Raw genomic sequence first — 180,410 nt, 5'->3', positions numbered from 1 at the left:
TGTCACGAATCCTGGCTTATTGTGACAACGAACCCAGATTTAGGCCCAAGGTTGTCACGAATCGATGCTTATCGTGACAACGAACCCGGAATGTAGCCCTAGGTTGTCACGAATCCTGGCTTATCGTGACAACGAACCCTGATTTAGGCCTGCGGTTGTCACGAATCGATGCTTATTGTGACAACGAACCCGGAATGTAGCCCTAGGTTGTCACGAATCCTGGCTTTTCGTGACAACGAACCCGGATATAGGCCTGCGGTTGTCACGAATCCTGGCTTATCGTGACAACAAACCCTGAATTTATCCCTAGGTTGTCACGAAGCATAGCTTTGCAGGTTTTCCATCGTTGGCTGGCAACAAGTCCTAGGATTTTCTCGGTCCGTCATAACTTTCTTAAAACATCTAGTGCCTGTTTCTTCCATGAAGCAGGCGCTTTTTGAATTGTTGGCCGCTGAAAGCTATAATAAAGTGATACTGCTTCAAGCAGGTAGAGCTGTGTAAACTTTCATGATATAATTTTTTATTTATAAGGGATGAAAAAGGAGTGGAGCCGGATGGACCCGATTCCTGTTACAGTGAACGTCAGCACCTCGATTGTCCAATCCGGTGTGAAGGATGAATACACAACTGGCGCAACCGGTTTTTTTTACAAAAAGGGAAGCGGCGTCTATCTTCAATATGAGGAAATATTGGAAGAGGGCAGCATCCGTACCATTATAAAAATGGACAGCGGGGAAGCATTGCTCCTGAGAAGTGGGGCTGTGAAAATGAGGTTGCCATTCAGGCTCGGCGAGGAAACGAGGGGCAGCTACAATACCCAATATGGTACGCTTCCCGTTACAGCCGTAACGGCCAGGCTTGCCCAGGCGATCAGGGAAAACGGCCGCGGCGGCATGTTCATGCTGAAATACGACTTGCAGATTGCGGGCTCACCCGCGGGTACATATAGCTTGGCGATAACGTTTGAGGAGGAAATGGAATGAATTTAGTTGAACAGGTCCAGCACAACCTGAAACAGGAAATCAAAGCAGCCGTCCTGAAAGCCGGCCTTGCTTCTGAAGAACAGCTTCCTGAAGTGATTCTGGAAGTCCCAAAAGAAAAAGCGCATGGTGACTATTCGACCAACATGGCGATGCAGCTGGCGCGCGTGGCGAAAAAAGCGCCCCGTGTCATTGCCGAAGCCATTGTCGAACAGTTTGACCGCTCAAAAGCTTCAATCGAAAAAATCGAACTCGCAGGGCCGGGGTTCATTAATTTTTACATGGATAATAGCTACCTGACAGGGCTGATTCCAACTATTTTGGACGCTGGCGACAAGTACGGAGATACGAATGTCGGAAAAGGACAAAAAATCCAGGTTGAATTCGTTTCCGCCAACCCGACGGGAGACCTCCACCTTGGCCATGCCAGGGGCGCGGCTGTCGGGGACTCGCTTTCCAACATCCTTGCCAAAGCGGGCTACGATGTTTCGCGCGAATACTATATCAATGATGCCGGCAACCAGATTAACAATCTGGCTTTATCCGTGGAAGCGCGGTATTTCCAAGCGCTCGGGCTTGACAAGGAAATGCCGGAGGATGGCTACCACGGCGAGGACATCAAGGAAATCGGAAAAAGGCTTGCGGGAGAGTTCGGTGAGAGGTTTGTCCATGAGCCGGAAGAGGAGCGCTTCAACTTTTTCCGCGAATATGGACTCAAGTATGAAATGGCTAAACTCAAGAAGGACCTGCAGGATTTCCGCGTGGAATTCGACGTTTGGTATTCCGAGACTTCTTTGTACCATAATGGGAAAATCGACACCGCTTTAAAAACGCTCCGTGACAATGGCCATATTTATGAGGAAGAAGGAGCTACCTGGCTGCGCTCAACCCCATTCGGCGATGATAAGGACCGCGTATTGATCAAGCAGGACGGGTCGTACACATACCTTACCCCTGATCTTGCCTATCATAAGGACAAGCTCGACCGCGGCTTTGAAAAACTCATCAACGTGTGGGGCGCCGACCACCACGGCTATATCCCGCGGATGAAGGCGGCCATCCAGGCGCTTGGCTATGACAAAGATGTTCTTGAAGTGGAGATTATCCAGCTTGTCCATTTGTATAAAAATGGCGAGAAAATGAAGATGAGCAAGCGGACAGGCAAAGCGGTCACCATGCGCGACCTCGTCGAGGAAGTCGGCCTTGATGCAACCCGCTACTTCTTCGCGATGCGCAGCGCCGATACACATATGGACTTCGACCTTGACTTGGCCGTTTCCCAGTCGAACGACAACCCGGTTTATTATGCCCAGTACGCGCATGCCCGGATTTCGAGCATCCTGCGCCAGGCATCGGAACAGGGATTTGAAGTCAGCAAGGAAGTGGATTTAAGCCTCATCAGCTCTGAAAAGGAAATTGATCTGCTGAAAAAGCTTGGCGAATTCCCGCAGGCGGTCGGTGAAGCGGCACTGAAGCGGACACCGCACCGGATCGCGAATTATGTCTTTGATTTGGCGTCTACTTTCCATAGCTTCTACAATGCCGAGAAGGTCGTCGACAAGGAGCAGGAGGAACGCACAAAAGCGCGCCTTGCACTCGTAAAGGCTGTTCAGATTGCTATGAGAAATGCATTGTCCCTAATTGGCGTTTCCGCTCCGGAAAAAATGTAATGCTATCGTAATTGGCCCTCCGGCTTTTTCGGGGGGCTTTTTTGCATTTCTTTTTGTGTAAAAAACCACACTTTCTTAATCGGCTATAACTTGCTCCAACGGGATAGAAAAAGCCCGTGCTGCAAATAGTAAATAAGAGAATTTGTGTGAGGAGTGGGTAGCATGAATGTAGGCCGCGCAAAGGAAATCATGGAATCGGCGGATAATATAACGGTGACGTACGAAGGAAGCCGGGTCATTATCCAGAACGTAGACGAAAAACAGAAGAAGGCCCGGATTTACTGGCGGGACAGCCCGGAACAGGAACGCACGGTCCCTGTTCTGAATTTAATTGAAGAAGTGGAATAGGCCCGCTGTGGAAACACGGTAACCATTAAAAAAGAAGCTTATCCGGATGGAGGCTTCTTTTTTAGGGCTTAGATTTTAAATAAATATACTTAGTTCCACTCAATCGCGGCACCGCCAATCCGTTTCACCCCGCGGATGGCGGCAACCTCGGGCACTAGCTTCAGCAAAGCCTGGTCTTTTGTTTTAGCCTCAATCATAAAATCGACATCATGGCCAATTTCCCTCAGCAGCTTCAAGAATGGCAGGATGAATTCCAAATCGACATGATCCGCATGCGAACGGAAAGCGTTCTCCGACTTTGGCGAAGAAACATGGATTTTTGGGACATGCCCCATATGTGACCATGTCGAAAAAACCTCCGGCAATAGCTCCTCTAGGGGCCGGCCGCACGGATTCGCCATGTGATGATGATAATCAAAGGCGAGCGGTATCCGTTCCTTCAAGCAAACGGCCAATGTTTCTTCAGTTGTATAGGTCTTGTCATCATTTTCAAGCGTCATGGCCGCCTTGATAGGAGACGGTAGCATGCGCAAATTTTCATGGAAGCGGCTGATAGCGGAAATTTTATCTCCGTAGGCCCCTCCAATATGAATGTTGAGCGTTCCCCATTCCTGAAGCCCCATGCATTCAAGCATACCGTAATGGTACTCCATATCCCGGACAGCATTCGCCGTTACCTCAGTGCGCGGCGATGTAAACAGGGTGTACTGGTTCGGGTGAAAGCTGACCCGGAGCTGGTGTTTTTTTACAAGCTCTCCGATATCAAGCCATTCATCCCGAAAAGGGGAGGCATAGTCCCAATGAGCCTCAGGATGTGTTGCAAGCGGTACAATCGAGCTTGAGAAGCGGTACACATCTATGCCATGGGCGATATTGTAATAAAGAATCCGTTTTGTATTCCACAAGTTTTCCGCGGTAATGGCAAGGAGTTTTTCCCGCCGCTCCTCTTTCCCAAGAACCTTGTAACGGGCAAAAGTCATCGTCCGGGACGGGGAGGCTTCCCAAAGGGAAAGAGCAGTTGATACATAGCCAAATCTTATTTTCAAAAAATCATCCCCTTGCCAATAAGTGTACCCAACCTTATCCGGACGTCCACCACCGTCTTCTTATAAAAACAACGAAAGCGCCCTGGCAATAAGCTCCTTAACCGTGCGCCCAAAATCGGGCTTTTCTAGAACGGACAGTTCCAGCTCCCTCGATGCCTTGATATCATTCTCCAAGATAGCCTCGGCTTCGTTTATTTGCGCGGGCCCGAACATATAGCAATTGATTTCGCTATTTAGAAACAGGCTTCTTTTATCAAAATTCGCCGACCCAATATCACAGACGGTATCATCGATCAGCAGCGTTTTTGCGTGGTAAAAGCCGTTAAAGTACTGGTATACCCTCGCGCCATTTTTAATAAGCCTGCGAAGGTATCTGTAGGAGCCTTCCTGCACAAAAGGATGGTCGGCGATACCAGGGACGATGATGGCAAGTGAAACCCCCCGTTCGAGGCAGGCAAGGAGCTCGGCGAACAGCTTTTTGCTTGGAATGAAATAAGGGCTGCCAATGATGATTCTATCTTTTGCCGATTTTAAAAGTTCCAGGCATGTCTCCTCGAGCAGGTAACCAGAGGTTGGAACAAGCTGATGCTCGGCTGGTCCCGTAGCTTCTTCGCAAACATAAATAGGGTGGTTCCGCAAATCTTCTCCGGCTGCCTCTTTCCAATCCTTTAGGAAAACATCCTGCAGATCCTGGACAGAACCGCCGGAAAGCTTCAGGTGGTAATCCCGCCATGGAGAGAGCTTCGGATGGCCGCCAATGTACTCATTCCCCACGTTATACCCCCCAAGATAGCCGATTTTCCCATCAATAATCGTTATTTTTCGATGGTTCCTTGCCTGGAGGGTGTAGAAAAAATGGGGGAACATTGGTTTGTGTGAAAATGCGAAATGGATTCCTTCCTCCTTGAGGGAGGCAATTGTTTCTTTTTTTATGGCCATGCTGCCAATCCAGTCAACGAGCAGCCGGACTTCAACGCCTAATCGGGCCTTCTCACGGAGGAGGTTGAAAAATTCCTGGCTCAGGGCATCTTCTTTGACGATGTAGAATAAAACATGAATATAGCGGTCAGCATGCCTCAACTCCGTAAAATAATCCTTGAACAATTCGCTGCCCCTAGTAAAGAACCGGATTGTCCCCTTGCGCCTCGGCAGGGGAGAATATCCGGTTTCCCTCAACCGCTTCGCCCTTCCGAAATGAAGGTCAACGGGAAGCCAGGCCAGGAGCAGGGCCAAACCAGCAATAACCAGGATGAAAAACATACTGCCTGCCTCCGTTCCTGTTTTCAAATGGGTAAACGGAAAATAGCCATGATTGCCATGGCGCTTCTTTTAAAAGCGGGCCTTTCCACTTTCCTTATTCAAATAGCTTTTACCGGAAACAGGCGTTGTATGAATAGAGGCGGATGATAAAATTGTTGACTGAATGCTCATTCATCTTATAATGAAAGTATACATAGTTCTGAAAATTAAATAGGTTTGAAATTTTCTTCTAATGGGCTAAAGGGTATAAACATATGAAAAGAAAGGGGAGTTTTGAGTGAATGAGCTGTTATGGGTCAATTTAATTGCGTTCCTAATTGTAACCGCTTACGCAGTGAGTTTATTTACCTACCTGGTCAAAACGAGGATTGCCTATATCAGGCTTGGCAAGAAGGCTGAATTCGACGCCGCCGCCAAGGAACGCTGGCAAAATATCTGGTCCAATGTATTTGGGCAGAAAAAACTGTTAAAGGATAAAAAAAGCGGAATCATCCATGTCATGTTTTTCTATGGTTTTATTCTTGTCCAATTTGGGGCGATCGATTTCATTTGGAAGGGAATCAAGCCAGGTTCGCAGCTCCCGCTTGGCCCGCTGTACAGGGGGTTTACCTTCTTCCAGGAACTTGTGACACTAATCATTCTTGTCGCGGTCGTATGGGCGTTTTACCGCCGCTATGTTGAAAAACTTGTCCGCCTGAAACGGAATTTCAAAGCGGGCCTTGTCCTTATTTTCATCGGCGGTTTGATGCTTTCTGTCCTGTTCGGAAATGCGATGGGCATCATTTGGCATGGTGCGGAGGGGAGCTGGTCCGAGCCGGTTGCCTCGCTGATTGCCGCAGGCTTTGGCTGGATGGGTAAAACCGCCGCCATTTCGGCTTTTTACATTTCATGGTGGATCCATTTACTCCTATTGCTCGCCTTCCTTGTGTATGTACCTCAGTCAAAGCACGCCCATCTGATCGCCGGCCCTGTTAATACGTATTTCAGCCGAACCGGCCCTGTCGGGAAGCTGAAGAAAATTGATTTTGAAGATGAGACACAGGAAAGCTTCGGGGTTGGGAAAATCGAGGATTTCAACCAGCTGCAAATGATTGATTTTTACGCTTGTGTCGAATGCGGCCGCTGTACGAATATGTGCCCGGCGACAGGCACCGGAAAAATGCTTTCGCCGATGGATATCATCCTGAAGCTCCGCGACCACCTTACCAACTACGGAGCGGCGGTTACGCAAAAGCAGCCATGGGTTCCGGCGATCGCGTTCGCCAATACGAAAGGGAACCAACTTGCGCTTGCCGCAAAGGGAGCTGCCATGGATGAAGCTGCAGCGGCTTCCGCCTATAATCCAAGCCTAATTGGCGATGTCATTACGGAGGAAGAGCTTTGGGCGTGTACGACATGCCGGAACTGTGAGGACCAGTGCCCCGTTATGAACGAGCATGTTGATAAAATTATCGACCTGCGCCGCTACCTCGTGTTGACGGAAGGAAAAATGAATCCTGATGCTCAGCGTGCAATGACCAATATCGAGCGCCAGGGCAACCCATGGGGATTGAACCGAAAAGAGCGCGAAGATTGGCGTGAAGCCCGTGAGGATGTCCATGTACCAACGGTTAAAGAGGTTAAGAAGGCTGGCGAGGAGTTCGAGTATCTGTTCTGGGTCGGGGCGATGGGCTCGTATGACAACCGGAGCCAGAAAATCGCCCTTTCCTTTGCAAAGCTCCTAAATGAGGCGGGGGTCAAATTCGCCATCCTTGGGAATAAGGAGAAAAACTCCGGTGATACACCGCGCCGCCTCGGGAACGAATTTCTGTTCCAAGAGCTTGCGGTGAAAAATATCGAGGAGTTTGAGAAGAACGAAGTCAAGAAGATCGTTACGATTGATCCGCACGCCTACAATATTTTCAAAAACGAGTATCCGGATTTCGGGCTCGAGGCTGAAGTTTTCCACCATACAGAGCTATTATTCGACCTCATCCGGGAAGGAAGGCTCGTGCCTAGGCATGAAGTACGCGAAACAATCACATTCCACGACTCATGCTACCTTGGCCGCTATAACGAAGTATACGATGCACCCCGGGAGATCCTGAAGGCAATCCCCGGCGTCAAGCTAGTAGAGATGGACCGCAACCGTGAGAACGGGATGTGCTGCGGAGCGGGAGGGGGCTTGATGTGGATGGAAGAAGAAACCGGACACAGGATCAATGTCGCCCGTACAGAGCAGGCGCTGGCCGTCAATCCATCAGTCATCTCCTCGGGCTGCCCATACTGCCTGACTATGCTATCCGACGGGACGAAGGCGAAGGAAGTGGAAGAAAGCGTCGGAACATACGATGTAGCCGAGTTGTTAGAGCGCTCCGTCGTCGGCGAACCATCCTCGCTCGTATCATAGAATTGCACCGGGATTTTTTAAAAGAAAGCAGGACTGATTGGCGCAAATTCCTTAAAAATTATGAATCTTGTGTCTGAAATTTCAGTTCCTGCTTTTTTTGCTGTAAAATTATTCTTAATAGGTTAAGCGCTTTCATTATTGCCCGTTGGTTGAGCGAGCGTTCAGTCGCCGCCTCCACGAGTAAGAAAAGGAAACAGGGTTTTGGATACAGCATTAAGGACTTAGGAGATTATTTGCAAAAAAACTGCAAAGGGGTAGATGGAATGGCCAGGACAGTTATTTTAAGCGGAGTAAGGACACCTTTTGGAAAATTTGGAGGTGCGCTCAGCAGCCTAACCGCATCGGAACTTGGGGGGATTGCTGTAAAGGAGGCCCTTACGCGTGCGGGGGTCAATCCAGAAGATGTAGGCGAAGTCATCCTCGGATCGGTCCTTCAGGGCGGACAGGGCCAGCTTCCTTCAAGGCAGGCTGCCCGCCATGCCGGGATTCCGTGGGAAGTCCGGACGGAAACAATCAACAAGGTATGCGCTTCCGGGATGAGGAGCGTCACCATCGCCGACCAAATCATTCGGGCAGGCGATGAAGAAGTTATTGTGGCGGGCGGGATGGAGTCAATGAGCAACGCCCCGTATATCTTGCCGAAAGCGCGATGGGGTTTTCGGATGGGGGATGCCCCGATGCAGGATCTTTTGCTTGTGGACGGCCTTAGCTGCAGCTTTACTGGCGTCCATATGGGAACGTACGGAAATTCCACAGCTTCTGAAATGGGCATTACCCGGGATGAGCAGGACCTTTGGGCAATGAGGAGCCATCATCTTGCCAATGAGGCTATTGAAAAAGGAATCCTGGCGGAAGAGATTGTCCCTGTATCCGTTCCGCAGCGAAAGGGCGAGCCTATAGTTGTTGAGTACGATGAATCGCCAAGGAAGGACACGACAATCGAAAAGCTTGGGTCGCTGAAACCAGCTTTTGATAAGGATGGAACAATCACGGCCGGAAACGCGCCTGGCATTAACGATGGCGCGGCTGCGCTCGTCCTGATGAGCGAAGAACGGGCTAACCGCGAGGGCCGGACCATTGGCGCCGCCATTCTTGGCCATACGTCAATCGCCGTCGAAGCGAAGGACTTCCCGCAAACGCCGGGCCTTGTTATTAATGCCCTTTTGGAAAAAACAAGGCGATCACTTCAGGAAATCGACTTGTTTGAGATTAACGAAGCTTTCTCGGCTGTTGCGCTCGCAAGCAATAAAATCGCAGGGCTTGATCCTGAAAAAGTCAATGTCAATGGCGGAGCCGTCGCTCTTGGGCATCCAATTGGCGCGAGCGGTGCCAGGATAATCGTGACGTTGATGCACGAACTGAAAAGGCGGGGCGGAGGGATCGGAATCGCCGCAATCTGCAGCGGAGGCGGACAGGGCGATGCCATCATGATTGAAGTGCCGAAACAATAGAATACAAGATTCAGAGGCGGGCGGACTGCTCCGCCGCCTTATTTGGAGGGGAAAACACATGGCGATTATAAACGTAATGGTAATTGGAGCCGGGCAGATGGGCTCCGGTATTGCCCAAGTATGCGCCCAGTTCGGATATACTGTTATCCTGAATGATTTAAACAATGAGCAAGTCGAAAAAGGCTTGAACGGCATCAAAAAGAATCTTGACCGCGCCGTGGAGAAGGGGAAACTCGAGGCGACTGTGAGGGAAGAAACCCTATCCCGCATTTCTGCATCGACTTCGCTGGAAGATGCCGCCGGGGTAGACCTGGTCATTGAGGCTGCTGTGGAAAACATGGGTGTGAAGGCCGATATTTTCAGAAAGCTTGACAAAATCGCACCCGGGCATGCGATTCTCGCGACCAACACTTCCTCACTGCCGATTACAGAAATCGCAGCGGAGACAGACAGACCGGAAAAAGTCATCGGTATGCATTTCATGAATCCCGTACCGGTTATGAAACTGGTTGAAATCATCCGCGGGCTTGCAACGGCGGACGAGGTCTACCAGGAAATCGAGGAAATGACAAGGGTACTCAATAAAGTGCCGGTCGAAGTAAACGACTTCCCGGGCTTTGTCTCAAACCGTATTCTCATGCCGATGATCAATGAGGCCATCTATACACTGTATGAAGGCGTGGCAACAAAGGAAGCAATCGACGATGTCATGAAGCTTGGCATGAACCACCCGATGGGGCCATTGACGCTCGCTGATTTTATTGGGCTTGATACATGCCTCTATATTATGGAAACGCTTTATGAGGGTTTTGGCGACAGCAAATACCGTCCGTGCCCACTTTTGAGGAAATATGTGAAAGCTGGCTGGCTTGGCAAAAAGACAGGCCGCGGCTTTTATGATTACCAGCAGAAATAGGTGGCCTAGATTCGTCCTGGAGAAAGCATTTTTGCCAGGCCAGGAAATGATGGGTACATGGCTTCCCGGATTTGGCCGTTGTGATGCCTTAAAGCGGGAGCCTCTAAAGGAAGACCAGCTCAGGAGGGGGATGGCGGATGGATATCCGGTTTACAGATGAGCAGGAAATGATGAGGAAAATGGTCCGCGATTTTGCGGAAAAAGAAATTGCTCCTTTTGTCGAAAAAATGGAACAGGGGGAGTTTCCTAGGGGAGTCCTGGAAAAAATGGGCGAGCTTGGCCTGATGGGCATTCCTGTTCCTGAAGAATATGGCGGTGCGGGGATGGATTTTATGTCCTACATAATTGCCATAAACGAAATTTCGAGGGTTAGCGCGGCAGTCGGCGTCATTTTGTCCGTCCATACTTCCGTCGGGACCAACCCGATCCTTTATTTTGGCACGGAGGAACAGAAGCGGAAATATGTTCCGAAAATGGCCGCAGGCGAATGGCTCGGCGCTTTTTGCCTGACAGAGCCGGGCGCAGGATCGGATGCGGGGAACCTGAAGTCAAAGGCGGTCCTTGAAGGTGATTCCTACGTCCTGAATGGGGCGAAAGTATTTATTACAAACGGCGGCGAGGCCGATATTTATATTGTTTTTGCACGGACCGGCGAGGAGACGATCTCCGCGTTTATTGTAGACAAGGACACAAATGGCCTGATTATCGGCAAGGACGAAAAAAAGATGGGGCTCCATGGCTCCCGCACCGTCCAGCTGACATTTGAGGACATGAAGGTTCCGCGCGAAAACCTACTTGGTGCTGAAGGAGAGGGTTTCAAGATTGCCATGTCCAACCTAGACGCAGGCAGGATTGGCATCGGGGCTCAGGCGCTTGGTATAGCCGAAGCGGCTTTGAACGCGGCAACCGAATATGCGAAGGAACGACATCAGTTCGGCAAACCAATCGCCGCGCAACAGGGGATTGGCTTTAAGCTTGCGGATATGGCTACGGCTGTCGAAGCGGCGAGGCTCCTTGTTTACAGGGCGGCATCCCTCCGTTCAGAAGGTCTCAAATGTGGCCGGGAAGCGTCAATGGCAAAGCTTTTCGCCTCAAAAACGGCTGTCGAAACAGCCACGGAGGCCATTCAAGTATTCGGCGGCTATGGCTATACCGAGGACTACCCGGTGGAACGGTACTTCCGTGATGCCAAAGTCACTGAAATCTATGAAGGCACAAGTGAAATCCAGCGGCATGTCATCGCCAGGCAGCTCTAATTTTTTTCTGAGATAAAGCCTAAATAATAGTCCGTTAAAGGCTTGAGGGCCATTCCGACAACTTTATAGTCCCGAAAGCAAACGATGCGAGGATGAACATAAATTCTAAATTTCAAATCTACCAGGGGGAAGCGACAATGAATTTTAAACTCACTGAAGAACATGAAATGATTCGAAAAATGGTCCGGGACTTTGCCCGTAACGAAGTCGCACCGACCGCCGCGGAGCGCGATGAAGAGGAGCGCTTTGATCGGGAGATTTTTGACAAAATGGCCGAGCTTGGCCTGACTGGGATTCCATGGCCAGAAGAGTATGGCGGTATCGGAAGCGATTACCTTGCGTATTGCATCGCAGTTGAAGAGCTTTCCCGCGTCTGCGCGTCGACGGGTGTTACGTTGTCTGCCCACACATCACTGGCTGGCTGGCCAATCTACAAATTCGGCTCCGAGGAACAAAAGCAAAAATACCTCCGGCCGATGGCGGAAGGGTCAAAAATCGGTGCATATGGCCTGACTGAGCCGGGAAGCGGTTCGGATGCGGGCGCCATGAAAACGACCGCCCGCCTCGATGGAGATCATTATGTGCTGAACGGCTCGAAAATTTTTATCACAAACGGCGGCATTGCGGATATTTACATTGTGTTTGCCCTGACTGACCCTTCAAGCAAGCAAAAAGGGACAACCGCGTTTATCGTTGAAAAGGACTTTCCGGGCTTCTCTGTTGGGAAGAAAGAGAAGAAATTAGGGATCCGCTCATCGCCGACGACGGAAATCATTTTTGAAGATTGCCGCGTACCGGTTGAAAACAGGCTTGGTGACGAGGGAGAAGGCTTTAAGGTCGCGATGATGACATTGGATGGAGGACGGAACGGCATCGCCGCCCAGGCAGTCGGAATTGCCCAGGGCGCGCTTGACGCCGCAGTCGAATACGCAAAAGAACGCCACCAGTTCGGCAAGCCAATCGCCGCAAACCAAGGAATTTCCTTCAAGCTGGCCGATATGGCTACGGCTGTGGAAGCCTCAAGGCTATTAACCTACCAGGCTGCCTGGCTGGAATCGGAAGGCCTTCCATACAGCAAAGCATCCGCAATGGCGAAGCTTTTTGCCGGGGATACCGCCATGAAGGCCACGACGGAAGCGGTACAGGTATTTGGGGGCTATGGATACACGAAGGATTATCCGGTCGAACGGTTTATGCGCGATGCGAAAATCACGCAAATCTATGAGGGCACACAGGAAATCCAACGCCTCGTGATTTCAAGGATGCTGACGAAGTAATTGGACTTTAAGGTTAAAAATTTTTTCCTTGCCCTTTGGCTTGGAGAGAGCCAGTTTATACTCTCTCTATCAAAAAAAAATAATCGGCATTCAAAAAAGGCGGTGGTTTTGTGAAAAAGCGGGAAGTCCATGCATCCGTAAAGGATGAACTTCTTGTCAAAAGAAGGCGCAGCCAGATGGTAAGGGGAGCTGTCGCTCTTTTTAAACAAAAGGGTTTCCACCGCACCACCACGAGGGAGATCGCGAAGGCATCCGGCTTCAGCATTGGCACACTCTATGAATATATCCGGACCAAGGAAGATGTCCTTTATCTTGTGTGCGACAGCATTTATGACCAGGTTTCAAGCAAACTCATAAAGGAACTGAATGGAAGAGGCGGGACACTCGAAAGCCTGAAGCAGGGCATCGCGGACTATTTCAGGATCATGGACGAGATGCAGGATGAGGTCCTCGTTATGTACCAGGAGGCGAAATCGCTGTCAAAAGACGCGCTTCCTTACGTGTTTCGGAAGGAAAATGAGATGGCGGCGATGTTTGGCAAGCTTCTCTCCCGCTGTGCGGAAAATGGTGAACTCGTATTAACGGAAAAAGAAATAGAGCTGATTGCCCATGACATAATTGTCCTTGGCCAGATGTGGGGATTCCGCCGCTGGGCGCTTAAGAAACGGTTCACGCTAGAGGAATACATCCATCACCAGACAGAACTTCTATTATCGGGAATTTCAAAAGGGAAACCAAGCGGGCAATTGAGCGGACACGCTACATTGAGAGGAGGAGAACGATGAGCACGCAGGAAATTTATAAGCCGGTCCACCATGTCCGGTTCGTTACTGCTTCAAGCCTGTTCGACGGGCATGATGCCTCGATCAATATTATGAGAAGAATCCTCCAATCGACAGGAGTTGAGGTTATCCATCTTGGCCACAACCGCTCCGTGGAGGAAGTAGTGAACGCGGCGATCCAAGAAGATGTTCAAGGAATTGCAATCTCTTCCTACCAGGGAGGACATGTCGAATATTTTAAATACATGTACGACTTACTGAATGAAAAGGGCGCGGGCCATATCCGCATCTATGGAGGCGGGGGCGGAGTCATTATACCCCGTGAAATAAAAGAACTGCATGATTACGGCATTGCCCGTATCTTTTCCCCGGAAGACGGCCGAAAGCATGGCCTTCAGGGCATGATTAATAATATGGTAGAGGAATGCGATTTTCCGACCTTGCCAAAGGAACCGGCCGCTGAAATCGAAGCGCTTCAAAAGGGTGATACGAAAGCGATTGCTAAAATGATCACGCTTGCTGAATACCAGGTTGGTGCCGGAAAAGAAACGGCCGCCTCCTCGGAAATTATCGAAAAAGTTAAAGCGGTAGCCGCGCCAGTCCCGGTTGTCGGTATCACCGGCACAGGAGGGGCGGGGAAAAGCTCGCTAACCGACGAGCTGATCCGCCGGTTCATCAATGAAATTCCTGAAAAGAAAGTCGCCATCCTTTCGGTTGATCCGACAAAGCAAAAGACAGGCGGAGCGCTGCTGGGAGACCGCATCCGCATGAACTCCATCTTCAATGCCCGCGTTTATATGCGGAGCCTTGCGACAAGGGCGTCCAGAAGTGAACTTTCCCTGGCGATCAAGGATGCGGTAGCGGTTGTAAAGGCTGCCGGCTTTGACCTCGTTGTTGTCGAAACAAGCGGAATTGGCCAGGGTGATGCCGCCATTACCGAAATTTGCGATGTATCGATGTATGTCATGACGAGTGAGTTCGGCGCGCCAACTCAGCTTGAAAAAATCGATATGATTGATTTTGCAGACCTTATCGTTATTAACAAATTTGAGCGAAAGGGCTCGGAGGACGCGAAGCGCCAGGTTCAAAAGCAATATCAGCGAAGCCATATGCTGTTTGAAAAAGATCCGGAAGACCTGCCGGTTTATGGTACAATCGCGAGCCAGTTCAATGACCCCGGTACGAATGCGGTATTTGCTGCGCTGATTGAAAAAATCAATGAAAAATCGGGTACGGATTGGAAGACCACTTTTACAAAAAATGCGAAGGTGGAAAAGCAGAATGTTATCATTCCAACCGACCGCCGGTATTATTTAAGGGAAATTTCCGAAACGGTAAGAAACTATCATAAAAAAGCGGAAGAACAGGCAAATCTTGCTCGAAAGCTGTTCCAAATTGAAGGTGTCCTTGAAGCGCTCCGTGAAGGCGGAAGTGAAGAGACGATTGCAGAATTAAACCGCATCAAGGAAAATACGAAAGCGGCGCTGTCACCTGAATCGAGAAAAATACTCGATGGCTGGGAAAAGCTGAAGGCCGATTACCAGGCGGACGAATATGTGGTCAGAATCCGCGACAAAGAAATCAGGACCGCGCTGAAATCAAAGAGCCTGTCGGGGCTTGATATCCCGAAGGTTGCCTTGCCGAAATACAAGGATTACGGCGAAATCCTGCGCTGGGTTTACCGGGAAAATGTGCCTGGCGCCTTCCCTTACACAGCGGGGGTTTTCCCGTTCAAGCGCGAAGGGGAGGACCCGAAGCGCCAGTTCGCGGGGGAAGGTACGCCTGAGCGGACAAATCGACGTTTCCACTATTTGTCGAAGGATGATACGGCAAAGCGGTTGAGCACTGCGTTCGACTCTGTTACCCTGTATGGGGAAGACCCGGATTACCGCCCGGATATTTATGGTAAGGTCGGAGAGAGCGGCGTCAGCATTTGCACGCTCGAAGACATGATGAAGCTGTATGCCGGATTTGACTTGTGCCACCCGTCAACGTCGGTTTCGATGACGATCAACGGACCGGCACCAATCATTCTCGCGATGTTCATGAACACGGCGATTCACCAGCAAGTCGAGAAAAAAGAGGCTGAATTAGGCAGGATGCTCACAACTGAAGAATTTGCCGAGGTCCGGACCTATACGCTTAAAAATGTCCGCGGGACCGTGCAGGCGGATATCCTGAAGGAAGACCAGGGACAAAATACATGTATTTTCTCGACTGAATTCGCGCTAAGGATGATGGGGGATATCCAGCAGTATTTTATCGACAATCAGGTACGCAACTATTATTCGGTATCGATCTCGGGCTACCATATTGCCGAAGCCGGAGCAAACCCGATTTCACAGCTGGCCTTCACACTCGCCAACGGCTTTACGTATGTCGAATACTATTTGAGCCGCGGAATGGATATCAATGATTTCGCACCGAATTTGAGCTTTTTCTTCTCGAACGGCCTTGATCCCGAATATACAGTCATCGGCCGGGTAGCCCGCCGGATTTGGGCGACGGTTATGCGTAATAAATATGGAGCCAACGAACGGAGCCAAAAGCTGAAGTACCATATCCAGACATCGGGGCGTTCCCTACATGCCCAGGAAATCGACTTCAATGATATCCGGACTACCTTACAGGCATTGATGGCGCTCCAGGATAATTGCAACTCGCTTCATACAAATGCGTATGACGAAGCAATTACGACACCTACCGAAGAGTCGGTTCGGAGGGCAATGGCGATCCAGATGATAATTACGAAGGAGCACGGCCTGTCGAAAAATGAAAACCCGCTTCAGGGAGCTTTCATTATCGATGAATTGACAGACCTTGTCGAAGAAGCGGTCCTCCAGGAGTTTGAGCGGATCAATGACCGCGGCGGCGTTTTGGGTGCCATGGAAACACAGTACCAGCGCGGCAAAATCCAGGATGAATCAATGTACTATGAAATGAAGAAGCATTCCGGAGAGCTGCCGATTATCGGGGTCAATACGTATTTGAATCCAAATCCTCCTTCAGAGGATGATTTGAACAATATGGAGCTTGCAAGGGCATCGAAGGAAGAAAAGGAACTTCAGATTGCGAATTTAAGGAAGTTCCAGGAACAGCACGCGGATAAAACGGCCGAAGCCCTTCAAAGGTTAAAGGCAACGGCTGTTTCCGGAGGGAATATTTTTGCCGAGCTGATGGAAACCGTAAAAGTTGCCAGCCTCGGCCAAATCACAAACGCCCTTTATCAGGTCGGTGGCCAGTACAGGCGCAATATGTAGATAAGAAAAGCGGAAGCGTCCGTTTAGCGCCGTATGGACTGGAGGGCCCCGATGTTGACTTATCGTAGCGAGGGGACCGAAGTACACTAGGCGCTGGGCGCTCCTCGGAAAAGAAGGACACTTTTCCTTCGTGCGATGCTAAGCTGCCGAAGCGTTCCTTGTGGTGCTGGACAAAGAAAAGCGGAAGCGTCAGTTTAGCGTTGGGCGCTAGAACTAAACAAACTTTAGACATTCATTTTTAGAAAAATTCGGGGATGGCCTCACCAGCCATCCCTGGCTGATTTTAAAAAAAGCGGCTCTTGTCGGCCCGGAATATTTTTTCCTGAAAAAAGTACCGGAACGATTAAATTTCCCTGACTTTCATATATAATATTGGCATATACCCGGAGAATGGCTGGTGAAAATAGTGAAATTGAAATATGTAGTCTTGCTTCTTGTCCTCTTGGCCTGGCCACTCAATTATCTGTATCAGCGCCAGTTAGGGGCTATTTCTTTTTTGTTGCTGGCCATTCTTTTCCTTTTCCTTACCATAAAGGAAATATTGAAGGATAAGGAACGAAAATCCGGGAGAAAAGGGAGAGGAAATGGGACCGGTCCAGCAAATTAAACTCTGGCTAAATTAGAACTGGCTAAAACCGGAATAATTTGTTTATAATGAAGAATATGCAATTTGGAAGAATCTCTTCCTGGACCTGGTGGTTCAAATGAGAAAGGAAGTGCCAATGTTGGGTTTAGAACAATACTCAAAAGAGCAGTTAAAGGAAATGTCTTTGATTGAGATGGCCTATGAGTTGCTGAAAAGTAAAAAACAGCAAGTATTCTTTAATGAGCTGCTTGATGAAATTGCGGCCGCTGGGGATATTTCAGCAAATGAAATCAAGGCGAGGATGGCGCAATTTTACACCGATTTGAACATAGATGGGCGTTTTATCAGCCTTGGCGAAAACAAATGGGGCCTTCGTGTATGGTATCCGGTTGATACGGTTGAAGAAGAGCAGGTTGCCGCTGTTAAGCCGAAGAAGAAAAAGGCGAAGAAAGTCATTGATGAACTCGAGGATTACGAAGAGCTTGACGATGATCTCGATTACGATGATCTTGAAGAATTCGAGGAAGAGGATGTCCTTGATGACGAAGAAGATGCCTTCGACGATCTTGAAGAAGCCGAGGACTTCGAGGAAGATGATGAAGATTTTGACATTGCGGAAGATGAAGCCCTTGACGAGGACCTCGAAGATGACTTGGATGAGGATCTAGACGAGGACCTTGATGAGGACTTGGATGAGGACCTGGAGGAAAGCCTTGAGGCATTAGAGGAAGATGAGCTGAGCGATGATGAGGATGAAGAAGACCTGTAGAGGCTTGACAATCCGTGTCGCTGCCTGTAGAATCATTTTTGGGCTCCTTAAATAAGGACGGACACAATATACTATCAAGCGCTCCCTTGCCAATATGGCAGGTTGGGCGCTTTTTTATTTGCATTTCGGCTTTGGGTTTGATTGCAGTGCTCTGTTAGAATTCCCCTTAGTATGAATTAGCCGCTTGCCGCCGTACTATTTTTTTTGCGAAAAAGCAGTAAACAATCCAAGTTTGCACAAACTGTATTAGAGGGGGACTTTATTATGACAAAGTATGTTTTCGTAACGGGTGGGGTAGTATCCTCACTTGGCAAAGGGATTGTTGCAGCCTCCCTTGGCCGCCTATTGAAAAACAGGGGCTTGGAAGTGTTCATCCAAAAATTTGACCCTTACATCAACGTTGACCCGGGTACCATGAGCCCGTACCAGCACGGGGAAGTGTATGTGACCGGGGATGGAGCAGAAACTGACCTAGACCTAGGGCATTACGAGCGATTCATCGACATAAATTTGACGAAGAATAGCAACGTGACGACAGGGAAAATTTATTCAACTGTACTTAAAAAGGAACGGCGCGGAGATTATCTTGGAGGGACAGTACAGGTAATTCCACATATTACCAACGAAATCAAGGAACGCGTTTTCCGAGCTGGCCATGAATCGAATGCGGATGTGGTCATTACTGAAATCGGCGGTACGGTCGGCGATATAGAATCCCTTCCGTTCCTCGAAGCCATCCGCCAAATCAAGAGCGACATTGGCCACGAGAATGTGATGTACATCCATTGTACCCTGATTCCGTATATCAAGGCGGCTGGCGAGATGAAAACAAAGCCAACCCAGCACAGTGTAAAGGAATTGCGCAGCCTAGGTATCCAGCCGAATGTAATTGTCGTCCGTACAGAAATGCCTGTTTCACAGGATATGAAGGACAAAATCGCTCTTTTCTGCGACATTAACAAAGAAGCCGTCATTGAGTGCCGTGACGCGGAAACGCTCTATTCCGTACCACTTGCACTACAGGATCAGCATTTGGATCAAATTGTTTGTGACCATTTAAAGCTTCAATGCACTGAAGCAGATATGACAGAATGGAAAGCCCTTGTCGAAAAGGTGACTCATCTGTCAGCGAAAACTAGGATTGCGCTTGTCGGGAAATATGTTGAGCTGCAGGATGCTTATATTTCCGTTGTCGAAGCGCTCAAGCACGCGGGGTACGCATATGATGCGGACATTGATATCAAGTGGGTCAATGCTGAAGATGTGACGGAAGAGAATGTCAACGAACTACTCGGGGATGTAAACGGCATACTTGTTCCCGGTGGATTTGGGGACAGGGGTGTCGAAGGGAAAATTTCGGCCATTAAATTCGCGCGTGAAAACAAGGTGCCATTCCTCGGAATCTGCCTTGGCATGCAGCTAGCAACTATCGAATACGCCCGGAATGTCCTTGGCTTGAAGGATGCTCATTCCGCTGAAATCGATCCAGGCACAACCCATCCAATCATTGATCTTTTGCCGGAGCAGAAGGATGTTGAAGATCTTGGTGGAACACTTCGCCTTGGCCTTTATCCATGCAAACTGGTTGAGGGGACAAAAGTGTTTGATGCTTATGGCGAAAAGATTGTTTACGAACGCCACCGCCATCGGTATGAATTCAATAATCAATACCGCCAAGATATGGAAAAATCCGGATTTGTGTTTTCAGGAACTAGCCCGGACGGCCGTTTGATTGAAACAATCGAGGTGAAGGACCATCCTTGGTTCGTGGCATCCCAGTTCCATCCGGAATTCCTTTCTAGGCCGACCCGCCCACAGCCGCTTTTCCGGGAGTTCATCCATGCAACTTTAAATCAATAACCACCATGAAAAAGAGCCGTCCCTTTCATAAAGGGAGTCGGCTCTTTTTGCTTCTATTCTTCATATTCGGCTAGAATCTCATCAATTATGAACTTGATTCCATAATAGGCAAATAAACCGGCGATAGGAGCCGGAAATCCAAAGCGGCCGCCGAACTCATCCGGCAGAAGGGCTTTTTTTAGCAAAAGCCCGACATGGACATCGGCAATATTTTCAAGAGTATCGCCGTCAGATTCCTCCCGGGCGGAAGAGATGCCTGCAAATGAAATCCCTTTTTTTTGTAAAAGCTTTGCGGCCTTAAGGGCGTCAGAATCCCCTGAAAAACGTGTAACAATCAAAGCCCTGTCCGCGGCTGTGAACTCTGCTGTTTCCTCCCCGTCCCAGTTTACGGCGGAAGGAAGGGGTTCTTCGCCAAGTGTTGCCTCAAGCGCGACGGCTTCCATTTCCCTAGTCCCGTAAATAAAAATACGCCCTTCACCTGCTACGGCCTGTGCCAAAAGCCGGGCGGCATCCTCTAGATTTTCTTCCTGTTTATCGTGAATCCTGCCAAGCAGCCCTGCGAGCTGCGTGGAAAACATTTTTAACATGGCGGCCTCCACTCATCGATTTTTCTTTCATTATAGACAAATTCCGCCGTCTTGCAAAAAATGTCGTAAATTCACCGCAGAATTTTTGCAGGATATTGCGAAGAAAAGGAGAAATAGTCAAAAGGAATAACCGGGGCGGATCATGCCTGAGAAAGAAAATTAGGAGAATCGGGGCGATTGTTGAATGAGAGGGAAAATACTGATAGTTGATGACCAATTTGGTATCCGAATTCTGCTGAATGAGGTTTTTCAAAAGGAAGGATATACGACATTCCAGGCTGCAAATGGCATCCAGGCACTTGATATTGTAAAGAAGCATTCACCTGACTTGGTTTTGCTTGATATGAAAATCCCCGGGATGGACGGTATTGAAATACTAAAAAGAATGAAAATCATTGATCCAGAGATTCGGGTTATCATTATGACTGCATATGGTGAACTGGATATGATTCAGGAGGCAAAAGATCTTGGAGCAATAACCCATTTCGCAAAGCCGTTCGATATTGATGATATCCGGAATGCTGTAAAAATTTACGCGGACAGGAACCAGGGGGTTTAAAAATCAAGCTATAAAAAGTTTCAGTTTCCAGCCATGTGGTATAAAAGGAAAATGGCGGCGCTTCCATATTGGAAAATTGCTATAATCAAAGTGATTAATGGAATTTTCAGAGCCGGTCTGATATGATAACTAATGGAATTGGCTGGCGAAAGAATCTTTCAGCCAGCCAAAAATCGTTACATAATCGGCCAGCGCGAGGGGGACGTTATTATGGGAACCCTGGCTGATTTACGGCCAACATTAAGGAGGAAATACAATGCCCTTAGTTTCCATGACTGATATGCTGAACAAGGCGAAATCAGAAGGCTATGCTGTCGGCCAGTTCAATCTGAACAATCTCGAATTCACCCAAGCAATCCTTTTGGCTGCCGAAGAGGAGAAGTCTCCTGTCATCCTTGGGGTATCCGAAGGTGCCGCTCGCTATATGGGCGGGTTTAAAACTGTTGTAAAAATGGTTGAGGGCCTTATGGAGGATTATGGAATTACAGTGCCTGTCGCAATCCATCTTGACCACGGTTCAAGCTTTGACAAGTGTAAGGCAGCCATTGATGCTGGCTTTACTTCCGTCATGATCGACGCCTCACATCATCCATTTGAAGAAAACATTGAAATCACAACGAAAGTGGTTGAATATGCGCATTCAAAAGGTGTTTCGGTAGAAGCTGAGCTTGGAACAGTTGGCGGACAGGAAGATGATGTTATCGCGGATGGCGTAATTTATGCCGACCCGAAGGAATGTGAAGAACTTGCAAAACGCACAGGAATTGACTGCCTGGCTCCTGCGCTCGGTTCCGTTCACGGACCTTATAAAGGTGAACCCAATCTTGGTTTCAAGGAAATGGAGGAAATCGGCAACATTACTGGCTTGCCGCTCGTCCTGCATGGAGGAACTGGAATCCCGACGAAAGATATCCAAAAATCCATTTCGCTCGGAACTGCAAAAATAAATGTAAATACCGAAAATCAAATGGCGTCCGCCAAGGTTGTGCGTGAAGTTCTGGCTGCCAAGCCGAATGAGTACGACCCTCGCAAATATTTGGGTCCTGCCCGTGATGCGATTAAAGAGACTGTTATTGGGAAAATGCGTGAATTCGGTTCATCAGGAAAAGCTTAATGCCCCATGGCGGAATCCGCCGATTTATACGGCTGAGGCCATATAAAGATTGAGGAACCGCCCCTGGATCAGAGGGCGGTTTCAGTTCATTTGTTTCCGGTTCGGATAAAATAAACCCAATTAAACACCAGGAGGTTGACTATGAAGTTTTTTATCGATACAGCCAATATGGAAGAAATCAGAGAAGCGTACGCCCTTGGCGTATTAGCAGGAGTTACAACAAACCCTACCCTTGTCGCCAAGGAAAAGGGAGTATCCTTTGAAGATCGCTTGAAGGAAATAACGAATCTTGTATCCGGCTCTGTTAGCGCCGAGGTCATTGCACTTGATGCGGAAGGCATGATTAAAGAGGGCAAGGAGCTGGCGAAAATCGCTCCAAATATCACAATTAAGGTGCCAATGACCCCTGAGGGACTGAAGGCTGTCCATGCTTTTTCCAAGGAAGGCATTAAAACGAATGTGACACTCATTTTTAATGCGAATCAGGCGTTGCTTGCTGCCCGCGCAGGTGCTAGCTATGTATCGCCATTCCTCGGAAGGCTAGATGATATAGGCCAAAACGGGTTGGATCTTATTTCGACGATTGCTGACATTTTCGCTGTCCATGGCATTGAAACGGAAATTATCGCTGCATCCATCAGGCATCCAATGCATGTGACCGAAGCAGCATTACGTGGGGCGGATATCGCTACAATCCCGTATAAAGTCCTTATGCAGCTTTTCAACCACCCGTTGACAGATAAAGGAATCGAGGCATTCCTAAAAGACTGGAATTCCCGCTAAGCGGCGAATTCTGATTACCTAAATGGAAAACGCTTACTATTTTTGAACTTTTTTAGTTATCGATACATGAAAAGGGAATTTTCGTGTAAACTAGAAGGTAAGACAAACTGCCGGATTATGCCTAATGATAGTGGAAAATAATACCTTAAGCCTCGGCCGGCAGCAAAGCTATCGGCCGAACAGCTGTGATCGATGGCTGGAAAGGGAGTCGGAAATGGAAAAGCTTAAAATTGCCGGTGGCTACCCCCTTAAAGGGACTGTCCGGGTAAGTGGGGCCAAAAACAGCGCGGTCGCATTAATCCCAGCCACAATACTTGCGGATTCTCCTGTTACTATCGAGGGGCTGCCCGATATATCGGATGTTGAAATCCTCAAAGGGCTTCTGGAAGAAATCGGTGGGCAGGTAAAGCTGTCTGACAATGAAATGACGGTTAATCCTTCCGGCATGATTTCCATGCCGCTGCCAAATGGGAAAGTGAAAAAGCTGCGGGCGTCTTATTACCTGATGGGAGCCATGCTTGGCCGGTTCAAGAAAGCAGTAATCGGGCTTCCGGGTGGATGCCATCTTGGACCAAGGCCAATCGACCAACACATTAAAGGTTTTGAGGCGCTCGGGGCAAGTGTTACGAACGAACAGGGAGCCATTTACCTGAGGGCGGAAGAATTAAGAGGCGCGCGGATTTACCTCGATGTTGTCAGTGTCGGAGCGACCATCAATATTATGCTCGCTGCTGTCCGCGCAAAAGGCCGGACCGTAATCGAAAATGCGGCCAAGGAACCTGAAATCATCGATGTGGCGACGCTGCTGACCAACATGGGTGCCCGTATAAAGGGTGCTGGAACTGACGTCATCCGTATTGACGGCGTGGACAGCCTTCATGGTTGCCGGCACACCATCATCCCGGACCGGATTGAAGCAGGGACATATATCATTCTTGGTGCCGCAATGGGGGATGGGGTCCTTGTCGATAATGTTATTCCCCAGCACCTTGAGTCCCTGATTGCGAAGCTGAGTGAAATGGGAGTGTACGTCGAAGCCGGCGATGACCAGATATTTGTGCGGAGTGCATCCAGGCTGAAGGCGGTTGATATTAAGACGCTAGTGTACCCAGGGTTTCCAACAGACCTTCAACAGCCGTTTACGTCCCTTTTGACAAGGGCAGAAGGTTCAAGCATGGTAACGGATACGATTTACGGTGCCCGTTTCAAGCATATCGACGAACTAAGGCGAATGAATGCGAACATCAAGGTTGAAGGGCGGTCTGCCATCGTTTCCGGTCCTATCCAGCTTCAAGGGGCAAAGGTCAAGGCAAGCGACCTCCGCGCGGGCGCGGCGCTCGTCATTGCCGGGTTGATGGCTGAAGGAATTACCGAAGTAACTGGCCTTGAGCATATTGACAGGGGGTACAGCAACCTTGTTGAAAAGCTGAACGGACTTGGAGCAACGGTCTGGCGGGAAGCGATGACCGAAGAGGAAGTCGAGCAGCTTAAAAATACGTAACATCGCCATGAAGGCGCCAGCCATACACCAGGCAGCGCCTTTTAAAGCTGCTTTCTGCTATACTTGGGATTAACAAGCTTTAATAGAACTGACGAACGATGGGGGAAAAACCGATGGAAAGAAGCTTAACGATGGAACTGGTCCGCGTAACAGAGGGGGCTGCCCTTGCTTCCGCACGGTGGATGGGCCGCGGGAAAAAGGATGAAGCGGATGATGCTGCCACTTCGGCCATGAGGGATGTATTTGATACAGTACCGATGAAGGGCACGGTTGTTATTGGAGAAGGGGAAATGGACGAAGCGCCCATGCTCTATATCGGTGAAAAGCTTGGCACTGGCTATGGGCCCAGGGTTGACGTCGCGGTTGACCCCCTTGAAGGTACGAACATTGTTGCTTCCGGGGGCTGGAACGCGCTGGCCGTATTGGCGGTTGCCGACCATGGGAACCTTCTCCATGCCCCGGATATGTATATGGATAAAATCGCGGTTGGTCCTGAGGCCGTCGGGCAAATTGATCTAAATGCCTCTGTCCTTGATAATCTCAAGGCTGTTGCCAGGGCAAAAAACAAGGATATAGAGGATGTCGTCGCCACTGTCCTGAACCGGGAGCGCCACGCGGGCATCATCGCCCAGCTTCGTGAAGCAGGCGCAAGGATCAAGCTTATCAATGATGGTGATGTGGCAGGCGCAATCAACACCGCGTTTGATTTTACCGGCGTCGATATTTTGTTCGGATCGGGAGGAGCCCCAGAAGGTGTCCTGGCTGCCGTAGCTTTGAAATGCCTCGGGGGGGAACTAATCGGGAAACTTGATCCCCAAAATGATGCAGAAATTGAACGATGCAGGAAAATGGGCCTTGATGTCAATAAAGTGCTCCGGATGGAAGACCTCGTCAAGGGAGATGACGCCATTTTTGCCGCAACAGGGGTAACAGATGGCGAACTTTTGAAGGGAGTCCAATTTAAGGGCACCTATGGATCTACCCACTCGGTCGTCATGCGGGCAAAATCAGGAACTGTCCGGTTTATTGAAGGGCGGCACAGCCTTCATAAAAAACCAAACCTAGTAATACGTTAACCTTTAACTGTTTTAGAGGTAATGAACTCCTCACATATCTTGGCCGGCCTCTGAATTTTAAGGAGGGGCCATTAAACCAGTTAAGAATGGGGCCATTGGATCCAGGCCCCGGCTTGGCTTGGGCGCGTTCTCGGCCGAAGAAACCCAATTTGCAAAAACTATGGTTATTTTTTGGAATAACGGGTAAAATAGAAATTGTTTTGTAAGCATCTGCTAATCTTCCAATTAAACTTCCAGAACCCTTCAAGAGCAATCAATTCCTCTCTGCATGAAACGTGGCATTTCAACCTTATTCGATTGAACGTTATGCCTGTTTTTCAACCGTTTTCATTTAAAAAAACGAGAGCATCCCCATGGATGCAGCAAAGAGAAGAACCAAATAAGTAAAGCGTGGTGTCCAAATGGAATTAACAATCACAAGCCTCGAAAATATGAAGCTTAAGGAATTGTATGAGCTAGCCAGGGAATATAAAGTTTCCTACTACAGTAAATTGACAAAGAAAGAACTCATTTTCTCCATCCTAAAAGCGCGTGCTGAACAGCAGGGCTATTTCTTCATGGAAGGTGTTCTGGAAATCATCCAGTCGGAGGGCTTTGGATTCCTCCGCCCAATCAATTATTCTCCGAGCTCCGAGGATATTTATATTTCGGCATCGCAAATCCGCCGATTTGATCTTAGGAATGGCGATAAAGTTTCAGGCAAGGTAAGGCCTCCAAAGGAGAGTGAGCGCTACTACGGCCTCCTTCATGTTGAGGCTGTCAATGGCGAAAACCCAGAGTCGGCAAAGGAACGTGTCCACTTCCCGGCGCTTACCGCCTTATACCCTGACAGGCAAATTAAGCTCGAGACGACTCCGAAACATCTTTCTACACGAATTATGGATTTAATTGCCCCGGTTGGCTTCGGGCAGCGCGGACTGATCGTCGCCCCGCCAAAAGCCGGTAAAACTATGCTGTTAAAAGAAATTGCCAACAGTATTACGACCAATCACCCGGAAGCAGAACTGATTGTCCTTTTGATCGACGAGCGGCCGGAAGAAGTGACCGACATTGAACGTTCTGTTGTGGGGGATGTTGTCAGCTCGACTTTCGATGAAGTGCCGGAAAACCATATTAAGGTTGCGGAGCTTGTCCTCGAACGCGCTATGCGCCTTGTCGAACATAAGAAGGATGTCATTATCCTGATGGATAGTATTACAAGGCTTGCGAGAGCGTACAACCTGGTGATTCCGCCAAGCGGACGAACCCTGTCCGGGGGGATTGACCCGGCAGCTTTCCACCGTCCGAAACGATTCTTTGGGGCGGCGCGGAATATCGAAGAAGGCGGGAGCCTGACCATCCTTGCGACTGCCTTGGTTGACACAGGCTCGCGGATGGACGATGTCATTTACGAGGAATTTAAAGGGACAGGAAACATGGAACTTCATCTCGACCGTTCCCTTGCCGAAAGAAGGATTTTCCCTGCTCTCGATATCCGGCGGTCAGGAACAAGGAAGGAAGAACTGCTGCTTCCAAAAGACCAGCTTGACAAGCTGTGGGCAATCAGGAAATCAATGTCTGACAGCCCCGACTTTGCCGAACGCTTCCTGAAAAAATTGAGGCAGACAAAGTCGAATGAAGAATTCTTCGCTCAGGTAGGAGAAGAAATGAAAGCAAGCACAGCAAGAAAACAACAGTAAATTTGGCGGTGCAATTCCACTATAAATTCCTATCGTTTTCTTGAAAATCCCATCTTGCAAAAGCTGAACAGGCTTGCTATAATGATAACAGTGTTTTTTTACCACTACGGGGCTAATATGCACCCGGGTCTATAACTCTGTTTCGGAATGATTCAGGGCGGAAGGAGATGAAAAGAATGAAGGCAGGAATTCATCCAAATTATAAAACAGTAATGGTGACTTGCGCTTGCGGCAACCAGTTTGAAACCGGATCAGTGAAAAACGAAATTCGCGTTGAAACTTGCTCCGAGTGCCATCCATTCTATACAGGACGTCAAAAATTTGCTGAAGCTGGCGGTCGTGTTGACCGTTTCAACAAGAAATACGGCATCAAGCAACAGCAATAATCGAAAAACTGTTCAAAAAACAGGCAAGAATCAACATCGCTTGCCTGTTTTTTTTACTTTTTCTAACGGGAAATTCATCGAACTTTGGCGGAATGACGGTTTCAGGCCGTCAGTTTGGGTAAAAGCAACAGTAGTTAGGGCGCTTATGCCGGTGACGCGTGAAAATGAAGAACGAAATACATAATAACTTTAACAGGGTATGCACGGAAGGAGAGGCAGCAGTATGTACGTTATGAAACAAAGCGGCTGGATCGAGGTTATTTGTGGCAGCATGTTTTCAGGGAAATCGGAGGAATTGATCCGGAGAGTCCGCCGGGCGCAATTCGCCAAGCAAAAAATTGCTGTTTTCAAGCCAAAAATAGATAACCGCTACAGTGATGAATCCGTTGTTTCGCATAATGGAACATCCTTTTTTGCCATGCCAATCTCACATTCCACTGAAATTTTTGACCATATTGACGTTGAAGTCGATGTCATTGCAATCGATGAAGTCCAATTTTTTGACAATGATGTTGTCAATGTCGTCCAGCATCTTGCCAACAGTGGTTTCAGGGTCATTGCCGCTGGTCTTGACCAGGATTTTCGCGGCGAGCCTTTTGGTAAAATGCCCGACCTAATGGCAGTTGCCGAACTTGTTACTAAACTGCAGGCCGTATGCGCCGTTTGCGGTTCCCCCGCGAGCAGAACGCAGCGCCTTATTGACGGCCGCCCGGCATCCTATGATGATCCAATTATTCTTGTCGGCGCATCCGAAGCATATGAGCCTCGCTGCAGGCACCACCATGAAGTTCCAAACTCCGTGGCCGATGTTGAAATGGCCATCCATAAAACAAAAGCTTTATAATAAAAAGAGGCTGTCCATTGCTGGACGAGCCTCTTTTTTAACAGGAAATGTAGCGCTATCCATGTTATAAAAAATCAGGACTTTTATTCTTCCGGTGATGGTTTCCAATCGGTAATTCCATCTGTTTCCAATATTCCAATTGTTACATCGCTAATATCCGGGTCGGCTAGCAGCCTGTCCCTTATCCTGAATTTAATGTCATCCGCCACTGCGAGGCTTAACCCTCTTCGCAGCTCAATATAGCCTTCTACATGGTATTGCCGGCCTTCCTGGATAATCCGTAATTTATTAATGTCGTCCACGTCGGGATCCGAGAAAATAGTTTTGGCGATCCTATCCTCGATAACCCTTGGCGCCGCAACGCCAATTAGTCCCACTGTATTTTCATAGCCAATTTTTATGGCTATGCCAAATAGCATAAATCCGATCAAAAGCGTTCCCACTCCGTCGAGGAAATAGAGTCCTGTCGTATTTGCCAGGACAATGGCGAGCAGGGCAAGAGCCGCTCCAAAGGTCGCGATGATATCTTCATAAAAAACGAGCCTTGTCGGGGGAGAGGCAAGCTTTACATTTTTGAAAGCGGCTGGAATAATCGCCAACCCTTTTGCATTGCTTCGTGTTTCATGGACAATTTCCCTCATTGCCTTAACCAGCACAGCTCCGTCTAGCCCGACTGCTGCGAGTAAAATTAGTACATTCAGCAAAATTTTATCCGGTTTTTTCGGGTTTTGTATTAGTTCCAAGCCTTTATGCACCGTTTCGTAGGACATAATCGAGATGACCACGACCGCAATTAGCACGAACAGATTAACGACTCGCCCAAATCCTGTCGGGAACCTTCTTGTCGGTGCTTTCTCTGCCAGGGCGCTCCCGATGAATACAAAGGCCTGGTTTGTTGAATCGGCCACAGAGTGCAGGGTCGTTGCAAACATAGTTCCGCTCCCGCTTAAAAAGGCGGCAATTCCTTTTATTACAGCAAGTATCGCATTTGCAAGCGCGGCGATTCCGGAGGATTTGTTCCCTTTTTTCAACAGTGCTACAAACGTCACGAGACTCATCCTTTCCAGTTTCTTTGTAAAAAAATACCCTTCTCACCAGGATTTAACCCTGAATAAACTAAAAAGAAAATAAAATGCCGCATGCATGAATGGTTTGGAAAACGGAGGATAGTGTTGCATTGATAGCGGCTTTGACGGAGATTTCCGGCTGTATTATAATAAAGTGATGATGGAAGGGATGCTATACTTCCATGTAAAAGGATTTTCATCATTCAGGGTGAAAAACTGCCCATCATGGTTGGTTGTCCGTGTGGAATGAAGATTAAAAGATTTGGACTAATAACTGAGGTGAATAGTGTGTTTGATCGTCTTCAGGCTGTTGAGGACCGTTATGAAAAGCTGAATGAGCTTTTAAGCGATCCAGCCATAATAAATGATTCAAAAAAGCTCCGCGAGTACTCTAAGGAGCAATCAGATATACAGGAAACTGTCATGGTTTACCGTGAGTATAAGGAAACGAAAGAGCAGTTAGAAGATGCCAAGGCTATGCTTGATGAAAAGCTTGATGCGGATATGCGCGATATGGTGAAGGAGGAAGTGAATGAGCTTTCCTCCCAAATCGAGGAGCTTGAAGAAAAGCTGAAGATCCTGCTTATTCCGAAAGACCCGAACGATGACAAGAACGTAATTTTTGAAATCCGCGGGGCAGCCGGAGGGGATGAAGCAGCTCTCTTTGCCGGGGATCTTTACCGAATGTACAGCCGCTATGCAGAAGCCCAGGGCTGGAAGACTGAAGTCATGGATGCGAGCCCGACCGGACTTGGCGGTTTCAAGGAAATTATTTTTATGATAAACGGTACCGGCGCGTATTCAAGACTGAAATTCGAAAATGGAGCGCACCGTGTCCAGCGCGTACCAGAGACTGAATCAGGCGGTAGGATCCATACCTCGACCGCGACTGTCGCATGCCTTCCGGAAGCAGAGGAAGTCGAGGTTGAAATCCACGACAAAGATATCAGGTTCGACACCTTCGCTTCAAGCGGCGCCGGCGGACAATCCGTTAACACGACTATGTCAGCCGTCCGTCTTACCCATATTCCTACTGGAATAACTGTTTCAATGCAGGATGAAAAATCCCAGCATAAAAACAGGGATAAGGCGATGAAAATTCTCCGTGCACGCGTGTACGACAAGTTCCAGCAGGAGGCGCAGGCTGAGTACGATCAAGTGCGCAAATCCGCGGTTGGGACCGGCGACCGTTCCGAGCGGATCCGTACCTACAATTTCCCGCAAAACCGGGTTACCGATCACCGAATCGGCCTCACCATCCAGAAGCTTGACCAGATTCTTGAAGGCAAGCTTGGTGAAATCATTGATGCATTGATTATGGAAGACCAGTCCGCAAAGCTGGAACGTGCCTCTGATGAGTAAGAAGGTATATGAAGCCCTGAACTGGGCTTCTTCTTTTTTAAAAGAAGCAGGTCGGGAGGAATTTGCCGGGGAGGTATTGTTGAGGTACGTTCTTGGAATCGACCGGACGAGGCTGTTTACGGTTATAAGGGATGAAATTTCTTCAGGCCATCTTAAACAGTTCGAGGAAGCCGTCCGGAAGCATGCTACCGGAAAGCCAGTTCAGTATATTATTGGCCAGGAAGAATTTTATGGCAGGCCATTTTTGGTGAATGAAGAAGTGCTGATACCGCGGCCCGAGACCGAAGAACTTGTCGAAGGCGCGCTTAAAAGAATTAAGGCAATGTTCGGCGACGCGGGTGATTTGGAGCTCGCCGATATAGGGACAGGCAGCGGGGCTATTGCGATTACAATGAAACTTGAAGAGCCGGGGCTTTCTGTGACAGCGACGGATATCGCTGCGGGCTCCCTTCTTGTAGCTGAGGAAAACGCCCACCGCCTTGGAGCGGATGTGGGATTTGTCCGGGGCGACCTTTTGAAGCCGTTTATTCAAGCGGGGGCCCGTTTCGATATTGTTTTGTCAAATCCTCCTTATATTCCAGATGGTGACGAGGCGTGGATGTCGGATGTCGTAACAGGGCATGAGCCGCATAGGGCCTTGTTCGCGGGCAGTGACGGCCTTGATTTTTATAGGAGATTCATGGAGGAGTTGCCAGCTGTCCTGAATAGCCGGGCGCTTGTCGGATTTGAAATAGGTGCTGGCCAGGGGGCTGCGGTTGCTTCTTTATGTAAAAAAACCTTCCCAACCGCAAATGTGGAAGTCATCAATGATATAAACGGAAAAGACCGCATCGTATTCATCGAGCGGACTTGAAGTGAATCTTCCATCACTTCCCGTTTAAGGACGGGAAAAGGGGGGAAATCGAATGAAAATCCGGAGAGCGGCGGTTGGTGATGGTGCCCCACTGGCGGCACTGATCAAACATGTCGAAGCGACATCGGAATTCATGATGTATGGGGCAGGGGAAAGGAATTTAACAGCGGATCAGCAGGAAGCCATGATTCGAAAAATGGCAGGTGACTCCAATTCCGCGATGTTTGTTGCGGAAAAGGACGGGGAATTAATCGGATACCTATTTGCTATTGGTGGAGGAGCTCCGCGTAAGAGGCATTGCGCCTATCTAGTAGTGGGCATTGCGGAAGGGCAACGGGGCAGCGGAGCCGGAACCGGCCTGTTTAAGGAACTTTTGAAGTGGACTTCCCAAGCTGGTATCCACCGGCTTGAGCTGACGGTGATGGTCCACAACGAAGCCGCTATTGGCCTCTACAGGAAAATGGGTTTTGAAATTGAGGGAACGAAGAACCACTCCCTATTCATCAATGGCTCTTATATTGACGAGTATCATATGTATAAACTGTTATAGGTAATGTTCCATCAGCGGGGTATTCCGATGGTGGTTAGCCCTTTTACGGACAGTTGCCCATTAGGGCTTACTGTCCCTTAAGAGTGGGATAAAGTGAATCTTCCATCAGTGGTGGTTTTCCACTGATGGTTTAGATGAACCAATCGGACCTTTAGGGACAGTTGCCCATTAGGGCTTACTGTCCCTTAAGAGTGGGACAAAACATTTTGGTAATGTGTTTAACTGTCTCGGAAAGAGGGTAAATAGAGCAGTCGGCATTTTTACTCGCGGGGGGAGACATAATGGAAAATGCCATTGTCGGCATCTTTGATAGTATCCAAGAGCTTAAGTCGGCCGTAGAAGAACTTAGAAACAGAGGCTGCAGTTCGGAGGATATGACGCTCGTTGTAAAAGAGGAAACGAGTATTGAGGGAGAGGTAGATATTCCGGTTATCCAGGTAACGGATGGCGAATTGCTCTGGGACATCATACAGGAGTATGTCCTTAACGATGAGGCAGATCCTGTCATGCTAGCACAGATGAAATCAACTGTCCTTACTGAAGGAAAGTATGTCCTTTTAATGGAAAAGTGCCGCAGCCATGCGATGTTGCCGGTATAATCATAGTGATAATTGTTTAACCCGGCAGAGGCCGGGTTTTTTATATTTCGCGAATCTTTTTCGACAATAACCTTAAATAATGAAACCGGAAGAGCAGAAGTGTTTTAAATAAAAGTTTCTCCTAGTTTATGATTCTTCCATTTTGGCCAGACTGTTGATAGTGAAGGACGGTGGGGGAAATGAATCATAAATTAATCGTTTGGCTGTACTTGGCGGTCTTATCAATTGGAACAATCGTAAATCTATATGCACCGCAAATTCAAGCAGCCAGCAAAGAGGAAATAATTATTCCGGGTGAAGCCATCCGGCTAAGAATCCTGGCGAATAGCGACACAGAAGCGGACCAGGAATTAAAGCGCAAAGTACGCGATGAGGTCAACGAGAAAATAACGGAGTGGGTTGGCGAATTGACGAGCTTGGATGAGGCAAGGGATGTCATCAAGGGGCATCTTCCGGAAATTGAAGCGATTGCCAGGGAAGTAATTGATGAAAATGGGTTTACCCAAAGTGCCAAAGCTGAGTTCGGTATCGTAAACTTTCCGACAAAGCTTTACGGACAGTTCCTTTATCCAGCTGGTAAGTACGAGGCAATCCTGATTACACTTGGTGAAGGAAAGGGTGCCAATTGGTGGTGTGTATTGTATCCCCCTCTCTGCTTTCTTGATTTCTCAAGCGGGACAGCTGTGAGGTCACCTGGGTTTGAGGATACGCAGAAGGATGCAAGTGACCTAGAAAAAAGGGAAAATAAAGAGTTGAAAAGCGCAGAAACCGTTATTGAGGCAGGGCAAAAAGAAGCTGAAAAACCTGTAAAAAATAATGATAAATATTCGACTGGAAAAGTTTCAACAGAAGAGAATAAGGACAAAACTAACGGCAGTCAAAAGGAGCAGTTAGCCGAAAAGAACGAGCTTCTGGGGACTAATTTCACAAGTGAAGAAAACTCCGAAAATAATTATACTAAAAAAGTTTTTGTTTCAGAAGACGAACAACCGGTAAAGGTAAAGTTTTTTGTTGTGGAATTATGGGAGAAACTCATGAATTAAAGCCTGCTATGCGGGCTTTTTTACTATAAAAAAATTTGTAACTTCCTAAGTCAAACTTAAAAAGGCTGAAATTAAATTCCCACTTCAGTATTTTTCTTCCTGCATTATCTCTTTTCATTTACAAGTAAATAACAATCGCTTATATAGTGTTTTTAAAATGGAGAAGCGGTTAAAGAAGGAGTGTGCAACACAAAATCTTCGAAGGAGTGATCTTAACGATGGCTAGAAATAACAACGGAAAGATGTCTCGAGAAGAAGCAGGACGTATGGGTGGAGAAGCAACAAGCAGAAAACACGATAAAGATTTTTACCAGGAAATCGGCCGTAAAGGCGGGGAAGCAACAGCTGGATCACACGACAAGGATTTCTACCAGGAAATTGGGCGCAAAGGCGGGGAAGCAACAGCTGAGTCCCATAATAAAGAATTCTACCAGGAAATCGGCCGCAAAGGCGGAGAAACGACTGCTGAGTCCCACGGAAAAGATTTCTATCAGGAAATTGGCCGTAAAGGCGGGGAAGCTACCAGCAATAACCATGACCGCAATTTCTATGAAGAAATCGGCGAAAAAGGTGGGAAAGCCCGTTGGGACAATAACAACAAATAAAAGTTCTGTATTAAAAGGTGCCCAAGCGGTTGGTTGGGCGCCTTTTTCAACGTTCAACAGAAACTTATAAATTTCTCGATCTTGATGAATGACAAAATTTCGCGAAATCAAAAAAAGATGGTCACTCAAATCCTGTTGAGTGACATAGTAGGGGCAAAATTTGAAAAGGAAGTCACTCAAATTCGGATGAGTGGCATTGATTGGGCAAAATTTGAAAAGGAAGTCACTCAAATCCTGTTGAGTGACATTGATTGGTCAAAATCAGAAAAGGAAGTCACTCAAATCCTGTTGAGTGACATTGATTGGGGAAAATCCGACAAGGAAGTCACTCAAATCCTGTTGAGTGACATTGATTGGGGAAAATCCGACAAGGAAGTCACTCAAATCCTGTTGAGTGACATTGATTGGTAAAAATAAGAAAAGGAAGTCACTAAAATCCTGTTGAGTGACATTTATTGGTCATAATCAGAAAAGGAAGTCACTCAAATCCTGTTGAGTGACATTGATTGGGGAAAATCCGAAAAGGAAGTCACTCAAATCCTGTTGAGTGACATTGAATGGGCAAAATAAGAAAAGGAAGTCACTCAAATCCAGATGAGTGACATTATCCGGTCAAAATCATAAAAGGGTTGCCACTCAAATCGGTTTGAATGATAGAGTTCTTCTTCAGCCCAAGAGGATGCTTTACAAAAAACTTTTTTAGGTAGCCGGATTGTTTTTAATAGTTAGAAAACGAGTCCGAAGTGGCCCCGCGTTTGGAAACAGAACTAAATCAACGCGAGAATTCCCATCACAAAATACACATTTCTTTTTTCATACTTATCCAGGCTTCGGCGCTTTTCATTTGTTCGTGATAGTTCTATTCTTTTTCCCTCCTACATAGTCATAGAGTAGATTACTAGAACAGGAGTGGGAGAGATGGAATTGTCATTGAAAAGCGGCACACGGGAGGATCTTGCAAGGATCATTGGTTTTTTGGAAAAGGCGGGCTTGGGGACGGCCGGTATTGACGAGGAAACAGCAGAGCAATTCCTTATCGCTGAAAATGATGGTGAAATAAAGGCAAGCCTTGGCATTCTGCTATTTGGTGATTTCGGGCTTCTTCGGTCGCTTGCACTTTCGGAAGGGCTTGGGGGACAGAAATTGTTCATGCTTTTTGAGCAAATGCTTCTTTTGGCAAAACAGAAAGGATTAAAAGCAGTTTATCTCGCGACAAATAAGAGGGCAGCAATTCCTTTCTTTGAAATGGCTGGCTTCAGCATGATTGTAAAAAGCGAACTTCCAGAGGCATTTTTCCGCTCTGCCCATGTTATGGAGATACTAAATGTGGAAAACTCGGTTTTTATGGAATTCCGATTCTAAAATGTGGATATATCCACAAAGTTATCCACCATTTCAATAGGATTATCCACAAATTGTGGATAATGCCTTGTGTTTACCTATCTCTTCTTTTATACTTTCAAGGAAAAAGAAACCGAAAAGTGCCTTTTTACCTTGTGTTTTGAGATAAATGGCTTAAATGAATAAAGGTGAAGAAAAGATGGAAACAAAACGTTGGACAGTGGATAACGCTGTGGAAAAGTTAATAAATAATCCACAAATTAAACAGGCCGCCCAGCTTCTGGCGGAAAATGAAGTGGTCGCATTTCCGACGGAAACCGTATATGGGCTTGGCGGGAATGCCGAGAATGATGGGGCAGTTGCAAAAATATTTCTGGCCAAAGGAAGGCCGTCCGATAATCCACTCATTATTCATATTGCTGAAAGAGAAAAGATGGCAAGTTTTGTAGAGGAAATTCCTCGCGTAGCAGACAGGCTGATGGATGCGTTTTGGCCTGGCCCGTTAACGCTTATTTTAAAAAAGAAAAAAAGGGCCTTGTCAGAAAAAGCCACTGCGGGGCTTGAGACTGTAGGGGTCAGGATGCCTGACCATCCTGTCGCACTTGCAATTCTTAAGGAATGCGGGCTTCCGATAGCTGCGCCTAGTGCTAACAGTTCCGGAAAACCGAGCCCGACAACAGCCGCCCATGTAGCCGCTGACTTGAGCGGGAAAATTGCCGGAATTGTCGATGGGGGGCCAACGGGGGTTGGCGTGGAGTCGACCGTCCTTGACTGTACTAGCGAGGTTCCGACGATCCTGCGCCCGGGGGGAATTACAAGGGAGCAGCTTGAAGCGGTAATCGGCAACGTCGAGGTGGATCCCGCTCTTTCGGGGGAGGATGCAAAACCGAAGGCGCCAGGCATGAAATACAGGCATTATGCCCCCGAAGCTCCACTTTATTTGGTTGCAGGTAGCCGTGAATACTTGCAACAGCTTGCAACACAGCAAATGGAAGAGGGTAAACGGGTAGGCATCTTGGCGACTGAGGAAAGTGCACGCTTCTACAAGGCGGATGTTGTCATTGCCTGCGGGAAGCGGAATAGCCTCGACACGGTCGCTGCAACGCTTTATGATACACTTCGCCTGTTCAATGAGTCCCCAGCCGATATGATTTTTAGCGAAATGTTCCCTGAAGTAGGTGTTGGCCATGCGATTATGAACCGGTTGATGAAAGCTGCCGGGAACAAGGTCATTTTCGAACACGATAAACGATAAGGGCCTTCCGCCTGATTCAAATGAAAAGTGCCGAATTTAAATAAAGTACGCACTTGGAGGAACGCACCAGGAAAGAGCCATAGCGCCTCGGCCGGGCTGTCCACAATCCGTTGTTCACCCCTTCTAAACATACCTGGACGTGCATATGATGAACTAGCATGTCCGGGGAGCTGGTCACAATGTCGATGATGGTTGGAGAGTTGGCAACACTGTTGCTGATGGCGTTTGCACTTGGAATGGATGCATTTTCCGTGGGCCTGGGAATGGGAATGTACAGGCTCCGGCTACGGCAGATTTTTAAAATCGGCATTACCATTGGCATTTTTCACGTTTGGATGCCGTTGGTCGGGATGATTGCCGGCAGATTCCTGTCCGAGCAGTTTGGGGCATTCGCATCCCTGATTGGCGGCTTGCTGCTTGTCCTGCTTGGAATCCAGATGATTTGGGCGGGGCTCAAAAAGGATCAGGAAAGCGTAATTACACCGCTTGGTTTTGGGCTTTTATTTTTTGCGCTAAGTGTCAGCCTTGATAGCTTTTCAGTTGGTTTGACACTGGGGATTTACGGAGCGAGGACCATGGCGGCCATTCTTTGTTTCGGACTGGCGGCAACCATATTAACCTGGGCTGGACTACTGGCGGGAAGAAAGGTCCAAGGGTGGCTTGGATCATACAGCGAATTCCTTGGCGGTGTGATTTTGCTGGCATTCGGCCTGAAACTGCTGCTGCCAATATGAAGAAGCATGGAACGGCTCTCCAGAAGGGGGCCGTTTTTAATTTTGACATAAAGCTTATGAAGAATCGGGCGCCCCGAATTGGCAGATTGGAAAATAGCGCAAACGGGCTATATAATGAAGGGAAAGGAGGCCCGAACATGCATCGAGTTTTGTTTGTTTGTACTGGGAATACATGCAGGAGCCCAATGGCCGAAGCAATTTTAAAAAGCAAACAGCTTCCCGGGGTTGAGGTGAGGTCTGCCGGGGTTTTCGCTGTCAACGGGGCGGCCGCATCACCGAATTCCATCCTCGTAATGGATGAGAACCGGATTAGCCATTCGCATCAATCAAGGAGTCTTGAAAAGGAAGACATAGAGTGGGCAACTGTCATCCTTGCCATGACTATTACCCATAAACAAGCGATTATCGGCAGGTTTCCAGAGGCTTTTGGTAAAACCTATACGCTAAAGGAGTTTGCGGAAGTGGAAGGCTATCCAGATGTCGGCGACCCTTTTGGAGGCGATGCTGATGTTTACCGGGACACCTTCTCGGAGCTTGGCAGGCTCATAGAAAAAGCAGCCAAAAAGCTCAAGGAACCTGAAAAAAGGGAATAATTGATCTATAGTCTTTTTTACTTTAGGAGGAAACAATCATGAAAGTAGCACTCGCATCAGATCACGGGGGAATCAACATCCGCAAGGAAATAGCAACTCTCCTTGATGAAATGAACATTGAATATGAGGATTTCGGCTGTGAATGCAGCACGTCCGTCGATTATCCCGATTATGCTTTGCCGGTGGCTGAAAAAGTAGCGTCCGGGGAGTTCGACAGGGGCATCCTTATATGCGGAACCGGAATTGGTATGAGCATCGCCGCAAATAAAGTAAAGGGAATCCGATGCGCTCTCGTCCATGATACCTTCAGTGCCAGAGCGACTCGTGAACATAACGACTCAAACATGCTTGCCATGGGCGAACGCGTCATCGGACCTGGCCTCGCGCGGGATATTGCGGAAATCTGGCTTTCGACTGAGTTTACTGGGGGACGCCATGCAGGCCGTGTTGGCAAAATAAAAGAATATGAGGAAAAACACCTGTAAACCATCGAGTAGTTCCGAAGGGTTTATTTGCGGGTTGACGGAGATAGTGCCCCGCGGCCGTTTTGAGGACGGCGCGGGGCTTCATTGTTCCATCGCAGATTTACGAGGAGGGATGATTATGGAAAAGGAAATTGGAACGTGGGAGAAGGAATTCAGCGAAATCCTCGACGGATTCCTGGAAAAGGTGGAGTTGAAACCGGGAAGCCTGTTTATCGTAGGCTGCAGTACAAGCGAGGTGGCCGGGAAGCATATTGGTACCGCGGGAACAGTGGAAGTCGCTGAAATGCTTTATCGGCAGTTGGACAAGTTCCGTGAGCGGACAGGTGCCGAACTTGCCTTCCAATGCTGCGAACATTTGAATAGGGCTTTGGTTATTAGCAGAAATGCCGCGGAGCAAAGGAGGCTTGAGGAAGTTTCCGTTATTCCTGTCCGGACGGCCGGCGGGGCGATGGCCACGTACGCTTTTGAAAAAATTGACGATGCCGTAGTGGTGGAATCGGTCAAAGCGGATGCGGGAATCGATATTGGCGATACGCTGATTGGCATGCACCTGAAAGCGGTTGCTGTCCCGGTCAGGGTTGGCCGGCGGGCGGTCGGGCATGCGAATGTCGTGCTTGCAAAAACGAGACCGAAACTGATTGGCGGACCGCGGGCCATTTACGAACGGACTTCAGGAAATCTTTCCTGTACGTGAGTATCTTTTTCGCCAATAAACTGCTAAAATAGTATCGAATTTTCAAAATAAATAGAAACGCGACTTCTAAGGGGGATTAATTAATGGAGCACTTGGCAAAGCGGGACCAACAGGTATTTGAATCGATTCAGCAGGAATTGCAAAGGCAGCGTACAAAAATTGAGTTGATCGCTTCAGAGAATTTTGTCAGTGAGGCTGTAATGGAAGCGCAGGGGTCAGTTCTGACCAATAAATATGCGGAGGGATACCCGCATAGGCGCTATTACGGCGGCTGTGAATACGTCGATGTTGTCGAGGACCTTGCCCGGGACCGCGCCAAAGAAATATTTGGCGCCGAGCATGCGAATGTCCAACCCCATTCAGGAGCGCAGGCGAATATGGCCGTTTATTTTACCGTGCTTGAGCAAGGTGATACCGTCCTAGGAATGAACCTATCTCACGGTGGCCATTTGACACATGGCAGCCCGGTCAATTTTAGCGGCGTCCAATATAATTTTGTTGAGTACGGCGTTGATGAAGAATCCCATCGAATCAATTATGAAGATGTCCGAACAAAAGCGCTTGAACACAAGCCGAAACTGATTGTTGCCGGCGCGAGCGCATACCCCCGGGAAATAGATTTTAAGAAATTTCGTGAAATAGCAGATGAGGTTGGAGCTTACCTGATGGTGGATATGGCCCATATTGCCGGCCTTGTTGCGGCTGGGCTGCATATGAATCCAGTGCCTTACGCTGATTTTGTCACATCCACAACGCATAAAACACTCCGCGGCCCGCGTGGCGGATTAATTCTCTGCCGTGAGGAGTTTGCGAAGAAAATCGATAAATCCGTATTCCCTGGCATTCAGGGCGGCCCGCTCATGCATGTAATCGCGGCCAAGGCGGTTGCATTCGGTGAAATTCTTAACAATGGGTTCAAGGAGTATGCAGGAAGTGTGATTTCCAATGCCAAGGCGCTTGCCAAAGCACTTCAGGAAGAAGGGATCACACTAGTATCCGGCGGAACGGACAACCATTTGATTTTGGTCGATTTGCGCAACCTTGGCCTGACAGGCAAGGTTGGGGAAAAAGTGCTTGATGAAATCGGCATCACTGTCAATAAAAACACGATTCCATTTGATCCTGAAAGCCCGTTTGTAACAAGCGGTATCCGAATTGGTACGGCTGCTGTCACCACCCGTGGCTTTGGGGAAGAAGAGATGAAGGAAATCGCCTCAATCATGGCTTTCACCTTGAAGAACCATGAGGATGAAGCCAAGCTTGCTGATGCGAAGGCGCGCGTTGACGCCCTCACTTCCAAGTTCACCCTATACCCTGAATATTAATAGGTAGGAACCAATGAGACTAGAGAACCTGCCATATCTTCACCGGCCCGCTAATGAACGGGCCGGTTTTTTTATGGACAGTTAGGGGAATAATTGCCTTGAAGTACCAGTTAACGAAAATGGCTAGAATACGCATTCCTTGTTGCCGAGCAAAAGTTTTTTCTGTAAAATTAGACGAAGTGTGCAAACCTATTTAAGAGGATACTACTAGTAGAGGGGCGATTATTTTGGCAAAAGTATACGTATTTGACCACCCGTTAATCCAGCATAAACTTACCTACATACGTGACAAAAACACCGGAACGAAGGAGTTCCGCGAGCTTGTCGATGAGGTCGCTACGCTAATGGCGTTTGAAATCACCAGGGAAATGCCGCTTGAGGACATTGAAATTGAAACTCCTGTCAGTGTCGCGAAATCAAAGGTCCTTTCTGGTAAAAAGATAGGGATTATCCCAATCCTCCGTGCCGGAATTGGTATGGTCGATGGAATTCTTAAGCTAATCCCAGCCGCAAAGGTTGGCCATATCGGACTCTACCGTGACCCTGCCACTTTGATGCCGGTTGAATACTACGTGAAGCTGCCAAGCGATGTTGAGGAGCGTGAATTTATTGTCGTCGACCCAATGCTTGCAACAGGCGGATCGGCCATCGAAGCAATCAATTCCCTGAAAAAGCGCGGAGCCAAACATGTGAAATTCATGTGTCTGATTGCGGCCCCTGAAGGCGTGGAGGCTTTCAAAAACGCTCATCCTGACGTTGACATTTTTATCGCTGCCCTTGACGAGAAACTCAACGACCATGGGTATATCATCCCTGGCCTGGGCGATGCCGGCGACAGGCTTTTTGGAACAAAATAATTTTCGTGAAAAAACCGAACGGTTACCAAATCCGTTCGGTTTTTGCATTTAGCGAGAAAAATATCCCCTGGCGAAATGATAAGCCGGAGATGCGGCAGCCACTTATAGATGCCGCAAAAATCGCTGCGGATCCGAGAGGAAATCCATTGTCAGCCGGACATGCTCTACATCCCGGTAGTCTGTCTTCTCAAACTCACCATGATCCAGCGTGTATATATCGGCTCCCGGTATGGCCATCAGCATGGGGGAATGGGTAGCAATGATGAATTGCCCATTTTCTTTTACCATTTCCAGAATCAGCGATATGAGAGAAAGTTGTTTGATGGGGGAGAGCGGCGCTTCCGGTTCGTCGAGGATATACAGTCCATCGGGGCGGAACCGTGCCTGGAATAAATCCAGGAAACTTTCACCATGCGAGCGAACCTCAAGCCCCTCTCCATATAATTGTTGAAGTTCATAAAGTGTTCGTGCGTAGGGCAATACTTCAAGGCTGTAGGGATCCCGCTCCTTGATTTCTAGATAGGCCTGCCTCGACTCGGCTTTAATTTCAGCCAGCTTTCTGGAATAGGTTATAAAGTCATTGGCCCTGAAGAAAAAGCCGTTCTTTGTCCGGACACTCCATGCGAGTTTTAGCTTCTGCCCAAGCTCCCGGGCCGGCGCGAGGGCCGGGTCGGTATCAATCGGTTCGCCTCCAATCAGGATGCTGCCGCAATTTGCTGCAATTGCTTCAAGAAAAGTCGATTTTCCTGTCCCATTCTCTCCAACCAAAATCGTAACCGGGTTTTCGAATGCCAATTCCCTGAAATTTTTAATAAGCGGCAGGTTAAATGGATAATGATTTTCCTCTATTTTTTCCATTAAGGCCACTTTCCGTAAAAGAACCATGCGTTTCTATCCTCCAAGCATTGTTGCTTTTTACAATATCAAAAAGCACCCAGGATGGCGAGGGGCAATCTGTCCTGAATGAACCGGCTGGGGTATCGAATAGAACGACAAGTTTATTCAAACCCTATCAGAAAAAAGGATCGGGTATATGAAAAAACTAATAAGCACATTTTGTATTGTATTTCTCCTCCAATCTGGTACCGGAGAGGCTGTGGCATTTAAAATACCGCCCTTGCCGGAAATGAAACCCCAAGAAGTAAAAAGAGGTATTTTGATTTTGAAGGAGCCTACTTCACAGGAAGCGGCAAATCAGGTTTTGCGGAAATTTCCATCAATTAAGGTACGGCACATCTATTCAGAGGCGTTGAACGGCTATTCAATTGAGGGAACGCTGGAAGAAATCCTCATGCTTGAAAAAGATTCGAATGTGGAGTCGTTCTCAGAATTGCAAACCTATCGTATTGAAGAAGAAATGTCGGGTCACGTGATCAGCCATAAAGGCATCCGGCCGATTCCATCCAACAAAATAAACGTCAATCTAAAACAATTACAGGGAGGCTTGGATACAGAAGAGATTCAAGCCAATGGAGCCGCAATGATTGGGGCGAATAAGCTCCGTGGTTTTTTTGACAGGAATGGCAAAAGGCTGACTGGAGAAGGAGTGATAGTGGGCGTAATTGATACCGGAGTAGATTATACACATCCGGACTTAAGAAGAAATTATGGCGGCGGCAAGGATTTGGTCGATAAGGATGCGGATCCGATGGAGACAAAGGAACCGGGGGAGGCAGCGACAATCCATGGTACCCATGTCGCGGGCATTATCGCAGGTAACGGGAAAATCCAGGGAGTGGCGCCCCGTGCAACCATCAAAGCATACAGGGCGTTGGGGCCAGGCGGAAAAGGGACGACTGAACTTGTACTCGCTGCCATTGAAGAAGCGATCAAAGATCGGGTGGATGTTCTGAATTTATCTCTTGGAAACGCCGTCAACGGGCCTGACCTTCCCGTCTCAACCGCGTTAAACCGAGCCGCGGAAAAAGGGATTGTCCCTGTTGTTTCATCGGGGAATTCAGGCCCAGGCCAATGGACGGTGGGGGCACCGGGAACAGCGTCCAAAGCCATTTCCGTCGGTGCGTCGACGCCATTCATGAAGGCTCCCACTATTATTATAGAAGAAACAGGAAAAAGACTCCGGATTGAAAAGATGGCAGGCTCGGGAAAGTGGATGCCGGGGCCATCGGCTGAAATTGTGGACGGCAAGTTTGGCAGGCCGGAAGAATTAAATGGAGTAAGAAATAAAATTGCCGTCATCAAGCGTGGAAAAATTACCTTCACGGAAAAAGTGAAACATGCCCTTGCGGCGGGAGCAAGAGCAGTCATTATTTATAAAAACACAAAGGGTATTTTTTACGGCAATTTGGAGGAATCCGTTCCTATACCAGTGGGGACGGTGTCAGCGGCGGCTGGCAAGCAGCTGTTAAGAAGCGGGAGACCCGTTAGAATCGAGCTAATTGATGATAGTGACAGGCTTGCGGCTTTCAGTTCGCGGGGACCTGTCACCGGAACGTGGGAAATCAAGCCTGATGTGGTAGCCCCGGGGGTGGCGATTACAAGCGCGGTTCCCGGCGGTTACCTTGCTCTCAACGGGACGAGCATGGCAGCTCCACATGTCGCGGGAGTGTGCGCTCTCCTTAAACAGGCGCATCCCGAATGGGGGCCGGCGGAAATAAAGGCCGCGTTAATGAATACAGCTATTGTATTAAAAAGTAGCCAAGCCAAGCCGTACAGGACATTTGAACAGGGGGCTGGAAGAATCCAGGCCGACAAAGCAGCCGCTCCGGAGACACTTGTGCTTCCCGGCTCGCTCACTTTCGGAAAAATTGCCAAACCAATTTGGAAGGCATCCCAAAACAGTATACTGATTGTTAAAAATGTGAGTGGCAAGACAATACGCTATTCGTTTTCGATTCCCCCTAAGGATGATGGGCTGGCCTGGAAACTGCCTCTCCCCTTTACCTTGGGAACCGGAGAAGAGAAGAGGGTGCATTTGACAGTGACTGCAGACCCGTCCGTTTATAAAGGGAGGATTGTCGATGGGGCATTGTTGCTACAAGCTGATGGTAAGCCTATTCGAATTCCTTTTATCCTCGCGCTTACCGAACCGGACTATCCAAGGGTGATGGGATTCGCCATGGGGGAGGGAGACAGGCCGGGAGTTTTCCGCTATGAAGTTTACCTGCCTGGCGGTGCGGATGAATTCGGCATCGCACTTTTCCGCCAAAACGATTTCCGATTTGTGGGCTTCCTTGACTATGGGAGGAAAATCGGAAAGGGGATGCTGAAACGGGAAATCAATCCAGCAGCACTTCCGGAACCGGGAATTTATATTGTGAAAGTATTTGCGAGAAAAGCGGGAAAAGAGGATTTTTTTGAAACGACCGCCCAATTTAATTGAAAGAAAACGGCTCCTAGAAAAGGGAGCTTTTTTGTTTTGAAAAAACGAACAAAAAAAGAAGGAATTAAGCGCTGAAAACAGATGAAAAAAAAGGCTTTTTGTTATGGAACACAAGATTCACTTCACACATAGTGGAAACGCTTCCAATTTAAAAACCTTCCCCTATATGCGGTTTCTGGCGAAAAAAGTCGTTTCCCCCCTATGTTTGTGAATAGATTAACCGCATTTGGATTGACAATAACAGGGTGCTATTGTATGCTTACAAAGGGCATAAAATGATAGGGTTTACATAGCATTCCTGGGGAAATGTTGCACATTGAAACAGGATTTTTTCATACATATTTTTTACGATGTTTTGCCCGATTTCCATTCTCGATGCAGGGGATGTAACCGTATGCGAAGGAACGACCGAACCCAATTCCAGGCAATGGCACTTATGTCGGGAATCCTTGCCCAGTTGGCCGGATCCGTGCTCATCGGCATTTTTGCGGGCAGGTGGCTCGACGGCAAAGCTGGGACGGAACCGCTTTTCCTGGTCGTTGGGCTTTTCCTCGGATTGGCGGCCGGAATTTACGCCATGCTCCGCCTCGTTAAGCAATATTATTCAGGAGACTAACATGATATGTCCGATTTAAGGGCCATTTATTTCCGCGTCAGAAGATACCTCTATTTTTTACTTTCATTATATGTACTTGGCTGGGGATTTACCGCGCACAAATCTATTTTTGCCGGACTCGTTTTGGGGACAGCCTGCAGCCTGTTCAATTTGTGGCTCATGGTAAGGAAAACAGACAAGTTCGGCGATGCTGTGATGAAGGGCAAAAAGGTTCGGTCACTCGGTTCTTTCAATAGGATGGCCACCGCGGCCCTTGCGGCAATTATCGCATTGAAGTACCCCGACCAATTTCATTTAATCAGCGTTGTGGTGGGATTAATGACATCCTATATTGTCATTATGATAGATTTTTTTAAGCAAGCCTTTTTACGCAAATAGCAAGAGAAGCGAGGTGAATACTATTGCATCATGAAAATCCTATAGTGGGTCCGTTTTTTGGTCTGTATTTCAACTTGGCGAACATTCTGATGATCACGGTCGCGTCGTTGATTGTGTTCCTCATTGCTGTTGTGTCAACACGCAGACTGGCCATGAAGCCTACCGGAATGCAAAACTTCATGGAATGGGTCATGGACTTTGTCAAAGGCATTATCAATAGTACGATGGACTGGAAAACCGGTGGAAGATTCCACATCCTGGGTATCACTCTGATTATGTATGTGGCGATTTCAAACTTTCTAGGCCTGCCGTTCTCGGTCGTCTACAAAAATGAACTGTGGTGGAAATCCCCTACTGCAGATCCGGTCATCACACTGACATTGGCGACAATGGTTGTCGGACTTTCACATTACTACGGCATTAAAATGAAAGGGGCCGGAGCTTACGGCAAAGAATTCTTCAAGCCGTTCTGGTTCATGTTCCCAATTAAAATCATTGAGGAATTTGCGAATACCCTCACGCTTGGCCTGCGTCTCTATGGTAACATCTATGCCGGGGAAATTCTCCTCGCGCTCATTGCCGGAAGCATGGCAACCGGATTTTGGGGGAGTTTGGCTGCAGTTATCCCAATGCTTGCCTGGCAGGGATTCTCTGTCTTTATCGGCGCCATCCAGGCGTTTATCTTCACAATGTTAACGATGGTTTATCTGGCCCATAAGGTCAGCAGCGACCATTAATATATACCTGTTCATTATATGGACAAAAAATAAACTTATTCACCATACATTAAGGAGGAGCTTTTAAATGGGTTCTATAGCAGCAGCAATTGCAATTGGGTTGGCAGCACTCGGTGCAGGTATCGGTAACGGTCTTATTGTTTCTAAAACAGTTGAGGGCATCGCGCGCCAGCCAGAAGCTCGCGGTATGCTTCAGACAACTATGTTCATCGGGGTTGCGTTGGTTGAGGCGATTCCTATCATCGCGGTTGTTATCGCGTTCATGGTTCAATAATAGCTGGGCATTGTTCAATAATGGCGAAGATCATTCCATAATGAACCTTCGCCATTGCTTTATGCCCTGTTTTTATGTTGGATAAACCATAGGAAACATCCATCAATGAAGTAATTGACTTGTAAACAATTTTTCACATATACGTATCCGGGGCTATCTCCGGAATGACTCTTGAAGGGAGTGACTCGAGGGTGTTGACAAGCAGTTTTGTATTGGGTGCGGCAGAGCCCCTTTTTAACGGCGGCGATATTCTTTTCCAGCTCGTCATGTTCATTGTGCTGATGGCACTGCTCAAAAAGTTTGCATGGGGTCCATTAATGGGCATCATGCAAGAGCGTGAAACACATATTTCCAATGAGATCAGCCAGGCTGAAAAAGCGAACCAGGATGCCAAAAAACATCTTGAGGAGCAGCGTGAACTCTTAAAAGAAGCACGCCTTGAAGCACAAGGCCTTATTGAAAATGCCCGCAAGCAGGGCGATGTCCAGCGCGAGGAAATCATTTCGATCGCCCGCGCCGAGGCAGACAGGATTAAGGAATCCGCAAAGCTTGAAATCGAACAGCAAAAGGAACAGGCTGTCGCGGCTATCCGCGAGCAGGTTGCTTCCCTATCCGTCATGATTGCCTCGAAAGTTATTGAGAGGGAATTGGGCGAACAGGATCAGCAAAAGCTGATTGACGAATTCATTCAAGAGGCAGGAAGAGGCCGATGAGCACATCGATAATCTCCAAGAGGTACGCGCTGGCATTGTTCCGTATTGCGAAGGAACACGGCCTTCTCGACGCCATTGAAGAAGAAATTCGCGTTGTGAAAGATGTTTTTACGAACAACAAGGAATTGAATGCGGTTCTGAACTCCCCAAGGCTTTCTTTGGACCAAAAGAAAGCAATTGTTAAGGGTGCTTTTACGAACCTTAACCCATATGTCCAAAATACCCTTATGATCCTCATTGACCGCCATCGTGAAAATGAAATTCCCGAAGTGGCGGATGGATTTATCGAGCTTGCCAATGATGCGAGGGGCATAGCCGAAGCAAAAATTTACAGCGTCCGTCCATTGTCGGACGAAGAGAGCATCGCGCTTTCAGCTTCTTTTGCGGCAAGGGTTGGGAAAAAGGCTCTCCGGATTGAGAATATTGTCGATACCGACCTGCTCGGCGGCATCAAAGTCCGGATCGGAAACCGAATTTTCGATGGCAGCCTGCGAGGCAAGCTGGACCGTCTTGAACGTAAACTATTGACCTAAGATTTGTAGATAGGGGTGAAACTCATGAGCATCAAAGCTGAAGAAATCAGTGCGCTGTTGAAACAGCAAATCGAAAACTATCAGTCGGAAATTCAAGTGAGTGATGTTGGTACAGTCATCCAGATTGGTGACGGTATTGCCCGTGCTCATGGCCTCGACAATGTCATGGCTGGGGAACTTGTTGAGTTTTCGAACGGCGTTATGGGGATGGCACAAAACCTTGAAGAAAATAACGTCGGTATTATCATACTTGGCCCATATACGGAAATTCGCGAAGGCGATGAAGTCCGCCGGACAGGGCGCATCATGGAGGTTCCGGTAGGCGAAGCGCTAATCGGCCGCGTCGTTAACCCGCTAGGCCAGCCAATCGATGGCATGGGCCCAATCCATACTACTAAAACACGTCCAATTGAAGCGGTCGCCCCAGGGGTTATGGACCGTAAATCCGTTCATGAGCCGCTGCAAACCGGGATTAAGGCGATTGACGCCCTTGTTCCTATTGGCCGCGGACAGCGTGAATTGATTATCGGTGACCGCCAGACTGGTAAAACAGCTGTCGCTATCGATACGATCCTGAATCAAAAAGGCCAGAACATGATTTGTATCTATGTTGCAATTGGACAGAAAGAATCAACAGTCCGTAACGCCGTTGAAACTCTCCGTAAGTACGGCGCGCTTGATTACACAATCGTTGTAACTGCATCGGCATCCCAGCCGGCACCGCTTTTGTTCCTAGCTCCATACGCGGGAGTATCAATGGCTGAAGAGTTCATGTACGAAGGCAAGCACGTCCTTGTCGTCTACGATGACCTTACAAAACAGGCTGCCGCTTACCGTGAACTTTCCCTGCTTCTTCGCCGCCCTCCAGGCCGTGAAGCATATCCAGGGGATGTATTCTACTTGCACAGCCGCCTTCTTGAGCGCGCAGCGAAATTGAGCGATGCGAAAGGCGCGGGTTCAATCACTGCCCTTCCGTTCATTGAAACGCAGGCGGGGGATGTTTCCGCTTATATTCCAACAAACGTAATTTCCATTACTGACGGCCAGATTTTCCTTCAATCCGACCTGTTCTTCTCCGGCGTTCGCCCGGCAATCAACGCTGGTCTTTCAGTATCCCGTGTAGGTGGTTCAGCACAAATCAAAGCGATGAAAAAGGTATCAGGTACCTTGCGCCTTGACCTTGCCTCTTACCGTGAATTGGAAGCTTTTGCCCAGTTCGGTTCCGACCTGGACAAAGCAACCCAGGCGAAGCTTGCCCGTGGTGCACGCACAGTAGAAGTGCTCAAGCAGGACTTGCACAAACCGATTGCGGTTGAAAAGCAGGTTATGATCCTTTATGCACTGACACGCGGATTCATTGATGATATCCCTGTCGGCGATATCCGCCGTTTTGAAAATGAATTTTACACATGGCTCGACCACAACCGCAAAGATGTGTTGGACCATATCCGTACGACGAAGGAACTTGCTTCCGATGACGATATGGCTGCTGCAATCAACGGATTCAAAAAGACGTTTGCAGTTTCGGAATAATGGCAATGGCGCTGAGCCCTTCCGGTTTCCAGGCTTTCCTCGTTAAAGGGAGCCTGCATCGTGAAGGGCGCCAGGGCCGGAATATTCTCCAACAATAACAGGCAGGGGCCCACGCGGCTTTCGGCCTTAACTTTGATAAGGGTGGTGAGAACCAGTGGCATCATTACGCGACATTAAATCCAGGATTGTTTCCACAAAGAAAACGAGCCAGATTACAAAAGCGATGGAAATGGTATCGGCGGCAAAATGGAACCGTGGAGTCATGAATGCCAAGTCCTTTGTCCCTTATATGGAAAAGATTCAGGAAGTGACGGCTTCGATCGCGGTTGGCAGCAAGGATGCAAACCATCCAATGCTCCAGTCAAGGCCGGTAAAAAAGACTGGTTACCTTGTCATCACCTCTGACAGGGGGCTTGCTGGCGCTTATAACAGCAATATTTTGCGCCAGGTGTACCAGACAATTAAGGATCGCCATAAATCGAATGACGAATTTGGCATTATTGCAATCGGACGGGTTGGACGGGACTTTTTCATCAAGAGGGGAATGAATGTTGTACTTGACATAGTCGGCATTTCCGACCAGCCATCGTTTGACGATATAAAGGCAATTGCAAGCAGCACGGTGGGCATGTTTTCCGACGGTACATTTGACGAACTGTATATGTATTACAGCCACTACATCAGTGCGATTTCACAGGAAGTAACCCAAAAGAAGCTGCTTCCGTTAACGGATATTTCTGCTTCCACAAAGCTTACATCCTATGAATTCGAGCCAAATGCCGAGGAAATTCTCGAAGTTCTCCTCCCGCAATATGCGGAGAGCCTTATTTATGGAGCTCTCCTCGACGGCAAGGCTAGCGAACACGCTGCCAGGATGACGGCAATGAGGAATGCAACCGACAATGCAAAAGAGCTTATTAATGCATACAGCTTGAAATATAACCGTGCCCGCCAGGCGGCAATCACTCAGGAAATCACCGAGATTGTCGGCGGAGCATCTGCTTTGGAGTAAACGTGCGACACGAATGAGTGGCCAAGGCCTTCCGCTATATTGCCTTCAAAAGGCAAGGGCACGGCCATGGTCCCCGGATTTTTCAGATTGGAGGGAAAACGATGAACACAGGACATGTCCTGCAAGTTATGGGACCGGTTGTTGACGTTAAGTTTGACAGCGGCAACCTTCCGGAAATCTATAACGCAATAAAAATCAGTTCCAAAGCGCGCAATGAATCAGAAGTCGATATCGACCTGACCCTTGAGGTAGCCCTTCACCTTGGTGACGATACTGTCCGTACCATTGCAATGGCTTCCACAGACGGGCTGACACGCGGACTTGAAGTAGTGGACACAGGTGCCCCTATTTCTGTTCCGGTTGGCGATGTAACCCTTGGGCGCGTTTTTAACGTACTGGGTGACTCAATTGACCTGGATGCACCAGTTCCGGCTAGCGCCCGCAGGGATTCCATTCACCGCGAGGCTCCTTCTTTCGAACAGCTTTCGACAGAAGTCGAAATTCTTGAAACAGGAATTAAGGTAGTTGACCTGCTTGCACCATACATCAAGGGTGGTAAAATCGGCCTTTTCGGTGGCGCGGGTGTAGGTAAAACCGTCCTTATCCAGGAATTGATCAATAACATTGCCCAAGAGCATGGTGGTATATCCGTTTTCGCCGGTGTTGGTGAACGTACCCGTGAAGGAAACGACCTTTACCATGAAATGACCGACTCGGGCGTTATTAAAAAGACAGCGATGGTATTCGGCCAGATGAACGAACCGCCTGGAGCTCGTATGCGTGTAGCCCTTACCGGTTTGACAATGGCTGAGTATTTCCGTGATGAACAGGGACAGGACGTTCTTTTCTTCATGGATAACATTTTCCGTTTCACGCAGGCAGGATCGGAGGTATCCGCCCTTCTCGGACGCATGCCATCAGCGGTTGGTTACCAGCCGACACTTGCTACCGAAATGGGTAAGCTGCAGGAACGTATTACATCAACCAATAAAGGTTCCGTTACTTCCATCCAGGCAATCTATGTACCAGCGGATGACTACACAGATCCGGCTCCGGCTACAACATTTGCCCACTTGGATGCAACGACAAACCTTGAACGTAAGCTTTCTGAAATGGGTATTTATCCTGCGGTAGACCCACTTGCTTCGACTTCACGTGCCCTTTCTCCTGAAATCGTTGGAGAAGAGCATTACAATGTTGCGCGCCAAGTGCAGCAGACGCTTCAGCGTTATCGTGAACTTCAGGATATCATCGCGATCCTTGGTATGGACGAACTTGGTGATGACGATAAGCTAGTCGTTCACCGTGCCCGTCGGATTCAATTCTTCCTATCGCAAAACTTCCACGTTGCGGAGCAGTTTACTGGCCAGCCAGGTTCATACGTGCCGGTCAAGGAAACTGTTAAAGGCTTCCGTGAAATCCTTGAAGGAAAATACGATCATCTTCCGGAAGATGCATTCCGCCTAGTAGGCCGCATCGAAGACGTTGTCGAAGCTGCAAAAGGCATGGGCGTAGAGGTCTAAACAAGCCAGGAGGGTGAAAAATGAGGACTATCAAAGTCAGTGTTGTTACTCCCGATGGCCCGGTTTATGACGCCGATGTCGAAATGGTAAGCACGAAAGCACAAAGCGGTGAACTGGGAATTCTTCCAGGACACATTCCGATGGTCGCGCCACTGCAAATTGCCGCCGTTCGGATGAAAAAGGAAGGAAAAACTGAATTGGTTGCGGTAAGCGGCGGATTTCTTGAAGTCCGTCCCGAGAAGGTAACCATTTTGGCCCAGTCCGCGGAACAATCGGATGAGATTGATGTTGAGCGGGCGCTGCGTGCGAAGGAGAGGGCCGAACAGCGACTCCGAGAGCGCCAGCAGGAGCATATCGATTTCAAACGTGCGGAACTTGCGCTTCAGCGTGCCATTAACCGTCTGGCCGTAGCAGAGAGAAGACTGTAAAAACGATATATTAACTAGGACATCCGTCCCCAATATGGAGTGAAAGCTCCGTTTTGGGGGCTTTTTCTTTTCAGAAAAGAACTAGTTGGGTTTTCCAACCATATGAAGTCGTGTATCCATGGCGGGGCTACTCACTGTTGTTCGGGCAATAAATCTCAACCATTTTAGTGGTGAAGAACGAAACAAATATTTTTCTGCATAAAATCAGGTAAATTATGTAACGTTTTCCATTACTCCTCCGACTATTCAATTGCATGACAAAATGAGTGGGAGGAATAAACATGAGAAACAAAAACATATTGATTGCAGGCATTACATTGGCTTTACTTGGGGCGCCTCTTCTGCAAACTACCGATGCGGCGTTTGCTGCTGGAACAAATAAAAATACCACAGCACAAAAAGCAATAGCATCAACCGAGTTATCCGCCAAGCAAGCCGTAAAAATGGCAGCGGATTTGGCGAAAGCATCAGCCTATGTCCAAATGGGGGGGTCCTATAAGGAAGGAGAGTATAAAACGTTTGCCTACAAGGGAACAACGTACCGCTACCTTTCTAGCTCCATCGACACAAAAAAGGAACTGTTGGCTTACTTAAAGAAAACCTTAACACATCATGCGGCCGAAAAGTTCATCAAAGACCGCGGCATAATTGTATATAAAGGGAAGCTTGCCCAGCCTGAGGCAGATGGTGGTTCACTCCTGCAATGGGATAAAGCCGAAGCCCAATTTGTGAGGAATGACAAGAACGTGAAGGTTTTCCGCCTCGTAGTTCCTGTGGGCGATTCAGCTGAAAAAGAAGCCTATATTGTCAGATACAACTACTATCCGTCAATTGGCTACAGAGTAAGCAGCGAGCCGGCACTTGACCTGGATATCCCTTTTAATATTAATCCGGCTTTTGCATTCTTTAAATATCTTCTAGTGGATTCAAATGTATCCAAGCAACAATTCCTGAATCCTTCAACTACCGCCTGGGTCGATGAATTTAAGAAGGGAATTAAAAAGGTTGAGGTCAGAGAAATGAAAGAAGTTGGCAGGTCGAAGGTTCATGTTGAATACAAGGCTAAATTCTTCGTAGAACTTGATGCAGGATATAAAGGATCATTAAAGCCTGGAGAGAATGAAATGTACTTCCTCATTCAGCAAACAGGAGATATGGAATTCAAGATTGCCAGCTATGGCACCGTCCGTCACTTAAAATAATTTAAAAAGGAACCTGTCCGGTTTGGGCAGGTTTCTCCCTTTTGGCTCCCGCTTTCCCCCTTCCTAAAACTATATTGCTATTGCCTCTTAATACCCGCAAAATCCCGTGTAATTGAATAATCCATCGAAAACCGTTTCTATTAAAAATTCCATACGAGGAAATATAATAATTGTTCTTTAAAGCCCATTCGTTCTTTATATGAAAGTATTAGTGGGAGTTTAGGTCAACTTTCTTTTTCCAGCCTTGAATCCAAGCCATAGAAAGGATCCGGGATATTTCATGAAGGCTAATAGAAAAGGTGGTAGGAATTAAACGTTCTTTATTTTGAACAATATTCTTTATATAAATTCTTTATTAAGGTATAATTGGTAAAAAGGTCCACCTTTTATTCGATAAATCACATAAAAAGTCCGAAATAATAGGTATTTATTACCTTTGTAGCAAGTTAATTCATAAATTGGTTTATCTAGTATTTAACCGGGTATTCAATAAACTGAAATGAGGCTATAAACTCAACTAAAAGAGTGTTCGCAATTACATACATGATGATAAAGGCAAACCATCCGAAAGGGTGGGACGCAAAGCCTCGGAGCCTGCTTCCGGATCACTTCCGGAATGGCCGTCCAGCTGCCAGAAACCTTTTTCTGGCAGCTTTTTGGTGTTTTAAACTATTTTTTAATAATAATGGGGTCAAATTTTACTTCCATTATTAAATACAAGGGCCCAACGAGGAGGTGTTACGTAAAGAGTTGGTGAATATTCGGTTATTTTTGATCAATAACATAAATTAAAGGGCAGGAGGGTTATTATTTGAAAAAGATTGTAGTAAGAAACGCTGCAATATTTCTATCAGTACTTCTAATGATTTTTAACATTCTTCCTATGGGAGCCGCGTTCGCAAAACAAGGGGGAGGAGAAGACAATAAAGGAGAAACTAAAACTTTCGTCCTCAACGTATCAAACCTTGTGGCGGGAAAATATAAAGATCTTGATGGTCCACTGGAAATTACCGTGGAAACTGCGGGGAGTGCAGGAGATTGGAGATGGACCTCCAACCTTGACATACAGAGCATTCTAATTGGACAAACACCATTAAACGGTTTTAGTGGTGGGAAATCAGGTATCCTGCCTGAACTTGTTGGGAACGAAATTACCAGCATTACGTTTTCTTATGTTGTAAAAGAAAAAAATAACGGTGGCGGCCAGGGAGATAACCAGAATCCTGGTAATGGAAACAACAATGGCCAGGACGGTAATGGGAAGAACAAATATAAGGTCAATTTGATAAAAGGCTGCAACCCATTAGCTGAAGGTACTTTCTTTATTCTGAATGACGACAAAAATACTAGAATCAATCTTACCAAGGGAATGAATGAACTCGATATTGAGCTTGCCGATATCGCTAAGGTAGGAGTTGTCCTAAAAGGCGGCAAAGAATTGACTTTCAATAAAGATGAAGTTCTTGTGGATTCGCCAAAAAATGAAAATGGCACGATTGTTTTTAAAATTGAATGTAAAGATAACGCCGGAGCGGCAGTTAAACTTGTTGTTAAAAATTGCGTTGGAGCTTTTGACCAAGCGTGGTTGCTTCTAAATGGTAAAAATCCAATTGAGTTTACGTCCTTAAGCAATCTGATGCTTGTCCTGGATGAAAATCCCGATGACATCGTGGGCATCAGGTTAAAAGTAGGCGACAACACAACAGACTACTTGCTGGCTGATGCAAAAGTAACAAAAGAAACCGTTAACGGCGTAATCGTAATTAAAATCCATTGCAATGAAAAGCCTCCAGTTGAAAAACCTGAATTGACAAAAGTCAAGGTTGCCCTTAAAGGCTGCATTGGATTGGTGGATAGCGCATGGCTGATTCTTGCAAATGGTGAAGAACTTAAGTTCACCTCACTTGGAAAGCTACTTCTTGAACTTGAAGGGAATGTGGCTCTCGAAGGGATTACTGGAGTAAAGCTGAAGGTTGGAGATAAAGAGACAACTTATTTATTAACGGATGCCAAGGTAACGAAAGAAAAGGTTGACGGAAAAATTGTCATAACGATTAATTGCGGAGAAAAGCCTCCAGTGGAAAACCCTGAATTGACAAAAGTAAAGCTTGTTGTTAAAGGCTGTATTGGACCTTTCGATAAAGCGTGGCTTCTTCTTACCAACGGAAAAGAGGTACAATTTACTTCGCTTCTAAGCCTCCTACTGACCCTGGAAGAAGGAGTTAAGCTTGAAAATATCGCCGGCGTGAAGCTGCAAAACGGGGATACAACCAAAACGTACTTGTTGTCTCACGCAAATGTTACGGAAGAATCAATAAACGGCACAATCACAATAAAAATCAATTGCGGACAGGACCAGCCTCCAGTTGTGCCTGCCATTACCAAAATCAAGGTAGTGATTGAAGGCTGTATCGGACCGGTCGAGAAGGCTGTTCTTGTATTGAAGAATGGAACAGAAGTAGATTTCAATTCGGATACCCTCGATCTTTTGCTGAATCTGGGCATCAATGACATTGAAGGCTTCAAGCTGACAGTGTACGGCGAGGTAAAAATGATCAAACTGGCCGATTTGGCAGCTAACCTGGTCACATTAAAAGATGGGCTTTTAACCGTCAAGCTTGACTGCGACCTTGCGGAAGGCGGCAATGCTTTTACGAAAATTAAGCTTGATCTTTCAAACTGTATCGGAACTATCACAAAGACGGTTGTAGTTTTGAAAAATGGTACAAAAATTGAGGTACAGAACAATTCAATCGATCTCAAAGCTGCTCTGGCGATTGACTTAATCGATAAGATTGAACTGACAGTAAATGGAGAAGTAAAAACGTTCAAGTTATCAGATTTACCTGATGCATCCAAAATAGTTGCGGAAGGATTACTAACAATAAAGCTCGATTGCCCTGCGGCTCCGCCAGCGGACAACGGTGGTGGTGGAACAACCCCTCCTGGAGACAATAGCGGCGGTGGCGGCGGTACGACTCCACCAGCTCCACCAGTAATTGTTATCCCGGAAAACCCAACACCGGGCGGTCCAATCGTTGAGGCAAAAGAACTTGCATGGATTAAACTTTTGGCCAGTGGATGTGTAAACATCGGCGCCAACGGAAAAATCCTTTTGAATAATGGCCAAGCCATTAACTTCACATTCGGGGAAAATGGCGCCATTGTGGACGTAAACCTGGATATGAGTGAGATCAATGGTATTGAAGTCCTGTTGAACGGAACACCGACAATTTTCACAATGGACAAGCTCCAGTCAACTAAACAGGACCAAATTTTGAATGTAGTTATCCAATGTGAATCTTTAACCCCACCTCCACTACCTGCTGACCCAGGCACTGGCGGCGGAACTGACCCTGGCACCGGCGGCGGAACCGACCCTGGAACAGTGGTCGATCCTGAAGACCCTGCAACAGGCGGGGAAAGCGATGAAAATCCTCCTGTAAATATTGGCGACAATGAAACACCAGGAGGAAATGTAGGCGGATTTGACGGTTCGCTTCCGCAAACTGGTGAGTCCAGTCCGATGCCATACTACTTCATTGGCATGCTGCTTGCGATTGCTGGATTTGGGATACTGCGCGCAGGCAAAGTGCGAAGCTAAATAACATGGGAGGGAGGAGGATAAACTCCTCCCTCTATTTTTAAAGATATGAATGATTAAAATATGTCTAGCTCCAGCGTCCAGCGCCTAGTGTACTTCGGTCCCCTCGCTACGATAAGTCAACATCGATTCACTTACGTTCATCGTGTTTCCTTTATCTCCATCGGGGCCCTCCAGTCCATACGGCGCTAAACGGACGCTTACGCTTTTCTATAAGGAGTTGCAAATGAAAAAGACGGCTGCAATTTTACTGATTTTAATAGGGTGCGGATTTCTCTTGTTTCCGGTGTCCAGCAGAATGTACAGTGAATATATGCAGGAAAAACTTCTTAAGGAATGGGAGCCTTCAGGCCAAGCTTCGGCAGCTGCTGGGAGTTCCGCTGCTGAACATTATCGTGGCCTTGATGAAGTTTTTTCAGCGGGACAAGATTTTGGCGTAGTTTCTTCAGCAGGCTCGGATGATGAATCAGAAGAACAAGAAACCGGGAAAAAGAGTGAGCCGCAACAGGAAGGCCAAAATGGAACCACGGTTCAATCCTTAAATAAAACATTGCCAACCCAAAATACTTCCTCCGGGAAAAAGAAACAGCAAGCATCTTCTCAGGTTATGGCTGTTTTGCAAATCAAAAAAATCGGTTTAAAAATACCAGTCCTTGAGGGAGCTACCATGAAGAACATGAAAAAAGGGGCAGGCCTCATAACAGGGACAGCACTGCCAGGCCAACCGGGAAATAGCGCGATTGCGGCACACCGAAGCCGCGGGTACGGGCATATGTTCAACAGGCTGAATGAAATGGTGAAAGGCGATACGATTGTCATTAAAGACAAAAACAAGACGTATACCTACAAGGTATATAAAATAAAGGTTGTTAAGCCGACAGATACTTCGGTTCTAAATGCAATCCCGCAAAAGCGGATTCTTACCCTCGTTACTTGCACCCCCATTAAAACAGCTACCCACAGGCTGATCGTCCAGGCGGAATTAATAGAAAGCAAGTAATGCCACCCTTTTTCAACAAGGTGGCATTTTTCTGTTTTTCACCTACTTTTCGGTTGTTGGGTTACAATTCCTGACAAATTCTTGAACTTTTTAAAAAACATGTAGAAAATTTTGTAAGTTTGAACTATACTACTACTATATTAATAGTAAAAACTTTTCAACGACAACGGCAAACCTATTGAAAAATAGGGACGCAAAGCCATAGGGCCTCAGTCTTTTCCATGAAAAGAGTGGCAGCCTGGCTACCGAAAGGAGAGTTATTTTTTTGCGTAAAATTTTTGTGTGCCTTTGTTTTATAGTACTTTTAATCCCCGCATATTCAATTTCCGCTCCGTCTGAAAAGGCTACAGCCAATGCGGTGGCACAGCCGGTTGATACAAGCTTGATTGCAAGTGGGGTAATCGGAGTCAAGTATAGCAGCCAGGTAGGGAAAAGGGTAAAGGTTGCGATTGAGAAATCCGGGAACGTCTATTATTATGACCTTCCAAACGATGGTACTATCAATTATCTTCCCCTTCAAATGAAAAATGGCAGCTACAATGTCAGTGTCTACGAGCAGATTAAAGGAACCAGCTACCTTCCTGTCCATCAAACTGCCGTACAGCTGTCGCTCGAGGATCTCAACCAGGTTTACCTGCAATCCGTCCAAAACGTTCACTGGAATAAATCAATGAAGCCGATTAAAAAGGCAGCTGAGTTGACTTCGAAACTTAAGAGAAACGAAGATAAGGTAAAAGCCATTCATAGCTATATTGTAAAAAATGTAAAATATGATTCTCAAAAACTTAAAACGGTCCAGCCCGGATACATTCCAAGTATCGAAGCTACATTCGAGGAGAATAAAGGAATCTGCTATGATTATTCCTCCTTATTTGCCGCCATGCTTAGAAGCCAAGGCATTCCCGCAAAAGTTGCAATGGGATATACGCCTGGGGTCAAGGGATACCATGCCTGGAATGAAGTCTATATAAAGGAATTGAATAAATGGGTGGTTATCGATACAACGGTCGATGCCAGCTCAAAAAAAGCGTCGCCCATTTATAAAAAGAATTCCCTGTATAGTAAGGAAAAAGAATATTGAGCAAAATTGCCCGCCTAAATGTGCGATGAAAAGCAGTTCAGGCGGGCTTTTGTGTCCATAATTTGTCAATCAACCCCTAATTCCTTTTGAATAAAGGGTTGGAAGGAATGAATCAATTTATATAGAATAAAATGGAATGTATATTGGAGGAAGGTGGATAGGGGCAAGCGCACTTTTCGACATTTTTTTGAAAAAAGCTAAAGTATGGGAAAAAATGTTGCGTACGTTGACAAACCTCACTGACAGCCGAATTTGCGACATGTAAAGTGTAGGGGCGGACACATTCGTATTTGTTGCCGGGATGCGAAAAAAAGCATCCATTATAGCATGTTTGCCTTGTATCCAAGCGATATTTTCCCAAGTATTCTTTCAAAATAGGAGGGAATGGATTGAATTTTTTAGGGAAGGAAGGGGGAGCCTCTTTTTGCCAATGGGCTTGTCGACACAGAAATCTAACAATGCTATAATGAATTCGGTTACAAATTTCATTAGTTTGAAAATTTTACAACATTGGAGGGATGGGCATGGAATACTTGAATTTATATCAGAATAACTATCTGATAGTTTTTGTGTTTCTATGTCTGGGGGTTTTACTGCCGGTAGTGGCATTGTTTCTGGGTAAGCTTCTGCGTCCGTATAAGCCAAGCGATGCGAAGTATACAACATATGAAAGCGGTATTGAACCGTTTCACGATTCCCGTGTACAATTCAATGTCCGCTATTATATTTTTGCCCTGATGTTTGTTATTTTCGATGTCGAAACGGTGTTTTTATACCCGTGGGCTGTAGCTTATCAAAAGCTCGGGATATTTGCATTGATCGAAATGCTTATTTTCGTATTGATGCTTGTGCTCGGGCTTGTTTATGCATGGAAAAAGAAGGTGTTAAAATGGATTTAAAATTGGATGGTATCTCACCTCAGGAAATGGAAGAAATGAGAAGGAATGTGTTTTTGACAACGCTTGAGCAGGTTAAGGCATGGGCGAGGAGCAACTCCCTTTATCCGATGACTTTCGGGCTTGCCTGCTGCGCGATTGAAATGATGGGCAGCGGTTCCTCACATTACGACCTGGACAGGTTTGGATCGTTTTTCCGTACCTCGCCAAGGCAATCCGACTGCATGATTGTTTCGGGAACGGTTACAAAGAAAATGGCGCCAATTGTCCGCCGGCTCTACGACCAGATGCCAGAGCCTAAATGGGTGATTGCTATGGGTTCATGTGCTACTGCGGGAGGGCCGTATATAAAATCCTATTCGGTTGTAAAAGGCGTAGACCAAATTGTCCCGGTTGATGTCTATATCCCGGGCTGCCCGCCGAATCCAGCAGCGTTGATCTATGGAATCAACAAACTTCGAGAAAAGATTCGCTACGAGGCGAAGACGGGGAAGAAGGTGATCTAACCGATGAGCGGGGAGAAAGATCTGGAGCAATTAAAGAAAGAAGCGGTTGAAAAAGCAAAGGCAGCCGCGGCAGCAAAAAGGGCAGCAAGGGCAGCTCAAGCCGAGGGAAAATCCGCGCAAACCGATAAACCGGCTGATGCAGGCTCCGAGTCTGGCGTCACTCAAAATTCCATAAAAGAAAATGCGGTTGGGGAAGCTACTGAAAAGGGAAATCCCGAATCAACACCCCAACAATCAGCGGAAGATAGCACTGATATGAAAGCGGTTGCGAATCCGGCTGAATCCACCTCTTCGGATGAAAAAGCGAAAGCTGCGGCTGCCGCGAAGGCAAAGGCCGCAGCAGCAGCGAAAGCAAAAGCAGCCGCACTCGCGAAGAAATCAGGAGAGGGCGCACCTGAAGCAGGCGGGGACGATGAAAAAGCGAAAGCAGCAGCCGCCGCGAAGGCAAAGGCAGCGGCAGCAGCAAAAGCGAAGGCAGCTGCGCTAGCGAAGAAATCAGGAGAAGGCGCACCTGAAGCAGGCGGGGACGATGAGAAAGCGAAAGCAATCGCCGCCGCACAGGCAAAGGCAGCCGCAGCCGCGAAAGCGACGGCAGCCGCGCTTGAAAAGCAATCGGGAGAAGGCGCACCTGAAGCAGGCGGGGACGATGAAAAAGCGAAAGCAGCAGCCGCCGCGAAGGCAAAGGCAGCGGCAGCAGCAAAAGCGAAGGCAGCTGCGCTAGCGAAGAAAGCAGGAGACGGCGCACCTGAAGCAGGCGGGGACGATGAGAAAGCGAAAGCAATCGCCGCCGCAAAGGCAAAGGCAGCCGCAGCCGCGAAAGCGAAGGCAGCCGCGCTTGAAAAGCAATCGGGAGAAGGCGCACCTGAAGCAGGCGGGGACGATGAGAAAGCGAAAGCAATCGCCGCCGCAAAGGCAAAGGCAGCCGCAGCCGCGAAAGCTAAGGCAGCCGCGCTTGCTAAGCAATCGGGAGAAGGCGCAGCTGAAGCAGGCGGGGACGATGAAAAAGCGAAAGCAGCAGCCGCCGCGAAGGCAAAGGCAGCGGCAGCAGCAAAAGCGAAGGCAGCGGCGCTAGCGAAGCAATCCGGAGAAGGCGCACCTGAAGCAGGCGGGGACGATGAGAAAGCGAAAGCCATCGCAGCCGCCAAAGCAAAAGCAGCCGCAGCAGCCAAAGCAAGAGCCGCCGCTTCAGCCAAGGACGGTGGGGAAGCAGAAACGGAAGCACCGGCAGCTCCATCACCGAATCAGCCTTATCTTAATAAATATGTAAAAGTCATTGAGGAGCATCTTGGGAAAGACGTCCTTGAAGATTACTATATTAATAAACTTTCAAAAGATGTACCGACGCTGGTCGCCAAACCTGAAACCTACTATAAAGTGGCCCAGTTCCTCAAATTTAATGAACAACTTGGGTTTGATTATTTATCCGAGCTGCATGCAAGCGATTTTGAAACCCATTTGGAACTATATGTGCATTTATTCTCATATAAAAACAGGCAATCTGTAGCCCTGAAAGTAAAGATTGACCGTAACGCGCCAACAATTGAATCCCTGCAGCCGCTTTGGGCTGGAGCAGATTGGCCTGAATGCGAGGCTTATGATTTACTTGGCATTACATTCACAGGGCATCCGCATTTACATCGAATCCTGCTGGGAGAGGATTGGGTTGGCCATCCACTTAGAAAAGACTACGAGCAATACGACGTGGAGGTATAACCAATGATACGTACAGAAGAAATGCTGCTAAACGTAGGACCGCAGCACCCGAGTACCCATGGGGTGTTCCGCCTTGTCGTCAAGATTGATGGGGAGACCATTACGCACGCCCAGCCGGTAATTGGCTATCTGCACCGAGGTACCGAAAAAATCGCTGAAAATCTTCAATACACACAAATCATCCCTTATACGGACCGGATGGATTATATCTCATCGATGACGAACAATTATGTCATCTGCCATGCCGTCGAAACGATGATGGGCATCCAGGTTCCGGAACGCGCCGAATACCTGCGGGTTATCGCGATGGAATTGAACCGGGTCGCAAGCCACCTTGTCTGGTGGGGAACTTATTTATTGGATATGGGGGCAGTCAGCCCGTTCCTTTATGCCTTCCGGGAAAGGGAAATGATTATCAACATGCTGAATGAGCTGTCAGGTGCGAGGCTGACCTTCAACTACATGCGCGTTGGCGGGGTAAAATGGGACGCGCCGGAGGGCTGGATCGAAAAGGTCCAGGATTTTATCCCTTATATGAGGGAGCAGCTTAAAGGCTATCACCAGCTTGTCACCGGGAATGAAATCTTCATGAACCGGGTTAAAGGAGTTGGCCGCTATACAAAGGAAGAGGCTATCCAGTATTCGCTGACAGGGCCAAACCTTAGGTGTACCGGCGTTAAATTCGACCTGAGAAAAGACGAGCCATACTCCATCTATGACAGGTTCAAATTTGACGTAATCACAGAGGAAGGCGGGGATTGCTGGTCCCGTTACCATGTAAGGATTCGTGAAATCGAGGAATCACTTAAAATTTTGGAGCAGGCATGCGAACAATTTCCTGAAGGCGGGGAAATCCTTGCCAAAGTCCCGAAAATCATCAAGGCGCCAAAAGGAGAAGCGTATGTGCGGATCGAATCGCCGCGCGGTGAAATTGGCTGCTACATTGCAAGTGATGGGAAAAAAGAGCCTTACCGCTTGAAATTCAGGAGGCCGTCATTCTATAATCTTCAGATTCTCTCGAAGCTGCTTGTTGGGGAGAACCTGGCGAACATGATTGCCATTCTGGGAGCAATTGATATTGTCCTAGGGGAGGTGGACGGTTAATGGTAGAGGAACTACTTACTTCATCCCCCGGGCTTGTTAACTTTGGGATATTCTTCCTGCTTGCAACCGTTTTGCTATTGGTAGTGCTTGCATTCGTAACATATGGCATTCTAGCCGAGCGCAAGGTAATGGGCTACATGCAGCTGCGCCACGGGCCGAACCATGTTGGAGGCCGCTGGGGTCTCCTTCAGACTGTAGCCGATGTATTGAAGCTGCTTCTTAAAGAGGATGTTATACCTAAAATGGCGGATAGGCCGCTCTTCATCCTGGCGCCTGTTATTGCGTTTGCACCGTCTTTCATGGTATTGGCCGTCCTTCCGTTCACGGACAAATTCCAGTTTGCGGATATTGGCGTCGGCCTTCTATATTATATAGCCATCTCTGGCATAACAACGGTTGGAATTGTGACCGGCGGCTGGGCCTCCAACAACAAATACGCGCTTTTGGGCGGTATGAGGGCGGCTGCCCAGATGATTTCCTATGAGATTCCGCTTGTCATGTCTGTCCTAGGCATCATTCTTTTGACAGGAAGCCTGAACTTGAACGATATCGTTGATGCGCAGCGGAATGGCTGGTATATCCTTCTTCAACCAATTGGTTTCATTGTATTTTTAATCGCATCCGTAGCGGAATTGAACAGGACGCCATTTGACCTTCCTGAAGGCGAATCCGAGATTGTCGCGGGTTACCATATCGAATATTCCGGCTTCCGTTGGGCGTTCTTCATGCTAGCGGAATACGTTTATCTTTTCGCTATGGGCGCTTTGACAACAGTGCTTTTCCTTGGGGGCTGGCTTCCGCCGCTGTCAATCCTGGACTTCATCCCAGGAGCTGTTTGGTTCTCGCTGAAATTCAGCGTAGTCATCTTTATCCTGATCTGGTTCCGCGTAACATACCCTCGTTTCCGGGCGGATAAACTGATGGAATTCGGATGGAAGGTATTGCTGCCGGTAGCACTGGCAAACGTCTTCCTCACAGCATTGATCAAAGAACTATTTGAACTGTTTTAAAAATAGACGGGGATTGGAACGACTAGCATTCCCGGCAGGAAAAACAGATTTCTTTTATCACGCACCAAAGGGGTGAAAAACATGCTTGGATTGGCAAAAGGCTTAAAGTATACCCTTAAAAACCTGACCAAGGAAAAAATCACATACGAATATCCAAAGAAACCGCTTCCTCTTCCGGACCGGTTTCGGGGAATCCAGAAGTTCTATCCTGAAAAGTGCATTGTCTGCAACCAGTGCGCCAACATATGTCCGACAGAGTGCATTCAGTTGACAGGCAAAAAACATCCGGACCCAACAAAGAAGGGGAAAGTTATTGATACGTATGACATCAACTTTGAAATTTGCATCCTTTGCGATTTATGTACCGAGGTTTGTCCGACAGAAGCAATCGTCATGACGAATAATTTCGAGCTTGCCGAGTATAGCCGGGACTACCTCTTTAAAAACCTTGAGTGGCTGGATGAAAATGACGAGAATGTTCGGAAGGTGAATAAGGCATGATTTCAGGTGAATTTTTGGCTTTTATGTCACTTGCGCTAGTGGCAGTCATCGGGGGCGTGCTCTTATTGAACCTGACAAAGGTCATCCACATTATTGTCGCTCTCGTATTTACTTTTATCAGTATCGCGGGGATATTTGTCCTGCTGTCCGCGGAATTTTTGGCGGCGGCCCAGATTCTCATTTACTCCGGGGCAATTACAATTATTATGCTTTTTGGAATCATGCTTACAAAGCACGATGATGAAAGTGAGTCTAGCACGGGGAAATGGAGAAAGTTCCTCCTGCTGCTTGGCGTCGCCGGATTTGCAGCGGCGTTTTATCTGGGAATATACAATCTCGACCTTGGCCCTGGCTCAACTGAGCTCCATGTGAACAATACTGAGCAGATTGGGATCGCGCTTTACTCCAGGTTCATTATCCCGTTTGAATTAGTTTCGGTTGTTCTGCTTGTTGCGCTTGTAGGCGCAATCATTCTTGCGAAAAAAGACGATAAGGAGGCGGAATAATATGAACTCGGGAGTTCCTGCTTCTGCCTTCCTCGCGCTTGCCCTGATTTTGTTCTGTATCGGCCTTTACGGAGCCCTGACAAAGCGGAACACAGTAATCGTTCTAATATCCATCGAACTGATGCTGAATGCGGTTAACATCAACCTCGTTACATTCAGCAAGTATGGAATCACCCCTTCCATTGACGGGCAGATTTTCACACTGTTCGTGATGGCAGTGGCAGCCGCCGAGGTCTCGGTAGGCCTGGCAATCCTGATTTCCCTCTACAGGAACAGGAAGACAGTAAACATAGATGAAATGGATATTATGAAAAACTAACTGTGATTCATTCCGGATTAGTGGGCTGCCGGCACCATGAGCAGGCTGCCCGGAATTCTTCCACCGCGGGACCTGCACCTGCGGAAACCCTGTGCAGCAGGGTGAAATCAGGCGCGCAGCCAGAAATACTTCTGCATCAGAACGCGCGTTCATAAAGGGGATAGTGTATTGATGGAAAATGCATGGATCATACCGCTTTTCCCGCTTTTATCGTTTTTGATTCTTCTTCTATTTGGTAAACGGCTCAAAGAGGCAAGCGCCTTTGTCGGAATCGCGCTGACACTCGCTTCGCTGGCAATGTCAGTGGCGGTGCTTATAGACCGGTTCTCGGCGCCAACATACAAGTCCGAGGCCGTGTGGCTTACAATAGGAGATTTTCAATTAACAGCGGGCTTTGAAGTGAACCAACTTAATGCATTAATGCTGTTTATCGTGTCGCTTGTTAGCTGTCTCGTACATATCTATTCCAAGGGATACATGCACGGTGACGAGCGCATTCCGGTTTTTTACGCGTATCTTGGGTTATTTACATTTGCGATGCTAGGCCTTGTCGTATCGCCAAATCTCCTGCAAACCTATATTTTCTGGGAACTCGTCGGAGTTGGTTCCTTCCTATTGATTGGGTTTTATTTTTACAAGGAAGAAGCGAAGGCGGCGGCCAAAAAAGCTTTTATCATGACCAGGATTGGGGATGTCGGGCTGTTGATCGGCATGATTCTATTATTCTGGCAAACGAAAAGCTTTGAATATGATGAAATTTTTGCCGCGGTTGATGCAGGAGCCATCACCGCTGGAATGCTTACCCTGATTGCCATCCTGATTTTCATTGGCGCCATGGGCAAATCAGGCCAGTTCCCGCTCCACACATGGCTTCCGGATGCGATGGAAGGCCCGACTCCAGTTTCGGCGTTGATTCACGCCGCCACGATGGTAGCGGCCGGTGTCTACCTGGTGGCAGCCTTGTTCCCGCTTTTTGCCGCCAGTAAAACGGCGTTGCTGACGGTGGCGATTATCGGAGCCTTTACCGCGATATTTGCTGCGAGCATCGGCCTAGTTCAGAAAGACATCAAACGCGTCCTGGCTTATTCAACGGTCAGCCAGCTCGGCTACATGATGCTTGCGCTTGGTTCTGCTGGCTATGTTGCCGGTGTGTTTCATCTGATGACACACGCATTCTTCAAGGCACTTTTGTTCCTAGCGGCTGGAAGTGTCATTCATGCGGTCCATACACAAAATATTGAGGAAATGGGCGGTTTGTGGAAAAAGTTGAAACTGACTGGCCCGCTATTCCTGATTGGGACACTCGCCATCAGCGGTGTGCCATTGTTCTCAGGATTTTTCAGTAAAGATGAAATTTTGATTGCCGCTTGGGAAAACGGCCATCCCGTATTATTCCTGCTCGCGCTGGTTGCGGCATTCTTTACCGCGTTTTACATGTTCCGGCTTTTCTTTATGGTCTTCTGGGGTGAATCCCGTTCGAACGTTAAGAATGTCCATGAATCACCAGCCAGTATGACAATGCCGATGATGGTGCTTGGTGTGCTTGCAGTCGTGGCCGGCTATGTCAACACGCCATGGTTCGGATCCTTCCTTGGTGACTGGCTCGTTGATGGGAATCCGGCTTTGGGCCACGGCCATATTGAAGGCCCTGCCTGGATCATGATTGCGGCAACAGTTGTTTCATTGGCTGGAATTTACCTTGCCTGGCTGATGTACGGGAAGCGTTCGCTGTCCCGCGACTGGCTCAGCTCGTCGGCGCCTGGGGCTTACAACGTCCTTTACAACAAATATTTCATTGATGAGTTTTATGGTCTCACCATTATCAATCCGACAAAAGTGATTAGCCATTTCTTCCGCTATATCGATGTATTCCTCGTTGAAGGAATTGCTTCTGCTGTTGCCGGCACAATTCGTGCATTTGCCAAAACGGGTTCTAAGCTTCAATCCGGGCAAATCCAAACATATGCGGCGGTCGCCTTTATCGGACTAGCCGTATTGACAGTCATCTTTGCGCTGACAGGGGGGTATTTGTAGTGAACCTTTCTTCTATACTGACTATTTTGGTCTTCTCCCCGCTGCTCGGCATTATCGTCCTGGCATTTTTGCCAAAAACAAATGAAAAAGCGATAAAACTAGTTGGATTCCTTGCAACTCTGCCGGCACTGCTCCTATCGCTGGCGGCCTATGCGCATTATCTTGCCGGTAAGGATTTGGCCGATTTTTCAACAAGGGTCGATTGGATTCAGTTCGGCGGTTTCAAGCAAATGGGAGAGAAGTACTTTTCCATTTATTACGAATTAGGGATTAATGGGTTCTCCCTCCTGATGATTGTCCTGACGGCTGTTGTCGCTTCATTGGCTGCAATCGCATCAGGCATGATCAAAAAGGAGTGGAAAGGGTATTTTATGCTCTTCCTTCTTCTTGAAGTAGGGATGCTTGGCGTTTTTACCGCGCAAAACCTTGTCCTGTTCTTCCTATTCTTCGAATTAACGCTCATTCCGATGTTTTTCCTGATTGGAAAATGGGGTTATTTTGAAAAAGAAAAAGCGGCTTACAGCTTTTTGATTTACAACGGGCTTGGCTCGGCTGTCCTGTTAATTGTCATCATGGTCCTGTTCACGAGGACAGGGACATCAAATATCGAACTGCTTGAGCAGCTTATGGCAAATCCGGATGCGCAATTGATGGCTCCGATTTCCGATGGGGCGAAAATGGGGCTTTTAATTGCCTTATTGGTGGCATTTGGAATAAAGCTTCCAATATTCCCTTTGCACAGCTGGATGCTCCGTGTCCACGTCCAGGCGCCTCCCGCGATTGTCATGATTCACTCGGGGATTCTTTTGAAAATTGGCGCATTCGGTTTAATCCGTTTCGGGATGGGCATTTTTCCGGAGCAGTTCAAACAGCTTGCCGTCCTGCTGGCTATCCTTGGCGTAGTGAATCTCTTGTATGGGGCATTCCTTGCTTTTATCCAGACGGATTTTAAAATGGTTTTGGCGTATTCGTCGATTTCTCACATGGGGATTGTCCTGATAGGCCTTGCAGCGTTGAACGAAGCCGGGATTCAGGGGGCAATCTTCCAGGTAATCTCGCACGGCCTCATTTCCGCATTGCTGTTCTTCCTTGTCGGTGTGTTTTATGAGCGTATGGATACGTCGCTCATCGCCAATTTGGGAGGACTGGCAAAAGGCATGCCGGTTGCTTCCGGTATCCTGCTCGCTGGTGGGATGGCATCACTTGGCCTTCCGGGCATGTCCGGATTTGTCAGCGAATTCATGGCATTCCTTGGCTTATTCAAGGAAATGCCAGTCCTTGCAGCCATTGGATGTATAGGAATCATCATGACAGCCGCCTATCTCCTCAGGGCAATCCTCGGGATCACGTATGGAATGCCGCAGCGTGAATTTACGGGAGTCCTGGATTTAAAAGGGGTTGAATATGTGCCGGCATTGACATTGCTGTTCCTGATTGTCCTGATTGGCGTATACCCAAGTGTGCTCAGCTCACCGCTGGAATCTGCACTTAAAACTATCATGCTTGGGCTGGGGGGTTGATGAACTATGGAACTCAAAGAATTGCTATCATACAACTGGGGCATAATGGCGCCTGAGTTCATCATACTCGGTACAGCCGCGCTTATAACCATTCTCGATCTGTTTTTGCCAAAAAGCAGCGACAGGAAAATGTTCGGCTGGGTGTCACTTGCTGCCATTGTTGCGGCCGGGATTTCCCTGGTCGGCATGCTTGATGCGCCAGTTACGTCCATTCTCGAAGATACGTACCGGCTTGATGGCTTCGGGAAGGTATTTAAACTGATCCTTCTTGGAGGATCCGCTCTTGTCATGCTGTTGGCAATCCATTATGAGCCAAAGGATGGATTTGCTGAATACAAAGGCGAATTTTTCTATCTGTTTTTGACAGCCCTTCTCGGCGGGATGATCATGTCGTCAAGCGGCGATTTGATCACGCTGTTTGTCGGACTGGAGTTGCTGTCCATTTCTTCCTATGTTCTAGCGGGTATACGAAGGAATCAGCTGAATTCGAATGAATCCGCTATGAAGTACGTCATTAATGGCAGTATTTCCACTGCAATCACTTTGTTTGGGATGAGCTATGTGTACGGAATCGGTGGCTCGACGAACCTTAAGGAAATTGCGAACACGCTTGCAAACATCACGTCCAGCCAGCAGGTCTATCTTCTGGGTATCGCATTTTTCATGATTCTTGTCGGACTTTCCTTTAAGATTGCGGCGGCTCCGTTCCATATGTGGGCTCCGGATGTGTACCAGGGAGCACCGACTCCGGTAACGGCTTTCCTGAGCGTCGTTTCCAAAGCAGCTGGATTCATCGTTGTAATCAGAATCATGCTTACGGTTTTTGGCATGACGATAACAGAGGGTCCAGGATCAATGCCGTTATTGCTGAAACTGCAGGATTATATCGCATTCCTTGCTGCAGCAACGATGATTATCGGAAACGTCGTTGCACTCAGGCAGAGGAACATCAAGCGTCTGTTTGCTTATTCAAGCATCGCGCATGCGGGATATATCCTTGTCGCGTTTACATCGCTTAGCTACTTTATGTTTGATGCCGTGTGGTTCTACCTTATGGCGTACACGTTCATGAATATCGGGGCGTTTGCCATCATCCAGCTGATGAGTGAAAAGGCAGGGTCGGAGGATATCAAGGATTTCGCTGGCCTATACAAGAAAGCGCCATTGCTTTCAGCTGCTTTTGGGATCTTGATCCTATCATTGGCAGGTTTTCCGGGTACCGCAGGATTTATTGGCAAAATGAACATTTTCCTAAGTGCGTTCATTGATGAGAATAACCCGCATTATGTTCTTGCATCAATTATGATTGCCACCACGGTCATATCGTATGTTTACTACTTCGGTATTTTGACACAAATCTTCTTCCGTCCAGCGGCGGATGATACTAAATTCAAGATTCCTGCGGGCATCCTAGCGGCTCTCGCCATTACAGTGGCAGCCAGCGTCCTGTTTGGAATTATGCCGAATCTTGCTTTGGACTTCCTGCATAACAACTTTGGCGGTTTCGGGGAATTTTTGAAGTAGGGATTTTGTGGGCTATTGGTACCTTTCTGAAGGCTTTTAGGCTTATCAGAAGGCTGAGGCGTGGCTTCCTTTGGGGGAAGGAGTTCGCCGGAATTGAAAGCCATGCGGCTTCCTTTGAGGGGAGGAAGCTGCCTGGAAAAAGGGATATGCGGGAACCTTTGGGGGAAGGAAGCCGCATAATGAGCAAAGGGGACACATATAAGGGAAAAAAGCTAAGGGCTGCTCCTTCGAAAGGGGGGCCCTTTGTTTCGTTTTAAATCTCGCCTTCACAGAACAAAATCTTTTTTTATACGCAAAAAAAGCCGCACCCATGAATTTGGTTGCGGCTAGTTATCGTTACTTGCTCAGTCCACAAAACATTTATGAATGCGGCTGATCATTATTTCTCATTCAGTTCAATCTGTTTTTTCATAAAAGCAAGCAGATCCTCTTTGAGTTCAGGCATTTGCAGCGCAAATTCAAGTGTCGTTTCAATGAAGCCCAGTTTTTCCCCGACATCAAAACGTTTACCTTCAAATTCGTAGGCAAAGACCCTCTGTATTTCATTCAGGCTTTGGATGGCATCGGTTAGCTGGATTTCTCCACCTGCGCCAATTTCATGTTTATCCAGGAACATGAATATTTCCGGGGTCAGGATATAGCGTCCAATGATTGCTAGATTCGATGGAGCTGTCCCTGGCTTTGGTTTTTCTACGAACTGACGTACCTGGTATCGGCGGTTGTACTCTTCTAAAGGATCGATTACCCCATACCGATGGGTTTCCGTTTCAGGAACCCGTTGGACCCCGATTACGGAAGATAGGGTTTCATTGTATTGGTTAATCAGCTGCTTAAGGCAGGGCACCTCCGCCTGGACGATATCATCGCCAAGCAGGACTGCAAATGGCTCATTGCCAATGAAGTTGCGCGCGCACCATACCGCATGGCCAAGCCCTCGAGGCTCTTTTTGGCGTATGTAATGGATATCCACCATATTTGATGAGGCCTGGACTTTTTCAAGCAACTCGAATTTTTCCTTTTCAAGCAGGTTTTGCTCAAGTTCGAATGCATGGTCAAAATGGTCTTCAATGGACCTTTTGCCTTTGCCGGTAACGATAATGATATCCTCTATGCCGGATTCGATTGCTTCCTCAACGATATACTGGATTGTTGGTTTGTCGACAATCGGAAGCATTTCCTTTGGCATTGCTTTTGTCGCAGGCAAAAAGCGGGTTCCAAGCCCAGCGGCCGGGATAATCGCTTTTCTTACCTTCTTCATAAAAATCACCTTCATACCAAATTATTTTTTTGCATTTTCCCCTCTTTCAGGGAGGCGGGTGAAAAGATTGCTTTTCCCTCCGGCTATCCATACAATAGTATGGGAGAGGCTATAGATAGAAGCTTTTCTACTATCATATCATGAATGATTATTTCACACTAAATAATAACAGACAAGGGGAATCACCTAAATTTTTCCTTTTGTTTTGCAAGGATTTCTCTAAGTGCCTCATGCTCATCCAGCATGGCACATAAAGCATGCGAAGGGGGCGTTTTATTGATTTCTGATCTCGGAACGGGCGCATTGGTTGGGATTCTGGTACATCTTTTGTGCATCACATTGGCATGGTGGGCAATCCAGGCATTGAATTTTGAAAAACTATTAAGGGCAAACCGTGTACTGCAGGCCAGGGTTTTATACATATTGCTGGCAATTGCCATTGGTACCACTGTGAGCAATTTCTTCCTCGATTACCTTCTACTTTCCCGCCAGCTGCCGGCTATATTTGATTAACGGCCAGGCCGCTTCTACAGTTCTTTTTTTCTAAAATTTAAAAAACGGGCCGGAAAAGTGACTTTTCGTGGCCTTTTTGTATAAAGTGGACTTTTCATTGTGAAAGGGTTTTATAAAATTTGCTTTTTAGCCTGGTATATAGGACTTAATACATGTGTTCAAGCCGGCTAATTTTGAGTACAATCATTATTGTGCATTATTTTACAAATTTCGCGGTTTGTCTGCACATTGTCTAAAAGTGACGGGAATTCCCATGTATGCCCCACAACCCCTTGGTAAAAATGTTAATGAGGGGAAGGGGATCGGCACATGAAATCAAAGCTAGCTTTATCAATTTTTGCCATTATTGGTTTTGTACTGTTTGAACATGGGAATAGAACGATTGTAGCTGACAGTGCACCGGAACTAATTAAGCTTGCGGCTGTATTGGAAGCCGAAGATAGTTTGCTTAAGGAGTGGACGGTTTATTCACGGGAAATAATTGAGGACTCCGATTCACCCGGGAAATTGGAGGAGTATGCTGAGCGGCTTCAGGACAAGTTCCCAGGCTGGGAATGGTCTTTTTCGGCAACCGGCGGGAAATGGGAAGCGGCGGCTGAATCCCCTGCATCCGGTTACGGCAGGGAATATCTTCAAATTAGTTCGACCCGCACACCCCATAAGGCAAATGCGTATATAATATATAGAGTCGCGGGCGGAGAATGGAATGGAGAAAGTGCGGCCTTTTTTGCGAATGGTGTATTCAAGGATCGCATGGATGACATATTTCGAGGCGAACCGCCAATTTTCTCTTGTATCAGTGGCATTTTCGATGATAGAATGGAAAAGGCTTTATCCCTAAAAACAAATCGCATAATGAAACGATTAAATGCCGTTGAAACCGAGGCAATCAGGGAAAAAGATTTCATCTCAATTTCGGCGTTTTCGCCATTGTTTACCGACACTTTTGAAAATGGAATGAATGTACAAATTGCTGTTCGCTCGACAGGGGGAAAGTATGCGGCTGTAACAGTCGGAACCCCCATCATTACGATTGAATATTAATATAGTGAACTTGGACGCGGAGGGGAATACACTTGGAAAAAATCATCGTCCGCGGCGGAAATAGGCTGAATGGAACTGTCAGGGTTGAGGGTGCCAAAAATTCTGTACTGCCTGTACTCGCTGCAACATTGTTGGCCAGTGATGGAAAAAGCATTATACGTGATGTCCCGGCTCTCTCCGATGTATATACGATCAACGAAGTATTACGCCATTTAAACGCAGAAGTCGTGTTTGAAAATAATCAAGTTGTAGTAGATGCATCCAGAGAGTTGAAAGAGGAGGCACCATTCGAATATGTTCGGAAAATGCGTGCTTCAGTATTGGTAATGGGTTCGTTGTTGGCCCGCAATGGCAGGGCCCGCGTTGCATTGCCGGGCGGCTGCGCGATTGGTTCGCGCCCGATTGACCAGCACCTGAAAGGCTTTGAAGCGATGGGTGCGAAGGTAAAAGTCGGAAACGGATTTATTGAAGCGGAAGTTGATGGCCGCTTGAAAGGCGCGAGAGTCTACCTCGATTTCCCGAGTGTAGGAGCTACCGAAAATATCATGATGGCTGCAACGCTTGCTGAAGGCACCACGATCCTTGAAAACGTGGCGAAGGAACCAGAGATTGTCGACCTGGCCAATCTTTTGAATAAGATGGGCGCAAAAGTGGTCGGCGCAGGAACAGGCACGATCAGAATCGAAGGTGTGGATGTATTGTTCGGCGCGGATCATGCGATTATTCCGGACCGAATCGAGGCTGGGACATTCATGGTAGCCGCTGCAATCACTGGCGGAAATGTCCTTGTTCAGGGGGCTGTTCCTGAACATTTATCATCATTGATTGCGAAAATGGAGGAAATGGGGATTACCATTGTCGAGGAAGAGGACGGTGTCAGGGTAATTGGTACCGATCAGCTCAAGGCGGTCGACATTAAAACCATGCCGCATCCAGGCTTCCCGACCGACATGCAATCACAAATGATGGCGCTGCTTCTCCGTGCGGAGGGCACCTCAATGATCACCGAAACCGTTTTTGAAAACAGGTTTATGCATGTTGAAGAATTCCGTCGTATGAACGCTGATATAAAAATCGAAGGGCGATCCGTTATTATTCCGGGTAAATCGAACCTTCAAGGAGCGGAAGTCGCGGCAACAGACCTTCGCGCGGCAGCTGCTCTCATCCTTACTGGACTGGTAGCTGAAGGTGTTACCAGGGTAACGGAATTGAAGCACCTCGACCGCGGCTACGTAAATTTCCATCAAAAGCTTGCGGCGCTTGGAGCCGATGTAGAGCGCGTATCTGATCCAGTAGAAGTTTTCACGGAAGAGGAAACGCTTGTTACTGATTTGAATGCATAATTTGTTTTTTATTAATCGCCATTATATAGAGCCGATTACGAGGAAGCCGAAGGAAGGGCTGTCAGATGTCTGACAGATGCCTTGCTTCGGCTTTTCTTTTAACGTGGCGAAAAACCAAGACTCGGCTTGTATTAAAAGGTAAACAAACTCATGGCGTTGCACGGATACATAAGCCAATTTCCAGTCATAACTGCCTGTCCATTGCCATATGTTTTATTGAAGCGGAGCCGGCTATGCCGGCCGTTTACTTTTCAAATGGAGGCTCGTTCATGAAAAATATGAAATCGATCATCGCACTAGCATCTTTCCTGTTTGCGGTAACGCTTGTAATCCCGGCATTGCTTGTTCTTCCCTACAAGGACAAGGGGGTGGATGGGAGCATAGGTGAAAACCTGCAAAAAGCCCCAGTTGAGGAAAACGGACAAGAAGCCGATGCGGCAGCGGAAATCACAGTATACAGGACTGGGTTAAAAAAGGTAGAGAAGCTGCCTCTGAACAAGTACCTGGAAGGAGTCGTAGCCGCTGAAATGCCTGCTGAATTTGAAGAGGAAGCATTGAAGGCACAGGCGCTTGCGGCGCGGACGTACATTGTCAAACAACTGATGGCAGAGGAAAAAACCGGCCTTCCGGAAGGGGCGCAGGTAAGCGATACCGAAATCCATCAAGTTTATAAAAGCGATGCCGAGTTGAAAAGGATATGGGGCAGGGATTACAGCTGGAAAAAGAAGAAAATAGCTGAAGCGGTCCGTTCAACAGACGGACAAATCCTCACATATAATGGAAAGGCAATTACGGCAACATTTTTTTCAACCAGCAATGGCTTCACTGAGAACTCAGAAGAATACTGGGAAAATGCTTTTCCTTACTTGCGGAGCGTGGAAAGCCCTTGGGATCGGAAATCACCAAAGTTTAAAGACAGGGTAAGCATTCCCGTTCCCGAATTTGAAAGAAGGCTTGGCGTAAAGCTGGGCAATTCTAAAACAATCGGTAAAATAACAGGCCGTACAGCTGGCAACCGAATCAGCAAGGTGGATTTCAATGGCAAAGTGCTAAGCGGGAGGAAAATACGCGAGGAGCTCGAGCTTAGGTCTTCCGATTTTTCGTGGCAGCGGCGTGGAAATGAAATCATCATCACGACCCGCGGTTTTGGCCACGGGGTTGGAATGAGCCAATATGGAGCCAACGGCATGGCGGCCGAGGGAAAATCCTATCAGCAAATCGTCAAATACTACTATAAAGGAATTGAAATCAGCCCCGCCGATAGCCTGCTTGCTACTATTACGGCATCTGCGAGGAAATAATACAACGTTGTTAGGAAGCCGGCCTGTTTCTTGGGCCGGCTTTTCTGTTTTGTTGCTGGTTGTTCACCTTTTATCACCCTGAAATAATGCCGAATACCCGGATAATATTGCCGAACACCCGGATAATAATGCTGAATACCCGGATAATAATGCCGAATACCAGGATAATATTGCCGAACACCCGGGTAATAATGCCGAATACCTGGATAATAATGCCGAATACCCGGGTAATAATGCCGAACACCCGGATAAAGTTCTCCTAAGGAAACTCCATGCGTACTATAGTGCGCATGGAACTTAACATAAACAGCAATTTTCAATTGAACCTCGATGGAAGATATGCGGGGTAAATATAGATACAAGCAAAGTGCATTAAATTGCAAATTAAAAAGGATAGATGGTGAGATGGAATAACTCCGACCCTTGCCTCTATCCCGTGCTTCCTATTCAGCTATTGTTTTCTATGTTTAGTAATAACCGCCTCAGCGTTGCATGGACTCCTTCCATTTCAAAAGCAATCTCCCCAGTCTCTTAAACTTCCCTCTGAACAAAGCGCCATCCACAAAGTAGTAGACTACAGCAACCCCCAGGACGTCTTTAAAGAGGTCAAATAGCGATGCGGAGCGGTAGGGGTAGAACGACTGGTGGATTTCATCCGTGAGCCCGTAAAGGGCCGCAGCGGCCGCGAGGAGCATATTCACACTTCTCTTGAACTTTATTTTCCCAGAAAGTACGGCAAGGACGTACAATATGTAAAGAATCGCGAATTCAATCAGGTGGAGCGATTCCTTGATTGACCGGTCTAGGGACGAGTCGGGGAGCTCGACGAAGTGGTTGCTTGGCAGGCTGGACATGACCCAAATCATGGCCATATAGATGAAAGGGAGCAGCCTGGCCACCCATTTAAGAACAAATTTCATAAAAATCCTCCTTCATGATGCATAAAAGTTCGCCTAATGACAAAAAATATTCCAAAAATTTGTGTGGCAATGTATATAATTCTACCATTGTGTTCAGAATGATTGCTGAGGTGATGATAATGAGAGAGGAAGAAAAAAAGCAATCTTCTCGAGGTTTTAAACGTTTTCTTAAAAAGAGCTGGGTAGTACCGGCAGTCTACATTGCAAGTGCGGCAATCATTCTGACAGGTGTCCTTTGGTATCAAATGAGCGGCGATTCAGCGGAAAAGTACAATTACAAAACTACTGAAAACGCCAAGAAGAAGTTTAACGAGCCCGCCCTTGAGGTGAACAAATCGCTTGAGAACTTCGCGATGCCGGTCGCAAACAAGGAGAACGCGGTCATCCAGAAAAAATTCTATGATAACTCCGCCGATCCGAAAGAGCAGCAGGAAGCATTGGTCGTCCACAACAACATCTATGTTCCAAACACCGGCCTTAACCTTGCGATGAAGGATGGTTCCGGATTTGATGTCACAGCATCACTAAGCGGTACGGTTACAAGGGTCGAGGAAGATTCGCTGCTCGGCAATGTAATCGAAATCCAGCATGACAAAGGTATTGTAACACAGTATCAGTCCGTGAAAGACATCAAGGTCAAGGTTGGCGAACAGGTTGATAAAGGGCAGGTACTTGCCGCAGCTGGCCAAAGCCAGGTAAACCAAAAAGGCGGTACGCACGTCCATTTTGAAATCCGCAAAGACGGCGTAGCGGTCAATCCGGCTGACTATTTCGACAAGCCGCTTAGCTCGCTCCAAAATAGCGAGACCGCTGACCCCTCCAAAAAGAAAGAAGCAGCCGAGGGTGAAGGGGAAAGCAACGCCCCTGTTGATGAAGAAGATGCCGAATCCGCTGAAGACGAACTCAATGAGCCGTCCGGCGACTCTTCTGACAAATCCGGAGATAAAAAAAGTTCATAATCATACGTTGAAATAGGGAGGGATAAACCCTCTCTTTTTTTTGTGAAAAATTGGCCCACGCCCTAAAACCCGTTCATTGTAACAATCTGCACGCAAAGTGTCCTCCTTCAGAAATTTCCCTAACCTATGGTAAAATGAGACAAAATGAAAAGGGGGATGGGTGATGAAAAAGCTGTTCATGATTGTTTCTGCTCTGATTCTGGCAGCCGTCCTGGCAGGCTGTACGGAGAAAAAACCCGACCCGGCGGACCGATTTTCCGACTACGTGAAGCTGTGGAATAATCAGGATTTTGGCGGAATGTACTCGTATCTGTCCACGGAAGCAAAAGCATCCATCAGTAAACAGGATTTTACGGAACGATATAAAAAGATTTATGGCGACCTACAGATCAGCAATTTGAAGGTGAGTTTTACGAAGCCGAAAGAGGATAAGCAGAAGGAAGGCGAAGAAGCTACATACGGCTTTACGGCAAGTATGGACAGCATCGCCGGACCGATTGAGTTCGGCCATGATGCCTTTCTCGTGAAGGAGGAGCGGGACAAAAAAGAAGATTGGTATGTTGATTGGAATACAACTTATATTTTCCCTCAGCTTAGGAAGGGGGATAAAATCTCCCTGTCGACGCAAGCCCCTGAACGCGGCGAGATTTTTGACAGGACGGGGAATCCGCTGGCGACGACCGGGCTTGTGTATGAGGTGGGTGTCGTTCCAAAGGATATGGAAGGGCAGGAAGCGGAAACATTGGCCCAGCTCGGGAAATTGCTCAATATGGCGCCGGAGAGCATTGAAAAGCAGGTAAAGGCCAGCTGGGTAAAGCCGGACTACTTCGTGCCGCTTAAAAAGGTTTCAATGAACGATGAGGCGTTAATCGCGGAATTGATCAAGCTTAAGCCTGTCCAGACGAAGAAGGTTGAGTCGAGGATTTATCCGTATGGGGCAGCGGCAGCCCATCTTGTCGGCTATGTCGGCAAAGTGACAGCCGAGGAGCTTGAGAAGCTGGAGGGCAAGGGCTATTCCAGCGGGGACATCATTGGCAAGCGCGGCATTGAGCAGGTGTATGAGGAACAGCTTCGTGGCGAGCCTGGAGTCCAAATTGTGATTAACAAGGAAGACGGTGGGCAGGAGGTTCTTGCAGAAAAGCCGGTGGTGGACGGGCAGCCAGTCAAGCTTACGGTCGATGCGGAGCTGCAGATGAAGATTACCGATCAGATGAAGGGTGAAGCTGGGGCCGTGGCCGCCATCAACCCAAAAACAGGGGAGACGCTCGCGCTTGTCAGCTCCCCGTCCTTTGACCCGAACCAGGTGGTATTCGGGATGTCGGCTGCTGAATGGAAAGCGCTCGATGATAATCCGAATAAGCCGCTTAATACGCGGTTCAATAAGAAGTTCGCGCCGGGATCGGTCATCAAGCCGATTGTCGCAGGGGCGGCACTGACGGCGAATGCCACTAATCCGGCGGATGTCATGAACGTAAAAGGCCTGAAATGGCAGAAGGACGCCTCGTGGGGAGGGTATTTTGTCACACGGGTGCATGAGGCCGCTAATGTAAATCTTGAGCGCGCGCTTGTGTTCTCTGACAATATTTATTTTGCGCAGACAGCGCTGAAGCTTGGCAAAGAGGGCTTTAGCGAAGGAATGAAGAAGTTTGCGTTCGAGGAAGATTTCGGCTATCCGTTCCCCCTTCAGGCTTCGCAGCTAGGTTCGCTTGATAAGGATATCCTGCTTGCTGACGCCGGCTATGGACAAGCGCAGCTGGAGATGAATATCGTCCATTTGGCGGCAACATACACGCCATTCCTGAACGGCGGGAATATGATTAAACCTATCCTTCTTCTAGATGACCAGCATGGGCAAGTGCTGAAGGAACAGGCAATCACTACGGAAGCTGCTGCAACGGTGGGTACGGCTCTCCGGAAGGTTGTATCCGATCCGGGCGGGACAGCTCGCGCGGCGGAAATAAAAGGCTATCCTTTGTCAGGGAAAACGGGCACAGCCGAGATCAAGGCCACCCAAGGCGAAACTGGCAAAGAGAACGGCTGGTTTGTCGCCTATAATGCCGATGCCGGGGATATGCTCGTCGCCATGCTCGTTGAAAATGTCCAAAAGCGCGGCGGCTCGCAAATCCCTGTCAAGCTCGTCAAAAACATCTTTATTGAAGCGCAGAAAGAGTAAGGAGCTAATGAAAGTCCAGAAAAGGTAGGGACAGTACATTCATTAAGCGCAGAAAAGTTAGCGGGCGGTTCACAAGGGAAAATCAAAAAGTAGCCTAGTGCACCGAAGGGAACGCACGTAAGGAACAAACAGCAAATTGACTTAAAGAGGGGATTCACAGTTGGAGCAAAGGACAGCAGCTGAAGCGGTGGCACTGGAATTTTATAACGATCGGCATCGCGCTTATTTTGAAAGGTATTTATTGCCTGAGGAGCAGCAGAAGTTCACGGCGATGCCTTTGGAGGCGTTAAAAGCATGCGAGGAGGAGAGCGGCAGGCATCCTGTCGTGATTATGTACAACGGTGAGCCTGCCGGGTTTTTCGTCCTGCATGAAGGAGAAGGGATTGCCAAGTTTACGGAGAATAAGGAAGACATCCTGCTGAGGGCCTATTCGATTAACAGCAGCTATCAGGGCCTCGGGATCGCTACACTGTCTCTTCGGCAGCTTGGCGGATTTGTTAAACAGAATTTTCCTGATAAAACGGAAATAATCCTTGCGGTGAACCACGCCAACGTCGCCGCGCAACACGTTTATCGGAAGTCCGGTTTCGTCGACCGGGGCAGAAGGATTATGGGCAGGATTGGGGAACAGTATGCTTTCCATCTTGAGCTTGATTAATAGAGCATTATTTTGAAAAGATAGAATACTACAGTACGTTAAATCGTTAATAACAGTAGTCCTTTTATGCTCGGGTTTTTGAAAACATTAAAAAAGCACCACCCTTTTGGATGGTGCCTCTGAGGCGGCGGGTTATTTCCCGCCTTTTTGTTTTGCATTTTCTTTTTCGGATTTCTCTTCTTTCGCTTCTTTTTCAGGCTTTTGCTGTTGGCCTTTATCAGAGCCGCCGGGTGCTTCGTCTTTTGTTTTTTCCTCTTTAGCTTGTTCAGAGGTTTCTTTCCCTTTTTGGCCTGAATCAGCTGGCTTTTTTGATTCCTCAGCCGCTTTTTCTTTTTGTGCAGGTTCGTTTGCCTTTTTATTCAGCGCATCTGTTTCTGTGGCGGTTTGCGAAGGGGGCTGCGCCTTTACGTTTTCTTTTTCATTTTTGGCAGACGCGCTTTCCTTCTTCACTGTTCCGGATGCCTTGCCAGTCCCGCTGTCCTTTTTAACAGTATCAGGAGTCTGTTTTGCCGGCTTTTCTTTTTTCGCGACTGAAGAAGTGACTACAGCTATTTCTTTTTTGGACAAAGCAGAAGCTGCTGTCAGCGTCTCAGTGGTTTCGTTATCGGCCGTTTCGGCTACTTTATCAGAAGCTGCATCGTTGGATGTTTCTTCACCGGAGGTACCCTGGCCGCTTCCAGTTTGTTCTTCATTTGCAGGAGCCGGAGTACCGCCGTTATCCTCAGCTTGTTCCCCATCCGTGGTTTCTCCGGATTCTGCAGGTGTTTCACTTTCCTGCCCGTCATCCTCTTTCTCTTCGTCCCTCGCGGCAAATCGTTCTTTTTTGGCAGTCAAGACTGAGAGTTTCTTTTCAAGCTTTTTTACCTGTTTGGAATTTTCATTTTCTCCTGCTTCCGCAAGTGAATTTTCCAGGTATGCAATTTTTTTATCAAGGACGATAGATTTGATTTGGTTCATCGTAACACCAAGGTCGGCCATGACTTCATCGATGTCCTGTTCTGCCAGCAAAGCTGTTAACTCTTCAATCGTTTTGCCGCTTAGTTCTGAAAGAGAGATTATTTTTGTGATTTCCCCATAGCCGAATTCCTTTGTGCGGAGCTCCTTGACTGTTTCCGTATCGAAGCCTTTGACAACGTTCGCGACCAAATAAGCATCGTCAATAACCTTTGCTGCCTCTTCCAGCTCTTCTTCTTCAAGCTGGCCTTCAACTACCTCGTCAAGTTCAGCCGTTTCTTCGAGTTTGTTTGTTAATTCCTCTTTCAATTCATCCGAAGCATCTTCATCGGCGATAACCTCAGAAACTGTTTCTTTGGCCGATTCCAAGAGTTTGACATAATCCGCGACCGCGCCACTTACAAATTCCGTCTTTTCGCTAGTAGTCATCAAAGCTGCTTCCGCCAGGCGTTCCTTTGCAAATTCCATCAACAGGCTAGCTTCCTTTTCCGAATCAAACGTAAAAAATAGCCTCAGGTCCTCAAAAAGCTGGTCGAAGCTATAAAGGAACTGGTCAGGGGTCGTTCCCGCCGTGCCTTCAAGCTCTGCGCTTGCACTGGCGGTTGTCCCAAACGCAAGGGTTGCCGCCAATGCGGCGGTAAATACAAATTTCTTCATCTCTTTCTCTCCCATGATTTTATTACAATTAAAACCGAAGGGAGATTAAGAAGTTTATCCGAACCTTCTTAGCTCTTCGGCAGCTGGCTGGCATGACCGTTGTTAGTCGAAGCCCCTATAGCTTTGCGGCGCCGGGTTTCCCCAGGTGTGCCCTTTCGGAGTTTAATTGCAATTTTAGTATAAAATAATTTTCCAATTATAAAAATAGCAAAATTTTTGTTTTCTATTTTTCAGAACCTTTAGACAGCTGAAAGGGTCTTTTGGTATACTTTTCGTGTAACGAAGTAATTCCATTTTTACCGAAATAAACCATGGCTCCGAGTGTAAACAGAAGGCAATGTTTCTAAAAAACTATGTTCTATTGCCGGGGGGAAAAGGGTTTGTCACTATTAAATTATCCATTTGCATCACGCCGGATGGCGGCGATTGCGAGAAACGGAATGGTTGCCACATCGCAGCCGCTTGCGGCCCAGGCCGGGCTGCGCATTCTTCAGCAGGGAGGGAATGCGATTGATGCGGCGATTGCTACAGCTGCCTGCCTGACTGTCGTTGAGCCGACGTCAAACGGGATTGGCGGGGATGCGTTCGCGCTCGTCTGGACACAGAACAAGCTATTCGGCTTGAATGGGAGCGGGCCGTCGCCTGCAAGCATTTCAATCGACAAAGTCAAACAGCTTGGGCATGAAAAAATGCCTTTGGCCGGATGGGTTCCTGTTACCGTTCCAGGGGTACCGTCTTCGTGGGCGATGCTGTCCGAACGATTTGGGAGGCTGCCTCTAACAGAGGTTCTCCGTCCCGCCATCGAGTATGCCGAAAATGGTTTCCCATTGTCGCCAATCACCGCGAAGTACTGGGCGAGGGCACACAAAATTTTTCAAACTAGGCTGAATGGGCCGGAATTTGATGAGTGGTTCAAGTTGTTTACGCCAGACGGCAGGGCGCCGGAGCCAGGGGAGATGTGGAAGTCGCCCGACCATGCCAGCACACTGCGGGAGATTGCGGAGACAAAGGCGGAAAGCTTCTACCGCGGCGGTCTCGCTGAGAAGATTGCTGCTGCTTCAAAAGCAGCCGGTGGTTTCCTTGACGAATCGGATCTAGCGGCCTACCAGGCGGAATGGGTCGAACCAATTTCCGTCAATTACAAGGGGTATGACGTTTGGGAAATCCCCCCGAATGGGCAGGGTCTGATTGCCCTGATGGCGTTGAATATTTTAAAAGAATACAATTTTACGCACCGGGAAAGCCCGGATGCCATCCATATCCAGCTTGAAGCGATGAAGCAGGCGTTCGCGGATGGAAAAGCCTATATTTCCGACCCACGCACGATGAGGGCGAAAGTGGATGACTTTTTATCGGAAGAATACGCGAAAAATGCCCGTGCGAATATTCAGGGAACAGCACAGGTGCCTGAGCCAGGCAGCCTTCCAAAAGGAGGCACTGTCTATCTCGCAACAGCCGATGGGGAAGGGAACATGGTTTCTTTTATCCAGAGCAATTATATGGGCTTTGGCTCGGGGATTGTGGTGCCTGGAACCGGGATTGCCATGCAGAACCGCGGCGTCGATTTTTCGCTTGATCCAAATCATGAGAACTGCCTGCAGCCGGGCAAGAAGAGTTACAATACGATTATTCCGGGCTTTCTGACGAAGGACGGGGAAGCGATTGGCCCGTTTGGCGTGATGGGGGGCTTCATGCAGCCGCAAGGGCATGTACAGGTCGTTATGAATATGGTCGATTTCGGCCTGAACCCGCAGGCTGCCCTGGATGCACCGCGTTGGCAATGGATCGAGGGGCTTCGGGTCGATGTAGAGCATGAGTTTCCGAATTATGTTATCCAACAGCTTGCCGCCAAAGGGCATGCAGTTTCGGTGGCCTATGATTCAGGAGGCTTCGGGCGCGGGCAAATTATCGTCCGGGACCCGCAGACAGGCGTGCTGACGGGCGGTACCGAGCATCGGACCGATGGCAGCATTGCCAGCTGGTAGAGGAGGGTTTATAAGTGAAGAAATTGCTTTTGACTGGCTTTGAGCCGTTTTTGTCCTTTCCGATCAATCCGACGGAAAAGATTGTAACCGCTTTGGACGGGCAGGAAATTAGCGGTTACCAAATTACAGGCTTGCTTTTGCCTGTGGACTATAACTCATCTGCCGGGCGGCTTTTGGAAAAAATGCGCGCGGAGGAGCCGGACGCAGTCATCTCGCTTGGGCTCGCTGCCGGGCGTTCATCAATCACGCCGGAACGGCTTGCGATTAACTGCCGTGACGGAGCCGCAGACAACAATGGTGTCGTGCTTGAGGACGCTCCGATTATCGAGGGCGGGCCGGACGGCTACTTTTCAACCCTTCCAATCAGGCGAATGGTAAATACGTTGAAGGAAAGCGGCTTTCCCGCCGAGATTTCCAATACCGCTGGAACGTACCTATGCAACAATGTCATGTATGCCGTGCTTCACGAACTAGCCGAAGCAGGCAAGAAGGTACCGGCTGGTTTCGTCCATATTCCCGCTTCCCATGAGCTTGCCGTCGCTGGGAAAAAAACGATGCCATCCTGGAGCGACAGGGACTTGCTTGAAGCAGTGAAGGTTTTGATCGGGGCGCTTGGGTAAAAGCGAGAATTAATATCTTGGCAATTTGAATCTAGAACCGTTTTGATAGAGTTTGCGTCGTGAAACGGTCTTGACGGAGTTTCTAAAGACCGTTTTAAGAGTGTTTAAAAGGTAAAACGGTCTTGACAGGGCTTCTAAAGACCGTTTTGAAAGTGTTTGCGTCGTGAAATGGTCTTGACGGCGTTTCTCAGGACTGTTTTAAGTGAGTTTGCAAGCCGAAACGGTCTTGACAGTCTATAAGGCAATCAAAATATTTATACTAGTGAACCAGGGGACTGAATCCCCTGGTTTTGTTATACTAGTAAAAATTCCAGCCTGGAAGGGGAAATCCCCTAATGCTGATAAACCGCTGTGATTCGCTGATAAATGGCTTGCATTTGCTGATAAACCCCGTCCAATTACTGATAAAACATGCGCATTTAATGATAAAATCTATCCAAATGCTGATAGAGCGCCAAATTATGGATTGCCCAAGCGCGTTCGGTGATCAAAGCGCTCAATACTCAAAGCCCATGTACTTTTGCAGATAAACCCGGCCAATGCCAATCCAAACGTATTTGCTAATAAACCCCGTCCAATTGCTGATATCAGAGTCGCGTTTACGATAAACACTGCTCAAATTCTAATACTCCATCCGCATTTGCTGATAAATCGCACCCAACTGCTGATAACCCAAGCATGTTTACTGATAAACCGCGCTCAAATGCTGAAAAAATCGTCCACGTCCGCTGATACAGACAAAAACGCTATTTTTTTGAAACTAGGAGGGAGCCATTTTGAGAGACCATATCCTTAACGTTCTTGAAACCATTGAAAAAGACTACAATATCAAAATTTTGTTTGCCTGTGAGTCCGGGAGCCGGGCGTGGGGGATTCCGTCCCAGGACAGCGACTACGATGTCCGGTTTATCTATATTCACCAGAAGGACTGGTATTTATCGATTGACCCTGGGAGGGACGTGATTGAAATTCCGAAGCATGATCCCATTTCCATTCCGATTGATGAGTTGCTCGATGTGAGCGGCTGGGAGCTGGCGAAGGCGTTGAGGCTGTTCCGTAAGTCCAACCCTCCATTGCTCGAATGGCTCCGTTCCGGCATTGTCTATTACCAAGCAGGTACAGCAATCGATAAATTAAGGGATCTGAGCGGAAGCATTTACTCGGCAGCTTCCGGAATCCACCATTATCTCAATATGGCGAAGGGAAATTATCGGGATTATCTGCAGGGTGCTTCCGTTAAAATCAAAAAGTATTTTTATGTGCTTCGTCCGATCTTGGCGGCAAACTGGATTGAAAAATACAATACAATCCCGCCGATGGAGTTTAAGGAGCTCGTCGAAGATATTCTTCCAAATGGCGTCCTAAAGGAAGAAGTGATGATTTTGCTGAAGCGGAAAATCGCCGGGGATGAACTTGACCTGGAGCCGAGGATTGAGGCGATCAATCACTTCATTGAGGAGGAAATTAGCCGCCTAGAAGCATATGCCAAAACACTCAATGTCAAAATTGAGGACCCGACTGAACAGCTGAACCAACTTTTCCGCGAAACACTGGAGGAAGCATGGAGATAGAAGATACGCTAGCCTTCCTAATAGTGACATAGGGATATCCTAATCTTCCGTTAAACAAAAAACACAGCCGCGCCGGCTGTGTTTTTGTCTTCCTTATTTCGGTGAAACTTCATACGCGCGCAGGATGATTTCCATCGCTTTTTTGCCTTCTTCCCCGTTAACAAGGGGTTCCCTGTTCTCATTAATGGAATCGATGAAGTCTTTGTAGAGCGGCGTGTGGCCTTCTCCGTAGACGCTGTCGATATCAGTGCTTGTATCTTCCTTGTCGTAATCACGTTCATCGGCAAATTGCCATGTTTTGATTTCATTGACTGCAAGGCCGCCAATGACAACCGTTCCTTTTTCGCCAAAAATGCTCAGCGTTTCTTCGAGGTTTTTCGGATAGACGACGGCGCTGCCTTCGACAATTCCAATTGAACCGTTCTTGAATCTGATCAGGATAGCGCCGAAGTCCTCCATTTCGATATCGCGAAGGAATGTTTCCCGCTCGGCGTGGATCCGCTCAATTTCATCGCCGCCAAGCATCCACTGCAACAAATCGATGTTGTGGATACACTGGTTCATCAAAGTCCCGCCATCCAGTGCGGCAGTTCCCCTCCATGGGGCCTGCTTATAGTAATTCATGTCGCGTGTCCAGAGGATCCGTGCTGTTCCGCTCATAATACGGCCGAAGCGCCCTTCCTCGATCGCCCTTCTAAGCTTCTGGATTGGAGGGTTGAATCTGTTCTGGTGGGACACACAAATTTTCTTGCCTTTTTCTTTTGCGACCGCAATCATATTGTCCGCGTCTTCTACGGAAAGCGCCATTGGTTTTTCAACAAGCACATGGGCGCCGCTGTTCATGCAGTCGATGGCATGCTTGGCATGGTAGCCGCTCTCTGTCGCGATTGTGACGACGTCAAGCTGCTCTTTTTCAAGCATTTCTATGTAGTCCGTATAAACCTTCACGTTAGAGCCCTGGATTCCAGCTTCGTACTGTTCCTTCCGCCCCACAGCCTGTTTCTCATCAATATCGCACACTGCGACCAATTCGGCATACTCGCTGTTTTTAATCAATGCTTCGACATGTTTGTATGAAATTCTTCCGCATCCAAGTATTGCAAATTTTAGTTTAGTCATCGTATCCTCCTGTGTTTGGCAAGTAGAATTTTCTGCCCTGTTAAGCTGGGCACTTAAAGACCTACGGTTATTGTATCAAATTGAGTTCTAAAAAGGAAAATATCCTACCTATCCGATGGGCTTGCCCTTTTTGTGGAAATTTCCTTGTTTTTGGCTGCTTTTTCCTTGGAATCGCTCGTGTTCGGGGAACAAAAGCGTGATGGTGAACGGTGTGCATTGTCCCCTTTTTACAAAAACTTCCCGGTACTCCTTGTCCGGTGTGCATATTCGCCTATCCAAGCTAATAAACTGTTATCAAACCTGTACAAGAGAGTGTTTGAGGTGAAGAGTCGTTTTGAGGAGAATGTGTATTTAGCCAGGGATTTGTTTAGACCTCACAGGGCCAGAGGGCAGGGCTTTTTTTGTGAAAAAGGCCGCCATCTGCCGCGCCGGTTCATAGGTGCGGAAGGCAGAATTCGTCGAAGTGATAACGGGTCTCATTTCACACTTCTCACATCCAACCTAAGGGAGGGCGAGTGGTGTGCACGATTACATCAAAGAGAGAACAATCAAGATTGGAAAGTATATCGTGGAGACGAGGAAGACGGTTCGCGTGATTGCGAAGGAGTTCGGCGTATCCAAAAGTACGGTCCATAAAGATTTAACAGAAAGATTGCCGGAAATAAGCCCGGAGCTTGCAAATGAAGTGAAGGAGATCCTTGATTACCATAAATCAATCCGCCATTTGCGGGGCGGGGAAGCAACGAAAATGAAATACCAGAAGGAAGATGCGGAAAGTGAGCCCGTTAAATAGCCATCTTTCATAAAAATGCAACAAATTTCGCCAAAATTCTGCAGAACCTCCCGGAAAAGGTATGGAAAACGGAACCGTTATGATACAATACAAAATTAGGACAGTATGTGGAATCCGTTTTCGAGGAGGAAGAAAAAAGCAATGTTTGCAAGGGATATAGGGATAGATCTTGGAACGGCCAACGTGCTTATTCACGTAAAGGGCCGGGGAATCGTACTGAATGAACCATCCGTCGTTGCCATTGATAAAAATACAAACCGTGTTCTTGCCGTAGGGGAAGAGGCTCGCCGCATGGTTGGGCGTACACCTGGCAATATTGTTGCAATCCGACCGTTGAAGGACGGGGTAATCGCCGACTTCGATGTGACGGAGGCGATGCTGAAGTACTTTATTAACAAGCTTGACGTGAAAGGCTTTTTATCGAAGCCGCGCATCCTGATTTGCTGCCCGACGAACATTACGAGCGTTGAGCAAAAGGCAATCAAGGAAGCTGCGGAAAAAAGCGGCGGCAAGAAAATTTATCTGGAAGAAGAGCCGAAAGTGGCTGCTATCGGGGCGGGAATGGATATCTTCCAGCCAAGCGGAAACATGGTAGTCGACATTGGTGGAGGAACTACCGATATTGCCGTCCTTTCGATGGGTGACATTGTTACTTCCTCCTCAATTAAGATGGCCGGCGATAAATTCGATACGGAAATTCTCAATTATATCAAACGCGAGTACAAGCTGTTGATTGGTGAGCGGACGTCCGAGGATATCAAGATAAAGATTGCGACCGTTTTTCCTGGATTACGCAAGGAATCGTTGGAAATCCGCGGCCGCGATATGGTCAGCGGCCTTCCGCGCACGATTACTGTCCATTCCGAGGAAATCGAAATGGCCCTTCGTGAATCGGTTGCGGTAATCGTCCAGGCGGCCAAGAGTGTCCTCGAACGCACTCCGCCTGAGCTATCGGCCGATATCATTGACCGCGGCGTAATTCTGACCGGAGGCGGCGCCCTTTTGCATGGGATTGATCAGCTCCTTGCCGAGGAACTGAAGGTGCCTGTACTGGTTGCCGAAAATCCAATGGATTGCGTAGCTGTCGGGACCGGCGTTATGCTCGACAACATCGACCGGATTGCCAGAAGGAAATTAGGCTAAAAGTGAATGAATAACGAAAGCCTGGCAGGAGAGTTTGCCGGGCTTTTATTTATTTTTGGGGTGAGCCAGCTGCGTTTTGGCGAGCGACATGGATGGGAAAAACGAAGAAGGCTGTCACTGAAGCTTTGGTGAGAGGAATAATTACCGCAACCCGGATCAGTTGCCTCCGAATGCCATGTTGAGTGAATCCGAAGAAATATCTTTTGATGATGCCGTACAAAGTGTTCCTAAATTTGGGGATTCGTGAAAAAGGATGTTTAATTTGCTGTTTTTCCTTATAATATGGATATAGGATGCAATTTTCGATCCATTTTTCAAAAAGGAACCGGGTTTGCCATGGTTCCCGTTTAAAAGGAGTTCATTATGTCTTCTATCTCATATAAGCAGCAAGAGCCGAAAACACGCGAACAATATAAAAAATCGAAGAAGGAAAGAATCGGTAAGGCCACCGGGAACCGGAAATACGTCCGGATCAGGCTAATTCCAATCTGGCTCAGGATTATCCTGTTCATCCTTCTGATTGTCGTCTGCGCTATAGGCGGGGCGATGTTCGGGTATGGAGTGCTCGGGGATGGAAATGCCGGGGATGTTTTTAATAAGTCTACATGGACACATATTCTTGACCTTATCAAGAAGTGAATAGGGGGGAGGGAGAAATCCCTTCCTTTTTTTATTCGGAAACAGTAAAATGATTTTATTAGTTCATATTATGAGGAGGTACTAAAATGCTTGATATCAAACAAATCAAAGAAATCATTCCTCACCGTTATCCATTTCTGCTTGTAGATAAAATTGTTGAAGTTGAAGAAGGGAAACGAGCGGTTGGTATAAAAAATGTAAGCGCCAATGAGGAATTCTTCAACGGCCATTTTCCGGACTTCCCGGTCATGCCTGGAGTCTTGATTGTCGAAGCGCTTGCCCAGGTTGGTGCTGTTGCTATGCTGAAGCGTGAGGAAAACCGTGGGAAGCTGGCTTTTTTCACCGGCATCGACAACTGCCGTTTCAAGAAGCAAGTCTATCCCGGAGATCAGCTTCGCCTTGAAGTAGAAATGGTCCGATTCCGCGGCCCAATGGGAAAAGGCAAGGGAATCGCCACAGTTGACGGCGAACTCGCCTGCGAGGTTGAAATTATGTTTGCCCTCATCGACCAAAACAAATGATTGTTTAGCTAAAATAGACGCCAAAAGGTGCCAGGCCCGGTGGTCTCCTACACAGGCGGGTGTTAGGAGCCTGCTGTGGGGCATTTTCCGTCCAGTTGGGTAACAGGCGCAATAAATGATAGGCCTTTTGGATTATTTTTGTTGGAAAAGGTTTACCATTTTTGAAATAGGTTTATTAAGTAAAAACATTAAAGCATACAGTGCCGCATACTTTCATCCTAGACTGTAACTGGCACTGTATGTTTTTTGGTGTCCTATCCATTCCAGGATGCAAGTTCCTTTCGTTTTGGGGCATTTTAAGAAAAGCCGATGCCCGGCCTAAAAACAAAACGAAAGGGGCTTTTTTGATGAAAAAGAAGCTGTCCATGCTCCTCGCAGGGATGATATGCGGTGCAATGCTAACCCTCGCAGGCTGTGGAACAAATGATGATGAGCAAAATCCTCCCCCACAGGATCGGAACCAGGATTATAAAGGGAACGACGTAAACCCAAATAACGATGGCAGGGTCGACGAGGATGGCCTTCCGAGCGATACTAATGACGACACAAACAACGGAAAAAAACGCCGTTAAGCAAAAAGGTAAAGTAAGGACGGATGAGAAATCTTCCGGCCTTTTTATATTCTTTTGGAATTTATAAAAATTGAACATTGTTGATTCGAAAAAAATCTGGACATAAACATGGCTGGCATTCCTCCTCCAAAAACCGCCCCAAAAATTTCGCCAATTTCCGTAGGAGGTTTATGGGCCTAGCCCTTGTGCCAGGCGCAATCCGGGAAATTCAATCAAACGTTTGATTGAATTCCGATTGTCGAAAGAATTTTTTGTAATGCACAGATATCATGAGGTGATGCATTTCATTATGGTTGGCTGCCCCTGGAAACCAACCAATTCCCCCAACATTAAAAAAACAGCCCAAATGATTGAGCTGTCTTTCGTTATTCATCAAACCTCGGATTTCGGGGTCTTGAGCTTCGGTTTGCGCTGTATTTTATCCTTGAATTCATCAAGCAGCATGTTTCCCTTATAGCCTTGATCAAGCAATTTGCCCAAAAGGATTTCGGCATAGTTGTTTTTCGTTTTTCTTAGTTGGCCTTCCAGGAGGACGCTGATATGCTGTTCAAACTTTTTCAGGGAACAAACCCTGGTCTGTAAATATGCCGGATCATTGTCCTTGTACGTAATAACTGCTTCCACGATAAACTCGTTTCCCGTGTCAAACAAATTTTTGAAAAAATCATAATGCTCGAGCCCGGTATAGGCTTCGAGAAGCCAGTTGGAATGCTTGTCTTCCTTGTTAATGATTAGGCCGCTTTCCAGGGGAATTTCCGTTGACTCCTCACCATCGAGGATTTCAAGTGACACCAGTTTAAATGTTTTCACTTCAGCAACCCTCCCTACAATAATTTTGCCTGTATTATATCATAATCGATGATTCATGCATCGGAAGGGGATTTGTCGAAAAATAACTAGGGAAATGCTGAATATCGCAATAATTGAAGGAAAACCGCAGCAAAAGTATCTTTTTGTAGGCTGGAAACTGATTTTTGGGGCAAAAAAGACGGTTAAAATCGATTTTTAGCGATTTTACATTTTTCCTTCATAGGCGTTAAGATGGACGCATCGACGAAAGGAGTTGGATGTATGATAAACCAAGTAACGCTGGTAGGGCGGCTGACCAAAAATCCCGAATTAAAGGTAACGACGGAAGGGACGCCGGTTTCAAATGTCATTCTGGCGGTGAACAGGCAATATAAAAATAGCCATGGTGATTACGATACCGATTTTGTTCAGTGCACCCTTTGGAAAAAAGCCGCGGAAAACACCGTTCAGTATTGCCGAAAAGGTTCGGTTGTCGGCATCACCGGCAGGATCCAGACACGGCATTATGACAACCAGGACGGAAAACGGGTCTATGTGACCGAGGTTGTGGCCGAATCCATCCGTTTCCTTAGCGGCAAACCTTCCGAATCGGCTTCGCATGAAATGGAAAGTTCCCGGTCGGTTCCAATCCCTGGTATGGACGCCCAGCAAACCGCGGAACCTGAACCGATTCCATTCCGCCAGCAACAGCCGCTGCATCAGGAACAGACTCGAAGCGGCCATGTTGGATCCGTAGCGGGGCATAGCCAAATCCACCAACCCCCACATGCCACGGCGGCAAGCCATGATTCCTACCCTCACTCCCAGCCGGTTCCACCACCTTTTACTTTTGAAAAGGAGCCATCCGCCCCTTCCAAGGAGGAATTCCCATTTGGATAGGAACAAGAGCAATGTAGCGGAAAGCCTTGAATTGCTGCTCGAAAGCCTGATTAGAATGACAGGAAAAACAAATGAGCATGTCAGCAGCCTCCACAGCAGGATTCTCATTTTGGAGAACCGGCTCGCTGAATATGAGAATGAATGGAAACAAACGTGCGACGGCTGTCCCGCAAGAATGCCGCAGTTGCCTTTAAAGGAACAAGGATTCCTCTTTCGCCTCTAGTCCCTCGCATCCGGCCTTGCTTCTATACGGTGTATGCCCTTGCAGAGGAGTCCCTCCCTTTTTAAAACCTTCACCAAGACCCCCCACAGAAATAAAATCAATTGGCTCCCCGAAACCTACCCCAACTCTACCGGCGGATTCATCCGCTGGCTTTTTTTTCGAACAAATCTGTCCTATCCCTGCAATTGGCATCCTCCCTCATATCCAGAAATAAATTGACTGCCAACCACTTCTGTAACTATACTAAGCTAATGAAGGAAGTTATTGGAAAATTAACACGTTCCTTTATTAGCTCATTCAACAAGAGATAGCCAAAAAGAGACGTAGGGGGATGGAAGATGAATAAACGGCAGGCTTATATTATTTTAGGAGTTGTTGTTTTTATCATTGTGCTTGTGGTTTCCTTACCGAAGCTTTTGACCAAGACGGTGAGCCCGAATTACATCGCGATTATGGAGATGGATGTTAGGAAGGAAGCGATTATAGTAAAAGGGAATTTTGCAGAAAGTGCGACTGACTATAAAGGCTTTAAAGCGGAAAAGGAAGGCAATAACCTTTTTATAGAGCTGAAGGGAAGTGTACTCCCAATAGGCAAACCGGATGGTTCCTTTTCCATAAAAATTTTTAAAAAGGATTTTGGGGACATCAATGGTGTATATTTGAGGGGCGGCTCTGAAAAAAAGTTAATTTGGGAGGAATCCTAAAAGGCAACCCTGCCCGAATAAAAAGTTTCACCCTGATGTATAATCATAATTTCCATGGAGATACTGGATAAAAACCCCCTGTTATATAGAAAAAGGCTGCTGAACTGCCATTCAGCGGCCTTTTTCGTTGTTTCAGGAAATGTCATTTCAAAAAGACGAGGTCTCGCAACTCCTCTGTTGACAGCTCGGTAATCCAGTTTTCACTCTGGATGATTTGGTCATTGAGGTGCTGTTTTTTCTCAAGCATTGCATCAATTTTTTCTTCCAGCGTACCTGTGCAAATGAGCTTGTGGACGTGGACAAACCGCTGCTGTCCAATCCTGTAGGCGCGGTCAGTCGCCTGGTTTTCGACGGCCGGATTCCACCAGCGGTCATAATGGATGACATGGTTCGCGGCGGTCAAGTTCAGACCGGTGCCGCCGGCCTTTAGGCTCAACAGGAACACCGGGAATGCATGTTCCTGGAACTGGGCGATCATCTCATCGCGTTTCGCTTTCGGTACGCTGCCGTTCAAGAACGGCACATTGATTCCAAACTTCCTCTTTAACGCGGCTTTAATCATTTCCCCCATCTCAATGTACTGGGTGAAAATCAGGCAGCTTTCGCTCTGATCCAGCACCGCGTCTATAAGGTCAACGAGTTTTTCCATCTTGGCCGATCTGGCAATGAGATCCCTTCGTGAGGCGCCTGCGCGGGCGGTTAGCGCACCAACTCGGTCAGCTCCTCCAATGGATTCTACAGCGGCAATTTCATTGGCATCCGAAATGGCGCCTTCTTTTTCTGCCGTGTCCTCCAAGAAATCGTCCTCTGAAATGCCGCCCTCCATAAAGCCGCCGTCCATTTCCTCAACGACGTCCATTTCCCCGCTGGCATCAGAAGTGCCGCGATTTTTACCCACGCTGTCAACGAAACCGGCAGCTTCTCCTGCAGTCCAAGATTCCTTCAGATAGAGGGCAGGATGATTGCAGAGCTGCTTCAGCTTGCTTAAAAGCTGAAGGATCATTCCTTTCCGTTCGAAACCGGTCAGCTTCTCAAGCTGTGTGAATGTATCCTGGACAAGCTGCTCATACAGCGATGCCTGCTCGGCTGTCAGCGGGCAATACTCCTTTTGCTCTTGTTTATCTGGCAGGTTGAGCGCGACATCCTCATCTTTTTTCGTCCTCCTGAGAAGGAAAGGGCGGATGAGCGCCTGAAGTTCGCGCACCTTTTCAGCCTTTTCCTCCTTCTCAATCGGAATGACAAACCGTTTCTGGAACTGCCCGAGGCTCCCGAGATACCCATGGTTCGTAAAATCGAAAATCGACCATAGCTCGGATAGGCGGTTTTCCATCGGCGTCCCGGTCAGGGCGATATGATGGAGGCCGCGAAGCTTCCGGACAGCCCGGGACTGTTTTGTGTTCGCGTTTTTAATGTTTTGCGCCTCGTCAATCGCAATCGTGCTCCACTCCATGCGGCTGAACTCTTCTTCGTCAAGGTGGCTCAGCCCATACGATGTCAGGACGACATCGCTTTCGGCAGCCGTTTCCGCAAAGCCATCACCTTTTTGCCTGTTGGGGCCATAATGAAGATGGACGCGCAAGCTTGGGGCAAAGCGCTCGAGCTCCTTTTGCCAGTTTCCAAGTACCGAAGTCGGGCAAATGATCAGAGCGGGAGACGTCATGCCTTCATCCAAACCTCCTGCTTCGGCGGCTTTTTCTTTTACCGAAAGAAGGTAGGAAATGAGCTGGATCGTTTTCCCGAGGCCCATGTCGTCGGCTAGGACCGCCCCAAATCCAAATTGGCGCAGGAACAGGAGCCAGCTCATGCCATGCTGCTGGTAGGGGCGGAGCGTCCCGTTCAGCCCGTCCGGCACGTCGACAATTGGGATTTCCTTTAGTTCGCCAAGCTGCTTGATCATTTGTTTCCATTGCCTGTTCAGTTCTATCTGGATTTTCGCAAAAGCACGCGGGTTCTCAAGCTCGTCGCCTTCGGGTTCATCGACAAGCTCCTGCTCAAGCAGGTCGCGGACATGGAGGCCTTCCTTTTCGGCTTTTTTCATCATTTCCTGGATTTGACGGATGAAATTCGGATCGAGCTTGACCCAGCGGCCGCGCACATAAACGAGCCTGCGTTTTTCTTCCACTAGCGAACGGAATTCGTCCTCACTCAAATCAACCCCGTTCATCGAGAAGCGCCAGTTGAAATCAAGCATTGCATTGAGGCCGACGAATGAAGGCCTGTGGCTCGCCGTTCCCTTGAGCGAAGCTTTGACCCGAAGGTTGGCGTTTTTCATCGCCTGCCACCAGCCGGGCAACAGGATTTCAACCCCGAGCGCCAGCAGCATTTCACTTGATTCAGTTAAAAAGACCCACGCCTCCTCCTCGGAAAGGGAGGTCTTTAGCCGTCCGTATACCCCTAGAGACGGAATCAGCCCCACCCAGCGTTCTTCTTCATGTGCAGCCTTTTCCACATACGGGCGCCAGGAAGGAGGGACGGCTGGATCATCGGAACGATACAATTCATCCGGGTTCTTTTTCCCGCGTAAAAACGTCTCGAGGAGCCAAAATCCTTCTCCATCCTCTGGCTCATCTAGGCGGAGCCCGACTGTGAACGGCGTGTCGTTTTCCTTAATCCCGACCCATTCAAGCCAAATTTCTTCGTCAAAATAACGCGCCAAGGCAGCCGCAGGAATGTTGCTGCTTTCAAGCAGGCCAAGCTTCGGGCCGAACAGTTCGCGCATTTCGGCATTCCGGGTCAAATAGGAATCGAGGGCTAAATTATACAGCTCTTCGACAAAATCGTAGGCAGTCATCCGGATGCCGCCTGCTTCAAGCTCTTGTTCCCAGAACGAGCTGTCGAATTCATCGCTCACCCTGGCAGGGAGGCGCCAACGGAATGTTCCCGTTTCCCAGGCAGCGAAATCTGGCAGCCATTCTTTTACAAGAATGCTTTCATAAAGGACGTGGGAGGAGGCAAGGCAAATTTCAGCCACTTCGTCCCAGTCCCATTCAAAAAAGCGATTGAACGATTCACGTGCGAAGAGCGTCACAAGCTGCCAGGCGCTCAGCTCAATCATCACCGCCCCGTTTTCCTTCGCTGGCTCGAGAAACGCACCATAATAGCTTTCAGGATGGCGGCTGAACAACGGATATTTCCATGCATCAGGGAGGAGCCATCCGCCGTTCTTCCCCTGCGCGCCAATCAGGCAATGCTTTTCCTTTACTGTGACAACCAATTTAATAAACGGTTCTTTATACATCGATTAGCTTGCTCCTTTGGCATTCTTCGTGGAAAGCACGAAGCCGTTTCGTCCGTTCCAGAAGCTCTTCAAAAAACGCATTCCACTCAGCCTGCCGCTTTTGCTTCTTATACATTGTCCGCAATTTCTTTAGCATCCGCACTGCGCTCTTGTAGCCAGAACGGTTCTTGGCGGCAATTTGTTTCGCCGCCGCCTGGTGCAGCATCGAAATGACCGCTTCGGGCTGCTCTTTTTCCAGTACCTTCAGCCTGGCTGTCGGCAGGTCTGCGTACTGGTAGCCCATGAACGCCTGCAGGTCCGCCCATTTCGCATAATCCCCTCGTTCGAATAAAAGGCTTCCGTACTCATAATAACTATAAGGGAGCGATTGCTGGAGAAGCCGTTCGAGCACATCTCCGCGCCCGGTCCCTTCCACATAAGGGATGGCTGAGTCAAGAACAGACCTTGCAAACTGGGTACGTCCCTGATAGCCGCCGATCAGCGCCAATGTCTCCCGCAAATTTTGGGTAAGAGCATCGACATAATGACCCGAGCGGCCCCACTCTTTTTGCGCGGCCAGCTCATCCGTCCAGTGTAGGAGGAATGGGGCTGTTTCCTGCCCGTTAAGCCCAGCCAAGGATTCGAGCGCCAGGCTGTCTTCCTTCTGTAGAAAGTGGATATGAGCCTTGGCAACCTGAAGCGGATGGCTGTTTTCTCCTTCGTCCAGGCGGTCAACTGCTTCCTCAAGCTTCCGGACCTCGTCTTCAAGGCTTCCTCTCTTTTTAAACAGAGCGGACCAAACACCGATATAAAGGAACGCTCGCTCAAATGGGACGAGCCGGAGCCCGGACAAGAGCGCTCGGACATCCTCCTTCAGGCTCTCGATAAATGGATCAAACGAAATTGGCAACGGCATGCCCGCCAGCTTTTTCGCAATCCGTTCAGATGCCCTTTGCAATTCATCAAACACATGCCCATAATACCGCTCCGCAGTTTCGGCCTGATGGCGAAGTTCCGTTGAAAGCTGGTCAAGCTCGCCGAAGGAATGCACAATCCCAGCAAGCTCATAAAGAAGAGCCCACTCCTCCCCGCGCGGAGAGCCAGCCCTCACCCGGCGCCAATGAATCCCGAACAGCTCACCGACCACATACGGATTCAAATGCTTCTTCGAGCGCATAATCGAGTCAAAGCCTTCGGAAAACGACTGAAGCCAGCTTTTGTAATCCGGGTCCGCCACTCCCGAAGCCTTAATCATTTCACGTGCGCGCTGCATCCCCCAGCTCGCAGTTTCCTTCTTTTCCTTAACTGGATAACGCCAGTCCTCAATCCACTCGGCCACACTGCCTTCCCGTCCGTAAGCAGCGAAAAACACCGCAACCTGGTGCCGGCAAACCCCGCGCCCTGGACACGAACACTCACTCATATCGAAAAACAAAAGCTCAAGGCGGACCCTCACCGGCATCACATCCTGAACCACCGCCGTAACCGTTTCCTCATCCATCCGCAGCTGAGAAACAAGCCCCTGCCTGTACAGGAGCATCCCCTTCTGAATAAGCCGCGCATCCTCCTCCGAATGCGGCGACAGCATATCCCGAAGCCGTTCCGACACAACCGCCAAATTTTCATTCCGCATCCGAATACCCCCATTTTTTTAAAAATGAACCCTTGTTTCAGCCCGCAGCCTGTAAACTGCTACGGACAAGGAATTAAAATCCGATACATGTTTCCGTTACGCCCGTTATTGCGTGCACGTCATTTCAACGCACCTCGATTCCGATACGTTGCCATGAACCTCGTGCAATTCCACCTAAAACGTGGACTGCTTTGCAGCGAAGTTACCAACTTTCCGTATCTTCGGACATTCCCACCCAAACCGTGGACTGATATGCAGCGAAGCTATCAACTGTCCGAATCTCGGTGTACTTCCACTTAGATGGAATACCGATGTAGATTGGTATGCTCAGGGTTTCCTATCAAATCCGAACCCTGAGAATTTCCAACGAAAATGGAACCTTTACTTAGCAAAAACCATATTCTTTTATTATACCCAAAACTGGCTTCCCGCAGAAACCCCTGCGAACGATTTCAGGGAATATGAATCTCTCCCCAAATAAATCGTGTCGCTTTCGAAGTTTATTATGAGTAACAGATTGCATACAAAGGGATTCAATACTTTCGTAAACGTTTTACCAGTTTTAAAAAGAGGACAAGCGGGAAAAGAAGCTTCACAAAAGCGAAACCCTAGTCGTGGTCAAATTTTGTCACAAAATAGCCATGTAGGCAGTTACTGGAATTCATTTACAATCGACAAAAATTTTAATAGAATAGTAAAATAGAGCAAAAAAGGAGGAGAAAAGGCGAGTGAAGGAGAACAGCAAAACAGACGGCCAAAGCATGTTTAAAGAAATCCTTAAGAAGGCCTACGTTCGAGGATGTACCGAAAATGAAATGACATCTAAAAAAATGATTGAAGATTTAAAAGTAGACTTAAAGAATATGCCGATTGCCCAATCGGATACTATATAAGAGGAAAAGGAGGGATGCCTGAAGACGGCACCCCTCCTTTTGATTTATTATCGGTATTCCACAGGCGGATTTTTCGCTTTATCAGTTTTTAAGGAATAGTAAAAGCATCCCCTAGGGGAGATCTATCTATTATTTCATATGGATTAGTTCGGCTTTCAGCTTTTCCTTCGCCCCCTTACGCCAGCTTTTTACAGCGGATACACTGACATTCTCTTTTTCGGAAATTTCTTTTATGGACAGGGAATCCAGGCAAGTGTAAAGGACCCATTTTTTCTGATTTTGGGTCAGGCCCTTGCAGTAGGATAGAAGAAGCAGCTCGGGCAAGGTTTCGTCCTCGGCGGCTTCACCGGTTAACTCCCAAAATTCCTCACTTGGATAAACGGTCCTATCCGCAAAGGCGGCCGATTTGGTGAGTTCCGTCAAAATCCGCCCTCTAATATAACTGTACGCGTAACCCTCAAAATTCCCTTTTTCCGGATTGAACCCCCTGGTCGCCTCCCATAGGGCAATCAAGCCTATTTGATAAAATTCGTCTTTGTTTTTATAAATTTGGAGTGTGCGGATGATACTGTTAATCATTGGCGCAAACTGATGTGCGGTGTAGTCGAAGCTTTCCACTTTCGATCCCTTTCAGGAAAGCGCGCTTGCCATTGTATTCCCGGGTATCTTCAACATACAGCCAGCCAAATTGTTTGGCGAATAGCGAAAATTTAATTTTCGGACGGTAAAATACTCAAAAATGGGGTTTTTACCAGGGGATAACAGGTTTTTCAAGCCAAATAGCGATTGAAAATCAAATTTTAACACTTTTTAAAAATTTTCCGAATATTTTCAGCAAAGCTACCGTCTAGCCTTTCAAAAAGGCGGCTACGACTTAAGACTTAGTTGCTTTTACATTCACAGGCTGTGGAAACACACGGATTTTTCGTGTATTGTTAAGGCAGGAAGCAAAAACTTCCATAAACTTTTTACATCTTGTTGAAACAATTCCAATGTTTTGTACGTACTAAAGAGTACATGATCAATAGAGTCAGGAGTCGATATTGATATGAATCCATTTTTATCGTTTTTACTACGGACTTCCATTGCCATCCCCACCGCCTTTACGGCAGGCCTGGTAAGCGTATTCGGACTTAATGTTGGCTGGGGGCTTTCAGCGGGAATATCGATCGCGGGGGGCATTGCCGCGTACAAAACTGTCGGGATGTATACCAATTCGCAGTTTTTGAAGCAGCACCGGCTGAGCCGGAAGGAATATCGTTATATAAAGCAGAATTTAGAAGAGGGGAAGCGGAAAATCAGCCGCCTCCACAAAGCCCTATTTTCAATAAAAAATCTTCCGTCCTTGAAGCAGCGGATTGACCTGTTAAGGGTCACGAAGAAGATATACAAGCTGACGAAGGATGAGCCGAGGCGTTTTTACAAGGCCGAGCGCTTTTATTTTTCCCACCTTGATTCGCTTATCGAGCTTGCGGAAAAATATGCATTCCTCTCCTCGCAGCCAAAGCGGAACACGGAGCTGGAACTTATGCTGCACGAGACGCAGCGTACATTGGACAGCCTCGCGGATGCGGTTGAACAGGATTTGTACCACATTATCAAGGACGACATCGACACACTCGATTTTGAGATCGATGTTGCAAAACAGGCGCTTGAGAATCAGAAAAGCACCAAATTCATTGAAGAAAACAGGAGGACCAAATGAGCGAAAACAATTCAGCTGCCATGAATACGAATAATTTATTGGATGATATTTTATCGGATCCATTCGGTGCCAAGGAGAATGAAGCGATCGCACCCGCTTCCGCGGATGGGGGAGGGAAGCAGGTCCGGCTGATTGATGTGCTGCCTGAAGAAAACAAAGCGAGGGCATTGCAGCTCGCAAGCCAGATCGATCCGAAAAACCACCAGGCGATGATTTCCTACGGAACACAGGCTCAGGCAAAGCTCCTGACCTTCTCCAACACGATGCTTGAGCATGTCCAGAAAAAGGATGTCGGCGAGATTGGCGAAATCATCAATGAGCTCATGAAGCGTTTGTCCGATGTGAATCCTGATGAATTGAATGACGGGAAGAAATCCTTGATTTCCAGGATGTTTGGAAAAATGTCCAACTCGATTCAGGAGGTACTGTCGAAATACCAGAAAACAGGCGCGCAGATTGACCGGATTTCTGTTAAGCTAGATCGGAGCAAAAACACCCTTCTTGCGGACATCGCAATGCTTGAAAAGCTGTATGAGTACAATAAGGAATATTTTAATGCGCTGAACGTTTACATTGCTGCGGGTGAATTGAAGTATGATGAGCTTCAGAGAGAGGTCATTCCCGCTATGAGAAAGGAAGCAGAGGCGTCCGGGGACCAAATGAAGTTCCAGGAAGTAAGCGACATGCTGCAATTTGCCGACCGGCTTGACAAGAGGATACACGATTTGAAGCTGAGCCGCGAAATGACGATTCAGAGCGCGCCGCAAATCCGCCTGATCCAAAACACAAACCAGGCACTCGCTGAAAAAATCCAGTCGTCAATCATGACGGCTATTCCGCTTTGGAAAAACCAGGTCGCCATCGCCCTGACCCTCATCAGGCAGCGCCACGCGGTTGAAGCCCAGAAGCAGGTCGCGAAAACAACGAATGAGCTTCTGTTGAAAAACGCGGAAATGCTGAAAACGAACACAATCGAAACCGCCCGTGAAAACGAGCGCGGCATCGTCGAAATTGAAACATTGAAGCGGACGCAGGAAAGCCTTGTTTCCACACTTGAAGAAACCCTTCGCATCCAGGAAGAAGGCCGTAACAAGCGCCGCCAGGCCGAGCACGACCTCGCACTCATGGAAAGCGGGCTGAGGCAGAAACTGTTGGAAATCAAAGGAGATACGAAATAGTAAATAAACTGCCGGCTGAGGGCCGGCAGTTTTATTTTAGTTTTTTTTTGGAAGGCCCAGAGTTGGAAGTTAAAAAGGATGGCAACTTAACCGGTTAGGATAGCTCTTTACCATGTTAAGTGAATAACCAGGCTAGGCAACTCCAAATGAGCTTGGGTGACTAGTGAAAAATAACTATCATTTGGTTACACTTCTAGTAGGTGTCAGACGCTTACTATATTTACCCTCAAAACTAGCTATATTTAACTAGTTAATTGAATACCTGCGCATAAAAAAAAAGCCCCGAATCACCAGGAGCGGTCCAAACTATGAAACAAATAGTACAAAACCTAGTTTTTGCTGTATTTAATCCTGGACTTGCTAAATAAGATATAGTACCCGCCCCCAAGATTAAGTTTGTCGCCCTCGACGGAGTATACATTGTAGTGTGAACCTTTTTTAAGAGTCGAATGGACTCGGCCGTCTGGCTTATACATCGTGGTATTCGCGAGAACCGTAGCATAGCCGGTAAAGTACTTTACACCAGGATGCATATGGACATAATAACGGCTTCCGACATCAAACCGGTTATTGTACATACCGTAAACCCGAACCGATTCGCCTTTTTTCAAAATCCTGTGGAGCTTATTGTTCGGTGTGAACATGGGGGTATCTTTTTGGACCATAATCAACCCTATATAGACCGTCATCTTCTCGGGTTCCTGCATAATATAGTACCCATCCGCATGTGAGCCGCCCGCATTGTAATAATGATCAAGTGTCCCATAAATGTTAATGGATTCACCCGGCTTTAGCATCCGGTAATATGAGTAAGTATCGGTCAAGTTGTTTCTCTTCAGGAGTGGGATTGCTTTTTTTACCTGAAGGCGAGCAATTGGGAGGGCAGACCAGAAGTTTTCCGCATAGCCCGGTACATATGCTGGTAATGGGTCTAGATATCGTTCAATCGTTAAGTTATAGACGACCTTGTTTCCTGCGATATCAGTTAGGGCCGCGTCAAAAAAGTTTCCGCCAATCTGGAGTTGTACACTTGTGTTTGCCTCGGTTTTAAAGTCTTGAAGGTCATAGGGATTCCCTGACAGGCGCGTAAATTCTTCCATATCGTTAATCGTAAGCTTCAGCATACCAAAGTTGTCTGAAGCTGATATCTGCAATTTTGCCAAATCGTCATCCTTGCTTCCTTTTACAAGGGAAGGGTATTTAATCGAAAGGGCTGGGGGAGTTGTATCGATTAGCACTTGTTTTAAGAAAGAAACTTCGGTTCCGTCAGCCATGAAAATCCGGAATGAAAGGCTATAGACTCCATCCTCGCTGTAGCTAGCCCTCGCTATAAATTCGCGCCGGCCATTGGCTTCGTTTAAAATGATTTCTGTTTTTACTCCGTTAACGTAAAGCGCGCTTACTTCAAAAGGGTCTTTGATGAATCCAGTAAAGGAAGCATCCTTTTTATTTGAAATTAAGATATCGTGTTTCGATTCAAATCCTATATAATCAACAGGGTCGCCCGCGGATGACTGGACTGGGAATAGGGAAACGGTAAGCGCAAGCACAATTGAGGCAATAGTAGCCTTTATTCGTGTTTTTTTCATCGTAAGCCTCCTCTTTTTTTAAAAACTTTTCGTTATCGCCTCAATTATGGCATACTCGCTGAATCCTTAAATCGGTCAATTTCCCTGTTTTTAACATTTTGAATTTCGACTTTATTTTCAATTGACATCAGGCGTAAACCCAAGGGAGACATATAAAAATTGAAAATCAATCAAACGTTTGATTGATTTTCCGCATGCCGAAAAATGTCGTTTGAAAGGACACAAAATTTCTTAATGCCTGAATGGCAATCTTATGGTAAAGTAGTGGAAAATAATGAAATTTAGGAGCCATAAATGGAATTCAACAGTAGATGGATACTTGGATGCGGATTGTTCCTCCTGGCTGTTAACGGAGTTTGTTTTGCATTAGCAAAATTGTTTGCCTAAAAACATCACCAACAGCTGGCAGGTTCGTTGGATCCGGCAAACGCCTGAAAGCCGGTAAGGTGTGCCGGCTACTATAAATTCATATGGAGCGAGGAAAAAACTTGATTAATGATTTGGTACAGCCGGTATCGAAACGGCTTTTATTGTTGATGCTCCTTGTCACAGTCGGATCCGAAGCGGTCCTCTATTTTTCGAGGCATAGCTTTTTTTTCTCGGACTTTTACAATTTGCTAATGGTTGGTTCAATCGTGTTGGCCTGGAAGCTGCATCCACGGCTAGCGCCTTCGCAGAAAAATACGGAAGTTGATAATGGAGATACGTATTTCTCCTCCGAGTATGACACATTCCTTGGTTTTAGGGGAGGGGCACCTAAACGGCAGCTTGTTTCCCAATTTGCTGTTATCTTTCTGCTGTTTTACCTAGGATCAATCATTACGAATTTCTATTCCAATATACTGTTTAGTGATTTTAATGATAATTACGCTGAATACGTGGAGGAGTCTGCGGCTGCGGTTGAAAACGGGTTAGCCGAAAGCAGCGGAGAAGAAGCGGTTGCTTTCAAGGTATTTGAGTGGTTCGATCTCGTTGGATATGATTTCCTATCCGATACACTAGCGGGATTTGAAGAAGTTTACCGGATTGCCTATATGATCCTCTTTCTTATGCTTTTTAAAAAAATCTTCCCGCAAAAGTGGACAAAATGGCCGGAGGAAATTTTCCTGATGGCTGTCCTATTCATCAGTTCACTCCTATTCGGAATTGGACACACTCTCGCTAATCCTCAGCCGTGGAGTGTAACACTTGGCACCATTGCAACGTTTACGAATATGGGCCTTATTTTGGGGCTTTTGCTGTTGTGGAGCCGTAATCTTTGGCTTTTGATTGCTGTCCATTCGGTGTACGATATCCTGATGACAATCCAATGGTATTATTTTGAGTTGGCCGCCCCGGTCTTCTCTGGAGTAATGATTTTGGCGTGGATCGTTGAAACGGCCACGCGGAGAAAACCGAATTTCCAGGAGACGACTGTAAAGATAGGCGATTAGCACAGTAATTCAATAGAAAAGAACGCCTGACCTTAAGTGGCCAGGCGTTTCCATTGGGGCTTATTTGCCATTTGATTCTTGGCCAATCATTCGAATGCCAAGGTCATTCAGAGCCTGCCGCATCGTGGCGCGTGTTTTGACAGAATTGAAGTTAAGCCCGAGGTTCACAATTGTTTGTGAAATTTCCGGACGGATGCCGGTAATAATTGCTTCCACTCCCGTCAGCCTAAGCGCACTGAAAATCTGGAACAACTGGTCGGCAACCATCGTATCGATGACCGGAACCCCGGAAATGTCGAAAATGATTTGCCGGACATTCAGGCGTGTACTTTCGGACAATGCCACATCCATAATCAATTTTGCGCGCCTTGTGTCAATCGACCCGACGAGCGGAACAACGGCTACTCCTTCGACGATGGGAACAACGGGAACTGAAAGCTCTTCAAGCGCGGTGTAGGCAACATTCATCAACCGGTTTGTGTGGGCTTCGAATTCCTCTCCGACAACGCTCGATACCCTGTCAAGGAGAGGGTCAATGATTTTGGAAACATCAAGCATCGTAATCGCTGCAAATTTCTTTTTTTCCAATTCGTCGGTAAAAACGTCCCAAACGACTGTCCTGAAAAACGAAACGCTCCTCAAGGAATCGGTCAGCGACACATGATGGCGGATTGCCACTTGAGCAGCTTTCTTTCCCCATTCCTCAATTTCAGGCAGAATCGACTCCCTTTTCCCAGTCAGCGCTTCCCCGAAGTGTGAGATTAATTTTGCACAAAAATCCACCTTCCGATCAAGGGGAATTTCCTGGCCGGGCAGGCGGAACGTATCATTTTTTTCGAGGATATCCGTAACATTTCTAGCAATCACACGATCATTTGCAATGATTTTCTCGCCAATATACTGCAATTCATCCTTCATAGCATGAACCCCTTTTATATACTCTCTCCCATCTATCATATAGTATTTTCATCCTTTGAGGCAAAATGCAAGACAGGAAGGAGGCCTTTTCTGATATTTGCGAAAACCAAAAAGGGCAACGGATATTCCGCTGCCCTTTTTCTTTGAAGGTTTTTTATTGGGTGCCAGCCAACCTAGCGCCTGAAACGGTTGCTGAGTACCTTCAACAAAAATTGTTTTTCCTCCGCAGAAAGCATTCTCCAGTTTTTTACTTGAATTTTCATCAAAGTTCACTCCCCGCTTTTTAAAATAAACGCATTTTCGGCAAACCCCAACTTTTTGCCTATAAGTCCACTATACTTAGTCTTTCATGGAAACTGAATAGAGATTCGTTCAACAAATAATGACGGGAAAGAGCGTATTCGGCTATCTTCTTCCCAGTATAGGCTGTCCCGAACGAAAAAAGGGACAGAAGCAGCTAGAAAATTGCAGAAATGAGTCGACGAAAAATTGGCATAATTACAATAATTATGAGCTTTGCCCTATAGTCGTATTACTATATAGTAGGCTAAAATGGACATGCATTTGAGTAAATTCATTATCCGGGAGGGGATAAGAGTTACTTTTTGGAACTACGTCCATCAGTTTGCAACCTGAACTTCAGCAAGTAATAGAAAGACAAACTTATGAAGGAGGCATCAGGATTTGAAAGCACTTAAAAGACAGTTATTAATTTTAACTACCATTCTAACCATGCTGGCCGGAACGGTATTTCCGTATGCAGGCAAAGCCGGCGCGGAAGAGAATTTTATTACCGTCGCCCAGGCGATTGCGAATAACACGGGGACAGCCACTGTTAAGGGGTATATAGTTGCGTACACAGTTGGCACGAGGAATTACGATTTTGAAGCTCCTTTTGGAGGAAATACCAATATAGCCATTGCGGACTCCGCAACGGAGCGAGATCCCGCAAAAATACTGCCGGTCCAGCTGCCAAGCGGTGATTTCCGTACTAAGTTCAATCTTCAGTCTAATCCCGGTAACCAGGGTAAACAAATCTTGGTTACAGGGTCACTGGAAGCGTATTTCACTGTTCCAGGCCTAAAATCTCCTACAGCGATGAGCTTTGTTGGTGAAACTCCAAAGGATCCTGAGCCATCACCGGAAGGCCTGAAGATTCACCAAATCCAGGGTAGCTCCCATGAATCACCATATAAAGACCAAACTGTAAAAGGCGTCCGGGGAATTGTTACGTATGTAGAGGATGCGAGCAATTTCTACATGCAATCCGCAACCCCTGATACCGATCCGAACACATCGGAAGGGATTTTAGTATACAAGCCTACCCATAATGTCAAAGTGGGCGATCTCGTATCCGTGGATGGACTTGTTAAGGAATGGGTCCTAGATGGATACTCCGATAAGCTTCAGACAGACCTTGCGATGACTGAACTCAATGCAACGGGAACAGGTAATTCCGTATCTGTGATCAGCAGAAACAATCCGTTGCCCGAGGCATTAGTTATTGGAAAAGACTTCTTCCCTCCAACCCAAGTCATCGACAACGACCGGTTCGGAACCTTCGACCCCAATGAAGATGGAATCGATTTTTACGAAAGCATTGAAGGAATGCGTGTGACAATTGAGAATCCAATAGCCACTGCTCCACAGAAATACGGGGAAATCCCTGTCATTGCCAGGAAAGTAGATGGGAAACCTTACACAATCGCTGGTGGAACGATTTTAACAAAGGACAATGCGAACCCTGAACGGATGCATATCCTGATGGGGGACAGGAACTATGTCAACAAAACTGGCGACCGCTTGAACGGAACCGTAACCGGAGTTGTCAGCTACGGATTCCAAAATTACAAAATCCTGACCGACCGCGCCAGCCTTCCTGAACTTGTTGAAGGTCCTGCGGTACGCGAAACAACGACAATTAAAAAAGAGGCGGACAAGCTTACAGTTGCTACTTATAATATGGAAAACTACCGAGCTTCCGAAACGGTGAAAACACAAAAGATTGCCGAATCGATTGTGTACAACCTGAACTCGCCTGATATTATCGGACTTGTCGAGGTGCAGGACAATAACGGTCCGACAAATGACGGGACGACAGACGCATCTCAAAACTATCAGGCACTTATTAATGCAATAAAGGGAGCCGGCGGCCCAACCTATGCGTGGACCGATATCGCGCCTGAAAATCTGAAGGACGGCGGCGAACCGGGAGGAAATATCCGTGTTGGCTACCTCTACAATTCGGAGAGAGTCCAACTGGCAGCAGGTGCTCCTAAAGGAACGGCAACCCAGGCTGTAAACTATGAAAATGGCTCACTTACCCTGAACCCGGGCCGTATTGATCCAACACATACAGCATTCAACTCAAGTAGAAAGCCGCTTGCAGCCGAGTTCGTCTTTAATGGCGAAAAAGTAATCGTCATTGCCAACCACTTCAATTCCAAGGGCGGGGATCAGCCGATTTTTGGAAAAAATCAACCTCCGGTCCTTGGCAGTGAAGCACAGCGTTTGGAAATCGCAAGAATAGTAAACAACTTCGTTTCCGATGTCCAAACAAAGAATCCAGATGCGAATATGGTCGTTCTTGGCGACTTGAATGATTTCGAATTCTCTAAACCACTAGAGGTCCTAAAAGGCGATGATTTAACAAACCTTATTGAAACTGTTCCGCTGCCTGAGCGCTATACGTACAATTATCAAGGCAATGCCCAGGTACTTGACCATATGCTCGTGTCAAACCGGCTTGCACAGTCATCGGAGCTGGATATCGTTCACTTGAACGCAGACTTTTCGGCGGCCCAGGGACGTGTTAGCGACCATGACCCGCTTGTGGCAAAGATTGACCTGACTCCGGAACCAGCCGGCCCTAAACCGCTTGACCTTACCATCATGCATGTAAACGACAGCCACGCGCATGTCGAGCAGTATCCGAAACTCGTTACGGCTGTAAATGAAGTTCGCAGCCAGGCAAAGAACAACTTGCTTCTTGATGCGGGCGATGTGTTCTCCGGAACGCTGTACTTCAAGCAATATCAAGGTCTCGCGGATCTTGAATTTATGAATCTGCTCCGCTATGATGCTATGACATTCGGAAACCATGAATTTGATAAAACATCTGAAACTCTAGCAAACTTTATTTCTAAGGCAAACTTCCCGATTGTGAGCGCCAATGTCGATGTAAGTAAGGATGCAACACTAGGGAAGCTTTTTGAAAACAATATTGCCACCCAGCCTGCAGGCGGTAAAATCTATCCGGCGATTATTAAGGAAATCGACGGCGAAAAGGTCGGTATCTTCGGCCTGACAACAACCGATACGACATTCCTAGCCAACCCGGCCGATGAAATTGTTTTCAATAATGCAATTGACAAAGCGAAAGCGACAGTAGCGGCCTTGAAGGAGCAAGGAGTCAATAAAATCATTGCCCTTTCCCACCTTGGCTACGTTCCTGACCAGGATCTCGCTGCAAAAGTCGATGGCATCGACGTTATCGTCGGCGGCCACTCACACACGAAGCTGGACAAGCCTGTCCTGGTTGCGAAAGCAGAACCGACGCTGATTGTCCAGGCGAACGAGTATCTGAATTATCTCGGCAAGCTGGAAGTCTCGTTTGACGAAAATGGCGTCATCAAGAGCCATAATGGCGTGTTGCTGGAATTGAAAGGCTATGCGGCAGATGAAGCAGCTTCTGCCCGTGTTGCGGAACTAAAGGCTCCGCTCGATGAGTTGAGAAAACAAGTTGTGGGACATACAACTGTTCCATTGAACGGGGTACGAGATGATGTCCGATCAAAGGAAACAAACCTAGGTAATATGATTGCCGATGCAATGGTAGCAAAAGCGAATGAATCGTTGCCGACAACAATTGGAATCCAGAATGGCGGCGGTATCCGCGCATCTATTGACGTGGGCGAGATAACGCTTGGAGAAATCCTTGAAGTAATGCCGTTTGAAAATCAGCTTGTCGCACTTGATCTGACCGGCGCGGAAATCTGGGCGGCGCTTGAAAATGGCGTTTCACAGGTTGAAACGAAACAGGGCAAGTTCCCGCAAGTGTCTGGACTGCGCTTCCAATATGACCCGGCCAAGCCTGCGATGCAAAGGGTTTGGAAGGTCGAAGTCAAGAACGGCGACAAATACGAAGCGATTGACCTGAACAAGACATACCGAGTCGCGACTAATGCGTTCGTCGCAGACGGAGGAGACGGTTACACATCCTTTAAGAAAGCCAAGGATGAAGGCCGTATCCATGAATTGTTCGTAGTTGATTTCGAAGTCCTTGCTTCGTATATTGAAAAGAACAGCCCGCTATCACCGGGAGTCGAAGGGCGCATCCTTGCCGGCCAAGAGCCTCCGAAAATTGTAACCGGCTGGGTTGAAAAGGACGGCCAATGGTTCTACTATGATGCAGAGGGCAAGAAGGTTACCGGATGGCTTGAGGTTGAAGGCAAAAAGTACTACCTTGACCCTGCGGCAGACGGTGCTCGCGCAACCGGCTGGAAAACGATTGACGGTTCGATCTACTATTTCAATGAAGAAGGCGTCATGCAGGTAGGACCGGTCACAATCGACGGCAAGACATATCTCTTTAACGAGGAAGGCGTCCAGCAAACCGACAAGTGGTCACAATATGACGGCTGGTGGTACCACCTCGACAAAGATGGAGTCGTGAAGAAAAAGCAGAAAAACGCGCCTCCTGGCCAGATTGGCAATACGCCTGGACAAGGCGGCAGCCAGCCTCCTGGACAGTCGGGAGAAACACCTGGAAAAGGTAAAAAATCCGCATAGATACACAAAGCACCCGATGGCCGTTGCTGGCTCAGGGTGCTTTTCCGTATATAAAATAATTATTAGTGAGGATCCCCGCCTCGAAAAAATCCAAAAAAAGAGATGCAGCAATGCCGCACCCCTTAATACTTAAGTTTTGATGATCGATAGCTTACCGCCCGTAAGATGAACAGCTTTTCCTGCAGAGTTAACCTGCTCCAGTTTCCCGCTTTTATTTTCATCCCTACAACTCCCCTTTTCTTCTCGTGAATTTCCTTCCTTAGTGGAAAGGCCTTACCTTATTGTTCCATTTACTTATTCTTCCTTTACCGCGATTTTGTTTAGGATAAACGATGAATCGTTTTGCAAATTCAGTGGAAAATGGACATGCTTTTACCTGGTTCAACTTTTCGGAGTGAAGAAGGTGGCGAATGGAAGAGAGGGTGAGAGAATGATGGCGAAAATCTTTTGGAGGGTTAGGATGGGTTGAAAACGAAAGGATACACTATGATAATAAATACATGAAATAAAATAAAAAAGAGGCTTTTGAGAGCCTCAGTTTTTGTATGGGAAAGTAATAATAAATGCCGTTCCTTTGTTTGGGCCCTCGCTTTCAACATTGATTCGGCCTTTATGGTCCTGAATTATCTTATAAGTCACCATAAGCCCCAGCCCATTCCCGGTGGCTTTGGTAGTAAAAAATGGTTCGCCAAGCTTGTTTAATTGCTCATCAGTCATGCCGATTCCTGTGTCTTCAATAATAACGGCTACTTCCTTATCGCGCTCCTCGATCGTAAGTGTCACGATCCCTCCATTCGGAATCGCTTCAATCGCATTTTTGAGAATATTGAGGAACACCTGCTTGAGCTGGTTCTTTTCTCCTGAAATTTGGATCTCATCATTGGGGAAGTGGGTAATGATGATTACATTCCTTAACAATGCTTCAGGTTCAAGGAATCTTGCCGCTCCTTGTAAAATAGAGACGAGATTGCATTTTGAAAAATCAGCTTGATGGGGCCTTGCGAAAATCATAAATTCGCTGACAATTGAATTGATCCTGTCAATCTCTTCAAGGATTGTTTTGGTGAAAACGGTTTCATTTGTTGTCTCCGTAAGAAGCTGGACAAATCCTTTTATCGTGGTAAGCGGGTTGCGGATTTCATGCGCAAACCCTGCGGCAAGTTCCCCGACCATGGAGAGTTTCTCCGCCTTTTGAAGAGTTTCTTCCGTCCGTTTTTTCTCTGTAATATCGTACTGAATGGAGATATGCTTATACTTTTTCCCGTTCTTATCCAGAAAAGGAACTATTGTCGTATCCACCCAATAGGTCGTTCCATCCTTGGCCCTGTTGAGGATTTCCCCATTCCAGACCTTCCCAGAAGAAGCCTCCTCCCAAAGTTCTTCGAAGTATTCCATTGGGTGGTATCCGGAAAAAAGGATGGAAGCGGGCTGTCCAATTAGTTCTTCCTTCGAGTACTTTGAGACTTCACTAAACTTTTCATTTACATAAATGAACCGGTCGTTTTCATCCATAACGGCAAATATTGTTGCTTCATCCAAAGCCTTTTTCAGCTCTGCAAGCTCATTAAGGGTAACTTTCAGCCCTTCAGCCGATTCATCCAATGCATATCTCGTTGTTGATAGAATCTCATTATAATGGTTAACGACTGAAGAAAGGACTGCGTGATACAGGGGGTCGAGGATTTTAATGCTCTCCAGTAGATCTCCGGCTGTGATGGAACCTGCTTCAATCTCTTTTTCCATAAGGTCGAATACTTCGATACGCGTTTCATTTAAGAGGCCGATGCTTGAATCAAGGGATCCGCCTCCAACGACAGACTTTCTACCCAGCAAATTTGCGAAGGAAAATAAATCATCTTTAATGGCAGGGCTTTGTTCAGCAAGATATTCCCCGACCAGATAAAAGATGTACCCCTTCATATAGGGTTTATTATCAAGCTGGCTATAAATGGCGCTGTACTTGCCGCTGTTGCGGGGCAAGTCCAAATAACGGGCCACTTCACCGCTGAGCTCCTTGATTTTCCAGCCTAAATACTTCATTTGACTGTTCATGGCTCCCCCTCCGCTAAAAATGGCATACGAAGACGTACTGAAAGACCCCTCCGGAAAAGGGTGAGAAATAGCCAGTATATCCTATAATTAGTATAAATTTCCCACGCCAATTTGTAAACTTGTAGACAAAGAAAAAGGCATTTTCATAGAACGGCAAAAAAGGCACCTTTGGGATGCCTTTTTAAAATAAAATAATACTTTTTTATAATGAGCAATTTTAATAGAAACGCTTAAAGCTTTCAAAACGCGCTTTGTAATATGGGTCATCAAGGCTAGTGATTGTAACCCCGATTACAGCATCAGCGTGAAGAAACAGGTTGTCCCCCAGGTAGATGCCCATATGGGAGATTCCCTTTTTGTATGTATTTTCAAAGAATACAAGGTCTCCTGCAACTGGTTTATCGACTTCATAGGAACGGTTATAGTAGCCTTCAGCCGAGTGGCGGACAAGATGGTTTCCCGCCTGGTTATATACATAATAAATGAATCCGCTGCAATCAAATCCTTCGACGGTCGAACCGCCCCACACATAAGGGGTGCCAATTAGGTTTTTGCCTAAGGAAATAACTGTAGAAGTAATGTCATTGCCATCTCCAGGAATTGCAGGTGGAGGTACTTCAGCGGATCCAGGAACCTTTAAAACCTGGCCAATCCTGATCATATCTGAAGAAAGGCTATTCAATGCTTTCAGGTTTTCCACAGTCGTATTGAATTGCAGGCTTATCCTCCCAAGTGTATCACCGCTAACAACAATGTAAGTACCAAAGCTGTTGGTTGGGGGCTGGGGTGGAGCAGACGGTTTTTCCTGTTGGGCTGGAGCCTTTGTTGGTTCCTTTGGTGCTTTAGTTGTATCGGCAGGTTTTGCAGGAGCGGCCGGCTTAACGGGAACCGCTTGCTTTGCATTTTCAGTGGATGCCGCCTGGAGCTTAAGAACCTGGCCCACATAAATTGTATCGTTTTTTAGGTTGTTCAAGGTTTTTATATCAGTGATTGAGACCCCTGTTTTAAGAGTGATTGCGCTTAAAGAGTCCCCTTTCACGACAGTGTAGGTTACTGTTTTAGCCTGGTTGGAGTTGGCAGCCGGCTTAGCTTGAGCTTGGGCCTTTAATCCTGATCCAGATAAGACAAGTTTTTGGTTAAGGAAGATTTTATCGGAGGCCAGTTTGTTCAGCTTCTTCAGGTCAGCCACGGTTGAATTCGTCTTAACCGCAATTCCGGAAAGTGTATCGCCTTTCATCACGGTATAAAGATCCGAAGCCGATGCACTTGAGGAATATGCTATTGAAAGAAGGGCAACGGTCGCAAAGGTGGTTGCTGCTTTCTTCTTCATCACTTCACCTCCATGGAGTATTCTAATAAAGAATATTTTACCATAAGGAACACATTTATCTAACCGTTTTTTGAAAAATAAGTCGAAATATGGATGTGGTTTTCTGTTCAGAGTACCCAAAATTTACTTATAAAGTAGTGCGTTTTTATTAAGTTCTTGCATAGTGTAAAGTTGGTCGAGGTAAGCAGTCTGTTAAAACACCGACATAAGACACAAATATCCGTAGTTCTAATCAATCAACGTACAAGAACGTTGAGTTGTTGGGGAGAAAAGCAAGACGCTAAACCTTGAGGACTTAAAAGGACCTCTATTAACCTCAAGATTCAGTGATTTCCCTTTGGATAACAAAGGATGGTGATAGCTTTTGGATCTGGGAATTTGAGCTTGGTAATAAAGTATTATGTGATGAATATATACTTAAGTGGTAAATAAGGAGGAGGCTTCCGATTGTCTGACCATTAAATCTAATAAAAGGCTTTGGGGATTTTTTCAAAATTAGGTCTATATTATGTCTAAATATTGAATATGTTTTCCTCAAAATGAATCTTTTTCCAATATAACCATGTATTTCATTGGTCTTTTCGCCAAATAAATACATAAAAAAGTAGAATTCTCCACGCAAATGTATTATTATAGAAAATGTGAAAGGTGCTGGTAAGCCGCTCAATACCTGGCTATTTTCACAGGATTTCTAAAGTGTATACAGGAAATTCATGTATTAGTTGATATTTCCAAAACGCTTTAGTATAATTGTCGTTAAGTTTGTAAGGCGGTGGTTTGTGCCTTTACAGGCGGAAACTGTCGTACTACTAAAATACCGAAAGGGGAAAACCAGACTTATGAAGAAAAAAGCTATTAAAATAGCTGCTGCTTCTGCAGTTGCCGCTTCTGCATTCGTTGCTGCCGCACCGGTTCAAACGGATGCCGCAACTAACGTTGCCCTAGAAGTAAGCAAAGCTGTTACCCAAATGAAGAAAGCATACCACACATACAGCGATGTAACGGCTACTGGCAAATTCGCTGACATTGCAGATGTTTACAAAGAGTACAACGCTGCAAAAGTTGCCTACAACAACGCTAAAGCACTTGCTACAAAATCAGGTGGAGCTCAAAAGGAAGCTTACCTTGCTCAGCTTGAAGTCACTTATGATGACTACATCGCGAAGCGCGTCGTTACATACATCGACGCTTACAACTACGCTACAGCTCTTGACGCTAAGAGGGAAGCTCTTGCTAAAGCCCTTACTGACAAGGACTGGAACGCAGCTGAAAAGCTTTACCATGAAATCTCTTACGAACTGAAGACACGTACAGTAATCCTTCACCGCGTATACGGCGAATCTACTCGTGAACTTCTAGTTAAAGCATTCAAACAAGCTGCCCAAGATCTACGTGACAGCCAAGCAGTTAACATCACTGTAAAAATGTACGCTGATGTTGCTACAAAGAAAGTTGCTGAAAAAGACGTTGAAGGCGCTAAAGCTGCAATCGCAAAAATCGACGAATTCCTTGGAAAAGTCGACAAAGATAGCGAGTTTGGTAAATACCTAATTGCTGAGGTTGCTAAAGTTAAAACTCAATACGATGCGCTTGTTAACCCTAAGGTTGAAGCTGTTTCTGCTCTTAACCTTAAGCAAGTTGCATTCTCTTTCAATAAAGCTATTGACAAGGCAACCGTTGTTCCTGGGAACTTTACTTTTGATGGAAAAGCCCTAAGTGGTAGCGATAAAGTAGCCCTTGCTGCTGACGGGAAAACTGTTGTTCTTACTCTGGCTACACCAGTTGCTAACCAAACAACAAAATCCGTAACTGTTAAAGGCGTGAAAGATACTGCAGGCGTTGCAATTGCTGACTACAAAGCTGATGTGCGTTTCGCAGACTTTACTGCTCCATCTGTAACTGGCGTAACTAGCGCTGGCCCAGATAAGTTCAAAGTAACTTTCAGCGAGCCAGTTAAAACTCTTGAAGGCAATCCAACTGTATTGGCTGCTGGTAGCTTCTCTGTAAACAATGGTCAATACTTTGTTAAGTCTGCTACTGTAACAGCCCTTAATGAAGTAACAGTTGAACTTTACAGTACTCTTGCAAACGGCGAGTATGATGTAACAGTTAAAGACGTACAAGATCTTGCTGGATTCAAGATTGCGGACACTACTTTGAAACTTACTCAAGTAGCAGACACAACTGCTCCAACAGTTGCGAAAGTAGTAGAAGCTTCTCCAACGAAGCTAGTTCTTGAAATGACTGAAGATGTTTCTTTTGTTAACGAAGCAACTGCTAAAGATAATATCTACCACACTAATTTGTCAAACAAAGCATCGAAAGTTGAGATTTCTGGTAAAACAGTTACAATCACTTTCGCTGATAACCTTGCTATGCCTAAGGGTACAGCTTATGTGGTCATCGAGAAAGATGTCTTCAAAGATGGATGGGGCAATAAAAATGCCAAGTATGAAGCTGGCGTAAGCGTGACAGTAGATGCAATCAAGCCAGTAATTTCTAAGGCAGAAGCTACAAAGGATAACGAATTAAAAGTTACATTCTCTGAAGAAGTAACTAGTGCTACAGCTACAGCTGCTGCCAACTACACATTACTTGATTCCACAGGAAAAGCAGTTTCTGGCGTTACATTAACTCCAAAGCTTTCTAGCGACGGTAAGGTTGTAACTATCGATTTGAGTTCTTCTTTATCGGGTGGTGTGTATTCACTTGTTGTAGAAAAAGTTAAAGACGTTGCTGGAAACGAAATCGATAAAGCACAAGTAAATGTTTCTGTAACAGATACAACTGCTCCTACGGTTTCAAAAGGAACTCTTTACGCTAATGAATTAGTGAAAATCACCTTCAACGAAGCTATGGCAACAAGTGGTGCTGGTTCTGTATTAGACCTGGGTAATTACAGGGTAGGTTCCATGTATTTAAGCGGAACAAATGCTAAGGTATCTTTGACTGATAGTGGCAAAGCAGTATTGCTTGATCTTAGCGGAGTGGCAAATCTTGAGGTTAAGGCTGGCGATAAGATTACCGTTGGTAAGGTTGCTGATGCTTCAGGTAACTTCATTAATGCCTTCGCTACAGAGGTTACATTGGAAGAAGCTGCGAAAGTTTCAATTAGCAAAGTAGAAGCTATTGATACCAAAACTATCAAAGTAACTTTGAATGATACTCTAAGCAAATTTAATCAAGAAGACTTTGTCTTGTATGAAGGCGCTGATGCTAAGGGACCTGGGTATTATACATCTGTAACATTTGCAAATGTTGATGGAAAAGGTGTAATTACCTATACGCTTGCAAATGCACTAGATACAGATGCTACTGAAGCAGGCGCAAGCAAAGACAAGATTTCTGTAAAAACTATTGCTTCGCCAACTTCCGAAAACTCTTTTGGAGTTAAGGTTGGAGGTAATCTGTCAAGTGTTGCTGCCGATAAGATTGTCGCAGTAGTTGAAAAGAAAACTGTAAACAGCAAAGAAGTCTATGATGTACACGCGGCTGGCGCTACAATCAATGCTACTGATGACACTATAGTAGACAAAGCTGGTGACGTAGTTACATTTACTGTAAACTTCTCTGAAGATTTAGAGCCTGCTACAATTTCTAAACTTAGCTTTGCAGTTGACGGCTTCACAGTATCCAGCATTGGACTTCTTGAAGGTGATAATTCAAAGGTTGTCATTACAGCAACTGCAAATGCTGATAACACAAATGTCCTTGCTTCGAACATTAAGCAAGTTATGGATATAGCTGACCTTAACAAAATCATTGTTAAGTCTGGCGGATCTTGGGCTGTAGCTACTACTGCTGCTGTAACTCAATAAACGAAACGTTACTTTATAAGCTTACTAATGTAAGTGAAAAAAGTGGATTGAGTCCCCTAAAATTGGGGGACTCAATCTAACTGTTATTCTCCAATTGTCGGGTGAAACCCCCGGCCTTGTGAAATAGCCAAACCACAAGAGCCTGATACTCCTGCATCCAATAAGCTCTAACCCGGCCGAAAGGGTGAAGTCAGGTAAAGTCGTACTCACAGAGTGAGGCGGGGCTCCTTAAAAGATGGCTATGGCCAGGCGACGAATCCATGTTGAAGCAGGGAGAGGTAGGAAATAGTAAGAATAGCTAGCGGTTTGCTTTTTCCCCTTTAATCCAAAATGATTAAATAGGCGTTCAGCATAATTGGCTATTAAACTGGACGTTCTCTTACCTGAAAAGTGGAGGCCTAAGGCGCATCAAATAGAGGGATGGAAATAACGGAACGTTTGAAGTTTTTTCGGAAGAGGTTGGGTAGAACCTTAGAGGCCGAAAAAATGGCGGCGCACTTATAGTAGTGTTGATCATCTGCCGTTTGGATTTCCATGGCAACATGGGAAAAGGCTAAAACAGATGGGAGCGAAGAAGTGCAGTCAGTGATACTTCTATTTTACGACTTATTTCCCCAAAATATGTCGTTACTAAAAACAACCAACCAATCACATTTATTTGTGGTTGGTTTTTTTTACTAATTAACAAATATTTTACAGAAATACCTAAAATTATGGAGAAAGAGGCAAAATAATGTGATACACTATTTATGGGGAAATAAGAAATTAATATACATAATAGAAATATATCTCTGACGGAACGCCGTATGCGCTGAAAGGCGCCCGTACGGTGTAGGTCCAGTGTGAACTGGAAATAGCCCTTACAGCCTAACTGTCATGCATACCAATGATACACATGGACATATCGAATATGTACCAAAGAAAGTTACGGCCATTAAACAAGTTAGACAAGCCAATCCAAATGCATTACTTCTGGATGCAGGAGATGTATTCTCTGGGACACTGTATTTTAATGAATATAAAGGCCAGGCAGATCTGGAATTTATGAATTTATTAGAATATGATGCAATGACATTTGGAAACCATGAATTTGATTTGGGAACCAGTGAATTAAAAGGTTTTGTTAGTGCAGCGAAATTTCCTTTTGTAAGCGCTAACGTCAATTTCTCAAATGATGCTACTCTTAAAAATAGCTTTCATGATTCCATTAGTGAAGCTCCCGTAGACGGACAAATTTATAACGGAATCATTAAAGTGGTTAATGGCGAAAAAATTGGGATTTTTGGCCTTACTACTGAAGAAACCCCTTCTATCTCTAGTCCTGGTGATGGTGTACAGTTTGAAGCATATATAGCAGAAGCGACAAAAGCTGTTCAACAGTTTAAGGCATTAGGCGTTAATAAAATCATAGCCTTGTCTCACCTTGGCTATAATAATGGGACCGCAAATGATCTAGCCTTGGCAAAGGCAGTTGAAGGCATTGATATTATTGTAGGTGGGCATACTCACTCTCTACTTGAAAAGCCAATTGTTGACTCGACTGGTAATGAGCCGACGCTTATTGTACAAACCGGTGAATACAGCAATAACCTTGGTGTACTTGATGTCCAGTTTGATTTGTTTGGGAAAGTAATTGGGTATGATGGAAGGTTAATAAATATTGGAGAAAAATCAACACTTCTAGATGATACACAAGCTAAACAGATATTAGATACGAAATACAAGCCAGCCGTAGATGCTAAAAAGGCGGAGGTTGTCGGTAATACCACAGGCGTCCTTGATGGAGAACGTGCAAATGTCAGGACTCGAGAAACCAATTTAGGTAACTTGATTACTGATGGCATGCTAGCAAAAGCCAAGGAAATTGATTCTGAAACAGTGATCGCAGTCCAAAATGGTGGAGGAATCCGTGCCTCTATTGATGCTGGTGATATCACTATGGCCGAAGTTCTTACAGTAATGCCTTTTGGTAATTCATTGGCAATAATGAAGCTTACTGGTTCTGAAATTGAGGCTGCCCTAGAGCATAGTGTTAGTGCGTTCCCTGCACAACTAGGTGGCTTCCTCCATGTTTCTGGCCTAAGATTCCACTACGATCCTTCAAAGCCAGTTGGTGATAGGGTTACTAAAGTGGAAGTTAAAGAAAATGGTACAGATTATGTGCTTATAAACCCTACAAAGGTTTATACAGTTGCCACGAACACATTTACTGCTAAAGGTGGAGATGGCTTTACAATGTTTGCTACAGCATTTGCAGAAGGCCGGGTAAGTGAGCCAGGAAATGTGGATTGGGAAATGTTTGTAGAATACCTTACTGAGAATCCTCAGTTTAATACAGACTTAGAGGGTCGCATTATTGTTTCAGTTTCTGCTGCTTCATTCTCCGGAACAGCTGAAACTCCAAAAGTTCACAACAGCAACGTCTTTGTAGATGTTACTGGAGTAACAAAATTATCCAATGCTGTAGTAAAAGGAAACCTTTATTTATCCGGATCTGTTGAATTGGATAATGTAACGGTTGAAGGAGAAACAGTATTTGGAGATAATTAAGTTCAACAGAGCCTCCCGCAGTTCTTTCTGCGGGAGGCTTTTTGCTCACGCATATTGAGGAGGTAATTATTTAATTTCATAAGTGACAATGGGGAGTTTTCCAAAATAAAGCATTAAGAGGCAGAGGATTTTGTAAAATTGTGGAACTGGAGGTAATTATTAGTTGAAAATTCTTTTTTTTGTCTATAATAGGAGTTGGGGAAATAATAGATAGAATTATTGCTGGCGGAACGCCGTATGCGCTGAAAGGCGCCTGTACGGTGTAGACTCGACTCGAAAACCTATTAAATAGGGATAAGACGAGAATAGCGAATATACAGTCACAACAGAAGCTCAATTATTAAATTTGTTAGCTGATCCAAAGGTTTCAACAATTTATTTGGACGGAAATATTACGCTGTCCAATAAACTTGATGTTAACCGGAAAGTTACCATTGAAGGAAATGGCTATTCATTAAGCAAGGGCATTCAAGTTAGTGCAAGCGATGTTGTTTTGCGTGGCCTAACAATTACTCCATCTGTCTTCTATACAACTGAGGACGGGGATTGGTACTATGGAATCATGGTTGGCGATGTAACAGGAGTAGTAATCGAAAACAGTAAAATTAGTGGCCCGGCTGGCAAAGATGCAATCGGAATTAGTGATACGACAGCTGGAGAAAACACTCAATTCACTGTCCGGAATACAGTTATCAGCGACGTATGGGTTGGAATTATTGTTGATAGCCCAAATACCGCGGCTACTCTAACTGGAAACACGATTTCTGATGCTAAGTATGCTTTTTATGTTACACAGGCCGAGCCTAGCCAGGTTATCACTGGAAATGTCATCAAAGATCCAAAAGCATTTAGCGATGGTTCTAAAGGAATTGGCATCGTTGTACCTGCTGCTACCACTGATGAGACAGTTGCCTCATTGAAATCTTCCAATACATTCGTTAATGTTGAAGAAGACAACAAAGTAGTTAAACTAGCAATAGAATAATTTCCTAAAAAGAACCCATTAGAGATTTTGCTCTAATGGGTCTTTTTTGTTTTAAATAATATTAAATAATGTAATCTTTTGAGCGAATGGCTTGTATTTACAACAAGAACTCTCGAGGGTAGAGTAAACTCTATTTTTCAAACGAATAATGTTGTTAATATAGAAGGAAAAAATAGTATAATAGAAAGAGTCATCCTAAATTTTCCCGTTACTTCCTGGACCTGGCGAAAACAACAAATTGAAGAGGTGATAATTTTTCATATGAGACGTTTTTTTCTTCTAGTAACCATTGCAGCTATCATAATGAATTTATTTCCTGCAAAACAAGCGAATGCAATTGAATATGACTGTACGGGAACAAAAATCGGGCAAAAAATTTATTGGGATGGTGTGGAATTGAAACCTGGCCAAATTGGAAAACTAATGATTTTGGAGGATACGCCACTTTATCGATTTATTGATGGAAAGCTTGTGATTGAGCGGATATTGAAAAAAGGAAGCACATACAGAATATACAATTTCAAAGCGGAATATCTTGGCGTGGGAGGGGGCTATTATGTAAAAAGGGATGAACGTATTGATTATCGGACCCCATCCAAGCAGAAATTGAATGCTGTTAAATGTGCGAATCCAAAACCCGAGCTCCCAACAGAGCCTCCTGGTAATGAAGGAACTCCTCCGCCAGTGGAAACTCCTCCGCCAGTGGTAATTCCGCCTGAGAAGCCCAAATTAGAGCCAGTAAACCTTGGACCACAGGTTTCTAACCTGAGCACTCTTGCCTCAAAAGCGGGGATGGATCAGAATGGGAATGCCTATTTATATATCATTCTTCATGGAACGCCATCATCCCTGGCAGTTGTGGATTTGAATACAAACGAAACACGCGGCAGCTTTTCCCTAGCCAATTCAACAAGCGCTTGGGCAATTGAAGTTGATAATAACGGGACCGTCTGGGTTGGCGGAACAACGAATGGGAATCTTTATAGCTATAACCCTAATACGAATGAATTCAGGGATCATGGCGATATGCTTGTGGGTACATCAGAAACAACAATTCAGGATTTGGCGGTAACCAATCAATATGTATATGGCTCTACAGCTTATGGGGCTGCCGTTTTTGCTTTTAATAAGATGACTGGAGAAAGAGAAATTATCCGTACAGCTTCCTTCGGCAAGCAATTCGCAAAGTCGATAGCTGCAGAAGCGGATGATAGCTATTTGTATGTGAGTACGGGTCCGTTGGCGGATCTTTTTAAGTGGGATATTAGATATGACCTGAAAATTCCTATTGCCATGGACTCCTATAAATCTGAGTCATATGCCGAAAAAATGAAACGAATAGATAATTTACTGGTGGTGAAATTTTATCCATCGAAAAAAGCTAATATATACGACTTTTCTAAAGGAGTTTATTTAAAGGAATTCATGGTTGATTCGCGTGGCTTTTCACCGAAAGAGCCAACGAAAAACGAATTTTATTATACGTACGATGGAAATTTCTATGCGTATAACCTCTTCAGTGGTGAAATTCGCAATACTAATGCGAGGCTTCCAAGGAAAAGGACAGCATTGTCTCTTGATTTTATCCAGTTGAAAAACAATCCGTCTCTAAATATCCTTACAGGATTAATTGATAATGAAGGCACTTATTATCTGTATAATCCTTATACCAATATAGTAATGACAAAAAAAGCAATTTTACCATCACAGCCTGTGAATCTTCATACAATCGTTTCGGATCCTGATAAGAGGCATATCTATATTAACGGATTTATGACAGGCGGCTTGACGAAGTTTGATACAATAGAAAGAAAAGGAGTACAGCTGGGCGGTATAAATCAGCTCGAAAGTGCAATCGTCATGAATGGCAAGCTATACGGTGGTGCCTATCCAAAAGCCAGGCTGATAGAAATTACTCCAAATGAGTTATGGGACCAATCATCGATAAAGGAATTGATTTCCCTCGACAAGTATAGCCAGGAACGGATTACTGCAATGGCCGGCCACAGCAATAACCATCTATTTGCTGGGACATATGCCCAAGATTCATTAAAAGGCGGCCTTTTGCTAGATTATGATGTGACAACTGGGAACTACAGAGTATATGAAGACTATATAACAAACCAGAGTATTATCTCGCTTCTTCAAGATGATGGATATATATATGCTGGTACTTCCATCCATTCAAATTACCAGCGCGCCGAATTCAGTGCAAAGTTTTTTCGCTTTAACCCGGGCAATCCCGAACAAAAGGAATTCTTTTTCCTTCCCGTGAGGACAACAATGGTGATGTCCTTAATAAAGGGGCCGGATGGGGACATCTGGGGAGCCGCTGATGGCACAATTTTTGCCTATAATCCCTATTTGAACTCCTTTAAAAAAGTGAAATTACTTAATGCAATTTCAGGAAGGTTTAGCAATGCCAGGCTCCTTGCCGGGAAGGATGGATTTGTGTACGGAACAATGGAAGGCAGGCTCTTCAAGATTAATCCAGCCGATATGTCCTATACCATCCTACTTGAAAGCGGTGCGTATGAAATTGCCCAAGATGGAGCGGGTAATATCTATTACAGAAACCTCGCGAATCTTTACATGATTCCGGTGGAAAAACTAAGCCAGTAGTTTATTGTGATATATTTGTAGGATATGCACCAGCTATTGTTGGTACTTTTTCCTTATTTTAAGACTTTAAATTAGATAGCAAGAAAAGGAGAATGAAAAAAGTAGCAAGAATCTGCCCTTAAAAAGGTGTTCCTTGCTACTTTTTTGATAAATGGAAAAGGTACAACCTTTAGACTTTCACTAGCTGGACTATGGAAATTACCAATTTGCGGCCATGGTTATAATTTTTACCTTATTATTCTTCATTCAATTCCTTTAGTTTTCCCTTTGAAGGAGTTTGATAAGCAACATAACCTTTCATGTTAGTAACAACCAAACCTGATCCGAGACCGTACTGCCCTCCATTCTTGGATTCATAACTGTATACTCTAAATCTTTCTCCCGGTTTTAATACGCGTACAAACACCAATTTTTTATTCTCCGATTTCCAAAGATTTATAGGCTTAAGAATTGTCACTCTTCCAATCTGGCCTTTTTTAAGAAGATCCCCATCCCAATAAACCTTTTGGATTGTCTTTTCTTTTATTTCACCCAATTGAAAAATAACCGAATTACTGATGTTGCCCGATGAGTCAGAAGAATGAATGGCTAAGTAAGTGCCTGGTTTTACAGAAGAAATATTAACTGAAAATTTACCGTACTCGTCAGCTGTTGTTTTTGCAAGCTCCACCTTTTCTTGGTAAACCGAAATGTTAGAATAAGCTTCTGATTCTCCGGTTATAGTCATTTGATTGCCAGGTACTACATTTATTATAGGCTCTTGGGGTGGCGTGATAACTGAAACAATAATTTTTACGGGTTCACTGTTTTGCCCGTAATTGTCAACAACGGTGATAGCAAGGTTTGTACCAGCTTTTTGTACAGGTATTTCAATACGGAAGTTGCCGTTATTATCAGCTTTTCCCATGCTGATTAGCTCATTTTCAGATTTAATATGGATAGTACTGCTTTTTTCCGCTGTACCAGTAACATATATGTCACTATCTCCAACTTTGTTAACAAATGGTGGTGGAGGAAGTGGGCCTGGTAAAGGTTTTACTATATTTTCTATAATTAAATCTTTAGTTTTTTCAATATTTAAATGTTTGCAAGTTACTTTAATTATGTAAGTGCCAGGATCAACATTTTTTAAGGGAAATACTGATAAATAACTCCCGTTTTTGCTTGTAATTGAAGTACTATCTTTGTTAATTTGAACTCCATCTTTTTCAATTTTAATATCGACGAATGCCCGGACGACTGGTTTTCCATTGATTGTTACGTTTCCTGTAATAAGAACATCCTCTCCACCACGATAGGATTCCTGGTTGGTTTTAACGGTAATTTCTTTTACTATTCCTGTGCCAACAACTTCAAATTCCTTTGTTACCGTTTTATGCTTAGCCGAAAGAATAATAGAGTAAGTGCCAATTTGGGCTCCTTTTAAGATATTGAAGAATGCCAAAAATGAACCAGTACTATCAATCGACGGGTCAAGCTTTTCATTCCGATGAATTATTAATCCCTCGGGGTTTTTTACAATTAGGCTGGCATTAATATCCTTGCCAGGCCTTCCATCCACTACTATCTTACCGAATACAGTAACCCAGTTTCCTGGCTCATACTGCTCACTCCCTGAATTCACTTCCAAATCAATGGTTTCCGCAGAGACAGGTATAACAGCAACAATTAAAAATAATATTATTGTCAACATTGCAGAGACATGTTTTTTCATTATTACCACTCCATTTAAATAGTCGCCTTACATAAATATCAAAATTTATTTATATAAAATTTACCGATTCGGTAAATGTAAATGCAGGTAAAAATAAACTCTACAAATCTATAGTATAAGTAAATAAAGAAGACGGTTATGTATATATTATACATTAAATACATATATTGGTTGATTAAAATAATTACTTATGTAAAATAGGAGTTGTAGTATCCTGTAAAAATTTAGGTGTGGGATACGTAAAATTAACGAGAGGAGACGGATTATGTCGAAAAAAAAGAAATCCATGTCAAGGCTCTTAGTTTTAACTTCTGCTGCATTGGCCACCAGTGTTGTAGCTGTACAAAATCCTCATCAGGCGGAGGCTGCTTCCGTCGCAGCTGATTTGGTTGTAAAAGCTGAAAAGCTTGCGGGGGTATTAAAGTGGGAAATTTCGTATGAATATCGGAAAGATGCCTATCCAGAAAAGAAGTTTGATTACCCGGATATGAAACTATTTAACCAAACAAAGAGGGCGCTTTCTGAAGCTCAAATAGCCTTAAGCACTTACAGCGGGAAAGATAAAGTAGCCTTACAGGCAAGGCTTGACCAAAATGTAAAAATACATGTTGATCGTGCGATTAACTATATCGATGCAGTTACGGCGGGCAAGAAAATTGAGGACAAGAAACAGGTACTAGAGCAGTTTATGTCCGGAGACCAAATTGATGATGCGACGGAAAAAGCTTATCATGAATTATCAAGAGAAATGAAAAAGCGCGCTCCATTTTTATCAAAAGTTTACGGAAAGTCGACGAGGGTCAACCTCTTGAATAATTATCACGCCACAGCGCAAAAAGCGAAGGACTTGGCGATGTATCCTGTATCCATAAAGATAGAAATGGACAGGCTGAACACGGCCATCGAGGCAAAGGACTCCTCGAAAATCACGTATCATGTGGATCGAATCAAAAAGTATTTTGAAGATGGAGTTGCCAAAGGGCTTTTGGTAAAAGAAAGCCCAATTTCGCAAAAGCTTGAAGCAGCATTTAAAATCGCCCAGGAGAAGATTCCGGAAAATAAAATTCCTGAAGCACCACAGCCTCCAGTCATTACACCTCCTACAAGCGGCGGAGGGGACTACATACCTCCGGTGAGAGTGGATTTATCCGGCAAGGCGGTTATGGAAAACTTCAATACCCATAATTCATCGGATTACGCGGGATTAAACGTGGGCTGGAAATTTAACCAGTTGAATTTTTCAGATGTTAAGGAGCTGAAGGTAAGGCTGTATAGCAGGGATGAATTAATCGCTGTAAATAGCGGCAACCTGTCAAAACTAGCCCAGCTTTATGCCCAGGGAACGGAGCAGTTCAGCACGCCGTTTATTGTAACCGAAGGAACTTACCGTAAGGCTGATGACGAATATTGGGAGTTCGGCCAGGCGAAATGGTCTTTGGATAAACCTCCAACAAAAGCCCAGTTAATTTTAGTTGGAAAGGATGGGACCGAGTACAAATTTACAAATGGCAGCCTGGCAGCCGAGGAAGGCAAGGAGTGGGAAAAAATAATTGACACGTTAACCTCTGATGATTTGGAGGATAAGGTGAATATGGAGAACTTTAATACCCACAACGCGGCAGATTATGCAGGTATTAACGTAGGTTGGAACTTTGAAGAATTCGATTTTAAAAAGGTTAGAGACTTAAAAGTAAAACTGTACAGTGGCGATGATGTAATTGCCACAAATACAGGGAATATGGTCGAGTTAGGTGCATTATTCGCGAATGGAACGCGGACTTTCAGCACACCGTTTATTGTTGCTGAGGGAACATACAGGAAAGCGAATGAAGTCTATTGGACTTTCGATTCCCCGAAATGGAGCAAGGACCAAAAGCCTACAAAGGCCGAAGTGGTCATTACCGGCCATGATGGCAAAACTCATACCTTTGCAAATGCAAACCTTGTGGAGCCGGGGGTAGAGTGGGATGATGTCTTTGATGCCGCAACAGCCATCGATCTTACTGGCAAAGCGGAAATGGAGAATTTTAATACACATTATGCCGCGGACTATTCCGGTATTAATGTAGGCTGGAAATTTGAGGACTTTGACTTTAAAAAGATTAAAGAACTTAGCATCCAGCTCTATCATAATGATGAACTCCTTGCAACGAATACGGGAAACCTTATAAATCTCGGAACCCTTTATTCACAGGGAGAAAGGCAATACAGTACACCGTTTATTATTAACGAAGGGACCTATAAAAAGGCTGAAGATGACTATTGGACATTTGGTGAAGGAACTTGGGATAAATCAAAAGCTCCTACAAAAGCGGTTTTAGTTCTTGTGGGGCTTGATGGAAAAACCTATAAGTTTGAAAACACCACACTTGCCGCAGAGCCTTCAAAAGAATGGGAAAATTTATTTAAGCCAGTACCAGTAGATTTATCCGGAAAGGTAGTAATGGAAAACTTCAATACTCATAACTCAACCGACTATGCCGGAGTCAATGTTGGCTGGAAATTCGAACATCTGGATTTTACCAGAGTAAAAGAGGTAAAAGTCCAATTGTGGGGAGAGACCGGGTTAATTGTTGAAAATTCCGGAAATCTCGAAGCATTAGCAGAGTTATATAAGAAGGGGACTGTAAACTTTAGTACTCCTTTCATCGTTACTGAAGGCACCTATAAAAAGGCGGACGATGTTTATTGGGCATTTGGGGAAGTGGATTGGGCAGAATCCGAAAAGCCGATTAGCGCCAAGGTAATTCTAATTGGATTGGATGGCAGAGAATATTCATATGCCTCAACCGATTTATCTGAAGCAACGGCTACTTGGGAAGAGGTTTTAGAAACTTTAAATCCTGTACCAGAAGAATAATCTTATGGGCTAATAATTGGTTAATAATAAAAGGAGCATTTTCCTGTTCATTTGGAAAGTGCTCCTTTTCTGTTCAATATTACCCGGCTGTTCAATGAAGGAACAACCGGGTTCTGCAGCGCAATATCATTATTATCCGTTAAGTTCTTTAAGCTTTGCCTTGGATGGAGTCTGGTATTTCACATAGCCTTTCATGTTGGTCACGTAATAGCCGGAGCCCAGTCCGTATTGTCCGCCATGGGCACTATCATAATTGTAAACTCGGTAGCGTTCACCGGGCTTTAAAACACGGACGAATACTAGCTTATCGCCTTCGCGCTTCCAAAGGTTAATTGGTTTTTCTATTGTAACTCGTCCGATTTGGCCTTTTTTCAGTAAATCCCCATCCCAATAAACTTTAGGGGCAGGGCCTTCAGCTTTTTTACCGACAGTTACTTCCACTGTAGCGGCAGCACTGCTGTTGCCTGCAGCATCCGTTGAAATTACAGATAAAGTAGTTCCGGCTTTTTGGTTTTGGATTGGAATGGAAAACGCTCCGTTTTTATCCGCCATACCTCTGCCAATTTCAATGTCTCCCCGCAGGATAGAAACTCTGGACCCTGGTTCGGCACTTCCGGTAATTTTTTTATCCTGGTCAGTAAGGCTGTTAATCTCTGGTCCGGCTGGCGGGGTTTTGTCTTTGACTGTGACCTTTACGGGTGAACTCTTTTGGCCATTGTTGTCCAAAGCTGTGACTTCCAAAACAGTTCCGGCCTTTTGGGCTGGAATTGCAACTGAAAACTTGCCAGCGCCGTCCGCTTTAGCTGTGCCGATAACCTGCATGCCAGCATTGATTTGAATTGTAAAGCCATTCTCAGTGCTCCCTGTAACCACTGTATCTTGATCTCCTACTTCATTGACAATAGGAGCTGGTACAGCTTTGGGAGGCACTGGGCCTGGTCCCGGTCCAGGTGATGGTCCAGGCCCTGGTCCAGGTCCTGGTTCTGGTTTCGGATCCGGCTTTGGATCCGGGCCAGGCGGTGCTGGTGGAAGCTCAACGGTGAAACTGGTTGATTGTGTAATCTTGTATGCGGAAAAAGTAGCCTTTACCGTATACGTTCCTGTTTCAGCATCAGCCGAAAGCTGATAAGGTGCCACAAAGATGCCATTGGGCCCGGATTTAATCTGCAGTGCGGCCAATGCCGAGCCATCCTTTTCAACCGTTATTGTTATGTCTGTTCCACTAACAGGTGCGCCGTTAGAAGAAACAGCACCTGAGATAATAATTGTATTCCCTCGATTGTATTTTTCTTTATCGGTAGAGACAGTAATAGTGTTCGATACGGAAGCCTTCTCAACCCTAAATTCTTTCGTAACTGACTTCCCTAGTGCAGATACTAGAAGAGAATAACCACCTGTTTCCGCATCATTTGGAATTTTATATGTAGTTGAGAAAGAACCATCATTCCCAATTTCATTTTGATTCCACTGATGTACAGCAACGACTGATCCGGAAGGGTCCTTTACTTGCATGGTAGGGTTTGCCGTCCGAGCAGCCTGTCCATCTAAATGAACGGTGCCGCTAACAGTTACAATACTTCCAATTGGATAGCGGTCCTGATCCAAATTCACAGTAAGTGTTGCCTCCGCCGCATATGCTGGCGAGATGGTTCCCACCAAAAGGAGCAGGATTGCCACTAGTATGGAGAGTTGTTTTTTCACTGAATTTCACCCCTTCACTTTCTTTGGAGAATAACGAGGATGGAAACCCTCTTTAATGAGTGGAGGAGGCATCCGCGATTGATGGGAGCCTCCGCCAGCTCCGACAATTATTCTACAATGAATACTGCGCTGTCTTTCTTTGCTTCTGCCAATGATGAAGGGTTAGTCCAGCTATCCCATACATAAACTTCAACAGAATAGGAACCTTTTTTGTAGTTCTTTAGTGACAGTTCCACGCCAAAGCCGTTACGCGCGCCATTTGCCAACTCATCGACAGTAAGGAAGTGAACGCTGACTACAACGCCTTCCTGATCCTTAACCTGGATGATAACTAATGGGCTCTCCGAATTTGGTCCAAGGTTCCTGACATTTGCTTTGATTTTCACCTTTTCATTCTGCTTAAAGGTTGTAGCCAGGTTACCCTGTCCGTCCATCAATTCAACAGTCTGCACTTGCAATGGATAATTGTACACTGTAAAGGTAACTTCCTTTTCTTCGGCAACATTGCCGTTAACTGAAGCGATAGCGGTTACTTTATATTCGCCGTTGATTGTCAGTTCATCCGGTACAAATGTCCCTTCAAAGGTTTTGCCGCTAGCGGCAGGAAGAGTGATTGTCTGTCCGGAAGGATTTGTAATTGTAACATCCCAATCAACTTCTACGTTAGCCTCTGCTGTAATAAGAGCCGGACGGTTTTTGCTGACTTCCAATCCAGGCTGTACAGTTAGGCTCGTAATATGGCCGACCGGCGCTTCAACGCCTTTGTAAATGGTGAATACCTTTGTTGTAACAGTGCCCGCGATGTCTTCTGCCTCAAGAACAAATTCATTCTTGCCATGCTCAAGTACCAGGTTTAACGGAACTTCAGCATTAAGGGCCCTCATAATATAAGGTTGGGCAAAGCTATGTGTATATTCTTCGCTGCCGTTCAGAAGGAGGCGCATCTCATCGAAATTATCGCCTATTTTTGCTGTAACAGTCAGTTCGTTCACTTCTTCAGAAACATAACCGTTAGCAGGTAGCCCAACTAATTCAATTGTAGGAGCTTCGGTATCAATGAAAACTTGGCGCCTGAACTCAATGTTATTGCCTGCGCTATCAGTCCCTGCTACATAAATATCGTGGGCCCCATCTTCAGTGAAACGGATTTGGGTGCTGAAATCATACCTTTTCTCTTTTGCATTCCAGATCAGTGGAATCCTTACCGGCGACCCTTCAACTTTATCTCCAGTCAAGGTCAGGTGATCCATATCGGAAGAATCGTTCACATATCCGGAGACTGGTACAACGTTCGTGCTATACACGCCCAGTGCCTCAGGGGATGTAGCAGTAATATAAGGGATTGTATTATCGCCCGCACCCTCAATGCTGCTGTATCCATAGTTTCCTGCATAATCGAAAGCTACAATGTCAATATTTGCTCCAACAGGAACCATTTTTTTGAAGCTATATACGACTGATGCAGCTTCAGGAGCAATATAACTTTCCAACTTACCGTCAACAACAATTGCAACATAGGCAACACCGCTTCCCTTTAGATCATTGGCTTTAAAGGTTAGCTTGTTTAAATCTGAATCAAATTTTGCATCCAATACCTCTGGAGATTCTGTGTCAAGGATAACAGGGAATTGGTATACCTGTGCTTCCTTGCCAGGATAATCGATTGTAGCCTTAACTTGGTAGAAATACGTACCGTCCGCAGCCGGTTTGTTACTAACCAGGCCGTCCCAGGCGGTAAGCGAAGGTTTGAGTGTGTACCACAGAGCTCTGCCACTGTCATAATAGTTCTTTCTTTGATTACTGTCAGTCCGAAGCTTTCTCAATTGCTTTCCAGTTGAGTCTACTATACTATATTCAACAGTTTTGCTGTTTCTTAAGAATGTTAATTTTGGGGCAAGCTTATCGTTTATACCATCGCCATTTGGAGAGAAGGAGACAGTATTAGCATCAAACTCTCCTGTGTAAGGATTCTTTCCTAAATAGGCATTTTTTTCATTGACCAATCCGGAATCACCAAAGTAGGAATCAGGATTGTAAACCATATCATCAAGGATAGGAGGAGCGTTCCAGTCTCCCTTGAATCCTATGAAAGGAACAGACAGATTGGAAATCGTATCGTCTTCAGAAATGTTTAGCAGTTGGACAAATCCTTCAACAAAATATCCATTTTCCATGAGTCTTTCCAGTTCAGCTTTTGCGTTAGACAAGTCAATAGTAATAATAAAATCCTTGGACCCGCCTGCAGGGACTGTGATTTCAGGGACATGGAAAGCAGCATCTTTAATCACTCGTGAAGTGAGAAGGTTGTACCCCTCAGTTACGAAGTCGGTTAATACAGTTGTATCCACCATATACTTGGCTGGTTTGTTTCCAAAGTTGGTAGCCGTTAGAGTGAAAGTGAATTCATCACTCTTAATTTCTTTGAGGACAACTTTTGCCTCTCCAGTAGTCTTTTCTGTCACATAAACAGGTGTGGTTACAGCGGAAGGCAACTGCATAATACCCGCTCCCTGGCGGCGAGGAGAATAAAGATCCGCTTCCGGCTCCTTGACTGGAACGGAGGTATTCATCAAGATGTTTTTGGCCATTTTGACCTTTGCAGAACCTGTAAGATTCGGGAATGCCTCGCTTACACGCTGCAATACAAGTGCTGATCCACCAGCAACATGTGGAGCAGCCATTGAAGTACCGCTCATTAGACCATATTGGTTATCGTTCAAAGTAGAATAAATTTGTCCGCCTGGAGCTGTGATTTCAGGTTTGAAATCAAGGTTCGGAGTAGTTCCCCAGGAAGTGAAGGCAGACATTTTGCCTTGGGACGCATTTACTACTGCTTTTGTTTTTCCTGTAAATGTGACTTTTCCAGCATTTTCAGCAGCTTTGAACTTGTCCTCCAATGTATTTCCGTCGGCTAGGCTTAGCGTAACCATCGGAATAATCGGGCTGTTCAGGGCCATGCTGACATAGTCGCCATGGCTTTCATGCCCTCTGACGATTACCCCCACAGCTCCTGCTGCTTCCGCCTGCTTCTGAATCATGCCATAGTTGAACCCGCCTGTCCTGACAACGAAAACAAGTTTTCCAGTTACATTCTTGCCTTCATATTTATCTGGCTGGCCATCGGCAACATAAACAACATCCTTTTGATTCTTGCCGAATACGTCTAAAGGCATAGGAGTAGACTGGCGTTTATAAGCAATATGAAGAATTTCTTCCCCGACTGCAATATCCATTTCATCCAATTGGATATGGGAGTTTTCAATTGATGCAACCTGGAGTGAATCGGAAGTAAGGCCAGGCGCACCCACAACTCCTATATCAGGGTTTGAAGCATATGGATAATAATAACCTTCTCCAAAACGGGCTGAGTTTCCAGCGGAGATGGCCATTAGGACGCCATTATCTACAGCCCGTTTAACTGCCTGCTGTTCGGGGCTGTCAGCACTTACGAACGAAGCGGTTGACCCAAGGCTCATGTTCATGACGTCGGCGCCAAGCTTGATCGCGTCATCGATTGCTTTAATATAGATATCTCCAAATGTCGATGCCATTTCGGAGTCATTTCCAAACACCTTCATGGCCAAAAGCTGGGCTTCCGGAGCTACTCCTTGAAGTCCTCCATTTTGCTCATCGCCATTGGCGCCTACTGTACCGGCAACATGCATTCCGTGCATGGATGCATCAGAGCCAAGGTCAAGAATATTCGAATTTTTATCAGCGTAGTTGTATCCGTATGGAACTTTAGCCGTAAAATACTTTCCAGGAAGGTTGTGTGCGGTTGCGGCTTCCTTAACCTTGGCTTCAGTCAATTTCGGTGCAGTCTCTTTTGATAGAACCATATCCTTGTGGCTAGGGTCGATTCCTGTATCGATAATAGCAACGACCGTGCCATTTCCATTATAGCCAAGATCCCAAGTTTGCTTTGCTCCTACTTGGTCCTTGCTTGTAACCATTTGTGGTTTTTCCTCTGGCCTTTCATACCGGTTGGCAATATGTACCGAGGATACTGCTGGAATCTTTTTTAATTCTTCGATATCACCAAATTTCATGATTCCGCTAACTCCGTTTGCGACGGTAGTAAACGTATTCTCAATTTGCAAATCGATAGATTTTGAGTTTAGATCTGTTAGAAAGTCAGTCTGCTCTACTTTAATTTCTGTTTGCAGCTGCTCTTTTTGAGAAAGGGAAAGATCTTTATAACGGAGGCCCTTTTTCGTAGCAAATAAAATTGCCGGGTCCCCCTCTAGTTCCACAATAACCCTTACTTCTTCATTTTCATCATAGTGCTCTGTTGGTTGCGCAGCTTCGCCAGAAGACTTTCTGAATTTTTCATAATCCTGGGAAGTAGCCGATTCTGCCCTTGCAGAAACCGCGCCAAATATTCCACTTGAGAATGCAAGCATGAATACAAGAGAAATAATTAGCGCCCTTTTAAATTTTCTCAATTTCCCCACCGGTTTTCCTCCTAAAATAGTTTTTAAAAGTAATATTAGAGAAAAATGATAAATTCTGTCCCCCTTTCTCGAAAAAACCAGGAAAATGCCGTCGTAATATGTAAAATTACCCTGGTATTTTAAAATTTACCATAAAGGAAAATAATAGTAAATACAGAAAATTCACTATATTCAATAATGGTATTCTTTTGAAAATATAATATATGAAAATAATTACTGTAGAAAGAAATGCAAAAAACCACCTAAAATAGGTGGTTAAGAGATTTAAAAATTAAATTGATATTATCCGAAACATTATTTATTTTTCCCCGCGGCCCTTACAGTCCCGATATCAAATATTCTACCGATATAATCATTTTCCAATAGAAGAGTTGAAATCCGAATATCCTTGTAAATAGCATCATAGCCTTCACGGCAAAGCTGGACATCTGTTTTCTTTCGGGTACGGTTATCTGTGCAGGTACCTTTTTCAAATACGCCCTCATGGGAGGCGAGGTAATCATAATCGTCCGAAAAGAAGGAATAGCGGGTTGTTTCAAATGCGAAACCGGTAATCCTTTTATGGTTCGCATCAAGGGTCGTGCCAAGCTGGACAAGCTGGTCGTCAATCCCTAACAGGGCAGTAAGGGTAGGGTAGATATCCATTTGGCTGCCGGTTCCTTTATTCACCACCGGTTCTGTCTGTCCTGGATGATGGATAATCAATGGGATGTTGAATCTAGCTTTTTGATTAAAGTTAATGCCAAGCAGTTTGCGGATTTCTTCTTGATTAGTCGGAAGCGGTCCATAGTGGTCCCCGTAAATGACGAAAATCGAATCGTCCCAAATATTGTCCTCTTTCAACTCGGTAATGAATTCACCAAGTGCTTCATCAAAATAGCGGATACTTTGCAGATAATTGCCTGTTGAAGTTCCTTCCAGTTTGGACGGAAGGGTAAGATATTGGTATTTCTCATCAAGAATGAATGGCCGGTGGCTAGTCAGAGAAACGATGAAATTAAAGAATGGCTTATTTTCCTCTTTATATATCGCGGCCATTTGATGGAAAATGCTTTTATCCGAAATGCCGAGCCCGATAATTTCATCATCCTTTAATGCGGGGTGGCCTCGATAGTAAAACTCGCCATATCCCTGGCTTTTATAGGCTGTTTGCCTGTTCCAGAATTCAGGAGTGTTGCCATGGGTGACACTTGTTGAATAGCCATGCTGGTTTAGGACTTCGGGAAGGGACAGATACTCGTTCGTCGGATATCCCTTATAGGCGCCGATATATCCGATCGGATAAAGGGAGTTGTTGGCGACGAACTCCGCATCGGATGTATTTCCCCTTCCAATCTGAAGGTACGTATTCGGGTAATAGTGGCTTTCACTGATTAGCTTGTTCAAGTTGGGGGTTATTTCCTCTCCTCCAACCTGCAGTCCAATTGGAAACGTGTTCAATGATTCGGCCTGTACCATAATGATATTTTTCCCTTTGAACTTACCGAAATAAGGGGATGACTTTTGGATTTCCTGCCTTTTTTTGAACGTCTCCCGGATTTCTTCAATGCTTTTCTTTTGCAGGAGGGCCTGTTTAAAATAGGCCTTTTTATACACGTTCCAGCCAATGTCATACAGATGGGCCGGGATAATCCCGCCGCGTGAAATCTTGTACTGGTCGGAGTACGTAAATTTAAAGGCGGATAACGAGATTGTAAGAATGACAGCCAAGCCGGCGGTCAGGAAGGCAAGCCCTTGCTTTTTCCACTGAACAGGACTGATTTTTTTTACTAAAAGGAAAAAGGCAATCGCCGCCAAAGGGACATCAATCCAGTATAGGAAGTCCCACCAATTGATCAATGAAATGATCGAGGACCTGATATCCTTTAACTGTCCGGCCTGGGCCAAAAGCTCAATGCGGATAATCGCATTGTAGTAACGCTGATACATGACATCAGCGTAAAGCAATAGGCTGGCAGAAAAGTATAAAATAATGGCTGAGGTGATTGCGCTAATCTTGTGCTTTATCACTAAAAGGCACGCAACGATGGCCGCGAAGCCGAGAGATGATAGATAAATAAGCGCATAGCTTGGCTCGAGCTGGGTTTCCCGAACAAATAAAAGTGTTTTTGTAGTCCAGGGAAGCGCCAAAAGAAAGCAGAATATATATAAAAAATACCTTTTAAAGTTGATTAACAACTGTTACACTCCTTCAGGAAATTAGTGCTATTCCTAACTTATTAAGCAATTATAACAGAAAATTTACAAGAAATTTACAGGATTTTGATTAAAGAACCAAAAAAAGAAAAAAGACGATAAAGCCAGGTAAATTTGAAACTATTTTCAGTAAGGTGGAGTCTATATAAATAGTAAACTATGGAAGTGGAGAGATTTTTTATCAGCACGTGGGACCTGTTCGATGGATTCCCAGTCTCCATTTCTTTTTATTTCTAGTGAAAAAAGACAAGAAAGTGGGGGTCCTATGAAAAACTGGTTTAGGAAATCCGGCCTTGTGGCGGTGGGTACGACCCTTGTTGCGGCAAGCCTGCTTACTGGCCCGGTCCATGCGGCAACAGTGAAGTACAATGATTTTGCATCTAGCCCGACCGGCTATGTCAGCGAGGCGCAAATGAAGATGCAACAAGATGGTGAGAAGGCGCTAAGTGACGATACACTCATCATAAAATTCAAAAAACCATTGGGCATGGCTGAACATCGGTATGCAGGCGGGACGCCGGTTAAGCAACTTGAAGGCTTGGACTATGCGGTTGTAAAGGTAAGAAATAAAAAAGATTTAGACAAGGTAATCACCAGGTACAGGGCAAACACAAAAGTGGCTGCGGTAATGCCGAGCGCATTGTATAGGCCGCTAGGGATTGAAGACCCAAAGGCGGCGAGCCAGTATCATGTGGGCATGCTTAATCTTGCAAAGGCACAGTCTATTGCGGGGAAATACCAGGTAACGGTTGCGGTCATCGACCAGGGGATTGACCCGAATCATCCCGATCTGAAAGGGAAATTGCTTCCGAGCTACAACACAGTGACGCCGATGAACCAAGGCTCCCCGGATTTCCATGGCACACATGTGGCGGGGATTATCGCGGCTGCTAAAGATAATGGAATAGGCGGATACGGCGTGAATCCAAATGCGAAAATCCTTCCAATCGATGTCTTTGACAGGGCTTGGGGGGCGTCCGATTTTGCAATCGCCGAGGGCATTCTTTATGCGATAAATAAAGGAGCGAAGGTTATTAATATGAGCCTAGGCGGTTCGATGCCTTCCCCATTGATTGAGGATGCGATCAAAAAAGCCCTTGATAAAAACATTGTCGTTATCGCAGCGGCAGGAAATACAGGAAATGATATGCTGAGCTATCCGGCGGCATATGAAGGTGTTATATCTGTAGGAAACATCAACAGCCAGAAAAAGCTATCAGCATCATCGTCCTATGGCCCATCAGTTGATGTTGTCGCTCCAGGAGAGGACATTTACAGCACGATTTATGAATATGAACGGAAATCGAGCTACCGAAAACTGACTGGCACTTCGATGGCGGCGCCAATGGTTGCGGGCGTTGCTTCGCTTCTTCTGTCAAAGTATCCGCTGCTAACCCCCCACCAGGTCGAGTATATTCTTGAGCATACTGCCGAGGACCTTGGCGAAAAGGGTTTTGACGTTAAATATGGAAATGGGCTCATTAATCCAGTTGCAGCGTTGCAATTTGATATGAAGAAACTTCCTGATATTATAAAGAAAACGTATACCGAAAAGGAATTGCTGGAGGAAGCACAGGCTGTTTCACTAGGCAAAGAGGTGAAACTTTCCGGCAACATTACCGCCGCCTACGAGGAGAAATGGTATAAGGCAGAGGTGGAGAAAGGCGATAATCTCCAGTTCGTTCTTGATGGCGGGTCCCAGTTTGATTATAAATTGATGATCCAGATGTATTCAGCTTCTGAAAAAATGATGATCGATGTCAATAAAGTCCGGGAAGGGGTAAAGGAAGGAAAATTCTTCGAAGCGCCGTTCAGTGGCACCGTCCTTTTCGGAGTAAAAGAAGTGAATGGAAGCTATGACAATTCCGCCAGGGGCGGTTCGAAATTCAACCTTACTGTACAGAAGGCCGGCGAATTGCCGGAGGATGAATCTTCGGTCGATAAACCGATCCAAATCGAATTACCATACGATAGCGGCAGCACCCCATTGCACCTGCTAGGCAAGGACGGCGATGACGACTATTACAAGTTTTCTGTCAAGGAACCCCAGGCTGTAAGAATTGAGCTATCAGGAGTTCCTGGCACCGATACGACCCTCAGCCTTTATACAGCTGATATGTTCTTCCCGCCTGACTTTGATAAACTTCCGGCAGATGAACAGAAAATGATTCTTGACGGACTCACATCCGGTGAAATGAAAATCGACCCAATGCTATACAGCAATAGGGGTGGGCATGGATCAGGGGAAAGTATCAATTTTACAGCTAACCCGGAAATGGGATATATTATCAAAGTTTCGAACAAAATTGATCCTAACTATTTTATGATGTACGATTTCTTTTTCAACCCGGGGCTGATGGCCAAAGATCAGGTTGCCGAGCCCTCGCTCGTCCCTTACAAGCTCAAAGTGAATGGGAAAGTTTTCCCTGAAGATGAAGACATGTTTCCATTCATGGGCGGAGGAAAAGGAGAAAAAGGCGAAGGACTTGAGGAACAGAAAAAGGAAATGGAACCCGGCGATTCCAATGACGGTGAGGATGAATTCCTGAGGATGATCCAGGAGAGTTCCCAGCCTTATATGGTTGGTAACCAGGCTGGCGGCTATCTGCAAATGATGGAAGATGAAGACTGGTTCCAGACAACTCCTTCCGAAACAGGCATATACCAGTTTGCTTTTTCGGAAAAAGGCTTTACAGTACCGTTAATCAGTATCTTTAAAATTATCGAGGATAAAGATTACAACGGCAAGCCAATGAAATACCTTGCTCAGATTGGTTCCAATATGACATGGGACTGGGCGGGAATCAGGATGGATTCGTCCCTTTATACCGGACTCCGCAAAGGAGAAACGTACTATATTAAAGTGAACTCGAATTATTATACTGGTGAAATGTCCTTTGATCCATACCAGTTTACATCAAAACTATTGTTTGATAACCCGCAGGACCAATACGAAGACAATGACAAGCCGGAAAATGTACGCAACCTGCCGGCGGGGACGGTGGAAGGAAATTTTGCGATGCCGTTCGACCAAGATTATTTCTATTTCGAATCGAAAGCTGAAGCAATATACGGCGTTACATTCGGGAGAAAAGCGGTTGATCCAGCGGCTTACAGCAAGTATCCGAAAGAGCTGACCAACCCAATTTTTGGGATGGTGGTTGTTGTGGAAGACATCAACAAAAACCGGAAGCTTGATGAAGAAGAAGCCAGGAACGTCCAGTATATTGACCGGGGAGCGTTTTCCGGAAATACGTATGGCTCATTCAAAGCAGGCAAGAACAAAAACTATATCCTGCTTGTAAATGGTTATGTGGATGGGCCTGTACCACTTTCCGTTCTTCCATATCAATTGAAAGTAGCTCCTGTGAACACAGCGGATGAAGACAAGGGTTCTGTCGTAAAGAACAACATTCCTTCAAAGCCCATCAAGCTTGCTGCGAATGGAAAGACTGGGTTAAAGGCTACAGGTTACCTGAATGCGGGTGTACCTTATGGGGACGAAGATTGGTATGAGCTGAAGCTGGCTAAAGATTCAAAAGGAAAAATTGAATTTACGGCCGGAATCGAAGTTGACAGTATCATCTCCCTATATAAGGATGGGAAACTGGTCGCACAGGCCGATTATTATCCGGAAGGCGACGCGGAAGTCCTGAACTTCTCTTTGAAAAAAGGGACGTATCATATTAAGGTTAGGGACGTATTCGGAAATTCGACATTAAACCCATATACCCTGAAAGTTACATTCAAATAAGGCCGATGCCAGGGCTTCCCGATTGGGGGCTCTGGTATTCTTTTGTGAAAATACTGTCCTTATGGAAATATAAGGGTTATTTACCACCAGATTTTTCGCGAAGTTTCACCAAAAATTCAAAAAAAGCAGGCCCATTTACCCAAAAAATGACTAAAGTCCCTCTATACGGAAGATAGGCAACCTACTAAAATGAGGTGGTACAAAAAAGAAAAAAGGGGAATGGGAATGAACGTTTTTAGAAAGTTGCTTAAGGTGGCTGCATCCACTTTCATGCTCAGCACCGCCTTTATTTATTTTACGCCGGCCGAAAAGGGGAAGGCCGCCGAATTGTGCACAGGAATTTCAGCTAGCACTGTCGTTCAATGGGATGGCGATGAGCTAAAGCTTGGCCAGATTGGCAGGCTGACAGTCCTAAACGACACCCCGCTTTTTAAATTAATTGGCGACAGCAGGGAGTTTGCCAGAATGCTGAAAGCAGGCGAGACTTATAGGATTTACGCCTTTAAGCCGGGTATGCTGAGTGTTGGTGGCGGCTACTATGTTGAACGTGATGCAAGGGTGAAATACGAAACACCATCAAAAACAAAGCTTGGCCAGCTGGATTGCAAAAAGGCAGCGGTTGCGGAAAGCAAGACGCCAGTCGAACTCACGGATACAAGGATCACCATTGTTGATAAACTTGGAACAGAAAAGCGCATTAGTGTAAATGAATATGGAACTTCCTGGTACACCTATCATAAAGGGTACCGGAATTACTATATGATCAGCTATGTAAATGGAAAAATTGGCGCGCTCTACACAATGGACAGCGCATTTCAATTCGGGAATATAAAAGTGGGAATGGGCCGCGATACAGTAAAAGCCGAGCTCGGAACCCCTGTGGAAGGAATTTTGAAGGGAAGTATAAGCTACTCCGCGCGAAATGATAGTGAACAGGAAACCTTCTATAGGGATGGTTATTATATAACCGTATTTTATGATATTCATAACTACGGAAAAGCTACCGCTTTACAGATAGTTTCTAAAGATGTGGAGAACAGGAAGGCCGGTTTCTTCGCACAACCTTCCGCTTCATTGCAGCAGGCCTTCGAGCTTCAGTTATTTGACCTAGTGAATGCTGACCGTGTGGGGCATGGCATTCCTGCTTTAGCCTGGAGTGAGAAAGCAAGGGTCTCCTCTAGGAGACACTCGCTTGATATGGCTACAAATCATTTCTTCAGCCACACGAACACGTACGGACAGGATCCATTTGACCGGATGAAGGCAACCGGAATTGTCTACCAGGCTGCCGGTGAAAACATCGCAATGGGTTATACGAGCAGCATTTTTGCCCATGAAGCACTAATGAATTCACTAGGCCACCGGAAGAATATTCTTAGTGGAAAATATTCACATTTGGGGGCCGGGGTTCAATTCCAGGCAGAAACGATGCGCCCTTATTTCACTCAAAATTTTTATAAACCATATTAAATTTGCTTACCTGTACAACGTAAAATGATTCGAATACCCGGATTGGCTTCCTTTCCGGGTACTTTTTTAGGCTTAGGGCTACTTGCTTTATTTAAGGGGTATTCTGCCAAATTCCTAATCCATATGACCTATAAAAACAATGATTGGCATTTTTAACTGGTACTATTTTTCCAATTTTGTAGAAATGAAGGCGTTAGTGGAAAGATTTGTCGTATACTAGTATAGTAAGGTTTGAGAGATGAAGGGAGAGACAGATGAGAAATAAGGTTTTGATTTGTATCGTGTTATTGTTGTCAATTGTTACAGCTCCATTTTCCGCCGAAAGCGGACAAGCCGCGACCACCACTCCATATGTCAGCTGGGACGGGGCGCAGCTTGTAAAAGGGCAGATTGGCAGGGTGGATATCCTTAAGCCTATCAACTTATGGAAAAAAGAAAATAATAAACTTACATTCGTCCGAATCCTAAAGCCTGGTGAAAGGTATCGCGTCTATCAGTTCAGTTCGGAATTCGGCGGCCAGTACGGGGTTGGCGGCTCGCATTTTGTTACAAAAATGGCGGGATACGTAGAGTACAAAACTCCGTCACGCCACAAACTGAAGCTGGTAAATCCTGAGCTCTATGGAACAAAGCTTTCCATTGGGACGGTGACGGATGAGCAGTCGAAAGTTCTTGCACCGGGTGTAACCCAGTCGAAGCTTTCGGTAGACAGCTCCCGTGGAAAACAGCAAATCTATGTTCTCGGAGTCGATCAGCAGGCTTCGCAAATCAAGTTCGAAACAACGCTGGCAAAGGACCAAATGATTGGCTTTGAAACAGTAAGCTCGATGGCAGCCCGAAACCAGGCTGACGAGCATTTTATCATCGGTGGCGTGAATGGTGATTACTTCGATTCAAATGGCTCACCGACTGATTTGACAGTCCATAATGGAGAGATTGTTACGACTAACAAAACTCCTGAAAATGAACGGACAATTTTTGGGGTATCCCCTGATGGAAAAGCGATGATTGGAAATCCTGATATTACGCTTAGCATGACTGTGAATGGACAGAATCCCTATTTGATTGATTCAGTCAATAAGCGCCGTTTTGCGGATCATCTTGTTCTCTACACCCCCTATTTCGCTTCAACGACGATGACGAATGAACTGGGTACCGAAGTCGTCTTGACCAATATTGAGGGCAAGCTGAACGGAAATGGTATGGTCAAGGCAGTTGTAAAAGAGGTTATCGTCGGTAAGGGCAGCGCACCGCTGGTTCCAGGTGAGTTGATTCTATCGGGTCATGCAAAAGGAAGCGAGTACCTGAAAGGCCTTGTTGCCGGCGATGTAGTCGAGATTAATCTCGCCTATAACAATCCGGCCTGGGACAAGGTTGAACAGGCAATCGGCGGCAGGTATTACCTTGTTAAAAACGGCGTCGCGCAAACGATTAGTGTAACAGGTGCGGCACCGAGAACGGCTATTGGCATTAAGAAGGACGGATCCGTTTTCGTTATTGTCATAGACGGAAGGCAAACCGTAAGTGCGGGTGTCACACTGACCGAAACCGCCAAAGTGATGAAAGATCTTGGTGCGGTTGAAGCGATGACATTTGACGGTGGCGGTTCATCTACGATGGTTGCCCGTGAACCGGGAAATGCGGATGCGACCGTTGTCAACTCTCCATCAGATGGGAAAGAGCGCTATGTCGCCAATTCCCTGCTCATTGTCGGTTTGTGGAAAGCAGGACCGCTTCATACACTGCTTCTATCCGCAAACGATCTAAAGCTTTTTGCGGGTGCAAATTATAAAAACCTAAACATTTCTGTTCGAGGGCTGGATATGAACAATAACCCGATTACTGTAACGGATCCACTGGCCTGGACTTCGACACTTGGAACGTTCAACAGCGATGGATCATTTACAGCCGGGAAGACAGCTGGAAAAGGCACGATTACCGCTTCTACCGGAACAATCAAAGCAAGTGTGAACGCGGAAATCGTAAATACACTTGATAGCATCAAGATTGCAAATCCAACAGTTATTGTTGATAAAAACGGATCATTCTCCATTCCTGCATCCGGATATCTTGCGGGCAAAAAAATTGTCGACGATCCCGCTGTATTCCAATACACGCTCTCTTCACCAATCGGAACGGTGGAAAATGGAATCTTTAAGGCTGGGAATGTAGATGGTTCCGCAACGGTGACCGTCTCATACGGAACAGTATCCGCCAAGTTCAATGTCATTGTCGGCAACCCAGGTTCCATCGTTGTCGAAAACTTTGAAGGCAGCCTTTCAGGATGGAAAGCAAGCGGTGCACGCTTTAACTCTGTGTCCATTGCTCCCGAAAAAGTGTATGTCAAAACCGGAAGCCAGTCTCTGAAGGTAGCATATGACTTTATTGGTACAACGGGAACCTCCGGGGTTTATGCAACTCCGCCTGCATTGATTGAAATTCCGGGAGTGCCGGTAAAAATCGGTATGTGGGTGTACGGGGACGCAAAAGGCCACTGGCTGCGTTCGCAATTGAGAGATGCGGCAGGTACCGAAATCCAGCTCGATTTTACAAACAATCTTGACTGGATTGGCTGGAAATACGTTGAAGCCGATATTCCGGCAGGATTGAGGGCTCCTTACAGGATTGAAATGCCTGTCCGCTATATGGAGACAAATGACCTGAACAAAAATAAAGGCCAAATCTTTGTTGATGATATTACCGCGGTTTATTAATACGAAAGAATAACAATCAAATGCCTCTGCAAGATTTGCAGAGGCATTTGGTTTGATATCACTGCTAAACTATTTACCTATAATTTAACTTGTACCCGTATATCCCCTTGATTATTCTGAGTAAAAGGGATTAGAAACGGATGTTTGCAGTTTACATGCGATTATGTTAATAATAAGATGATATGTTTACAATTTTGTTAATATTGATTATGCTAAAAAAGCATATTTACTATAAAATCTCTAATTAATGTATCCACTATTTTTGGGAGCTGGAGGGAGTATATTAAGCAATGGAACACTTAGACGGGCAAAATGAGCTTTTGGAACAATTGAAGGAAAACCCTCCGAAAATTATTGGAGGATATAAAAAGCAGGGATGGGCGGTTAAAGCGCTCGACAAAATTAGTAATGATGCGATTGAAATAGAGGAAGATGGAACCGTTACAGCCAAAGCTGTACTGGAATCCAGTGACCTATCGTACTATCCGGCATTCCTGAATTTGGACCTGAAACCAAAGGGACAAATTTTGGGCGTATACTTTATTGCGGAAAACAAAGACCAATATGATTTGATTCCGTTTGAACTGGCAAAGGAATTTATTGATAAACCAGAGGGGGAACTGCTCCCCTTTAAATACCGTACAATTGAAAAAATCGAAGGCGATGAATTCCAGAAAAACTGGCCGGAATTCAGCTGAACAAACGGCGGGCTCGTTTAGCGGGCTTGCCTTTTTATTTTTACCTAACGTACCCATTTCCCCGATTTCGACACAATTTAAACCTTCTGTAACCAAAATGTAACATAAAAGCGAGATTTGTAAAACTAGTGAAATAGACTCTTGCAACCTCCTATACTAAAATAAACATATGTTGTAAGAAATTACATAATTTTCACAAAATCGACATAGAGAGATTTTTCGGGGGTTGCTGATGAAGAAGGTTAGAAGATTGCCATTCGTATTGGTGCTTATCATAGCTTTGTTAACCGCAGGCCAAGAAAAGGCCGGTGCTTCAGAAATTGTGGATTTGACGGATTTTGCGCAAAAATTTTTAGGTGTACCATATAAATGGGGGGGCACAACACCATCAGGGTTCGATTGTTCAGGCTATGTCTCCTATGTATATAGTGAATTTGGAGTTGACCTTCCACGGACAAGCGCGGACCAATTTGCCCAGGGGGAAAAAATCGATCCGGCTGACAGGGTTCCCGGCGACCTGCTGTTCTTCACTACATATAAAGCTGGACCATCCCATTCCGGAATTTATCTCGGAGACAATAAATTCATTCATGCATCACCAAAGGGAATAGCAATCTCCAGTTTGAATGAAAGCTATTACAAGAAAAGGTACCTTGGCGCGAGAAGATACATACAGCCTGCTCCTATGAAGGATGGACAAATCGGAAAAGTCTACATAAAGAAGAAAGTCAACCTTTGGCAGCGTGACGAAAACGGTAAGTTAAAGGAAGTAAGAGTCCTCAATCCTGGTGAAACATACCGTGTATATGGAAGCGACTCACTTTACGGCGGGCAATTCAACCTTGGCTCACAGCTTTATATAACGAATATTGCAACCCATATTGAATTTAAGCCGGCGGGCAATTAAATAGAGCGGAACCTTCTATCAAATAATGAATAGGAGGTTTTTTGTTTTGGCGATTAATTAGGAATAATAAAAAACAGCCCCTCTGATAAAGGGGGCTGCTAAGTATTATTGCTTTTGTGTAGGCATGAAAACCTTCCAACTGGACCAATCAGGGTTTTCTTTTAAGATAAGGTCCTTAGAGAATACAAATGTCCATGGGCGGGTTGAGTTCGGACGTACTTTAAAATCTTCTAGCTTAAAGACGCCTCTTGCCACAATTTCACCACCCGCATCCTGGACTGCAAGAGGAAGCTGTTGGAATTGAAGTTCTTTATCGCTCCCATTTCGGATTAGGACTGTGATTCCGAGATGGCCTTCTTCGGAATATTCCGCCTTGAATCCCATAATATTTATGTCAGTGGGCCCGAGCTTAGGAAGGCTTTCGATAATTTTTTTTAGCTGTTCTTTATGTGTTTCAGGAAGCTGTTGTTCCCAACTTGGAGCTAGGTCAAGCCTGTGGGGCGCATCCAACGGAGATTGAATTATTTCAAAAGCAATACTCCATCCTTCCTCCGGTAGTGTTTCACCAAGCTTATCTTCTTCTTCGTACAGGAATCTCCAAGGGACACAGGAATGCGCAGGAAGTTCTCCTAGTGTATCAAGTTCGAACTTCCTTCTAGCAACGGGATTTCTTTCCCCATCCAAGAGAATAAGATTGATTGCTTGAAAGCTGATTGGTTTGTCCAGTGTATTCCGTAAGAAGGCTACTATAACAAAGCCATTGTTATAATTTAAAAGCTTTATGCCGTCTATCGAAATCTGATTTGGCTTCAGTGGAGGAAGCTGCTGGTGTTGATACATATATATATAGCGTTCAGAATTCGTTATCTCCCAGTCGGGATGAAAAATGAGGCTAGTTTGTACAAACTTCTCCTCTTCGGATTCACTAGCCACTTCTTCTAAAACTGTTTCATTAGTATTCTCGGTTTCTTCTTCTTTTTTCTCAAATAAAGCCATCGGTCTGTTTCCCCCTAGCGTCATTCCGGCTGGAATTTGTTTTGGCTCTTAATGTATTCTATAAATCGGATGGTCACACCGGATTCAATTTGGAACAAGAGCTCGTTAAATTCCCGGAGTGCGTCAAATTCAAACAGGCGGTACGGGTCTTCCTGGCTGTAGCCTCGCAGGCCTACCGCATCTTTGTATTGAGTCATCAGTACCAGATGCTGGATCCAGTTCATATCAATCATTTGCAATAGGAAGATTTTCAGCTGTTTGCCAAGATCTTCGTCTTCCTGCAACGAAAGAATTTCTCTTTCAAGGACTGCGTATTCCTCCATCATCCTCGCGAGTATTTCATCACGCGAAATATCTTCAATGTCCTCTATCTTTATATCAAAGTGAATGAATACAAAGCGGAGTTCATCAATAAGGGCTTTCAAATTCCAGCCGGCTGAAGTTTCGTCATTGTTCACACAGTACTTGTCCACGACAGAGGTAATATAGTTCTTTATATACCCAGTTAATTCAGGGAAAATGTCTTTTGGGTCAGCCTTAAGGACGCGGTCCCTCATCGAATAAATTACCTTGCTCTGGCTATCCAGGACATTGTCGAGTTTTAAAATATGCTTCCTAGAAGAGTGGTGGGCGTATTCGACTGTCTGCTGGACCTTGAGAACAAATTTGTGCGGATCAGGTGACAGGACAAGTCCGGTTTCATCCGTTTTCACCTTTTTGAGGTATCGTTCCATCTCTTCCTCATCGTAATAGATGAAAAGATCATCCTCGAGGGAAATAATGAAAATGGATGAGCCTGGGTCCCCTTGGCGCCCTGAACGCCCCCTTAGCTGCATGTCAATACGGAAGCTTTCGTGCCGCTCGGTTCCGATGATATGGAGCCCTCCCAGTTCCTTGACGCCCGGGCCAAGGACAATATCGGTTCCACGGCCTGCCATATTTGTTGCAATCATAATCTGGCCCTTCTGTCCGGCTGTCTGGATAATCGCGGCCTCATCTTCCTCGGTTTTCGCATTTAGGATTTGGTGCTTTATCCGTTTTGATTTCAGTTGTTTTGACAGTAATTCCGATTGTTCAATCGAAGTTGTCCCGATCAGGATCGGCCTTCCGGTTGCATGGACTGTTTGGACTTCTTCAATAATCCGGCGGATCTTCGATTTTTTATCCCTGTAAATAAGGTCGTCCAAGTCGACCCTTTGGACTAGCCGGTTCGGCGGCACTGAGACAACGTGCAGGTCGTATGTTTCAAGGAACTCTTCCTTGGAAGGGGTTGCGCTCCCCGTCATTCCGCAAAGCTTGTTATACATTCGGAAATAGTTCTGAATGGTGATGGTCGCCTGTGATTCGTTTTCGTCCGAAATTTCAAGGCCTTCCTTTGCTTCGAGCGCCTGGTGGAGACCCTCGCTGAAAGTCCTGCCCTCCATAATCCGGCCGGTAAATTTGTCGATCAGCGCAATTTTCCCATCCTTGACGATATAATCGACATCCTTCTTCATAATGAACGCTGCTTTTAGTGACTGGACAACATTATGCAAAAGGTCTTGGTGCTCGGCGTCATAAAGGTTCGCGATGCCAAACGCCTTTTCGACTTTAGTTGCGCCATTGTCCTTCAAATAGATTTGCTTTGTTTCCGAGAAGAGTTCATAGTCGGAATCGGCTTCAAAGGTTTTCATCAATTCTGCTGTAATGTAAAACAAATCGGCACCATGGCTTGATTTGTTGGCAATGATAAGCGGAGTGCGAGCCTCATCAATCAGGATGCTGTCAATTTCATCGACAATCGCATAATGGTGCGGACGTTGTACCTTGTCATTCATCTTGAACACCATGTTGTCGCGCAGATAATCAAAACCAAACTCAGTTCCCGTCCCATACGTAATATGGGCAGCATAGGCATCGCGCTTGACATCGGGCGGCAGTTCGGAAATATTCAAACCAACCTTTAATCCAAGGAATTCGTGGACCTTGCCCATTTGTTGAAAGTCCCGCTTAGCCAAATATTCATTCGCTGTAATGATATGAACGCCTTTGTTTTCAAGTCCGTGAAGATAACTTGGCAACGTTGCGACCAGCGTTTTTCCTTCGCCTGTCTGCATTTCGGCAATACTTCCTTCATGAAGGACGAGCCCGCCAATCAGCTGGACATCAAAATGCCGAAGATTTAGGACGCGCTTGGATGCTTCCCGGACAACTGCAAAAGCCTCAACTTTTATATCATCAAGTGTTTTTCCTTTTTTCAATTCTTCCATAAAAAATTGGGTTTTGTTTTTTAATTCTTCATCACTGAGTTTTTCGAAGTGTTTTTCAAGTGCGTTAATTTTATCGACGATTTTCGATAAACGTTTAATTTCCCGGTTGCTGTCGCTGAACAGCATTTTAACCTTGGCTAGCATACTTTTTCTCTCCTGTGTAGGTATAGAATGGTCTAGACGCATTATACCATACATAGGAAGGAAATGGTCGAAAACGGGTAGGGGGATAATTTACCAGGGGATAAGAATGGGCTTCCGGTTCCTGGTGAAACTTTTCACGTGAGAATAACGTCGTAATAAGGAGAAGGGGGCACAGTTTTGGATTGGGAAGGGCGGGTAATATAAGGGAGCAGGCAGACTATTCTTAATTAGTTTGCCGAGTGAGTTCCATAATGATACATCCCAATTAAAAAATCATTGCTTAACCGGTGAGATGTGATACGATAGGATTGGTTGAGGAAGACTAAAACAAACCTACAAAAGGTGATGATGAATGTACACACAAGCTATCCTGGCTTTTTTTGCTGCATTGATAACTGTCCTGGTACTCACGCCACTAGTCATTAAATTCGCCGTTTGGTTTGGAGCAATCGACAAGCCGAACGAAAGAAAAGTCCATCAGACAATTATGCCCCGCCTAGGCGGGCTTGCCATATTCCTTGGAGTAATTGCCGGCTATCTAGTTGGCGGCCTTTATGAACAAAAAGTTAATACAATCAGCGTAGGAGCAATCCTAATCATTCTAATTGGGATTCTTGACGATAAATTTGAACTTTCCGCAAAAACAAAATTTGCCGGCCAGCTCATCGTTGCTTCGCTTATTCTTGCAAGCGGGCTGAAAATTGATCTCGTTACGATTCCGTATATTGGCAGCTTCGAATTGGGGCTTTGGAGTTATCCTGTGACTATTTTCTGGATTGTTGCCATTACAAATGCCATCAATTTGATTGACGGGCTTGACGGACTTTCGGCAGGGGTTTCCGCAATCGGGATTGCCACAATTGCCATTTTGGCCGCTCTGGCGGGAAAGGCGCTCATTTTCACGCTTTCACTTATCCTGTTGGGAAGCATCATTGGATTCCTGTTTTATAATTTCCATCCGGCAAAAATATTTATGGGAGACACCGGAGCCTTGTTCCTCGGCTACTCCATATCGATTTTGTCGCTGCTCGGGCTTTATAAAAGTGTTACGCTGTTCAGCTTCCTTGTCCCGATTATTATACTCGGGGTTCCGGTATTTGATACCACGTTTGCCATTATCCGCCGGATTGTAAATAGAAAACCCATTTCGGCGCCTGATAAATCGCACCTTCACCACAGGCTGCTTGAGTTGGGGCTGTCACATCGCAATACAGTGCTTGCCATTTATGCATTTGGCATTTTGTTCAGCGCGGCCGCGGTTCTTCTATCCGAATCGACGCTTTGGGGTTCGATCTTCATCATTTTCGGCCTTCTCGTGATTACGGAAGTGATTGCCGAACTAATTGGCATTGTGCATGTGAAGTACAAGCCCATTCTTGGCCTTTTCAAAAAGCTGACCCAAAAAAGGCCGGTTGGCGGAAGGCGCTACTAACTTTTTTCTTATGATTGCCTGCAATACCAGCTTTTATGCAATCCATAAAGCTGAAGGCTATGTTCATGAATATTAAAGCGATTAAATTAAATACCAAGGCTTCCAGAAACTTGCAAGCCTGTCCGGGCCCGGCGGCAGCCGGGCCTTTTATGTGCAATGAAGCAGTGAACGCATTCCTTGCGAAAAGGATAGAATGAAGCGTGGATGCATCAAGCTTCATTTGTTCAAACGCTGAATTTTTAGCCCGATTTTTAGGTTGCGGCGTGTTGCCGCTCTCCAGTTAATTTTCTAGTAAGAAATTATTTCCCTTTTACGTTGTTTTATGCAAAAATAAGTGTGTTTCCGATTATTTTTTCCAGGTTATGGACCCTATCGAAAAAGTTATGCTTTTTTTGTCAAAGTATGGCGGTTTTTAATACGGAAAATATGTTAAACTAAGACATGTTTTTATAAAAAAACATGCCGATTTTACACTATTGGAGGTTTACCTATGAAAGTGCCTATGCTCGATCTTAGTGAACAATATCAGGGCCTTCGTTCTGAAATTCTGGACGTGCTGGATCAAGTGATGAGCTCCTCGCAGTTCATTCTGGGCAGCAACGTGAAGAAACTTGAACAAGATGTTGCCGAATTCAGTAATGTCGCCCATGCGGTAGGATGCGCGAACGGCAGTGATGCCATACATATAGCCCTGCAGGCATTGGGGGTGGGTCCCGGGGATGAAGTCATTACAACCCCATTCACTTTCTTTGCGACCGGCGGAGCGATTGTCCGTGCCGGAGCGACGCCTGTATACGTTGATATCGACCCGGTAACCTTCAATATCGATCCGGTAAAAGTCGAGGAAGCGATTACAGATAAAACAAAAGCCATCATTCCTGTCCACCTGTACGGCCAAATGGCAGATATGGAGAAATTGGCGGAAATCGCGAAGAAGCACAATCTATTTATTGTGGAAGACGCTGCTCAGGCAATCGGGGCCAAGCAAAACGGGCATTCGGTTGGTGAGCTTGGCGATGCTGCGACCTACAGCTTTTTCCCTACCAAAAACCTTGGCGCGTACGGAGATGCTGGCATGGTCGTTACAAACAATGATGATACGGCTGAAAAAATGCGTGTCATCCGCGTCCATGGAAGCAAGCCGAAATATTATCACCATGTCCTGGGCTACAACAGCAGGCTCGATGAAATGCAGGCGGCAATCCTGAACGTGAAATTCCCGCACCTTCCTAAATGGGGCGAACTTCGCCGTGAAAAAGCCGCTGAATACACACGGCTTTTACAGGAAAAGGTTGGCGGCCATGTGCAGGTTCCAGTTGAGGTGGAAGGGAACTACCATGTGTTCCATCAGTACACCATCCGTGCCGAAAACCGCGATGAGCTTCAGGCTTATCTTAAAGAGCAAGGTGTGGCAACAATGATTTATTACCCGCTGCCGCTTCATGTACAGCCTGTCTTTAAAAACCTGGGCTATAAGGAAGGGGATATGCCGCTCGCTGAAAAGGCGGCAAATGAAGCGCTTTCGCTTCCAATGTTCCCGGAATTGAAGCAGGAACAGCAGGAGTATGTCGTTTCGAAAATTGCTGAATTTTACAATAAATAATGACTGGAAAACGTCGCCTAACTCGGGGGCGTTTTCTTTGCTTGCCTTTGCGCCAAAACGCAATGGCAACTTTCCAAGAACGTTGTAGAGGATGGTGCCGAATTGGCGGAAGAAAAGAAATACGTTTTATATGAATACCTGGTGTATTTTTGGAAAAGAAAATGGCTCTTTGTGATTATCCCGCTTGTGACAGCAGTCTTAATAGCGGCGGCGGTCTATATTTTGAAAGCCGATAGCCGTGGCTATATAGCTGAAGGGACGGTCTTTACAGGCAATGTTAATCAAAAGGAACTTACAGACCCTGAGATTATTGAGGCTAAGTATCAGGATGTAAAAGGGCTAGCAATTAACGTTCCTGAAAGAGACAAGGTGAAGTTTACGGTCAAAGCAAAGTCCAACACTGAGGCGGAGAAAGTACTTGATCAGGTGAGGAACCAGTATTTCACCGATCTGAAAAAAAACGCCCAACTTAGGATAGAACTTACGAAAAAGCAGCATACATCGCTAGAAAAAAGGGTAGAGACGCTGGACTCTAATTTGGCTCTTTATGAAAAAAGGTTGGCCGCTTCTGATGATACGTACGATCAGGAAGGATACAGGGAGTTGATCGGAAAATCCATGGATGAACGATATAGGGCAGCTGAACGGGCCGATAAAAAGGAAGGCGACGTCGCCCTCTTCTCCCACCCAGAAATCCTACCGGCCGAGGTCTACAAGGCAAAATCCTATATACCGGAAAGCCTGGCGATCGGAATCATCCTCGGATTGATCCTGACTGTGGCACTCTTAACCTTGATGAAATACCTATCAGATGCACGAAAGTTTTATAAGGAGAAAGGCTCATTTCTCGATTAATTGAATAGGAAGGTAATGATAAAATAAGCTTCCAAAAGTGGGATTCTACTGCGGGATAAATGTAATGAGCCGGAAACCAAAAAGGTGATGGTTTGAATTCCACAATGATTAAATGATAAACTAACAAAAAATTGCGCCTGAGCATGACGAGGCGATTGCCGGGTAAGAAATTCAAAACCGGCTTCAATTTTCAAAGAAACAGCCAGTCCAGTGATTCGCAAAGTAAAGGAGAAGAAATCAATGGGTTCATATGAAAATCTAATTAAAAAGATTGAAAATAAGGAAGCAGTTATCGGAGTTGTCGGTCTTGGCTATGTTGGCTTGCCGCTAGCGGTTGAAAAGGCAAAGGCAGGCTATAAGGTCATCGGTTTCGATGTCCAGGCCGCTCGTGTTGAACAGGTCAATATGGGCATCAATTATATTGGTGACGTTGTTGATGCTGAATTGAAAGAAATGATCGACAACGGCCTTCTTCAAGCAACTACTGATTATGGTCGTATCACGGAAGTGGATGCCGTGGCTATCTGTGTTCCAACGCCGCTTGACATTTATCAGCAGCCTGATACTTCCTACGTGAAAAGCTCCGCAACTGAAATTGCGAAATACGCCCATGAAGGAATGCTCGTTGTCCTTGAATCGACAACTTACCCGGGCACAACCGAAGAAATTGTTAAGCCTGCCCTTGAATCCAAAGGCCTTGTTACAGGCGAAACAGTATTCATCGCCTACTCGCCTGAACGTGTTGATCCGGGCAATAAGCAGTTCAAAACGAAGAATACACCAAAAGTTGTCGGCGGCATCACGCCAAACTGTACAAAAGTTGCTGCTGCCCTTTACCGGAACGTTCTTGAAGGAGATGTCCACGAGGTTTCTTCGCCGGCAATCGCCGAAATGGAGAAAATTTTCGAAAATACCTTCCGCCATATCAACATCGCGCTTGCCAATGAAATGGCCATCCTTTGCGACAAGATGGGCATTGATGTGTGGGAAGTGATTGATGCGGCTAAAACAAAGCCATATGGCTTCATGGCATTCTATCCAGGCCCAGGGCTTGGCGGCCACTGTATTCCAATCGACCCCTTCTATTTGACATGGAAGGCTCGTGAATACAACTACCATACTCGTTTAATCGAGCTTGCAGGCGAAATCAACAATGCGATGCCGGAATACGTCATCAACCGGATGATGCAAATCCTCAATGATGAAGGAAAAGCGCTCCGCAACGCGAAGGTCGCCGTACTTGGAGTCGCGTATAAGAAGGACATTGATGATGTCCGCGAATCGCCGGTCTTGAAGATTATCGAGCTTCTGAACCACCATGGCGCGGACTTCAAAGTCGTTGACCCGTATGTATCAAGCTTCCGTTCTTGCAACATGAAGATGGAAACAGTCGGTTTGACGAAGGAATTGCTTCAGGAATCCGATTTAGTCCTGATCGCTACCGACCACTCCGACTTTGACTACGATATGATTGCAAAAGAAAGCAAGGTTATTTTCGATACCCGCAACGCGTTGAAGGATGTTGAAAAACCGAACAGATACGTAAAGCTGTAAAAATGAACAAGTGTGTAAAGCTGTAATAGTACCGCAACAGGTGCGATAAGCCTGATATAGAAAGCCGCAGGGGCCGGGGAAAAGCCGGCCCTTGCCTACATAACATTCAAAAGGGAGATTCTTTCATGAATTATATCGATCCTTCTGCATTCCTAGGCTCTGATGTTTCAGTCGGTCACTTTACTGTTATTGAAAAAGATGTCCGTATCGGTTCCGGCGCGGTGATTGGCAACCGAGTGACAATTCACGAAGGGACCATTATCGGGGAAAATACAACCGTCGCTGATGGAGCTGTGCTCGGCAAACCGCCAAAGCCGGGGAAAACAAGCACAGTCAAGCTTACCGGAACATTGCCGCCACTTGAACTTGCGGATGATGTAACGATTGGCGCTAATTGTGTTGTGTATAGGGGAGCGAAAATCGGCCCTGGCACATTGATAGCGGACCTTGCAAGCGTCAGGGAAAATGTTGAAATTGGCGAAGCTGTCATTGTTGGCCGCGGTGTTACCGTTGAAAATTACGTTAAAATCGGCACCCGGACGAAGATCCAGTCCAACTCATATATCACTGCTTATACAACGCTTGAGGACCATGTTTTTATTGCCCCTTGTGTTACGACAACAAACGATAATTTCATGGGTCGGACAGAAGAGCGTTTTGATAAAATCAAAGGCGCTTATGTTAAAAAGGGTGCAAGGGTCGGTGGGGCATCGATCATTCTGCCTGGGATTACAATCGAGGAAGAAACATTTGTGGCTGCCGGCGCCCTTGTGACGAAGGATACCGAGCCGAAAGCTCTTATAAAGGGTGTTCCGGCCAAGTTTGTCCGTTCCGTGGATGAACGGGAGCTGTTATAGGGTGCTGGCCCAATTTAAGCGTTTAGGAGCGGATTCGCTCCTTTACGCATTTATGAATGTAGGAACAAAGCTAATCGCGTTCATCATGCTGCCAATTTACACGAATTTCCTGTCCACAACCAAGTACGGTTACCTTGAAATTATTGATAAATGGACAGCGATGCTGACGTTCCTGATCATTTTCGGAACCGACTCGGCGTTGTCGTATTATTACTTCGACACAAAGGACAAGGAAAAAAGGCTCCAGCATGTCAGGAATGTCATGTACTTCCGCCTTGCAATTGTCGGTCTACTCGCGCTCGCGGTGATTACTGCCGGGCCTCAAATTTCCGCGATGCTCTTTAAAGGGGATAGTTCCCACGTTGACCTACTGTACATTTCAATCGCCACGCTGCTTGTCGATACAGTGACAATTGTCGTCCTTATGGTTATGCGCTTTGATTTCAAGACCAAAAAAGTAGTGATTTATACAGTCGCAAAAATGTTATTGATGGCTGTTTTTTCCTACCTTTTCCTAAAATATATGATGCAGTCAGCCGCGGGTATCCTTTGGGGCAGGTTTGCGGGTTTTGGGCTTATCTTCCTGCTTATGCTCTCTACGAGCTGGAAATACTTGAAGCCGAAAATCGACATGCATATGATGAAGGAAATGCTTAAATACGCGGCGCCGCTCGTACCTGCTTCACTCGCATTTTGGGTGATTGCGAACCTGAGTGTATTTATCCTCCAGGCGTTCCAGTCAATGGCGGAGGTTGGAATCTACGGTGCGGCGACAAGGCTCGCCATGATCATAACCTTGCTGACAAGCGGCGTCCAGATGGCATGGCGCCCTTATTCAATGAACATAAAGGACAAGCCGTCAAGCCCGCTCTTGTTCTCTAAAATTTATATGGCACTGTTGCTGCTTGGGATCTTTGGCATTATGGCGATTGCTACTGCGATGCCTTGGGTCATCCGGATTCTCGGCGAGGGGTATTATGAGGCATATAAATATGTCGGCCTAGTGTCGGCGGCTGTGTTCCTGAATTTTTATTACTTGATCATTTCATCAGGGCTGTTTTTCACCAAAAAGACATCTTTTATTTCCCTTGCATTCGGCATCATTGCAGTGGTGAATGTAGTGCTTAACGTTGCCTTGATTCCAACATTTTCAATTTGGGGAGCGGTGGCATCCTACGTTATCTCCTATATGCTGGCGGTTATTTTCATTTTCCGGAAAAGCCAGAAGGAGTATTACGTGCCTGTATCGTTCGGAAAAATGTCGTTTTTGTTCACCGTAATGCTTGCTGCGGTTATCGGCATTATCTATGTCCAGGAAAACGGCCTTAGCTGGGCATACCAGGGGCTAGCATGGCTGATTGTTGTGGCCGCAATTGTCATTAGCCGTGTCGACAAGGACTTAAGGAAAAAGGCGGCAGAGGCCCCAGCCCGCTAAAGGTAAAAAGTAATAAAACCGATAATAATAAAAGTAAAATAACACCTGTTTAAGGAGGCAAATCCGTGAAGATTATTACAGTACTTGGCGCCCGCCCGCAATTCATTAAAGCTGCTCCTGTATCACGTGTACTGCGTGAAAAGCATACAGAGATTATCGTCCATACCGGACAGCATTACGACCCGAACATGTCCGATATTTTCTTTGAAGAATTGAACATCCCGAAGCCTGATTACCACCTGGCAGTCGGATCCGGCAGCCACGGCAAGCAGACAGGCGAAATGCTTCAGAAACTTGAAGAAATCGTCCTAGATGAAAAGCCGGACTATCTGCTCGTTTACGGAGATACCAACTCAACACTGGCAGGCGCGCTTGTTGCCGCAAAACTCCATATCCCAGTCATCCACATCGAGGCCGGACTGCGCAGCTTCAATAAGAAAATGCCCGAAGAAATCAACCGGATTATGACAGACCATGTTTCAGAATTCCTTTTCTGCCCGACCGATACAGCCGTCGAAAACCTTAAGAACGAAAATATTACACGGAACGTCTTCAATATCGGCGATGTCATGTATGATGCGGTCTTGTACAACCGCGCGATTGCCGAAGAAAAGTCGACAATCCTTGAGGATAATGGACTTGAGAAGAAGGGGTATCATCTCATAACCATCCACCGCGCGGAAAATACGGATGACGTACAAAATATGCAAAACATCCTTGAGGCCTTCTCGAAAATCGATACAGTCAAAGTGTGGCCGCTCCACCCAAGGACTAAAAACAAGCTCGCCTCCTATGGTATTGATGTGAACGCGATTCCAAACCTGAAGCTGATCGATCCAGTCGGGTATCTCGACATGCTTACACTCGTTTCAAACGCGAAGAAAATCATTACCGATTCAGGCGGCGTCCAGAAGGAAGCCTACTTTATGAAGGTTCCGTGCATTACAGTCCGCGAACAGACGGAGTGGGTCGAGACGCTTGAAGAGGATGCGAATATCATCGCCGGGACTTCCGTCGATAAAATTCTTGAGGCTGTCCAAAAGAATGTGGAGCCATCATATAAGGATGTATTTGGGGACGGGATGGCGTCCGAAAAAATCGTTGAAATCATTGAAACCCAATCGTAAGGTGGACAGGCTATGCTCTTTCTCCTAATCTGGCTTGTTGTCCTTTCAGGCTCCATCTATTTCTTTACGAGGGCAAGCGGGAGCCTGAGCCTTTTAAAGCCGAATATGAATTCAATCATTTTTTACTATTCGTTTTTCATTTCCAGCTATATCGGGGCACTTCTGATTGCGATGGGCGTCGACGATTATTACATGATCAATAGGATGGTGTTTGATTACAACCGGTACGTCGGCTTTTTTGCGATTTCGTTTGTGATGATTGTGTTTCCGCTTGTCATGTATTTGGTCGGAAGGCTCGCCGGGTTTGATGCGAAAAAGGAATATAACGCCTATCTGGAAAAGGAGGTTGAACTTCCTTTCGCTGGAAGGAAGGATTTTTTTCTGATCTTCCTTGGCCTATCGCTCGTCTCGCTGGCAGCGATTGCCTATACGATGCTGAAAACAACGCATATCCCGATTCTCGATCTTGTCCTGAACCGGTCGGGACTCTCGCCGGGGGAATTGCGGATTAGCGCCCAGCGGAACTTTGGGGGCAATGTGCTGATCAGGAATATTTTCGCGATCGCGCTTACGCCAATGCTTTCCCTTGTGGCGTATGTGTACGCCGCGAGAACAAAGGATCCGAAATGGCAGGTGCTCTTTGCGGTATTGTTTTGCGGAGCCGTCCTGATCAATGTCTACGACCTTGCAAAATCACCTATTTTCTTTTACATCATCATGTTCATGCTGCTGATGCTTTATATCGGCAAGCTGCGCTTTACGTGGGGCAGGCTTCTCGCTTGGGGCTCTCTCGGTGCTGTTCTGTTAGTCGGCATGTACATCGTAATTCAGGGCGTGACCAATATCGATGCGTATTTGTCCTATAATTCAGGACCGATCGGCAGGATGATTTTCGCGCAGATTGCGCCGACCTTCCTGCACTTCGATACATTCAATGAAGCAAGGCCTTTCCTTGAAGGAAGAAGCCTTCCATCCTCACTGATCGGGCTGTTCGATATCGATCAGGTCCGTTCCGCAAGGCTTGTCATGGAAAGGGTCTTCCCGGAAAAGGTAGAACAAGGTACGGCTGGTGTGTTGAATACTCTATTCATCGCTGAAGCATACGCCAATTTTGGCATGCTTGGTGTAATAGCAGGGACAGTGTATATTGCCACCCTCGTACAGGCATTGTATATTGTATTTTTAAGGCTGCCGAAAAATCCTGTGTTCTTGTGCCTGTTCATTTATTTTACCGTCAACATCCCGCGGACCCTTGTCGGCGGCTTCGCCGATTTTCTATTTAATCCAATCTGGATCATGATTACGGTCCTGTTTGTTGGAATTATGGTATTTATTCGCTTGCGAATCGATTTGTTTGCCTTCCTCCGGCATAGAAGATCGAGAGTAGGGCGATAGGAGGAAACAATGAAAACTGTACTGCTTTACTATCCCTTCCAGCTTGCCAAAAATGCAAACAGCGGTTCGAAGCTCCGGCCGCGGAAAATGCACGAAGCTTTCCTCGAATGGGGGAGGGAGCACGGAATTGATATCCTGCTTCTATCCGGCCAGTCTAAGGAACGATCCGCACAGTTTGAGCAATGGAAGTCTGAAGGGCGGCTCGACAATCTTCTGTTCTGCTATATGGAAAACCAGACGATTCCTTTTTGGCTGACTGATTCGGGCCATATTCCGAAGCAGCCATTTGTCGATTCGAATGTGATGTCTTTTTTACAGAAAAAAAATGTCCCTGTCGGGGTTTTTTACAGGGATGTGTACTGGAAGTTTGATGAACTCTATCCATTGAAGGGGGCCAAAAAGGCGCTCATGCAATTTGTGTACAGGATGGAAGAGCGTTTTTACGAAAAATATTGCAAGATTGTCTTCCTGCCAAGCGATGCGATGGGTCGCTTTGTCGATATTAACCTTCCGAAAATTTCCCTGCCGCCTGGGGGAACGGACCGGATACCTGCATCTTCCAAGGGCAGCGCTCCGGATGTTCCGTCCAAAGGGATTTACGTAGGCGGAATCAACAACGAAGATTACGGGCTCTTCCTGTTGCTTGACGCGCTTGAAAAAGTGAATGCCGATAGGAAGGTATGCGACTTGACCGTTGTGTGCCGCGAGGATGAGTTCGCAAATCTTCCTGCGGAAAAGAAGGAACGGCTTGAAAGACAGGAAGTGGCGGTACGCCATGTGAGCGGAGAAGACCTGAATGAGCTGTACATGGAAATAGACTTCGCGTTCATCCCGCGCTACAAAAGCACTTACAACGACTTCTCCGTCCCGGTAAAGCTCGTCGAGTACCTCTCGAATGGTCTTCCTGTCCTCGCGACCAATTGCAGCGCTCAGGAGGAAATCATCGAGGGCGGCGGCTATGGCCTTATCTGTGAGGACAATTCCGCTTCAATGGCGGCCGCGATAAGCCAGATGAGCGGGGAAACTGGTAAGTACCGTGAACAAATTAAAGAAACGTTCATCCGAAACCATTCCTGGAAAGCCAGGGTGGAGAAAGTTCATGAAAGCCTGACGGGAGGTGGCAAACTGTGAAAATCCTTCTGCTTGCGCCAGGAAGGTCGATCCATACCCATAAATGGGCGCTTTTTTATAAAAATAACGGCATTGATGTGAAAGTTGTCACGTTTGCCGACCACTATTCGGAGGAAAATGCAAAGGAAGTGGAGACAATCCAGCTTCCAAAGCTGCTTCCGGGAAAACTATCGTACTTTTCGGGTGTGTTCAGCCTGAGGAAGATTTTGAAGGAACTCAAGCCGGACATCCTCCACGCACATTATGTATCGAGCTATGGCTTCATTGGCGCGCTTGCCGGCTATAAACCTTACTATGTTTCCGTCTGGGGGCGCGATATATTCCAGTTCCCGCAGCAGGGCTCCGTGAACAGGAAAATCGTTGAATACACGCTTGGCAAGGCGGATACAATCTGTTCGACAAGCCATGTCATGGCAGTGGAAACTAATAAATATACAAATAAGCATATTTACGTGACGCCTTTTGGGGTCGATTTGGAAAAATTCAAGCCCTTGGAGCGTCCTGCAGATGAGCAGGGCGAGGATAGCATCATAATTGGGACAGTAAAAGCCCTGTCCGATAAATACGGCATTGCAGACCTTATAAGGGCGTTTGCAATCGTTTATGAGGCCTATCCTTCCTCTAAGCTTCTCATCGTCGGAGACGGGCCGCAGCGCGCTGAATATGAACAGCTTGCCCGTGACCTTGGAATAAGTGAGGCCACGAAATTTACTGGGCGCGTTCCGAACACTGAAGTTCCCGCTTATATCAATCAAATGAATATTTTCGCCGTGCCGTCAACGGAAGACAGCGAAAGCTTTGGAGTGGCGGCGGTCGAGGCGATGGCTTGCGGCGTCCCGCCGGTCGTATCGAACGTGGGCGGCCTGCCGGAAGTCGTCATTGAAGGAAAGACCGGCTATGTCGTGCCAAAAGAAAACCCGAAACAGCTATCGGAAGCCTTCCTGAAGCTCATCAGAGAGCCGGAAACAAGGCAGGAAATGTCTGTTAATGGAATCCGGCATGTCCGGGAAAACTACGACTGGACGCAAAATGCGGCCGATATGGTTAAGCTATACAGGAAGACGTTAAAGATGGAGTAGACCGACTAATTTATTTAGCTCCTTTCTTTCAAACAATCTACATGCTTTGATGTAAAAGTTACCGGCTTGTGATGTAACACAGTGCTGCCGTCATTTATTAAGGCAGCTGTTTTATCCCAACATATTGGAGTTTTTAACATGAAAGTTATCTATCTATGCCAGCACTTTCCGCCAGAAACAGGAGCGCCGCAAATCCGGGTGTATGAGGTAAGCAAGGAATTGATCCGGCGCGGCCACCAGGCGGAAGTCCTGACCGCGTTCCCGCACCATCCAAAGGGAGTCATCCCCGACGAGTACAAGGGAATGTTTTATAAATTTGAAAATTGGGATGGCATCCCGGTCCATCGCTCATGGATTTATCCATCGCCAAAGGGCAGCTTTTGGAAACGGCTCGCATCGTATTTTTCGTTTACGTTCAGCGCGTTTTATTCGATTTTCAAAGCGAGGCCGACCGATGTCATCATTTGCAACTCCCCGCCATTATTCCTCGGAATAACCGGGTATTTAGGCGCGAAAATCAAACGGGCGAAATTTGTTTTCAACGTTGCCGACATATGGCCGGAGTCTGCCGTAGAGCTCGGGATTTTGAAAAACAAGAACTTCATCCGGATGGCGGAGTGGCTCGAGATGTTCCTGTACCGGAAGTCGTGGAAAATTGCGACCGCGACAGAAGGCATCCGCCAGTATATGATTGACAAAGGGAAGAAGCCAGAGGACGTATTCCTGCTTCCAAACGGCGTCAATACCGATACATTCAAGCCGATGCCAAAGGATTTAGGCATTCTAAAGGAAATTGGCGCTGAAGGGAAAAAAGTGTTCATGTATGCCGGAACATTCGGTTATGCCCAGGGGCTTGATTCTGTCCTCGAAGCGGCTGCGCTGTTGAAGGAAACCGATCCGGATGCTCATTTCCTCTTTGTCGGTGACGGCCAGGAGCGGGATAAGCTCCATAAAATGAAGGATGACCTAAAGCTTGATAATGTTACTTTCTATGGATCCGTTCCGGTCTCCGAAATGCCCCGCCTGTTTTCCGCGGCGGATTATAGCATCGTTTCCTTAAGGAACATTGATTTGTTCAAGGGGGCACGCCCGTCGAAAATCTTCCCTGCGATATCCTGCGGCGTTCCGGTCCTGTATTGCGGCGTCGGTGAGAGTGCCGCCATTCTTGAGGAATACAATTGCGGTAAAATCGCTCCGCCGGAAAACCCCGAAGGAATCGCAGCTGCAATTCGCGAACTAATGAGAGTTGACGAAGCAAAATACACCAAGATGAGCGAAAACGGCAGGAATCTTGCCGTAGAGCAGTATTCCTGGAGCAGTATTGTAGATGACATTTTAGAAAATATTAAAGGTGCAGCGAAGAAATAGGGTTGTACAGTGCGGGGCAAAGTTGCCCCGCACTTTCTTTTGATGTGGGAGAATAGGCGGGGAGTCGGGAATTTAGAGCTAGCAGATTGCTATCGCATCCTAGCTTTTATGAACCAGAATCATAACTTTATGAACCGGAACTGCTTTTTTATGAACCGTAAGTAGAATTTATGAACCGAAAAACTGATTTTATGAACCGAAATCCAAATTTATGAACTGGGACTATCCCGTTGAGTACATGAGCGCATTCATAAGGATAGTACTTTTAAAAAGGGGGTTCTGTAGCTTATTGCTCGCTTCAAATTTAGATACTTCAGAAATTAGTTAATCTTGTCCCGGCTTTTATGAACCGAAATCGTGTATTTATGAACCGGAACTGCTAATTTATGAACCGAAATTTTGATTTTATGAACCGAAAACGGAATTTATGAACCGTAAACCTGATTTTATGAACCGATATCCATATTTATGCCCCTCCAACCCCTTAGGACTTATAAACCTCATCCCAACTAAGCTAAAAGAGAACATCGTTGAAAAAGAAAAAACCCATCGATTCAAAACAGCACTCTTTCACCCAAAAAATGAAACCCTCACTAAAAATTAATCAACGCGAACCAACTACTCAGAAATAAAAAAATTCCGCACCAACTACTAAATGGTGCGGAATTCTTATTTAGCCTAACATATTACTTCGATACAGTCGTTCCCTTGAAGTAGTGGGTGACGATTTGTTCTGCTGTGTAGCCTTTTTCAGCGAATCCTCTGGCTCCGTATTGGCTCATGCCGATGCGGTGGCCCCAGCCTTTTCCGGTCACGATGACTTCGGATATGCCGGCTCCTTGGCTTGAAACAACGCCGCTGGAGGTTTGGATTGAGACTCCGGAACCATCCAGTGTGACGGTGCCCTGAGGTGTCTGGACTGTGTAGCCTTTGAGTGTTTCAATCGCTGTGGTGGCTGTCGATGTTTGGACTGACATAGCAGCGGTTTCCCTTTTAACCGAGATATCAAACCAGTTTGAATAAAGCATATTGTAGGCTTTCGGTTCAGGGATTGGGAATAACTTCCTAATTTCAGATTCATTGCCGGTTTTGGTCATTGTTCCAGCGGATGTTTCAATCGTAACACCTCTTACTTCGCCATTTGCCCCTGTTTTTGAAAGGGTGATGTTGTAAAGGGTGGCCGTTTCCGGGTAACCGAATGATTTTAAGATCGTGGAAGCGGGAAAGATTTTCGTCCACGAAGTATACTGTGATGATTCATGTGGGTCATCGACGGAAACGAGATACGGATAGTAGGATTGGTTTGATCGCCAGACATCGCCTACGTTCGCTGTTTTTCCTCCGCTTGTGGAAAAGAAGAACGTTTCCGCCACTTTACCGTCGTATCTTACTAGTAGGCCTTCAGTTTCCTTGATGGCAGCGTTCGACCTTGAATTCTCGGCTGTATATCCGCCGTATACCTGGCTTGCAGCAGTGTTGGTCAGGGCGCGGATGCGGGTCGCGTACGTCCGCGCGACAATTGCCTGCGCCTTTAGGGCTTCCATGTGCCAGGAGGCCGGCATTTCGCTCGGAACAACCCCTTTTAGATAATCCTCCATGCCAAGTGTGTTCATGACTTCAACCTTGTTTCCGTTAGGCTTCAGGAAAAAGCTGCCCCGGTACGTCGTTTTGTTATTGATTGTCGTAAGAGACTCGGATGGAGCGTCAATCAGGTTTATATACGTAAACGGCACCCAGCCTGTCTTTCCGGCCGCGGATACCCTGTACCATACCTGGCCCTGGGAGTTTGTAATCTCCTCAAGGAAATCGGCTGTGTCGTTTGCCTTGAAGGTATGGATGACATCATAGCTAGTCGATGCGCCGCGCCTCATGTCGGTTTCATAGGTGAAAAAAGCAATTTTTTTCGTTGAAGAAACTTCCTGGAGATCGAATCCCTTCGCGGAAGTTCCGCTGAATCCGGTGTACGTAACGGTTACGCCCGCTGTATCCTTTTTTACCGAAATGGTCGTTCCTGGGGGAATAACCTGGGCTTTTCCAGTATCTTTGTTAACAAGCTGGTACGTCCCATTCAAGACCATTGGAAAGCTCGACGCAAGTAAGATCGAGACATCCACTTTATTTTGGTACTGGACAGGCTCGGCCGCTTTTCCCGTTTGCGGAAAGGCGGTTAATAAAAGCAGAAGGCAAAGGAACGGATAAAGTTTTCTCAACTTACTTCACCTCGCCAAGGGTGCTGATCATCCAGCCCCGGACTCCGGCGGAGGTTTCTACGTTGTACCAAGTTTCCCCGTTTGAGTTGGTGAACGTGCTCAAGTATTTCAAATTTGTTCCCGCTTTAACGGTTGCTACAATCGTATAGACGGTTGAAGCACCCCTGCGGATATTTGCTTCCGATTTAACTGTAACAGTTGTTGGAGCGGTCACAGCCGGCTTTGTTGTCGAAACATCCCCAGAGAACACCCATCCTAGTATGCTAGGTGTTACTTCAATCCTGTACCAAAGACCTGTGGCAACGGTGACTGAGCCGATTACTTTCAAGGAGCTCCCAGCTGGTTTTGAGGCAAGGATTTTATATTTCGTCGATGCACCAGAACGGATGTCGACAGAGCTCTTGGCATACACAACTGACGGCAGCTGTCCTTCTGGTGGCGGTGGCGGTGATGTCGGTGTCTGGTTGCCGATTTGGGCTTTCAGGCTTTCAATCTCCTGCTGCTGTTTTGCGATTTTTGCTTCAAGATCCGCCGTTTTTGTTTGAAGCCCGGTTATTTTCGTATTTAAAGGATTAAGCTGGGATGTTACCCAATCTACGCTTGCAAGGACAACGTTCCCAGAAGCGTTCATGCCGATTGGTGTAACAATGACGGCCCCTGCGCCAATTCCAAGTGCGATTGCCCCTGCCGCGATTAGTTTTTTCGCTCGTTTCATTTGTTAAAAACCCCCTGTATACATGTTTAAGAGAAAATGATAGGGGTAAAAGTAAAGTGTTGTCCCTATCACTTTCTCTGAAAGATTAGTATTCTATGAAAACCGCAAAATTGGCGATGGATTTTTGTCTCTAATCTTTTTCGGTACTTAGCCTAAAGTTTGCTGAAATACACTTCAAGTCCTTTACGGATTCCGATTGCTGAGTTCCTCTTGAATGTATCGGAACGCATTAGGGATTCTTCAGTCCTGTTCGAAATGAAGGCAAGCTCGACAAGAATGCTAGGCAGTTCGTTCATGCGGTTTACATAAAATGTCTGTTCCTTGATGCCCCTGCTTGGCGTTCCAATCGAAGAAACGAGATGCCTTTGAATATCGCTTGCCATTGTGGAGCTCTTTACACCATTGAAGTTGACCGTCGTATTGTAATACGTTTCCGTTCCTCTAGGGGTCCGGGAATCATTCGCATTCGCATGCAGGCTTATAAATGCATCGTAATCAGATGCATTCGCGATCGCCGTCCTTTGTTTAAGTTCCAGGAATACGTCTGTTGAACGGGTCATGTATACAATTGCCCCTTGGCTTTCCAATTCCCTTTTTAGCAGAAGGCCTGTTGAAAGGACAACATCTTTTTCCCGTAATCCCGTAGGGCCGATTGCTCCTGGATCCTTTCCGCCATGGCCGGGGTCAATAAGGATTTTTTTGCCGAATAGTCCTGTTTGCATAACTTTGATTGATACTTCGGTCTTGCTGTTGCGGATAGTGAACGTATGCCCAGGCTGAAAGGTCAGAACCGCAATCTTATCCCCAGCTCCGGAGTTTTGAACGGTAACCGATTCAATTCCAGGTATATAATCCATTGGCGTTTCAACATCCGTCAGCCCGCCGGAAAGTTTCAGCTGGTTTCCGGATATTGAATACTTGAATTTGTAGTTGGATGACTTTTTCCAGACGAGATATTGGTCTCCATTCCTTACTTCCAAGGTTGGCGCTGAAAGCTTTTTGATTGTAAGCGATGTAGGTGAGGTAAGCGATTTGTCCACCCACCCGCGAATGCCGGCAGATGTTTCGACATTCAGCCAGCCGTTCAGCTCATTTAGGACATTCACAGCCTCGTTTTCTTTCAAATACACATAAACGGAGTAATTTGTTGAAGCTCCTCGCCTGACCGGGGCTTTGTTCAACCCATATACATAGGTGATTTCACTTTTTGATGAAACAAGTTCATTTTTAGGCACCCAGCCAGTGACCCCTGTTGGCGTTTTGACATTCAGCCACGTTTGCCCTAGGGAGTTCGTGAACTCTTGTAAAAATGTAACAGTGCTTAAATACCCTAATTTTTGCTTAATTTTATATTCGAAGGTGGCTCCGGAATACAGGGATGTGTTTCGTGTGGCAACATATCTTGTCGGAGAAACATAGACAGGCTCCTGTGAAACGACTGACTCGTGTACCCAGTAGTTTTGGTTTGAGGGGGTCAGCACTTTGTACCATACATCGCCGTCTGCATCCGCCTGCTGCTCCAGGGCACTGAGTTTTGTACCTTTCGGATAGGATTCCATCACATCATGGGCCATTGAAGGGCCGCTACGCACATTAGCCGAATCAACGCTTACATACAAAGGCATGTCCAATGCCTGGACGGTGCCGATCTGTGAGGCGGGAATCCAGCCAGCGACTGTCGGCGTTGCCTGAACTCTTAGCCATAGCTCGCCTGATTGAGATGTGAAGGTTGCCAGGACAGGCACTTTCGCATTAAAGGAAAGATACGCATTGACTGAGTAGGAGAGCGAGGCGCCACGCCTTACTTCCGCGTTGTTGAAATATGAATAAACATCTGCGCCAATCTCCGGTGCTCCGCTTGGAAGCTCTGCAGCCGGTGGTGCGGGCGGTTCTGTTTCGGTTAATGTTTTGAATTTGGTGGCAGGTGCCCACCCTTTAACTGTTCCGAGGTCAACCCTATACCATAATTGGCCAAGGGAATTTGTAAATTGATCAATGACTGTAACTTTTTGGCCTGAGGATATAAAAGTAACGACCGGGTAATTTAAGGTAGCTCCTTTATGGATTTCAATTCTCTCGGCTGTGGTTAACTTAGTTGGTAAACGCAACTCTTCTGCACCAGCGAGGGCAGGAAACAGAACCGTTGTTGCAAGGACAGAAGAGGCTAAAAACTTTTTCACGTTATCGTTATCCCTCCATGGACATTCAGATTCATTACCTATTTTAGCGGAATATGTCAAACATTCCAATGCGAATATAGTTCTATTCTGGCAGTTTGGGAGATTATTGGTCAAATTGGAAAGAATAAAATTCTGGCAGAACCTGCGGTACGACGGGATTTTTAACGAAAAAAGAACTGGATTTGCAGGAATAAATTACCGTTTGTTTAAAAGCAAAAAAAAGCTCCCGCCCGGATGGCGGAAGCCTGTATCTAAAAATATTTTTATGTGGAAATGGACAATCGTAGGATCCTATTCATTCCCGTTTTGCCCGTCACCATCATAGCCTGATGCCGCGGCGGAATTGGCCGAACTTGAGCCAGCCAGTGAAGAAGAGCTTTCCGAACCTTCACCGCGCGCTTGAGTAAGCAGTGTGGTGAGCTCGGCAAGTGAATCTTCGTCCGGGATGAAATAGGAGCCATTGTTGATCGTCTGGTCGGTACCCTCAATCTTGAGGTTCTCAATTGGCGCGTTTTTAAGCTTGGAATAAAGTTTCACAAAGCTTGCAAACTTGGATGGAGGGATGTTTGTTTTCACGTTTTCCCCCATATCGTCTATCAAATTATCAATCTTAGTAATTGAGGTGAACGAAGTGCCTTTGTCAATAATCGCCTTAATGACCTGCTGCTGGCGCTGATTCCGGCCATGGTCGCCGTTCGGGTCGGTTTTCCTCATCCGGACGTAAGCAAGAGCTTCGTTTCCGTTTAGCTGCATCTCGCCCTTATAGTATGTCTTCCACTTTAAGCTGCCGGTCAACTGCGCTTTGAATGTGAAAGGAACATCGACTTTTACACCATTCAGCGTATCGACAACATCCTCGAATCCATCAAAATTGGTAGAAATATAGTAATCGATTGGGACGTCCAGAAGGCTCTGGACTGCCTTGATGGTCGTTTCGATTCCGCCATTCCCGTACGAATGCGTAATTTTCGTCTTATAGCCTACCTCATCGATATACAGCCTCGTATCCCTCGGGATGCTTAGCATGTAAATTTTTTCGGTTCTCGGATTGACGGTCGCCAGCATAAGGACATCCGACCGCTCCCCGCCACCTTGGGTTTCGAGCCCAACAAGCAGGACAGTGAATGGATCCTTTGTAACTTGGACATCAGGGGTTGTTTTATCAGCCTCAAGCTGATGGTATATTTTCTTGGAAGCTTTTTGGGTACTATAAAAAATCTCATATGCAAAAAAGGAGACGGTTCCAATCACAAGAAATGCCATCAGTAGAGCAATCATCCGGAAAACCCGCATTTTCCGTTTCTTCTTCCTTTTTATTCGTGTATTCTCAATCATGGAAATATCCTCACTTAAGTCGAAATATGAAACATAAATAGCTTACGGCAATACTTTATTTTATAGTAATTTCCAACTAGAGTAAATAGGATTATTTTTCAATCCAGTCTTTTTCCAAATAGCTTAGGCTGCCTTTTGTTATGGAAGCCTGGCCGTTTGTCAGCTCAGTCATCCAGGCAGTAAACTCCCCGGTTTCATTTTCCTTCACAAAAACGTCAAAAATGGCTTTTTCCGCATAGTCGACACCGTTCAGGATGTATGGCGAGCTCCTCAATTCGTTTTCAAGTTTCCCAATCCAAGTATAGTCGACCGAAACCTTCATGCTTTGCATAAGGGTCCTTTCTACAATCCCTGTTGCGTTGAGCCCTTCTGAAGCTGATTTGCCATAGGCGCGAATCAATCCGCCAGCGCCAAGCTTGATGCCTCCAAAGTACCTTGTAACAACAACGACCGTATCCTTCAATTTCTTCTTTTTTAAAACCTCGAGAATCGGGACCCCAGCTGTCCCGCTCGGTTCCCCGTCATCATTCGCTTTTTGGATTTGGTCGTTTTCGCCTATCAGGTAGGCGGAGCAATTATGGGTCGCGTCCCGGTGAAGCCGCTTGATTTCCGCGATGAAATCCTGTGCTTCGGCTTCCGATTCGGCACGGGCACAATGCGCGATGAACCGTGATTTTTCGATGACGATCTCATGTGTGCCTGTTTGTTTCACAGTACGATAAACAGCAAGCATTCCAGGGCTCCTCTCTTCCCTTCTTGTTAACTACCCGTTATTTAATATTTCCCAACCTCTACTATAGTCCTTTTTAGCCAAAAAAACGAAAATATTCAACATTGAAAAATCTTAACATGCTATAATAATTACTGTTTGTATAGTGTAATTTAGTAGTTCAGGGAACCAAAATTTTGCGTTTAGTTAAAAAATCCTAGTACAATAATGTTTAGCCACCCATCCTATAGGCTAAAGGATTTAGATAGAGAAATCAATCGTGAATCGAATTGCCGATTTTTGGCGAAAACTTAAATTTATGCCAAATTTAGATAGTTTCATTTAATCATTCACGATAAACTAGGGAAAAAGGACTTAATCTGCCAAACGGCAGCCGGGTCCGTTACGGAGTTTAGGTGGGGCGGAGAATGGCAATGGGTATAAAGGATTTTGACACGAAAACATTAGATATCATTCTTGAAAGAATGATTGAATCCGTCGGCAAGAGCAAGGATGAAATTTTTAGGATCGGTGAGCAATCGAGAACCGACCATGAAATGCTCACATCCGAACTGGCAGAGGTTGAGGAACTGACCGCCAGGGTGATATGCGAGGGAGACAGGCTCGAGGGACAGGTGCGAAAAGCCCGGGATGTGCTTTCCGAAGTGAGCATGCACTTTAAGGACTATACCGAGGACGAGGTGCGTGAAGCCTACGAGAAGGCGCACCAGCTGCAAATGGAACTGACCCTGAACAGGCAGATGGAACGGCAGCTCGGTGAACGGAAAAAAGATTTGCAACGAAGGATGTGTAGCATCCGGGAAACGATTGAGCGGGCAGACCACCTCGTTTCGCAAATTTCCGTCGTCATGAATTATTTGATGAGCGATTTGAAGGAAATGGGCGAAATCCTTGAGGATGCAAAGCTTAAGCAGGAATTCGGCATAAAAATCATCGAGGCGCAGGAAGAAGAGCGGAAGAGGCTGTCCCGGGAAATCCATGACGGGCCCGCGCAAATGCTTGCAAATGTCATGATGCGATCCGATTTGATTGAGCGTGTTTACCGTGAAGACGGAATAGAGGCCGCTATTGCCGAAATAAAAAGCTTTAAGCAAATGGTCAGGACCTCTCTCTATGAAGTACGCCGGATCATTTACGATTTACGCCCGATGGCGCTCGATGATCTCGGCCTTGTTCCGACCCTCAAAAAATACTTGAGGACAATAGAAGATTATTACAAAACAGTGAAAATTACATTTTTCAACTTGAAAGAAGAGCGGCGCCTTCCCGCCAATTACGAGGTAGCGCTGTTCAGGCTTATCCAGGAATCGGTCCAAAACGCGCTTAAACATGCTGAAGCGACTGAAATCCAGGTAAAGCTCGAAATATCGGAGAATGCTGTTACTGTCGTTGTAAAAGATGATGGTAAGGGATTCGATCCGAAAAAACGGAAATACAATTCGTTTGGCATAATGGGAATGAAGGAAAGAGTCGACCTTTTGGGGGGCCAATTTGCCATCTCCTCCAAGCCAGGAAAGGGAGCCGCGGTTATTATCCAGGTTCCATTTCCGGATGGGAAGTAAGTGGCAGGCAGTAGTTACAAGGAGGCGATAGGATTGAAAACGAGAATAGTAATTATTGATGATCATCAGCTTTTTCGTGAAGGTGTAAAAAGAATCCTTGAGTTTGAAAAGTCTTTTCAGGTTGTTGCCGAAGGAGATGACGGGACTGCTGCCCTCGATTTGATCCGGGAATATGACCCGGATGTTGTCATCATGGACATCAATATGCCTACCCTGAACGGGGTCGAGGCAACGGGGCGCGTCATGGAACGGTATCCGGATGCTAAGGTTATCATCCTTTCGATTCATGATGATGAGAATTATGTGATGCATGCGCTTCAGACAGGTGCCCGCGGCTACCTTTTGAAGGAAATGGATGCCGACGCGCTGATCGAGGCTGTCAAGGTCGTTGCCGCCGGGGGCTCCTATCTCCATCCGAAGGTAACGCATAACCTTGTAAATGAATATCGCCGCCTGGTCGGATCCGGTGAGGAAAGCGCGGCCGCAACACTTCAGCAGCCTGAAGTACGCCGTCCGCTCCACCTGCTGACGCGGAGGGAATGCGAAGTGCTTCAAATGCTCGCTGATGGGAAAAGCAACCGCGGCATCGGTGAAGCCCTTTACATTAGCGAAAAGACAGTCAAGAACCATGTAAGCAACATCCTGCAAAAGATGAATGTGAACGACCGTACCCAGGCAGTCGTTGTGGCCATCAAAAACGGCTGGGTGGAAGTTAAATAGGTTTTGAGGGGCCGGAATCTGGCGCTATTTCGATGAAAAAGTGGAACGGCCTGTTCGGGCGTAACAACCATTTTTGAAAGAAGAATGCCCTGATTGGTGTGGGCTGTCACAACATACATAGGTTCATCATGGTACATTGGCAAAGAACACGGGAGGATTCCCGTGTTCTTTTTTTACAAAAAAAGGGTTAAAACATTCGGAGAAATCCAATGGAAAATTGTCAAATGGATGGGGTTTTTGGGAAATTTACCGATAGGAATCTAAGAAACTTCATTTTTCACGAATAAATTCTCTTATTTGTGTAAAAATAGTTCGGAATTTAGCGGAATTTCACGCTTTTTTAATGTTTACATACCTTTCTGTGGGTGGCTAGAATTATAGCGGTGCTTGGCACTAAATCGGTGGATAGGAAGTGAGTGAAGTGAAGGGGTCTTTGAAGAGGATTGGAAAATCAGTCACAGCAGCGGCACTAGCATTATCCGTTTTTTCATTGTCTTTTGTCTCGGAACGAGCAATTGCAAAAAAGCCGGAGCAGGCCGGCAAATTTGTCGTTGATTTAAGGATTATGGGTACAACGGATATTCATACACACCTGTACAACTACGATTACTACAAAGATGCTCCGACGGATGAGTTCGGGTTTGCTAAAACGGCTACTTTGATTAGGAAGGCCAAGGCAGAGAAGAAGAATACACTGTTGTTTGATAATGGAGATTTGATTCAGGGGAACCCTCTTGGAGATTACAAAGCGACGGTCAATGTACTAAAGGATGGCGAGGTGCACCCTGTATTTAAGGCGCTAGGCCTCCTGGGATATGACGCGGCAACAGTTGGGAACCATGAGTTCAACTATGGCCTGCCTTTCCTTAATGAAGTGCTGGATGATGCGCCAATGCCGTATGTGAATGCAAACGTGTATAAATATGATGGCGATAAGAACCCTGCAAATGATGTAAATTATTTTAAGCCATACACAATTATTAATAAGAAAGTAACGGATAAGACTGGGAAAACCCAGATGATCAAGGTTGGGGTCATCGGCGCGGTTACTCCGCAAATCACTCTTTGGGATAAAGCAAACCTTGATGGAAAGGTCATCACAAAGGACATTGTGAAATCAGTTGAAGCAAACATTCCTAAAATGAAGGCTGCTGGCGCCGATTTAATTATCGTACTTGCTCATTCGGGCATGGGCGATCCCGCATATCGTGAAATGGAAGAGGATGCCGCCTATGACCTGACCAAAGTAAAAGGCGTGGATGCCATCGTTTCCGGGCATAACCATATGCTGTTCCCGGGTGATTTTAAGAACCTTCCCGGCGTAAACCAAGCGAAAGGGACCGTAAACGGCGTGCCTTTTGTCATGGCTGGCAACTGGGGCAACAACCTTGGGGTCATGGATATTGTGATTGAGAAAATAAAAGGCAAATGGACCGTAACCGATTCGAAATCAGTGCTGCGGCCAATTTATGATTCTGTTACGAAAAAGAGCCTCGCCGATGCCGATCCGGCAGTCCTGAAGGCTGTGAAGGCGGACCATGAAGGAACAGTCAATTACGTGCGCCAGCCAGTTGGTAAAACAACAGCCGATATCCACAGCTACTTTGCGCTTGTCCAGGATGATCCTTCGATTCAGATTGTCACAAATGCGCAAAGATGGTATATCGAAAAGCAGCTTGCGGGAACGAAGGATGCGGGCCTGCCAGTCCTGTCTGCCGGTGCTCCATTTAAGGCGGGACGGAACGGAGCCAGCTACTACACCTACGTACCGGCTGGAACAATTGCAATCAAAAACGTCGCGGACCTCTATCTGTATCCAAATACGGTTGCAACAGTTAAAATTACTGGCGCGGATGTAAAGGAATGGCTGGAAATGTCAGCCGGGCAGTTCAATCAAATTGATGTGAACAACGCTGGTGAGCAGCCGTTAATCAACAATGCATTCCCGTCGTATAATTATGATGTCATTGACGGCGTTACATATGAAATCGATGTAACCCAGCCGGCAAAATACGATCCAAGCGGCAATGTCCTAAACGCATCGTCAAACCGGATTAAAAACCTGAAATACAATGGGCAGCCAATCAATCCAGCACAGCAATTCATTGTCGTAACGAACAACTACCGTGCAAGCGGAACTTTCCCTGGCGTACGCAGCAAATCAGAAGTAAATCTGTATCCGGATGAGAACCGCCAGGCAATCATCGATTACATTCGGGAAATCGGCACCATCAACCCTTCTGCCGACCAGAACTGGAACTTCGCCGCTATCTCAAAGAATGTAAATGTCACATTCGAATCGACACCTGATGCCAAAACAGTAATTGGCCAAAACAGCCCAATTTCCTATATCGGTAATGCACCGAACAACTTTGCGAAATACGGCTTGAAGATCCCGGTAGCGGCTGGGAATTAAGTTATACGGAGTGTAACCATGCAGAGCCTTAGTTGAATATTGGGAATTTTTTAGAACCGCATTCGGATAGAGGATGCGGTTCTAATTTTTCTGAGTTCGAAGATTCAGTTGCTGCTCTTTCGCTTCAATGGTGCAATACGGCCGTGGATTCGATACAATGGAAGCAACGATGATTGGATAAGGATGGTAAACAATGAAAACGGCAGTCGTAACAGATAGCACAGCTTACATACCACGTGAAATACAGGAAAAGTTGAATATATACATGGTTCCGTTGAATGTCATTTTCGGTGAAGAAGCGTATCAGGAAGAGGTCGAATTGGGAGCGGCCGAATTTTACGAGGAGGTCAAAACAAAGGAATTGCCAACGACTTCCCAGCCGCCGATAGGACAGTTTGTCGAGCTGTATGAACAGCTTGCCCGTGAATATGATGCGATTATCAGCATTCATTTGTCGAGCGGGATTAGCGGTACGTACCAGGGAGCCGTTACAGCCGGCGGTATGGTCGAAGGGGTGAAGCTTTACCCGTTCGATTCGGAAATCAGCTGCATGGTGCAAGGATTCTATGTCCTGGAGGCGGCTGAAATGGCACAGCGCGGCGAAGAACCGGATGCCATACTCGCCCGGCTCGGGGAGATGAAGCAATCCGTACGCGCCTACTTTATGGTCGATGACCTGTCCCATCTCCAGCGCGGCGGCCGCTTATCCAGTGCCCAGGCGTTCATCGGGGGCCTGCTCCAGGTCAAACCGCTGCTCCATTTTGAGGACAAAAAAATCGTTCCTGTTGAAAAAATCCGAACCCGAAAACGGGCAATGAACCGAATCGTCGAATTGCTCGGCGAAACCGTCGCTGAAGGCGGCCAATACCGAGCCGTCATCATCCACGCCAACCGCGAGGCAGAAGCCCTCGAATGGAAAGCCGAACTTGAAACGGCCTTCCCCCACGTCGAATTCATGATTAGCTATTTCGGCGCCGTTATTGGAACACACCTTGGAGAAGGTGCGATGGGGATGGGTTGGTATAGGAAGTAGGGATTTTATTTTATTGTTTTGTGGCCACCCTGGGTGAAGCAGGGTGGCTTGTTCATTATGCTGAGTCATTTGGAAAATAACAGGTGTAGGTTCATAAATCGGGAGTTCGGTTCATAAAAACGCCCGATTGGTTCATAAAATCCGAAACCGGTTCATAAAACGTTCAACGCGGTTCATAAACTAAAAATTTGGTTCATAAAAGCTAGAGGCCGCTATCATATTGAAACTGAAATTAGGGAGCGCGGCTTTTTATCCAGCCGCCAGCCTCCCTGGCGGAGCAGGGTGGCTTGTTCTTTTTAAAGATTCTTTTTGAGATTATCTGTTGTCTGTTCATAAATTTGGAATTCGGTTCATAAAACAGCTCGATTGGTTGATTAAATCTGAATCCGGTTCATAAAACGTTCAACGCGGTTCATAAACTAAAAATTTGGTTCAGAAAAGCTAGAGGCCGCTATCATATTGAAACTGAAATTAGGGAGCGCGGCTTTTTATCCAGCCGCCAGCCTCCCTGGCGGAGCAGGGTGGCTTGTTCATTTTCAAGAGTCTTTGTGAGATTAACGGGTCTCGGTTCATAAATTAGGAATTCGGTTCATAAAACAGCTCGATTGGTTCATAAAATCTGAATCCGGTTCATAAAACGTTCAACGCGGTTCATAAACTAAAAATTCGGTTCATAAAAGCTAGAGGCCGCTATCATATTGAAACTGAAATTAGGGAGCGCGGCTTTTTATCCAGCCGCCAGCCTCCCTGGCGGAGCAGGGTGGCTTGTTCATTTTCAAGAGTCTTTGTGAGATTAACGGGTCTCGGTTCATAAATTAGGAATTCGGTTCATAAAACAGCTCGATTGGTTCATAAAATCTGAATCCGGTTCATAAAACGTTCAACGCGGTTCATAAACTAAAAATTCGGTTCATAAAAGCTAGAGGCCGCTATCATATTGAAACTGAAATTAGGGAGCGCGGCTTTTTATCCAGCCGCCAGCCTCCCTGGCGGAGCAGGGTGGCTTGTTCATTTTCAAGAGTCTTTGTGAGATTAACAGGTCTCGGTTCATAAATTGGGAAATCGGTTCATAAAACAGCTCGATTGGTTCATAAAATCCGAAACCGGTTCATAAAACGTTCAACGCGGTTCAAAAACAAAAAAATCGGTTCATAAAAGCTAGAGCCAGCTAGCAAGTTGCTAGATACGCTTAGCATGATCAACATCTTCCATTTATGTTCAAAGAATGTTCAAAAATTCCACTACATTCAGGAAGGGAAAGCGACCATTCATAGAGAAATCACAAAATTACAACTAAAAAGGAGTGGAATTTTTTGAAAGTGAAAGAAAGAACAATCCCCCTTCGTATCCTCAAGGATGAAGCCCTCTTAAGGAACCTCTCTCCACAATGCCCAGCCTATCCCGTAATTGAAAACGACTATTATCGGCGAAAAGCAGGTTACTGGGGAGAAACCCAGATTGATTACTACCTCCGTTTGCTTCCCCATCAAAACAAATACTACATTCTGAATGACCTCCGAATCCCTTTCCAAGGAAGTTTTTTTCAAATTGATTCCCTTATTTTAACAACAAGGTATTGCCTCGTAATTGAATCGAAAAATATTAAAGGAATCTTATTTTTTGATGGTGTATTTGACCAACTGATCCGGATTAACGGCGATACGGAAGAGGCCTTTGAGGATCCCATCACCCAAGCTCAGAATATTCTCCTGCAGCTCCAAGCGATTTTATTAAAGTTAATCCCCAATTTGCCTTTCGATTATATAGTTTCTGTTGCCAGCAATAAAACGATTTTAAAATCAGACGTAAAAACGATAAAGCGAGTTTGCCATGCTTCCAGCCTCGTCCAGAAAATCATTAAGCTGGATGACTATTATACTGATGATGTTATCCAAACCTTTGAAATCGAAGAAGTTTGCAATTTTCTTCTTAAACTTCATAGCCCCGAACAACAGAATATACTAGAAATTTATCGGTTAAAGGAGAGGGATATTTTAAAAGGGGTCCTTTGCCAAAAATGCAGGGGGAAAATGGAGCTTGTTAATGTTAGGTGGATTTGCTGCCACTGTGGCAATTGTTCACAAGATGCACATTTACAGAAATTAATGGATTACTTTCTCATCTTTCGTCCATCAATTACAAATAAGCAGCTGCGCACTTTTCTTGAGATTACGTCGAGGCGAGTGGCATATCGCATTTTAACAAGTAGCCAACTGACATGGAGTGGGGAAGGAAAAGCGAGAGTTTATTTTGCTCCTACTTCATTGGTACCTGCCAATATGACCTTTGGAGAGGGAGAGCAGTATGAGATATGAAATTTTACAAGACAAAATTGTCCCTATTTACCCAAAAAAAGAACAGCCGCATTTTCCTCCCGACACTCACCGGATC

142 protein-coding genes, 1 pseudogene and 3 riboswitches (1 of these 146 only partly in view) are annotated in these 180,410 nt (G+C 46.2%); of the genes and pseudogenes, 113 read left to right on the top strand and 30 right to left on the bottom strand.

What is annotated here, in order from left to right; all coding sequences use genetic code 11:
- Nucleotides 1–554 precede the first annotated feature (554 nt).
- The 3 genes from RB160_RS12160 (at nucleotide 555) to RB160_RS12150 (ending at nucleotide 2,998) form a co-directional block, all read left to right on the top strand.
- Entirely contained in the window at nucleotides 555–983 is a 429-nt protein-coding gene (locus tag RB160_RS12160) for a YwiB family protein (protein ID WP_316570619.1), read from the top strand.
- Entirely contained in the window at nucleotides 980–2,650 is a 1,671-nt protein-coding gene (gene argS, locus RB160_RS12155; protein ID WP_316570618.1) for an arginine--tRNA ligase, read from the top strand. The genes RB160_RS12160 and argS overlap by 4 nt, the downstream gene beginning before the upstream one ends.
- A 162-nt stretch (nucleotides 2,651–2,812) precedes the next feature.
- The gene (locus tag RB160_RS12150) at nucleotides 2,813–2,998 is read left to right on the top strand and encodes an H-type small acid-soluble spore protein (protein ID WP_316570617.1); all 186 of its coding nucleotides are present in this window, start codon (nucleotides 2,813–2,815) and stop codon (nucleotides 2,996–2,998) included.
- 89 nt (nucleotides 2,999–3,087) lie between these two features.
- On the opposite strand, the gene uvsE is transcribed toward RB160_RS12150, so the two are convergent.
- Both uvsE and RB160_RS12140 read right to left on the bottom strand, forming a co-directional pair.
- Entirely contained in the window at nucleotides 3,088–4,044 is a 957-nt protein-coding gene (gene uvsE, locus RB160_RS12145) for a UV DNA damage repair endonuclease UvsE (protein WP_316570616.1), read from the bottom strand.
- Nucleotides 4,045–4,104: 60 nt separating this feature from the next.
- Nucleotides 4,105–5,304 (bottom strand): phospholipase D-like domain-containing protein, encoded by a 1,200-nt coding sequence (locus RB160_RS12140; RefSeq protein WP_316570614.1) that lies wholly within the window; start codon nucleotides 5,302–5,304, stop codon nucleotides 4,105–4,107.
- A gap of 277 nt (nucleotides 5,305–5,581) precedes the next feature.
- Between RB160_RS12140 and RB160_RS12135 the strand changes: the two genes are divergently transcribed.
- From RB160_RS12135 to RB160_RS12090, 10 genes are all read left to right on the top strand, one after another.
- The gene (locus tag RB160_RS12135; RefSeq protein ID WP_316570613.1) at nucleotides 5,582–7,693 is read left to right on the top strand and encodes a (Fe-S)-binding protein; all 2,112 of its coding nucleotides are present in this window, start codon (nucleotides 5,582–5,584) and stop codon (nucleotides 7,691–7,693) included.
- A 263-nt stretch (nucleotides 7,694–7,956) separates the two neighbouring features.
- A complete protein-coding gene (locus RB160_RS12130; RefSeq protein ID WP_316570611.1) occupies nucleotides 7,957–9,144 on the top strand; it encodes an acetyl-CoA C-acetyltransferase in 1,188 nt (395 codons plus the stop codon).
- 58 nt (nucleotides 9,145–9,202) lie between these two features.
- On the top strand, nucleotides 9,203–10,060 hold the full coding sequence (locus tag RB160_RS12125) for a 3-hydroxybutyryl-CoA dehydrogenase (RefSeq protein WP_316570610.1): 858 nt from the start codon (nucleotides 9,203–9,205) through the stop codon (nucleotides 10,058–10,060).
- Between the two features lie 137 nt (nucleotides 10,061–10,197).
- A complete protein-coding gene (locus RB160_RS12120; RefSeq protein WP_316570609.1) occupies nucleotides 10,198–11,316 on the top strand; it encodes an acyl-CoA dehydrogenase in 1,119 nt (372 codons plus the stop codon).
- A 137-nt stretch (nucleotides 11,317–11,453) separates the two neighbouring features.
- Entirely contained in the window at nucleotides 11,454–12,593 is a 1,140-nt protein-coding gene (locus RB160_RS12115; protein WP_316570608.1) for an acyl-CoA dehydrogenase, read from the top strand.
- Nucleotides 12,594–12,703: 110 nt separating this feature from the next.
- Nucleotides 12,704–13,378, top strand: coding sequence for a TetR/AcrR family transcriptional regulator (locus RB160_RS12110; RefSeq protein WP_316570607.1), 675 nt, complete (start codon nucleotides 12,704–12,706; stop codon nucleotides 13,376–13,378).
- Nucleotides 13,375–16,635, top strand: coding sequence for a fused isobutyryl-CoA mutase/GTPase IcmF (gene icmF / locus RB160_RS12105; RefSeq protein WP_316570606.1), 3,261 nt, complete (start codon nucleotides 13,375–13,377; stop codon nucleotides 16,633–16,635). The genes RB160_RS12110 and icmF overlap by 4 nt, the downstream gene beginning before the upstream one ends.
- A 390-nt stretch (nucleotides 16,636–17,025) precedes the next feature.
- Nucleotides 17,026–17,187, top strand: coding sequence for a hypothetical protein (locus RB160_RS12100; protein ID WP_316570605.1), 162 nt, complete (start codon nucleotides 17,026–17,028; stop codon nucleotides 17,185–17,187).
- 170 nt (nucleotides 17,188–17,357) lie between these two features.
- On the top strand, nucleotides 17,358–17,990 hold the full coding sequence (gene rpoE / locus RB160_RS12095; RefSeq protein ID WP_316570604.1) for a DNA-directed RNA polymerase subunit delta: 633 nt from the start codon (nucleotides 17,358–17,360) through the stop codon (nucleotides 17,988–17,990).
- A 264-nt stretch (nucleotides 17,991–18,254) separates the two neighbouring features.
- Complete coding sequence (locus RB160_RS12090) at nucleotides 18,255–19,850, top strand: CTP synthase (protein ID WP_316570603.1); 1,596 nt, start codon at nucleotides 18,255–18,257, stop codon at nucleotides 19,848–19,850.
- Nucleotides 19,851–19,903: 53 nt separating this feature from the next.
- Here the strand turns inward: RB160_RS12090 and RB160_RS12085 are convergent, their stop codons facing one another.
- Nucleotides 19,904–20,437, bottom strand: coding sequence for a DUF2529 domain-containing protein (locus tag RB160_RS12085; RefSeq protein WP_316570602.1), 534 nt, complete (start codon nucleotides 20,435–20,437; stop codon nucleotides 19,904–19,906).
- Nucleotides 20,438–20,621: 184 nt separating this feature from the next.
- On the opposite strand from RB160_RS12085, the gene RB160_RS12080 reads away from it, so the two are divergent.
- From RB160_RS12080 to RB160_RS12045, 8 genes are all read left to right on the top strand, one after another.
- The gene (locus tag RB160_RS12080; RefSeq protein WP_316570601.1) at nucleotides 20,622–20,996 is read left to right on the top strand and encodes a response regulator; all 375 of its coding nucleotides are present in this window, start codon (nucleotides 20,622–20,624) and stop codon (nucleotides 20,994–20,996) included.
- Between the two features lie 256 nt (nucleotides 20,997–21,252).
- Entirely contained in the window at nucleotides 21,253–22,110 is an 858-nt protein-coding gene (locus tag RB160_RS12075) for a class II fructose-bisphosphate aldolase (protein ID WP_316570599.1), read from the top strand.
- Nucleotides 22,111–22,251: 141 nt separating this feature from the next.
- On the top strand, nucleotides 22,252–22,893 hold the full coding sequence (fsa, locus tag RB160_RS12070) for a fructose-6-phosphate aldolase (RefSeq protein ID WP_316570598.1): 642 nt from the start codon (nucleotides 22,252–22,254) through the stop codon (nucleotides 22,891–22,893).
- A 214-nt stretch (nucleotides 22,894–23,107) separates the two neighbouring features.
- The gene (locus RB160_RS12065) at nucleotides 23,108–24,394 is read left to right on the top strand and encodes a UDP-N-acetylglucosamine 1-carboxyvinyltransferase (RefSeq protein WP_316570596.1); all 1,287 of its coding nucleotides are present in this window, start codon (nucleotides 23,108–23,110) and stop codon (nucleotides 24,392–24,394) included.
- Between the two features lie 113 nt (nucleotides 24,395–24,507).
- Complete coding sequence (glpX, locus tag RB160_RS12060; protein ID WP_316570595.1) at nucleotides 24,508–25,470, top strand: class II fructose-bisphosphatase; 963 nt, start codon at nucleotides 24,508–24,510, stop codon at nucleotides 25,468–25,470.
- 401 nt (nucleotides 25,471–25,871) lie between these two features.
- Entirely contained in the window at nucleotides 25,872–27,149 is a 1,278-nt protein-coding gene (rho, locus tag RB160_RS12055; protein WP_316570594.1) for a transcription termination factor Rho, read from the top strand.
- 176 nt (nucleotides 27,150–27,325) lie between these two features.
- Complete coding sequence (rpmE, locus tag RB160_RS12050) at nucleotides 27,326–27,535, top strand: 50S ribosomal protein L31 (RefSeq protein WP_316570593.1); 210 nt, start codon at nucleotides 27,326–27,328, stop codon at nucleotides 27,533–27,535.
- Nucleotides 27,536–27,758: 223 nt separating this feature from the next.
- Nucleotides 27,759–28,379, top strand: coding sequence for a thymidine kinase (locus tag RB160_RS12045; RefSeq protein ID WP_316570592.1), 621 nt, complete (start codon nucleotides 27,759–27,761; stop codon nucleotides 28,377–28,379).
- 83 nt (nucleotides 28,380–28,462) lie between these two features.
- On the opposite strand, the gene RB160_RS12040 is transcribed toward RB160_RS12045, so the two are convergent.
- Nucleotides 28,463–29,437, bottom strand: a complete 975-nt coding sequence (locus RB160_RS12040) for a cation diffusion facilitator family transporter (RefSeq protein WP_316570591.1) — start codon at nucleotides 29,435–29,437, stop codon at nucleotides 28,463–28,465.
- Nucleotides 29,438–29,734: 297 nt separating this feature from the next.
- Between RB160_RS12040 and prfA the strand changes: the two genes are divergently transcribed.
- The 15 genes from prfA (at nucleotide 29,735) to upp (ending at nucleotide 41,742) form a co-directional block, all read left to right on the top strand.
- Nucleotides 29,735–30,808 carry a peptide chain release factor 1 gene (gene prfA, locus RB160_RS12035; protein WP_316570590.1) on the top strand — a complete coding sequence of 358 codons (1,074 nt, stop codon included), beginning with the start codon at nucleotides 29,735–29,737 and terminating at the stop codon, nucleotides 30,806–30,808.
- The gene (gene prmC, locus RB160_RS12030; protein ID WP_316570589.1) at nucleotides 30,801–31,661 is read left to right on the top strand and encodes a peptide chain release factor N(5)-glutamine methyltransferase; all 861 of its coding nucleotides are present in this window, start codon (nucleotides 30,801–30,803) and stop codon (nucleotides 31,659–31,661) included. The genes prfA and prmC overlap by 8 nt, the downstream gene beginning before the upstream one ends.
- Before the next feature lie 52 nt (nucleotides 31,662–31,713).
- The gene (locus RB160_RS12025; protein WP_316570587.1) at nucleotides 31,714–32,211 is read left to right on the top strand and encodes a GNAT family N-acetyltransferase; all 498 of its coding nucleotides are present in this window, start codon (nucleotides 31,714–31,716) and stop codon (nucleotides 32,209–32,211) included.
- Nucleotides 32,212–32,492: 281 nt separating this feature from the next.
- Nucleotides 32,493–32,810, top strand: coding sequence for a general stress protein (locus tag RB160_RS12020; protein ID WP_316570586.1), 318 nt, complete (start codon nucleotides 32,493–32,495; stop codon nucleotides 32,808–32,810).
- 179 nt (nucleotides 32,811–32,989) lie between these two features.
- Nucleotides 32,990–33,853 (top strand): stage II sporulation protein R, encoded by an 864-nt coding sequence (spoIIR, locus tag RB160_RS12015; RefSeq protein ID WP_316570585.1) that lies wholly within the window; start codon nucleotides 32,990–32,992, stop codon nucleotides 33,851–33,853.
- Nucleotides 33,854–34,071: 218 nt separating this feature from the next.
- Complete coding sequence (locus RB160_RS12010) at nucleotides 34,072–34,458, top strand: KGG domain-containing protein (RefSeq protein WP_316570584.1); 387 nt, start codon at nucleotides 34,072–34,074, stop codon at nucleotides 34,456–34,458.
- A 33-nt stretch (nucleotides 34,459–34,491) separates the two neighbouring features.
- Nucleotides 34,492–34,869, top strand: coding sequence for a hypothetical protein (locus tag RB160_RS12005; protein WP_316570583.1), 378 nt, complete (start codon nucleotides 34,492–34,494; stop codon nucleotides 34,867–34,869).
- A gap of 507 nt (nucleotides 34,870–35,376) precedes the next feature.
- Nucleotides 35,377–35,820 carry a GNAT family N-acetyltransferase gene (locus tag RB160_RS12000; protein WP_316570582.1) on the top strand — a complete coding sequence of 148 codons (444 nt, stop codon included), beginning with the start codon at nucleotides 35,377–35,379 and terminating at the stop codon, nucleotides 35,818–35,820.
- 178 nt (nucleotides 35,821–35,998) lie between these two features.
- Nucleotides 35,999–37,054, top strand: coding sequence for an L-threonylcarbamoyladenylate synthase (locus RB160_RS11995; RefSeq protein ID WP_316570581.1), 1,056 nt, complete (start codon nucleotides 35,999–36,001; stop codon nucleotides 37,052–37,054).
- A 179-nt stretch (nucleotides 37,055–37,233) separates the two neighbouring features.
- Nucleotides 37,234–37,788, top strand: coding sequence for a manganese efflux pump MntP (locus RB160_RS11990; RefSeq protein ID WP_316570580.1), 555 nt, complete (start codon nucleotides 37,234–37,236; stop codon nucleotides 37,786–37,788).
- Nucleotides 37,789–37,925: 137 nt separating this feature from the next.
- Nucleotides 37,926–38,381 carry a low molecular weight protein arginine phosphatase gene (locus RB160_RS11985; RefSeq protein ID WP_316570578.1) on the top strand — a complete coding sequence of 152 codons (456 nt, stop codon included), beginning with the start codon at nucleotides 37,926–37,928 and terminating at the stop codon, nucleotides 38,379–38,381.
- Between the two features lie 38 nt (nucleotides 38,382–38,419).
- Complete coding sequence (gene rpiB / locus RB160_RS11980; RefSeq protein ID WP_316570576.1) at nucleotides 38,420–38,866, top strand: ribose 5-phosphate isomerase B; 447 nt, start codon at nucleotides 38,420–38,422, stop codon at nucleotides 38,864–38,866.
- 118 nt (nucleotides 38,867–38,984) lie between these two features.
- Nucleotides 38,985–39,560, top strand: a complete 576-nt coding sequence (locus RB160_RS11975) for a TIGR01440 family protein (RefSeq protein ID WP_316570574.1) — start codon at nucleotides 38,985–38,987, stop codon at nucleotides 39,558–39,560.
- Nucleotides 39,561–39,643: 83 nt separating this feature from the next.
- A complete protein-coding gene (glyA, locus tag RB160_RS11970; protein WP_316570573.1) occupies nucleotides 39,644–40,885 on the top strand; it encodes a serine hydroxymethyltransferase in 1,242 nt (413 codons plus the stop codon).
- 227 nt (nucleotides 40,886–41,112) lie between these two features.
- Nucleotides 41,113–41,742 carry a uracil phosphoribosyltransferase gene (gene upp / locus RB160_RS11965; RefSeq protein ID WP_316570571.1) on the top strand — a complete coding sequence of 210 codons (630 nt, stop codon included), beginning with the start codon at nucleotides 41,113–41,115 and terminating at the stop codon, nucleotides 41,740–41,742.
- Nucleotides 41,743–41,844: 102 nt separating this feature from the next.
- Here upp and RB160_RS11960 read toward each other — a convergent pair whose 3' ends face one another.
- Nucleotides 41,845–42,627 (bottom strand): AAA family ATPase, encoded by a 783-nt coding sequence (locus RB160_RS11960; protein ID WP_316570570.1) that lies wholly within the window; start codon nucleotides 42,625–42,627, stop codon nucleotides 41,845–41,847.
- Between the two features lie 148 nt (nucleotides 42,628–42,775).
- Between RB160_RS11960 and RB160_RS11955 the strand changes: the two genes are divergently transcribed.
- From RB160_RS11955 to nuoN, 26 genes are all read left to right on the top strand, one after another.
- Entirely contained in the window at nucleotides 42,776–45,085 is a 2,310-nt protein-coding gene (locus RB160_RS11955) for a S8 family serine peptidase (RefSeq protein ID WP_316570569.1), read from the top strand.
- Between the two features lie 394 nt (nucleotides 45,086–45,479).
- Nucleotides 45,480–45,701 (top strand): AtpZ/AtpI family protein, encoded by a 222-nt coding sequence (locus tag RB160_RS11950; protein WP_316570568.1) that lies wholly within the window; start codon nucleotides 45,480–45,482, stop codon nucleotides 45,699–45,701.
- 6 nt (nucleotides 45,702–45,707) lie between these two features.
- A complete protein-coding gene (locus RB160_RS11945; protein ID WP_316570567.1) occupies nucleotides 45,708–46,079 on the top strand; it encodes an ATP synthase subunit I in 372 nt (123 codons plus the stop codon).
- A gap of 23 nt (nucleotides 46,080–46,102) precedes the next feature.
- Complete coding sequence (gene atpB / locus RB160_RS11940) at nucleotides 46,103–46,816, top strand: F0F1 ATP synthase subunit A (protein WP_316570566.1); 714 nt, start codon at nucleotides 46,103–46,105, stop codon at nucleotides 46,814–46,816.
- Between the two features lie 67 nt (nucleotides 46,817–46,883).
- Nucleotides 46,884–47,090 carry a F0F1 ATP synthase subunit C gene (gene atpE / locus RB160_RS11935; RefSeq protein ID WP_316570565.1) on the top strand — a complete coding sequence of 69 codons (207 nt, stop codon included), beginning with the start codon at nucleotides 46,884–46,886 and terminating at the stop codon, nucleotides 47,088–47,090.
- A gap of 191 nt (nucleotides 47,091–47,281) precedes the next feature.
- Complete coding sequence (locus tag RB160_RS11930; RefSeq protein ID WP_316570628.1) at nucleotides 47,282–47,803, top strand: F0F1 ATP synthase subunit B; 522 nt, start codon at nucleotides 47,282–47,284, stop codon at nucleotides 47,801–47,803.
- Entirely contained in the window at nucleotides 47,800–48,336 is a 537-nt protein-coding gene (locus RB160_RS11925; RefSeq protein ID WP_316570564.1) for a F0F1 ATP synthase subunit delta, read from the top strand. The genes RB160_RS11930 and RB160_RS11925 overlap by 4 nt, the downstream gene beginning before the upstream one ends.
- Before the next feature lie 24 nt (nucleotides 48,337–48,360).
- A complete protein-coding gene (gene atpA, locus RB160_RS11920; RefSeq protein WP_316570563.1) occupies nucleotides 48,361–49,869 on the top strand; it encodes a F0F1 ATP synthase subunit alpha in 1,509 nt (502 codons plus the stop codon).
- A 154-nt stretch (nucleotides 49,870–50,023) separates the two neighbouring features.
- A complete protein-coding gene (locus RB160_RS11915) occupies nucleotides 50,024–50,881 on the top strand; it encodes a F0F1 ATP synthase subunit gamma (protein ID WP_316570562.1) in 858 nt (285 codons plus the stop codon).
- A 101-nt stretch (nucleotides 50,882–50,982) separates the two neighbouring features.
- Nucleotides 50,983–52,404, top strand: coding sequence for a F0F1 ATP synthase subunit beta (atpD, locus tag RB160_RS11910; protein ID WP_316570560.1), 1,422 nt, complete (start codon nucleotides 50,983–50,985; stop codon nucleotides 52,402–52,404).
- Nucleotides 52,405–52,424: 20 nt separating this feature from the next.
- Nucleotides 52,425–52,832, top strand: coding sequence for a F0F1 ATP synthase subunit epsilon (locus RB160_RS11905; RefSeq protein ID WP_316570559.1), 408 nt, complete (start codon nucleotides 52,425–52,427; stop codon nucleotides 52,830–52,832).
- Nucleotides 52,833–53,113: 281 nt separating this feature from the next.
- Nucleotides 53,114–54,034, top strand: a complete 921-nt coding sequence (locus RB160_RS11900; protein WP_316570558.1) for a DL-endopeptidase inhibitor IseA family protein — start codon at nucleotides 53,114–53,116, stop codon at nucleotides 54,032–54,034.
- 544 nt (nucleotides 54,035–54,578) lie between these two features.
- Nucleotides 54,579–54,670: riboswitch (cyclic di-GMP riboswitch) on the top strand.
- Nucleotides 54,671–54,845: 175 nt separating this feature from the next.
- Complete coding sequence (locus RB160_RS11895) at nucleotides 54,846–57,638, top strand: LPXTG cell wall anchor domain-containing protein (protein ID WP_316570557.1); 2,793 nt, start codon at nucleotides 54,846–54,848, stop codon at nucleotides 57,636–57,638.
- A gap of 226 nt (nucleotides 57,639–57,864) precedes the next feature.
- Nucleotides 57,865–58,638 (top strand): class D sortase, encoded by a 774-nt coding sequence (locus tag RB160_RS11890; protein WP_316570556.1) that lies wholly within the window; start codon nucleotides 57,865–57,867, stop codon nucleotides 58,636–58,638.
- 158 nt (nucleotides 58,639–58,796) lie between these two features.
- Nucleotides 58,797–58,888, top strand: a riboswitch (cyclic di-GMP riboswitch).
- 15 nt (nucleotides 58,889–58,903) lie between these two features.
- Nucleotides 58,904–59,719 carry a transglutaminase-like domain-containing protein gene (locus tag RB160_RS11885; protein ID WP_316570555.1) on the top strand — a complete coding sequence of 272 codons (816 nt, stop codon included), beginning with the start codon at nucleotides 58,904–58,906 and terminating at the stop codon, nucleotides 59,717–59,719.
- 524 nt (nucleotides 59,720–60,243) lie between these two features.
- On the top strand, nucleotides 60,244–60,618 hold the full coding sequence (locus RB160_RS11880) for an NADH-quinone oxidoreductase subunit A (protein WP_316570554.1): 375 nt from the start codon (nucleotides 60,244–60,246) through the stop codon (nucleotides 60,616–60,618).
- Nucleotides 60,609–61,121, top strand: coding sequence for a NuoB/complex I 20 kDa subunit family protein (locus RB160_RS11875; protein WP_316570553.1), 513 nt, complete (start codon nucleotides 60,609–60,611; stop codon nucleotides 61,119–61,121). Before RB160_RS11880 ends, RB160_RS11875 begins: the two co-directional genes overlap by 10 nt.
- A 255-nt stretch (nucleotides 61,122–61,376) precedes the next feature.
- Nucleotides 61,377–62,834 (top strand): NADH-quinone oxidoreductase subunit C, encoded by a 1,458-nt coding sequence (locus RB160_RS11870; protein ID WP_483870177.1) that lies wholly within the window; start codon nucleotides 61,377–61,379, stop codon nucleotides 62,832–62,834.
- A 3-nt stretch (nucleotides 62,835–62,837) separates the two neighbouring features.
- A complete protein-coding gene (locus RB160_RS11865) occupies nucleotides 62,838–63,938 on the top strand; it encodes an NADH-quinone oxidoreductase subunit D (RefSeq protein WP_316570549.1) in 1,101 nt (366 codons plus the stop codon).
- Nucleotides 63,938–64,948: an NADH-quinone oxidoreductase subunit NuoH gene (gene nuoH / locus RB160_RS11860; protein ID WP_316570548.1), complete on the top strand. Its 1,011-nt coding sequence runs from the start codon at nucleotides 63,938–63,940 to the stop codon at nucleotides 64,946–64,948. Before RB160_RS11865 ends, nuoH begins: the two co-directional genes overlap by 1 nt.
- An 81-nt stretch (nucleotides 64,949–65,029) precedes the next feature.
- A complete protein-coding gene (nuoI, locus tag RB160_RS11855; protein ID WP_316570546.1) occupies nucleotides 65,030–65,449 on the top strand; it encodes an NADH-quinone oxidoreductase subunit NuoI in 420 nt (139 codons plus the stop codon).
- Complete coding sequence (locus RB160_RS11850; protein WP_316570544.1) at nucleotides 65,446–65,955, top strand: NADH-quinone oxidoreductase subunit J; 510 nt, start codon at nucleotides 65,446–65,448, stop codon at nucleotides 65,953–65,955. The genes nuoI and RB160_RS11850 overlap by 4 nt, the downstream gene beginning before the upstream one ends.
- Before the next feature lies 1 nt (nucleotide 65,956).
- Nucleotides 65,957–66,274, top strand: a complete 318-nt coding sequence (gene nuoK, locus RB160_RS11845; protein ID WP_316570543.1) for an NADH-quinone oxidoreductase subunit NuoK — start codon at nucleotides 65,957–65,959, stop codon at nucleotides 66,272–66,274.
- 168 nt (nucleotides 66,275–66,442) lie between these two features.
- Complete coding sequence (nuoL, locus tag RB160_RS11840; protein ID WP_316570542.1) at nucleotides 66,443–68,308, top strand: NADH-quinone oxidoreductase subunit L; 1,866 nt, start codon at nucleotides 66,443–66,445, stop codon at nucleotides 68,306–68,308.
- A complete protein-coding gene (locus tag RB160_RS11835) occupies nucleotides 68,308–69,828 on the top strand; it encodes an NADH-quinone oxidoreductase subunit M (protein ID WP_316570541.1) in 1,521 nt (506 codons plus the stop codon). The genes nuoL and RB160_RS11835 overlap by 1 nt, the downstream gene beginning before the upstream one ends.
- A 6-nt stretch (nucleotides 69,829–69,834) precedes the next feature.
- Complete coding sequence (gene nuoN / locus RB160_RS11830; RefSeq protein WP_316570540.1) at nucleotides 69,835–71,352, top strand: NADH-quinone oxidoreductase subunit NuoN; 1,518 nt, start codon at nucleotides 69,835–69,837, stop codon at nucleotides 71,350–71,352.
- A gap of 379 nt (nucleotides 71,353–71,731) precedes the next feature.
- Here nuoN and galU read toward each other — a convergent pair whose 3' ends face one another.
- The gene (gene galU / locus RB160_RS11825; protein WP_316570539.1) at nucleotides 71,732–72,610 is read right to left on the bottom strand and encodes a UTP--glucose-1-phosphate uridylyltransferase GalU; all 879 of its coding nucleotides are present in this window, start codon (nucleotides 72,608–72,610) and stop codon (nucleotides 71,732–71,734) included.
- A 276-nt stretch (nucleotides 72,611–72,886) separates the two neighbouring features.
- Between galU and RB160_RS11820 the strand changes: the two genes are divergently transcribed.
- The 4 genes from RB160_RS11820 to spoIID all read left to right on the top strand — a co-directional run bounded on the left by RB160_RS11820 (nucleotide 72,887) and on the right by spoIID (nucleotide 76,811).
- Nucleotides 72,887–73,123, top strand: a complete 237-nt coding sequence (locus RB160_RS11820) for a DUF1146 family protein (protein ID WP_396954711.1) — start codon at nucleotides 72,887–72,889, stop codon at nucleotides 73,121–73,123.
- A 309-nt stretch (nucleotides 73,124–73,432) separates the two neighbouring features.
- The gene (locus tag RB160_RS11815) at nucleotides 73,433–74,167 is read left to right on the top strand and encodes a YwmB family TATA-box binding protein (protein WP_316570537.1); all 735 of its coding nucleotides are present in this window, start codon (nucleotides 73,433–73,435) and stop codon (nucleotides 74,165–74,167) included.
- A gap of 32 nt (nucleotides 74,168–74,199) precedes the next feature.
- Nucleotides 74,200–75,510 (top strand): UDP-N-acetylglucosamine 1-carboxyvinyltransferase, encoded by a 1,311-nt coding sequence (gene murA, locus RB160_RS11810; protein WP_316570535.1) that lies wholly within the window; start codon nucleotides 74,200–74,202, stop codon nucleotides 75,508–75,510.
- 269 nt (nucleotides 75,511–75,779) lie between these two features.
- A complete protein-coding gene (gene spoIID, locus RB160_RS11805; RefSeq protein WP_316570534.1) occupies nucleotides 75,780–76,811 on the top strand; it encodes a stage II sporulation protein D in 1,032 nt (343 codons plus the stop codon).
- A 73-nt stretch (nucleotides 76,812–76,884) separates the two neighbouring features.
- Here the strand turns inward: spoIID and RB160_RS11800 are convergent, their stop codons facing one another.
- Nucleotides 76,885–77,055 carry a hypothetical protein gene (locus tag RB160_RS11800; protein WP_316570532.1) on the bottom strand — a complete coding sequence of 57 codons (171 nt, stop codon included), beginning with the start codon at nucleotides 77,053–77,055 and terminating at the stop codon, nucleotides 76,885–76,887.
- Between the two features lie 238 nt (nucleotides 77,056–77,293).
- Nucleotides 77,294–77,731, bottom strand: a complete 438-nt coding sequence (locus tag RB160_RS11795; RefSeq protein WP_316570531.1) for a VanZ family protein — start codon at nucleotides 77,729–77,731, stop codon at nucleotides 77,294–77,296.
- Nucleotides 77,732–77,850: 119 nt separating this feature from the next.
- Between RB160_RS11795 and spoIIQ the strand changes: the two genes are divergently transcribed.
- The 3 genes from spoIIQ (at nucleotide 77,851) to RB160_RS11780 (ending at nucleotide 81,521) form a co-directional block, all read left to right on the top strand.
- Nucleotides 77,851–78,690: a stage II sporulation protein SpoIIQ gene (spoIIQ, locus tag RB160_RS11790; protein WP_316570529.1), complete on the top strand. Its 840-nt coding sequence runs from the start codon at nucleotides 77,851–77,853 to the stop codon at nucleotides 78,688–78,690.
- Between the two features lie 163 nt (nucleotides 78,691–78,853).
- Nucleotides 78,854–80,863: a penicillin-binding transpeptidase domain-containing protein gene (locus RB160_RS11785; protein ID WP_316570528.1), complete on the top strand. Its 2,010-nt coding sequence runs from the start codon at nucleotides 78,854–78,856 to the stop codon at nucleotides 80,861–80,863.
- 160 nt (nucleotides 80,864–81,023) lie between these two features.
- The gene (locus RB160_RS11780) at nucleotides 81,024–81,521 is read left to right on the top strand and encodes a GNAT family N-acetyltransferase (protein WP_316570526.1); all 498 of its coding nucleotides are present in this window, start codon (nucleotides 81,024–81,026) and stop codon (nucleotides 81,519–81,521) included.
- Nucleotides 81,522–81,653: 132 nt separating this feature from the next.
- Here RB160_RS11780 and RB160_RS11775 read toward each other — a convergent pair whose 3' ends face one another.
- Nucleotides 81,654–83,132, bottom strand: coding sequence for a DUF5667 domain-containing protein (locus RB160_RS11775; RefSeq protein ID WP_316570525.1), 1,479 nt, complete (start codon nucleotides 83,130–83,132; stop codon nucleotides 81,654–81,656).
- 75 nt (nucleotides 83,133–83,207) lie between these two features.
- Nucleotides 83,208–83,294, bottom strand: a riboswitch (cyclic di-GMP riboswitch).
- A gap of 218 nt (nucleotides 83,295–83,512) precedes the next feature.
- Between RB160_RS11775 and RB160_RS11770 the strand changes: the two genes are divergently transcribed.
- The 3 genes from RB160_RS11770 (at nucleotide 83,513) to RB160_RS11760 (ending at nucleotide 87,308) form a co-directional block, all read left to right on the top strand.
- A complete protein-coding gene (locus RB160_RS11770; protein WP_316570524.1) occupies nucleotides 83,513–85,117 on the top strand; it encodes a gamma-glutamyltransferase family protein in 1,605 nt (534 codons plus the stop codon).
- Between the two features lie 14 nt (nucleotides 85,118–85,131).
- Nucleotides 85,132–85,737, top strand: a complete 606-nt coding sequence (locus RB160_RS11765; protein WP_316570523.1) for a pyroglutamyl-peptidase I — start codon at nucleotides 85,132–85,134, stop codon at nucleotides 85,735–85,737.
- A gap of 776 nt (nucleotides 85,738–86,513) precedes the next feature.
- Nucleotides 86,514–87,308: a nucleotidyltransferase domain-containing protein gene (locus RB160_RS11760; protein ID WP_316570522.1), complete on the top strand. Its 795-nt coding sequence runs from the start codon at nucleotides 86,514–86,516 to the stop codon at nucleotides 87,306–87,308.
- A gap of 93 nt (nucleotides 87,309–87,401) precedes the next feature.
- Here RB160_RS11760 and RB160_RS11755 read toward each other — a convergent pair whose 3' ends face one another.
- Nucleotides 87,402–88,427, bottom strand: coding sequence for a Gfo/Idh/MocA family protein (locus tag RB160_RS11755; RefSeq protein ID WP_316570521.1), 1,026 nt, complete (start codon nucleotides 88,425–88,427; stop codon nucleotides 87,402–87,404).
- A gap of 520 nt (nucleotides 88,428–88,947) precedes the next feature.
- On the opposite strand from RB160_RS11755, the gene spoIIID reads away from it, so the two are divergent.
- The 6 genes from spoIIID (at nucleotide 88,948) to RB160_RS11725 (ending at nucleotide 92,095) form a co-directional block, all read left to right on the top strand.
- Nucleotides 88,948–89,220: a sporulation transcriptional regulator SpoIIID gene (gene spoIIID / locus RB160_RS11750; RefSeq protein WP_053368343.1), complete on the top strand. Its 273-nt coding sequence runs from the start codon at nucleotides 88,948–88,950 to the stop codon at nucleotides 89,218–89,220.
- A 141-nt stretch (nucleotides 89,221–89,361) separates the two neighbouring features.
- Complete coding sequence (mreB, locus tag RB160_RS11745; RefSeq protein ID WP_316570519.1) at nucleotides 89,362–90,363, top strand: rod shape-determining protein; 1,002 nt, start codon at nucleotides 89,362–89,364, stop codon at nucleotides 90,361–90,363.
- Between the two features lie 6 nt (nucleotides 90,364–90,369).
- Nucleotides 90,370–90,495 (top strand): hypothetical protein, encoded by a 126-nt coding sequence (locus RB160_RS11740; RefSeq protein WP_316570518.1) that lies wholly within the window; start codon nucleotides 90,370–90,372, stop codon nucleotides 90,493–90,495.
- A 231-nt stretch (nucleotides 90,496–90,726) separates the two neighbouring features.
- On the top strand, nucleotides 90,727–91,002 hold the full coding sequence (locus RB160_RS11735; RefSeq protein ID WP_316570517.1) for a DNA-directed RNA polymerase subunit beta: 276 nt from the start codon (nucleotides 90,727–90,729) through the stop codon (nucleotides 91,000–91,002).
- An 86-nt stretch (nucleotides 91,003–91,088) separates the two neighbouring features.
- A complete protein-coding gene (gene fabZ / locus RB160_RS11730; RefSeq protein WP_316570515.1) occupies nucleotides 91,089–91,523 on the top strand; it encodes a 3-hydroxyacyl-ACP dehydratase FabZ in 435 nt (144 codons plus the stop codon).
- A 347-nt stretch (nucleotides 91,524–91,870) separates the two neighbouring features.
- Nucleotides 91,871–92,095 (top strand): lipoprotein, encoded by a 225-nt coding sequence (locus RB160_RS11725; protein WP_316570514.1) that lies wholly within the window; start codon nucleotides 91,871–91,873, stop codon nucleotides 92,093–92,095.
- 372 nt (nucleotides 92,096–92,467) lie between these two features.
- Here the strand turns inward: RB160_RS11725 and RB160_RS11720 are convergent, their stop codons facing one another.
- A complete protein-coding gene (locus tag RB160_RS11720) occupies nucleotides 92,468–92,905 on the bottom strand; it encodes a YwpF-like family protein (protein WP_316570512.1) in 438 nt (145 codons plus the stop codon).
- Between the two features lie 261 nt (nucleotides 92,906–93,166).
- On the opposite strand from RB160_RS11720, the gene RB160_RS11715 reads away from it, so the two are divergent.
- The 3 genes from RB160_RS11715 (at nucleotide 93,167) to RB160_RS11705 (ending at nucleotide 94,711) form a co-directional block, all read left to right on the top strand.
- On the top strand, nucleotides 93,167–93,784 hold the full coding sequence (locus tag RB160_RS11715; RefSeq protein WP_316570511.1) for a single-stranded DNA-binding protein: 618 nt from the start codon (nucleotides 93,167–93,169) through the stop codon (nucleotides 93,782–93,784).
- On the top strand, nucleotides 93,777–94,007 hold the full coding sequence (locus tag RB160_RS11710; RefSeq protein WP_316570510.1) for a hypothetical protein: 231 nt from the start codon (nucleotides 93,777–93,779) through the stop codon (nucleotides 94,005–94,007). Before RB160_RS11715 ends, RB160_RS11710 begins: the two co-directional genes overlap by 8 nt.
- A gap of 338 nt (nucleotides 94,008–94,345) precedes the next feature.
- Complete coding sequence (locus RB160_RS11705) at nucleotides 94,346–94,711, top strand: hypothetical protein (protein ID WP_316570509.1); 366 nt, start codon at nucleotides 94,346–94,348, stop codon at nucleotides 94,709–94,711.
- Between the two features lie 142 nt (nucleotides 94,712–94,853).
- On the opposite strand, the gene RB160_RS11700 is transcribed toward RB160_RS11705, so the two are convergent.
- Nucleotides 94,854–97,949: a DEAD/DEAH box helicase gene (locus RB160_RS11700; RefSeq protein ID WP_316570508.1), complete on the bottom strand. Its 3,096-nt coding sequence runs from the start codon at nucleotides 97,947–97,949 to the stop codon at nucleotides 94,854–94,856.
- The gene (locus tag RB160_RS11695) at nucleotides 97,942–99,561 is read right to left on the bottom strand and encodes an SWIM zinc finger family protein (protein ID WP_316570507.1); all 1,620 of its coding nucleotides are present in this window, start codon (nucleotides 99,559–99,561) and stop codon (nucleotides 97,942–97,944) included. The genes RB160_RS11700 and RB160_RS11695 overlap by 8 nt, the downstream gene beginning before the upstream one ends.
- Before the next feature lie 728 nt (nucleotides 99,562–100,289).
- Between RB160_RS11695 and RB160_RS11690 the strand changes: the two genes are divergently transcribed.
- Nucleotides 100,290–100,454, top strand: a complete 165-nt coding sequence (locus tag RB160_RS11690; protein ID WP_316570505.1) for a YwzD family small protein — start codon at nucleotides 100,290–100,292, stop codon at nucleotides 100,452–100,454.
- 129 nt (nucleotides 100,455–100,583) lie between these two features.
- On the opposite strand, the gene RB160_RS11685 is transcribed toward RB160_RS11690, so the two are convergent.
- On the bottom strand, nucleotides 100,584–101,072 hold the full coding sequence (locus RB160_RS11685) for a sigma-70 family RNA polymerase sigma factor (protein WP_316570503.1): 489 nt from the start codon (nucleotides 101,070–101,072) through the stop codon (nucleotides 100,584–100,586).
- 430 nt (nucleotides 101,073–101,502) lie between these two features.
- Between RB160_RS11685 and RB160_RS11680 the strand changes: the two genes are divergently transcribed.
- Nucleotides 101,503–102,159: a 5-bromo-4-chloroindolyl phosphate hydrolysis family protein gene (locus tag RB160_RS11680; RefSeq protein ID WP_316570502.1), complete on the top strand. Its 657-nt coding sequence runs from the start codon at nucleotides 101,503–101,505 to the stop codon at nucleotides 102,157–102,159.
- Nucleotides 102,156–103,337 (top strand): toxic anion resistance protein, encoded by a 1,182-nt coding sequence (locus tag RB160_RS11675; RefSeq protein ID WP_316570501.1) that lies wholly within the window; start codon nucleotides 102,156–102,158, stop codon nucleotides 103,335–103,337. Before RB160_RS11680 ends, RB160_RS11675 begins: the two co-directional genes overlap by 4 nt.
- Before the next feature lie 329 nt (nucleotides 103,338–103,666).
- Here RB160_RS11675 and RB160_RS11670 read toward each other — a convergent pair whose 3' ends face one another.
- Nucleotides 103,667–104,926 carry a hypothetical protein gene (locus RB160_RS11670; RefSeq protein ID WP_316570500.1) on the bottom strand — a complete coding sequence of 420 codons (1,260 nt, stop codon included), beginning with the start codon at nucleotides 104,924–104,926 and terminating at the stop codon, nucleotides 103,667–103,669.
- A gap of 488 nt (nucleotides 104,927–105,414) precedes the next feature.
- Between RB160_RS11670 and RB160_RS11665 the strand changes: the two genes are divergently transcribed.
- Nucleotides 105,415–106,359 carry a CPBP family glutamic-type intramembrane protease gene (locus RB160_RS11665; protein WP_316570498.1) on the top strand — a complete coding sequence of 315 codons (945 nt, stop codon included), beginning with the start codon at nucleotides 105,415–105,417 and terminating at the stop codon, nucleotides 106,357–106,359.
- A 60-nt stretch (nucleotides 106,360–106,419) separates the two neighbouring features.
- Here RB160_RS11665 and RB160_RS11660 read toward each other — a convergent pair whose 3' ends face one another.
- Both RB160_RS11660 and RB160_RS11655 read right to left on the bottom strand, forming a co-directional pair.
- The gene (locus tag RB160_RS11660; protein ID WP_316570497.1) at nucleotides 106,420–107,277 is read right to left on the bottom strand and encodes an STAS domain-containing protein; all 858 of its coding nucleotides are present in this window, start codon (nucleotides 107,275–107,277) and stop codon (nucleotides 106,420–106,422) included.
- A gap of 48 nt (nucleotides 107,278–107,325) precedes the next feature.
- Nucleotides 107,326–107,550: a hypothetical protein gene (locus RB160_RS11655; protein WP_316570496.1), complete on the bottom strand. Its 225-nt coding sequence runs from the start codon at nucleotides 107,548–107,550 to the stop codon at nucleotides 107,326–107,328.
- Nucleotides 107,551–107,961: 411 nt separating this feature from the next.
- Between RB160_RS11655 and RB160_RS11650 the strand changes: the two genes are divergently transcribed.
- Nucleotides 107,962–112,068: a 5'-nucleotidase C-terminal domain-containing protein gene (locus tag RB160_RS11650; RefSeq protein WP_316570495.1), complete on the top strand. Its 4,107-nt coding sequence runs from the start codon at nucleotides 107,962–107,964 to the stop codon at nucleotides 112,066–112,068.
- Nucleotides 112,069–112,602: 534 nt separating this feature from the next.
- Here RB160_RS11650 and RB160_RS11645 read toward each other — a convergent pair.
- Both RB160_RS11645 and RB160_RS11640 read right to left on the bottom strand, forming a co-directional pair.
- A complete protein-coding gene (locus RB160_RS11645; RefSeq protein ID WP_316570493.1) occupies nucleotides 112,603–114,120 on the bottom strand; it encodes an ATP-binding protein in 1,518 nt (505 codons plus the stop codon).
- A 217-nt stretch (nucleotides 114,121–114,337) separates the two neighbouring features.
- Nucleotides 114,338–115,450 (bottom strand): C40 family peptidase, encoded by a 1,113-nt coding sequence (locus tag RB160_RS11640; protein ID WP_316570492.1) that lies wholly within the window; start codon nucleotides 115,448–115,450, stop codon nucleotides 114,338–114,340.
- Nucleotides 115,451–116,289: 839 nt separating this feature from the next.
- Between RB160_RS11640 and RB160_RS11635 the strand changes: the two genes are divergently transcribed.
- The 4 genes and pseudogenes from RB160_RS11635 (at nucleotide 116,290) to RB160_RS11620 (ending at nucleotide 125,425) form a co-directional block, all read left to right on the top strand.
- On the top strand, nucleotides 116,290–119,268 hold the full coding sequence (locus tag RB160_RS11635) for an Ig-like domain-containing protein (protein WP_316570491.1): 2,979 nt from the start codon (nucleotides 116,290–116,292) through the stop codon (nucleotides 119,266–119,268).
- Nucleotides 119,269–120,144: 876 nt separating this feature from the next.
- The gene (locus tag RB160_RS11630) at nucleotides 120,145–121,818 is read left to right on the top strand and encodes a bifunctional metallophosphatase/5'-nucleotidase (protein WP_316570490.1); all 1,674 of its coding nucleotides are present in this window, start codon (nucleotides 120,145–120,147) and stop codon (nucleotides 121,816–121,818) included.
- 328 nt (nucleotides 121,819–122,146) lie between these two features.
- A pseudogene (locus RB160_RS11625) lies at nucleotides 122,147–122,803 on the top strand (right-handed parallel beta-helix repeat-containing protein); the annotation flags it as partial.
- 261 nt (nucleotides 122,804–123,064) lie between these two features.
- Nucleotides 123,065–125,425 (top strand): WD40 repeat domain-containing protein, encoded by a 2,361-nt coding sequence (locus RB160_RS11620; protein WP_316570489.1) that lies wholly within the window; start codon nucleotides 123,065–123,067, stop codon nucleotides 125,423–125,425.
- A 235-nt stretch (nucleotides 125,426–125,660) separates the two neighbouring features.
- On the opposite strand, the gene RB160_RS11610 is transcribed toward RB160_RS11620, so the two are convergent.
- Nucleotides 125,661–127,139 (bottom strand): Ig-like domain-containing protein, encoded by a 1,479-nt coding sequence (locus RB160_RS11610; RefSeq protein ID WP_396954710.1) that lies wholly within the window; start codon nucleotides 127,137–127,139, stop codon nucleotides 125,661–125,663.
- Between the two features lie 265 nt (nucleotides 127,140–127,404).
- On the opposite strand from RB160_RS11610, the gene RB160_RS11605 reads away from it, so the two are divergent.
- Nucleotides 127,405–129,999 (top strand): hypothetical protein, encoded by a 2,595-nt coding sequence (locus tag RB160_RS11605; RefSeq protein WP_316570488.1) that lies wholly within the window; start codon nucleotides 127,405–127,407, stop codon nucleotides 129,997–129,999.
- Nucleotides 130,000–130,131: 132 nt separating this feature from the next.
- On the opposite strand, the gene RB160_RS11600 is transcribed toward RB160_RS11605, so the two are convergent.
- The 3 genes from RB160_RS11600 to RB160_RS11590 form a co-directional block, all read right to left on the bottom strand.
- A complete protein-coding gene (locus RB160_RS11600; RefSeq protein ID WP_316570487.1) occupies nucleotides 130,132–131,700 on the bottom strand; it encodes an Ig-like domain-containing protein in 1,569 nt (522 codons plus the stop codon).
- A 107-nt stretch (nucleotides 131,701–131,807) separates the two neighbouring features.
- Complete coding sequence (locus RB160_RS11595; RefSeq protein WP_316570486.1) at nucleotides 131,808–136,154, bottom strand: S8 family serine peptidase; 4,347 nt, start codon at nucleotides 136,152–136,154, stop codon at nucleotides 131,808–131,810.
- A gap of 294 nt (nucleotides 136,155–136,448) precedes the next feature.
- On the bottom strand, nucleotides 136,449–138,332 hold the full coding sequence (locus RB160_RS11590; protein ID WP_316570485.1) for an LTA synthase family protein: 1,884 nt from the start codon (nucleotides 138,330–138,332) through the stop codon (nucleotides 136,449–136,451).
- 283 nt (nucleotides 138,333–138,615) lie between these two features.
- On the opposite strand from RB160_RS11590, the gene RB160_RS11585 reads away from it, so the two are divergent.
- The 5 genes from RB160_RS11585 (at nucleotide 138,616) to RB160_RS11565 (ending at nucleotide 147,893) form a co-directional block, all read left to right on the top strand.
- Nucleotides 138,616–142,104 (top strand): S8 family peptidase, encoded by a 3,489-nt coding sequence (locus RB160_RS11585; protein ID WP_316570484.1) that lies wholly within the window; start codon nucleotides 138,616–138,618, stop codon nucleotides 142,102–142,104.
- Nucleotides 142,105–142,329: 225 nt separating this feature from the next.
- On the top strand, nucleotides 142,330–143,574 hold the full coding sequence (locus tag RB160_RS11580) for a CAP domain-containing protein (protein ID WP_316570483.1): 1,245 nt from the start codon (nucleotides 142,330–142,332) through the stop codon (nucleotides 143,572–143,574).
- Nucleotides 143,575–143,828: 254 nt separating this feature from the next.
- Entirely contained in the window at nucleotides 143,829–146,288 is a 2,460-nt protein-coding gene (locus tag RB160_RS11575) for a phosphodiester glycosidase family protein (RefSeq protein ID WP_316570482.1), read from the top strand.
- A 290-nt stretch (nucleotides 146,289–146,578) separates the two neighbouring features.
- Complete coding sequence (locus RB160_RS11570; RefSeq protein ID WP_316570481.1) at nucleotides 146,579–146,986, top strand: hypothetical protein; 408 nt, start codon at nucleotides 146,579–146,581, stop codon at nucleotides 146,984–146,986.
- 232 nt (nucleotides 146,987–147,218) lie between these two features.
- Nucleotides 147,219–147,893, top strand: coding sequence for a C40 family peptidase (locus RB160_RS11565; protein ID WP_316570480.1), 675 nt, complete (start codon nucleotides 147,219–147,221; stop codon nucleotides 147,891–147,893).
- A 105-nt stretch (nucleotides 147,894–147,998) separates the two neighbouring features.
- Here the strand turns inward: RB160_RS11565 and RB160_RS11560 are convergent, their stop codons facing one another.
- Together RB160_RS11560 and secA2 are read right to left on the bottom strand one after the other, a co-directional pair.
- Complete coding sequence (locus RB160_RS11560; protein WP_316570479.1) at nucleotides 147,999–148,889, bottom strand: accessory Sec system S-layer assembly protein; 891 nt, start codon at nucleotides 148,887–148,889, stop codon at nucleotides 147,999–148,001.
- Between the two features lie 20 nt (nucleotides 148,890–148,909).
- Nucleotides 148,910–151,282, bottom strand: coding sequence for an accessory Sec system translocase SecA2 (gene secA2 / locus RB160_RS11555; protein WP_316570478.1), 2,373 nt, complete (start codon nucleotides 151,280–151,282; stop codon nucleotides 148,910–148,912).
- A 352-nt stretch (nucleotides 151,283–151,634) separates the two neighbouring features.
- Between secA2 and RB160_RS11550 the strand changes: the two genes are divergently transcribed.
- The 11 genes from RB160_RS11550 (at nucleotide 151,635) to RB160_RS11500 (ending at nucleotide 165,118) form a co-directional block, all read left to right on the top strand.
- Complete coding sequence (locus RB160_RS11550; RefSeq protein WP_316570477.1) at nucleotides 151,635–152,714, top strand: glycosyltransferase family 4 protein; 1,080 nt, start codon at nucleotides 151,635–151,637, stop codon at nucleotides 152,712–152,714.
- A gap of 490 nt (nucleotides 152,715–153,204) precedes the next feature.
- Nucleotides 153,205–154,317 carry a DegT/DnrJ/EryC1/StrS family aminotransferase gene (locus RB160_RS11545; RefSeq protein WP_316570476.1) on the top strand — a complete coding sequence of 371 codons (1,113 nt, stop codon included), beginning with the start codon at nucleotides 153,205–153,207 and terminating at the stop codon, nucleotides 154,315–154,317.
- 102 nt (nucleotides 154,318–154,419) lie between these two features.
- Nucleotides 154,420–155,172, top strand: coding sequence for a hypothetical protein (locus RB160_RS11540; RefSeq protein ID WP_316570475.1), 753 nt, complete (start codon nucleotides 154,420–154,422; stop codon nucleotides 155,170–155,172).
- 240 nt (nucleotides 155,173–155,412) lie between these two features.
- Nucleotides 155,413–156,726 (top strand): nucleotide sugar dehydrogenase, encoded by a 1,314-nt coding sequence (locus RB160_RS11535; RefSeq protein WP_316570474.1) that lies wholly within the window; start codon nucleotides 155,413–155,415, stop codon nucleotides 156,724–156,726.
- Nucleotides 156,727–156,851: 125 nt separating this feature from the next.
- The gene (locus tag RB160_RS11530; RefSeq protein ID WP_316570473.1) at nucleotides 156,852–157,583 is read left to right on the top strand and encodes an acyltransferase; all 732 of its coding nucleotides are present in this window, start codon (nucleotides 156,852–156,854) and stop codon (nucleotides 157,581–157,583) included.
- 1 nt (nucleotide 157,584) lies between these two features.
- Nucleotides 157,585–159,018, top strand: coding sequence for a lipopolysaccharide biosynthesis protein (locus tag RB160_RS11525; RefSeq protein ID WP_316570472.1), 1,434 nt, complete (start codon nucleotides 157,585–157,587; stop codon nucleotides 159,016–159,018).
- A 65-nt stretch (nucleotides 159,019–159,083) separates the two neighbouring features.
- A complete protein-coding gene (gene wecB / locus RB160_RS11520) occupies nucleotides 159,084–160,145 on the top strand; it encodes a non-hydrolyzing UDP-N-acetylglucosamine 2-epimerase (protein ID WP_316570470.1) in 1,062 nt (353 codons plus the stop codon).
- Nucleotides 160,146–160,157: 12 nt separating this feature from the next.
- Nucleotides 160,158–161,540 (top strand): O-antigen polymerase, encoded by a 1,383-nt coding sequence (locus tag RB160_RS11515; protein ID WP_316570468.1) that lies wholly within the window; start codon nucleotides 160,158–160,160, stop codon nucleotides 161,538–161,540.
- A 9-nt stretch (nucleotides 161,541–161,549) separates the two neighbouring features.
- Entirely contained in the window at nucleotides 161,550–162,671 is a 1,122-nt protein-coding gene (locus RB160_RS11510) for a glycosyltransferase family 4 protein (protein ID WP_316570467.1), read from the top strand.
- Entirely contained in the window at nucleotides 162,668–163,750 is a 1,083-nt protein-coding gene (locus tag RB160_RS11505) for a glycosyltransferase (protein ID WP_316570466.1), read from the top strand. Before RB160_RS11510 ends, RB160_RS11505 begins: the two co-directional genes overlap by 4 nt.
- Before the next feature lie 138 nt (nucleotides 163,751–163,888).
- Nucleotides 163,889–165,118 carry a glycosyltransferase family 4 protein gene (locus RB160_RS11500; protein ID WP_316570464.1) on the top strand — a complete coding sequence of 410 codons (1,230 nt, stop codon included), beginning with the start codon at nucleotides 163,889–163,891 and terminating at the stop codon, nucleotides 165,116–165,118.
- Nucleotides 165,119–165,804: 686 nt separating this feature from the next.
- Here the strand turns inward: RB160_RS11500 and RB160_RS11495 are convergent.
- The 5 genes from RB160_RS11495 to RB160_RS11475 all read right to left on the bottom strand — a co-directional run bounded on the left by RB160_RS11495 (nucleotide 165,805) and on the right by RB160_RS11475 (nucleotide 172,291).
- Nucleotides 165,805–167,328, bottom strand: coding sequence for a SpoIID/LytB domain-containing protein (locus tag RB160_RS11495; RefSeq protein ID WP_316570463.1), 1,524 nt, complete (start codon nucleotides 167,326–167,328; stop codon nucleotides 165,805–165,807).
- Nucleotide 167,329: 1 nt separating this feature from the next.
- A complete protein-coding gene (locus tag RB160_RS11490; protein ID WP_316570462.1) occupies nucleotides 167,330–168,043 on the bottom strand; it encodes an SH3 domain-containing protein in 714 nt (237 codons plus the stop codon).
- Nucleotides 168,044–168,195: 152 nt separating this feature from the next.
- Nucleotides 168,196–170,223 carry an N-acetylmuramoyl-L-alanine amidase gene (locus tag RB160_RS11485; RefSeq protein ID WP_316570460.1) on the bottom strand — a complete coding sequence of 676 codons (2,028 nt, stop codon included), beginning with the start codon at nucleotides 170,221–170,223 and terminating at the stop codon, nucleotides 168,196–168,198.
- 291 nt (nucleotides 170,224–170,514) lie between these two features.
- Nucleotides 170,515–171,558: an LCP family glycopolymer transferase gene (locus RB160_RS11480; protein ID WP_316570458.1), complete on the bottom strand. Its 1,044-nt coding sequence runs from the start codon at nucleotides 171,556–171,558 to the stop codon at nucleotides 170,515–170,517.
- A 91-nt stretch (nucleotides 171,559–171,649) separates the two neighbouring features.
- Entirely contained in the window at nucleotides 171,650–172,291 is a 642-nt protein-coding gene (locus tag RB160_RS11475) for a YigZ family protein (RefSeq protein WP_316570457.1), read from the bottom strand.
- A 410-nt stretch (nucleotides 172,292–172,701) separates the two neighbouring features.
- Between RB160_RS11475 and RB160_RS11470 the strand changes: the two genes are divergently transcribed.
- From RB160_RS11470 to RB160_RS11445, 6 genes are all read left to right on the top strand, one after another.
- Nucleotides 172,702–173,850 (top strand): sensor histidine kinase, encoded by a 1,149-nt coding sequence (locus RB160_RS11470; RefSeq protein ID WP_316570625.1) that lies wholly within the window; start codon nucleotides 172,702–172,704, stop codon nucleotides 173,848–173,850.
- 33 nt (nucleotides 173,851–173,883) lie between these two features.
- On the top strand, nucleotides 173,884–174,570 hold the full coding sequence (locus tag RB160_RS11465) for a response regulator transcription factor (protein WP_316570456.1): 687 nt from the start codon (nucleotides 173,884–173,886) through the stop codon (nucleotides 174,568–174,570).
- Between the two features lie 421 nt (nucleotides 174,571–174,991).
- The gene (locus RB160_RS11460) at nucleotides 174,992–176,986 is read left to right on the top strand and encodes a bifunctional 2',3'-cyclic-nucleotide 2'-phosphodiesterase/3'-nucleotidase (protein WP_316570623.1); all 1,995 of its coding nucleotides are present in this window, start codon (nucleotides 174,992–174,994) and stop codon (nucleotides 176,984–176,986) included.
- Between the two features lie 193 nt (nucleotides 176,987–177,179).
- A complete protein-coding gene (locus tag RB160_RS11455) occupies nucleotides 177,180–178,019 on the top strand; it encodes a DegV family protein (protein WP_316570455.1) in 840 nt (279 codons plus the stop codon).
- Nucleotides 178,020–179,338: 1,319 nt separating this feature from the next.
- The gene (locus tag RB160_RS11450; RefSeq protein ID WP_316570621.1) at nucleotides 179,339–180,334 is read left to right on the top strand and encodes a nuclease-related domain-containing protein; all 996 of its coding nucleotides are present in this window, start codon (nucleotides 179,339–179,341) and stop codon (nucleotides 180,332–180,334) included.
- On the top strand, nucleotides 180,324–180,410 hold the beginning of the coding sequence (locus RB160_RS11445) for an ATP-dependent helicase ComFA (protein WP_316570453.1). Its footprint extends 1,419 nt past the window's final position; the window shows 87 of its 1,506 coding nt (coding positions 1–87); the start codon lies at nucleotides 180,324–180,326; its stop codon lies off the right edge, out of view. The genes RB160_RS11450 and RB160_RS11445 overlap by 11 nt, the downstream gene beginning before the upstream one ends.

Origin of the sequence: Neobacillus sp. YIM B06451, assembly GCF_032667185.1 — a bacterium.
GTDB lineage: Bacteria > Bacillota > Bacilli > Bacillales > Cytobacillaceae > Bacillus_D.
This window is presented reverse-complemented; position numbering and strand designations above follow the sequence as displayed.

Bases quoted from the DNA above. Each gene is read 5' to 3' on its own strand.
- prmC (WP_316570589.1), top strand. From the start codon at position 30,801: ATGAGTAAGAAGGTATATGAAGCCCTGAACTGGGCTTCTTCTTTTTTA.
- argS (WP_316570618.1), top strand. From the start codon at position 980: ATGAATTTAGTTGAACAGGTCCAGCACAACCTGAAACAGGAAATCAAA.
- atpA (WP_316570563.1), top strand. From the start codon at position 48,361: ATGAGCATCAAAGCTGAAGAAATCAGTGCGCTGTTGAAACAGCAAATC.
- atpE (WP_316570565.1), top strand. From the start codon at position 46,884: ATGGGTTCTATAGCAGCAGCAATTGCAATTGGGTTGGCAGCACTCGGT.
- RB160_RS11700 (WP_316570508.1), bottom strand. From the start codon at position 97,949: ATGTATAAAGAACCGTTTATTAAATTGGTTGTCACAGTAAAGGAAAAG.
- RB160_RS12140 (WP_316570614.1), bottom strand. From the start codon at position 5,304: ATGTTTTTCATCCTGGTTATTGCTGGTTTGGCCCTGCTCCTGGCCTGG.
- RB160_RS11985 (WP_316570578.1), top strand. From the start codon at position 37,926: ATGCATCGAGTTTTGTTTGTTTGTACTGGGAATACATGCAGGAGCCCA.
- RB160_RS11560 (WP_316570479.1), bottom strand. From the start codon at position 148,889: ATGGCTTTATTTGAGAAAAAAGAAGAAGAAACCGAGAATACTAATGAA.
- RB160_RS12080 (WP_316570601.1), top strand. From the start codon at position 20,622: ATGAGAGGGAAAATACTGATAGTTGATGACCAATTTGGTATCCGAATT.
- RB160_RS11975 (WP_316570574.1), top strand. From the start codon at position 38,985: ATGGAAAAGGAAATTGGAACGTGGGAGAAGGAATTCAGCGAAATCCTC.
- RB160_RS11545 (WP_316570476.1), top strand. From the start codon at position 153,205: ATGAAAGTGCCTATGCTCGATCTTAGTGAACAATATCAGGGCCTTCGT.
- secA2 (WP_316570478.1), bottom strand. From the start codon at position 151,282: ATGCTAGCCAAGGTTAAAATGCTGTTCAGCGACAGCAACCGGGAAATT.
- atpD (WP_316570560.1), top strand. From the start codon at position 50,983: ATGAACACAGGACATGTCCTGCAAGTTATGGGACCGGTTGTTGACGTT.
- RB160_RS11740 (WP_316570518.1), top strand. From the start codon at position 90,370: ATGAATAACGAAAGCCTGGCAGGAGAGTTTGCCGGGCTTTTATTTATT.
- RB160_RS11660 (WP_316570497.1), bottom strand. From the start codon at position 107,277: ATGAAGGATGAATTGCAGTATATTGGCGAGAAAATCATTGCAAATGAT.
- RB160_RS11570 (WP_316570481.1), top strand. From the start codon at position 146,579: ATGGAACACTTAGACGGGCAAAATGAGCTTTTGGAACAATTGAAGGAA.
- RB160_RS11510 (WP_316570467.1), top strand. From the start codon at position 161,550: ATGAAAACTGTACTGCTTTACTATCCCTTCCAGCTTGCCAAAAATGCA.
- RB160_RS12075 (WP_316570599.1), top strand. From the start codon at position 21,253: ATGCCCTTAGTTTCCATGACTGATATGCTGAACAAGGCGAAATCAGAA.
- RB160_RS11865 (WP_316570549.1), top strand. From the start codon at position 62,838: ATGATACGTACAGAAGAAATGCTGCTAAACGTAGGACCGCAGCACCCG.
- glyA (WP_316570573.1), top strand. From the start codon at position 39,644: ATGGAGCACTTGGCAAAGCGGGACCAACAGGTATTTGAATCGATTCAG.
- RB160_RS11950 (WP_316570568.1), top strand. From the start codon at position 45,480: ATGCGAAGGAACGACCGAACCCAATTCCAGGCAATGGCACTTATGTCG.
- mreB (WP_316570519.1), top strand. From the start codon at position 89,362: ATGTTTGCAAGGGATATAGGGATAGATCTTGGAACGGCCAACGTGCTT.
- RB160_RS11635 (WP_316570491.1), top strand. From the start codon at position 116,290: ATGAAGAAAAAAGCTATTAAAATAGCTGCTGCTTCTGCAGTTGCCGCT.
- RB160_RS11880 (WP_316570554.1), top strand. From the start codon at position 60,244: ATGGAATACTTGAATTTATATCAGAATAACTATCTGATAGTTTTTGTG.
- RB160_RS11795 (WP_316570531.1), bottom strand. From the start codon at position 77,731: ATGAAATTTGTTCTTAAATGGGTGGCCAGGCTGCTCCCTTTCATCTAT.
- RB160_RS12045 (WP_316570592.1), top strand. From the start codon at position 27,759: ATGTACGTTATGAAACAAAGCGGCTGGATCGAGGTTATTTGTGGCAGC.
- spoIID (WP_316570534.1), top strand. From the start codon at position 75,780: ATGAAAAATATGAAATCGATCATCGCACTAGCATCTTTCCTGTTTGCG.
- RB160_RS11610 (WP_396954710.1), bottom strand. From the start codon at position 127,139: ATGAAAAAACATGTCTCTGCAATGTTGACAATAATATTATTTTTAATT.
- RB160_RS11785 (WP_316570528.1), top strand. From the start codon at position 78,854: ATGAAAAAGCTGTTCATGATTGTTTCTGCTCTGATTCTGGCAGCCGTC.
- RB160_RS11480 (WP_316570458.1), bottom strand. From the start codon at position 171,558: ATGATTGAGAATACACGAATAAAAAGGAAGAAGAAACGGAAAATGCGG.
- RB160_RS12085 (WP_316570602.1), bottom strand. From the start codon at position 20,437: ATGTTAAAAATGTTTTCCACGCAGCTCGCAGGGCTGCTTGGCAGGATT.
- RB160_RS11735 (WP_316570517.1), top strand. From the start codon at position 90,727: ATGTCTTCTATCTCATATAAGCAGCAAGAGCCGAAAACACGCGAACAA.
- RB160_RS11470 (WP_316570625.1), top strand. From the start codon at position 172,702: ATGGGTATAAAGGATTTTGACACGAAAACATTAGATATCATTCTTGAA.
- RB160_RS12020 (WP_316570586.1), top strand. From the start codon at position 32,493: ATGGAAAATGCCATTGTCGGCATCTTTGATAGTATCCAAGAGCTTAAG.
- rpmE (WP_316570593.1), top strand. From the start codon at position 27,326: ATGAAGGCAGGAATTCATCCAAATTATAAAACAGTAATGGTGACTTGC.
- RB160_RS11645 (WP_316570493.1), bottom strand. From the start codon at position 114,120: ATGAACAGTCAAATGAAGTATTTAGGCTGGAAAATCAAGGAGCTCAGC.
- RB160_RS11585 (WP_316570484.1), top strand. From the start codon at position 138,616: ATGAAAAACTGGTTTAGGAAATCCGGCCTTGTGGCGGTGGGTACGACC.
- RB160_RS12025 (WP_316570587.1), top strand. From the start codon at position 31,714: ATGAAAATCCGGAGAGCGGCGGTTGGTGATGGTGCCCCACTGGCGGCA.
- RB160_RS12130 (WP_316570611.1), top strand. From the start codon at position 7,957: ATGGCCAGGACAGTTATTTTAAGCGGAGTAAGGACACCTTTTGGAAAA.
- RB160_RS11455 (WP_316570455.1), top strand. From the start codon at position 177,180: ATGAAAACGGCAGTCGTAACAGATAGCACAGCTTACATACCACGTGAA.
- RB160_RS11815 (WP_316570537.1), top strand. From the start codon at position 73,433: ATGAAATCAAAGCTAGCTTTATCAATTTTTGCCATTATTGGTTTTGTA.
- RB160_RS11580 (WP_316570483.1), top strand. From the start codon at position 142,330: ATGAACGTTTTTAGAAAGTTGCTTAAGGTGGCTGCATCCACTTTCATG.
- rpiB (WP_316570576.1), top strand. From the start codon at position 38,420: ATGAAAGTAGCACTCGCATCAGATCACGGGGGAATCAACATCCGCAAG.
- RB160_RS11905 (WP_316570559.1), top strand. From the start codon at position 52,425: ATGAGGACTATCAAAGTCAGTGTTGTTACTCCCGATGGCCCGGTTTAT.
- RB160_RS12100 (WP_316570605.1), top strand. From the start codon at position 17,026: ATGGCTGGTGAAAATAGTGAAATTGAAATATGTAGTCTTGCTTCTTGT.
- RB160_RS11530 (WP_316570473.1), top strand. From the start codon at position 156,852: ATGAATTATATCGATCCTTCTGCATTCCTAGGCTCTGATGTTTCAGTC.
- RB160_RS11490 (WP_316570462.1), bottom strand. From the start codon at position 168,043: ATGAAACGAGCGAAAAAACTAATCGCGGCAGGGGCAATCGCACTTGGA.
- RB160_RS11990 (WP_316570580.1), top strand. From the start codon at position 37,234: ATGTCGATGATGGTTGGAGAGTTGGCAACACTGTTGCTGATGGCGTTT.
- RB160_RS11515 (WP_316570468.1), top strand. From the start codon at position 160,158: ATGCTCTTTCTCCTAATCTGGCTTGTTGTCCTTTCAGGCTCCATCTAT.
- RB160_RS11670 (WP_316570500.1), bottom strand. From the start codon at position 104,926: ATGAAAAAAACACGAATAAAGGCTACTATTGCCTCAATTGTGCTTGCG.
- RB160_RS11620 (WP_316570489.1), top strand. From the start codon at position 123,065: ATGAGACGTTTTTTTCTTCTAGTAACCATTGCAGCTATCATAATGAAT.
- RB160_RS11575 (WP_316570482.1), top strand. From the start codon at position 143,829: ATGAGAAATAAGGTTTTGATTTGTATCGTGTTATTGTTGTCAATTGTT.
- RB160_RS11945 (WP_316570567.1), top strand. From the start codon at position 45,708: ATGTCCGATTTAAGGGCCATTTATTTCCGCGTCAGAAGATACCTCTAT.
- RB160_RS12150 (WP_316570617.1), top strand. From the start codon at position 2,813: ATGAATGTAGGCCGCGCAAAGGAAATCATGGAATCGGCGGATAATATA.
- RB160_RS11675 (WP_316570501.1), top strand. From the start codon at position 102,156: ATGAGCGAAAACAATTCAGCTGCCATGAATACGAATAATTTATTGGAT.
- nuoH (WP_316570548.1), top strand. From the start codon at position 63,938: ATGGTAGAGGAACTACTTACTTCATCCCCCGGGCTTGTTAACTTTGGG.
- glpX (WP_316570595.1), top strand. From the start codon at position 24,508: ATGGAAAGAAGCTTAACGATGGAACTGGTCCGCGTAACAGAGGGGGCT.
- RB160_RS11875 (WP_316570553.1), top strand. From the start codon at position 60,609: ATGGATTTAAAATTGGATGGTATCTCACCTCAGGAAATGGAAGAAATG.
- RB160_RS11605 (WP_316570488.1), top strand. From the start codon at position 127,405: ATGTCGAAAAAAAAGAAATCCATGTCAAGGCTCTTAGTTTTAACTTCT.
- nuoI (WP_316570546.1), top strand. From the start codon at position 65,030: ATGCTTGGATTGGCAAAAGGCTTAAAGTATACCCTTAAAAACCTGACC.
- RB160_RS11775 (WP_316570525.1), bottom strand. From the start codon at position 83,132: ATGAAGAAATTTGTATTTACCGCCGCATTGGCGGCAACCCTTGCGTTT.
- RB160_RS11995 (WP_316570581.1), top strand. From the start codon at position 35,999: ATGGAAACAAAACGTTGGACAGTGGATAACGCTGTGGAAAAGTTAATA.
- RB160_RS11755 (WP_316570521.1), bottom strand. From the start codon at position 88,427: ATGACTAAACTAAAATTTGCAATACTTGGATGCGGAAGAATTTCATAC.
- RB160_RS11500 (WP_316570464.1), top strand. From the start codon at position 163,889: ATGAAAGTTATCTATCTATGCCAGCACTTTCCGCCAGAAACAGGAGCG.
- nuoN (WP_316570540.1), top strand. From the start codon at position 69,835: ATGGAACTCAAAGAATTGCTATCATACAACTGGGGCATAATGGCGCCT.
- rho (WP_316570594.1), top strand. From the start codon at position 25,872: ATGGAATTAACAATCACAAGCCTCGAAAATATGAAGCTTAAGGAATTG.
- RB160_RS11725 (WP_316570514.1), top strand. From the start codon at position 91,871: ATGAAAAAGAAGCTGTCCATGCTCCTCGCAGGGATGATATGCGGTGCA.
- galU (WP_316570539.1), bottom strand. From the start codon at position 72,610: ATGAAGAAGGTAAGAAAAGCGATTATCCCGGCCGCTGGGCTTGGAACC.
- RB160_RS11870 (WP_483870177.1), top strand. From the start codon at position 61,377: ATGAAAGCGGTTGCGAATCCGGCTGAATCCACCTCTTCGGATGAAAAA.
- RB160_RS11535 (WP_316570474.1), top strand. From the start codon at position 155,413: ATGGGTTCATATGAAAATCTAATTAAAAAGATTGAAAATAAGGAAGCA.
- fsa (WP_316570598.1), top strand. From the start codon at position 22,252: ATGAAGTTTTTTATCGATACAGCCAATATGGAAGAAATCAGAGAAGCG.
- RB160_RS12010 (WP_316570584.1), top strand. From the start codon at position 34,072: ATGGCTAGAAATAACAACGGAAAGATGTCTCGAGAAGAAGCAGGACGT.
- RB160_RS11640 (WP_316570492.1), bottom strand. From the start codon at position 115,450: ATGAAGAAGAAAGCAGCAACCACCTTTGCGACCGTTGCCCTTCTTTCA.
- nuoK (WP_316570543.1), top strand. From the start codon at position 65,957: ATGAACTCGGGAGTTCCTGCTTCTGCCTTCCTCGCGCTTGCCCTGATT.
- RB160_RS11680 (WP_316570502.1), top strand. From the start codon at position 101,503: ATGAATCCATTTTTATCGTTTTTACTACGGACTTCCATTGCCATCCCC.
- RB160_RS12040 (WP_316570591.1), bottom strand. From the start codon at position 29,437: ATGAGTCTCGTGACGTTTGTAGCACTGTTGAAAAAAGGGAACAAATCC.
- RB160_RS11565 (WP_316570480.1), top strand. From the start codon at position 147,219: ATGAAGAAGGTTAGAAGATTGCCATTCGTATTGGTGCTTATCATAGCT.
- RB160_RS12090 (WP_316570603.1), top strand. From the start codon at position 18,255: ATGACAAAGTATGTTTTCGTAACGGGTGGGGTAGTATCCTCACTTGGC.
- spoIIR (WP_316570585.1), top strand. From the start codon at position 32,990: ATGAATCATAAATTAATCGTTTGGCTGTACTTGGCGGTCTTATCAATT.
- RB160_RS12160 (WP_316570619.1), top strand. From the start codon at position 555: ATGGACCCGATTCCTGTTACAGTGAACGTCAGCACCTCGATTGTCCAA.
- RB160_RS11850 (WP_316570544.1), top strand. From the start codon at position 65,446: ATGATTTCAGGTGAATTTTTGGCTTTTATGTCACTTGCGCTAGTGGCA.
- RB160_RS11925 (WP_316570564.1), top strand. From the start codon at position 47,800: ATGAGCACATCGATAATCTCCAAGAGGTACGCGCTGGCATTGTTCCGT.
- RB160_RS11475 (WP_316570457.1), bottom strand. From the start codon at position 172,291: ATGCTTGCTGTTTATCGTACTGTGAAACAAACAGGCACACATGAGATC.
- RB160_RS11550 (WP_316570477.1), top strand. From the start codon at position 151,635: ATGTACACACAAGCTATCCTGGCTTTTTTTGCTGCATTGATAACTGTC.
- RB160_RS12120 (WP_316570609.1), top strand. From the start codon at position 10,198: ATGGATATCCGGTTTACAGATGAGCAGGAAATGATGAGGAAAATGGTC.
- RB160_RS12065 (WP_316570596.1), top strand. From the start codon at position 23,108: ATGGAAAAGCTTAAAATTGCCGGTGGCTACCCCCTTAAAGGGACTGTC.
- RB160_RS11705 (WP_316570509.1), top strand. From the start codon at position 94,346: ATGAATAAACGGCAGGCTTATATTATTTTAGGAGTTGTTGTTTTTATC.
- RB160_RS11890 (WP_316570556.1), top strand. From the start codon at position 57,865: ATGAAAAAGACGGCTGCAATTTTACTGATTTTAATAGGGTGCGGATTT.
- RB160_RS11955 (WP_316570569.1), top strand. From the start codon at position 42,776: ATGAAAAAACTAATAAGCACATTTTGTATTGTATTTCTCCTCCAATCT.
- RB160_RS11900 (WP_316570558.1), top strand. From the start codon at position 53,114: ATGAGAAACAAAAACATATTGATTGCAGGCATTACATTGGCTTTACTT.
- RB160_RS12115 (WP_316570608.1), top strand. From the start codon at position 11,454: ATGAATTTTAAACTCACTGAAGAACATGAAATGATTCGAAAAATGGTC.
- RB160_RS11630 (WP_316570490.1), top strand. From the start codon at position 120,145: ATGCATACCAATGATACACATGGACATATCGAATATGTACCAAAGAAA.
- rpoE (WP_316570604.1), top strand. From the start codon at position 17,358: ATGTTGGGTTTAGAACAATACTCAAAAGAGCAGTTAAAGGAAATGTCT.
- RB160_RS11695 (WP_316570507.1), bottom strand. From the start codon at position 99,561: ATGCGGAATGAAAATTTGGCGGTTGTGTCGGAACGGCTTCGGGATATG.
- icmF (WP_316570606.1), top strand. From the start codon at position 13,375: ATGAGCACGCAGGAAATTTATAAGCCGGTCCACCATGTCCGGTTCGTT.
- RB160_RS12125 (WP_316570610.1), top strand. From the start codon at position 9,203: ATGGCGATTATAAACGTAATGGTAATTGGAGCCGGGCAGATGGGCTCC.
- RB160_RS11960 (WP_316570570.1), bottom strand. From the start codon at position 42,627: ATGGTTCTTTTACGGAAAGTGGCCTTAATGGAAAAAATAGAGGAAAAT.
- RB160_RS11715 (WP_316570511.1), top strand. From the start codon at position 93,167: ATGATAAACCAAGTAACGCTGGTAGGGCGGCTGACCAAAAATCCCGAA.
- RB160_RS12000 (WP_316570582.1), top strand. From the start codon at position 35,377: ATGGAATTGTCATTGAAAAGCGGCACACGGGAGGATCTTGCAAGGATC.
- fabZ (WP_316570515.1), top strand. From the start codon at position 91,089: ATGCTTGATATCAAACAAATCAAAGAAATCATTCCTCACCGTTATCCA.
- spoIIQ (WP_316570529.1), top strand. From the start codon at position 77,851: ATGAGAGAGGAAGAAAAAAAGCAATCTTCTCGAGGTTTTAAACGTTTT.